Origin of the sequence: Ktedonobacter racemifer DSM 44963 (assembly GCF_000178855.1) — a bacterium.
Classification (GTDB): domain Bacteria; phylum Chloroflexota; class Ktedonobacteria; order Ktedonobacterales; family Ktedonobacteraceae; genus Ktedonobacter; species Ktedonobacter racemifer.
Genome location: NZ_ADVG01000003.1, coordinates 1,093,444 through 1,324,129, shown reverse-complemented (window position 1 = coordinate 1,324,129; position 230,686 = coordinate 1,093,444). Strand labels below are relative to the sequence as shown.

Genomic DNA, 230,686 nt, shown 5'->3' with positions numbered 1-230,686 from the left:
TAGGTATTTTGGGCGTAGATGGTGTCTTTATTCTAATAGATCGCATTGCACTCAATCTCCTTTTCCTGCCTATGCGGAAACCTGCAAGCGGGAGCACTAGCCGGCCGCGATAGTGACATTGGTTTCCACGTAAGAGGTTACTAAAACCACAAGCAAGTTCTTATTTGTTGAGCAACGAAGTCTATTGTCCTTATAATTAACAGTAAGATAGTGCAGCCGCCAAAACTCAGGTGAATTGTAGGGATTCTTATTCCGCCTCCTGATTATTCTGATTTGTAAAGTATGACTGTAATCCGTCGCTGGCTGCTACGCGTTCATACTCACTCATGTCGGCATTGGCAATAGTATGCAAAACCGCGCAATAGCCAACGCCAAATTGAGTAGAACTAGCTTCCTCGCTTGCTAACCAGCCTTGAACGAGCCTGATAGCAGTCTGCATAACAGCCTCGTATCGCTCTTCTGTTGTTGTATACGCATCATTTAGAAGCTCTCCCAGAAGCCACTGCATATCTTTGGGGGTCAATAGGGTATTTACATCACTGCGATACAGGCATTTGGCCTGGCAATGAACACATCCGTTAAAAGGTCCATGCCTGCGCTGCGAGAGCTGACTATATCTACTGATAAATCGCTCCAGATACTCCCCTGCCTGCTCAAACATCGCCTGGAGCTGCTGTAAACTTTCTTCAGTGTGAGAGGTGCCCTCCGCGTTTGCCATCTGATAGGTATAGGACATATGCGCGAGTCCATAGGTGAGCGCCGTACGTAATTCTTCTGTTAGAGGATACGGCCAGCCAAATCTGGCGCCTCGCGTTTGGATTAACTGCGCGCATCCCTGGACAAGTACCATGCGCAAGAGTTCATCTTGCTGCTCAGTGGAGAGATAGGCCATTTCAGTCTCAATACTCTCGGTAAAGCGTAATAGCGCAGTCATTACGCCCTCGGGCTGCACAACGAGACGTAGCAAAAGATTAGCCCAGAACCACTGGTTCTGCTCCATATCTAGCAGTTTCGTAGCGGCCTGGTAGAGGGTAGGATTTGGCCCTCCCATCAGAGTCGTTGGAATGTGGTAGGTATCATAATCCATGATGGCCTGAAACGCCTTGACCGAGGCGTACGTGCGGCCGGCACGCTTTAACTCAGCGTCAGATAAAGGTTGCAAATTGCGCTTGTAGTTCTCCATGCGCACCAGGTAGGAGTGATCCGCGCCCTCCGCGTAAACCACGGCCTGGCCGGGAGTGAGCACACCCAGGTGCATCTGCTGGGACGGATTCAAATTCATCGTCTGGGCCACGCTTTGCCGGTCATCCTGCGCAATCAAGCGGTGCGCGATCTTTAGATTGGTGTTTTTCAACACATCGGGCGCGAGCTTGCTGGGTATCTGCTCCGCGACCAGCACGCCCTGTCCGTACGCGCGGATCTCAGAGAGCATGTTGGTAAAGACCTCGACGGCCTGGGCGCGGGGGTTGGCCGAATCGGGATTGGAGGGCATGACAGGGCCAGTATTCTGGAGTAGGCGGTGAGCCTCCTCGAAGACAATCAGGTGGCGTAACTCATGTCCGGTCAACTTATTCTCATCAGTAGCCGTATCCGCCTGGAGGCGACGATATTCGTATAATTTGGAGAGCAAGAGGCCCATAATAAAGGTCTTCTCATCGTCGTTGCCGATCCGTTCAAGTTCAAGGATCGTTGGCCGCGCCAGGAGTTCAGCCATGGGAATACCACGCGCGCAATCGAGCATGAGCCCCTTCGCACCAATACGCAACGAGCCGATACGCGCTTTGAGCGAGGCTTTAATATGCGCGTCCGCCTCGGGATTGTACTGGAGGCGGTCCGCGACAACCTGGGCCTTGCGGTCGAGATCGGCCAGCGTGGGGAAGATTGGATACTTCTGGCGCTCCGTCCACCTGGTTAAGCGCCTGTTGGTGCCACTGGTAACATCCCAGCCTTTATCTTCATAAATTTCGTAGATCGCGGTCTCTAACACCTGGGGCAAGGGCGCATACATGGGGAAGGCCGCAGTAAAGACCGCCTTCAGAAAATCGATATGCGTCATCAGGGCACCACTTCCAGGTTCATCCGTTACCTCGAATTCGAAAGGATTGAGGCGAAACGGTGCCACCATCTCATTACCGAGCGTATAGATGCGGATATCGGCTCGATCCATCAAAGCATTGCGTAAGGAGCGATACTCGGTTTTCGCCGGCTCAATGACCAGAAATGGTTTGCGTGCCTCGATCACCTGGTCGAGGAGATTCATCACTGTGGTTGTTTTACCGCTACCTGTGACACCGATGACGACCGCGTGCTTGGTTAAAGCATCCAGGGAAATATCGAAAGTCTCCTGCGAATCATGACCATTATGGCGAATTTTGCCGAGGGGCAAATTGCCACCCTCTGGCGTGTCAAAATCGACATCGAATTTGACATAATCGTGGATCGCATATCCTGGCACCTCTTCACGTGGTAACTGGATCAGCGTCGCGACCTCCTGTGAACTGAGGAAGGTATAGTACTCCTCAAGAGAAGCCCCATATTTCTCACATATAGAGGCGCGCAGTGGCTCTGGACGCGAATCAGTACCAGCCAGTGTCCCCAACAAGAGCGAGGCAAGGCGCTGCGCGTCATCGGCTGTGCTGGCCCCAAAGTAGGTATGGACTATCCACTGGCCAGCAGCGGCCGCCTGGTCCAGGCGCTCAAGCTCGCGCTCTAGCAATTTTTTGAGGTATTGGGCCCGGTAGTTGATCATATCACCACTAAAGCTTTTCGTCTGCCCCCCCGAATCAATGGAGGTAAATTGCTGGTTCTCTTGCTTTGTGGATGACCACTGGACATGTGAGCGCGTCGTGATCTGGGTCAGCAGATCGACGGTGCGCATGCGCTCCTCGACAACCTTCTGCCGGGGCCGTGGGTGAGCCTGGACCATATACGCCCAGTTCGCGCCATGCATACCCCGAATGACGCGCTCCATTTGCGCCTGATCTTTGCTGCCATTCACATTGTGGCTAACCTGTTGCCCATCCTGTTCACTCTGGACGGAGGGGCGGTTAGGATCGAACGCCTTCCGGCTCGGTATACCTGTCAGCAATCCCTGGGCTTTAAAAGGGAAGCGCAGTAAAGCCACCAGGTCCTGCGTAGCCACTGGCTCTAACACAATTCCAGGAAAGACGCCTTCAAGGATACTTCTGGTTGTCTTCTCGGTTCCTAATGATATATACACGGCCAGTTTTGTCCCCGTCCCCAACAAAAGAAAGGTTAGATCGGCATGTCGCTGGTGATGGGCCCCTATGACGATATCCACCACATGGTGCGCGAAATCCATCTCCTTGTTCTGACTCCAAAAGTCAGTCAGACCCTTTATTTTGAAGAAAGCCTGCTCACCCTCTTCCAGTAAGTCTATTGCATCAAAAGTCTCTGGCGCGGCCCCCTCTAAATTATATCGTTCAAGCCCGGCAATGAGCTTCCCTAGCTTATTCAATGACTCAACATCAAATCCGGGAACCATAGAAGCAACCTTTCATGTAACTACTCAGTTTCTCTCTTGATGAGGTATTCTCAGCGCCTGCGGCGCTTCGCTGACCCAGCGAGCCACGTAGTGGCGAGAAGTCCTGAGTACACTCCCCTTTCAGAAAGAAGTTTATCTCGCCAAACAAAAGCATCTTGTACCTATACAATTGCCAGAATAGCATAAAAACCTTGTTTTTGATAGGTATAAATAGGGAAACTTTTTGTCCCCATTTACCCCTACCTGTTCGCAGCAATTTCTTCTATCATTTAGCTAATACACAGTCATATGTGTATGGTTATCGCGATTCTAACCTAATTTGGCCATTCTACATATCCAGTACTATTCGTGAATGTATACCAGAATAGCCAGATAGGGGCCAAAGATTGCTATTCTTCTTCCTAATGTGCTTACATACATGCAATGATGTAAAATCGGAATTAAGTTGAATTAGGGCGCGTTATGAGAATAAAGAAAAAGGGTACGCCAGAGTCAAAAGCAGAGCCACGAAAAAAGCGTCGCTGGCTTGCTTATCTTGATCTCATCATTGTATTCATTATCTTCAATATTGTACTGCTCCTCATTTTTCTGCTGCCTCGAACACATGTTGCGTCCTCCTCGGGGACCGCTCCGCAAAAGAAGCAAGGCAGTCAGACGAGCCTGGCTATTCCAGCCATACCTCATAATACCCAGAACGTAAATACGCCGCAGTCGTCCACCGACAATCCAGCGTGCACGAATGCGGAGCACCTGGATGGAAGCTGCCTGGAGGGTGTCTTTAATGATGATGGGGATACATACAAAAATACGAAGCGGGACCCGCAATACCAATCGCCTGTTCTGAATCCCATCTCCGATAGCAGCGCCTTATTTTTCTATACACCCTATAAATACACTGTTGATAACACCCAGGTGCGCGAGCTCTGGAAAGGCATCCTGATAATTGTCGATGCCTTTATTGTGCTAGTTCTCATGCTCAATGGTATCAGAGTCATCTTCTCGGGCATTGTTTTCCGCTTTGACAAGGCTGTTGAGGAGTTACCTGGCATCTTCCTCGCAATTATCGCGGCCCACCTCAGCATAACCTTTGTCATGGCCTTTCTGGGCCTGAATAATATTCTGGTTTATGATACCTACCAATGGTCGAGCACATACATCTTTCAAAGTGATGGGGTAGCCACGAGCGAAGGGAAAAACCCATACACAGTCAATATCGTCATTGGCAAAGGGCTTCACGGTACCCCTGAATACGATAACCTTCCTGATAGTCTGAAAAAAGACTGTCCATATACCGACTTCTGGGATGAGCAGGTAACGGAGTTTTTCAAGAGCCACCACTGGTTTGGAACCTATTACTGCAAAAATCTCCCGACCGATGCGATCGTAAGAAGCATCATGATACAAAAGGATCTTAATTTTACCGATCTCTTTGACAATCTACAGGACTTATCAAATGGGCTAAAGATAATCCTGAAGGTGATGGCTCTCATGCTTATGGCCCAGATGATCATTCGCCTGTTCTTTATTATTTTCTATATCGTTACCGCGCCACTTGGCCTGGCCTGCTGGGCCTTGCCGGGCAAGGTCGGCCAATCGGTAACAAATTTGTGGCTCAAAGGCTTTATTTCAACGGTTATGGTGCAGTTTGTGATGGTGGTTGCTCTGATTGTGATGCAAATGATGGCAGGCGCTATACTGCATTTCGTCGCTACACCGCTTACTACATCGGATCGTATGGATTATGGGCCTGGGCAACTCGACGTCTTTACACTCTTAAAGCTAATGTGCCTGTGCTTTTTCTGGTTTCTTATACGCATTCCCTCGCTATTGGGGACCGCGCCCATGCGCACTATGACAATGGCGGGACAGGCCATGGCCCAGGCCGTTAGCGCAACGATAGCTATTCAGATCGCGGAGGCTCAATTTGTCATGCAGTCGGTATCAAGCGGTGTCTCTATAGCTGCCGCCGCCCGCTAATGTAACTACACATGCAAAGAGAAGAACGACAACGAGAAATGCTTATGAACATAAAACGAATGCTCTTGCCTGGCATGAAACCGCGACGGCGGCGCTGGTGGCATTTCCTTGACCTTGTCATCGCACTAGTCGTGGTCAATATGATCCTGGGAACTCTGATCTTCTCTTCGCATTCGGTATCTTTAGTTTCTACCGGGAAGCAGGCTCATCTTACGGGACTGGCTGCCCTGACGGCTCCCCTTGAGCAATTACTATCCCATGGCAACACGCAAGCGCAGGCCGATCCCTGTGGGGGTGTGCAGGACGCCACCCAGTATGCTCAATGCGTACAGAATGTCGTCGAGCACTGTAATAATGATCCCACCGCAGTCCAGTGCAACGATCTCGCGCAGGCCTGCAGGACATCTATTCAACAGCTCCAGCAATGCCTGGATGGCATTAAAGGGAGAAATACCTATACACAGCAAAACCCTAAAATTCAGAACCCAATCTCAAAAAGTAGCCTGCTCTTCTTCGTTACGCCCTACGAAGTCAGCATTGCCAATCCACAGATAAACCTGCTCTGGGGCGCGTCCCTGAGTATTGTGGATATTTTGCTTGTGCTTGTGTTGATGCTGAATGGACTGTACGTCCTTATGGCGGGAACTAATTTTCGCTATGCCCAGGCAATTGAGAGTCTTCCAGGCGTGCTCCTGGCCATTATTGCCGCGCATATCAGTCTCGCCTTTATGCTCGCCATGCTCACAGCCGGCAATGCAATGACACAGGGCATCTATAACTTTGCGCAGAATAATCCTGCCATCCATCGCTCGCCCTCGGGCTTTAAAGATGGTGGGAAGACGCAGGATCTGTACCTGCATGTGCTATTCCCCTCATACAACGAGCATATGGGATCAAGCTTCAATGGGAATCCCAATCTTACTCCGCAAGAAGCTGCAAAGCAGTGGGGAACGCCTCAGACGGATCAAGACATAAAGCAGTTTCAAGACCTAGTTTGTACCTGGGAATGGACCAACTTTGATAGTAATTTAAGGCTGGAAATATTTGGTCCCAATGGGGACTATCACAATGGTGGTTTATACAACCTTTTTAAACAGCGCAATGATGATTTAAAGCAATATGATGGCAAGAAAGTTCCTGATAATGTGCAGATAGAGCTCGATAATATATTGGCTGGTATCGATAGAGACATGGAGAAGCTTAGCAGCGGGAGTGATCGCCTGGCCTGGTATAACGATGCCTTTGTGGGGACCTCGACCCAGGACTCCTGGGATAAGCAGATGGACGATGCCTGGAATCAATATGGCCAGGATATACCGCAGACCGAGAAGTTCCGCCTGGGAGATGATGGCCAGGGGCGTGGCGGTGAAGCCATACTTCGCGCGAACATTCATAAGCTCCTGCAAGGCGTCCCACCACACGAAGGCGACATGCTTGAGTATAGCTGCCAGCACGATGCCACAGGTAATACCTTTCAACTGGTGCCAGATGATCTGAACTTTAAGGATCTTTTTAAAAATATACAGGATCTCGTAAGCGGTGTATCGTTCTTTAGCAAGCTGCTGGCCTTGATGTTGTTGGGAATGATGATCGTGCGCCTCTTTTTCATTAATCTGTATATCGTTACAGCTCCACTCGGCATCGCTTGCTGGGCCTTGCCGGGTAAGATAGGGCAATCGATAACCCGGCTCTGGTTGCAGGGATTTCTCTCGACGGTCATGGTGCAATTTGTCATGGTGGTAGCTTTGATCGTGATCCAGGTCTTATTAGGGAATGTGCTGAACTTTGTCGGAAGCGATCCCAACCATCCCATAGGTAACCTGTCAAACAGTACGTTGAGTGAACTCATGCGCATCGCCTGTCTCTGGTTTGTCATGCGTATTCCCTCGCTCTTTGGTAACGCTCCCATGCAAATCATGGGAGCGGCGGGAGAGATGCTGGGACAGGTAGCCGTAACAACAATGCAAGCACAGGTAGCGCGTGCGCAAATGGTCATGCAAGCCGTTACCAGCGCAGTTGGAGTCGTCGCCTCATTTGCCCGCTAGGATGAAAAGAGAATTACATATGCTAAAGATAAAGAAAATGTGGCCTTTTAAACGCGGGCAGCCGCCGAAGCGCTGGTGGCAGTATCTGGCACTGGCAGGTATTGTGTTAACAGTGAATAGCATGATGCTTATGCTCAGGCTGCTCCCTACATTCCAGGTCACTGTTGCTACCGTTGCGCCACATATGCACCTGCCGGGCCCTATTATGGGCATAAACACCATTGCCAGCCCTCTTGAGCGAGCCTTCCACTTCCAGCTACAGGGCGACCCCTGTAGCGATCCTAACGCCACGCAGGAGCAGAAAAACCAATGCCTGGAGGGGACCAGTGGCTCGGGTACCTACACGGGCGATGGCAAGATCCAGAATCCTATCTCGAAAGGGAATGCTCTCTTCTTTTTCACACCTGCTGATATCACGATTGACAACGGTAGTGTCAGAAATCTCTGGGGCCTGATGCTCTTTTTTGTGGACATGCTGCTCGCGCTTATTATTGCCCTCAATGGGTTGAGAGTGATCTTCGCGGGCAGTGTCTTTCGCTATGCAAGCGCGATTGAGAACTTACCTGGCATCTTGCTTGCGATCATCGTGGCACACATCAGCCTGGTATTTATGACCATGATGATCGGGCTCAACAATAACATGGTCGAAGGCATCTATACATTCGCGCAAACCAATCCCAATATTCATCGCTCTGCCTCTGGCTTTGGCGCTGGAGATAAGAAGCTCTATACCTTGCACCTCTTTTTTCCCAGCGCGTTTCAGACTGATGAGCATACCTATGAATCTCAGACCAATGTGACCTGGCAGGATGCAGCAAAAAAGTGGCCAGGTCCGGATGCGCCCCAAGGCAGTGGTGCAAGTTCAACAAGCATTGATGTAAAGCAATTTAACCAGGATATGATCTGTCAAGTATATCAGATCAATTTCGATAGGACCCGTCGCGATAAACTCTTTGGCAATGGCGATGGTGCTCCACTCTATATGTATCTCGATTCCGTTGTCCGTTGGATGAAGTTGCAAACCGACGCGCATGGGGAGAGCATAAATCCTCAAGATCAGGCTGATCTCAATAAAATGTCGGGCACGATGAAATCCGACATTGCCACTATGGGAGTCCAGCCGTTGAAGTGGTACCAAGACTGGCAACAGATGAATGACGAAATAGATCGAATTCTGAAAGATGATTTTAAATATACGCGTACTCTTCCTGATCCTTTTTTTACATCTCGATTGCAATACAACGTAGCCATATCCTACCTTTTCTTTGGGGGAGCAAGGGGTCCTGACCCGCAGTCTGGCCCTGACTACATAGGAGACGCGATTATTTACTCGTGTGAGAATGACGCCACTGGCACAACCTTTCAGCTTGTACCTGATAAATTAGACTTCACCAGTCTCTTTGACAACCTGCAAAGCCTGGGCGATGCCACGCAAATAGTGGCTAAAATCCTGGCCTTGATGTTTCTGGCGCAGATGATCATCCGCCTCTTCTTCATTAACCTGTATATCATTACGGCGCCGCTTGGCATTGTCTGTTGGGCCTTACCCGGCAAGGTAGGGCAACCCGTGGCACGCCTCTGGCTCCAGGGCTTTATCTCGACGGTCATGGTGCAATTCCTGATGGTGGTAGCCCTGATTGTGATCCAGGTCTTATTGGGAAACATGCTGGCCTTTGTGGGTGGTGATCCTAATCATATCATCGGCAACCTGTCGGACGGGACGCTAAGGGATATTATGCGCATCGCCTGTCTCTGGTTCGTCGCGCGTATTCCCTCGCTCATAGGCAATGCCCCGATGCGTACCTTGACATCAGCCGGGCAGATGATGGGTCAGGCTGTAGGCGCAACTATCGCTATGCAGATCACACAATTCCAGATGATTACTCAGGTGGCGTCCAGCGCGGTATCCATCGCTGGGGCAGCTCGTTAGAAAGGGAACCAGAGGAAGGAACCTATGAGTAAAGTTAGAGGTAGCAGCGCCCTGGGACTGGGGGGTCTGGGTGGAGGCGGAGGCATACTGGGCTCATTTGGAGGCGTCGTAACCACGCTGGGCCTGCACATGTTCGCCTTTATCGTAGGTAGCCTCTTCCTCCTGGGAGGCATTGGAGGCTGGTGGACCGCCAATATGAAGGCTAGCTATGATAGCGAGATGAACCCACCTACGACCACGGCCTCTAGCGGCACACTCGATGGCGACCTGATGCAGATGATCAATTCTAAGAACGCGGTGCTGGTGGGCGTCGCCATCGAGCGCGTCTTGAAAGAGAACGCAAACGGCAGCCTCAATGTCGTTGACCGCAGCAACCCGGTGATGCAGGTCGTGATAAACAGGTTGAAGCAGGAGGGGGGCGGTTCAATACCGGATGAAGCGGACTTTGATCCCATGCAGTGTGCCTATTTCATCCACACGACCTTTCTGATGGCAGGCGTCGATCTTCCAGCACAGCCAACGGCACACGAATACTGGACGAATCGCGCCCCCTATGAAAGTCGTGGCTGGAATTATATTCCTAATGGCACGGGTATGCCCTCCCCTGGCGACCTGGTCGTGCTCGCGGGTCCCAATCCCGCCGGGCATATCGCCATGGTGGCAGGCGTCGATCCCCCCCAGGGCGGGAAAAGTGGCTACGTGTATATGGTGCAAGGCAATGCCCCCAATAACTATACCCAGAATGCCTCTGAACACCTGACCTTTATGCGCTGGTCGATCAATTCCTCTGGCTTGATGCAGTCTGGATGGAGTTCATTTACAATTGAAGGCTTTATTCATAACAAGGCCCTGAGTCAGCAATGGGGGGACCCCTTCCACGCCGCCTACACACCAACGGGAGGCGCAAGTTGCGACAAAAACGCGACACCACTAACAAACGATCAGGCAACTGCCCTGGCATCACAGGCGGGCTTTACCGGGCACTCGCTCCTGGTCATCGTAGCTATCGCGCATGCCGAGAGTGGCCTCAATCCCAAGAACTGTCTGACAAACACTGATCAATATCATTCCCTGGATAGAGGCATCATCCAGATCAATAACCACTGGCACAGCGAAGTAAGCGATGCCTGCGCCTTTGATCCCAAATGCGCCTTTGAGCAGGGTTATCGCATCAGCAACAATGGCACAAGCTTTACACCCTGGGCAACATATACGAATGGAAATCCTCCTCCCTATAGACAGTTTATGCCCAATGGAGAGGCGTGAGTTATGAGGTGTTCCCAGCGTCTGCGACGTATCAGCGGGTCAGGGTGTGTGGTGCTGGAGCTGGCTCCGCCAGCTCCAGCACCACACACCCTGACCCCAGCGAGCCACGCAGTGGCGAGAAGTCCTGAGTAGATACAAATTCTTGTAATTTGTTACGTATTTCATAGAATCTTAGCTTCTATATGGCTAATATGCGCTGGTAGATTGATTTTTGCCCATATAGAAGTTAAGATGCAACGGTAGGGTATTACTCATCAAAGAGAAAGGGACGACGAGCTTATGTTCTTGCTTCACATCACCCAGCTGATGATTGATCCGCACCTGGTTTTGAATCAGGTGCATGGGATTATTCCTGTATTCAACAATATTTCTTCGACCTTCCAGCACCTGGCCCCCCCTCCAACACCTGGAGATCCTAAATCAACTGGTGATCCTTATAAGGATATTGTCAATTTCGCAAATAGTATCAGAGGCCTTGTCTATGTACTTGGCTTTACGATCTTCCTGATCGGTATAATAGGCGCGGGCATTATGCGCATACTTTCCTTCGGTAGCGATCGGCGCGTGGCTATGTCCAATATGGCCTTGACGGCAGCGGTTATTGGCCTGATCATTATCTTGCTAGGGGCTGGCCTCTCCACTCTTCTCCAAAACGCATTCCAACAGTAATTGCATTGGAGTTTACAAAATGCAGAAAGAGGAGATACCAACATTTCTCAATGAGCAGCCAAAGGTGATATTTGGGCGAACGGGGCGGGAACTGCTTATCATCGTGTGTGGCATCGTGGGTGGATACTCCCTCTGGGGGAGTATCTCCCCCTTGCTGCCCGGTGCTTTGTGGGGCGTGGCAAGTGTCATTATCGCTTGTATTCCGGCCCTGCTGGCGCTTGTGATCGCGATGGTTCCTATCGCGGAACGTCCGCTGGAGGAGTGGGCCATGTGCTGGCTCCTCTATATCGGTATGCCCAGGGTTTTTATCTATAAACCTCTAGAGGATGATGATACCAGGGAGAACCCCGCGTTGGCGGAGGCACAGAAAAAGACGAAGCAGCAAATAAACGAAGAAGAAGATCTTCTCGAATAGCGCAAGGAGTTCCTATTATGCTAACGGTCCCGCAGACACCTAGCCAGATGATAAGTGGAACCGGCAATGTGATCAAGACATTCGTGCGACTGCGTGAAGCTGCGGGCGATGTGGCGTGTTTAAGCTTCGGCAGGAAGGTCCGTGAGTACCGTTCCATTCTCAAGATCCAAACCGTCAATTTTTCGCTGATGTCTGAAGAAGATCAGGATGCGCTGATTGAGGGCTTTAAAAGCTTTCTCAATGGGTTGTCATTTCCTATTCAGATCCTTATCAAAAATCTGCCACACCAACTCGACAATTATCTGCGAGGACTGGAAGACACCCAGGGCGACCTCGCGGACGTCATGCATGACCACGCCCACTTTGTGCGCCAGTTAGCATCCAAACGCGCCCTGGTGAAGCGCAACTTCTATATTATTATTCCCGCGGACGCCACCATAACCAGAAATCAGGCCGAGGCCCTGGTCAACGCCCAGACACAGCTCAAATTACGCTCAGATGAACTCTTACGCCAGTTAGAGCGCCTGGGACTCTCTGGGCGGCGCTTGAACGATAAAGAGATTATCGCGCTCTACCAACAGTGCCTTCTCTCGGAAGAGGCTCGCCAGTTCCCCATGAGCGATAACCTGGTGAACGGGGTAAATAACCTGATGGGCTCAGCGCGCGAACAGGTACCGCTCAATCCAGGGACCTATTCGCTTGAGGAGTTGAACGAAGAGGCCGCCAGGGAGGAAGAACCACAAAGCAAGAAGGGCAAAAAGGGAAAGAAGCGCGAGAAAAAGGCCAAACAGAAAGTGCCTGATTTTGTGAGCGTTCCTGAGCTTATCGCGCCCAGTAGCATCGAGGTCTTTCCCTGGTATGTGCGCATCGCGGGCGAGATGGGCCACGAGTTTGTGCGCACTCTGGCTTTTGTCAATTATCCGCGTAGTGTCTATCCCGGCTGGCTTGATGCAATCATCCAGGTCGATGAGCCACATGTCGATTTTAGCATTCATATCTCGCCCCTCTCGCCTCAGCAGGTCACGGCACGCCTGGGCAAGAAGGCGACGGAGTTCCGTGGCTCGATTCTGGCCTCGCAACGACAGGGCAGATCCGCCGATCCCACAGATGCCATCGCGCTGAATGATATTGAGGCCCTGCGCGAAAAACTGGCACGCGGGGATGAGCGCATCTTTACCATGTCGCTTTTCGTACAGGTACGCGCACGCACCCGTCGCGAATTGAGCGAGCGCAATAATCGCCTCATCTCGGCTATCCGCAGCCTTGATTTTAGAGCCCTGCCCGCCCACTGGCAGCATCACGCCGGACTCTTAAGCTGCCTTCCTGATGGCGATAATCAACTCGGGCGCGCGCGCCTCTTTGGCACAGGCTCTGCCGCGACCTTCTATCCCTTTACTGGTAGCGATATCAGCATGGATACGGGAGTCATGTTCGGCATTCACCCTAACGGGAGCCTGATCATTCTCAATCCCTTTAATAGTCAGGAGCTGGAAAACGCCAATATGGTGGTCTTCGCCAAATCTGGCGCCGGCAAAAGCTTCTTCCTCAAGACAGTCGCCTGCCGCCTGCTCCCTACGAGCAATGTCTATGTCATTGACCCTGAAGCCGAATATAACAATCTCTGCAACCAGGTCAAAGGGCAATATGTACGCCTCTCCTCCGAGTCGCTACAACTCAATCCCTTTGATCTGTATGGCGCTGTCGAGCGCCCAGGCCAGACCAAACAGGAGGAGCAAGACGATGAGGGCAATTTCTTCCGCGAGAAGTTACTCAACCTGGTCAGTCTCCTTGAGCTACTGCTCTCCGATAGCGGTATCCTGACCCAGAAAGAGAAAGCCTTCCTCTATAGGTGCTTGACCAAAACCTATGAGAACCGGGGCATCACCATGGATAGCGCGACCCATCATCGGACTCCACCCAATATGCAGGAGTTCTTTGTGATCATGTCCAGCGCCTCACGTGGAGATCAGCGCTTCGGAGTGGGCGAGGATACTTTTGGCCTGAGCGAGCGTCTTGAGCGTTATCTGCACCTCTTTCCGGCTCGTACACGCATCATTCTGGATAATCGCTTTGTCGACTTCAATATTCGCGAGTTAAATGATACGCTGAAACCCATTGGCCTCTTTCTCATTACTGAGTTCCTCTGGACTAAGATGCGCCAGGCTCGCGAAGGAACGATGGATCGCAATACCATTATCTTGATCGATGAAGCCTGGCTACTCATGCAGTTCCCGCAAGGCGCGAAGTTCCTCGCGGAGTTTGCTAGGAGAATTCGTAAGTATGGCGGCGGCCTCTGGTGTACAACCCAGAACTCCGACGACTTCCTGAGCACGGAAGAGGGCAGGACAATTCTGGCGATGGCGACCATGAAGTTCTTGATGAAGCAGGATTCTTCAACCATAGAATCGGTGGTACGCACCTTCCGTTTGAGTCGAGGACAGCGCAACTTCTTGCTGGCGGCCAGGCGTGGCGAGGGGCTTTTCGCCACCAAAAACTGGACGCCTATGGAGGTCGTGGCCTCTCCCAAAGAGGCCGAAATGGCGAATACAACCCTACAGGCAAGCACGGCTCACGCGACCAATATTGAAGATAGCATTGAACAGCTAGAATACCTCGCGAATGGGCATGCCTCGCAGAAAAATGGGCGCAAGCCACCAAACGGGCAGACAGTAGTGCAGGGATCGCTTACGCCTATCGACCAGAGTCGTAGGGACTGAGGAATCATATGCAGGCATCACAGAGCAGGCCAAAACCGACATCCACACCAATTCAAAAACAACTTGTGTATCGCTGCCTCCCCATTGGGGTGACGGCGATACTCATTCTCTGCCTGGAAGGCTGGCCCCCAACAACCTGGGTACAGTTCACACGCGTCTGTGTGCAGTGGAGTAGTTTATGGTCCCACCCGCAGGCAACACTGCTGTTGCCTGCCTTCTGGCTATTCCTCCAGTCAATTCTGCTCCTGGCGGCATGGGTACTCTGGTTCAGGCTGGCTTGTGCTGAAATTATGGCTCTTGTTGCACTCTCTCAATCGAGTAAGGCTCAGCCCGGCCTGCCAGGGCAAGAACAGCTATATTTCAGCCCAATGAGTGAGGCACAACAGCCAGTCGCGAATAGTCAGCAGTGGCCCGCCGCTCCGCTGTATTCGCCACCCCCGGTCACCTCAGCAGAGCAATATAAACAACAGGCAGCACCAGCACAGACTATGCAATCCGGCACCTGGACACAGCAGGAGAGACAGCCTCTCCCGCCAACACCAACACCTGTAAACCAGGACTACAGCCAGGAAATGGGGTCATTGCTCACGTCCAGTCCAACCCCGCGTCAGTCTCCTCAACACAATCTCAAGCTCGTCAATCCCTTTGAGGAAGAAGTGGAGACGCAGGCCCCCTCATTCACGCCAGAAGCGAGGCCCGAACAGGCTCCCACTACTGGAGAGGCTGAAGGTGCCCAGGCAGAAGAAGAAGCTCCGCTTCTGCCTCCTGGCACAAGTGTGATTGAGAATCCCTTTGAAGAAGAGGAAGATACAGCTAAACACCGACGGACCGCCAGGTCTGCTCGCAGAAAGCGGGAGCCCCAGCTAGCCAACGAGCAAGAACAGACAGAAGTCTTACAAGACCTCGGATTTTTCCAATCCGAAGCAGGCACGGAGAAATCAGGCAGCGAAGACACAGCAGAGCAAACAGCAGTAAAGCACGACCTGGCAGAAATCGAAGCCATCGCGCCAACGCGGGCACAACCAAGCGAGATCGCCAATCCCTTTGATGTGCAGAGCGATTTAATAGACCTCTTTCAAGAGAGTAGCACGATAGAAGAACAGGGTAAAAACCTGGCCACAGAGGAGACATCCGACCCCGAGCAACTCTATGTGTTTGGGAACCCCTTTGAAGGACCACTCCCCGACGTCTTTCATCATGATAAGGACTTACAACGCGTAGTGCGCGAACTCAGATCTCCCGAAGAACAAAAGGGAGGCCAGAAGAAGAAAGAGAGCTAATTACCCCATTACCATTGGGAAATGCCCAAAAATTGTGAAGTAGTTCAAAGCGCAAAGAGCAAGCAATCAGGTACTATAGTATCTGTGAACTTGCTCTTTTATTTTTTAGAGATTCTGCATCCCATACCCTAACGAAGCGTCGTAAGCACTGAGAACTCCTCGTGCAGTAACGAGTTGAGTAGTTGCATATATACAAATCCATATCGATTTAGGAAGGAAGCACTCTACATATGACAATCTCTAATCGCTACTTTAATTCAATGGAAACATATAAGCAAAAGGGGGGACGAGTGAAAGATATGGCATGGGATCTAGAAAGGCGGGCGGTAACAATTGGCGATACAACGATTGTGCTGACATCGACTGAGTACCGTTTACTCTTCTCACTACGACATGGCAACCCGGTCACCTACGCCAACCTGGCCTTAATGGCCTATAACTGTAAAATGGATACCAAGGTCCGTATGATGATGGACAAACACATAGATCGTATTCGAAGCAAGCTCAGGGGCACAGGCATTTATGTGTATTGCGTCAACACCTATGGCTATTTATTACTTCCAGAGGCCTTCTAAACTTCTTCTATCCCGATTCATAGAGTAAGGGTGTGTGGGTGGGAAACGAGCATTGCTCGTTTCCCACCCACACACCCTTACTCTGTGCGCCGCAGGCGCGAAGAGTTGAGTGTCAGTGCTGCCTGCTTACAAGGTAATGCAGGTAGCCATCCCCTTCATCGGTGCTCAGCAGGGAGAAGCCAGCCTCAGTAAACCAGTTGCAGACCTGCTCATCGCTGGGGTAATAGTGGTAATAGCCTTCATGCCCATGCTCACCGTAGGCAAGTGGTAGTTGCAACTTCTTCCCCTCTTCATAGGCATGACGCAGGTTCTCCTCGCTCTCCAGTTCTACTGTAAAATAGAGAAAGCCATAGGGATGGAGCGCCCGGGCGAAATTAGCCAGAATGCGAGGCCAATCCTCGGGGAAGACATTCTCCATCGCATCCAGGCAGATAATCCCATCAAACTCATCCACGAAATCCAGTTCCTGCATACCCATATGCCTTACCGTAACCTCTGGATGCTTCCCTTGCGCCTGCTGTAACATCCCTCGAGACTGGTCAACTCCCACAACGGTAAAGCCACGCTCCAGCAAAACTGGCCAGTATTTTCCCGTGCCACAGGCCGCGTCCAGCACGCTCCCACCCACCGGAGAGGCATCCAGCAGCCGGTTAAGCATATGCAGGTGTGTCTTGTTGATATAGCCGCCCCAGTTCTCATCATAGATAGGAGAAATAAGCGTGTCCATCCGCGTTTCGTTGCGCTGGCGGCACGCCTTAAGCCACTCTGCTCGCTCCATCAGTACAAACTCCTCTACATTCGCATAAACAAATCTAACAGCCGAATAAATGCCTCTCCTCAAGAGTTGCAATTTCTGATTCCTACGAATCTAGTATAAGCGTATTATTATCAGGAAACAAGCTTTTTATCATATTTTACTACTTTTAGTCCGCCAAAATGTATTTAATATTTGATGTTTAGACTACCTAAGTTTCGCCCAAAATAACAACAATCTGGAAGGGAGCAAGCAGCTCCTGCAAGGGATAGAGGAGTGAGTGAGCCAGGGGAGCGTCCTGATTGAGCTCGATCTCAACCACCTGATGCAACGCATTGAAACGGAGCAAACCGCTGACATGAAAGACATCACGCACCATACGCAAGATGCCATAACGATGGATTTTTGGGCTGTTCAGCCAGCGACGTGCCCAGACCACCACGTTGTGAGCCAGTGAGCCGAGCAGCGCCAGCATGTACTGCGCCTCAAAGCGCTTCTTATTGCGTTTCGTCAGTCCCAATCCCTGTTTATCACCCTTGAAGGAGGTTTCGATGCCTCCACCACGCTGATCATAAAAGGTCACATAGGCCAAGAGCACCGCCGTGGGATCAGCCGCTTGCGATGCCTCCCATCCCAGAAGGGGAAGAACCTGCTCAATCGAGAGCGAACACATCAGAATGCCATAAGCAAATGTGCCATCTCTTCTGCGACAGCGTACCGCAATACGTCGCATGGGACGGACGTAGCCAGCGGCTTCCTCGCTCACCCAGCCAAAGGAACGTTCCGACCAGGTGGGGTCCTGGACCCATTCCTTGACCGTTTGAGACAGTCGCGTGATACGTCGTCCCGAGTATTCTTTCGCCATGACCTCGTAGCCTCGGGAGAGCAGCCAATTGAGGTCGTCCTCGGTTCCCGCACCTGCATCGACACGGATAATGGTCCGTCTGCGTTTGGCATCGTCCAATTGCAAGGTCGTCTCAGCAGTCTCTACCAGCGGTTGCAGAGCCTTGATCAGTTGGACATTGCCTGCAAAAAGCTGATCGACCACGACTTCTTCATGCTGGGTCGCCAGCACACGACCCAATTGCCGCCCTCGGCGATGATAGAGTCCTGCAAAATAGCCGCGCGTGGCAAACGCCGCTTTTGGTCCACAAGGCATGCCCGTCAGGTCCACGTCCAAGAGTTGAAAAGCGGCCTGATAGTCATGATGAAAGCCTTGGCTCTGAGCGCGGTAGATCTCATCGAGCGCCTGATGCAACTGAAGGACATTTTCCTCAGCACAGGCAGAAAGCGTCTCTTGCACCACCGACTGCTCAGCACAAGAGGTTCGACCGAAGGCTCGTTGCAAGCCCGGATCGGCTCGCAGCCGACTGTTGATTTCTACCAGTCCATGGGCTCCAGCCAACAGACTGATAAACGCATCCATCAGCTTGTCGAGAGGCGTATGCTTGATGGTTTTCTGCCTGATCTGCACTCTCTTGCGGATCGGGCTCAAGACATCCAATTGCTGCAATTTGGCTCCTATGGCGGCCAGGATGGCGCATCCAGTGAAATGGTTCGTTGTTGTTGTGATAGACTCGTTCATGGTGATACTCCTTTTTCTAATGAAAGCTCCTTTGTTCCTTCATTAGCTATGGAGTATCGCTCTGCTTTTTGCAAGCTCTGCACTGGCTCGCTGGACTGTCGTCAATTTGGGCGAAACTTAGGTAGACTAATTTCTGATGAGGCAAGGTGGGAAATCGCTTTATATTTCATCACGATGAGAGATGGCTTCATCCCCTTCTATAAGCTGCCTCATACAAAATGAGCCTGAACGTCAAAACCCTAACATGTACCTGCTAAAGGAGAGAATCTCGTTTTACTTCGATAAGTTGCAGTTCATTCGCACGTGCCACCGCTTGCGTTCGGCTGTTGACGTGCAGTTTGGCAAAGATATGACTCATATGGGTTTTTACCGTATTGAGAGAGACCTGCAGGTGATCTGCAATGGTCTGGTTGGATTGTCCCCTCATGATACATTGGAGTACCTCTAACTCACGTTCACTTAAAGGATCAAGTAACGGTTGCGTGTGAGAAGTACGGGAGGCCGCTTCGGAAAACGCGCGCAGGAGCTGTATGACATAGGAAGATTGTATGCTATGGGTCACTGCCTGCTGGAGGAGTGCTTTTATTGGTTCCCCTTCATCGAGAAATACCCGCATATACCGCTCTGGCGCAGCGAGTGATAAGGCCCTCTGGATGGCCTTGAGGGCGGCGGATCGATCGCCGCAAGCAGAGAACGCATTCGCCTGGAGCACTGTGATGCTGATGATGCCCCCTGTACGCTGTTCGTCTTCTGCGTGTTGAAGCAGTTTTTCCAGCAAGCTTAAAGCAGCGTCATAGTGGGCAGATGCGATGAGCACGCGAGCCTGAGCAAGATACGTTATTTCCGTGAGCACGGAGATGGGCGGCGCTTTCATCTCTTGCTCAGCAAGTCTGCGCTCTATCGCTGTCTCATGGTGCTGCATGATCTCCCATTGGAACCGATACGCCTGAAGCTCTGCCTCAATCCAGAGCACACTCGCTGGTTGCTTCATCTGGTCTATTTGCCAGAGCAGGCTCCGAACCTCTTCCACCTGCCCCCTGGCCTGTTGCCAACGGGCTAACGCTGTATACCCTGCGCGCAAGACACCTGTTGAGGCCACCGTTTTTCCTATTTCGATGCCCCTGGTCAACATGGTATAAGCGGCATCCATCTCATTTTGCTGATAGTAGATATTGCTCAACTCGATTGCCAGCAAACCACCTTCAAACGAGAGGTGACGGTCGTGTTGTTCCGCCTGCGCCCTGGCTGCTTCCAGTATTCTGAGAGCATCCTGTAATCTGCCTACCGTGACAGAGAGGCGGGCAAGATAGCAATGAACAAGCAGTGACAATGCATGGTTGCCAGCGCTATGATTTAGTGAGAGCGCCTCCTGGTAGGCATGCTGGGCTTTGAGCATATTTCCTGTCACGTAATAGGCAACACCTTGGAAGAATACAAGTGTGCCACGTGTCCAGAGATCTTCGGCTGGGAGCCAGGCGAGAGCCTGTTGAGATCGGGCGATCGTCTGCTTCAGATCTCCCTTCAGGCTGGCCTGCGTGGCCTGAATGGCAGCAATTTCGCCTCGCAGTTGCTGCGTCACCTTGTCTTCGCTGTCTGGTATTTTATCAAGGATGTCCTGGACCTGTTGAAGGAAGGGCACAATGCGCTCTGATTGAAAAGTGAAGAGCAAAGCCCAGCAGTAGGCGACGCAGAGTTGTGGCTGAGCTTGAATGATGTCGATAGGGAGTATTTCTATCCAGCGGAGAAGGGTGGAGAGTTCGCGTTTTGCCAGGAGCGTTCTGGCATGGCGTGCCATCAATTGCGCTGCGCGTAGATACTGTTTTGCTGCAAGTGCATACTGGATAGCCTCATCCGGGTAGTGATGCTGCTCACACCAGATCGAGGCGCGTATAAGCAAATCAGGTATGAGTTCAGGAGTGCTCTGGCTGAGCCGTTTTTGGAGGAACGCAGCGAACAAGGGATGATAGTGATACCATGTGCGCTCTGCGTCGAGTGGAGTAAGAAACAGGTTGGTTTTTTCGAGCTGCTCTAGCTGGTGCTGGCCTGACTCCTGCCCTGTCACTGCCTCACAAAGGGAAGCCTGAAGATGGGTCAGCACGGATGTTTTCAGGAGAAATTCCTGAAGTGGTGTGGAAAGGTGCTGCATGACCTCTTCTGCAAGGTAGTCAAAGACAAAATGATGGATTCCAGTGAGGAGATTGATCGGCTGTTGAGTAGGTCCTTGTAATGAGAGGGCAGCGAGTTGGAGTCCGGTAATCCAGCCCTGATTGCGCTCGTCTAGCATGACGATTGTCTCTTCTGGCAGCTGCAGATCCATGCTCTCCGTCAGAAACGCGGCACTCTCCTCACGACGAAAACGGAGCTCACTGGTACGCAATTCTCGCAGTTGATGCCGAGCGCGCAGACGGGCCAGGGGCAACGGGGGATCGGTCCGAGTAGCAATGATAAGGCGCAGGCTCTCGGGCAGATGTTCAAGCAAAAAGAGAAGTGCTTCATGAATAAGCTGCTCTTCGATGACATGATAATCATCGAGTACCAAAACCATTCTGGGAGCAGAGAGGAATTCATTGACAAGGGGAATGAGCAACATTTCTGTGCTCTGGGCCTGCTGTGAGGTAAGCCGATCCAGTGTGATCTTGCCCACCTGTCCCTGGACGTGTTGCAAGGCATGGATGAGATAGGTGAGAAATCGCGTCCGATCATTGTCGGCGGTATCGAGCGAAAACCAGGCAACGGGCCAGGAACTCTCATTCGCCCATGCACTGAGAAGCGTCGTTTTCCCATACCCGGCAGGAGCCGAAAGCAGCAACAACTTACTCTCTAGAGCCTGCTCAATGGATGCAGTCAGTTGTGGACGCTGTACCAGTTTTGCACGCAGGGGAGGAATATGTAACCGTGTTTGAATAAGAGGCGAACTGAACGCTCTCTCCGTCACTCCTCCGGCGTGCTGACTATCCATCCCATTGAGTTTCGACATCTCCGTTCCTCTCTTTATTGCGCAGAGCCAGACTGCACCATTATAAAGGGTCTACGACATGTCCGCAACATCCGGGCATGGCCAGTCTCTCACTGCGACCGATGAGTGCGGGTGATGTTCACAGAGAAAGCATGGCAGGAGGGAATCACCCGTCGAATCATACTTTCTCGTGACGCTTCTCTCTGAGCTTTTTCCTATACTTTCAATGGACCTGCAAGAGAGATCCCTCTTCATACGTCAGGTTTGTCCTATTCTACATGATGATGCTTTGAACGAAAAGGAGAATGCACAATGGCTATTGTTCGTGCGACAGAATCCCCACGCTTTGATCTTCCAGGTGTTCATTTTTTCGGGTTGCTGGCTCCAGGCCGAGGATCTACAGAGTTGTGTACCTGGCGTCTGGAAGTGGACCCGGTCGCAGGCGCTAATGGTGAGCCTCATCAATTAGACCATGAGGAAGTTTTTGTGATCCTGGAGGGGTCGCTGACGATAACGATTGATGGGCAGGCGTTCGACCTGGGGGCCGGTGATGCGCTGGCTGTTCCTGCACGATCTCTGCTCTCGGTGGCAAATCGAACGAGTGCGAAAGCTTCAGCGCTGGTCTGTATCCAAGCCGGATTTCGAGCAACCATGGCTAGTGGGGAAGAGATCGGTACGCCTCCGTGGGCCGTATAAGATTGCTCACTTCATAAGGTCGCCAGACTTTTAAACCACGTGTAAAATAGACTCAAGGTTCTCGTGCTCTGGCCTTGGGTCTGTTGTATGCATGCTTCTACCCTTAACCTCCTCTCTTCTGCACCCTCATTGCGCGTCTCATGGATGATTGAAGACAGGGAGCACCTCCTACACCTACACAAGGAATGTACTCGAGTGGACATTGACATGTTGAGGCAGTTTCGCCATGATATCTACGACTGTTTTCAGCGATCGAGAGATGCCCCGTTCAACACCGTTGATGCGCTGATGACAGAGACGCAGGCGAAATCGTTTCCCGAACTCTCGCAATCGCCCTGGTTTGAACGAAAATGGGCCAGTTTGTATGAGGCATTTGAAGATGGGCGTATTGATGCTCAGTACCTGCGAGAAGTCTTCGCACGCTACTTGCCGAAATCCGATCCAGAAAAATGGCAGTGGATAGGAATCGATGCCAGTAAAATTGCACGCCCTGATGCAGTGACCTCGGCAGACAGAACAGCACAATACGTACATAATCTGCCAGAATGCAAGAATCCGATCACGTTTGGCTGGCAATTTTCGACGGTAGTGGCTTTGGCAGAGGATCCTAGTAGTTGGACCTATCAGCTGGACCAACAACGTATCACATCAGATACGACAGCGATCGAGGTCGCTTACTCGCAGCTCAAGCTGCTGGTTCCGCAGTTGCCAAAAAACACCATTGTCGTGTTGGATCGAGGGTATGACGCAAACTGGTTGTGGTGTCGCTGTAGCACATTGGGAATAGGCGTCTTGGGCCGTCTGAAAATGAACCGCTGTTTTTATCGTGTGGCTCCACCTCCAACCAAGAAAAAAGGTAGTCCCCGTAAAGATGGCGCGAAACTGCAACCAAAAGATCTTACAACACATGGCGATCCAGATGGTACATGGAACGGAACCGATGAGAAGGAGCGCCCGGTGGAAATCATTTGGTGGAAGCATATGCATGTCAAACAAGCACGCTACCTGGATCTGACGATCATTCGTGTTGTGCGCCCTCATGCCACGAACAAAGAGCGTGACCCTCGTGTGAGCTGGTTTGTCTGGATGGGAGATGAGTCGGTGGATATCACGCGGGTAGGCTTGGGCTACGCTCGTCGCTTTGGGCAAGAACATGGCTACCGCTTTGACAAGCAAGCATTGATGTGGGAGCAGCCCCGCTTGCGCACGCCAGAACAGTTTGAGCGCTGGACACAGATCGTCGCCATTGTTCACAATCATCTGGTGCTGGCTCGCGATCTGGTTGAGCCTGAACTACATCCTTGGGAAAACAAGCAGCGTACACCTTCTCTGCAACAGGTACGACGCGGGATGCACAAATTGTTGCCACGTTTGGGTACCCCTGCCCAACCACCACAACCTCGCGGAAAATCGAAAGGTCGCAGTAAAGGGACGGAAGTGAAGAAGGCCGAGCGGTTCCCAGTCATCCGCAAAACGCCAAAGTTGCCTCAACTTGTTCCATCCTGACGACCGCTCTGACATTTCGATTGTAATTCTTCTTCTCGAACGGAACTTCCAAAGAAGTTCTGGTAGGACCATTTAATCTAAACGTCAATAATATCGGCCCCTCATTTCTCAGCACCTACGGCGCTTCACATCCCCTTACCCGGCAGGCAGTGATTCATTTTTTGCAAAGCGGCGTCGCTCATAGGCCCCACGTTGACGGCGGGCTGATTTATCCCCTTGGGCGAGAAGTCACCTCCACCAGTAGCGGGATAGATCTGCTATACTGAGGAGGAAAAAGGGGAGGAACGCATAATGGAGACCATACAACGCTGTCATGAATGTGGGGCGGAAGTACAGGAGGGGCAGACATGTCAGGAGAATTTCTACCAGATGCTGGGTTGGGAAAGCGAACAACCGGCAAACTGGGAGGTACACCACCTTACGGTGCTCTGCTATCACCTGCAACACCCGAGTCTCTATTCGCCAGAAGGGCTGAGCGCAGGCTTCACCCTGCTCACCGACTTTTTGGAGCGTGGCACGACCCCCACGGAGGTGCGCAAACAGCGAGGCGCTCAGGTCGACTCAGGCGCACGCACCTGGAAGATCAAGGGGACGCCCGAGTCACATGGCGTCTACGATCCTCCAGTAGTATGGAGCATGACCACCAACCAGGTCATCGCCGCAGGCATAGACAACTACTGCGATAGCGTACGCGCCTGGGCCAGTTCTATCCTTATATCACTCAAAACATCTGGCCACATCCCGCCTCAGTAGTTGCTGACATTTCTCAAATAACATTTCGCCTTTCTCAGAAATACTTTCGGCATCAAAAACATGCTCTGAAAGCCCTGTTTCTTCCATGCTATTTCTTGACAACGCTTGTAACTAGAGAGTATAATCCTGCCGGAATATCCACCACTACATTTTTGAAAAGGGAGATACATACTAGGCTACATGTCTATCAAGTTTGCTGCTGCCTTCCCTAAAGCCCTCTTCTAGCTGCTTTTCGCTGCTTTTTTCAATCGGGCTTTGGGGGAACATTTCTTTGCTTGAGGGGTTCTTTGTGCCTTTTTTGCCACACGGGTCCTCTCCCTACAACCTTTCTTCCTCCAATCAGGTGAAAGAGACCATCGTGTGTACACACGGTGCCACTTGTTCTCTCTTGTAGCAAGGGCGCAGGGTGTGCTCTCTGTTGGTGTGTACCCATTAGGAGCAGATTCACCGACGAAGTGCGGGCCGACACGGGCTACAGATACCGTGTCCCCCTGTAGTCGGGGATATCATTGTGACTTCCTGGGTGTCACCTTTCACTCTGGCTCGAATGAAAAGAGTTATCAACGGTTCTCAAAAAGAGAGGAGAATGGACGCAAAGCATGGCAATATGCCCAGAAAGTACATTAGCATAGACACATGCGAAAAAATGTTCTATACTAGAAGAAATAAGGGGGGTTGACATACACCAGGAGCGGTGGGCAATGATTCGCGCGCATAAGATACGCCTCCATCCAACAGAAGAGCAGAAAACCTATTTTGCCAAAGCTGCAGGAACCTCGCGCTTCGTTTGGAACTGGGCACTCGCTGAGTGGAATCGGCAATACGAGGCTGGCGAAAAACCTACAGCCTTCAAGCTCAAGAAGCAGTTTAATGAGATCCGGAGAGCGCAGCATCCCTGGACGTGGGAGGTCACCAAGAATGCCTCTGATCAACCCTTCCTCGATCTGGCAAAAGCCTGGGCCGCTTATTTTGACGGCTTGAAACAGGAAAAAAAGACCGGTCGGCCCACATTCAAGAGCAAGAAGAAAAGCAAACTGAGCTTTTATCTCGCCAACGATCAATTCGAGCTTGGAGACCATCGGATCTGGATCCCCAAGCTCGGCTGGGTGAATATGGCAGAGAAGTTGCGTTTTGTGGGCAACGTGACAGGTGCGCGCATCACCAAAACAGCAGACTGGTGGTTTGTGTCGATTCAGGTCGAGCTCCCAGATGTGATCCCGGTGAAGAAACAGGCTGCTTGTGGCATCGATGTCGGACTGAACCGACTGGCAACCTTGAGTACGGGAGAGGGAGTCGAAAACCAAGCCTTCCTCAAAACAGCGCTCAAAAAGCTACGTCAGACGAACAAGCAGCTCCATCGCCGCACACTCGGCTCGAAAAACCGGGAGAAAGCACGCAGGCAGGTTGCACGCCTGCACTACCGAATCACCTGCATGAGAGATGATGTGCTCCACAAGCTGACCACCCGGCTCGCGAACTGCTACGGGATCATTGGCGTTGAAGACCTCCACCGGAAGCGGGTTGCTCAAGAATCGTAAGCTCGCTCGTTCGTTCTCGGATGCGTCATTAGGCAAACTCTTGAACATGCTGAAGGCGAAGGTGGAGCAACGAGGTGGGCAAGTCATCAAAGTAAACCGTTTCTTTGCTTCCAGTAAAACCTGTCACGGTTGCGGCTGGAAGTGGGAAGACATGCAACTCTCAGATCGGGTGTTTCTCTGTCAGAACCCGCACTGCGCGTATGCTCAATTCGAGCAGGATAGAGATTATAACGCCTCTCTCAATATCCTGGCGGAAGCCCTCCGCTTGATCGGGCTCATTGATCAAGCCGTCTCCGGTACTGGCTCGGACGAAGACGCAAACTTGGCTGTGGACGCGGGGTAAGACCAAAAATGTGCTGGTCACATTGAGGCACCTACGGATGAAGCAGCAACAACGAACGATGTGAGAGAGCTATGCTCGCATACGTTTTCCTACATTAATCGGAGCAGAGGATGCAATATACCATGCGTGAACAACTAGGAATTTCAGCGGAGCACCTGTGTGCCTGTTTACAGGAACACTATCACCTGATCCCAGCGGCACTTGACTTTCTTCCCCTGGGCCTGGATTACCGAGCCGGTGTCTACCGGATCGTGAGCGAGCAAGGAGCCTCCTACTTGCTCAAGGTAAGGTCAGGAACACTGTACGAGCCAGGGTGTCTTGTACCAGCCTATCTCAGCGATCAGGGAATCACATCAGTCGTTGCCCCTCTTCCCACCAGGAACCATGCGTTATGGGCAAGGAGAGAAGATTGGACGGTAATCGTGTACCCTTTTCTTGAAGGAGAGACGAGCTGGAGGGGCATGACTGATGAGCAGTGGAAGGAGACGGGATCTATCTTCAAACAGATTCACCAGGTCGCCCCACCGTCCTCTGGCTTTGAGTCATTGCGCAAGGAGACCTTTGACCCAACGGGCTATGCTCAATGGATACGGATTTTTGAGACCCAACATCTGCATGCGTCCAGTGGAGAAAGCACCTCTCGGCAGGCTCTTCGCTCCTCCTGGATCGAGAACCAGGCAACCATCCATGCCGTGGTGGCCTCTCTGGAGCAGCTCGCGGTGGTGCTCCACAGGCGTAATCTTCCCTATGTTATCTGCCATGCGGATCTCCATCCAGCCAATCTGCTCCGTGATCGTACGGGTCGTGTGTTTGTGATCGACTGGGATGAGGTAATGCTGGCACCCAAAGAGCGCGATTTCCTCTTTATCAAGGAATCTCCAACTGATAGTGAGACCTTGCCCGGAACCCCCGCCTTTTTTCAAGGATATGGGCAGGCAGATCTTGACTGGATCGCGCTCACCTACTACCGCTATGAGCGGGTGATTCAAGATGTGATCGCCTGCGCTGAGAATGTGTGTCTGAGGGATGATTTGGGAGAGGAATCCAGGGCGGATGAAGCTCAGTTATTCCAGGATGTTTTGGCGGAAGGCGGCGAGATCGATGCCGCAACTCAAGCCTCAGCTCATCTTTCCCCTGATCTCACGATCCCTATCAGGAGGAACGCTTAATGGGAAGCACGGACAGAACGCGCGCCAACCTGAGACGTGATCGAGGTGTGAAAGACGGCTTTATAGTGATTGTATAATTGCTCTCGGGCAAAGACTGAGGAGTGGGGCCGGAGTAATCTGGCCTTTTCTTCTACTTACGATATTTTTCCTCTAAGTACGGTGGCGTACACGGCTATTGGTCATCCAAGGGATTTGCGCCAGGTCTGGATCTCGTGTGTATGTTCTTCAAAGTGACCGTAGGTGCAGACCTGTGTCCAGCCGCGCACAAAAATGTCCCATTGCTCTGGCTGTAAGCGATTAAGCAGGCCGAAGAGGCGATAGTGAGCGGTCTCAAAGAGGGTTACCACCACTGAGAGTGGAAGAGTACGCAGTTCAGGCTCCCAGCGATCATTGAAGGCCAGAAATTCTTCATTGTAGTTTTCTGTTGGCTCAATTCCCTTCAGATGATCCTGAATCACCTGGTAACAGACCTCTTCCCAGCGCCCAAGATGGCCCATAATCTCTTTACACGACCAGGTACCAAAGGCGCTGGTATCCGTCAAGCGCTCCTCGCTCAAGCCATACAAGACGGAAGTGAGCGCGACGCGCGCCTCGATGATATGTTCAAGAATCTCATGTGGGGCACGTGTGTCTCTCGCCATGATCTCCTCCTGTCACAGTCGTCTCATTCAGAAACAATACACTATATTTAGTCCGCGTAAGGGTCTGTACACCAGAAGCGTCTATTGTGGTTTGGATACATAGACGCTTGCAAATACTACAATAGCAGAGTTAGATGGGGAACACAAGATGTTTGTGTCCCTCGCAAGGACATTATTCTGCCATCCTGTATGTAGAATGGAGGTAGAGGCATGATGAGAAGTTAGTATGTGGAGGGCTTTACCTATGTCAGACATGGCGAATCAGGAGTATCTACTTAAAGATCAGTATCGCGACGCTACAAACTTCACGCTGCGCGTGGAAACCTTGCAGCGGATGGGTGTTATGCAAGGTTCATGGTATCGCTGGATCTTTGACCATATTCAGATCCCGGAGCAGAGTCATGTGTTAGAACTGGGCTGTGGACCTGGCTTTCTCTGGCGCGAGAACCTGGATCGTGTACCCCAGACCTGGGAGGTGACGCTTTCGGACTTCTCGCCGGGCATGCTGGAGGCGGCCCGCTGCAATTTGGAAAAAGGTGGTGAGCACTTCGCATACCAGGTCATCGACGCCCAGGCCATTCCTTATGAAGCAGACCATTTCGATGCCGTAATCGCTAACGCTATGCTCTATCACGTTCCCAACCTGGCTAATGCGCTCTCCGAGGTGCGGCGCGTGCTGAAGCCTGGTGGAAAATTCTACGCCACAACTATCGGAGATAGGGCCATCGCGGAGTTGGGGACGATCATGCAACAGGTTGGCTATGGCACCTGGCTGGGCAGCCCTTTTGGCTTTAGCATCGAGAATGGGGGCCAACAACTTGAGCGCTGGTTCACGCACGTAACGCTGGATCGCCTGGAGAAACAGCTACTAATCAATGAACGCGAGTCGCTCCTGGGTCTGGTTCGCTCTGGCATGAGCAAGCAGGAGCAACAGGACGCCGCAAAGCTGCACGCCGCTCAGGAAGCTGTAGAGCGCCTGCTGCGACAAAACCAGGCGCTCACCATTACCATGGACTTCGGCATCTTTGTGGCTTCAAACTAGGCCCGCTACTGGCGTACGCGACTACCCTCCATTCTCTATAGCTGTGTTATGCGAGATGCGCAGGAGCAGGCCGATAATGATAAAGTTGGCCAGGATCGAGCTACCACCATAGCTCAGGAAGGGCAGAGGGATACCCGTCAGTGGCATGAGCTTGAGATTGCCAGCCATGATGACCAGCGTCTGCACAGCCAGTATAGTTGTGAGGCCCGCGGCCAGCAACTGGTTAAAAACACCCGAGGCTTGCATGGCGATACGATAGCCCCGATAGATGATCAGGAGGTAAATGCCGATAAGGGCAAAGAGGCCCATCAGGCCCATCTCCTCGCCCAGGCCGCTCAAGACCATGTCCGACTGGATAACGGGGACAAAGGTGGGATGTCCCAGGCCGATACCCGCGCCAAAGAGTCCTCCACTGCTGAGGGCGATAATGCCCTGCACCAGCTGGAAGCCGCCATTGGAGGCATATGTCTGCTGCTGATCAGTCCATTGCTGCCAGTTGACCACGTCAAAACTCACGGCGGCGAAACGGTTGCGTACATAGCCCAGCAAAAAGTAGCCGATGGCGCCCAACACAATGAAGGCCCCCAGGGCCGAAAGCACGTAGCCCAGGCGACCACTGGCGAGGTACGTCAATGAGAGGAAGGTAGAATAAATGAGCAAGGCCAGGCCAAGCTCTTTCACTACCAGGAAGATTACCAGTGCGAGACCTAGCATCATCAATAGTGGAGCTAACTGGCGCATCGGTGGCAGGCGTAGATTCCCCAGGCGCGTATAGCCCTGAGCCAGCACCTCCCGATTCTCGCTCAGGTAACCTGCGAAGAAGATGACGATACTGATCTTCAAGAACTCAGATGGCTGCAACTGCAAGGGACCCAGTCCCAGCGTGTCGCGCGAGGGAGCATCGGTACGCAGACTGCTAATACCCTTAATCAAAGAGGGGAGAACCGCCAGGAAACTGATGGCCGCCCAGCTATACTTATAGCGTGCCAGCCAGTCGGTGTTCCTCACCACGGCCATGGTGACGCAGCAGATGATGATGCCCAGCGTCACCCATAGCAACTGCTGTGTACCCAGGCTAATCCCGAGGTCGCGTCCCACGCGCGTTGCAAACAGGACACCGATACCAGCTAGCAAGCCTACAAGCGGAAAGAGCATCTGGTCCGCCTTCGAGAAGAAGATGCTAAAGACCAGATGTGCCAGAAAGAGCACGGCGATCAAGCCCAGGGCGGGGATCAAGCCTTGCAGTGGCGGCAGCACCTTGGTGGTGAAAGCGGCTTGCTGATCGGTTGTATTGAGCACATTATTTGCAAGAAACAACTGCGTAGTAATCAAGAGAAAGATTAAGCCTGGAATGATGAGCAATCCCAGTTCTTTCCAGCGATAACTACGAGAAGTCTGAAAGACACTACTCTGACCCATATTCAATCATCTTTCTCTATCTGAGAAATATTTTTTCACTATAACACTACCTCTCTTTCATAAATATCTTTAGCATATGAGGGTGAAAAGCAAATTAAAACTTGCTTTTCACCCTCGTTTTTCCTATTTTTTCTTTGAATTTTTGATGGGACCTTGATATTATGCCATAATCGCGAGCTTCTCAGAGTGAATCTCGTAGAGCAGCGGTTCGCCCGCCAGGAAGCGTAATATCTCATCAATCATCATCTCGCCCTGCTTCAGGAGCGTCTCGCAGGTCATAGCTGCTATATGCGGCGAGATCAATACGTTGGGCAGAGTGCGGAAAGGATGCTCATCGGGGAGCGGCTCCTGTACAAAGACATCTAGAGCGGCGTTGATGCGGCCAGAGACCAGTTCGCGTACCAGTGCGTCCTCGTCAATCAGCCCAGCCCGCGCCGTATTGACCAGGACACCTCCATCACGCAATAACGCGAGATGCCTGGATGTAATCATGCCTCGTGTGGAAGGCAAGAGGGGCGCGTGCAAGGAGACAATGTCGGAGGAGGCAAAGAGGTCGTCCAGCTCGCACAGCTCCACGCCCATTTCCCTTGCTTCTTCTGGCGTGAGATAGGGATCAAACATCAGCAGGCGGCAGCCAAAGGGGTGCAGGAGCCCAATAACATCACGCCCAATACGGCTGGCACCCACCAGGCCCACGGTCTGGGTACTCAATAGATGACCCGGCGTATGTGAGAGCACATGCCACGGCTCGCCAGCGCGCAGTCGCCGCTCAAACTGGTCCAGGCGACGCAGACTTTGCAGGATCTGTAAGACAGTGAACTCCGCAACCCCCTCGGCCAGGGCGGCAGCGGCATGCGTCACGCGCACGCCGCGCTCAAAGATGGTCTCAGGGACCAGGTGATGAACGCTTCCCGCCGTGTGTGCCACGAGGCGCAGAGAGGGTGCTTGCTCCAAGATCACATCTGTCAGCGTGGGCGTCCCCCAGCCCGTCAGGCAGGCTACAGCTCCGTTGAGCAGTTCGGGCAGGCGCTCCTCAGAGAGGGCGACCTCTGTGTCTGGAATCAGGCGTGCGGCCGTGGAGAGTCTCTCCAGGCTCGCGGGTAAAAAGATGCGCTGCCGCCATTGTGGGTCCACCAGCATAGCGACAGCCGGACGTGTATCAGCAGAAATCACAACCAGGTTCTCCATCTAGGAATATGCAGCTACCCAACGATACTGCCAAGAGAGAGGCCACTCCGCCAGTAACGCTGGAGGAACACAAAGCTCAGCACGATTGGCAGAGCTGCGAGCAGTGAACCCGTAATCATCAGGTTCGTGAGAGAGTAGGTGGCGTCTGTGCCGACTTGATTCCAGAGGTACAAGCCCACAGACAGGGGATACAGATGTTCATTGCTCAGCATCATCAGCGGCAGGAAGAAGCTATTCCAGACACCTACAAAGTGGAACAGAAAGATGGTCGCCAGCGCCGGAGACATCAGGCGCAAGCCCACGGTGAAAAAGATGCGTAGCTCGCCCGCGCCATCCATACGCGCAGCCTCCAATAGCTCCTTGGGGATTGAGGCGTCCGCGTAAATATACGAGAACCAGATGCCAAAGGCGCTAAACAACGATGGCAGCAAGACTGACCAGTAAGTATTCACCAGGTGTACACTGCTCATCAGCAGGTAAAGCGGCAGCACCAGCACCGTGCTGGGTACCAGAACCGCGCAGACGATCACATTAAAAATTAGCGCCTTGCCGGGAAAGGCGAACTTGGCCAGGGCGTATCCGGCCAGGGCCGAGATCAGAATACTGAGGCTAGCACTACCAAAGGCATACAGAAAGGTATTGCCCATCCACTGGAGATAGATACCGTTATCGTAGGCCCATAACTGCTGGAGATTGGTTACAAGATTGAAGCGCGCAAACCAGAAGGCGGACGATGTGTACAGATCTGAGTTATTCTTGGTCGAGGCCATCAGGAGCCAGATCAGCGGGAAGAGAAAGTAGAGGGTCGCCGCGCCCGCGATGACATATAGCGCAACGCGTGTGATCGGTGAACCTGAATGCCGCTGCTGTATGGTGACCTGATTAGAGAGAGCATTTGAAGCCATAGTTCTTATACTCCTGCCTTCCGACGGACGAGCCGCAAAACACTGAACGAGAAGATACCAGTTACCAGGGCCAGAGCCACCGAGAGGGCCGCAGCATAATAATAGTTTCCGCCACCCGTCGCGGTCTGGTACATATACATATTCGGCGTAAAGTTCGACGTAATGCCGTTCAAAACGGTTTGCAGGAGCAGAGGCTCCATCAGCAGTTGCAGCGCGCCAATAATGGCAAGCACACCGGTCAGCACCAGCGCCGGGAAGATCAGCGGCACCTTAATAAACCAGGCGATCTGCCATTCAGAGCAGCCATCCAGGCGCGATGCCTCGTACAGGCTGGTAGGAACGGCTTGCAGGCTGGAGAAGAGAATCAGCACCTGGTAGCCTGTGCCCGCCCAGACAGCAATATTTCCAATTAATAACAACACCAGGTTCGGGTTCTGGAAATTGACCACACCCAGGTGCAGAGCCGCCAGGGCCTGCGGCACCGGGCTAAACTGTGGATTATAGAGGAAGGCCCAGAGTAGCGCGCCCACCACGCCCGGAATGATATGTGGCAGGAAGAACGCGATACGGAAGAAGGCACGCAGGCGGATAACCGCGCTATCCAGTAACAGGGCCAGCAGCAGAGCCAGGCCCAGCATAACCGGCACCTGTAGCACGCCATACAGCAGCACGCGTCCGAGTCCCTGGTAGACCACCGGATCACTCAAGGCATGCTGATAATTGCTCAGGCCAGTAAAGACCTGCTTGGGAGCACCCAGGCCTAGGCCATCACGCTGGAGCCGAAAGAGGCTCTGCCAGACGGCATAGCCCAGGGGAAGCACAAAAGACAAGAGAAAAAGCACGATGGCCGGTGAGAGAAAGAGATAGGGGATAAGAGAGCGCAGTCGCGATGCGCGCTGCACGCGCTGCGGGCGGCGCAACGTCGCCGTCGCGGGCGCGACAACGGCGTCAGTGACCTGGGCTTCCATAGCACAACTCCCTTCGTTCTAGAGGTAAATATGATGGAAAGAAAGGGAAACAGATCAGGTAGTGCTTCTGAAGAGCGCACCTACCCTCACTATCCTTTGAAATACCCTGCCCGGCAGGAGGGCCAGGTAGGTGCGCTCTTCAGAAGCACTACCTGGCCCTCCTGCATGGGCAGGGAGCATCCAAGCAAATTAGTGACTACTTCTGGACGCTAAACCCTTGCTGCTGCAAAGAGCTTACCGTTTTTGTCTGCAAGCTATTCAGCAGGGAGGCAAGCGTCTCTTTGCCCGAGACGACATCCTTGGTCATATCCGCGTAGTCCGCGTTCGTTTGGAGCATGGATGGCCCCCAGGTAAAGGAGGTATCAATATGCTCCGACGCAGTCTTGAAAACGTCCACGACATTCTGATTGTAGTAGGTATTCAGCGAGTTCAACGGCTTGAGAGCAAGGCCCGCATTGGTTGAGGGGAAGATTTTCTGCGTGTTTACCTGCTCGGTCAGGGCCTGACTATTGGTGCTGATCCATTTGACGAACTCAGCCGCCTGCTCAGGATACTTGGAGCTGGTCGTTACGGCATTGGTCGAGCCGCCCATATTGGCGGAAACCTGCTGACCCGCGACCCACTGGGGCAGAGGCGCCAGTCCCCACTTGCCGCTATTCTGGGGCGCACCGCTCGCGATGTACTTGGTATTCCAGGCGGGCGTCAAAATGGTCGCCACCTTGCCATTGATCTGGTTTTGGGAGAAAACCGGGCTAGCATCCGAGTCGGTCGCCACTATATGGCTATCGATCAACTTCTGCCAATAATTCGCAACCTTCAATGTACCAGCGTCATTAATGGAAACCTTCCAGGCATCGCTGGCGGGGCTAAACCAGCGCCCGCCAGCCTGCCAGGCCAGGGCCTCCAGCCAGCCAGCGTCATTGCTTGGGAAATCTGTGATATAGAGGTTAGGATCGGCGGCATGCAGGGTCGCGGCATCCTGCGCGAACTCGTCCCAGGTTTTGGGGGCTGAGAGATGATACTTCTGGAAAATATCTGTGCGATAGGCCAGCGCCATGGGGCCGGTGTCCATAGGGAGGGCATAGATGGCGTTGCCGCGCGACACCTGGTTCCAGGTCCAGGGAACAAATTGATCCTTCAGGCTACTCACACCAAACTGGGAGATATCAACCAGGCCACCAGTCGCCTCAATCGTGGGCAACATCTGGTACTCAACACGTGTAATATCTGGCGCGTTGCCAGCTTTGATGGCGGCCTCAAGCTTTGGATAGAGCTGAACCGCGGGAATGACATTCATTGTCACATGAATCAAGGGGTGGCTTTTATTGAAGGCGTCGACCGTTGATTGCTGGAGCTTATTAAAGTTCCAGAAGGTCAGGTTGACAGGTTTGTCCGGGGTAGCCGACGAAGCTGAGGAGTCAGGGCCACCACAACCAGCCAGCATGAGACCAATTAAGAGCAACAGTGCAAGGCCCACATGGGACGAGCGCAAACGGCGTAAGGACATCGAAATAACCCTCCTTTGGGTGGGATGTTCACGCAAATATTTTTGCAAGAGCCAATCTATGCTGTTAAGTATACGCAAACTATTGCGCATTTTTCAACGATATTTTTGCAATATTTTTGCGAAATTTTCACAGCACTTTCCAAAATTGCCTTTCAGGCCATAAAATAACCGCCTTTAACAAAAACAATCGGCCTATAAAGCTAAATGATTTCGAAAAACGCTTGCAATTCAAGCAAACCCAATGTAGAATAAATTGCAAATAATCATCGCAATCGATACACAAAAATAATGAATGGTGTGGTGGAGGGCCGACTGCCTTCGGCAGTCGGCCCTCCACCACACCATTCATCCTGGCGAGCGCCGCAGGCGCGAGAAGTAAAGACAAGGAGCGAAGATGAAAATACGAGCTTTCTCTCAAAGCCTGCCCCTACAGCGCGTCAACCAGCGCGATATCGCTGAGCGAGCTGGCGTCTCGATCAGCACGGTCTCCCGTGTACTCAACAATGTGTCAGGCATCAGCCCTGAGTTGCGGCAACACGTCATGGGTATCGCCACGGAACTGGGATACTACGATTCCGCGTCCACGGCGCGCTTAGAGCATATTGGCCTCTTCACGACCACCTTTAACCCGGGCTCAAACCTGGATACATTCAACACCAATATCCTCCATGGCGTCGAGGGGGAGTGCCGCCAGCACGATATCCAGCTTAGCTACTCTATTTTTGAGGAGAACAAGGCTGGTACAGCCTTCATGCTCAAGAAGATTCGCGAGCGCCAGGTCGAGGGCGCCCTGCTGATCAGCGTCAATGAGCGCGAAATTGTTGAGCAGTTGCTCAATCTCAACATCCCCACTGCCCTAATCAACGTGGATCAGAGCGACCTCCCGGTCGATACCTTTCTACCAGACAACTTTGGCGGAGGTCTCCAGGCCACCCGGCACCTCATCGCTCAAGGACATCGCCACATTCTCCATATCACAAAACCCGCCACAGTCAACCGGCGCACGCTTTACCGACGCAATGAAGGCTATCGTTCGGCCTTGCAAGAGGCAGACATCCCTTTTGATCCCCGCCTTGTCCTCGAATGTCCCCTCGGCGTTGAGGAAGTGCAGAGCGCCTTGCGCGATCTCCTGATGAGCGGCGAACCCCTATTTACCGCTATTTTCTGCGTCAACGATGCCAGCGCGATTGGCGCCATGCGTGCCCTGCAAGAGGCGGGGTTGCGCGTTCCCGAAGATGTCTCGGTCATTGGCTTCGATGATATTCCCACCGCCTCCCTCCTGACTCCCGCCCTGACAACCATGCGGGTAGACTGTAAAGAGATGGGCTTGCTCGCCACTCGTCGCCTGGTTGACCGCTACCATCGACCCGAAGCCACACCTACACGCGTCGAGATCGCCACCCAGTTGATCAGTCGTCAATCCGTTGGACCCGCCCCCACAGCCAAGAGGCGCTAACATCGACCAATCCAGGTCGATTTGCGACTTTTTTAAAAGGTTTCCATGCTACACAACTTTATATAGCCATTTGCTTTTATATTTATAACTAATTGTTATAAATATTGATAGGATTTTGTGGGATGTAAACGTATAAAGAAGCAAGGAGGCATAAAATGAATAAGCGCTGGCACACCACAAGCTTACCAGTTCAGGGAGGCCCAGTATTTTTTTTACTCTGTCTCTATCTGTTGCTGGCAAACCCACAGCCTACACATGCCACGATGAGTGATGATCTAACAGGCTGGATTCAGCAGCACGCTGTCCCCTTTTCACGAGCGGAGCCGGGAGGGTCGGACGCCGATTTACAGCCCTTGCAGCAGTTGATTGGGTCAGCGCAGGTTGTGGGTCTGGGGGAAGAGACACATGGTACGCACGAGTTTTTCGCGATGAAGGCCCGCATTATTGAATATATGGTGATGCATATGGGCTTTATGGCCTTCGCCATGGAGAACGATTGGGGAACAAGCAAGGAGGTCGATGCCTACATTAATGGTGGATCACGCGATATCTGGAGCATTCTCCATAATGATCTCTTTATTACCTGGCGCACGCAGGAGGTCAAGGATCTGCTCGAATGGTTGCGTAGTTACAACGCCGATCCAGCGCATGCCCGTAAAGTTCACTTCTATGGTATTGATGTTCAGGGCATCGAACGCCCAACGGTTGACGAGGTACTCAACTATTTGCACCAGGTTGACCCGGCCCAGGTAGAAAGGGTTCACGCGATCTACCAGGAGTTTATCGCTGATAATCAGTTCACTGGCGGTCGGCGACAATACGCGAATCTGGATGAGGCAGACAAGCAGCGCTATAAAGACGATGCGCAAGAAGTCTATAACTTGCTTCTTAGCCACCAGGCAGAGTATACACAGCATTTCTCAGCACAGGCCTTTGCTCAGGCTTTGCAAGATGCCCGTATCGTTGTTCAGTACGCGGTGATCGAGCCTAATCGCGCCTCGCCACCTATAACCGCGCCAGATTTCTGGTATGCGCAACGCGATCCCTATATGGCCGAGAACGCCCACTGGCTTCAGCAACACGGCGTAGGGCGCATGGTGCTCTGGGCGCATGATTATCACACGGCGAATGATATCAGGCAATATACGCTGAATGATGCCGACATCGAAGGGACAATGGGAGCATACCTGCGGCACTGGCTTGGCCCTGCCTATCTCTCTGTTGGCATGACCTTCTCCAGCGGGTCCTTTAACGATGGTTTCTTCACCCACCTGAGCGCCAATACGATTACAGCTTTTGATCCGACCAGCCTCAATGGCGTTCTGGGTAGTGTAAATACGCCACGCTACATGCTCGATCTGCGCCAGGCTCCTACGAGCGGCCCAGTTTATGCCTGGCTCACCACAGGGCAAACTCTGCGCCTCGTTGGCACAGGTGAAGGGGTAGGAGAGGACCGAGCGTATCGCCCTGGTGAGGCGTTTGACGTCCTTATCAATTTCCATAATGTTCATGCCTCACAGATGGTAAACACTTACCCTCCCGTCGTCACTCATCAACCCTCCGCCATCACCGAGGAGCGTGACTACTGGACATATATAATTCTAGGTGTTTTTCTGTTTATCGTCTTGCTTGGAGGCCTCATTCTTCTCCTGAAAAGGCACCGAAGGCCCGATAAAGCAAAATCCGCATAAGCCTACTCCTACCGTTGACAGGCAAGTATGCACATGATATTGTTTCCTCTGAAAAAACACTTGCGCATGCTTGCCTTCACAAACTAACGCTACTTCCCGGTTATATTAGAAAGCGATCATAAGATGCTACTTGAACTCGCCATCGGCGATGCCTATGGGGCTGGCTTTGAATATGCGGATATAGGGATGATCCGCCAGCACAACACTCTCGCCCGCTATGTACAGCATCCCCGCCACAATATCCGCCCCGGCGCCTATACCGACGACACCCAGATGACCCTCGCTATCGCCGAAGCAATGGTTTCAAACATCCCCTGGGAGCCACTCGCGCTGGCGCAGAAATTCGTCGAGGTCTTCAAGCGCGATCCACGCCCAGGGTATGCTATGGGCTTCTACCACTTCTTACAGCAAGTACATGATGGCGAGCAGTTCCTTAAGGAGATCAAGCCAGTTAGCGACAAGAGCGGAGCCGCCATGCGTGCCGCACCCCTCGGCATCTACCCATCCATCTCACAGGTGATTGAGCGCTGCACTCTTCAGGCCTCCCTCACACATAACACGCCCAGCGGCATTAACGCGGCAGTGGCGGCCTCGCTTATGACGCACTATTTCCTCTATGATCTCGGCCCCAAACAGAATCTCGGGGCCTTCCTGGAAAAACATGTACCCGGCCGCTGGTCCTCACCCTGGCGAGGTTCTGTAAAGTCTCAGGGATGGATGAGCGTCCAGGCCGCCATTACGGCTCTTACCCGTAGCGCATCTATGAGCAGCCTGCTTAAAACCTGCATCGAGTTCTCTGGCGATGTGGATACAGTGGCGACTATTGCCCTGGCGGCTGGCTCCTGTAGCCGTGAGATCACCCAGGATCTTCCGCCGCACCTGCTGGACACTCTGGAAAATGGCCACTATGGTAGAGACTATCTACGCCAATTGGACGCCAGGTTGCTGGTGCTGAAGGAAAGCAAGCCCTCATAAACTGTCGTTCCCAGCGTCGCCCCACAAGCATTCTCAATGTTACCGCTTATTGCTGATTACTCATAATACTCAGGTGACTTCTTGAGTGTGCGCCATTGTTCGCCGTCGTGGCCGAAGATGGTGAGCGTGACGTGCTCACGCTCGACGATATCTAATAGTTTGCATGTGCTGGCACGTAGCTGGTCCTGATCTTCATCGGTGGGCCAGGCTGTGCGCTCAGGTGTGAAGAGGCGTTGCATGACCACGGCGTCTATGGCCAGCAGCACGGGACCAGTCTGGGGCAGGCGCAGCAGAACCGATTGATGCCCGGTCGTGTGTCCGCTGGTCTCGATGAGCGTGATCCCCGGCAGTAGCGCTGTATCCCCGTCCAGCAGGCGATAGCGCAGGGCAGGATGATCCCAGTGGGGACGGGCCTGGACAAAGCGTGGATGCCCGCTACGTGCCAGTTCGTAATGCGCGCGCTGGACGATAAACTCGGCCTGGGGAAAGGCATCGTGATAGCCCGCGTGATCTACGTCGAAATGTGTGGCAATGACAACTGAGAGATCCTCCGGACGCAGGCCAAGCGCGTCCAGGTGCTCCAACACGTTCTTTGCATCCTTGGCTGGCGGCATCCCTGGCGGCAAAGGCGCATCGGCTGGCAGGCCGCTATCAATCAGAATATGGCGCCCGTCGCTTAGCTCCACGAGGTAACAACCGGAGACCATGGAGAGTGTTCGCCCCGCCCCGACAGGTACTGTCGAGGTCGATAGCTGAAAGAGATATAATCGGCGTGGTGTCACACTACCTGTTGTCATACTGTCAGTACTCCTCATTACCTGGTGCATGCAATAATCTTTACACACTGGCAGGCGCTCGCCTACCCTCTGGTTGAGTATACCCGAGCGCCATCAGCATAAACTGTAAGCGGCATTACTGACAAAAGACGCGAAGTGTGCTACTGTATGGTCAAAGCACACGCTCCCCCATTAACCCTATCCCTGCAAATGCTGATTTAAAAAGCTGATAGTGCGCTCCCAGGCCAACTGGGCCGCCTGTGCATCATACTCGGGGCGATCCTCCTCAAAGAACCAGTGACGTGTTCCCGGATAGAGATGGAACTTCACCTCCTTACCCCTGGTACGCAGGCTCTCTTCGAAGAACTGCATGTATTCGGCGGATTCATACTCATCGTGTTCGGCAAAGTGACCGAGAAAGGCCGCGTTAGCCGTAACCTTCTCCGCATCTGAAAGCCCATAAAAGGTCACGATCGCCGTGGCCGGGTCTTCCAGCAAGAGTCCCCAGGCACTACCCAGGGAGAAGCCGATGGCACCAATGCTCTCCCCACGCGTCTTCTCTTGCGCCTGGAGATAGCTAATGGCTCCCATAATATTCTGATATGTCTTGCCCTCATCCAGTGAGTCGCGCAGTTGCTCAGCTTCAGCAATAGTCTTTGCCACACGGCCATCTTGGTAGAGATCGGGCGCGAAGGCCACAAAGCCTGCCTGTGCCAACCGCTCACAGACCCCCTTAAAGATATCATTGAGTCCCCACCAGGCATGCAACACAAGCACACCCGGGCCAGTCCCTTGCTCGGGCAACGCCAGGTAACCCGGCACCTGGCGGTCATCCACCTTGAAAGTAACCATACCTGTCATAAATGCAATCTCCTTATTTACCAACTGCTTATAAAGTGCCAGCCAGAGTATAACCACTACTACTTTACCAGATAAAGCGGAGAAGGTTGTTCCTCATTGAAGATCCCTTTACCAGAGTCAAGGAGTGATGCGGGCAAATGTATGGAGAAGATCGTATCATGCTCATGAATTTCCCATCTCGCGGGCGTGATGTTCTGCTTTGTCACATAAAATTACGTACTTGTGTACGTTCCCTTTCTCTTGTACATTTCCTGTATGAACTTTTGGAGATGAAGTTCAAATACATCTTGAAGAGAGAACATCGTGACACAAGCAAATACCACCCGTTCAGTCAAGGACTGGAACCGGAAAACATGGCATGACAAAACAGAAGTACCAGGCACTAACCTCTTCCGCGTGGAGATCCTTCATCGCTATGAGGGCGTCATTGAAGGGGAAGGCAGTATCCAATATCTCATTGCCGAGAACAAGAATCTTACAGGCAGCACGATTGCGCTGGAAAAGGTGACAGGCAGCGTTGATGGAAGATCGGGCAGCTTTGTCTTCCAACAAATAGGCACGTTTGATCATGGGAAGCTTAAGATGACATTGACGGTGCTACCTGGATCAGGCACAGATCAACTAAGTGGTCTATGCGGACAGGCAACGCTTGAAAGCGAACTCCATCAGGAGATCTATTCTATACCATTCGATTATACGTTTGAAAAGACAAAATAACCTGATGAATGCGCAAGAAAACCGTGACCCTGGGCTGAGAAGAGGCCCAGGGTCACGGTTTTCTTGCTAGCTCGCACGCGCCACTGGTTCATCCAGCACTGGCCAAACGTAGTCCAGGTCAAGCTGCTCACAAATCCACCTGCCCCAGGCATAGAACTGACGCAGGATCGGCTCTGAGTTTCGTCCCAATTCCGTAAGCGCGTATCCTCCCTTTGTCGATTCCCCAGAAGAGGCTTGCCGGTGGAGCACTCTCATCCGTTCCAATTCCCGCAGTTCCAGGGTGAGTACCTGCCGACTAATCTCGGGTAGCAACTTCTGCAACTCGCTAAAACGTTTGGGACCACTGAGCAAGTGATACCAGAGCCAAAACTTCCATTTGCCTCCCAGGCAGACCATCCAATCAAACTCCAGATGAACCTGCTCGCCGTACCACCTCCCCCAGGCTTCGAGCTGGCGTACCACCGGCTCTGCTTGCCATCCCAATTCCGTAAGCGAATACTCCACCTTTGGAGAAACCTGTACATACACTTTTCGGCGTAGCACTCCTACCTGCTCTAATTCCCGTAACTCCTGGGTCAGCATCTGTCGGCTGGCTTCCGGGATGAGCCGCTGTAATTCGCCAAAGCGTTTGGTTCCGCTGAGCAGATGATACCAGATCCAGAACATCCATTTGCCTCCCACTCCCACTCCTCCAATCGGGCATGCAGCAGTCTTTTTTACACGTGTCATAAAGAAGTGACTCCATTTTAGTGGGTGAGCATGCGATGGGCTCATCTCCGTCACATAAAATTGCGTACTTGCTCCCCTCTTCCTCTTCCTGTACCTTCTCATTGTAGCAAATGAGAAGGCCAATGACAAAACATGGTCACATAAAAGCAGGGCTTTTCCATTTTGGAAGAAAGCGGGAGGCGAGAAGGGAAAGGCCCTGACATGAGAGAGCGGGGAACAGTTTTCCTCGGCTTTGACAGAAAGGCATCGTTCTATGAAAACAACGGTACATATCTTGCATTGGGTAGGAGGCATAGCAGGCCTGGTAGTGCTGGTGCTCGGGCTCTTCATTTGGATTACCGGAATGAGTCCGACCATGCTTCAAATCGTTCACGCGTTGTTTGGTTTGATCTTCGTTCTCGCGCTATTGACGCTTGGGATTATAGCGGTTCTCAATAGAGGAACAAGGCTCCTGGGCGCTGTGAGCCTCGTTTATGCTCCCCTCGTGCCGGTCTTTGGGATCATCCAGATGACGCTGCTTATTGGCGATCTCCACTGGCTGATCAGAACTGCCCATCTGCTGGTTGGCCTGGGCGCGCTCGTGTTGTTCGGTACCACTGGTATGCGTTACCTGCGTCTCAAGCAAACAGCCAGCAAGGGAAGCAGGCAGCCGCAGCTTGTATGATAGGCGTCCCAGTGTTCATAAAGGGGGATGCCATGACAGTATTCATGGCATCCCCAAACACAGCAGTACGGTCCTGAAATGTGTAATTTAAAATGGTACGTCCCCCTTTTCGCCAACGCTTGTCTATTACCGCTCGCCATGCATATAATTTAAAGAGCATATTCATGAAAAGAGATATTTTGCATGATGACAAGTACGCTACCTATCTTAGACGGACACAATGATACCTTGCTGCATCTCTACTCGCCGGAACGGGGAAGAGGGCGAAGTTTTTTCGAGCAGAGTGAACAGGGGCACATCGATCTGCCACGAGCGCGGCAGGGAAACTTCGCGGGCGGCTTCTTCGCCATCTTTTGTCCCGCACCAGGGAAGGCGCAGACGATGAAAGAGCGTATGGTCGTGACGGAAACGGGATATGAGGTGCGTCCCTTCCCGGCGATTGAGCATGCTTACGCTCAACGAATGACTGGCGAGGTCATAGAACTCCTCTACCACCTGGAGGCGGAGTCCGCGGGACAGATTAAAGTTGTGCGCACGGTTGATGAGCTACAGGACTGCATGCAGAAAGGCATCCTGGCCATTATTCTACACTTCGAGGGGGCTGAGGCCATCGCGCCTGATCTCGATAATTTAGAGAGCTTCTACCAGAAGGGGCTGAGCTCACTTGGCCTCGTCTGGAGTCGCCCTAATGACTTCGCGCATGGCGTCCCCTTTGGCTTTCCTCGTTCGCCCGATACGGGTCCAGGACTGACAGCGGCTGGACGCGAGCTTGTACACGCCTGCAATCGCCTGGGTATCCTGGTGGACCTCGCGCATCTCAACGAGCAGGGCTTCTGGGATGTGGCACAGATCTCTAACGCCCCGCTGGTCGTGACGCACACTGCCGTTCATGCCCTCTGTCCCTCCACGCGCAACCTCACTGATCGTCAGCTAGACGCCGTCAAAGCATCAGACGGCATCGTCGGCCTCAATTTTGGTGTTTCCGACCTGCGCACAGACACCAATCGCGATCCCAATCTACCGCTGACGGTCATGGTGCGCCATATCGATTATCTCGTCGAGCATCTTGGCATCGACCGCGTCGGCTTCGGGTCAGACTTTGATGGCACCACGGTTTCGCGAGAAATTGGAGATGTAAGTGGGCTCCCTAAACTCGTCACCGCCTTACGCGAACATGGCTATGATGAAGCCGCGCTGCGCAAGCTAACCCATGAGAACTGGCTTCGCGTCCTACGCCTGACCTGGGCATAGGCACTGTGCCAGTAGCGTTCTATCATAAATGGTGGTAGTCATTGTAGCGCTCAAGAACCCACTTGGGTGCGCTCGCGGGTTGATACCAGTGAGTAATGGAGGCGTTCTTCGGACCCAGGCCAACCCGCGAGGGCAATGCGGCACTCAGACCAAAGAAATAACTAAATGCCGTGCCGATAACGCCCCCATGGGTGACCAGCACGAGCGTTTTCCCCTGATGTTCTAGCAGAATGCGATTAAAAGCTGCTTGAACACGTCCGGAAAACTCCAGAGCCGTTTCATAGCCAGGCATAAAGCGATAGAAAGGCTTTTGTGCTTCAGATACCTGCTGCCAGCGCCGAGAAAACTCCTCGGGAGTCAAGGTGCCATCATCACAGACCCACTCTTCAAAGTCTTTATCAAAGATTACCGACTGCTCCCACACAGACGCCAGTATGGCTGCCGCTTCCCTTGCGCGTCGCATAGGACTGCTGAGTAGCACATCGGCCTTGATCTCGCCCGTCCTGGCCAGGCGCTCACGCAGAGCCTCCACCTGCCTGACACCCTCAGGCGAGAGACCTAGATCCTGATATTTGCCATCCTCCAGGTCTTCAATGTAATCGCCATGGCGTATTAAATAGAGATGAGTCACTTTATAGCTCCTTCCGCCTCTGATTTGCAGTATATTTATATCAACATCGGATATATCCACTTCCGATATATTATATAAAATAAGGGGAATTGTCAAGAAGCGCTACTTACGTACGCGTCCCCTACGCGTAGAGGATACATCGACGCATAGGGGACGCGTACGTAAGTAGCGCTCTTTACCAATCACCAACTATAATGTCTGTCCACTATCGATGGTGATGAGCTGGCCTGTCAGCGCTTCCTGCTCCAGGGTTGAGCAGATGAGTCGGGCGACATCTTCGGGGGTCATCATGCCGCAGATCGCGATGCGGTCTCATCACAAAGGAGGTCCCACTGGCGCAGGGCAAGACCGCGCTGGCCTTTAGTGCCCTGCCGAGAGAGGCTATTGGGAGATAGCCGTCAGAAATCATCCCTTTACGCTGCCAGCGGTCAGGCCGCCGATCAAGTATTTCTGAAACACCAGGTACAAGATAACTACGGGTAGCCCGCTCATGAGAGCGGCGCTCATTAGCTGACCATAGAGTGGCAACGCCCCGCCTTCCTGAGCGGCACTAAAGGCCTGCAACTGTACGCCGACTGTCTGCGTCTCTGGCGAGGTCAGCACGCTAGCAAAGAGCACGTCGTTCCAGCCCGTCAAGAACGAAAAGACCAAGGCAACTACCAGGCCGGGCAGCGCCAGGGGTACAATGATGCGCCAGAGGGTTTGCAGCCGCGTCGCGCCATCGATCATAGCCGCCTCCTCGACATCAAGGGGAATATTGGCGAGATACGTCACCAGCAGCCAGGTCGCAAAAGGCAGCGAGAAGGTCAGGTAGGTAATAATTACCCCGGTATAGGTCCCAACCAGTTTCACTTGCAAGAAGCTTTGCAGGGAGATGAAAAGCACGAAGAGGGGCAGCAGGAGCATGATGCTTGGAATCGCCTGCAAACCAATAAGGGAATATAGGTAGGCGATGCGACCACGAAAGTGAAAGCGCGTAATCACATACGCAGCCCCAACGGCCAGAACCACCGCAATCGTGCTCGCGACCAGCGAGATAAGCACGCTATTGAAGAGGCCCTGAGCAAGATTGATTGTGGACCACATCTGCACATAGTTTTCAAAGGCCCAGTGGGATGGCAAGAGATGCTCACCATTCACCTCGATATCCGGCGTCACGGAGAGCAGGAGCATATATCCAACGGGGACCAGGACAAAAATCGCCAGCACCACGATCAGTAGCCAGCGCACCCATGGCGGTAAAACTTCCTGCGCATTGTAATTGTAGCGATGCCTCATGATGCCTTCACCTCACTCAAGCGCAACGAGCGGATATAGAGGAATCCGGGGATTAATACAAGGATCAGCGTAACCACCGACATCGCGGCACCACCGCCGAAGTTAAAGAGCTGAAATGAAGAGACATAGATGTTGAGAGGGAGCACATCGGCCTGGATAGGAGGAGGTGTCCCAAACATGACGAAGGGCAGGGTAAAATTATTGAAGTGGTTGAGCGTCGAGAGCAACACGGCCAGCGCCAGCGTATGGCGCAAGTGAGGTAGAACAATATACAGCATCTTCTGCCGGAAATTTGCTCCATCCACCGCGGCTGAGTCGTAGACCTCGGAGGGGAGGGATTGTAATCCAGCCAGGGTCAGCATATAAATAAACGGCCACGAGGCCCAGGTATCAGCGATCACCATCGCCCAGAAGCTATTCGCGCCGAGCAGCCAGTAGGTATTGACGTTAGCAACATGAATAGCCGCCAGAAAACGATCAACTAGGCCCGTCCCATTTAAGAACATCATACGCCAGATCAGCGCCGTGACAAAGGTAGGGATGACATAAGGGATTAGATAAAGGATGCGCACAAAAGCTCGCCCGCGATACGGCGTGTTCACCGTCAGCGCCGCCAGGATGCCAATAGGCACAATGAACAGTGTAGTAAGCAGCGAGAAACCCAGGCTGACGCCTAGCGAGACAAGCAGGGATGCCCCAACTACGTTCCCATTAGTAAAGGCGGCAAGGTAGTTGCTCAAGCCGACCCAGGGAGCCTCTAGCCAGCTACGCAGGCTATATTGATCGAGGTTGAGAAAGCTGATATAGAAAGCGATCAGAAAAGGAATGCCAACGATAACCAGCAGTAGCACGAGCCCCGGCCAGAGCAGCCACAAAGGGCGATGGCTGCCAATGCCCTTGCGAAGCAAACGCTTATTTAACGCGCCGGTCGTGCGAATTGGGGGTGGCATCTTTTCTGGTGTAGAACTAATAGACATAGCTACCACCTTTTCGGTCGCGGGATTCGCCTGCGCAATGCAGGCGAATCCTGGCTGGAAGAAGAAATTTCTCTAGTGCAGTGAGCCTTGAATCTGCTGATTCGCCTGGTCAAGCAAGGGTTTGATCGAAGATGGCGAATATTGATTCGTAGCGACCAGGTTGGCTACTTTGGAACAGACGCCCGCCATGGAAACCTGGATAGAGGCCCAGGAGCCAGAGAAAGGTGTCGGCGTAGCCCCAGCCTCGGCCTGGATAAACGCGGCCGTTAGAGAGTCCTGACTGGCTAACTGATTGGCGGCGGCAGCATTAGTTGGGAGATCGCCAAAGGTCTTATGCCAGTCGAGCTGGTGCTGGTTATCGGTAAGCAGGTTGATAAGTTTCAAGGCCAGGTCTTTTTGATTCGAGTACTTAGCAATAGCCAGCATCTGGCCTGAAACAATCGAGGTCGCGGCAATACCGCTGGCGGGCCGCTGCTGCATACCATATGGAACGGTAGGCATGGGAGCAAAGGCATAGTGACCAGACAGGCCAGCCTTATTGAGGGTCGGAATGATAGAGGTAGAGACCATGATCTGCATACCCACCTTGCCGCTGCCAAAGGCACGCGTGGCATCTCCCGATTTCCAGGACATGGCGTTTGGATCGGTGATCTTGTATTTTGTCGCCCAATCAAACCAGAACTGGAGGGCCGACTGGGCCTCGGGAGTATTCAACTGGGCGGTCTTGAGATCGGGAGAAAGAAAATCCTTACCCAACTGTTTACTGAAGGTCCAGATAATCTTCCACGTATCGAATGAATCCGAAGGATCGATCTCAGCACCATACACGCCTTGTGAGGGCTGGGTAATCTTCTGAGCATCCTGGACGAACTCAGTCCAGGTCGTAGGAGGAGTGGTGATGCCTGCCTTCTGGAAGAGATCCTTGTTGTATACCATCGCGAAGGGGGCCATGGTCCAGGGAATGCCAATCGTCTGGTCAGGGGTTTTGCCTGCCATGGTTAGCTGCTGGGGAAAGAATTTGCTCTTCCCGCCGACCTGCTGCCAATCAGCATCGCTCAGCGTCACAAAACCGTTGGTGGCTTGCGCGGTAGGGACAAAGGTTGTCCCCAGGCTAAAGATATCGGGACCATTGCCACTCACAACCGCTGTTTGCAGCTTGGTCTGCTCCTCGCTTGAGCTACTGTACGTATCCCAGGCAATCGTAGACCCGGTGAGCTTGTGAAATTCCGTCCCAATTTGCTGCATCCATTGCTTCTGTTGGGTAGGAAATGTAGTATTGGCGCCCACCAGCACATGGAGCGTCTGACCAGAAGTATTTCCGGAAGAGGTGCCGCCGCACGCGGTCAGCATGAGTAATAAGACGATGATCAAAGATGAATAGAGGGGAGTGCGTCGCAAATAGGTTTTCACAACTTTGTCTCCTTTGCTTTTTCCTTGCACACTACTCACTTAGAAGAGCTTCATTACTCTTCCTATCTAAGGTCTCTGTCTTGCAAACTCCTTTCTTTTGTTTGTTAGCTAACGCGATGTGCAAGTTCATTCTGCCGCCTGCGGCGGCAAGGAGAAAAAGAATTTGGGGACACCCCAAACCCCGCAAGGGGCGCTGCCCCTTGACCCCGCTCTCAACAACTTGCACATCTCGTTAGCTATAGTCTCTCGGTACCTACGGTGCCTCGTTGTTGTTTGTGTGATGTGATGGTTGGCTGGCTCTGCCAGCCAACCATCACATCACACAAACATTAGAAAAATATTTCGGAAGGTTCCGGGTTAGAGCCACAGGACTCACGTACCCGCATATCAAAGCTGAGCATAATTTTTTGTGTTGGCAATAGTTCTTTGGTGGCAAATTGCTTCAGGAGAATTTGGGCCGCAATTTGCCCCGCCTCAGCGACTGGATGAGCGAGCGTTGTCAACGACGGGGTCATATGGGCTGTAAAAGGCGTATCGCCAACACTGACCAGAGCGATATCCTGTGGAACGCGAACTCCTGCATAGTGGAGCGCTCTTAAGACGCCGATGGACATCTCCTCATTGGCAACAAAGAGCGCAGTCGGCAACTTACTCTTCGATCCTGCCTGCTGAAGAAGCTGCCTAGTGGCTTCGTATCCCCCCTGACAGGTATAGTTACCATCAAATATCCAGTCGGGTGAAACCATGATTCCCTGCTCCGCTAGAGCCTGCTGCCAACCTTCATGACGATCAAAGGCACTCTGCCAGTGAGGTAGGCCCTGCCGCGGCCCACAGATCGTGGCTACAGAGGTGTGGCCCAGGTTAAGCAAGTGCCTGGTCGCGAGATAGCCTGCCTCCCAATCGTTCCACTGAATCTGGTTGAAGTCATAGGCCTGTACACGCGGACGATTGATGACAACAAAGGGTACCTCTTCTGCTTTGAGGCGCTGGAGATGGGCAGAATCCGCCACGGAGGTCATCGAGACAAAAATAAACCCATCGACCTGGCGATCTTGCAAAGCCGCAATCGCCTGGATCTCACTCTCGATATCGGGAGTATCGGCCAGGAAAATAGTGTAGCCCTCCGGTTTCAGAACGGCCTGCGCGCTTTTAATGGTATGTATAAACAGGTGATCAACTACCGAGGTGAAGATCATTCCCACGGTCCCCGTCCGCTGCTTCACCATACTCCTGGCAATCGCGTTCGGGCGATACTGTAGCTCTTCAGCCGCCTGTAAGACACGCTCGCGCTTATCTGCGCTGACATAGCTATGATTCCCATTTAAGATCTGTGAAACAGTACTGACCGAAACCTGGGCACGCTGGGCTACATCGCGTATGGTTACCGTTTTGCGGCGCATCAGGCCGACCTCCATTTTACCAGGAAAAGAACACAAAAACGTTTTTGAAAAACGTTTTTGTAAGTATACCCGGCAATGAAGAGAAAAGTCAAGGCCGATATTTAGCCCTTTAGCCCCCGCTGAGAGCAGACCAATGCAGAATGTGAACTAGCTCACATTCCTCACCATATGGGTCATATGACCCATATGGAGTAGCTTGCTTGTATGGTATCTTCTATTCAAGTCGGTGAACACAGTGGAGAGAATAAAGCTTCTCTCGTGGCTGCTTCAGCCCATCCATAAGTTTTGGAATGCCTATGTGCCCAATGAAAAATTATGTCAAAAAACCATTTATGAACACAGGAGAAAAAACACTATGCGTTTGAAAAACCTCGTTTTTAGCCTGGGCCTCGCCCTGCTGCTGGTCGGAATTCTGGCGGCCTGCGGTTCCACCGCTTCGACGACTGGCGCCAATACGCTCGCTACGTCGCTCAACGGAACTACCACGCAATCGATACTCACAAACAACGCAAAGCACAAATCTTCTTCGCTCGTGGTGTCCGTAGGAGAGGTTCCGTCCCATCAAGCGGTAGGGAGCACACTCACTGTTTTGACAACCCTCAAAGGCATAACATTGTATGTCCATGAGTGGCAAGGGGCAAGCGGCTTTAGCTGTGATGGGGAATGCGCCAAGACCTGGAGTCCCCTGCTTTATAAGGGTACCGGCACCCCTACCTCTACCACACCGCTGCCCGGAACACTGAGCGTGGGTACCGATTATATGGGGCGCCAGGTGGTCTTCTACCAGGGCTATCCCCTCTACACCTACGTTGGTGACAAGAAGCCTGGTGACTTCAATGCGCCCCTGGCTGATAACTCGCCCTGGCAGCCCGCCACCCCCAGCATCCCCACTGGCCTGTAAACAGCCGTTTACAGCAATAATAGGCAAAGCCCCTGGCGAGATATCTCGCCAGGGGCTTTTGTGTGTTGGTCCACAAAGGACTTCTCTCTGGCTCTGTAACGCCCGCCTGTTATATATAAGGAAAGGTGAGCAGAGAGGGAGATACAAAAGCAGTCATGGAAATATCCTTTTCAGAGAAGGAGAGGCAGCGATACACACTCATGGAAGCGATCTTCCGTGAGCACTATGTCGAGGTTCACGCCTTTATCCTTCATAAGGTGCGGCGACCCGAGATAGCGGATGATTTGACCAGCGTGGTCTTTCTCAAGGCGCTGCGCTGGCTTCTTGATGACAGAGGCATGCGGCAAGTTCGGAGCTGGCTTTATGCCGCCGCCCGTACCACGCTTGCCGATTACTGGCAGGAGCAAGCAAAGGGCGCAGCTCTTCCTCTTGAGACCCTGGAGGAACACGCCATCATTCCTCATGAGTTAGAGCAGGGAGAGGCACAGGTACGCGTCCAGCGCCTGCTCTCGCTGCTCCCCGAACGTGAGCGCCAGGTATTACTCCTGCGCTATATGCAGGGTTATACGGCGGCAGAGGTTGGGCAAGAATTAGGCTTGACCCCTGGACATGTGCGCGTACTACAACTGCGTGCCTTGCGCCAGGCGGCTCTTTTTGAAACGGAAGAAAGGAAGCTTTCACCAATGCATGAAATTGCGCTTCCCTACACTAAGCAGGGACAACAGGTGCTTGAGCTGGCCAGAGAAGAGGCATTGGCTTTACAGCACTATTATATCGGACCCGAGCACCTCCTGCTGGGTATCCTCGCCGAGGGGAGTGCCGCGGCGCCCTTAGCCGAACAGGGCATAACGCTTGAGCATGTTCGCTCTGGCTTGCTTTTCCTTGTGGGCAGAGACCAGGGCGGAGCCAAAGCTGAGACCGCCTTCACTCCGCAGGCGCGCCACATTCTGGCTGGAGCAGAACAGCAAGCCCAGGCGGACGGAGAGAAAGCCATCAGCCCACACTACATCTTGAGCGCCCTCCAAAGCGCAGAGAGCGAGTACGGGATCACGTATGGGCTGCTTCAATCCCTGGGGGTCGAGCGCAGAGCAGCAGTAAGGCCATCCGTTGATGAACAGACCAACGAGAGCGCCCTGGCCCTGGCGGATTACCTACGCGACCTCACGCCCACGCTCAGCCCGGAGCAAGAGCGGCAACTGGCACACAAGGTCACACAGGCCGAGAGGGAGAAGAAGCGCGCCGAATACCGTAGCGTACAGCCAGATAGCCAGGTCATTGAGGAGGGCAAGCTCGCCTATTATCAACTCTTCATGGCGTGTCAGGAGCAGGTATTCACCATCATCAAGGAGTACCTGGCTCCCGGCAGAGACGTAGGTAAGCTGCTAGACGCAGCGAATAGGGGTCTCACCTATGCCATCTATAAATTCGGCCTGAAGCAGCAAGTGTCATTTCGCGCCTACGCCTCCCACTGGATCCACCTGGAGATCATGGAACTGGTGCTGGAGTAATAGTACACATTCATTTTTCGGCTTCACCGCTCGCGCCTGCGGCGCTCGCTTCTGAATGAGGGTGTGATGCTGGTTGGCAGCCGCAGGCTGCCAACCAGCATCACACCCTCATTCAGAAGTTTAACTACATCTGCATGTGCCATAATATGTATCCTTGCAACACAATACCTTGTTAGGCCAGTATCATGCTCATTCCTCCATATTGCTGAGTGCGCAAGTTGCGGCAGACCTATCATGCAGAAGAGACAGTCAGGAAGGGAGCCCGGCTGCATAGAGGATTCCACCCCAGAGGTGGGCACGGAACAGAGGCTCAGCGAAACTCGCGGACGTGTGACCCATGGCAGTGTACCATGCGCGTCCACCATCAAAGGTGTGATACCAGGAAATGGGATGATCACCGTTCATCTCACCACCTTGATAAGAAGTCTCGTCAATGGTAAGCAATACATGCACATGACTGCGAGGATTCGATCTGAAGTTATACCATTCATCGACACGTGTCCAGGATCGGGGGAGCTTCGCAGTTGAGGGATGATGTCTCTCCTCAACCGTGAGATGTGCCAGTTGAAGGCGCGAGGGATGACTTTTGAAATACGCACCAACCAGTTGTCCATACCAGGGCCAATTATACTCAGTATCACTGGCTGAATGGATACCAACATACCCACCACCCGCTCGTATGTAGCCCTCAAAGGCCGCTTTCTGCGCAGCATCGAGGACGTTTCCGCTCGTGCTTAAAAAGATGATAGCTCGATAGCGCATCAGATTGGCAGGTGTAAACGTCGAGGCATCCTCTGTCGCATCGACAGCGACCTGCTGCGCCGCTGCTATTTGCTTGATACTGGCAATGCCATCGGGAATGGAGGCATGGCGGAAGCCCGTCGTGCGCGAGAAGATAAGTAGGCGGACCTGCGAGCTGGCTGGAGTGCTCTCGCTGGGGCGATTAAGTTGCAAGGATGTCCCGCAACTCGTCAAGACAATAATACTCAGCAAAATACAACAGAGACTTCTCATACACGCAAACCTCTCGCCTGGCAACCAGGACATTACCTCTCAATCAGAATGGCACCTTTGTTATAACGCACATTGACGCTTGTCGCAAGAGAGAGCATTTTAGTCGCAAGAGAGAGTATCTTATAGATACAGAAGCATATCCATCAATAGAAAAGGCAGATGTGAAGGAGCCAATGGACGCCAAGAACACTTGAGCTTGATATGCAGGCGTAGAAAAGATTTCACCGGGAATACATAAGTATATCTTGCTTGTTCCTCGTATATATTCCACCATTTTTACTGACCTCGGCATAAATAACGAAACTCGTATTCCCTAAAACGAGCAGGGAATGGCGAACAGATCTTCGATTTTTACGCTGAGAGTCGTAGTTGACTTCTTGATGTCAGTGTTAGAGAAATCTTCCTCGCCAGGGATGGGGCCATGGGAAAGGGATGGTTGCTATATGCCAAATTCTTGGCAAAACGATCGAGACCTGCTTCCGTCTCGTGAAACACTCATCACTATGCTTAGAGTGCTTCCAGGTGCCTTTTTTTTCATCGATGACACTGAGACCATTATGTATGCAAATGCGAGCGCGCAGGCTATCACTGGAGCCACGCTAGAGGAATTGCGTGGAACTCCCTTCTGGCGTGGAGCTCCACAACTCGTGAGCAGCGAACTCTATCATGCAATGCTTCAGGCCAGACAGATCCAAGCATCGACTGAAGTGGAGTATTGTTCTCCCGTGACCCGGACCTGGCTGCATGTGTATCTCTCTCCGACCGTTGGGGGACTCACGTTGCAGTTTCACGAGGTGAGAGCACCAGCCCAACGCAAGCGCGAAGACGAGATTCGCACGCTGGTTGATGCCATCCCCCAGTTGGTCTGGATTGCAGGTCCCGATGGATATATTACCTACAACAATCAGCGTTTAATCGATTATCTGGCAATGACCCTCGAACAAGTAGAAGGTGATGGTTGGATGGTGAGGGTGCATCCTGATGACCACCAACGTGTAAGGCAGGCCTGGCAGACAGCCATCCAGACCGGCACACCTTATGAAGTAGAACATCGCTTGCAAGACGGCACAAGCGAAGCGTATCACTGGTTTCTGGTACGAGGTGTACCGCAGAGAAATGCGCAGGGCATGATCCTGCACTGGGTTGGCACCTGCACTAACATCGATGAGCAGAAACGAACCGAGCAGCAGTTCAAAGAAAGCCAAGAGAGCTTTCGCCTGCTGGCCGAAACGGTGCCGCAACTGGTGTGGACCATGTGGTCCGATGGCCGTCTTGACTACACCAATCAGCGTTATCGCGACGTGACGCAGGCCAATCTTAATCTCGAAGGAGACGATCTCTGGCGTCAATTCGTGCATCCAGAGGATATTGAGCGGACACTGATGCTCCGACACCAGGTGCTCAAAAACGGTAACATCTACGAGAACGAATATCGTCTCAGGGATGGGCGGACAGGAGAGTATCGCTGGTATTTAGCCCGTGCGCTCCCAGTCCGCGATGAAGCCGGTCAGATCGTCAAGTGGTTTGGCACTGGCACTGATATTGATGACCAGAAGCGCATCGAGGAAGCCTTACGCCAGAGTCAGGAGCAAGCAAACATCCTGATGAACTCCAGCATTATCGGAATCAATATCATCGAAGGTGAACAAATTGTGGAGGCGAACGACACCTTTTTGCGCATGACCGGCTATACTCGTGAAGACCTACGTGCCGGGAACATAAATTGGATGCGCATAACACCTCCAGAGTATCGGGCGCTTACGCAGCAGGTCCATCAGCAACTTACCGTCCAGCAGTATATAACGCCCTACGAGAAAGAATATGTGTGTAAAGATGGCAGCCGCCTTCCGGTGCTCGTGGGTGCAGTCGTCTTACAGCATTTCCCCTATCAAAGCATCGCCTTTGTGTTGGATAACTCGGCCCGCAAGGAACTTGAACAACGCAAGGATGCCTTTATCAGCATGGCGAGCCATGAGCTCAAGACACCGCTCACCGCGTTAAAGATGCAGGCTCAACTGGCGAGAAAACGCCTGGAACGGCAGTCTCCTCACGAGGCTGCCACAGCACTTTCCAGAGTCGAGGGATCAATCCAGCAACTAGAACGCCTCATCGGCGAGTTACTGGATGTGTCTAAGATCCAGGCAGGCAGATTGGAGTATCTACAGGAGATAGTCGATCTTGATACGCTGCTTCACGAGGTGACAGATACCATGCAGCAGATTTCCACCACCCATACCATTGTCGTGCGTGGCGCGACTCTTTGCTCTCTGGAAGGGGATAAAGACCGACTCGGGCAAGTTTTCATCAACCTGATCAGCAATGCCATCAAGTATTCTCCCGGTGCAGAGACGGTTGAGATTGACCTGAGCGCCTCCCCTGAGGCGGCGACAATTCGGGTACGCGATCATGGCCAGGGCATCCCCCAGGAGCAGCGCGACAAAATCTTTGAGCGCTTCTATCGCGTCTCTGGTCCCAACCAGAAAGCCATTCCCGGCCTGGGGATGGGCCTATACATTGTCGCGGAAATCGTCAGGCATCACGGGGGAACCATCACGGTGGAGAGCGAAGTCGGAAAAGGCTCCACCTTTTCTGTGACGCTTCCTCTGAAAAGATCGCTCAAACCAGAGAGCACTTCAGTACCAGAAACTTTAGGCTAACATGAACGCATTTATGACCGGGAAGACCGTCGAACAGGGAGCTATATAATGCGGAATTTGGGCCAATTGCTGTCAAACAAGCTGTCATATGGGATATTAGGGAGTGCTCAAAGCGCTCTACAGGCGGTATGTGTTAGACTAGTGGGTCAGTTGCCCCGCTCGCTGCCATTTCGAAAGCATCGTGGGATGAATGCGCACGGGACGGTGTATGCAGGCCCCACTCCCACCAAGGGCATGTCGCCGTTCTCGTGCCCGCTTGCGTCGCAGCGAACGTTTGCCACCCCACTCAAACGGTGTGGGGTGGTCGTTCCAATGACGGGCCACCGCCTCAAGCCAGTCGATGATCTGCCAGGGGTTGGTCGGATGTTGTCCATCCAGTGCCCGGCGCACAATGATGCGCTGGATGGACTCGGCCATGTTCAACCAACTGCCCCCCAATGGTGTTTGGAGAGGGAGGATACCTTGACGAAACATCCAGCACAATAAGGCTGGAGTCTTATGTCCGGTAAGGTTGTCCCAAATCAGCAGCATCCGTAAGGGGGGCAACTGTGCCGGCAGCGTCACCCGGATCTTGAGTCCCTCCCGCCAGCTTTCCCAGAGCAGACGATTCTCTTCGGCAGTGAGGAGAAGGGAAGGTTCAGGCAAGGTCTTGAGAACCGCAGAGAGTTCTTCTTTGAGCCAGGGATGCAAGACGGCATTGGTGCAGCTGCGTACGCCTTTGACCCGGACCTCTCCCGTTGTTGGATGGAACAACGTCAACAGTTTCGCGGTACCGTTGCGGATGTACTCATGCGGCTGCCTGGCTGGCTGGCCCGCTGGTTGCCAACTGCTCCCGGCATACGGGATGGTTTGATAGGGTCCGGCTTCATCCTCATTCCAGACTGCCAGCCCCAGGCGTTCTCCTAGCTGGTGTGCACGTTCAATCAGTTTTTTTTTGCCACGGTATCCTGATCCCTCACCGTCACGACACCACGCTTGCGCTTGCGCAGGACTTTGCCGGTTTCACACCAGGTTCGACTCTTCTGCCAGTTGTACCCCGCCTCGTGTAAGACACCCCAAATCGTGTAGGTGCTGACATGCGGTAAGCCATCTGGAGCCTGACGTAAGCTAGCTTTGAGCAGAGAAAGCGACCAGGTAGCCGTTCCATCCTCATTGTGAGCAGGCAAGCGACGGACTTCGGCCAGGATACGCTCCGTCTCTTCGACACCGTAACTGGCTGGTGTTCCTCCCCCATGTCGCGGTTGCAAGGCGGCCATCCCTTCCTGATTGAAACGGTTTACCAGCTTGCTGACGGTATCTCCCACTCGATAGCCCGCCCTCTCTGCCGCTTGGGTAGAGCTCTTTCCTTTCGCCACTGCAAGCAAGGCTTTCGCTCGGCTGATATGGACTCCCGGTTGGCTCATCGAACGGCTCAGGTGTTCTAGGGCGTGGCGTTCTTCTTCATTGAGGACCCGCAGTGGATCTTTTTGGTGGCGGGACATAGCAATGCTCCAGTTTAATGCAACACACTGTTCACCTGGCTATTCTACCCCTTTTCTGCGAATGGCAGCGAGCGGGACAACTGACCCACTAGTTGTGCAAGATGCATTCTTGCTACACAATTTGTCCACATGCACATGTATTGCTCCTGGGAGATATGTATGATTACGATTATCCCATATGATGCGCGTTGGCCGGAAGAGTTTCTCGCGCTGGCGCGTCCGTTGAGTGCCGCCCTGGGCGAGCTGGCGCTGCGCATTGATCACATTGGCTCGACCTCCGTGCCGGGTTTGGCGGCAAAAGACATCATCGATATCCAGATTACTGTCAGAGATTTCGCCTGCACGCCTGAGCTGGTAGAGAAGCTAGGTATGCTCGGCTATACCCTGGCGCCCGAAATGACGCAGGACCATCTGCCACCGCTCTACCAGGGGCTAGAAACCGATTGGGAGAAACGCTATTTTAGACCTCCAGTCAGTCTGCGCCCCATGCATCTGCATGTCCGTGCCCTGGGACTGCCCAACCAGCGCTACCCTATTCTCTTTCGCGATTACCTGCGCGCTCATCCTATGGCCAGCGCAGCCTATGCTCAAATCAAGATGGCCCTCTCCCGACGCCATCCCGACGATGTGGAGTTCTATTACGACATTAAAGACCCGCTCTGCGATATCGTCATTGAGGCCGCCGAAGAGTGGGCGCAAGCGACCGATTGGCAGATATAACCCCATCACGAATTTCTTTCTTGCCAAAAGCGTGGTCTCTAAGGTAGGATAACTCTGGCGACCCTTATTGGGAGAGCACACAGCAGAACAGATATTGCCACAAGGTTAAGTTCTAGAAGGAAATAGTAATGCAGAAGATTCGTAAAGCGGTGATTCCTGCGGCGGGGTTTGGAACGCGCTTTTTGCCACAAACGAAGGCCATGCCCAAAGAGATGCTTCCTATCGTCGATAAGCCTGTCATCCAGTATGTGGTTGAAGAAGCTGTCGCTGCTGGCATTGAAGACATTGTGATCGTGACCGGCGCGCTCAAGCGTGCCATCGAGGATCACTTCGATGTTCCTAACGCGGAACTTCTTAAAAACCTTGAAGCAGGCGGGAAAACCGATCTCCTTGAGAAAATCCACGCTATATCCGAGTTAGCAAACTTCGTCTATATTCGCCAAAAAGGCTTATATGGGAACGGTACACCCGTGCTCTCAGCTGAACCCGTGATCGAGAACGAAATGTTTGCTGTCATGTGGGGGGATGAGTTCATTTATAGTAATCCACCCAGGCTCTCTCAGATGATACGCGTCTATGAGAAATTTGGCGGAGCCGTTATTTCAGCGGTCAGAATCCAGAACAAAGAGGATCTTAAACGATATGGTATCGCGGACGTAGAGCCAGTTGAGGGCAACGTCTACAAAATCAAAAACATCGTTGAAAAACCTCATCCCGATAAAGCTCCCTCCAACCTGGCAGCACACGGAGCCTATATCTTACCACCAGAAATCTTTAATATTCTCCGCCAGCAGCAACCCGGTACAGGCGGCGAGATCTACCTGCCGGAGGCCATCTCCGAGTTAATCAAAACTGGCTATCCCGTCTACGCCTGCGAGATCGAGAACGGAAGATACTACGATACTGGCGACAAACTTGAATATATGAAAACCGTTGTCGAACTGGCCCTGCAACACCCCGACATCAACGGCAACTTCCAGAAATTCCTCAAAGGACTCAATCTAGACTAATTTTTGCAAATGAGCAAGAGGGCTAAGCGGCCGTGCATGCACGGCCGCTTAGCCCTCTTGCTCATTTGCAATACTCTTCACTACTTGACAAGCTCTGTCCTCGCGCCTTATTATATCCATAACAGATATATCAATGATAGATGTATGCCCTCGATATGTTAAAAAATGAAAGGGTTATGGATGAAGCTTTCGTTTAGCCACTATATATCCCTCTTGCGTATGTATCTCCGCCCTCAATGGTTTAAGGTGTGCCTGTTAATGCTGCTCCTCTTCGGTAGTATCGGGCTTGATCTGTATAATCCCCAGTTGCTAGAGCACTTCATTGATTCGATTCATGAAGGCCTGGATAGCCTGCTATGGATCGCTCTCCTCTTCATTGGCCTGGTCTGTGTCCACCAGGTTTTGACAACGCTCGCTAGCTACTTAAGCGAGGCCATTGGCTGGCAAGCGACAAATGAGCTCCGCTTCGACCTGACGCTGCACTGCCTCAATCTGGATATGTCATTTCATAAAGAGCATACGCCAGGCGAGCTACTGGAGCGCGTGGACGGGGATGTGGCCCAGCTCTCCGATTTCTTCTCACAGTTCATCTTCTATATGCTTGGCCAGGGTCTGTTGCTAATAGGCATTCTGGCGGTGACGTTCTGGACGGATTGGCGCGTTGGACTCCTGCTACTCGCTTTTACGGCTTTGATGCTGACCGCCATCCGCTCGCTTCGGGGCATCGCGGTCCCCTACTTTCGCGCCTCGCGCCAGGCCAGCGCGAAACTGTCTAGCTTCTTTGAGGAGCGCCTGGTGAGTGTCGAGGATATCAGCGGCAATGGCGCACAACCCTATGTGCTCGCACGGCTAAATCAGCTCTCGCGCCAGCGGCTACACTTCACGCTCTTGAGCAGCGTCACGGGACGCTTCTTCTCCAGTGCCGTCGAGATCAGCGTAGCCCTGACGATGGCGGCGGCGCTGACGCTGGGAGCATACCTGCTGCGCAATGGGCAGATGAGTCTGGGAACAGTCTACGCAACCTATGCCTATACCTCCTTGCTCTCAGGAAGCCTGAGCATCATCACCTTCCAGATCAATAAGATACAGGTCGCTACGGCCAGCCTTCAGCGCATTACCGAACTGCATCACACGCCCAACGCCATCCTTGATGGTCCCGGCGCGGACCTGCCAGGGGGCGCACTGGCGGTCAGGTTCGCACAGGTCAGCTTTGGCTATAACCCTGAGCAGAGCGTATTACGAGATATCTCGCTAGAGCTGACACCAGGGCGCACGCTTGGGCTGCTGGGCCGGACGGGAAGTGGTAAGACAACACTTACGCGCCTGCTTTACCGGGCCTATGACGCCCGCGAGGGTTCGGTTCTGCTGGGCAATATCGATGTGCGCCAATACAAACTCGCCGAGCTACGCTCACGCATTGGCGTCGTCACGCAGGATGTACAGCTCTTTCAGGCCAGTATCCGCGATAACCTGACCTTTTTCGATGCGAGCATCTCCGATGAGCGCATTCTTGAAGTCATGACCAACCTCAGGCTCACTCCGTGGTATGACTCCCTGCCAGAAGGACTCGACACTATGCTCGCGGCGGGCGGCAAGACGCTCTCATCGGGAGAGGCACAGCTTCTGGCCTTCGCGCGCGTCTTCCTGCAAGATCCCGCGCTCGTTATCCTCGACGAAGCCTCTTCACGCCTCGATCCCGTGACAGAGAAGTTGATTGAGGGAGCCATTCAGCTCCTGCTAGAGGGTCGCACAGGAATTATCATCGCGCACCACCTTGAAACCGTGCGCCACGTCGACGACATTCTAATTCTTGACGAGGGCCAGGTACAGGAGTATGGCGCACGCCAGCAGCTCGCGGCCGATCCTACATCTCACTTCGCGCACCTGCTACAAACTGGCCTGGTGGAGGTACTCGCATGAAGACCTATCAAGCTCTCTGGCGGCTCATCCGCTTCACGCCGGGACTATATGCTATTGACCTCTTCTTTCAGCTCTTCCGCAGCCTGATCCTGCTCCTGCCCGGCGTGCTTGCCTACAACATGTTCAATATCATCACAGCCAATCGCCCCATTGGCTGGGATCTCTGGACCCTGGGCGCACTCCTGGTGGGGGCCGCTATCGCACGCGTCGTCTCGATGCTCAGCAGTACGGGCATGGACGCCATCTGTGGCGAGCACGGCAATGCCCTGGTCCGCCGCAACATCTTTGGTCAGTTGATCTCCCGCATTGGAGCGCAGGAGCTGCCGGCCTCGCCTGGCGAGCTGGTGAGCCGTTTCGACGCGGATACTGAGTCGCTGACCAATACTATCGCCTATACCTTTATGAATATTGGCTCCCTCCTCCAGGCCCTGGGCGCGCTCGTGATCATGCTGGTAATGCAGCCTTTGACCACGCTTGTGGTCTTTATCCCGCTTATCGGTTCAAGCCTGCTTATGACCAGGCTAAGCAGGCGCATTCAAGAGTATCATCGCGAGAGCCGTAAGGCCGCAGGCGCGGTCAGCTCGTTTATGGGCGAGATGTTTAGCACACCCCAAGCCATCCAGCTTGCCAATGCTCAGCCGCGTGTGCTGGCTCACCTGCGCGAACTCAATAACACACGGCGGCGAACCACGCTGCGCAGCCTCTTCTTTACCAGCGTGGTGCTGAGCAACGTCGCCAGTAATACTGCGAACCTGGGCACCGGCCTGCTGCTCCTCATGTCAGCCCAGGCCATCCAGCACGGCACCTTTACCGTTGGCGGGCTAGCACTCTTCATCTCCTACCAGTTCTGGGTAATCAGCATCGTCGCCTCACTCATCCAGAACCTGACATTTTACAAGCAGGCAGGCGTCTCTCTGCAACGCCTGCAAGAGGCCCTACCAGCCGGAATTCCGAGTGAGACCGTGATCGCACACCAGCCCGTTTACCTGCGTGGAGCCTACCCAGAAATACGCCTGCTCGAACGGGAGATGCCAAAGCTAGAGCACCTGGAGGTCAACGGGCTCACCTACCTCTATCCCAGGTCCAGCAATGGAGTTGCGGGTATCAATCTTCGGCTCCGGCGCGGCACCACGACCGTGATTACGGGTCGCATCGGCTCGGGAAAGAGTACACTACTACGTACGATCATGGGGCTGCTTCCCCGACAAGCAGGCGAGATCCGCTGGAATGGCGAGCCTGTATTGCGTCCTGAACATGTCTTTGTGCCACCACAGAGCGCCTATACGCCCCAGGTGCCGCGCCTCGCCAGCGAGACGCTCAGACAGAACATTCTCATGGGCTATCCTGAAGAGCCTGTACATCTGGAAGCAGCGATACACGCCGCCGTCATGGAGGCGGATATCGTCGCCCTTGAACAGGGCCTGGACACCATCGTCGGCCCCAAGGGCACCAAACTCTCGGGAGGGCAGATCCAGCGCGCAGCCGCAGCGCGTATGTTCGTTCGCGAACCCGATCTGCTAATCTTCGACGACCTCTCCAGCGCCCTCGACGTCGAGACGGAGCAGCAGCTCTGGCAACGCCTCTTTACACGAGGCGACTGCACCTACCTGCTCGTCTCGCACCGGCGCTACGCCCTCCAGCACGCCGACCAGGTCATCGTGCTCAAAGACGGGCACATCGAAGCCCAGGGCAAACTTGAAAACCTCCTGGAGAGCTGCGCCGAGATGTGCGCCCTCTGGAATGGGGAATAATAAGGTACATGGTGTGGCTGGGCGAGCAGAGCTCGCCCAGCCACACCATGTACCTTACCTCTTTATTGCACAGGCGCGGTAAAGATCAGGCCCAGCGTTCCGGCTATAGGAAGAATACAGCTAGGGCAGCCAAAGGTGGCAATCCCAAGAAAGACTGTGGCCGCCGTCGAGCAGGCCGTGGTCGAGAAGAGACCGCTACGCATACGATAGTGGTCGATGCTAAAGGCGATCAGGAGTGCGGTAAGAAAGGCGCTTACCAGGCTCAAACCCAACGCACTATAGATATAGAGCGGGCCAAAGTGAGCGCCCAGGTATTGCGGCGTGACGGTATGAGTGTTAAGCATATTGTTGCGTGTCCCACCCTGGCGCAGGTCGAGAAAGGTATAGAGCGAGGCGAAAGCCAGCGTCAATACAAGTGTGAGTAAGAGATAATTCCTCTTTTTAAGAGTCGCCAATAGAAGCTGCATGGGCCTCCTCCCCAGTAAGTAATAAACGATTTCCTCTATGTACACGACTGAGTCAGGCACCCTTTACGAGTCAAAAACCTTCCCAACTCAAAGGCAAGACTAGCCCCTGGTATATTACTGACTATACATGCTATTATTGTGCTATACGCGCGGCCAGAGCAGTCGTGGATATCATGCATTTATAATTTTCTATTTAACTCATTATTTTTCTTCACTCATAAATTCTATGCGTCTTAAGAGGAGATTCAACGTGAACGAGGACACACCTACTGAAAAATTACAAAAGCGCCCCTCATTGCCTCAAGAAATGGAAATGGGCTTCAATGGAAGCGAGCCTGTTACCCCTACATCACTAACACTACCAGGCCATTGGCCTCTTCCAGGCTCGATCATACGCGACACACTGAATATGCGACTAAATAATGTAGAGGAACCAGACGCTCAATTTGAGCATAAAACGCCGATTTCTCCTGACAATTCAGCAGCGACAACTGATATCTTTATTCCGATGCCGCCGCCACCACCCATGTACGCACCCGGAGATAAGCGAACGGGTAAAAAGGCCTTATATTCTCTCTTTATCCTGGGCCTGGTAGCTGGCCTCCTGCTTGGAAGCATAGGCACGGCCTTCTTTATTCAGAGAGTTCAGAACACACCTCCATATGCCAATCAACCAACTTCTAGGCCAACAAAGGGCGTTACGCCAGTGGTAACAAGTACTCCAACGCCTGTAATCCATTACAATTATTCCTTCGAGGATGGGCAAAACGACGGCTGGGAACCACAAGTTAGCCCTGGATTGATGATAAAAAATAGCACCAAAATCGCTAAAAATGGGACTCATTCCCTGGTTATCACCTTTAATAACAAGGCTAAATCGACCTATCCCCATCTCTCGGCAGCTATTAGAGCCAGCGCTCCACACGCGTACCAGACAGTTTATGCCTATGTATATGTAGCATCCGGAAAGAACGTCCAGGGAAAAATATATATGCTTGATCGTAACTTTAAAGGCTATTATCCTGGCGTCTACCTGTCGTACCTGACGACTGGCACATGGCATCGCTTGAGCTATATTCTCCCCTCTGGCTTTCCGGGAACGGCCACGCGCATTGGCCTCGAATTTACTGGCACGAATGCGACTATTTACATCGATGCAATCTATTGGAAATAGGGGACGAAACGTCATGCGCCGCAGGCACATGACGTTTCGTCCCCTATTTCCTTATTCTTCGGTGCCCAGGAAGACCTGGAGCCAGTAGGGGAAGGCGTCGGCGTGCTCTCCTCGTTGCTGAGGGGCGAGATGGCCAAGGATATGTTGCCAGGATAAGGCGCGACAGAGCTTAGCCAGCCGCTGGGCCAGCGCGAATGCCTCGCGCAAACGCTCTAGAGGCTCATACTCTGTCCAGCAAGAGAGGTAGGCGGTTGTGATGCGCTCAAGTGTCTCCTCGCCACACTCAAAGACCGCCTCAGCGTAGCGCAGGACAATCATTAGCGTGAAGAAAGGGTGCGCGACCGCGCTCTCAGACCAGTCGAAGAAGAGGTAGCGCTCGCCATCGACCAGGATATTGCCCGCGCCCAGGTCATCATGATGCAGTGTTTCAGGAATGTGGTAGCTTGCCAGCGCCTCGCACATCTCATGCACCTGGGGCGCGAATGCGTGAAGCTGTTCCAGCTCGCCCTCGCGCAGGCCCCCTTCGCCAATTAGCAGAAGCGGCGTATTCTCCAGTGCCTCGCTATAGAGCTGTGGTAGCACGTGTAGGCGTCGATCAAAAATGCCTGCTGCTAACAGTCGCTCTTTCTGAGAAATCATCTGGATTTGCAGACGCGCAAGGCGGCGAACCATCTCCTCCCAACGCGTCATATCTCCATCAGCCCTCGTAACGCTCCTCAACGTTTGGCCGCCATCTCTGAGCAGCAGCCAGTTGCACTGTGTATCCGCGACAATCACCTCGGGTACAAGCGTGGGCGCGATCTCGGCCAGAAGCGCCGTGAGCGGAACCTCATGGCTGAGAGAGGTTGTGACGGCCTTAAAGTAGTAATATCCTGTGCTGGTTGGAACTTTCGATACATAAGACCAGATTGTATTTTGAACCTCCTCGATTGGCCCCATTAGGACATTTCCTCTGTGTGTAAGCTCTTTAGTAATCCACTCGTTTACCTGATCCTTCCAACCAGCCTCAGACCATGGATTATTCTCAATAGAAAGTTCCGCCATAAGTTCATACTCCTTATTGATTGCGCCCACTAGATTATGCAGGCAAAATAGACAACAAAAAGGCCGTGGGTGCTGCTCTTCTAAGCACCCACGGCCTGCCGCTACAAGCGAAACACCTATGTGTTCATCCTAAAAAAAGGCATAGTACGGCCCTGGGCGAAGGTGCATATTTCACACAGTCGCCGAAACGCCTCATTTTCAGTCTGTCGGGTCACTATGCCAATCATAATGTAGAAATCTTTCTCAACTCTTCTGTAGAGGATTACAGAGTAACACATGCATATATATGGCGTCAAACAGCGATTCTCTCTTCGCGCAAGTTCTCCGGAATGGAAGGCAAAGTGCAGTAAAATGGTCCCTCTATTTTATATGTAATTGGATCTTTAATAGTGGCCATTATTACGCTATACTAGCTGACAACAAGAAGAAACTTCATTGATTAATAGATAGGATTAAGAAAGGCAACTAGTATGGGCACTATTATCACTAAAGAACAGATTCGCCTCAATGAAACCGCCTTCCGCTTTCAAGGGGGCGATTACGGCGATGTTCCCGCTTCATTCTTCTGGGTATTCACACAACCAGGACGTGGCCCTGGCCTGCATGTGCATCCGTATCAGGAAGTTTTTATCTTACAGGAGGGACAGGCAACATTCACCATTGGCGATGAGACACTTGAACTTCATGCAGGCGAGATTACCATCGCGCCCGCCAATACACCTCATAAGTTTGTAAACTCCGGTGTAGCACCACTTCAAATGGTCTCGATCCACCCCAGTAAACACGTCATTCAAGAGTTCCTTGAGCAGTAAAGCTTTGGAGGGTTTAGCTGTAGGCTGAGCCTTTCTCGCAAGCTCGCCGCAGGGGTATAACGGGTGGGCGTGGGCACGGGCCTTAGGCCCGTGCCCACGCCCACCCGTTATACCCCTGCGGCGAGCTTGCGAGCCGGAATAGAAAGAGCGGCAGACTCTTGACGCATATAGAGGAGTATGGTATTTTCCTATCATGAATAACGCAGCGGAAATCATCATCCTCATGGAAGACATGGCCGCATAAGCGCGATAACGCCAGGCTTATGCGGCGGAAACATAGGTGTGCTATAAAAAGGGGCCGACGCTGTTAAAACACGCGTCTACACATGGTGGCCCTTTATATGTAGACGAGTGCTTTAGCAGCGTCGGGCACAGCTTTCCATCTATTGTCTACCTCTTTGTTTTCCTCACGCTTCTCTGGCGGTGTCGCACTATGGACACCGCTCGTCTCATGAACCCTCTTCTCCTACCATAGGCAGAAATATCCCACGTGACAAACGGTGTCCTCTCTTTCAGTTTTTCACCTTCTTTACATAAGCTCTTATTCCAAAAACCAACGTCACTTACGTGACTAGCGCTTCGCGCTCAGGTTTTCGGATAAGTAGTAAATGGAGTGCCGTTTGTATGGAAACAACACAACATTTTGACGAGGCCAGAGCACGCCCCAGGCCACTCTGGCGCAATATGCATTATCTTCTGCTCGCGGGTGGGCAGGGCATCTCTTCGCTTGGCACCTATACCTCTGACTTCGCCATTCCGCTCCTGGCGCTGGCTCTTACGGGATCAGCGGCACAGGCAGGCTTGCTCATTGGAATTCGCAGCCTGGTTATGAACCTGCTAAGCCTGCTGGCTGGCGCACTCGCGGACCGCTGGAACCGCAAACGTCTGATGATCATCTGCGAATGGGGCAACGCCATTGTCACGGGAAGCATTCCCCTGGCCTGGTGGCTTGGACACCTGACACTCATTCATCTCTACATAGCGGCGACGCTTCAGGGCGCGCTCTTTGTCTTCTATCAGATGGCAGAGACCGCGGCCTTGCGCCGAGTCGTGCCGCGCGAGCAACTCGCCAGCGCCAGCGGGCAGAACGAGGTCATCAACTCACTGGGGATCATGGTAGGGCCACTCATCGGTGGCCTGCTCTACAGTATCAGCCCGATGCTGCCCTTCGTACTTGACACAGCCTCGTTCGTTATCTCGGCCCTCTCGCTGCTATGTATCCGCATCAACTTTCATGAAGAGGCTAGCGATGTGCCTGCGCAAAATATTGTGCAGGACATTAAAGAGGGGCTAACCTGGCTCTGGCATGAGCCGCTGGTCCGCTTTCTGGGCATTCTTACGGCGGGTCTAATGGTTCCCTGCGCTGGCTATTCGCTCCTGATGGTTGTGTTTGCCCAAAGCTTACATGCCAATACGGTAGAGACGGGGTATGTCTTCGCCGCTGGCGGCCTGGGAAGCGTCCTCGGCGCACTGCTGGCCGCTCCCTTACAGAAGTGGCTGGGCTTTAAGCGCCTGATCATCTGGTCGACATGGATCTGGGCCGGATTCTGGCTAATCTACATCATCGCGCCCAACCCGTTAATCCTGGCCGCGATGAACTGCGTAGGATACGCTATTGTGCCTATCTATATGGTGGCGCAATATAGTTATCGCGTGGCCAGAGTACCCGACCGGCTTCAGGGGCGTGTCAACAGCGTTTTTCGCCTGGTCGCCTTTGGTGGTCGCCCCCTTGGCATCGCCATGACCGGGGTCTTGCTGCAATACCTGGGGCCAATCACGACCATCTGGATTACCTTCGTGCCACAATTCGCCGTGGCGCTGGCCGCGACATTTAATCGCGCCCTACGCCAGGCGCGTCCTATAGAGGAGGAGTAACACAAAAAAGTTCCTCGCCAGGGTGTATTTCTCTGGCGAGGAACCAATGCGTTTTGGAGGCACACAACCGTAAGTGACGGGCTTGCGGCTGTCAGGAATTTTTCTTAGGCGGCCTGCGTCTGTGCGGCAGGCTGACGGCTGGTGGCGACACCAATGAGGTCGACGACTACCGCCAGGACAACCAGGATCCAGTAGTAGAGCGCGGGCAGCGAGAAACCAATCAGGGCATCGATGGAGTAGCTACCGCCACCGACTATACCAACAGCCAGAGCTACCAGGCCCAGCACCAGGGGATACTCATAGCCGCCCTTCTGCGCCCAGAGACCAGCCTTCCAGTGCATTTTAATCACCGCCATGAGCATGCTGGCGAAGATGGCAACCGCGCCCAGGGGCGTCAGGAGGCCCAACACGAAGAGCACACCACCACCGACCTCGCCCAGTGAGGCAAGCAGCGTCCAGAACGCGGCAGGCTTGAAGCCCTGTGACTTCAGAAAACCTACGGTTCCGGCGAAACCATGACCACCGAACCAGCCAAACGATTTCTGCGAACCATGCCCGATCAAGAGCAAGCCAACAACGATACGAATGATGAGAAGTGCAAGTGAGAGTTCCATGTATGTGACCTTCTTTGAAAATTTGTTTCCAACTAATGAGAGTTGAAATAAGGGTAATTAAAACAGCCCCTAACTTTTCTTTTCGTTAATACTAACTTATTGTTAGTATTATTATCCCGAGATGGATAATAACATACTGGCTTCCTATTGTCAAGCTACTATTTTTATGTTAGTTTATAATTGTTAGTAATTCGAGAAGCTGGAAATAGAGGAGCAAGAAAATATGTCTGTCTGTCACACCGTATGCTCACGGCAGTATCAGCAAGCCGCCAAACTGATTGGAAAGCGCTGGGTTCCCTTGATCCTGAAAGTGCTCCTGTCGGGATCAAAGCATTTTACGCAGATTGAAGAACAGATCGAGGGTCTCAGCTCACGTGTACTTTCAGAGCGCCTTAAAGAACTCGAGCAGGAGCGCATTATTGAGCGCCGGGTCTTCGCCGATATCCCTGTACGCATTGAATATTGTCTTACAGAGAAAGGCTATGCTTTAGAGGAAGTCATCACAGCCATCGAACATTGGAGCACAGACTGGCTCCCCAGTTAATGGGTGTGATGGCGGCCTGGCTCCGCCAGGCCGCCATCACACCCATTAACCTATACTATGCGCTTCTTCTTTTTTTCGCGCGATTTAATCGCTATAAACGACTTTTAGCAATTCGGATTCTGGAAAAGGCACTTACGTTGTAATGGGCAAAATCACCTTGACAGTCACTATTACCACAACCTATACTCGAAGAGGTCGACCTTAAAGTCACCAACAATATTGGCTTTGTGGGACAAAGAAAACCCTGGTATACGCTTACCTCTTAACGGGCACTTACCAGTAGGGGGAATACAGAGACATGCCAAGCTCTACCCTTATCTTTGAAGCCATCCTTACTTCCTCTTGCGATAATACCTACCATTATCTCGCTGAGTATATCGAGCGCTGCGTAAAAGTACCCACTTTGCTCGTCCAGGGAGAAGACATCGAGGACTTCGCTACCTCACCAGCGGATATAGGTATTATCAGCGCACCTTACTATTTAGGCTTACTTCGTCAGTCTCCTCGTCCAGTAGAGGCTATCGCGGCCCCGCTAGCACTAGATGCACAGGAGCTTAACTTTCCCTTTTTTGACATCGTTGTCCACCAGGACAGTCCCTATCAGCAGGTTGATGATCTCTATCGCTGCATATGGACCTGCCATAACCAGCTTGTCACACTCTCAGAAGATGAACTTGAGAAACTAGATCTGCCTGAGATCAGCACACGCCAGGTCAAAGAGGCCACATCTCAAGCGCAGGCTTTGCGCATGGTACTCAATCGCGAGGCGGATGCGACCTCCATTGATTCATTTCTGCTCAATCTCGTCATTCATAATAGTCCGGACATGGCTGCGAAGATCCGTAGCATTGGCTTCTATAGTCTGTCGACAACACCCATTGTGGTCATAGGGAGACATGTTCCCAGGCTCTTGAAGCAGCGCATTCAGGACGCGCTCCTGAGCGCTCACAGACATCCTTTTCTCGCGCCACACCTGCGGGATGCTCAAATCGCGCGCTTCCTTCCTCTCACCAATATTTACAACCGGAGCGAGCATTGCTGGGAGCGCGAGTTCATCCAGGCTCAACCGCCACAAGACTACAAACAATCTGAGACCAGGGCGCGCCTTGTTCGCTAAGGGGACGACGCTGCTAAAGCACGCGTCTACATATAATGGTACGAGATGCTCCGTACCATTATATGTAGACGCGTGCTTTAGCAGCGTCGTCCACCAGCATTATTGACGCTGACAGGTTTGCACATCAATTTCCATCCGCGCCCCTCCTTACGTTTCTCCTGTTCGATTGCCAGGTCAAAAAATAACCTGTTAAAATGATGTTCACCAGGAGAAACAAGATAGATGATTACAATTCCACCCGCGTTTCAGCGTTTTATGTTCGAGCTTCACGAGGAAGAGGGACAGGCATGGTTAGAGCGGCTTCCACGTATCCTTGCCACGTGCGCAGAGCTATGGGGTCTTGTCGTTGAGGAACCCTTTAGCAACCTCTCCTTTCACTATGTCACGCGCGCTCGCCGCAGGGCAGATAACACTCCAGTCGTACTCAAGGCTTGCTCGCCCACGGGCGAGTTTCGCATGGAGGCTGCCACTATCGCGCATTATGAGGGGCACGGCATGGTACGCCTGCTTGACACCTTTCCCGAAGGCGAGGTCATGTTGCTCGAATCTCTCACACCCGGCAAGACCTTGAACACCCTGACAGATGATGAGCAGGCCACACGCTATGCAGCTCGCGTCATGCGCGAGCTCTGGCGGCCCGCCCCTGAGCAGCACAGCTTTCCCAGCGTGGCAGACTGGGGACGCGGCTTCCAACGCCTGCGTCAGCAGTATGGCGGGGGGTATGGTCCCTTTCCACCACACCTGCTCGACGAGGCCAAGCGCCTCTATGCCGAGCTAACCGCCTCGATGGCGGCGCCCATGCTGCTGCACGGCGACCTGCACCACGATAACATCCTCCAGGCCGAGCGCGAACCCTGGCTGGCGATTGACCCCAAAGGTCTGATCGGTGAACCAGCCTACGAGACGGGCGCGCTCCTGCGCAACCCGCTTCCCAATCTCTTGCACAGGCCCGATCCTGGGCGCATCCAGGAGCGGCGCGTAGCCATCCTTAGCGAAGAACTGGGTATTGACCACGCCCGCATTCGCGGCTGGGGCCTTGCCCAATGCGTTCTCTCCGCCTGGTGGAGCATAGAGGATACCGGCCAGTATCCAGCGGATACCATCGCCTGCGCCCAGCTCCTGGCTGATAGTAAGGTCTGATTACCAAACGGGTATAAGGGTGTGATTGTGTGCTGGCTCCGCTAGCACACAATCACACCCTTATATCATCAGCGCGCTTCGGCGGGGCGGACGACCAGGAGGGGCATGGTCGAACCCTTGATGACGCGATCCGTGGTGCTGCCAACGGCCCAGCGCTGGATGCCTCCACGGCCATGGGTTGCCAGCGCGAGCACGCCATAGCCACCGCGCTCTTTATGCTCCAGACCTGTCCCTTGCTGGGCGGCACGGATGAGCGCGTCGGCGACATCACGTTCCTGGAGGATTGACCAGGTAATAACAATATCTGGCAGGGCTTTGTTGGCTTCCTGTTGCTGCCCAAGCTTATCTGTAAGCGCGCCGAGATACTTCTCTGCCGCGGCCACACGCTGGCGCTGGGCCTCTTGCTCCTCGGGGCTGCCATCCTCATCAATTGGGCGAACGACCTGTACCAGGTGCAAACGCGCGGGACCGCTCAGTGAGAGGGCCTGAGCCAGGGCAATGGCGGGTGCAAGGGACGCTTCGGCAAAGGTCGAGCCATCCAGGCCAACCAGGATCGGAGCCGTATTGGCAACACTTGAGGTCTGGAGCGAGACCAGGCGCGTATGCTCCTCACGCAGTACAAGCACGGGACAGGCGCTATGGCGTACAACCTTCATCGCCACGCTTCCCAACGTACCATGGCGAAACTCCCCTGAACCGCGACCACTCATGACCATAAGATCGGCCTGCTGGTCGCGCGCGGCATCGAGGATAGTGGGAGCCTCGGCCCCATTAAGCACGAGATTCTCGACCTGGAGATCCGCAAGATCCTGCATCTGGTGCAGGATATCCAGATAGTTGCGCGCCTTATCGGTTTCTTCTCGTAAGACCTCGTCAATAAAAATTGGCGACTGCGCAATATAGGACTCGAAGAGGTAGAATCCATATTCGCGTGGCACATTGGCGACGCGTAATAGTACCAGCGTCGCATCGCTGGCCCGCGCGATCAGGGCCGCGACCGGTATAGCCTGCTCGGATCGCGTAGACCCGTCCAGGGGAACGAGAATGCGCTGAAACATAGTCAGACTCCTCCCTATTGCTCGCGTGTGGCGGATTGGCGCACTACCCCTACGGGGCGAGGCTCAGATACAATAAAGATACGATCAAGGTAGGACCAGAGCCGCTCTAGCTCTATTGGACGACATAAAAAGCCAATATAGCCATCGGGTCGCACAAGCACCAGTCCATCCTCGGCGATACCATAAGCGGTATACATAGCCTCGCTGGCATCGTAGATGGTTCGCGTTCTACCGCTCTCGCTTGCCTCCTGAGAACACGGCAGCACCAGGTAGGAATCAACCAGGTCGCTAAACTCACGCCTGACCAGGCCATCTATCTCCTCCCAGAGCTTCATGCTGCGCTCCGGATCGTGGCGACGCGCGAACACAAAGAGCACATGCCGCGTCCCCAGGCAGAGCGTATGCAAGCGCATAGACGTAATGCCTAGATGGACATTCACATCCAGCGCGCGCTCACCGGCATGTAGCTCGCCTGGTAGCAAGCGCTGCTCGCTAAGAGCCTCATACAGGCGACCTGGCTGGTGCTCGCAGATCACAGGGCTACGACGATAGGACACGCCAAGCTGCGAGATTGTCGTGGCCAGGAGGTTGCGCACCTGCTTACTGTTGGTCACCAGGTGGGCCGCGCCATCGCGTAAGCGCGAGGGAAGCGAGTTGCGCAGGAGCGCCAGGCGCGAGACCAGGTCGGTCACACGCAAGAGCTGCCGCCCCACGCGCTCACGCTCCTCCTCATAACTATCGAGTAACGCTGGATGCGCCTGCTGCTTACTCACAAGCGCGAGCTTCCAGGCCAGGTTAAAGGCATCTTGAATGCCTGTATTCATCCCCTGCCCCCCAATAGGTGAGTGAATATGGCAGGCATCTCCCGCCAGGAAGACCGCGCCCTGGCGATAGTGCTGCACCTTGCGCTGGTTGATATGGAAGCGCGAAGACCAGGACATATCGTGGACACGCGCATCTTTCAACCCACACTTCTCAAGCGCCTGCTGCACCTCCTCCAGCGTAACATCCTCCTCGGGAGCTGACCTGGGTTTGTACGCGATTATGATGCGATGCAGGCTATCCGGTAAGGGGAAGCAGGCCACGATATCCCCCTCCTGCAAGAAGAAGGCCGCCTGCTGATGGGGCAGGTACCAATCCATAAAGACATCAGCAAGGGCGAAGGACTGCTCAAAGGTCCGGCCCTCGAAGCCCATTTTCAGCAGGTGGCGCACCGTGCTATGCGGGCCATCGCAGCCAGCCAGCCAGCGCGCACGCACCCGTTCTTGCTGGCCATCAGCGTGCTCAAGCAGGGCCTCAACGCCGCTATCGTCCTGACGCAATGCCACCAGCGCCACCTCATGTTCGATCTCAACCTGTTGCCGGGCCAGGTGATCGCTCAAGATGCGCTCCGTCTGCCACTGAGGAATAGAGAGGATAAAAGGATAGTGACTGGGAATGCTCCTGGTATCGAGATGGGCAATGCGCTGGTGATGGCTATAAACACTCATCCCCTTGATCTGCACCCCATACTCCAGCATCGCCTTAGCGATGCCCATCTTCTCAAACAATTCCAATGTGCGCGCCTGAACCCCCAGCGCCTTCGACTCCTGGGAGCCATGCGGCAAGCGGTCGATAATGCGACATCGTACCCCATGCCGCGTCAACTCGCTCGCCAGCACCATACCAGTCGGGCCTGCGCCCACGACCAGCACCTCCGTATCATAGCGGTCTGCTACATTCTGTACCATATTAACAGACTCTCTTTCTCGCCCTGGCTCATTGAGCCACACGCCAAAGTGTAGGGTCCAAGCTAGCCTGGGCTCTACAACTCTTTAGATACATAGAAATACTCTCTATACGCCACTATACACACTCGCACATACACACCTCCTCCCCCACATGATGACGCCTTTCCTTCAACAAACATGGGAAAAATACGCATTTATGACCATTTTTCTACTTGACTTTTATTGATAAATTCAACTATAATAACTTTCGCAAAAGGTAGCATAGGCTATCTTTAAGCTCCTCAAGCATTATTTGGAGGTCTATTTTTATGGACTATCAAGCACAGGAATCAGCCCAGGCTGCCCCAGCACAACAGTACGCTGGCGTAGGCAGTCGCTTTCTCGCCATCTTAATTGACAGCATCATCCTTGGCATTGTATTCGGCATTATTAACGCCATCCTGGGAACCGCCCTTAAAGGTAGCTTCGCAATCAGTGGTATTGAAGGCCTTCTCCTGTTAATTTATTACTCCTGTATGGAGGCCACTATGGGCGCGACTCTGGGCAAGAAAATTCTCGGCCTGCGCGTCGTGAAGGAAGATGGCTCCTCTATCGGCTGGGGCGATTCTATCATTCGCAACCTGCTGCGCATCATTGATATTATTCCCGGGTTCTACCTGGTAGCTGCAATTCTGGTCTGGACTTCCTCATCCAAACAGCGCCTTGGCGATAAGGTTGCCCACACGGTCGTCGTCAAGACCCGCTAATCATCCCGCTATTTTCTTTCGCATCATTAAAGAAGAGCGCCGCTGTAATATATTTACAGCGGCGCTCTTCTTTATAACGCCCGTTCCATCCACGCCCATCCAAGAGGGAATTACGCGAGAAGCCCGCCGCCCATGCAGGAGGGGCCTGTAGTGCTTCTAAAGGGCGCGCCTACCAGGCCCCTCCTGCTGGGCGGCTACGCTCCCTGAGGGAAGAGAGGGGTGGTGCGCCCCACGCCCATGCAGGTGCGTAAGGTAGGTGCGCCCTTTAGAAGCACTACCTTACGCACCTGCATGGGCGTGGGGATCGAGCAGACCTCCTTATCTTGATGCTTATTGGACACGCTAAAGCTGGTCCCTACCGGCCTGGTGAGCCCTTTTACATAATGGTTCGGCTTTTATATTTTGCCAATGACCATTGGGAGTGAACCTTTGTCGAGCATTCCATTAAATTCATCATAGTGAATGTGGCAACCGGCGGGTACTTCATCCTGGGCCAGCGTCAACAAATGCCGAGCCAGCATGATAAGGCCCTCTTTATCACCTGTAATCATCACTTCCTGGCTACTTGCCTCAATCTGCACATCGAGAATGTAATCTTCATCGGAACTCGCAGGAATAACGCCATAAGAACGTGAATAGGCCGGGATCTCGATCTCCACCTGATTAACGGGACGATCTTTGAACGGTTCCATCTCACGCCAGTATGCAGGCATCTTTATTACCATGTTTCCCATAAATAATCTCCTCATAAAATATTTCGCCTTCATTCTACCGCATTGCGCGCTCAGCCAAGCAAAGTGACTTCGGCATCTATTAGCTGGGGGTGAAGAAGGTGCCGACGGCGAGGATGAGGTAGAAGGCGCAGAGGAGCAGGCCCTCAAGCCAGGTGGATTCGCCATCGAGGCTGATCAGGGCGTAGAGAAACGCCACAAGGGCGAAGAGCGAGACCTCCAGCAGGGAAAAGTTCAGGTCGAGAGGCGACCCCATCAGCGCACCCGCGAGAACCAGGATAGGAGCCGCCAGGAGCGCGATCTGGATCGAGGAACCAGCCGTAATCGCCAGGGAGATCTCCATATGGTCGTGCATGGCCGAGGTGATGGCGGAAAAGTGCTCGGCGGCATTGCCTACGATAGGGATAATGATCAGGCCGACGAAGAAAGGATTCAACCCCACCTGGTGCGTCAGTGGCTCAATGGTGCCAACCAGGATCTCGCTTACAAAGGCCGTCACAGCTGTGACACCCGCCAGCACCAGCAGGGGCAGCCAGAGCGAGTGATGCCAGAGAGTATATATACTGCCGAAGAAGCAACGCCCCTGCGTCCTTTGTGGTGCCACTAGATCATCCTCGCCGATAGGCACCTGGGCATAGGCCAGTTCATGCGCCACTACAGCCATCCCGGCCTTCCCTTTAGCAGTTTCTGTTCCCGCGACTGGCTCCTCACGCACAGTACGCACACCGAAGACGGAGTAAGCAAGGTAGGCCACATAACACACCAGCAGGACAAGCGCGACCCCGATGCTCAAGAGATGGAGCTGGCTGCCACGCACGACCGCGCTTCCAGGTTGAGTGCTCTCGCCAACCGTGGCTAGCAGAGAGGGAATGCCCATGCCGATAACTGCCAGGGCCAGCATCGAGGCGTATTCGCCTGCCACGCGCGCACTAAAGAGTTGGCGGCGATGGCGCCATCCACCCAGGAGCATAGCGGTCCCCAACACAAGTAGGGCGTTACCAATAATGGAACCTGCCAGCGAGGCGCGCACGACCTCGGGCAGGCCTGCTCCCAGTGCGGCCAGGCCAATAATGATCTCCGCGGCATTGCCAAAGGTCGCGTTGAGCAGGCCACCAATGCCATGCCCCAGGTGTTCAGCCAGGACCTCCGTGGCCAGGCCAATTAAGCCCGCCAGCGGGACTAATCCCAGCGCGGCCAGCACAAAAAGCAGCAAAGCCGAGGCATGCTGCGTCTCGGCGATAAAGACAGCGGGAACCGCCAGTAAGAGCAAATAGAGCCAGCGCGTCATGGTCGTTTACCTCCCAATCCAAACCATTTCTCTTTCCAGTCTGACCATGCACAAAAAACTGAGCTCTACACACTAGTGGATCCACGCATCGAGCTGGAATAGTTCAGAAAATCCTGAATTCTGGGCATGACCTGGCGCGCACGCGTATAGAAGGCCAGGTGCTTGCCACCCGGTAAAGCGAGCAGACGCGCGCCGGGAACCTGGCTTACGACCGCGTGTGCGTGCTCAAATGGCACTTCGTCGTCACTTGTGCCATGTACGACCAGGGTTGGCGCCTGGATCTCGGCGAGAGGATAGGTGGTGATACGCGCGAATTGTTCCATATCATTGGTGTATCCAATTGCACGAATATCAAAGAAGAGGCAGGAACTTAGCAGGTTGTGCAGCGTGCCGCCATTGGGGATGAGGCGCAGCAGCCTTAGCAGGCTATAGTACATGGGATCATAGATGACCAGGCGCTCATATAGGCCGCGATACCAGCGCCCAAAGGGACTCATCTCTTGCTTTAACTCGTCTTCGTCATAGTGTTGCGTGACCCCGCTCAGCATAATCAGGCCCTGGCAGCGCTGAGGATGGCGCAAGGCAAATTGGATGGCGCTGGGTCCACCGCCAGAGATACCGATAATGGCAGCCTTCTCCTCACCCAGCTCGTCGAGAAGCGCGGCGAAGAGGTCGGCCTGCTCCTCCGGCGTGCGCCCACTCTCGATAGGAGTGCGCAAATAGCCAGGCCTGGAGGGCGCTATATATGTATAACTTGATGTATAGTTTGCATTGGAGTCATGGTCCATATTCGCCATGACGCGTGCGCAAGCCAGGGCCTGGTCATACCCGCCAGGTGTACCATGCGCGATGAGTACGACATTGCCCTTGCCAAAGCGCTGGTACTCAATGGAACCCAGTTTCGTCTGCACTACGTGGCTCTCTGTCAAGAGACGCGCGCGCTCCTTCTCCCACCACCCCTTATAGGTGGCCCGCCCCCGCACCGCCATGACTCCCCCAGCCAGCAGCGCCAGGGGCCAGAACAGATGCCGTACCCTCATGTCATGCTCCTTAGAAAGTGAGACAGAGAACAATATTTAAAATGAATACGTTTTATCCCTTGATAAGTTCAAGAATAGAGCCACAGGCGCGAGGCGTCACGCCAAGTAGAACGAATCATCCATATGAAGGGATACGCCAATGCGTCGGGCAGCAACCTGTATACTAAGAATGTGCAATAATAAGCATGTACTATACGTGCTGCTCTACTGAGCACACAAAGCGATCTGGAGGAGATTTTAAAAACATGGCTACTACTGGTACAAGCCGTACGCCCCTCACCCAGCTTTCAAGCTGGAAGGCGCTTGAGGAGCACTACCAGAAGATTAAAGATCTACATCTACGCGACCTCTTTGCTAAAGATCCTAAGCGCGGTGAGCGCTTGAGCACCGAGGCTGCTGGCATTTACCTCGACTACTCAAAAAACCGCATCACATCCGAGACGCTGGACCTCTTGCTGAAATTGGCGGACGAGGTTGGCCTGCGCGAACGCATCAACGCGATGTTCAGCGGCGAGAAGATCAATGTCACCGAGCAGCGTGCCGTGCTGCACGTGGCTCTGCGCGCCCCCAAAGACCAGGTCATTAACGTGGATGGTCATAACGTGATCCCTGAGGTTCACGAAGTCCTCGATAAGATGACCGATTTCTCCAATAAGGTTCGCAGCGGCGAATGGAAGGGCTACACGGGCAAACGCATCCGCAATATCGTCAACATCGGTATCGGTGGCTCGGACCTCGGTCCCGATATGGCCTACCAGGCCCTGCGCCATTATAGCGACCGCGACCTGACCGTGCGCTTCGTCTCCAATGTCGATGGCACACACTTCGCCGAGGCTACCCGCGCCCTCGATCCCGAAGAGACGCTCTTCATCGTCTCCTCGAAGACCTTCACGACTATTGAGACCATGACCAATGCGCGCACCGCTCGCGATTGGGCGCTGCGCACTCTTAAGGACGATGCCGCTGTCGCCAAGCACTTTGTGGCCGTCTCCACCAATGCTGACGAGGTCAAGAAGTTCGGTATCGACACGGCAAATATGTTTGGCTTCTGGGACTGGGTCGGCGGTCGCTACTCCTATGACTCGGCCATTGGCCTCTCGCTCATGATCGCCATTGGACCTGAGAACTTCCGCAAGATGCTCGCGGGCTTCCACGAGATGGACGAACACTTCCGTACCGCGCCCTTTGAGCAGAACCTGCCAGCCCTGCTGGGCCTGATCGGTATCTGGTACAACAACTTCTTTGGCGCGCAGACCGTCGCGGTCCTCCCCTACGACCAGTACCTGGAGAAGTTGAGCGCATATCTACAGCAGCTCGATATGGAGAGCAATGGCAAGCATGTCACCCAGGAGGGCCAGCCAGTAAACTACCAGACGGGTCCCATCATCTGGGGTCAGCCGGGTACGAACGGGCAGCATGCCTTCTACCAGCTCATCCATCAGGGGACAAAGCTCATTCCCTGTGACTTCCTCGGCTTCTACCAGACACTCAACCCACTGCCGCCGCACCACGACCTGCTGATCGCCAATATGATCGCGCAGGCCGAGGCCCTGGCCTTTGGCAAGACCGCCGAAGAGCTCAAGGCCGAGGGCAGCCCCGACTACCAGACACCTCACCGCGTCTGCGAGGGCAACCGTCCCTCGAACACTCTGTTCCTGGAGCGCCTGACGCCCGAGGCGCTGGGCAAGATTATCGCTCTCTACGAGCACAAGGTCTTTGTCCAGGGCACGGTCTGGAACATCGATTCCTTCGATCAGTGGGGCGTCGAGCTGGGCAAGGTCCTGGCCAAGCGCATCATTCCCGAACTTGAAGCGGTGAAAGAGCCTGAACTCAAGCACGACAGCTCAACCAACCGCCTCATCGAGCGCTATCGCCAGTTCAAGCGCAAGGCTTAAATAATCTCACACGAGCAAGGGGCGGCATCAGACTCGATGCCGCCCCTTGCTCGTGTGTATCTCCCTATATCTTGTCTAAAGCGAAGGCGACGTTGCTGGTTGGCTGGATGATAAGCTCGCGGTAGATAATGCCCATGCGTTCAGGAGGGTAGGGACGGCCCTGCTGGAGCCACCATTGAATCAGGGAGATGGACGAGGTGACGATATGGTAGGCAGCAATTTCAAGAGGAACGGGGCTTTCGGGGCGAGCCGTTCTCTGTCGCAATATATTCTGCACGCTCTGCTCAATCGCCTCTTGCACCAGCGAGGAAGAACTCTGGCGTAAAAGCACGCGCATAACCTCCTCATGCTCCTCCACATAATGAAAGAGAAGTGTGCCCACAATGGCGGCATCGCTGTGCGCGGAGAGATCGGGAAGCCTGGTCATCAATTCGTTCAACACGACATCCAGCACATCACGCAAGAGCGCATCTTTATCTGGATAATGGCGAAAGAAAGTCGCATAACCAACCTCCGCGCGTTCGGTAATATCGCGAATAGTAATCTTATCGTATTCGCGCTCCAACGTTAGCGCGATCAAAGCCTTCACTAATAATTGTTGCGTGCGCTTCACACGCCTATCCTGGGTAGTCATGCATACCCCTTACACCTGAGCGCCGCAGGCGTGAAGAATGACGCTTCTCTCATTTCCTTGACCTTTTACCACTTTATGAGTTATCGTATATATTATGAGTTACAGTATATCATAAGTATAGCTGAGACAAGACAGTTTTTTTTCACGTGTATAGAAGGAAAGAAGAGAAGGAGATAGGCACAGAGATGCAGACACAACAAGATGCTGACGCGACAGCAGTATGTCCATTTCCGCATCATTTGCTGAACCAGCAGAAGACCGCCAAAGAACCTGACTATGGTGCGCCCGCTATAGAGCGCGATGCCGAGGGCACATGGCATATTCGTAATTTCGAGAGTATGCGTTCTATTCTGCGCAGCGGTGATACACGCCAGGCAGGCTTCAATGCCGACCTGATTACACGCATTCCCAACATGACGAATACGCCTATTCTCTATCTGGAGGGGCAGGCGCACCATCAGCAACGCAGGCAGACGGCGCGCTTCTTCGCGCCCAAGGTCGTCAGCGATAAATATTACCAGGTCATGGAGAAGCTGGTAGACGAGATCATTGCCGAACTGCAACAGAAGCGGAGCGCAGACCTCAGCCAGCTCAGCATGAAACTGGCGGTGCGCGTGGCAGCCGAGGTGGTTGGCCTGACCAATAGTCGCCTGCCAGGGATGGCTAAACGCCTGGAGGCCTTCTTTGGCAGCGAACCGCTCACCTTTAACTGGACGCCGCGCGTCCTGCTTAACTTCTTGCGCAATCAGACGCGTATGGCGGCCTTCTACTACCTGGATGTCCAGCCAGCCATTAAAGCACGCAAACGCCAGGCGCAGGAGGATGTCATCTCACACCTGGTCGCACAGAACTATAGTCAGGTTGAGATCCTGACCGAGTGCGTCACCTATGCCGCTGCTGGTATGGTTACCACCCGCGAGTTCATCTCGGTCGCGACCTGGCATCTTCTGGAACAGCCCGCGCTGCGCCAGCGTTATATGGAAGCCTCAGAAAAAGAGCGCCATGCCATCCTGGAGGAGATTCTACGCATAGAGCCAGTTGTTGGCCATCTCTTTCGCCGCGCCACTGCCGAGATCACTCTCGAGCATGAAGGCACCAGCTATACCATTCCCCAGGACGCCCTGATCGACCTGCACATCTATAACGCCAACACCGATGAAGCCATGGTCGGCGATCATCCCCTGGCAATCTGCCCTGTGCGCGAGCTGCATGGAGAGCGTCTCTCGCCCGCCATGATGAGCTTCGGCGATGGCGGACACCGCTGTCCCGGCTCCTATATCGCCATCCAGGAGACAGATGTGCTGCTCCAGCGCCTGTTCTCCCTCGATACCCTCCACATCGTGCATGCCCCCAATGTCACCTGGCACGCTATGATCAAAGGCTACGAGCTACGCCAATTCACCATCGCCCTCTAATACTAAGCAAGAAAAAGGATGTGATAAGGGCCGACTGGCTCTGCCAGTCGGCCCTTATCACATCCTTTTTCTTGCTTCTATTTTACAAATAATGGAAAAGCAAAAGCAGTATCTCAAGCGAAAGACCTTTTTTCTCATTTTAATTGTAGCATAGTTGTCAAGTCGGCGGCAACGGGCTTTTGGCCGATGTTTTTGGGTTCTGCTCCCTGTATACTCAGCGTCTGCGACTCAATACAGGGTAAGGATGTGTGGTGACGGCGTGGCTCCGCCACGCCGTCACCACACATCCTTACCCTGCGAGCCACATAGTGGCGAGAAGTCTCAAATAGTATCTATTTGAAAGACAATATAAGGGAGATAAAGCTAATGACAATTGAAAGTATGGTGCAGCCAAAGGGCTTGTGGCGCGCCTTCACCTCGCTAAGGCATCGCAATTATCGCCTGTACTGGTCGGGACAGGTGATCTCGCTGCTGGGTAGCTCGATGCAGACCATCGGCCTGGCCTGGCTGGTACTGGAGATTACTCATAGCGCCTGGCAACTTGGCCTGGTGGGAGCCTTACAGGCCGTACCCATTCTGCTCTTCTCGCTCTTCGGAGGCTTAGTAGCTGATCGCTGGCCCAAGCGGCACGTTCTCTTTGTGACCCAGGCAATTGCCATGCTCCAGGCACTGCTCCTCTGGGTACTCACAATCAGCGGAGTCATCCAGGTCTGGCATCTGTATCTGCTGGCGCTCCTGCTGGGATGCATGAACTGTTTGTACAGACCTGCCAGTAGCGCCTTTGTCGTCGAGCTGGTTGGGCGCGAGGACCTGCCCAACGCTGTGGCCTTAAACTCATCCCTCTCCACGCTGGCTCGCATCGTGGGTCCCGGGTTAGCCGGGATTATTCTTGCTGGAAGCGCTGTCAGCGTGCTCTTTCTCATCAACGCCCTTAGCTTCCTCGCGGTGCTTATAGGTCTGGCTCTCATCGATAACGATAAGCTGCACGCCCAGGCGCGCCAGGTTGCTGAAACAGGCAAGCGACAGTCAATGTGGCAGAGCCTGCGCGAGGGTTTCGCCTATATCGGGGAGACGCCTGTAGTATTGCTGTTACTCCTGGTGGTGGGGCTGGTATTGCTCTTCGGCTCAAACTTCAATGTTGTGCTCCCCCTCTTCGCCACAGATCTCCTGCATATGGGGACAACAGGCTTTGGCTTTCTCTCCGCCGCCTCCAGCATTGGAGCGCTGCTCGCGACGCTCTGGCTCGCCTGGAGCAGCCAGAAACCAACCATGCGCCGCATGCTGCTCGGTACGCTGATCTTCGCGATCCTGGAGCTAGCTTTTGCGCTCTCACGCCTCTATCCTCTGTCCATAGCACTCATCGCCAGTGTAGGCTTCGCGGAGAGCACATTTGCCGCCCAGGCCATCACCACCCTACAAACAGTGGTCCCGGACCACCTGCGTGGCCGCGTCATGAGTGTACAGGTGCTCATCTTCGATGGCAGCCTCCCGCTGGGTTATCTGTTGATGGGCTGGCTCTCGGCTCTCTATGGCCCGACCGATGCCCTGCTCACCGGCGCGCTACTCAGCCTGCTATCAGTAGGCGGGGTCTGGCTATGGTACAAAGTCATGTTATCGCATGCATAAATCGCCTTCGGACGCGATCCCCCCCATTCGGGGGCATAGCGGGTCCCTACCGGCCTGGAAAGCCTTCTAGCGTGAATGAGGCACGCCTTCTCAGGCAGACCTGAAGGCGGGCAGGACGCGTTGCGCCACGCGTTCCAGGTGCGCCATGATCGCGTCGTGAGGTACCCCTGGTGGATGCGACCAGAAACAGAGTTCGGTGAGGGGCGTATTTGTCTGCATCTCGCGAATGTGTTTGACTACATTCTCAGGGGTGTCAACCAGGAGACCCTGGCGCTTTATGCTCTTAGGATCTGTGGCGGGTGGACGGGGCTGCTCGGCATCTGTGCCGTAGCGAGCATAAACATCCGCCTGGTAGGCCAGAGCAGGGGCGAGCAGCGTCTCCCAATCGCGCTCGGGATCATCACTCACCCACATATGCGTGCTGGCTACGACAGGAAAATTGTGTATATCGCGACCATGCTGCTCCAGATGCTTTTGCAAAAGCTCACACTGGCTCTTCAACTCCTCAAGGGGATTATAGTTGACCGCGGCAAGGAAGCCATCCGCTAAGCGAGCAACACGCTCCAGAGCGGGCTCAGAGCTTCCACCCATGTATATAGGAAAATGTTCGCCCTGGGCTGGCCGAGGCGTCACGGGCAGCGGCTGGCCCTGATAGCCATCAGGCACTGGCTCCCCCTTGAAGGCGGCTCGCAGGTAATGCACGCCCTCCTCCATACGATTACGGCGCTTCCGCCGATCAACGCCAAAGGTCGCGAACTCATGCTGAACATAGCCCAGGCCGAGGCCCAACGTAAAACGCCCCTCAGATAAGACATCCAGCACTGCCGCCTCCTCGGCTAGCAGGCGGATGGGCCAGAGAGGTAGCAGCACGATATTAGTGCCCAGGCTCATCTTCTGCACGCGGGCCGCGAGGTATGCCAGGAAGGTGAAGGGCGCGGGCAGGTAGCCATCATTAAAACCATGATGCTCGGTATCCCACACACCAGCGAAACCCAGGCGCTCAGCCAAGGTAATTTCTTCTATCAGCTCCCGATAGGTTGTCGTCGTCACTGGTTGCCCCCGCGTCGTTCGTCCATCTACCCAGAGCGAAAAGCGCAACGAACTCTGCCTGTTCTGCATCTCCATTACTCCCTTTTAAATGTCAGCAGCAACATATATGTATCTCTTTTCACACGCCTCGTCACAGCTGACAGTAACATAAAGGGCCTATATGCACCTTCCTTCACACCTGAAAGGGTAAAAGGGATGTGATGGCAGGATGGCTTTGCCATCCTGCCATCACATCCCTTTTACCCTGGCGAGCCACGTAGTGGCGAGAAGTTACTGTTTTTTTTGCTCGTGTGGGAGGCGCGCGAGCATCTGGCGGATAGTTACAAAATGGTAGCCACGATCACGGAGAGTCTGAATAATTGTCGGTAGAGCCTCAAGCGTTTGAGAGCGGTCGCCGCCTCCATCATGCATAAGAATAATAGACCCATTCTGCACATGGTCGAGCACATTATGCAGAATCGTCTTCACGCCCGGTCGCGACCAATCAAGCGAGTCGACATTCCAGGTCACGGTAACCAGTTTCAGGTTGGTAGCTACCTGAATAGAGTATTGGTTGTATTCCCCATAGGGGGGACGCATCACAAAGGGGCGCTGATGTGTCACCCGTTGAATGGCATCACTGGTATTCTGCAACTGCCAGTACTGGCTCTCCATGCTCAAACCAGTCAGGACGGGGTGATTCCAGGTATGATTCTCGATCTCATAACCCGCTTTATAGGCGCGCAGGGTGAGATCAGGAAAGGCTGCGACCTGCCGTCCAACACTGAAGAAGGTGGCTTTGATATGATACTTTTCGAGGACATCCAGCACCTTCGCCGTGAAGTTGGGGAAGGGACCATCATCAAAGGTCAGAGCCACTTCGCGCAGATTCTCGTTTCCATGCGCAATCAGAGGGATATGCGTATCAGGAATTTCGACGACCTGTCCCGAACCCGCCAGCAGAGGACTCGCCGTGGCGAAAGCCACAGACGAAAAAGGTTGCACCGCTGGAACCGGAGAAATACTCGCATGTACCAATGTTCGCAATGAGTTTTTTTGCCCTACAGAGGGTTGAGTAAAATAAAAGACGAAGAGTCCAGTCAATAAGAGGAAAAGGCTCGCCAGCACCCCCAATTTGAGCAACAGGCCCGGGTGTTTGGCACGATATAGTAGTGAAAGGGATCGAATCTCCATATGATCCGCTCTTTTCTTGCATTTCCATGCAACGATCTTGGATGTCACAGTAATCGCTGCAAGCCATCGGATGAGCTTGCATACTCTACTCTAAATAACGCAACCTTCATTGCACAAGTTGCTAGGAGTTTTTTCTCCCAAAACCATTCTTTTCGCCGTTTTTACTCATCCCAGAAGATAAGCCCCATACCAGAATCTGCTCTCCGACTCCCCATCGACTTTGGTGAGGCTGGTTGGCTTGATACAGGGTGATATGCTAAAATATCTGACCGCAGACGAGGGCGATCTTTCTATTTGGAGTCTTTGATAATCAAAGCTGATCAATTGGCCTGCACAAGCGAAAGGAGCATCTTACCTCACATGCGTATCTTGATCACTGGCAGTTCTGGCCAATTAGGGACTGAAATAGCCCGACAACTTTCTTCTCAACATGACATCGTCGGCATTGATCGGGTGGAAGGAGCGTGGACTCATCACCGCGTCAACATTGTTGATCGAGAGGCGGTGCGAAACCTCATGAAGGGCATTGATGCTGTGATTCACATCGCCTCGCTGCATGCCCCTCATCTTGCGACCATTTCTAAGCAAGCCTTTATCGACGTGAATATTACTGGGACTCTCAACCTGCTTGAAGCTGCAACAGATGAGAGGATTCGGCGCTTCGTCTACACCAGTACCACTTCCCTCTACGGCTTTGCGTTGATTCCCCATGAGCAAGCGGTTTGGGTGACAGAGGAACTGACACCTCAACCCCGAGATATATATGACATTACCAAGAAGGCTGCGGAGGAACTTTGCCAGCATTTCGCTCGCGCGTATGGATTACCCACAATCTGCTTGAGAACCTCACGCTTCTTTCCAGAAGCCATTCCCCTGATGGCGTTCTACCGGTTATATCGAGGCGTCGATGTGCGAGATGTGGCCAGAGCACATGTCCTGGCGGTTACCAATCAAGAGATCCTCTTCGACGTATTCAACATCTCCGCTCAGTCTCCGTTTAAGCCAGATGATCTGCCTGCATTATTGTATGATGCCCCTTCTGTAATCAGGAGCAAGTTTCCCGAAGCGCTCTCCATCTTTACGCAGCAAAGATGGACGCTACCAAGGAGTATTGATCGAGTGTATGTCATTGAAAGAGCATGTCGCCAGTTAGGATATCAGCCCAGACACAACTTTCAAGAGTATTTTCAATGAAAGCATACCTTGCAAGGTACAGGCACCTGAAACTATTTCAGTCGCCATCTCATTGCACAACCCGTGAGCAAATACACTTTTCACCTCCTTTCCCGCTTTCCAATGCCCTTGACATGCATCGAAAGTCCTAAACTGGCTGACCGGCGGCATTTATATTGGCCTAGGCGTGTGTGGTTTGCCAACCGAGTTGTCCTAACTGGAAGCTTTATGGGTAAATGACAGGCCGGACACGTTATGGATCAAAATTGCAAAGTAGTTTATTGGCCTGAAAAGCCGTTTTAGACAGTAGAGCTAAACACGTTGCTTCGAGAGGGAATCATTCTGTTCCTCGCTCTTACTGGACCAAATACAACTTTTTCGCAGTTTTGATACGTATCATGTCCGATTTTGACGAATTGCTGTACTCGTAGTCCATACAGAGACAAACAGGACAGTCAGGATTTCAGGCCACTTGCTGCCTGTGCTCATGTAGAATGAGACGCCCTCCTAAACTGGCGCTCAGGCAGAGAGGAAGAATCCCACTCTACATGAGCAAAAAACACTTTGGCCAGAGATCCTGATTGTGCCGTACCCAGGTTTGAGAGCATCCTGTGTATTCATCCTGGAATGCGATGGAGCCCTGTTTCCTTTTTTCAAGCGCCTAGCTGCTTGACGACCCGTACTGGATTGCCCGCGACAATTACATTGGGGGGCACGTTGCTGGTAACGACGCCGCGAAAGCCCACAACGGAGTTCTCCCCAATTGTAACCCCTTTCAGGACCACCGTCTGGCCAGCCAGCCAGACGTTGTTACTAATGGTGATGGATGCAGAACGCACTTTGGCATCAGGGTTCGCGTGGCGGTCTGGGTCAATACTATGAAAATCGGTATCTACAATCACCGCCGAACCCAAAATGCAATTGCATCCGACAGTGATGCCACAAGCCGCCATCAATCCAGCACCGTTAAGACGCGTGTCGTCACCAATCTTAATGACGACATCAGAGCTATACGTAATCAGCACATTTGGCTCCTTATGAGCCCAAGCATTCACATTGGTTCCAAAAATCACCCGCCCTGGCCCCTTAATCTGCAACCGGCCATTCGAGACAAAGCCTGACCCAAACTGGACTCGATTGCCTTTCAACAGGCGAAACTTCGTGACCGTATACCTTGTAAAAATAGCAACAATCACGGATTTCGTGATGGCTTTGAGGAAATTCATCCTGCTATTACTCATATTTCTCCCTTGTTGACCAGCCTTTCTCTTTTTGATGGGCATCTCATCACTCAGAAGCTCCCTAAAGGTGAGCGCAAACGCGCTTGGAAGAGCGATTGACATGCATCTATCTGGGAGCATAGCGTCTCTCGCGAACTGTTGCTACGTCTTTTCCGACACGGTTCTTCTCGCCGATGGCACCAGTGTCGGAAGCGACAGTGGTGGAAGCGACGGTGGTGAGGAGAGCAAGGCGTGCTATAATCGAGACAGCATGCTCCGCTTGCGAGCGAGGCAAATGATATTGGTAGCACAACTCCTTATGGAGGCGAAGGAAGAGCGTATGAAGCAGCTTCGTCACGTCCGTTCACTCACCTGGTTTTTTCTTTTCTGGCTGGGGACCATCATAGTCTATTGGAATAGCTGGGCATGGAAATATGCCGCCTCACCAGGGAAATATACCGCCTCAGCAACACTCCACCTGGTGGTGACGTTGCTCCTGCTCATCCATCTCGGCGTCTACTGGATCGGGTTCTCCTTGGAGGGCAAGAGAAGCATAGAGTGGCTCTTCTTGTGTCTACAGGCAGGCCTTATTCTCCTGCTCACCCAGATGACTCACCTGCTCATTCTGGCGCTCGCGCTCTCGCCCTTACTGTTTCTGATTGCCACCCTGACGCTCAAACAGATCCATTCCGTGCTCCTCTTCATCGGAGGTGATTGTCTGCTCCTGTTCCTCTATGGAGAAACGATTGGTCCAACGCGGGATTGGAGTGATATCTGGGGTGGAGGATGGGCGCCAGGAGTTGGCTTTCTCGGCCTGTTCTTCTTGGTCACCCTGCTGCTCTATGTCCAACAGACCAAACAGGCCCACGAGCGCACCCTGGTTCTCTTGCGCGAACTGGATGAGGCGCATGCACAATTGTCCACCTTTGCCCTGCGCATTGAAGAACTGACGCTGATGGCCGAGCGCCAGCGCATTGCCCGCGACTTGCATGATACGCTGGTCCAGGGAGTCACTGGACTGCTGATGCAATTGGGGGTAGTACGTGCGCAGTTGCGTCACCAGAAAGTGGAGCGAGCGCAGGTTTTGTTAGAACAGGTGATGGAGCAAGCCAGTGATGCTTTGGCAGATGCCCGCTGTGCCATTGGAGATCTGCGTAGCGGACGCACCCGCTCGGATGATCTTGCAGAAGTAGTCCAGGAGGAAACCAGCCGTTTCACGGCCACCACAGGTCTCTCCTGTCACGCAGATATTGCTGCCCTTTCGATCCTCCCGACTCCCTGCTGCGATCACGTGGTACGGGTCATCTCCGAAGGGCTCGCCAATGTGGCTCGCCATGCCCAAGCCAGCGCGGTCTGGATCCAGGCAACCGCTCATAAGAGCCTCCTGACTATCCAAGTACGAGATAACGGGGTTGGCTTTGACCCGGATACGATCAGTGCTGAAATGGGAAAGTATGGACTGCTTGGCATGCGGGAACGCGCCAGACTCATCGGGGGGCAACTGGAGATAGTAAGCACGAAAGGTGGGGGAACTATCCTTTGCTTCCACATACCAATACGCCCACAAGAAAGCTAAAAAGGAGGGAAAGAGATATGCCACGACCCATCCACGTTGTCATAGCCGACGACCATCTAATGGTGCGCAAGGGGCTGCGTTTGATGCTCGAAGAAGAAGGGGGAGAGGAGATCAAACTCGTCGGCGATGCGGCCGATGGAGCAGCAGTAATAGCGGTGGTAGAACGGGTGCAACCAGATGTCGTAGTGATGGATATTCGCATGCCTGGTATGGATGGCCTTGCCGCGCTGGAGCGCATCCGAACCATGTGGCCACACATCACTGTTCTCCTGCTCACCACCTATGACGAGGATGAACTGTTGATCCGAGGACTACAAGCCGGAGCCAGCGGCTACTTCCTCAAAGAAACGCCAGTAGAAACCTTACTGGATGCCATCCGTTCGGCAGCACGAGGCGAGATGCTGATCCAGCCAGAGACGATGGCTCGTCTCCTCTCTCATGCAACTTCAGTCAGCCCTGCTCTATCGGTGAGCAGATCGCAGCATCCTCAAGGCGCCGGCATCTCAGGTTCCATCGCTTTAACCAAGCGTGAAAGGCAGGTGCTAGCGGGAGTGGCCCAGGGTGAACGCAGTAAAGAAATTGCCGTGCGTCTGGGTATCACGGAAAGAACCGTGCGGGCTTACCTGACCAGCATTTATACGAAGCTAAATGTAGATTCTCGTGCCTCAGCCGTTGCTGTTGCGCTCGCATATGGTCTCTTACCACGCTAGTGCAGACGAAAGTGTGGATTGTACGAAGGTTTTGCGCTTTCGGTACACAGGTTTTGCGTAGCTCAACGAACTTGCTTGAACCAGTATGAGAAGCTGCCTTATAGCGTTCTGCACTGGCAAGAGCAATACAATTTATTAGGTTCACGCCTTTGCGCTTGAATGGCTCTACAGGCTCTTCTATACTATTAGTAACATCTGCGTAAAACATACGTACCTGTTGCGCAAAATCTTCGTATAATCTACAGAAAGTCCCAAGTGTAAATTGGATCGCTTTTCGATTGTCAAATCACAGCGTGCGCCTGGCCTTTTTGCAACGTCAGTAAGAACAAACAGCGATAAATGCTCCCCTGGTAAATGCCCTGAAACCCGTGCAACTTTTGCGCTTCCAAGGTAAGCACTTGCCTTGTATCATGAGCACTGGTACGAATGTCCCTCCCTGGGAAAAGCACTCTCCATCTGGTATATCCCGTGTAGAGAGTAAATTGCGTCCTTCTCCCCAGACTGACCAGCTGGTCAGTTGAGCGAGACAACGCTTACCAGAGGCGCAGAAGGAGTAGAAAGGAAAGACATAGATGGATTATCAACTGTTTCTCATGAAGACGCTCGCAGACGCTTCCCAAATAGCGCGTGACCATTTTGGAAGCGTCACATCAGCAACAAAGGATGGCGACACAAGCCAGGTGGTCACTGAGGCTGATATAGAGATAGGAAGGATGATAAGCGAAGAAATCAAACGGACCTATCCAACCCACAATATTCTCGATGAAGAGACGGGTATCGTTGACAAGCACTCGCCCTACACCTGGGTCATTGATCCCATTGATGGAACGAGTAATTTTGCGCAGGCAAGCCCGCTCTATGGTTGTATGTTAGGACTCCTCAAAGACCACGAACCCGTCGCTGGTGGTTTCGCGCTTCCTGCTTTCCACGAAATTTATACTGCTGAAAGAGGAAAAGGGGCGCACTGTAATCAGCAACGCGTGCGGGTGCAAGATCAGAAGGAGTTGCTTTCAGCCCTGGTTGCCTATGGAGTAGAGGGGCATCAAGAAGATCCGAACAGAACGAGAAAAGAATGCGAACTATTAGCAGAAATCATCTTGGCATGCAGAGGTGTGCAAACAAGCAGTAGTGTTTTTGATGCTGCAATGGTGGTGAAAGGAGTGTATGGAGGATTTCTTTATCAGAATTGTAAAATTTGGGACAACGTGGCTCAGCAGATTCTGCTTGAGGAAGCTGGAGCTCTCTATACTGATTTTTTTGGCCAGCAGATCGATTACAGGCATCCTTTGACGAAAGCGACAGAAATGTTTAGTTTTTGTGCGGCTCCCCCAGCTTTACATGATCAACTCCAGCAAATTATTTCCACCTGGAAGATGAAGTGCGCTTTTTCATGAGAGGCATGAAGATTTCATGCCTGGCACTCAAACCTAGCCACGTGATACGTTGCATATATGTACAGTATCCATTGCAAAAAAACTTTGCTTGACACAGTCCTCCGCATGGAAGAGGCTGAGGTAGACGATGGCGACGATGATGATCAGAGAGGACATAGACACTCTCGCCTTCATTGGAAACCAGTCCTGCTGACCTTCGGTGGTCTGGCGGCTATGAGGGTAATCCCAACCTGGTTTCACGACAAACCCTCGCAGTCCCTACCAGTGCCTTTCATCTAGTACGGACCCAACTGGGAGGACCAGCTTGACAGATAGCTACCATAGGCTGAGGCGGTCTCGCTGGCATTATCCTGAACCATGCCAGTATAGCAGGAGGTCTGGCCCGGCGCGACATACTTGTTACCACCTGTATCGCAGGTAAAGGCCTTGCCATCATTTATGCGCACAATTTTGGCATTCCCATATTTACCTGAGGGGAGAGCCTTATCGAAGACAATCTTGGCCCAGGCAGCATGACATGTGACGCTAAAGCGGAAATAGATTGTAGCGCCCACGCCTCCTAACGTGACATGTCGTGAATGTGAGTTTGAGAGTGTCTGATCACACGTTTGCCCATTAACGGTGTACGTGGTCGGATTCTTGCCATCAACTGCCGCGATTATAGGTTTGGGCGTAGATGTAGGTTTGGGCGCCGGTGGGGAAGTAATTTTTGTTGTAGAGGTTGGCGTGGGCAAAGGCTGCGTCGTAGAGGTCGAGGTAGATGTAGCCTGCGTCGTAGAAGTCGAGGTAGGTGTAGCCTGCGAATGATTGTCGGTGTTAGAGTTATTCTTCGAAGCTGGCGTAAGGGAATTGGCGGGCGTGGCTGTGCTATCAGGAGCACCCTGGCGGTCGCTGACAAGAGATGCTCCTCCTGTTGCAAGTTGATTCTGTAATAAACCTATGGGCAGAGCGAGAGCCTGTATGCCAACAACAGAACCCGCCACTATAACGCTGCCCAACAATATCAGCATCACCAGCCCGATACTGGCAAGCGCGAGGTAGTGCCTCTTACTACCCTTACCAGTTTGCCCTGCAATGGACGTTTCTGGGTATGTTGCTAGCTTCAGGGTATTGGAAGCAAGCTCGGTAAGTATAAGTGTTCTGCCCTCCTGAGAGACATCTTCTGTTTGTGTCGGCTCCTGGGGAGAGACGCTCTCATCGGCAGAAGCATCGTTCTCCTGGTTAGCGGTTACTGACATAGATTCATGCAGGTCGATGTATTTAGTTGTTATGATCGTCTCCCCAATAGAGACAACAGGCTCAAGCGTGTGTTCATCCTGGCTGACTAATTGTAGTGCGGCGGCAAACTCCTGCACGCTCGCGAAACGCTTTTGCGGATCACTGGCAAGTGCTCGCTGCACGACCTGCTCTACCTCCACGGAGAGGCGAGGAGCCAGCGCACGCAGAGACGGAGGCACGCCCTCATCTAACGCGCCCTGGAATGGCGACTTGCCACAAAGCCATTCATAGACCACGACACCGAGCGCGAATTGATCGCTGGCGGGACCAGTCACACCAGTACGCTGTTCGGGGGCTGTATACACAGAGTAGGAGATAGCATCCTGTCTATCATGCAGTACATCAAGAGATGCGGTATTATCGATCAAAGTAGCAAGTTTAAAATCACTGAGCAAGACCTTGTCATCGGCATCAAGCAGTATGTTTCCTGGTTTGATATTGCCATGTACCACACACTGGTCATGTGCGTACTGTAAAGCCGAGGCAAGAGGCGTGATATAACACAAAACCTCTTCGAGCGGTAGCTGCAAACCTCTGGTGTGCCGGTTACGCAAAATACCATGTGGCGCATACTCCATTACCAGGAACGGCAGCGATACAGGATCGCTACCAATACCACAATCTAACAGCGGCATGAGATGAGGATGTTCCAGTTTTAGCGCCTGTACCTCGTCGAGAAAAGCCTTCTGATCTTCCTCTTTCGCAAGATTAACATTAAATACTTTCAGCGCGACCTCGGACTGGTTCTCAATATGCTGCCCAAGATAGACATCGCTGGTCTGCCCTCCGCCAAGCCAGCGAGACAGGCGGTAATCACCAAGTTGCTGACCAGATAGATCGATATACTTTGTCATTGCAAGCCTTCTCCAACACTTTGACACAAGATGAGACAGATCAAAATAAGCTATCTAAGAGCAATAGATGCGTATATTGTATAGACAATTAATGCAATGCGTCAAGCGAGTACGACTTCTTTCTAGGAGTTTTTCCTTCAACATCTTTTAGCACAACGTGGAAAATCAATTGCACTTTAGCACGAAAGCTCAAAGGGAAAAGTAGCAACCGTGACTATACGAATTGAGGTTCATAGTAAGAAGCAGAGGAAAAGTGTTGAAGTGGCTTAAATCGCTTCAGCGCTTTTCCTCTGCTTCTTAGGAGTGCCAGGCCATTAGACTGAACCACGCATGCAATTAGTAAGTAATCTTTACTGTGGTGCCGATTGGTGCCCAGTTGTAGAGCCATGCCGCCGCAGGGACAGGCATATTGACGCAACCATGTGAGCCAAAGTTAGCGCTGGGATTACCACTGGAGTCGTGGTGGGGATACTGAGTACCGGGGCCATAGTTATAGCGCCACCAGGAATCGTGCATGAAGTAGCCGCCATACTGGAACTCCAGGGCGTAGTTGATGTAGGTTGGCGCATAGTAATATGGCGACCCTACAGGGTAAGGCGAATAGAACGTGGTTGGATGCAACTTTACAAAGATGTGGAAGGTACCGGTAGGCGTTGGCAGTTCGGGGCGGCCCGTCGTCACCAGCGTCGTGTAGACCTGTCTGCCATTCTCATAAGCATACAGGCGCTCCTGAGAGAGATTGACCACGATAGATTTTCCCTGCCCAGAGGGAGCGCTACTACCAATCGAGATTAATCCGCCATAGATGTAGCGTGGAGCGCTATTCGTGCTTGAGATGCGATACCAGGTACGAATACCACCCCAGACAATCTGGCCATTGACCGATTGATAAATGGTGACCCTGGTATTGGGAGCATACGTGGTAACCACACTTGTGCCAGTTGATGTACCAGTACGTACGTTCGCCCAGCCAGTTGTCAAGCCAACCTGTGTGCTTTGCGCTACTGTGCTGTGATGAGTCTGAGCATTCGCGGTCAGCGGAGTAGCAGCTAGAAGCCACGTCCCTACCAGGACAAGCGCACTAAGAACAAAAAAATTTTTCATGAGGGTTTGCATAGAATTTCTCCCTTTTAATGCAATACTGAATTCTCCCCCTAAAGATGAGTATATACATATTTCTCTCTAAATGGAAGTGTTTGATGCTCTTTTAAAAATAACAAGAGAATAAGTGAGCATCCTCTGAGATCTCTATAAGCACGACCATGCGTGCCTATTTTCGTGCTTATTTTCTATAATGACATGACGCTAGCAAAAATCGCGCAGAAATGGGGGAGAGAAAAAATAGGCAAAGATTAAACATACTGAGTAGAGAGGCGCGACGAGACTACAGCAGTTGTAGTCCCGCGCCAAGTACCGCCGCCAGCAGGACAACAATCCAGGGCGGGAGTTTCCAGAATACCAGCAAGCCAAAAGCTAGTAGCCCCAGCGCAAAATCTGTAGGGGCGTGAATAGCGCTCGTCCAGATAGGCTGATAGAGGGCTGCCAGAAGGATACCTACTACTGCGGCATTTACGCCACGCAGAGCGGCCTGAAAGGGTTCAAAGGCCCGCAGACGATTCCAGAAAGGGAGAATACCGATCACAAACAGGAAGGATGGCAAAAAGATAGCCACAAGAGCAATGAGCGCCCCTAACCAGCCATTTGGCGATGGCTTACTGACCACCCCCAGGTAAGCGGAAAAAGTAAACAGAGGACCAGGAACAGCCTGGGCCGCCGCGTAGCCCGTAATAAACTGGTCATTACTTACCCAACCGCTGGGGACAACCTCGCGCTGTAACAGTGGCAGAACAACGTGGCCACCACCAAAGACCAGCGAACCAACGCGAAAGAAGGTATCAAAAAGCGCGATGGACTGGTTATGCGTAAGCTGTCGCAAGATGGGTAGACCTAATAGGAGCACGGCAAAAAGAATCCAGCAGCAGATAGCCAGGCGACGCGGTAGCATCAGAGGCAACTGTGCAGGCTTCTCCTCGCGTACCTGGCGCAAGAAACGCCAGCCAAAGATGCCAGCCAGGGCGATAAGTGAAATCTGCACTATCGCATTAGGCCAGAATAGGATAGCGATAGCCGCGATGAGAGCCAGCGTCGCCCGTGGGCGATCAGGGCAGAGTGAGGTCGCCATCCCCCACACGGCCTGTGCCACAACCGCAACGGCCACAACCAGCAGGCCATGCAACCAGCCCAGTTGCGCGGCTCCTGGGAGCACAGTCGTCGCATAGGCGAAGAGGGTCAACGCTACCGCCGATGGCAGAGTAAAGCCGAGCCAGGCAGCAAGACCACCCCATAAGCCGGACCTGGTGATCCCCAGGGCAATACCAACCTGGCTACTGGATGGTCCAGGCAGAAACTGGCAGAGCGCAATTAAGTCGGCATATGCATGCTCATCCAGCCATTTACGCCGTACCACAATCTCCTGACGAAAATATCCCAGATGCGCCGTCGGTCCCCCAAAAGAGGTCAGGCCCAGGCGAGAGAAGACACCCAGCACCTCTAGAAACGTGCCTCTTGGAGCCAGGTCTGGCTTCTCTGCCTCTTTTGCAGGAAGAAAGTCCGCTCCCGACATTGTCGTGTCAACGGTTCCGTCCTCCTTTGATTGCCTCGAGGTACTCATTGATAGCACTCCTTCTTTATTACTCAAGGCAAAGCTACCATGCATCCCCACAAAAAACAAGCCATAGTGCCTACGTATAGAGATATGCCTTCAATACTTTCCAGGGTAATTTATCAAGAAGGGTATCAACTCTCCTCACACCTGTGATGCTTTGCATAGATAAGGGGATGTGGTAGTGAACTGACGCTGCCAGTTCACTACCACATCCCCTTACCCGCGAGCCATACAGTGACGAGAGGTAGCTATACAGTCTGGCTGATGGTCGAGGGAGACGAGGCAGTGTGCGTGGCCTTCTTCTGGCTTATGCGGCGCAAGAATTGGGTAATCATGGGCATGACAATGCGAGCCTGCGTATAAAACGAGGCATGATCTCCACCTTCGATAGCAAAAAGCGTTGCTTGCTTGATTTTACATGCAAGAAGTTCGGCATCCTCAACGGGCACATCAGGGTCATCGGATCCATGAATAATGAGTGCTGGAGCCGTGATACTCTCTAGAGAGCCATCTTCGATTGCTGCAAAGGCAACATAGTCAGCATCATAGCCAGTTTTACGTTGTGCAAAGACCGTGCCAGAACAAAGCATTCCCTCAACGGCATCGCCAAATGGTAGCAAGCGCGCGATAGGCGCAACGAGAAATAAGAATGGCTCAGATACCAGGAGGTATTCAATGAGGCGCGCCTGGGCCTTTGTCCAGAGTGAGGCTTGCGCTAACTTCTCCTGTGGGGCATAGCGACGCGCAATGGCGCCAATCATAATCAGTCCCTGACAACGCTCAGGATGGCGCAGTGCAAATTGAAGTGCCGAAGGGCCGCCACCTGAGAAACCTATCACACTGGCCTGTTCAATACCTAATGCATCTAAGAGGGCAACATAGAGATCAGCCTGGGCCTCGGGAGTAGCCCCGGAAGCCAGGGGGGTACGTAGATAGCCCGGGCGTGAAGGGGAGATAAGTGTGCAGGAGTTCTCACCCAGAAAACGCGCGAAATATAAACCTTGATCATAGCCACCCGGCGTACCGTGAGCGTAGATGACAACGGGACCTGAACCTGTAATCTGGTACTCCACAGGACCCAATGTTGTATTGACCACGAGGCCACCTTCTGACACACGCCTGGCCTCTTTGCATTGCCAGGAACGATATGCCTTATGAATGCCCCATGCAGAAACAGCGGCCATTGCGCCTAAGCTTAACCACAGGCTACTCCTACTCTTCTTCTGAAGAAACTCATCTTCACGTACCTGCTGAGAGCTTTTCTTTCTCTTAGAAAGATATTTCTGTTTGGAGAATCCAAGCATAATTTTACATTCCTTCCACGCACTACAGGCTGGTTTACTCTATCCTAACGTCTCTGCGCAAGAGGCAGCCTTTATCTGACCGCTTGCGCACATTACAAAGGCTACTCTACCAGACTTATCCCTATCAGACAATTCACCGGGACTTCATGGCAAAGTAAAAAGTACAGTCAAAAGCCTTTACACGGGAAGAGACATTCTGGTATGCTTGAGGAACATTTTTTACGCAAAACGCTAGAAAAAATCTGAGCGGATTTTATTTGTGTTGCGTCACTTTTCAGAATAAAAGGAAACCATGCAGTCTTTTAATCCTCCACGGCCATGTCGCGTCATAAAGGCCTATCAATCCACCAACGCTGAACCAATTTCATTTGAGGCTGGCGAAAACGTCTACATTAGCGAGAAGGTTGATAGGTGGAATAATAACCCAGAGTGGACCTGGGTCTGGTGTACAGACAAGCGTGAGAAGAGTGGCTGGGTTCCCCAGAAATTCCTTCACAAGCATATTGATACATCCATGGGAGTAGCTCTGGAGAGATACATAGCCGTAGAATTGACCGCCAATGAAGGTGAAGAATTGCTCGAAAAACAAGAGTTAAATGGCTGGCTCTGGTGTGTCAAATGCCTGAACGAGGCTGGTTGGATACCACTAGAAAATATCGTCTGGTTGTAATAGCAGGCAAGGATTATACTGAAAAGATGACACCTCTCCTCTCTTTGCTTGAGAATATCTGCCTGGCTGGAGGATCACTGCTACTCTATGTGCTCCTCGTGGCCTGGGCATGGCGCTCTTCGCGTCCAGAGGCATGGGCAATGCTCATTGTCTCCACATGCATTGGCATACTTATCACGCTCGATGCAACACTTGTCGCCAGCCCGTCATGGGTATTCTCATTACCCGTGCTCATCCTGACTTTGCTCTTTGGCGGCTCGGTCTTCTCTTTCCCCCTCGTCCGCCACTATGACTGGTTTACTACGCATTATGGCTGGCTGGGAAGGCTTGTCTATGCCGTTGTCATTAGCCTGCTTATTCCTGGCATTCTCGACAGCAACAACAATGGTTCATCAACCTATACCATCTTTGGACAGGCAGGAGAGAGCATGTGGAGCGCAATCATCCTTATCGAAGGCGTCTTCTGGCTCCCTATGCTCCTCTATGAAGGGCTACGCTGGTACTCCAACCGGAGAGCGAGTACGCGCGCAGACCTCATCAAAAACAAACTGCTCTGATCACTGCGCTATACGCTTACGCATCAGGGCAGCCACTCCCTTGCTAACATCATCCTGAGTCTCAAGCTGGTCAATAACCTGCCCCTGATCTGTGAGTGAGCGATTCTGATTGAGCTTATACTTCCCCTGCAAACGCGTAATTGACATAGTGAATCCAACTACGCCACGGGCTATTTTACGCATAGCCTCGTTCTCCGGTTGGAGGGACCAGGCAGGCTTATCTGTACCCTCAAACACATGTACCTGGTCCCCTAATAGGGCCATAAGATCATCGGGATCTTCAACTAGCCTGGGAACACCATAGGCATGCACGACAGCGTAGTTCCAGGTAGGGACGCTTATTGCCGGATCACTATACCACGAAGGCGAGATATAGGCATGAGGCCCCTGAAAAATAATCAAAACCTCCTGCGAACCATCAAACGTTTTCCACTGTGAGTTGCCCAGGGCGAAATGTCCAAGGAGTTGACCATATGGGCCTGGCTCTTCCTGGAGAATTACAGGTATATGGCTAGCGACCGGAACACCTTCCTGGTTTGAAATGGCCAGAGCGAAAGGATTACCGCTCATAAAGGCGTGTAGTTCCGCCAAGTCTTCTTCGCGAAAATGTTTGGGAACGTACATGCTACCTCCTTTTCTCTTTTACAGACAATTAAGAATCCCTTGGTGCCGCACTTCATATTACAATCCGTCGAATAAAAAGCCTTTTGCTATAGAGCTTGATTTGATCCCTCTGGAACAAATAGCGGCTGTGCTGCAACCTGTAGGCTCTCAATATTTTCTGTTAGAAGATAGGTTTGAGAGGTATGCACGCAAAACTCCAGGGCGGGACCCATTGTCATTTGCCGCTGCCAGAAGATATCCTGTTGCTCGATATTAGCAGCCTGGAGCAGGCTATACAATTGAGCATAACTCATACCAGCAGGCTTACCAAACCAGGTAACGGAGCGAATACTAGCAAAAGTCGCGGGAGTAGTCGCCCCGTCTTTCAGGCGATACAGGCCACCTGTTCCATAACCAGCCAGTCGCGCAACCTGATTATGAGGCTCCCGACAGATTCCCGAGACAGCCGCTCCATCCACCAGATCAAGCGCGGCCGAGTTCTCAACGAGATACCAATCTTCATAGACCTCGCTCCCCTCACGCATCCATGGCAGTTGAGGCATTTCTAGAACGATTGACCCCTTGAAGCCCTGTATCCGCCGCTCTTGCAATATCTGATGAAAAGCGATGAGACGCTCCTGATACTCCACCTTCTCTACATTGCTTGCTCGTTGATGCCAGAACACATAAGCTAACATAAAATACTCTCCCAATTACTATAAGAAATATCTATTTTAGTAAATACAAACCCAGCATTATCTTACACCTCACTTGGACATAAGAAAATGACCAATTTGTGTCAAACAAGGCATACCACCTCTCGCTTACTGAACAGAAGGACTAAATATATATCTCCTCAACTCATAGAGAAGAAGCAGGCAAGCTCTTTTTGTAGAGAGAGCTTGCCTGCTTCTTCTTTGCTTATGCTGATTTGCCGTGTGGCTTAGAACCAGCGGCGGCGGCGGCGAGGGGCACGTGCATAGGTACCACGACGGTAGTAATAAGGCCGCACGCGATGGTAAGCAAAACCGCTCCAAATGAACACCAGGATCGCGGCCACAAGAATCGAGCTAACCAGGGGTACACCCGCCAGAAGTGGTTCACCAGCGATGCTGAAGTTTAGGAGACCAACCACGATAAAGATCGCCAGGAAGCCCAACAAAACGGCTCCAATGATGCCATCAGGAGCACGACGGCGCGCAATAAGTTCGCCAACAACGCCCACAAGCAATGCTACCAGGAACCAGACAAGCAATTTAGTAAAGGTAATAACGAAAGCAGCTAATACCATAATCTTTTATTCCTCCTGCAACTTGGTAAGTTGTAGATGCAATTGTGCTTATATTACGTTAAGCAGGAGCATTTGGGTTCAAACTTGCGTCGCGATGCGCTTGCGTAGGGTGTTGCGGTTACACTATAAGCTGGCAAAAGTTTTGATAGCTCTTATTTTTGAAAAAGGTATAAACCAAAACCTAATGTATCGCGTCCCCAACGCACATACGTATCACGCCAGGCACGAATGCGTTTTAGTAGTTCAGGCACATCTGGATCTTCTGAATGCTCTCTGGCATAGAGCTCTATATTGCGCAAATGTAGCCATTCATAACGATCCCACTCATCATCATTACAGACACAGGCATAGAGGGGAACCAAACCTTCTGCGGGACCAGTGGTAACATTTTGAGCATGAGTCATACATTCATCGCGACTACCCCCAAAAGCAGCAAGATATTCGGGCTGCGGTTCCTGTTTCCAATATCCATCGCCTAAGAGGATATACCCGCCAGGCTTCACCCAGCTTTTAACCTGCTGGAGTGTGAGCTGAAAACCGCCTAAGATGTGACATCCACCCAAACAGCTCACCAGGTCCAGGGATTCCGGCTCAACTTGAAGCGTTGTAACGTCCTGCTCTAGAAAAGTAACCTTCCTATGAGGAATCCTTGTGTTCGCCTGAGCTTGAGCTTCAGCATTGAAAGGAGAAGCAAGATCGACACCCAGCGCCTCAGCGCCATAACGCTCGACCAGGCGAAGCAATAATTCGCCCTTCCCCGAAGCAAGATCTAACACCCGCGCCGTATTTACGAAATCCAACAAATCCAGCACAGTCTCAATTTTCTCTGAGCTCAAAGGATTACAATAGCGCATTCCCTCATGAGAGATAACAGTATACTTGAAGCGATCCAAAGGTGATTTTCCCTTCTCTTGTTCTCCAGGATTAAACTATAAGAAAAAAGCAGCATGTATCGGTAAGAAAGTCTGGTATAAAGATGCAACAAGGCGCTCGCGATATACACTGGGGTCTATTGTGCTGGCTCTTTGTGCTAAGCTTGCTGCCTGGTACAATACAGGCTCAAGCCATTGCCTTCCAAGCACACATTGCTCATAGCAATATAAACTACCGTTCTCCGACACTTGGACAAATATGGACAAGCCACATTCACCCGGATCGGTTCCTGCTTCACCGAGGGCAGTTTCACTGAACCATCTCACGACGGATCAGCCAGCGCTACCCTCTCCGACAGGCGTTTCACCCTTCCCGAGGAACTCCCGGTAGGGACCTGGCTGGCCGCTCAGATACAAGATCGCCAGCGCTGCCAGGTTCAGCGCGGCATTGAGGTCACGATCGATCACCAGCCCACAGGCCGGATGCTCGCAGACATAGATGCGCTCTGAAAGGTCTATCTCTTCTTTGATATGGTTGCAGCCAGAGCACAGTTTGGTGGAAGCAAACCAGCGATCTGCCCACAGCAGGTTTTCTCCTTGCCAGAACGTTTTGTAGCCCATTTGCCGCTTGAACTCGCCTAATCCGACATCGCTGATTGCCAGAGCCAGCTTGTGGTTCTGTGCGCATCCCTGCCACATGGAGATCTTCAAGCACGACCACGGCAGGACGCCTCTGGGCATCCAAGATGCAAGCCTGGCGCAGCAGTTTTTTCATCTGCTTGGCTTTGACCTTGTTCGCAATGGTTTTCGGCAGGGGCTCTGGGGGCGACTCCTTTTTTGATCGCTTGCCACGCTTTGGCTTCACCTTGGCTTTCGGCTCTGGCAACGTAGCAGCAATCTCAGCTTTGCGGATTTCACGTTCTTCTGGAGGATGTTGGGCGCGGGTGAGCTGGCTTGTGCCTTTGTGGAGGGCATCCTCGCGCACATAAGCGACGCGGGCATACTTGCGCGCTACTTTTTGACGGGCTTTGGCGCGGTTCTTGCTCCCTTTCTGTTTCCGCGAGAGCCAGCGATGCAGCCGCTTGATCCGCTTGAGTTCGGATTTGAGGGCTTTGGGGTTGGCAATGGCACGCCCATCGGAGCATTGGGCCAGGGTTTTGATCCCGGTATCTACGCCGATCGGCGGACCAGCTGCCTGTGGGGGATCAGGCACCTGCACCGAGACAAACCAGCGCCCTGCCTTTTCACTGACCGTGGCCGAGAGCACAGCGACGCCGCCGGTAGGCAAATAGCCACACTCGTGCAGGCGCAGCCGTCCGAAGCGCGGCAGTTCAATGGCTTGCTCGTAAATATGAATGCTGCCTGTCAGCCGGAAACTGCCCACTCCTTTCCGTTTGGTCTTCGGCTTGGGGAACCCCGGCTTGCCCCTCCACTTGCCTTCTTTCTTGAGGTCACAGCGGCGGAAAAAGTTCCTGTAGGCTTGATCCAGATCGCGTAACGCCTCCTGCGGCGCGGCTTTTGACACCTCGTACATCCAGGGAATCTCGGTTTGCTTGAGCGTGTTCAGTTCCCGGTGCAGTTCCATCGCACTGATCCAGCGTTTCTCCTGTTGATAGACCTCTTGCTTGCGTCTGAGCCCCCAATTCCAGGACCAGCGCGCTGCGCCTGCATGCTGTTTGCAGAGGGTGATTTGTTGGTGATTGAGATCTAATTGCGTGCGATAGCCGCGTGTAATTAGCATCGATCCGGTCCTGCCTGCATCTTAAGAACGCCTCATCAAACGCACTCCTCGGTCCGCTCCTCTTTCATGAGAGATTCCACGCACTGCTTGATTCGTTCGGCTCTGTGCCGAGAGCCGCGCCTGCCGTACATCCGGGCCGCCATACTGGTAATGAGGCTAACAAAGTCATCGACGAGATCGTCTTGCGCCTCATGGGGAAAGATGGCTTCGATGCGGCGTCCCTGGGCTTCGAGCAGCGTTGTGAGATACCTCCACCCAAAACGGGTGCCACGATCGCGGTGTTCGACAAGAATGGTGCCAATACTTGGGTCGGCCAGCAGCTTGAGGAATTTCGGGCGGTTGTCGTTGAGGCCCGATGCAATTTCGACGACTTCTTTGGCCACTGGGTAGCCACGGGCCGCCGCGTAGTCGCGCAGGCGTTGCACCTGGCGCGCGAGATCGCTTTTTTGATCAGCAGAGGACACTCGCGCATACAAGGCGATGCGCCCCGTCTCTGGCTTCTCCGCCACCGGATCGCGCACGATCACCGTCCCTGTGGGCGTTTGGTAGGCATCGAGCGTCCCGGCTTTATACCACCGCCAGGCGGTTTTATAGGTGACTCCAGCTTTTTTGGCATACTGACTTAACTTCATGTCCATAGATTACCATGAAATATCCATATTAGTCAATGTACTCTAAAATATTTTTAACCCTCACTTTTTACTTTCTTCACTATTAGCTCGCTCAAACTATAGCACACAGGGGTGTTTCTAGCTCAATTGCGTTAACATTTGATGATGGGCCAGATCCAACCTATACGCCCCTCGTGCTCAATATACTCGCGCATTATGGAGTACATGCCACCTTTTTCTGTGTTGGAGAGCAAGTCCAAGCTTACCCAGATTTAGCACTACAGGAGAGCCAGCAAAGCAACGCCGTAGAGAATCATTCCTGGAGCCATGTGAACCTCACAGTGCTTCCTCCTGATATTGTTCGCGAACAAATACAATCCACCTCTATAGAGATAAAGCAAGCCACAGGAATTACGCCAGAGCTTTTTCGGCCTCCCTACGGCTCGAAAAACGAAAATGTCAATAATATTGCGAGAGAGCTTGGCCTTACCCAAATACTCTGGTCTATTGATACACAGGACTGGCAACAACCAGGCGTAGATCAGATTGTAAAAACAGTTCTCACTAAGATAAAAGGGGGCGACATTATCTTGATGCACGATGGAGGAGGGAATCGTGCAGAAACAGTACAAGCACTCGCACTCATCATCAGCGAACTGCAACAACAAGGCTTCACCTTTATCGTACTATAATCAGCGCATCCTTTACGGGGCAGCCCAGCATTGTAATTTGGTATATATTAATGGCCCTTCGCGACAAAATTCACTTCAATAGCAAAGTCGTAGACGCCATCCCCTGGCAAATGCAGGCTGTGAAATCACGCTCGAAAATGGTGAAAAGGCACGTTATCGTGCGCTCCTAGTCGCGAACGAGCATCATTGGGATCCACGTTGGCCAGGGCCATCCTTCCCTATTTTGCCCAAATACATTCTCGGCAAACCGCTCGACCAGCTCACACCTCCAAGCTAGGTACTTTTCCCATGGCAGATGCAGCTGCTACGTCTCCCCATACGCTTGCAAGTAGGCAAGCTAACAGAATATGGATTGCCCCAACCAGATCATAAGGCTTTACACGCACATCCAACTATAAACTCGAATTTCACAGCCTCTGATGGTTTCTTGAAACCATCATGAAGTAAGCAATTTCACGAGAGAAATCTCTAAGAAGCCCTGTAAAAGGGCTTAATGTGTAATGTAAGTTCCAGACTAAGCACGAAATGAAATGAGCTTAGAGAGGGTCACTTTCCCGATTGAGATCGTGAAAAATTCCAACGTAACCGCGAAAAAAAGCAGAGTTGCTAGAGCCCGATAAAAGCGCCTTCTGCCAGAGCAACCGAGCGCCGCGAGACGAAGAATAGAGAGAAAAAGTGGCCTCTTCAAACCAATGACCGAGCCTACAAGAGGAAGGCCCAGGATACGTGTAAAAATCGCTCATAGTGATAAATTCTTACATGCATCCTGGGCTTACCTCCTTTAAGGCTTTACTCCACAAGTTTGCTAACCCTTGTGCATGTGGCATATCCTCTTGGAAATGGGACTCAAGCAATCCTTCGATATCAAACGGTACCCGAAGGAGTTCAATGCTCAGCCTATTGCCTTCCATACTCACATGGGAAGTAGCTCGTTTGGCGGGCGATGTTCCTCGTAGTGGTCCATAGTTTCGACGCACATCCAAAACTGAATACGTTCCTGGTCAAGGGCTGTCTCTGGCAGATCTTTCAAAAAGCTTTCCAAGGTCTCTAATGTTGTCGCGAATTTTGCTTCAACATCAGCCTGAGTCCAATGTTGGTAATGGGCGATGGCTTCAGCATTCCATTCGTCGATGCTTTTGCCAAAGAGGGGGTGATCTTGAGCTGGTGGAAGCGGTGGATTGCTCAAAAGCCAGGATGTTCGCTGCATGGAGCGTTCCCACCAAGTGAAGATATGTACGAGCAGATCCTGAACACGGGGGTAGCCTTGTTCTTGTGCAAAACGCATTTGTTCTTCTTCTGAAAGTTTGGTAACCTGTGGAAGGTAGTGCTTCCAGCCCTGCTCAAGAGCCGCTAAGAGTTCCTGGCGGCTAAAGTGCTGCTCTGATGGCATAGTGCGCTTCTAGTATGTATCTCCTTTACGAAATACTGATATATGTGAGGTAAGCCCAGGACACATGTAAGAGCTTATCACTATGAGCGATTTTTACACGTATCCTGATAGTGTTGGCGAATTAGTTTCCCAAGCTCAAATCAGGAATACTTTGTTTTTCATAGCAAGCTCAATATATGATTTCGCCAACACTATCTATTCTGGGCCTTCCTCTACAAAGGCAGTGCAGCTATTTCGCGCTTACAGTAGAGAGTCTGAGCAGGACCTCGTGCTTTTTTTCGCGGTTACGATAGAATTTTTGATTTTTTCGCGCTTACGTTGGAACGCACATTGTCGTTTGACACATAAATCCGCCGAAACGGGGAGATATGCGTCGGAAGAAGAAAATAGCGAGGATATGTGTCAAACGACAGTAAAAATATCTCGCACGGCTACTAGAGCCACGCAAGATACTGCAGCTTTTCTAAGAAGAGCACAGCCGAGAGACAGGACTTACAAACAAAGGAGCTTCTTTTTCGACTTGAATGAGGGGCCTGCAGTAATGCCTGACCTCTCAGGGTCCATACGGTATGCTTAGCGAGCACGAGCTGAGACGCTCGCATTTTTCGATCCACTCTGAGGATACTGCACCAGGATACCAGAAATGAGTTGTTGCAGCCAGAGAGCAAACTGTTCAGGCGTAGAGGGTTGTTCCTGCTCCAGCCACCAGGTGAGCGCACCACATACAGCCGAGCCAACAGTGGTAAACTTCAATTCCAGCGGCGGCGCACCAGGATCAGTCGCGGCTGCGGGGAACGTCTGCTGAAAATGAGCAAGAAAACGCTGTTGCGTCTGCTGGCAAAAGTGCTGACTCAAAAAGGTGTCTGCCTGCGCACCCAGCACCACGCGGTAAAAGTCGGAAAACTGCTGAATCTGCGTGAGCAGCTCAATGAGTCTTGCAGAACAGTCCTTCCCTGCGATCTCTCCATCCACTCCCAACGCTTCGTAGAGTTCTTGTATATGGTGTTCGAGCAGATCGTATTTATCAAGGTAATGGCGATAAAATGTCGAGCGGTTCACCATGGCATACTCGGTAATATCGCGCACAGTGAGGGCTGCAAACCCCTTCTTCAGCGAGCCTTCGATTAATGCTTGCTGTAGCAACTTGCGTGTGCGACGAACCCGTAGATCTTCAACGCCAGCGAGCTTTTGCATCACTTTCCTCTCCCATGTTGCATAGGCAACACGCTCTGTTCCTTTGCTGATTGACGCTCATTGTACCATCGGTTACGCTTGCTTTGCAACGACGCGTAGCCAACGCGCCGTTTTTATGGAACTGACTCAGGCAAAAAAAAGAAAGAGAGAGAAAAAGAAAGATGAATATACTTGTCTATGGGGCAGGAGTGATTGGCAGCGTCTACGCGGCCAGGCTTCAGGAGGCGGGACACCGTGTATCGCTGCTGGCGCGAGGCCAGCGGGCGGTATCACTGCGCACGCATGGTATTCAACTTGAGAATGCTGCAAACGGGCGAAAAACGACAACCCAGGTTTCCATCGTTGAGCGGCTCGCTCCAACTGATAGCTATGATGTTGTCCTGGTGACAGTACGATTTGACCAGCTTCACGCTGTCCTGCCAATCCTGGCTGCCAATCGCCAGGTTTCCACGCTGCTGTTCCTGCTCAGTAATCCAGTTGGTATGCAGCAATTCGCGCTGCTTGATCCACAGCGCATTGTGCTCGGTTTTCCGGCCATCGGTGGTGTGCGCAAAGAAGATGTCGTACACTATATCACCCTTCGTCAGATGCCGACGATGCTGGGGGAAGTGGATGGCCGGGTGACGCCGCGCCTGCGCCAGCTCGCGGCGATTTTCAAACAGGCAGGCTTCACGGCCAGGCTGAGTCCCGATATGCAAACATGGTTGCAGACTCACGCGATCACGGATATAGGTATCATCTCAGCCACAATAATGGCGGGGAAAAAGAGTGCGCTGCTTGCGCGGTCGCGCCACAATGTTGCGCAGCTTGTTCAGGCCATTCGCGAAGGATTGCTGGCACTGCGGGCACTGGGCACGCCTCTGACGCCTTTCAGTCTGACACTGCTCTTTCTCTGGCTCCCGCGCTGGTTCACAGTCACCTTGATGCAAGCACTGTTACGCTCACGTCTTTCTACGCTGGGAATCGACCCGCATCTCGGGGACGATATTGGGGAATACAATCAGATGGCGCAGGAGATTATGGAGCGGCTGCGCACCTCACCCCGCACTACGCCTACGCTGAATCGTCTGCTCGTGTCCTTAGAGCAACCGACCCACTGACTCCACCGTCCTGGAAATCTCGCTGGGCGTGCTGAACACCTCTGCTTGGAGCATATCCAACTTTGGGACCAAAAACAAGGTGGTGACGCATTTTCTCGCCGCATTGACGCAAATCCCCGCCAGATTCAGGTGTGAAACCTAGTGTGATTTGACAACCGATTTGTCCTTGCCAGTGACGCATAAGCTGTCCAGTAGTTGGCTTGTCAAGCCAGTCGAGAACCGTGTCGAAAATCGGTATAGTTCAGCTTTTGACGCATATCCGGCCTCTTGACCGGATTTGGGGCATAGTGCTTGCTTGTTGAGAACGAAAATTTGACACGTAATGATATAGTCCTTTCCAGAAGAACCTACTAGAAGGGTGTTCCATCGCCGAATGTGAGGTTGTCATGGAAGAGACCTCATTGCTTTCCCTGCCAGAAGGCATGCTGCTTGATCACATCCAGATCACCGAGATCAGCTTGATCATCTCGGTGACCTCAACGCATCCTACATCGTGCTGCCCGCTCTGTTGTGAAGTGTCCTCGTCCATAAAGTGCCATTATCGCCGAAGCTTGCGTGATGCTCCTTGTGGAGGCCGCTGCGTCCAACTTTGTCTCACAGTTCGGAAATTCTACTGCCGCAATCCGCTCTGTGAGCGAAAGGTCTTTACCGAGCGCCTCCCGGCCTTTGTGGAACCCTGGGCACGAATGACAATCCGACTCTGCCAGCAGATCACTTCTCTTGGGCTGGCAACCTGTGGCAAAGGCGGCACTCGATTGGCCGCTCGTTTAGGCATTCAGACTTCTCGCCAAACGATCTTGCGCCGCATCATGGATCTCCCAGATGTCTCTACCGGGTCAGTCCTCTTTCTGGGAATAGACGATTTTTCCTTTCAACGCGGCTACCGGTTTGGAACGATCTTGGTAAATCTGGAAAGTCATCGGGTGATTGATCTCCTCCCTGATCGGCAAGCGGAGACATCGGCGCGCTGGATGCGCCACCACCCGGACTTGATGGTCGTGAGTCGTGATCGTGGTAGTGAGTACGCATCAGCAGCTTCTCAAGGCGCTCCCCAGGCCATTCAAGTAGCAGATCGTTTCCATGTGGTAAAGAATTTGACGGAGACAACACAACTCCTCCTGGCACGATGTCAGGCAGAGATTGTAGCTGTCAGCAAAGCAGAAAAGCCAGAACAGAGCAAGGACGTGATCTCTATCGAGGAATGGCGTCCTCTTGAACCTGCTCATGTGGAAAAAGCGCGACTGGCCCGACGAGCAGGGCGATATGCACGCTATCAGCAGGTGGTGGAGTTGCGAGCGCAAGGGATGAAGCCCAAACAGATTGCGCAGCAACTTGATATGGGAGAACGAACGGTACGGGACTGGCTCAAACGAGGAACGTTCCCCGAGACGAAAAAACGGCGCAAGAGACAAAGTTCTTTCGATCCATTTGCCCCATACGTCCTCCAACGCTGGCAAGCTGGAGAACGCAATGGACTGACACTCTGGCGTGAGGTGAAGGAACAAGGCTACAGTGGATCGGAGCGAAGCATCTATCGCTACCTGGAAACACTCAAGCAAGCGGAGGTAAGAACATCTGCCAATATGCATCGCCTCCACAAATTTTCTGCTAATACAGCCGTGTGGCTCTTTGTCCGTGACCCAAACCTGCTTGATGAGATTGAACAAGGCGATCTCGCAGCCTTTTGCCAAGCCAGCACGACGCTCAAGAGAGCATACCATCTCATTCAGGAGTTTTTATCGATGGTCCATAAGCGAGAAGGACACCGGCTAGATGCCTGGTTAGAGCAGGTCGCTGCCAGTGAACTCCCAGAACTGCAACAATTTGCTTGTGGCGTAAAGCGAGACAAAGCTGCAGTGAGGGCTGGTTTAACGTGGTCCATCAACAATGGAATGGTGGAAGGGCATGTCACAAAACTCAAGCTGATCAAGCGAACCATGTATGGTAGAGCCGGATTTGCTTTGCTTCGTCAACGTGTGCTTCATGCGCTGTAGCGAGAAAGAGGGAGCCTTTCTCTTCTTGCAGTATCAGTATAGCAGAAAATTCTTTAGGCGTCTGTAACCTGCTAGACTGTTCTCTACAGACAACTGAGGTATAGTGCTCTTGAAACGTTTTATGTTCTTCAACACACGTCTCTCTTGGAAAAGGAGCCTCTGCCTATGGATCTCATTCTCATTCGCCATGGAGAATGTGGCACCAATTCAACTGATGACAGCCTCACACCTGTGGGGGAATGGCAGGCACTGCAAATTGGGCGACGACTAGCGGATGTGCCAATCACAGCGCTTTTGAGTAGTCCACTGCTGCGGGCATTAGGGACCGCAAGCATTATCGCACACCAGATCGGAAATTGTCCGGTCGAGGTATGGACAGAGCTTCGTGAAGGGCTTGATAGTTCATACAGAGGCTATGGGAGCCAGGAACTGCTCCGACGCTTTCCACTTGCAGTTCTGCCTTCCACTATTGAACCGGACGGTTGGAATCATGGAGGTGATACGCAAGAAAGCATGTTTGAGCGTTGTCGACAGATCCTCAACACATTGCTTGAACGTTTCAGGTCCGATGATACCATCGTTGCCGTGACTCATGGAGGAATGCTCACGTATCTCTTTCATGTTCTGCTCCAGATCTCGCCACGCACCCCAAGCTGGTTTGAAATCGACTATGGTGCGATTAACCGAGTTCGCTTCGTCCCCAAGGAACAACAGAAAGCATATCTCCCACTCTACCCTCGTATGGAGATAGAAGTCCTGAGCATCAATGACATTTCACATCTCTGTTAAGTGACCCCAGAAAAGGAGTAGCGCTCAATCAATGCCTACTCCTTTTTTCTTAAAAGGTCGGAGGAAAACAGATCTTTAGCACATCCATACTCTCTTTTTGATGATCCTGCTCTCAGCAAGCAAGCACTATGCCCCAAATCTGGTCAAGAGGCATATCCGTGACTGTGGCACCATTTTTGACAGAGTTCGTGTCCATTGGTCCATTCATGCAGAGATGAGCTATTTTGTTCGTCTCTGCATGGACTACGAGGACAGTAATTGGTTCAAACCGGACGGGATATGGTTCAAAGTGGCAAAAAGACGGTTTGTAGTCGAGCAAGAGCACGCGACTGAATGCTTCCCTCTCGAATTAGCGGCTGTAGCTCTGCTGTCTCAAGTGGCTTCTCAGGCCAGTGAACTACTTTGCTATTTTGCCCCATAAGCTGTCCGGCCGGTCATTGACCCATAAACGTTCCGATCAGGACAAAGAGATTGTCAAACCACACCTAGATTCGTGGAAGAAATTTCGTGCTTTTTGAGGGATAAATTTTTTTGGCAGATTAATGGGTTAATTTCAATTTCGGGCGAAGATATGCGTCAGCAAAAGAGAGAACAAATATTCTAATTAAGCTCCACAAACAGGCGGTTTTATGTGTCAAAAGTGGCGACACACATGTAAGCCACAAGGAAAAACAGTAGCATTTTCTGCATGCTTTCGCGCTGAGAGGCTTACTACGGCGTTTTTTTCTTTAGTAGGTCACGTAGAGCGGCAAAGCGATTTTGTGACCTTTGTAGCGTCTCTGAGGACTCAAAGAGGCTGAGGCAGGTACGAATGTTTTGGCTGCGTTCATACCACTCTTGCTGGGAATAGAGAAATGTCTGGCGTACTTTGTTAGAGACAGTGACATCAAGCAAGAGAACATAGCGTGTTTTCTCAACATCCACTGGTAGAATAAACTTCTTACAGAGAACCATACGTGAATCATTACAAAGTTGCTTATAGAGTTTTGTGGCATCCTGCAAAGACATATGAGCCTGTTCGGATTGTAGTTGAATGTATAATGGTGGCGCTTTTAGTACCTGAAGCGCTGAAGACTTAATCTCCTTTGCCTGATAGTCACCCTGACTATGACCTTCTTTTGAAGATGAGGCTGGCTGTTTAAGTGTCTCAATCAGCTGGCCGTATGACAGGGACGCATATTGATCTACGAGCTGGTGTACATCAGCCGGAATAGCAACGTGATACTCTTTGCTACGTGCCAGGAAGAAAGCTGGCGGATTGTGTAGTGAACCATCCCGGAACTTACAACTTAAAGTCTTCATCAAGGCTGCTATGATGGCTTCCGGTTGTGAATACTGTTTGAGGTGAACAACATAAATTCCCCACTTGGAACGATCCTCGCCCAGAATAGTTCCCAGAAACGCTGCTAAGGTTTGTAGACTTTTAACGTTAACGTTATTTAAGTTATTAGTAATTATTTTATTAACGTTAACGTTATTTAAGTCGTTTAAGTCTACCTGATTTTCGGCAATGGAGGCGACTTTTTGCGAAAAGTCGCCCTTCTCATCAAGGGGGTTGACTTTTTGTGTGCTATGCAGAGAGGAAAAGTCGCCCTTCTCAGCTAAAAAAACGCCTTCTTGTTCCTGAATATGTGAAAAGTCTACACCTAAAGGGCGACTTTTTGGCATGACTTCCTCTTGCTCCTCCAAGGAGTCTACCTCTAGTAAAGAAAAGTCTACTTTCTCAGATACAGGTATGGAGAAAGAGTCTACCCTCTGGTGCTTAGAGTCTACTACATTTGGAGTGGATGAAGGAAAAGAGTCTACCCTCTGGTGCTTGGAGTCGATCATTAGACTCTCTGGTGTAGAGGGACGACTTTTTTCCTGTGGTAATGCAGGTCTCGCTGAGAGCGGAATCTTATAAGAAGGGTCTACCTTTTCTGACTTAGAGGGTCGATTTTTTAGTGTGCTTGCATTGCTCTTAAGCGACAATTGCTCGGAGGACTGGTCCTCTGGTTGCCTGGACGGCAGAATTGGATGTGCTGGGGGGGAAAGACTTTTTTGTGCTGTGTCTACCGTTTCGAATTGTTTACTCGGTAGCACACGTTGAACGACGCGTGCAATTTGTACAAGGAGATTCTGTTGCTTTTTAGAGTCTACCCCTTCATGTTGGAAAAGTTGACGAATTTCTTGCAGCATGGGCTGTAGCTCGTCGGGAACTCCCATCTTATCGAAGAAGGTTTGTGGCGAGCTAAAATACAATAGAAAACGCGTCTTCACCTGCTGGGCACTCTGACGCACCTTAGGGCGATACTCAGCAATAAGGTTGTCTAGCGCTGCAAGTGATTCTGGTGGAACATAGCTATCTAGTGGGAAGTAGAGCTCTACCTGGTGTTGTCTTCTTCCCTTTACGAAGAAGCCAAGCGCACAAAAGAGCGCCACATATTTATGTGTTGTATCGTAGCTCCAGCCAATGAGCTTACTCAACACACGAATATTTTTGACGGTAATGACGGCGAAGCTCTGTTCCTGCGCGAAGGAAGGTAAAGTGAGCTGCTTAATTGTTGCATAGCGCAGAACTAATCCAAGGAACTCTATACCGTTCATTGGAGATGGAAATAGTTTCTCGATTGCCTCTAATGTCGCGAGTTGAACACGTTCTCTCGCGACACCTACATCCTTACTTGCATCTTCTAGTGTTGGCATTTCCCGGCTATATCGTTTTCGTCCATTTGACGCTATATACATACATCCCCTCACCTGGCAATTTTTTGCAGCGAATTTTCCGAGGGATGAGCCTGATATGCGCTTTCATCGACCTTGCCCTGGTCTCCCTATGAGTCCCGTTCACTTGACAAAGGGCAGGCTGTGGCATATTCTAAGCATGTAACTGATACTTTCGTATTGGTTATATGTTTAGGGTGTTGGCCAGTTTTCCAGTGGTTGGCAAAAGGATCTGGATAACTGGCACTTTTTTTGCCTCGGAAAATCCCTCCAGTTGTACAACATTAAGATCCTCCACCCACTTCGCTTCATAACAAAGTATCCTCCCCTGCTCCGTTTTGTGTGACAACTGTACTCTTAGTATCAATGGTTCTAGAGCGGAATTCAATACACCTTTTTATTGCTGCACCTATATTTTTTTGGGTGAATTGGCTTCTAGAGCCAATTCACCTCTCCGTATTACGCACAATAACGTAGCGGTTTGCGCATGATAACGTAGCCCCCTCTCCCCAGACCTTTAGCCATTTTGGTTAAAAGCCCTTTCAAGACTCAAATAGCGGTTTGCGCCTAATAGCGTAGCCCCAAAACGCTAAAAATACCCCGCTGAATAACGTAGCGGGTGGAAAAACTAACAGTGCACGTGCTTATTTGATAGAAGAAAAGATGCGTACATACGATAGCGCGCCTAATAACGTAGCCTATTCACACAATCTTTTTGCAATAATAAGACCTTTACAAGATAAGTAAGAGTAAATTTTGTATAAACTGATGTTTCATCTCTATAGCGAAGGAATGTAAAATCTCTATTTGCTCTGGTAAACTGCTGATTTGGGCAATAAGTGAAGGTTTTAACGAGTAAGATCAAGCTCTATAGGTATGAGTGGTCTGTGTAATTTGCCAGTTATTGGCTGATTTTGTTGCTCTTCAGACAAGCGAGTCTGGTATTTTGCCTGTTGATTTTTGCCATCAGGATAGGAGTGGAATTAGCTACGCGCGTGATAACGTAGCGGTATGCGCAAATGTGGATGACGAAGTTTTTAAAATTAAAGATGTGGCGATGAGGATGATGGACTACTTTTGTGTCAGATTATTGTGTTAGTAAGGAAACTTCTTTACTCAAAAGTTTGGGAGTATAGTCGCACTCCCTAACAATAAACCGAATTGTGCAGAGAGTGCGACATCCAGGGATCAATTTGCCTCAGGCAAATAGTGGTTTTGGAGTGCCGAGGTCGCGGCTATCCTGATACGATATTGTAGCCATGTTGGTAACCACTTGCGTTTAGGCAGAGGAGGATTATCCGATGCATAAATCCATTCTGATACTAATAAATCAGCTTGTAAGCGATCCATGGCTTTTTCGAAGCGTTTACGTGTTCGATCTGGATCACGTTGATTTACTGGAAGACTTAATTCCTCTATAATTTTTCCCACCTCACGTTCAATGATGACTCCTCCCTTGGTCGAATTGATACGCATGTGGAAAGTGAAGTAGCGTGCCAGGCGTTTCTCCCACGTTTCGTGATAAGGATCGTAGCTGAGCACCTGTTGTAAAAGCCAGGCAACCTGTCGGTTCGCCCCTTGCAGAAATGGTTCCACCCAGCTACCTACTTGGTAGCGCCAGGCAATCGCTATACTATTTTGTGGTTGTTCCATGGGAGGTTTGCCGTTGATTTGCTGTAATTCATGTTGACGAATAATGTCAGTTACATTAATTAAGCGGCTTTCGCGAGTGTAAAGATATGTTTTTGGCTCTTTCTTTGAACGCGATTTACTACGCCCTGAATGCTCACGATCATCCTCAATCCACTGTTCGACACGTATCCAGGTATTGCTCATACGACTCATGCAGGCTGCAACATCTGCAAGATCCTCCTGACGATGACCTGCACGTCGTAGCTTCCCGTTTTCACGCTTCATGATGGGCGAAATTCCCCGATAATCGAGGATAAGTTTTCCCGTAATCCACACACCGTCTTTTTCATCATGAGGCGCCGCAATAGCCTGGGCTAGCATCGCGATTAGCACATCCCCATCGATGTCAGAGAGTTGGCGTACCTGAGACCAGAGTGACTGAATAGTCGCATTATCAAGTTGAGTACTGGGATCGCTAGGACGGAACTCAACATGTGTAGTTCCATTTTCTTTGTTGTAGACAAATGTAGGGACACTTTTAATAGTATCCCAATCTTCTGCTCCAGCCTGGGCGTTACTATAAGCTGCGAGAACAGCCTGTACTGGCTGAGGAGCAGGAATGATCGTGCCCTTGCCGACCACATAGGGGGTTTCCGGAAGTGTTCGAATAAGAGATGTAGTTGAAGTGCGAGGTGAGAGGCCTTGATAGCTTTTCCAGTAAAGCTCTGCAAGTTTTTGCGCCAACTGGTGCAATTTCAAATAGCGTTCCTGGCGGACGGCCACCTGATAAGATTTGAGCAGGCGTGTCTTAAAGCGCTTGTGGCTACGACTGGTGCGGGCATCTACCTCAAGCTGTGTGATTTCTCGAAGCATTTGCTGCTGAATAGCTAGTCCCTCCTCGCCAAGAAACTGGAGGCGATATGGATGCCAGCCACCAGCGCTTGGATCGGCGACCAGGGCAACCTCTCCAAATTGGACGGAAGCAAGGGTGTCGCCTACCAGTAGCGGCATTGAAGGGACGTCTGCGATATCTGCAACAGAAGGCGAAATAGAGGAGGAAGCAGTTGCGCCTCGTAGATGCTCAGGCAGATAAAAGGCCAGAACAACTGGGGTAGTACTGGCGTAGACCATATCTTCTTGCTGGACCCAGGCTTCAACAGTATCATCTGCATCTTTTTTGAGATAGCGGATTTCGGCTAACTGGCCAAGGAGTGTTAAAAAGAGGGTGTGTTGTTGCTCTGGATCAACGGGAACCCATTTATCGGCACGTAGCTGTTCAGCGTCCTCTTCGACCGGAACGATAGGAGGATGCCAGTACCAGATTTCCTGATGTGTATCGGGATCGGTGCCCCATATCGTCCACATACCTGTTATCACATTAAAGCTCCTTCGCTAGTAGGGAGAAATCTTCTATATATTTGGTTTTTTACCTATTCTTACGAGAGATCTGGTTGCCACTCCCCTCAGTGCTCAAAAAATAAATAGGATCAAGCTCCTTTTTATATAGGCGTGGCGAGAAAACCACGAGGTCTTCAGCCTCGTGGATGAATCGCCGGACCGCCTCTTGTTCTTTTGAGCAAGAGACGATCCATTGACTCAAAAAACTCTGCCCGAAGGCAGGTGGTGCGTATCCCTTCGCTATAACCACGAAGGGAATTCGACTTCATCTCGACAAGGTTCAAAAGGCTTTTTCTGCTGAGAGCACCGGCCCTTCCCTCAAGCCTACTTAACTCTCAGCGACAGAGCAGCGGTCTGATGCGTCAACCGCAGGTGTCATGACCTATTCGAACGGAGCGCCCATTTCTGGGGCTGAGTCTGGTGAACTCAGACTTCCGAAGAAGCTACAGAACCAAGTTTTCAGTGACTTCCGAAGAAGCCGCTGCGTCTTCAGCTCAGTGGTAGTTCACTCTACACATGGAAACAGTTATACTTACTCTTAAGGTTACCGGATTATTTTCTTTTTCTCGATAATCCTTTAGTTTTTAAATTGGAGTACTGTCTAGGCATCGTTAGGGAAAGCTATCAGCAACTGAGATTATACCGTTATGATATGTAATAGAAACAAACGTAACTTATTTTGATAGTGTTAAGCTGACTCAAGCTACTGATCACATAAGTTGCGCAAAACAGAAAAATGATGTTATTGTTTTGTCTCTCTATATCATATAATACCATTTTTTCTGAGGAAAATCTTCTCTTTAAGATTGTTTACTATATACGCGAAAAGTATTGACTGACTAACTGAACCACTATTTCTTGTTCCAATTTGCTTCTTAATTATTAAGAACTTGTAATTTCGCTATGCAGTGAGGAAAATCCTCCTAAAAAGTTGTTACACAATGGTTTCGCGAAACCATTGTGTAACAACTTTTTAGGATTGGCTTTAAAAAAGTGGTTTAAGCATTGCAAGTCAAAATGGCTAATGGTATGATGGGACTGACAAAATTGGAGGTGGTGGAGATGACGAGGAAGAAGAGAAAAAAGGTCGGTAAGGCTTTTGGTTTTGAGATTGGCTTACGCAGTGGGAAGGATGTACGTATGAATGATCAGAGGCAGACGGAAGCAATTGTTTTAGCTGCTGTAAACGAAAAGGGAGGAGTTACTAAGACTACCTCAACGGCGAATCTAGCTGTGATGCTTTCCCGACTTGGTTTTCGTGTTCTGGCAATAGATAGTGATCCTCAGGGACATTTAACATTTACTTTTGGCTATGAGCGTAACACACTAGAACATACTTTATATGATGTACTTCTAGGTAAGGTTGCGTTAAAAGATATTATTCTCCCTACGTGTATTGATTCGGAGTCACTTGCATTTTTTGATCCTGGGACAAATCAAGCGCGTGGCGAGGTTGTGCATGGCCCAGATTTGATTCCTATCAATATGCGTGCAAGTGCTGCTGATGGAGAACTACGAGGCAAGCTAACCTGGCCAGTACTCCTGCGACGAGCTTTAGCTCCTGTAGCCAGTCAATATGACTACATCTTGATTGACACTAATCCTTCGCTTGGAGTTTTGACGGTTAATGCATTGTGTGCGTCACAGGTCCTTTTCATACCCCTGATTCCAGAGGTGTTATCTGTCCAGGGATTGGGAGACTTGCTCCAGGTGGTTCACCAGGTGAAGGACGATTCGCTTAATCCTAGTCTGGTTATTGCAGGTGTCGTTTTCACAAAGGTACAAAAATACAAAGGTCACCAGGAAATCATAGATACCCTACGAGGGGACCTTTCAAAGGAATTGGGTATTTCTTGTTTTGATTCATACTTGCGCCAGAGCGCTGTGTTTACTAACGCGGCGAACAGGCGCTCCGTTGTTGTAATCAGTGATCCATATAGTGAACATGCTAAGGATTATTGGCGTCTGCTGGAAGAACTCCTCCGGTCTGTAGGTGGACCAGCTCGCGAACCCGTTGAGCGAGTCGTACAGGCCATTCATGCAGACACATTGTAATTACACTGTTCAATCGAGCTTTCTCTGCTATTGAAACCGTTAAACGCTAGGAGGAACGTGTGCCAGGGAGATCTAAAAAATCAGCCTTAGATGTAGGTTACCTCAGGACAGCAACCGCCAATGGCCTTGCTTCAAGCATTTTTACTTCCAAGGTTCAGGAAGAAGAGCAGCGCTTGCTTCACGAAAAGCAGCCCCAACAAATCGATATCGATTTGTTGTTTGATAATCCTTTTCAGCCTCGTGTAGCCATGGAGGAAGAGAGCCTACAGCAACTTTCAGAGACTATTGCTAGCCACGGCTTCCAGGGCGTGTTGGTTGCGCGCCCTCACCCTCAACGTCCTGGCACTTATCAATTAACTGCTGGCCATCGACGGCGCGAAGCCGCTAAGCGAGCGGGCCTCAAGAAACTGCCGGTTATTGTTCATTCATGGTCTGATCAAGATATGGCTACTCTGGCCGCGACAGAGAATATTCAGCGCGAGGATCTCTCACCTTTGGAAGAGGGCAAGCTTTTCTTGATTATGATTGACCAGATGGGACTGACTCAGGTAGAGGTTGCAAGCGCGATTAAGAAAGATCGTGGCTATGTACGCAACCGTTTGCGCCTGGCAAAAGCACCGGCAGATATCCAGGCTTTTGTCGAGATGAAGACAGATAGTATGCGTGCTGTCATCTACCTGCTTGATATTGAAGATGTCACAGAGCGCGCTCAGATTATTGCGCAGCTGCTTAATAGAAAGCTTACGACTGAAGACCTTCCCGGATATATTGAAGAACTCAAGCGTCGAAAACGTGAAGGTATGCTGGCTGAGGATGAGAGTGCTGCAAGTGCCAATGTAAATGCTGTACTGGCGAGTGAAATAAGCGTCTCTGCTGAACAGAGTTCAGCATCGGCTTCTGCCAGAGAGCGCCTCACAGAAAGTGATCAGGGTGAGCCTTCTAAGGTTACCAACATGTCTCAAGAGCGTGTGCGTAAGACAAAGCTTAAGACGATTCTGCGCTACCTGAGCGACTACCAGAGGTTAGTGTCTGCTAGAAGTGATGATGATGAAATCTTTGAAGAAGAGCACGATCTCTTGCTACAAATTCAGGATATGGTGCAGCAAATAGTCAGCTCTGTGAAGTAACTTTTCTTGAAGCAACTTAAAAAGGAGCAGACATACTCATTTCGCGTATGTCTGCTCCTTTTTAAGTTGCTTCAAGAAAGCATTTCTGATGCTGAGTAGTGGGGAGGAGAGAAGACGTTGGCGACCCCCATATCATGGGTGAAACTAATGCCGCCAGAATGCTCAGTGAAGGCACCTGGAAAACGCACAGTATCCTCATAGCTATAACGCATCGCATAGAAATCAAGCACATTCTTTACTGTCCATGGGCTAAAGCGTAGTCCTTAAAAAAGCTGATCAACTGTCGGATCAAAGGTGTTTATCATGCAATATTCACCCTCATTGACTACCTCATAGTGGTTGTCTCTGGTAATCCAGCAGTTTCGTTCTGCCATAGTAGCTATGAATCGCATGGGCTAGGCTAGGTCGGCAAGCCTAATCTGAAGAAACTTTGTTCCAATGAAGCAAGATAGACCTGTGAATCGCGGCGGAAGCGGAGTTGCTTGCGACGGCCCTCGTCACGATAGTCGAGTGTCTGACGCAGTACACGCCAGGCGGTGATATCAGAAGGGCGTAGTTCTGCCGCCGAGATCGAAATGATTCGACTGGCTCCTGCCACGACCACGCGTACCGAGCCGCGCACGACAAGCGTCGGCGACGCCCGTTTCCGTCTGGTCATGCGCCGCTCTATGTGGCGAGCTGTGCCAAAGAACTGTTCCAGGTCGTTGTTTGTCCGAGGCAAATCTTTCACCTGGTAGCATGCAAAGAGACCATCCCAGTAGCTGGTAGTGACTTTCTGGAAGTGCGATATCGCAGGGGCCAATATTCCGGACAGATCTTGCTGTTGCGCTATGATGGACAGAAGGTGCTGGTAATCCTGTTTCAGGGTCTCTACACCGCGTTGCTCGGCATTGGCGAGGAGGTGGGCCGCCTGATGCACCCATGCATAGGCTTGTTGGATGGCAGGCCAGAGTCCCTCGGTTGCCATCAGCCCAGCTCGCACACGTTGTTGGAGACAGCTGAGTTCGTCGGGGAGCCCCTTTTTTGCGCAACGCGGGCAATCGAGTCGGAGATGTCCTGGAGACGCTCTTTGAGCTTCAAGCCATCGGCATCCAGAGGTAGTCGCCCATCATCAGTCAACGCACTCCTTACCGCCAGGCAATAGCCACGGATGGCTTCGGCCTCGTCATCCGCGCGCTCTTCCAAGGCGCGTTCAATCGGACGCACCCCACGAACCTGCTTCTTCAGTTCATTCTTCGCATGCAGATCAGCGGCAGCAATCGGTTTAGCGGCCTCACGTAGGTAATGAAAATGGCATAATTGGTGGGGAATACCCGGCAATGCGCTCGCCACCGCGTTGCGGATGGAGCATTGCCCATCAGTGATCACTCCGGCGATGGGAATGTCCAGTTTCCGGCAAAGGCTCGCAGCCGCCTCCAGTAACGGAACCAGGTCATTCTCTGTGGCACCTAAGAGACTACGCGCCACCAGCACCTCTCCCGAACAGCAATTGCGCAGTACCCATAACACCTCGTGTCCCACATCCGGTTGCAACCCATTAAGCGCCAGGATCACCTGCTTCTGGTCTTTCAATCGCTCACCTAGTGCTGCATTCATCAAATACGATATAACAAAAACACGGAGAAATTCACCTGAGTTGGCTCCATTGGCGTATCCTTTTTGTTACCGGATTTAACGAACGCAGCACTAGTCCTACAGTTGTAGATGACCACTGCTCTGCCAAACCAAGATTGATTCGAGATATTTCCTCCTTCTGAAAAAGAGGGAAGGCCGACGTGGAACCAAACGAGTCCCTGCCTCAGCGTCCCCTTGACATCACCTCTTTCGTCGTCTACACTACTTCTATTAGATATATCTAATAGAAGTAGTGTAGACAAAAGCTCAGTACCTGGCTTGTCTGAGAAGAAGAGGGCTCGCTCATGTATGAATTGTTCATTCTTGCCCAGCTCATGTGTGCTCCTGAGCATGGCTATCAAATAGCCAAAATTGCCAGTGACATGATTGGCCCCTGGGCCAAAATCAGTCTCGGCACCCTGTATCCTTTACTCACAAAACTTGAGCAATCGGGATTCATCAAAAAGCTTGATGAGGGACAAGAGGCCACGACGAGACAACGCGGTCGCCAGCAGACACGGACGACCTATGAGATTACCCCGGCAGGGCGGATGCGCTTTCACCAATTGATGATCGATACCATCTCTAACCCAGGAGACTACCAACGTCTGTTTCGTTTGAAAGTGCTGTATCTGGACTTTCTCCAGCCTGATGAACGTCTCCATCTCTTGAACCATTACATCACCTACTGTGAAACACTGGTGCTCTATCTCCACTCAGAAAGGCGTGATCTCCTCCAGGTGGTCTCAGATCCTGCTCAGAGGCACAAGTTCAGCCCGCATTTCCGTGCCATTTCAGAGCGATTAATGCGACATCAAGCAGACCAGTGGCAGGGAGAGATCGCCTGGGCAAAAGAGATTCGTGAACACATGACCCATCAAGATGAGGCAGAAAAACACGTCGATCCCGAGGATTTCGAGAAAGGAGGGATGCTTCCTGACTGAGAAAAAGTGACGCAAGGGGAAAGAAACTGCTGTGGACGGAGCAATGGTGCCTGAGCCTGGAAAACCTGGTCACCATGCTCCTGAGCGGAGACCGCCTGCTTCTGATTTTACCATGCTGATGCAAGCGATCCTCTCTCGTGCAACGACATCAAACACGAATAGATGGAGGATACTCTATGAAAAAATACATCTTTTTGAATGTCCCAGCCACTGGACATGTGAACCCGACACTGCCTATCGTGCAAGAACTTATCCAACGTGGCGAGCAGGTTATCTACTACCTGACTGAAGAATTCCGCGCAGCCATTGAGGCAACGGGAGCCATCTTCCGCCCCTATGAGTCTTTCCTGGAAGGGATAGGGCCGGGACCCATGCCCTTAAAGATGGCGGAGGAAAGTCGCCGTGTCCTCCCCCAGGTCCTGGAGTCTATTCGCGCGGAGCAGCCCGATGCTCTTCTCTACGAGGCCATGTGCCTCTGGGGACGTATTGTCGCTCAGGTGCTCCAGGTCGAGACGATTGTCTTGCGTGCCAGTTACGCTGCCAATGAGCATTTTGGCCTGTTCACAGCGCGGTCGGATGCTTCCATGCCATTTCCATCCGAACTGCTTGAGCGCTTCCAGGTCAGCTCTGCAGAGCTCAGCGCGACCTACCATCTACCCCCGTTTGATCTGCGCCAGTTTGTTGCCCACGCGGAAGGTCTCAACGTTGTGTTTCTCCCACGCGCCTTCCAACCGGCTGGCGAAACCTTCGATGAGCGTTTTGTCTTCGTGGGTCCGTCACTGCTCCCGCGCCAGGATGCGCCAGCATTTCCTTGGGAACGCCTGGGAGATCAGCCGGTCCTCTACATTTCCCTGGGCACCGCCTTCAACCATCGGCCCGACTTTTTCCGGCTCTGCTTTCAAGCCTTTGGTGAGCTCCCTTCCCAGGTCGTGCTTTCTCATGGAAAACGCCTCGATCCGGCAGTACTGGGACCTGCGCCGGCTAATTTCTTGCTCGCCCCCTCTGTCCCTCAGTTGGAGATGCTGCAGCGCACCAGCGTCTTTGTCACTCATGGTGGGATGAACAGCATCATGGAAAGTCTCTACTTTGGCGTTCCTCTGGTCGTCATTCCCCAGATGATGGAACAGGAGATAACCGCGCGCCGCGTCGAAGAACTGGAACTGGGCGCTGCCCTGACCCAGGAAAACGCGACCGCGGAACACTTACGCGAAGCGGTTGCGCGTGTCCAGCAAGATCCCTCCATCACCCAATACGTCCAGGCGATGCAACAGCAGGTGCGTGCTGCTGGTGGGTATCAGCGTGCCACCGATGCTATTCTTGATTTTGCCTACAAACGGGCATCTCTCACGCATTCTCGATCAATGGAAGCATGATACGTTGACGAAGAGGGGTCAGCGTATCCAGACCGAAGCCGACAGTTTTCAGATATGGATACGCCGACCTCAAGACAGGAGAACCACTCGTGATTCCTCTCTCCCTCGACTCTCTCCCCTCTCCTGAAGAGATTTGGAGCACGGCTTTTCATGCTTTCGGTCAACGACTTGGACCGTATTTTCTCCGATCAGAGCCTCGTCATCGAGCGCTGGCTTACATCCGGGGCTTGATGAGTTCTGTAGAACGCAAAAATGGGTGGCAAGTGGCAGAAGCGATGGGGGAGGCCACGCCCTACGCCATACAACATGTGCTCGATCGGGCCAAATGGGATTGCGACGGAGTGCGAGACGAATTGCGTGCCTATATCTCGGAGAACCTCGCCGCTTCCCGTGCAGTGGTGGTCATCGATGAAACCGGTTTTCTGAAGAAAGGCACGAAATCGGTCGGCGTGCAGCGACAGTACAGTGGCACCGCTGGACGAATTGAAAATTGTCAAATCGGCGTGTTTCTTGCCTACGCCAGCTCGCGTGGACACACTTTGCTTGATCGAGAATTGTATTTGCCGAAAAGCTGGACTGATGACCAGGAACGCTGCCGAGAAGCTCATGTGCCAGCTGAAATTACGTTCGCGACCAAACCAGAGCTGGCACAACGTATGCTGGAACGAACCTTGGATTCCGGTCTCCCGGTTGCCTGGGTGACAGGTGATACCGTCTATGGGAGTTCACAGAAACTGCGAGCCGCTCTGGAAGCTCGCAAGCAGGCATATGCCCTGGCCGTGACATGCAAGGAGCAGGGAGAGGTGCAGGGCGGGCGATCACGAGTGGATCAGCTTGCTCAGGCCCTCACAAGAGAGGAGTGGCAGGTATTGAGTGCGGGCGCAGGGAGCAAAGGACCACGCCTCTTTGCGTGGGCGCGCATCGAACTTGTTGCTCCAGAAATCAGTGGATGGCAGCGCTGGCTGCTGATCCGACGAAGCCTGGACGAGGGAGCTGATCCTGCGGAGATGACTTATGTCCTGGTTTTTGCTCCCACGGGTACTTCTTTAGAGGAAATGGTGGAGGCTTTTGGCGCACGCTGGACAATGGAACAGTGTTTTGAGGAAGGGAAAGGAGAAGTAGGCTTGGATGAGTACGAGGTCCGTTCCTGGCATGGATGGTACCGGCATATTACCTTATCAATGTTGAGTTTAGCTTTCTTAGCCGCCTTACGCGCGAATGAGGCAGAGCACACACTCAAAAAAACGCTGAGCCTGCGCTCTCCTCATCACAGTCAGAAACAGCCGACTCTGTTCAAGCCCAGATTCCTTCTGACCTCCCAGTGCTGGTTCCTCTCAGTGTTGCGGAAATTCGGCGGCTGTTTTTTCGTCTCGTCGGGGGTCAACTTTTCTCGTTTGCCTACTATCTGAGCTGGTCATGTTGGCGACGTACGCACCAAGCACTTGCGCGCCTTTGCCATTACAAGCGCCGCTGCGCTCTTGTAGGTCATTTACAACTGTAGGACTAGCCGCTGGTGGTCGGCCAGGTGCAAGGCAAGCAGTTCTTCATAACGATAAAGCTGATCGGTCACCGTACGCTGGGCCAGCACGAGGCCTCGTTTGAGCAATTCCTCATGAATCTGTGAGATGCAGCGCTGCATCCCCACGAGAGCAATCACGTCCAGTCTGAATTCCCCATGCGGCAAGGCCCATCCTCCCTCTTCCTCTGGTCGCGTTGGCTGATGGAAGCGTGAACATATCTGATTGCGACACTGATAGACCTTCAGAGTTAATCGCGTGACTCCTTGTAACGTCGTCACTGTCCGATGGCTGTGGTGCCCCATCCGCATTCGGCTCCACAAGCTCGACAGGTAATCTGGTAGGGTTCAAGTATCACCTGCCGTATCGCTGGAGGACGCGCTTGCTTTCTTGCCATCAGAAATCTCCTGTCAAACCATCAGGGGGCGCTTACCGTTGTGGATGATAGAAAGACTGCCTTTGAATCTGATGGGCTTGAAAAAAAACCTGGCCGTTGAGTACCTCACCTTGCCCAATCGTCAGATTTCGTGCCAGTCCTCCTCCTTTTAAAACACTCCCCGCAGGTCTGGATCAGGGTTTCGATAATCGGCACCAGCTGTCAAGATACAATCCTGGACGGTAATCGCTCCGAGAATCTGTGACCCTTTTCCTAAAACAGTAGAATGGCTGAGAATCTGTGCGCCAAGAAGATATCGCCCGCCATTTCCAATCGTGATAGAAGAGCCAGGCGTATTTGCTTTGATAGTCAAGCCACCGTCCCCAAATTGATTTGCATCGCCAATGAGAATCTGCCCTCCATCAGCCAGAATCATCGTGTTAGCATACAAACGATTGTTATTTCCGAGAGAAATATAAGCTTCACCAAGTTCCTCGATGATCACTCCTGGATAGAAAATATTGCCAGAACCAATGTGGGCGGAAGAACTAATAAGGGTTGAGAAGGGATCCAAGAGCGTATTTGTCGATCCTATGTGTTGGAGGGTTTCTTGAACAGTGAAAAAGCCACAAGCTGTGCGATACTCATTCATTTGTTGTACTATTACATCGAAAGTCACGTTGTGTCGTCTCCTCAAAACTTTTTTCTAGGAACGCGAGGCACACGGTGTTTGTTCGACTCTCCCGTGAATCCCTGAGCATCCATGTGCTCTTTCTTGCTCTCCAGTATACCCCTTTCAGATCAGGCTTGCCGACCTAGGGCTAGGGCGTGTTTGCAAACTCATAACCAAAGCAGAATAGAGGCAAGGGTGACTATGACAAGGAAATTGGTTGCCCGCTTTTCATAACAGGTTGCCACATAATTTTGCCGTAATGGTTTCACGAAACCATTACGGCAAAATTATGCCTCTTGTCCAATTTGGGTATTGGTGGCGAAATCAAAAATTGAGCTTGCTACGAGAGACAACATCTCTGCGGTTTGAGCTAGAGAAACCAATTCGCCACCAATATCAATTTGGGGGCTCACGGCTCGCTTGCCACTCTCGATGAGCACAAGTTTTCTCCTGTCTGAGTGCCACTCCTGCAGAGGAAGCAGGCAGTTTACCCCTAAAGTGATATTGGTGGCGAAATCAAAAATTGAGCTTGCGATGAGAGGCAACATCTCTGCAGTTCGAGCCAGAGAAATCACTTCGCCACCAATATCTAAAGTGGACAAGAGGCATAATTATGTGGCAACCAGGATGGCTTATCTCCGGATAAAATGTATGTTTAAAGTGTGTTTATTCTGCCTGGCGCTTCATGATGTAGTTGTATTTGAAGTGACTTATGGGAGATAATATAAATAGCATCTCCCGGTTATCAGGCTGGCCTATACGGCCAGGGTAACACAAGAGATGTTACTTTTTCCATCTACTTATACGTGAGGAAAAAGTCGAGATGCTATTTCTTCTAGCAGAAAAACATCTCTTGATTGTGTCTTAGTTAAGAAGGAGAATCTATAAATGTGCTATGACGATAATGCGCGTCCACCTATTCCTGATGGTGAACGTGGGATTGCTCATGGTGATGATGTCGTTTTAACTTCCACGGATGGCACCCGTTTTATGGCCTACTTTGCGCGTCCCGAGAAGCCAGGCAAGGGCCAGGTTATCATCTATCCTGATGTACGTGGTCTACATCAGTTTTATAAAGAGCTGGCGCTACGTTTCGCGGAGGTTGGCATTTCGGCTATCGCTATCGACTATTTCGGTCGTACCGCTGGCATATCTTCACGCGACGAGTCGTTCGAGTTTATGCCTCATGTGCAGCAGGTAAAATTGGATACCTTTTTCCAGGATGTGCAGGCTGGATTAAACTATCTGCGCGAGAATGCTGATGCGCAGGGCGCGACCTTCCCAGTTGGCTTTTGCATGGGTGGCGCGCTCTCATTGCAGTCTGCCACTCGTTCAGAGTTCGGTTTTAAGGGCGTTATCGCCTTTTACGCAGGCCTTAAGCGAGCCTTTGGCGGTGGTGCTACTGCTCTGGAGCAGGTCGATAAAATTGTGTATCCCGTGCTAGGTCTCTTTGGTGGGGCTGATCAGGGGATTCCCATCAGTGATGTGCGTGAGCTGGAGGCGAAACTACAGCAGAAGGGCATCGAGCAGAAGATTCTGGTATATGAGGGGGCTCCTCATAGCTTCTTCGATCGCCGTGCCAGCGATTACACCGAGGCTTCTTCAGATGCCTGGAGACAGATGTTAAGTTTTATTGCCAGCCATAGCTAAATTGCGTTATAACTAACCTGCAAAGCAAAAGGAGTGTCCAACTCACCTTATTTGAGTTGGATACTCCTTTTGCTTTAGCGTTATGAATAATTAGGCTGCAAGTGAAATGCGCACCACAACTGCGGTGATATTATCAGGTCCGCCCTGCTCATTTGCTCGCACGATCAGACGTTGTGTGCTCTCCTCCGGGCTATACTGTTGCACAATACTGCGCATTTCATCTTCGCCGATAAGAGCGTGAAGTCCGTCTGTGCAAAGAACCAGGACGTCATTATCCTGGGCTGGCTCAGATGTTGTATAAACCTCTACACTGGCTTGAGTACCTAGGCAACGGGTGATAACGTTGCGCTTGTCGTGATTTTTTGCCTCTTCGGGCGTTAATTTTCCCAGGAGTACCTGTTCCGCGACCCATGAATGATCTTGCGCAAGTTGGAGCAAGCTATCACCACGAACAATGTAAGCCAGGCTGTCGCCAACGTTAGCGATGTAGATGATGTTATCTTTGAGGACCGCCGCCACACAGGTCGTTCCCATTCCCTTCTTCCGAGCTTCTTTATCTTCATTACTTAACTGCTCATCATTGTGACGACATATCTCACGATTAGCGGCTTCGGTTGCATGACGCAACGCTACTTGGGGATCCTTATTTGTATCCTGATAGTATGTCTCATGTATATACTTAACTGCGAGATTGCTGGCGATCTCTCCCTGCATATGCCCGCCCATGCCGTCGGCGACAACGAAAAGTGCTCCTTTATGAGCCATGATATTCGGATCTTCTGGTACAATAGAGATCATCGTATCTTCATTTACTGCGCGTTTGCGCCCAATGTCAGTAAGTGAGCCAACATTTAGGTTGATGGATGCAGATGCTAGTGCGTGGCGTTGTTCCAGACCAAGCAGGCGCTTACAACGAGCTATCAGAGAAAGTATATGTTCTGACCCAGCACTGGCTACAGTATCGTAAAACATCGAACTCCAGAAACGAGCCAGGCTACCATTATGGCGTAGCTCATCTGTATAGCAGTCGAGAAAGACCTGGCGCATATGCCGACCATACTTTTGTCTGAACTGGCGTGGGTAGAGGTAGAGGAGTGCACTGTAGAGGCTCTCTCCGACGTGAGAAGGGGGTTTGGCTGGCGTTATGCTCATAAGATTCCTCCTGCTATACCTGGATTAGGAAGTAGCTGTTTGATATGTGCCACACGGACAAGCTGCTCAAGTCGATATGCCTCAGCCTGGGCAACGCGACGCCCCATATCCGTTAGCCGATAATAACGTCGACGCTCATCATCCATATCTGGATCGGGCCGCTCTCTCGACTCTGCAATCAGCCCGTCCGCGAGCATGCGCTTGATCGAGCCATAAAGAGTACCAGGGCCCATACGCATTTGCCCATCAGTCCGTGCTGCGACCTCTTGCATGATACTATAGCCGTGGCGCTCCTTGTCCGCCAGCGCCAGCAGAATGTGAAAGACGGCTGGCGTGAGAGGTAACATTTCCTCGGGACTTTTTTGTGAGTGTTTCATGAAACCATCCATCTAAAAATTGCGCCATGCGGGGACCCCTGGCTTTAGCCATGGGGAGGAGCATGGCGCACTCCTTTCTGTGTATACTCATAGCCATCGGATCGTTGCACACAACGCATATATTTGGGGTGAATATCGACCTTCTCCAGTCGGAATGAAGGCCGATGACGAATGGCTATCCGTCCTTCAAATGTTCCTTTGGGCGTGATGGCTTTGACCAGATCACCCGTTTGATACCCAAGAAATGTCTTTTTGCGCTCTTTGTGCTGCTTCGGGAATCCATACTTGTCAGGCACACACATTTGCCTCCTCCCATGCCCTGTCGCTTTGATGCGCAGTGGGATGACTCCCTTCTGCAAAAGCACATCAGGCGTGCTCTTGCCTACGCAAGCTGCATCGAGCCAGTGGGTTTTGGGGAGTCCTCGCGTGGCACGATTAAACTTCGTCAATCCACCGCTCCCACACTCGACAGGCAAGCCGATAGCTTTCAGCCGTTCGAGCAAAGCACATCGTGTGCTATTGACAGCGCTGGCATCCTTGAGTGGCTTTTTGACCTGAGCGAGAAGACGCTTGAGCACGTCAGGTTTCTTTTTCAAGAAGACTTCGATCTCCTGAGTGCCTTTGGCAGTATTGCATGCTTCGCACGCCAAGGTAAGATTGCTCATCCTGTTCGTACCACTACGGGCACGTGGATGGATATGCTCTACCTGAAGCGGGACATCTTGTTTGCCACAATAGGCACACGTGCGTTCCCATTTTTCCAGCAAGTATTCCCTGACCTCATAGCCTTGCAAGGTTCCTTGCTGGTATTCCACACCTGCAATATCGGGGTTCTCCATCAATTGCATATCAAACTTCACAAGCTCCTGACTGAGAGTGGCAATGGGAGCATATCGACACAGGCGAGCTACCCACGTCAGAATGTTGGCAAGGCGACTTTCTAACGATGGTGGCAACCATCCCTTCTTCCTCCGTCGATTGTCAAATCGCGGCTTGCGGTAGCGTGTTTTACGCTGCCTACGCCCCTGGCGACTTGCACGACGACTATCAAGACTGTCTTTAATTGCATGCCCTCGATGTGAGAGTTCAGCCGCGAACACAATTTTGCCGTTGGTGTCGTTCACCAGGGCAATTCCCGTCGTTTTACTGCCTGGATCGAGCTTGAGGTGCAAGGGTTGTATCTCTGGCTGTTCTACCACCCGTTTGAGCACAATGGTAAACGGATACCGTCTAAACACGGCTGCTTTCCCTTGCCTGAGCAAGCGCCTCGCGTGTCCTGGATGCACCGGATTTAAAGGTTTATAGTCACTATCAATCACAAAAACATTGCTCACGTTGAGCCTCCTGTTTCCAGGGTAATGTTTGCCTCGACAATGATAGAGAGCGGTACTTTTCCCTGAGCACTGCATAGACCCCGCTTTGCTGTTTAACCCAGAGATTCTAGAGCTACCGGCTGGCACGCACCTGTAGGTAGGAACTTGAACACTTCTCCTCTATCGTAGTCTGATAACCTCCTGCCTCGCGCAGAAGGCCCATGGCTAAGTCTGGACAGGTCCGAGCTTGCTTTCACAAGCCCCTGCCTTTAGGCATGGGGTACCTGACCTGCTTCTATCTGACTGCTTATAAACCCACTACTAATATGCTTACTTTTAGTATATCATCCTTTGATATATCTGTAATGGATATATAACATAGTTTTATCGGCATTGTCAAGAGGTTATTTACTTCTCTGCTGAAAATAATTTTTTTAGCAGCAGAGAAACATCACAGGGTTGTATACAATTTTACAGAGAACGCGGCGAGAAAGCCCCGGTCATTGATGCCGGGGATGAATCGCCGCCTCTGCTGGATGAGAGGAAAGAGAGCAGGGTCAGATACCTAGAACTTGCGTTCTTCCCGTTCCTCTGGTACAATAGACGTCAGTGGATCGAGATCACGTGTGTGTTCGAAGAAGGGGCCACAATGCCGAAGAAGTGTCAGGGACAACGCAAGAAGAAGGAACAGCAGGAGAAGCGACCGGCGACGCCCACCTTTCTGCTGGAACTGCCCCTGGCCGTCGATCCAGGGCAAGCCGCCCACCTGCGCTCCCATCTGGAAGCCGCTCGTCAGCTCTACAACGCCATCCTCTCCCAAGGACAACAGCGCCTGCGCCGCATGAGGTCTGACCCCGCCTGGCAAGAGGCCCGCGCCCTTCCTCGCACCCACAAAGCGGAACGAGCGGCAGCCTTCTCCGCCTTGCGCAAGGCGCATGGCTTCTCCGAAGCCGCCCTGCATGAAGCCGTCAAGGGGCTGCGCGTGGGCTGGATTGCCGAACACATCGAGGCCGTGCTGGCCCAAACTCTGGCCACTCGCGCCTATCGTGCCCTCAATCGCGTCTGCCTGGGCCAAGCCAGGCGGGTGCGTTTCAAGAGCCGAGGACGCGGCTTCTCCAGCATTGAGAATAAACGCAACGATACCAGCCTGCGCTTCGTCCTGCAACCACCCGAGGAGGAAAACGCGGGGTCTCTGCTCTGGAACAGAGACCCGCTGCCCGCCCTCATCGATTGGAAGGATGAAGTGGTGACCCATGGGCTCAGGCACCGCATCAAGTTTGCCCGCCTCATCCAGCGTCCTGCCAGCAGCCCCAGAGCGGCGGGCGCTGATGAAGAGGGGTATCGCTATGTCGTGCAACTGGCACTGGAGGGCAAGCCCCACCGAAAGAAAAAACACCCAGTTGGCACGAGTATTGTTGGCGGTGACCTTGGTCCCTCCACCCTGGCCCTCTTTCCCCAGCAAGGAGAGGCAAGCCTGGAGGTGTTCTGTGCACAACTGGCTCCTGATGCTAAAGCCATTCGTCGCTTGCAACGGCAGATGGATCGGCAACGTATGGCGGCCAATCCTGAGCACTACGACGAGAAAGGGCGCATCAAAAAACAAGGCAAGAAAAAGCGGCACTGGAAGCAGAGTAAGCGCTACCAGGCCACCCGGCAACGCAAGGCGAGCAAAGAGCGCAAACTCGTAGCGCATCGCAAGAGCCTGCATGGGCACAAAGTGCATCAGGTAGTGAAGCTGGGCACCACCATCATCATCGAAAAGATTTCCTATAAGGCATGGCAGAGGCAGTTTGGCAAGAGTGTGGGACTGCGAGCACCAGGGATGTTTGTGGAACTGTTGAGGCGCACCGTTGAGAGTACGGGCGGCATCCTGGTGGCGCGTCCCCACACGCACCACCGCGCTGAGCCAGTGGTGTCATGGCTGTGGCAAGAAGCTCAAGAAGCCGCTTTCGCAGCGTTGGCATCAGTGCGAGTGTGGCGTGGGTCCCGTGCAACGCGACCTGTATTCGGCGTTTCTGGCTGCCTACCTTGATCCAGCAGACCCCATTCCCTCGTGTGCCCGATACCAGGGGTATTGGGAAGGTGCGGAAGCGCGCCTGCGGGCAGCACACGAGCGTCTCACACAACGCGCGAAAGAGGGGCAGACCTTGCCCCGAAGCATGGGTTTGACTCGTGCGAGAGCGCGTCTGCCCGAAAGTTCAGGGGGACCACCACTAGAGCCAGCTTTCTTGCTGAAGCGAGAAGGACGGGAAGCGTGGGCCGAACCCCTGGAACCCCCAGCGCTTTAGCGCGGGGAGCTTCAGTGGCCTGGTTTACTAATTTACATAATAAAATAACGTGAGTGTTCAAACACTCACGTTATCAACTCGAAAAGGTCCTTTGACAAAACGTATTACATCAGGAGATCGATGGTTCAAACAAGTTTGATGCGATCAGTCTCAAATTCCTCTTCAATTTGAAAGCCGAGTTTCTGGTAGATATGCTGGGCTGCATCATTGCCAACGGTTACAAAGAGCACGAGTTCTTTCTCACCTTGAGCTAATAGCGCGTTGATACTCTTTTTGAGCAGAAAGGTTGCTATCCCTTTCCCTTTGGCATCGGAATGGGTCATGAGAAAAGATAGCAGCGGCTGTTTCTTTCCTGTCTGGTCATTTGTCCAATCAGTCAGCACTGACGCAGCCAGTATACGTTCCTTCTCCTCAATGAGGAAAGAGCATGTTGTCAGTACAAGACCATATTTCCCTGCAAATGTCCCCTCCATTTCTTTCAGGGCTTCGTCCGATGTCTCGCCTTCATCATCGATGGTGTTGCGATAGGCTTCATACAATAACTCCCCAAGAAGTGGGACATCATGCTGTGAAATAGGGCGAGCGTTCCAGGTTGAAGCCTCTTGTTGCTCTGTGAGTGCCAGGCGCATCATCCAACGTTTCAGCCTTTGCGACATACTTTCTTTGCTTCTCCGTTTCTCGATAGATAGTTGATCAAAGCATAACCATCTATTGCAATGATTATCCTTCTCACTTTAACCTACGCCTGTTTACCAAACAGCGGACTAGGCGGGAGGATGCACTACGAGCATCCTATGCACCTCTCTCTACTGAGAGATGTTCACTCGTGAGATGATTCCAGGAACATCTCTGGGGGATCCCAGAAGCTCAACTGGACGGGAGGCCCGGCATCCTGGATCCTCTGCTGATTCTGCTGTTTCCACGCTTCATGCCGCGTCATGAGGAGCGCCTTGACCTCCGAGGTCGAGCGACATGCCGCCAGTTTCCGATCCCCCCAGCGTCCCGCGAGCGTCTGTGCGGCTTTGCGGTCGGCCTGGTCTGCGTAACCACAGACCAGGCACTTGAAGGTTTTCTGGTTCGGCCGATTAGCGCGATCGACATAATGGCAGCGGGGGCATTCCTGAGAGGAATAGGCGGCTCGGACCGTGTGGGCTGCCATGCCCTGTTTGGCGGCGGCCCAGGCCAGCTGCTCTGGGATATGCCCCAGGTGAGAAGCATACAGATAACTGTTCATCACCCTTGCTTTGAAGCGCATCGAGGCCACATTGAGGTCCTCATAAATGAGTCTGGCATCTCGATGATCTTTGACCAACGCATTGACCGCCCGGTTGATCTCTTGCTTGACGTGACGGCTCAAGCGTTGCGACGTTTCAGAACTTGTCGAAGGAAGCTTGCCCTTTGGGACGCCTTTCTTTTCCAGACAGGCTCGCAGTTTCGCCTTGCGGCGACGCTTTTCCCGATCGTGCTTGTGCTGTCGGGCCATCTTGCCATGAAAACTGCCATACTCTTTATTGGTGGAGGTCGTGAGGAAATGGGCAATGCCCACATCGACGCCTACTGTAGGGGCGTCAGGCTTGGTTTGAAGAGGAACGTCCTCGTCAAAGGAGAGCGTCAGCCACCAGACTCCATTGCGCTTGTGAAGTGTTGTAGACGCATTGAGCGTGCGGCCTTCGAGTGCTCGTTTGTGATAGGAGGCGAGTTTGACTGGGACTCGAAGCGGATTCCCGACATCTAAGGTGGACACGCGCAGCCAGTAGTCGAACGTGGAGTCCTCCGACTTCTCGAGCACCACCACGTTGACATTGGCTTGGATGACTGGCACACGCAGCACAGGGAGATCCCATTCGGTCCAGGTCGGTTCGCGGCGTTTGAAGGCGGACATCCGGCCTTCCGCCTGAGCTTTGGCCTTGGCCTGAGCGTAATCAGCCACATCTTCCAGGTACGCCTGATAGGCGTTCGCTCGATTCGTGCGAACGCTTTTGGCAATGCCTGCGGCTTGCTGTATTGCCACTCGATGCAAGCGGTCTGAAAGATCGGTTTTGAAGACGGTTTCTTGGTACTTGTCCGGGCTTGTCTCGGCCTCGCAAAACAGGGTGGTGTACTGTTGGCACAGCGGCAAGTAAACCGCCACAAGCTGATCGAGCGCCTCAAGTTTGCCAGGATTGGCCTCAATGAGACGGATATGGGTCACCGCTCGAGTGATGGTCTGCTTTGTCTTCTTTTTGCGCTTGCGCTTTTTTTTCTCATCAAGCGAGGCTTTTTGGGGCTTCTTGCTCACGAGCGGGTCCATTCTGCTGCAAAGCCGCTAGCACTTGTTCCGTCTTGCGTTTGGCTCGTCTGCGACCATAAAGACGAGCGCAAAACGAGGGAATGATGCTGATAAAATCGCCCATGAGATCATCTTCGGCGGTATCAGCGGTGTTGACGATGACCAGTTTCCGTCCTTGCATAGCCAACAAGGTCTGAATATAGGCCACGCCAAAGCGAGAAGCGCGATCTTTGTGTTCAACCACGATCTGCCCGATTTTGGGATCTGCCAGCAGCGCCAGAAACTTGGGCCGCTGATCGTTGATGCCACTGCCGCACTCTTTGACGACTTTGCTGACCGACCAGCCTTGGGCATTGCACCAGGTCACCAGCCGCTCGGCTTGCCTTTCCAGGTTGTCTTTGTTTTCGCTGCTTGAAACACGAGCATACACAGCGACGGCGTGGACCGGAACCGAGCGAAGCTCTGGCGGATCAATGATCACGGTGCCGGTGGGCAATTGATAGCCGGGAATCTGGCCGCGTTTCCACATACGCCAGGCGCTGTTATAACTGATCCCAATCTTCTTGGCATAACTCGATAACTTCATACATCCAAGTATACTCTATCTGCTTGAGATATGCAAGAGATGATGATACTTTGTGATGGTTGCTTATACAAAATGGATACATGAAATTATCAATGGCTCTTAAGTATATCTTGGAGTAGGATGTCTTTCCAATGAGATGGAAAATAGGCAGGAGTTGCGATGCGCGTCAAATGGGCGAAAGGATGATAATCTAGGCGAGGTGTGGCGGACCCTGTTGGATGCGTATGCGTACCTCTTCAATGTTTGAAGCTGACCAGCGCGATTCTAGCCACCAGGTCGCGCCAGCCTCGGCCCAGGGACGCACAATAGCTGCCGCCTGCTCTGTGTCATCTCCAGGTGTCTCTCCTTCCCAGATAATATCAAAAGGGGTTGCCTGCTTTCGCTGACTGGCGATATGCTCACGCATAGCACGTATATCTTCTGGTGTTACTGGATCATCTTGCTCCATTTTCGTTGGGAGCAGGCCGTCATAACGCATGGCGCGATTTATTGATTTTGCGCGCGGCCATGCTCCCACAACCCAGATCGGAATACGTGGTTGCTGAACTGGGGTTGGACGAAAAGCCATCTCTTCGAGATGATAGTGTTTCCCCTGGTAGCTGAAAGGCTGAGCGCTCCACAAGCCAGTGATAATATCCAGGCTTTCATCGAGCAGTTCGGCGCGTCCCTTGCGGTCTGTCACTTCACCAACATTGCCAAAACCTTTATCGCCGAGTGCTCCTAATCCAACAGGTAAAACGAGACGCCCCTGTGAGAGATGATCAAGGGTGACGGTTTCGCGTGCTACTTTCCAGGGGCGACGACGTGAGAGGGGTGTAATGATGGCTCCCATGCGCACGTGCTTTGTGCGCATGGCCATTGCTGCCATAACAATCCAGGGATCATACATCTCGGCCATTGACTCGATACAGATACCATCCTAGTAAAACATGCCGTCCCAACCAGCCTCTTCTCCTAACCGGGCCAGTTCCGCGATGGTTTGCACATCTCCAATAGGAATGACGAAGCCGTAACGCATAATGCTACTCCTTTGCTGGTCCTCTTCTTAATCTGCAAAGAGTATACCGGGCTATTAATGTCATCCTCTGTCATATTCACAAAAGATACTGGTCTTCTTATCCATTTTTACCATTTTCCTATAGACGTGCTTTGGGCTATATGTTTGGGGAAACGGTGTCTCTAAGGGCCGTAGCTTTGAGCTATTATAGGCCCAATATAATGTCTGATATTAAGCGTGCTTTGCAGGAGAAGAAGCTAATCCCAGTCAGGCGAGAGAACAATCTTTCCGGAGAGGGATTGCGTTTCATATATCCTGTGCGCGGCGGCTGCCTGTGAGAGCGGTAGTTTGAGCGCGGTTCTGCCTTTGAGTACGCCCCTACCTAGCCAATAGTCAATCTGTGAGGCACAGGTGTGTAACTCATCAATTGTGGCGTCTGTCACGGTAAAGCCATAGAGCGTACAGTTTTTCATATAGAACGGACCCACCATGAGGGTGGTCTGGTGCAGGGGGCCAGACATAAAGATGATGCGCCCACGCTGCGCAATAGCGTTGAGCGCGCATTCTATATCCGGCTGGGGCGTGGCATCCCAGTATACATTGACGCCTTGAGGCGCGAAATGTTTGAGTGCCAGGTTCACATTTTGCGTCTTGTAGTTGATAACCAGGTCAGCTCCCAACTCTTCGCACCAGCGCGCCTTCTGTTCATTGCCTGATGTGACAATTATCTGCGCTCCCATGGCACGGGCCAGTTGAATAATCGCGGTTCCTACCGAGCCATCTCCGCCATTGACGAAGATGCACTCTTTATCACGTATCTGGGCTTTGTTAAAGAGGCCAATGATGGCGGTAAGTCCTGAGTGTAGCACTGTAACGGACTCATGGAGGTCAACATTAGGTGGTAGGTGATAGAGCAGGCATTCATGGATACTGACGTACTCGGCAAAGGTTCCCTGGCGACCATCATAGCCCTGGTTATTGGCCCAGACGCGCTCTCCGGGATGAAAGAGCGAGACCTCTTCTCCCACCTCCACCACGATGCCTGTCACATCACGCCCGATAATAAAGGGCTGTGGGAGTGGTGTCTGAAAAACTCCTCCTCGAATATAAATATCGACTGTGTTGACCGTTACGGCGACGACTTTGACAAGAATGTCGCGCGGCCCTGGTGTAGGGATAGGGAGATCACCATAAATGATCTTATCAGCACCTCCAGGTCGATCAATATATGCTGCCTTCATTGTCTTCTGGCTTGCCATGCGCTATTCCTTCCCATGCACTCTATTAGTTGCTGTACAGATATCCGCTCTCTTTTTTTATTGTACCTGGATCGATTTTACTTTATTTTTTGTTGCATCGAATCTGCCTCGTCCATATACTCTTCGGTTGATATGATTTGTGCCCCTTCTATCTCTGTCTGTGAAGAAGCTTCTATATTGATGATGTCCAATACCTGTGAACCCCCTGGCTGTATTTGTGTGTATGCGCCTCGCTTACGAAAGTCTTCCATTTGTTCACTGGTGACGCCTCGCACGTCGATGAACTGCGTTTTCACAAGGATTGCTCCGCTGAAGTTTGCATTCTCCAGATTAGTACCTTTGAGGTTTGCGCCTGTGAGGTCTGCGCCTAGAAGGGTGGCCCCTGACAGATTGGCTTCTATCAGGTTGGCCCAGCGTAATCTTGCATTGTCAAGGCGCGTCTTGTTGAGCTGTGCGCGCCATAGGTTCGCTCCCGTTAGATCGGTTTCAAGGAGGCTTGCGCGGTAGAGGTTGGCCTCGACGAGATTGACCCAGTGGAGGTTAGCTTCATCCAGACGGGCTCGGCTCAGGTCGGCACGCCATAGGTTAGTATCTTCCAGATTAGCCTTGCCCAGGTTTGCCGACCTCATCCAGGCTTTCTCCAGATTGGCTTCAGACAAATCGGCACGCTTAAGGTTTGCCTCGATGAGGTTTACCAGGATCAGCATGACCTGCTTTAAATGTGCCGAAGAGAGATCTGTACTATTGAGGTCGAGACCACGCATATCCCGATTCAAAATTCGGCACGCGAGATTTACATCTCCCAGAAAACGCAAGACGCTCGCTCTCCGCGCCGGATCAAGCATGCGCAACACTGTGACTGTACGTGCATGAGCAATGGCCATGGCCTGGGAATTCGTTTCTAATTGTTTATCTAGCAATAGCTCTGACATGCGATCAAAGTAGGTCTGTAGTGCCGCTTCACGCTGATTGTCCAATGCCAGTTCGTGTTCCTGAGCCTCTTTCTGGCGCGCCTCCTCGCGCTCACTCTGATTGTGTACGTGAGTGTATATTGTCCCGGCCAGCGCGACCGCGAAGGGCACGATTAAGATGCTAAGCCAGTCCCAGAGCTTCTTATCCGCTACGCCAATCCAATCCCAGCGATAGATATATCCCATGATTATGCAGAGGGTGGTTGTTAGCAATACCAGAATAAACACAGCTCCATACCACACACTCTGATGACTAAACATCGCTTTTATCCGGTTACTAAGTTCTTCAACCCATAAACGCATTATTGGAGTAAGCCCCCGTATTTGTTATTTTGTAATTCTTATCTTTGCTCTCTACTAAAAAAGACGCTATTTGCACAAAGCTCCTAAAAATGGATATGATTGCCTAGATAATAGTCATGTTAAACGCTCTTGTCGCGTACTAAAGGATGAATGGCAGCAGATACAGGTTGTAAAAGAAAATGAGCTATAAGGCTAAATCAATTTGTACTACTTACGACATTTCCCAATGCTCTGAGGAAAATGTCGTAATTCTTCCTGTTGCTAGAAGTGATAACTTGAGGGGATGAGATGGAACTTTCATCTTTGCTCTAAATCCACTTGTCAGCGTAGCTCATCAGGTACTAGTATCTGGCCAAGAACAGGACTGACAAACTCTGTGGACAGGCATTCCATGTAAACTATGTCCCAGAACTTGCCGTTCATGAACTTGGCTTGATGGCGACGTCCAATTTCTTGGAAACCGGCCTTTTTATAAGCTCCCTGCCCAGCGCGGTTATATTCCCATGTTTCGAGCATAATATTGTGTAGACCCAGGCCGGTGAAAGCGTAATCGAGCATCAAACGAATGGTCTCAGTACCATAGCCACGCCCGCGATACGCGGCCTCACCAATCTCAATGCCGAAATCGGCAGTGCGGTCGCGATAATTGATGTTACATAAGTCTGTTCTGCCGATAGGTTGCAATGTGTCACGGTCATAAATGGTGAAGTAGACGACTTTGCGCTGGCGTTCCGCCGCGACGTCAGCCTCATAGCTGGCCTGAATTTCTTCAAGTGTAGAGGGACGCGGAATGTGTAGCGTGCGCAGTACCTCGAAATCGTTGATCCAGCGCTGGTAAAGCGGGATGAGCTCACGGCGGATGGGGCCGAGTGCAACTTTTTCTCCGATAATGCTGAAAATTGGTTTCTCCTGCATGTGAGTCTGGTATTCTTTCATATTTTCCATGCTATTGTTCTTAAAGGCCTCACTTTCATAGCTGTATGCGGAGGTGATTAAATAGAGGTGCAACGCTACATTAATAGCACGTATAAGCAAACAAGTGCAAATATAAGCGTACTGAGCACGAGGGGAACGGGTCAAATAAAAGGGCAAGAATAAAAAGTATCAAGGTGTCTTTTATAATACCGTTAGACTTCTTATAGTACTGGTAAGCGGATTTTCTGCCTATAGCTGTGTGATGTTATAACTGAAAGGATGGATAAGAAGAATGTCTATGGAAGAAGCGCAATATCATATTGTTGAACAAGCTCCTACGCTGGAGGCGTTTCGCTATCTGCGCTTGAGCGTTGGGTGGGGAGAAGTAGATGGCGAGGCGGCTCAGATGAGTCTCCAGAATAGCTTATATTGGGTGTGTGTGTTGGATGGGGAAGAGATAGTTGGCTGTGGGCGCGTCATTGGTGATGGGGGCCTGTGTTTCTATATCCAGGATATCATTGTCTTGCCTGCTTACCAGGGGCAAAAGCTGGGCCGGGCTATGATGGCAAAGATTATGGCATATGTGGAAAAGTATGCGCGCAAGGGGAGCTTTGTAGGCCTGATGGCGGCGGACGGCGTGGAAGACTTCTATTTATCTTACGGCTTTATGAAGCGGCCTACAAAGGGTTATGGGCCGGGCATGATACGCTTTTTTTAACAAACCGCCTAGATGTATATGGCTTGATGGGAAGAGATACGTTATACTGCTCTAGCGGGATAGAAGTGTGGATAGAGAGTATAGAGTATCCACGCTGGCTGATTGTATATATGTTAGCTGTGGGGAAGTATGCCAGTTGCATAGAAGAGGGAGATTATTTATGGAGCTTACATTTTTAGGTGGTGCCTCGGAGGTTGGTGCGTCCTGCACGCTTCTTCAGGTGGTGGGTCGTAAACTGCTGGTTGATGGAGGGATGCGCCCCGCGGCTCGCGAAGGACAATCTCGCCTTCCTGATCTCTCCCTGTTAGATAAGCAGCCGCCTGAAGCGCTTATCATCACCCATGCTCACATTGATCACACTGGTGCTCTGCCCCTTATTGCCTCGCTCTTGCCGCATATCCCAATTTATGCCACTGAAAGTACACGTGTTCTGACAGAGGTGCTGCTTCGCGACTCTGTGCGTATTATGGAGCAGGAACATCTACGCCCAGATGGTGAGACTCCGCTCTACAATGCTGAGCAGGTTGATGCCTTTCTGGGGCGCATACAGGTAATGGGTTTTCGCCAACCTTTCGCACCTCTTGCAGGTTCTCCCGACATCACAGTACAGTTTATTCCAGCTGGCCATATTCTGGGCGCAGCCATGCTTTTCTTAGAGACTCCTGAGGGCACCCTCTTTCATACCGGCGATATCTCGTTGACCGATCAGCGCACCATCAAAGGCCTGGATATCAATGCGCTGCCCAGAGCCGATGTGATGATTACCGAGGGGACCTATGGCAATCGTTCCCACTCTAGCCGTAAGGAAGAGGAGCAGAAGCTAGCGGCAACTGTGCAGGCCGTGCTGGCACGGGGAGGCCGCATTCTCTGTCCTGCCTTCGCAGTGGGGCGCGCGCAAGAGATTATTTTGATTCTGAAGGCCTATCGTGCCAGTGGTAAGATATCGCCTGTTCCCATTTACCTGGATGGCATGGTGCGCTCGGTCTGTGACGTGTACCAACAGCAGTCCCACGACTTGCAACCAACCCTCCAGCGCCACCTGGTCAATGGGCGACGACCACTCTTCGCCGATCCTCAACTGCATGTCTTTTCCGTGCGTTCGTTTGAGCGCCAGGGCCTTGTACTGCATACTAAACCCAAGATGGTTATCAGTAGCTCGGGTATGCTTTCTGGCGGCGCCTCTCCTCTGTATGCGCTAGATATTGCCGCACGTGAGCAAGATTGCCTGCTCTTTACCGGTTACCAGGATGAGGAGAGTCCTGGCTATGCGCTGCTCAACGCTAAGCAGGGCGACCGCATCCGTATTGGTGAGCAGTTTGTGACGCTTAATTGCCAGGTCACGCGCTACAATCTCTCCGGTCACGCGGACTCCAACCAGATTCAGGCTGTCGTCAGTAAAGTACAGCCTGCGCGTCTCATACTAGTCCACGGCGACAGCGAGGCGCTAGAGGCACTTTCACAGCGTTTCAAGCATCTCTCCGTCGCTATTCCTAACGTTGGTACTACCCTCTCCATCACACCTACTGCAAAGGTGCTGGTATCTTCTGCCACCTCGCAAAGAGCCATGCATGCAGACGCCTTATTACCAGATGTCACGCCTCTTCTCGCGGAAGGTGATCCTGTCCAGGACATGCCTTCTCCAACGCTACAGGCGCTCTGGGAGAAGGCTCATACTCATGGGCCGTTCCGCCCCTGGACCTCCGTGGAGCTGGGTCAACACTATTACGGCCCAGACTATCGCCCAGCACTCCGCTCTCTCATCGAGCAGGTGTTACGCGATGCCACCACCCATTTCAAACTGGGTCGCCTGGGAGCGCAGACAACCTATCAGCCCCGCGCTTCTGAAGCCATACAGCGCCTCACGCCTCTCATAGACCTTGAGCCAGGCGAAATGGTGTTTGTACAGGGACAGAACGCCAGCCCACAAATCGCGCTGGTGCTGAGCGCACCCCAAGACGGCACGCTCTCGCTCGTTGCGGACCAGTGGAAGCAGGCCCAGAGACCCCTCAACGTCATCCAACTGCTACCAGGCGTAAGGCGCCCAGAATGGCTCACCCTGGCGCCGGGAGAGATAAAGCAGCAGCTTCAGGCCTGGCGTAAGCAGCTCGATAACTGCTGGATAGACTTGTTCATCTGCTGGGAGCGTGCCCAGGGCCAGCCCTTTACCTATGTTCAGCTCTGTACCCAGGTCGCAGATGAAGACGAGCGGCTAGCCTGGGGCCTGGAGCTACTGGCGCATGGTCGCGAACTATTCAACCGCGAAGGAGAGAGCTGGCTTCCTCTGGAGAGCGAGCAAATAGAGAAGAATCCCGGTTTTTCTCAGCATCTCGCGCTCATTCGTGCCGGCGTGGGCGCTGCAGTCACGGTCAACGACCAGCCAGCCATCTTGACTGGTAAAAGCTCATGGCGCCTCTTCGAAATTCAGTGGCAGGCTGGACCCACAGCGGGCCAACACCATAAAGTACGTTCAGCAAATATCCGACTCAAATAATAATTGCATAAATAGAGTAGATGTGTACGTAAAGTAGCGCTTTCTCTAAAGCACCTTTACCATCGTATAGTAATTTGTGCCCGGAGGATAATCCTCTACCAAGCCAACGACTTTGTAGCCATGACGCTCATAGAAGGTGCGGCCCTGGAACTCGAAGGTGGTTAATAAGACTTTACTCGCCCCATGTTCCCTGCCTATGTTTTCAACCTGCTCCAGGATTGAACTGCCGAGGCCCTGGCCGCGAAGCGTATCCGGCAGCCAGAAATCACTAAGCTCCAGCCAGTTCCAGTAGATTTCGGCTGTAATGCCGCCTTGCCATTGACCATCTTTATCTACAACCATGATATGCACTGGTTTTACCGCGCCTTCAACCCTGGCCTGTTTATGCGCGGGCGATTGCTGGTTATTAAATTCTCTGATCTGCTCATGTAGATAGGCTACAAATTCTGAATTTGGCTTAGACAAGGCCTTAATCTGATGGTCCATTGTGTATTTTCCTTCGAAATTGATGCGCATCTCTTTGAAAGAGAGGAGAGCTGAGTTGTATTATATTTGCAGCGTCAAGCATTAAGGTGAAGTGGAAATTGTGTATGGTGGAAGGGGTCGGAATGTGGGAAGACACGCCAGGATGCAGCCAAATGAGCTACTGCTGCGTGAGCGGCAGCGCAGAGGATGGACGCGTGAATATGTGGCGGGCCAGATCGGCATCGCTGACGCCAAGACAATTGGGCGCTGGGAGCGCGGAGTCGCCTTCCCCAGCGCCTTTTTCTTACAAAAGTTATGTGAACTATATGCCAGGCTTCCCCAGGAGCTAGGACTTTTTCATGACGACCCGCCTTTATATCCGTGTCCCATCTGTACGCATAGTTGCATGCATGCGTTCCCACAGGTAATCTATGATCCGGCGCTCCCTCTATCACAGAAGAATGTGCTTGAGCGCCAGACCCTATTACGCTCTCTAAAAACCTGTCTCTGTGACCAGGAGTTGCCCGCCTGCGCGGCACTGTATGGCCTTCCAGGCATAGGCAAGACCTCGCTGGCGATAACCATGGCCCGCGACCAGGAGATAACGGCCCACTTCTGTGATGGAACGCTGTGGGCATCTTTAGGACCTTCACCCGATCTCGTGGCCTTGTTACGCCATTGGGGGCGTGTCCTGGGGATTAATGCGATTTTTCTGGAACGTTCGGAAAACCCGGAGACCCTGGCCATGCTGCTACGCGCCACCATTGGCCCGCGACGCCTTCTCCTTCTCCTTGATGATGCCTGGACGTTAGAAGATGCACAAACATTACAGGTTGGTGGTCCCCATTGCGCCTACCTGCTCACGACGCGTATACCCGCGCTGGCGTATTACTTCGCCAATATTGTTTCCTTCCAGGTACCAGAGCTATCCCTGGAGGAGAGCCTAGACCTGCTAGCAAGCTTTATTCCTGGTATTCGCGAGGAGCGCTATCAATCGTTGCGCCCGCTTGTCTCTGCGACAGGTGGTTTACCCCTGGCGCTATGCTTGCTTGGTAGATACCTGCAAGCCCAGGCTAATGGTCGCCAGCCTCGCCGCCTCCAGCATGCTCTGGAATACCTGAGCCATGCCTCTGCGCGCCTGCAATTGCGTATGCCTTCGGCCTTTGGTGAACCAGGTGCGACCTGCTCTTTGCGCGAGTGCATTGAGCGGACAACGTCGCGCCTGGATGTGTGTGCATTGCGTACCCTGGCCATGCTTGCCACCCTACCCACGAAGCCATTGAGCTTCTCTGAGGAGGTGGCCCTGGCAGCCAGTGTCAGTGTCGGCGATGGAGCGACGCTCGATCTACTGGTAGATGCTGGCCTGCTTGAGGTAAATGACCAGGGGCGCTACCTGCTCCATCCGGTGATCGCGGATTATGCCAGGACCTGTCACAAATCTTACGGTGGGTGATGTGGTGTGCTGTGGCAGCCTGCGGCTGCCACAGCACACCACATCACCCACCCAAAAAACATCAGGCAGATTTGTCGTCCTTCCTGCGTTGCTCTGCCCGGTGTAGCGTGGTGGCGCTATTGATGAGTGCGATATGGGTAAGGGCCTGGGGATAGTTCCCGAGTGAGAGTTTATTCACAGGGGATACCTCTTCAGAGAAGAGTCCCAGGGGACCAGCGCACGCCAGGGCGCGTTCGAAGAGTTGGCGGGCTTCTTCGACGCGCCCCTGGAGAGCGAGATTCTCAATTAGCCAGAAGGTGCAGATGGTGAAGGTTCCCTCGTCCCCAGTCAGGCCGTCTTCGTTGCGATAACGATAGACAAAGCCCTGCTGGTCGGTAAGGCGTTCAAGTGTACGCTCGATGGTGCTGACCATGCGTGGATCATCGGGGGCGATAAAGCCAACCAGGGGCATGATCAGGTTTGAGGCATCAAGGGCGGTATCGCTGTAGCGCTGGGTGAAGCTCTGGAGAACCGGGTTATAGCCATGCATCATAATATCTTCATGGACGCTCTGGCGTACCTTCTTCCAGCGTTCAAGGTCGGCCGCCAGGTGGTATCGCTGAGCCATGCGTATGCCTCGGTCGAGCGCGACCCAGCACATCACCTTGGAGTGAACGAAGTGCGTGGGATCGCCGCGTACCTCCCAGATGCCATTATCCGTATCTTGCCAGTGCTGGCAGACATGCTCGACCAGGATGCTCAAGAGCTGCCAGAGAGGGCCATTGGGCTGCTCGCCATAACGCTCATAGTTACCCATGCTCCAGTAGAGGTGAATGCAGTCCAGGACCTCGCCAAAGACATCGAGCTGCTTCTGTTTGACCGCTGCGTTCCCGACGCGGACCGGCTGTGAGTTGCGATAACCACTGAGGTGCGTGAGGAGCTTTTCCGGTAGTTCGCGCTCGCCACGAATGCCGTACATGATCTGGAGGTCCTCACCGTCTGTATAAGAGAGATGGAGCAGCCAGCGTGTGAAGGCGCGTGTCTCTTCGGTAAAGCCAAGCATGTTGAGAGCATAGAGAGTGAATGAGGAGTCGCGCAGCCAGGTATAGCGGTAATCCCAGTTGCGTACACCGCCTATCTCTTCTGGCAGGGAGGTTGTGGGCGAGGCTACAAGCGCGCCTGTAGGTGCATAGCAGAGCATCTTTAGCGTGAGGGCGCTGCGCTTCACCCATTCGGCATAGGGGCCGTCATACTCGCACGTCGCGATCCATTTGCGCCAGCACGAGAGGGTGTGTGATAGCTCCCAATCGAAGTTGCGCTGGAGGAGGTCCCAGGACACGAGACGGTGTACCGCGCGCTGGCTACGCCCTACACCAAGTGCGAAGGTCAGGCGCTCGCCTTCATAGAGTGTGAAGTGCGCAATAATGCTTGCATGCCGTGCTTGTGGTCCATGCTCCATATGGATACTAAACGCATGAATGTCATGCATCCCGAGGATGGCCAGGCCGACATGTTGCTCGTGGCTGGTACAGATGACGCCGCTTTTCTCCTCAATGAGCTGGACGGTCGCTGCCGATATAGCATAGTTAGGCGTCGCTTTGAAACACATCGTGAGGTCCATATGTCCATCCTGGCAGCTAATAATGCGTACCAGGGAGTGACAGGAGCCGTTTTCGTGCAACCAGGTATTGTTATTGAGGGTCCGATATGACCAGGCGCTCAGGCCCTCCACAGGCATAAAATCCGTAAGTGTGGCGCGTCCCTGCTCGCCAGTAAAGGTCGTCTGCAAGACATTACTGTTAGGCAGGTAACGCTGTTTTCCTCCTAGCGTCTTGTCCGTAGGTGCAATCTGGAAGTATCCTCCCTGCTCAGCATCGAGCAGGCGACAGAAGACAGCGGGACTATCGAAATCTGGGAAGCAGCCCCAATCAATTGAGCCATCGGGGGCGACCAATGCCGCTGAGTGGCAGTCGCCGATGACGCCATAGGAATTGATCGGGTGATACCGGTGGTCTGGTTGTGTCATATAACCCACATCCCCTCTATGCAATGGCCCTCGTATGCACAGCCATGATGGCAATGACGCTGCAACTTCGCAGCGCATCTTCATGAGATAAAAAAAGTATGGAATATTGTCAGACAAGACGAAAGGGCTTTTGGGGGGCTACGTGTAGGCTAATGAGCGTTGTAAATAACCCTACATATGCGTCGTGTTGACGATGCGTTTGACCTGCTTGACGTGCGGCCGTTCGTGGCTCACCAGCCACTGCGCATAGAACAGCACAGTCCGTTCCCGGACCTTGCCCGCCCCCGTCACCATTGCCGAGCGTGACCAGCCTTCGTGCGGCAATGGGGAGAGGACAGTCAGGAGATCAACACGCTGTGTGGTAAAGGCTCTCTTTCGTAAAAATGTGCAACGTTTAGGTACTCACCCATCAAACAAACACCGACCAGCCTATGGACTTACTTCCCAGGTGTCTGTGGTGGCAAGTCCTCGATTGGGAACAGGATCGGGCTGAGAAGGTGTTGCCTGCGGTCCGGCGCGGGTTCGTTTTTCAACCGTGGTACGATTGCCTTGCGCATCTCACTGATCAGTTCGTCGCGCTCGTTTGGGCTGAGCCAAAGCGAATGTTGCCGGAATCCTACAGAGTCGGCTGTCGGGTCAGCGTGGCCCCGGTCGAGGTAGGCGTTGAACTCGCCAAGCAAGGCGGTCATCGCCGTGGCGAATGCGCGGCGATAGTCTTCCAGTGATACCGACGCGGCCGCGTCGGCACTGATCACCGTACTCGGCCCTCGTAGCCGGTACCGGCGTTCGACGGTGCCACCCACCTTCTGTTCACCTTCCACCTCGAGGATGCCTCCATCGACAAGTAGGCCGATCTGCCGGTACATGGTGGCCTTCGAGACATCGGGCATCCGAGCGCGCAGTTGGAAAGTCGTGAGGGTTCGCCCACCAGACATGGCGTGCACGATGCGAAGCCTCACTGGATGTAAGAGTAGTTCGATTGTATCCATGATACCATTGTCTCACATGTGAGACTATTCTCAAAATTGAGACTGTGTGGTATCATTCTCAATGTTGAGACTGCGACATGAAGCCGACATTGAAGAAATACCTGATTATGAGCTAACGTTCGCAAAAACGAGAGAGGAGATTACTAAGTTGGCTACAACCGATGCGACAGTGATCGCCATTACAGTTGTCGAGATGGCTCGGGACGGGCGCTTCGCAGATATTGAGGAGTTGTTCGCGCCGCCGCTGCGGGCGGCAGTATCTGCAGAGACGGTGCGTGTTGCCTGGTTAGCCGAGATAGGCAAAAGTGGCCCCGTTTCCACCATCGGGGAGCCGCTGCTCGATCAAATGGGAGAAGGGCTGGTCCGCGTGAGTATCCCAGTCACGTGTGAGCATGGTGAGCTCACAATGGTTATGTCGGTCGATAGCAAGGGTCTCCTGAATGGTTTCCGACTTGCGCCCCCAGCCACGTCGTGGACCCAGCCGACCTACGCGGACCCGGATAGCTTCGACGAGCGTGATGTCACGGTCGGATCCGGCCCGCTTGCTGTATCAGGCACGTTGAGCCTGCCCCATGGACGCGGCCCACGACCAGGCGTTGTGCTGCTCAGCGGAGGAGGGCCATTCGACCGCGACGAAACCAGCGGGTCGAACAAGCCTCTCAAAGATCTCGCGTGGGGGCTGGCCAGTCGTGGTGTGGCGGTATTACGCTTCGACAAGGTAACCTACACCCATAGTCGCCGAGTGGCGAACACGCGCGATTTCACGATGACTGACGAGTATGTGCCGCATGCGCTTGCCGCCGTCCATCTGCTTCAGCAACAGCCGACCGTGGACTCGGCACGGGTCTTCGTCCTCGGTCACAGCATGGGCGGTAAGGTCGCCCCGCGTGTTGCCACCACCGAGGCGTCCGTTGCCGGTTTAGTCATCCTGGCCGGTGACGCGCAACCAATGCAACACGCAGCCATCCGCGTGACTCGCTATCTCGCCCAACTTTATCCCGGCCCAGATATGGAAGCTATGGTCGAGACGATTACACGACAGGCCGCGATGGTTGACAGCCCTCACCTGTCCCCGTCGACGCCGACCAGGGATTTACCCTTCGATCTGTCGGCATCGTACTGGTTAGACCTGCGCAGCTACGATCCGGTCATGACTGCGGCAACGCTGGACAAACCAATGCTCATTCTCCAGGGTGGCCGTGACTATCAAGTGACTGTCGAGGATGATCTCTCACGGTGGAAGGCAGGTCTCGGTCATCGGCCTGATGTCACCATCCGGGTCTACGACGCTGACAACCATCTCTTCTTCTCCGGCACAGGTCCATCCACGCCTACGGAATACGAACCGGCGCAACACGTCGACCCGGCCGTCGTTGCCGACATCGCCGAGTGGCTGATGCCGAAGTGAGGGACGATCGCTCACTTCGTTTCCATCCTCAAGCGCGATAAGGGTTGACTACGTGGCATGAGCCCTCAAGAGGTAGGCCCAGAATATGTGTAAAATTCTATCAGCAGCGAAATTCTAGTGATAGAGTTTTACACGTATAAGGAATCCCCGTCTTCGCGGGCAAGCCTGAAGTCTCGCTGCGGCTTATCGATGTGCACACCTGGGAAGACTCCAACCACATTCTCGCTCGCTACCAGGTCCTCTACAAAAGCGCCTAAACGTATGAGTCGATAGAGACCAACTGAAAGGATACTTGGTAACGTACCTAGTACTCTGTCATCCTTGATTTGATGAGCTGAAAAAGATGGAGTATCCTTGAAGGACAAACGAAACAGATCCATTCAAGGAGGCTCCATGAAGAAGTAGAGCGTCCAGTTAGATGCCCAGCAACGCCAGATGCTCGAAAGCCTGCTGACAGGAGGGAAGGCAACAGCGCGCAGTCAGACACACGCGAGAATTTTACTGAAAGCCGATCAGGCAGAGGGAGGGCCAGGGTGGACAGATGAGCAGATCGCCGAAGCGCTCTCAGTCGGAAGGGCCACAGTAGAACGGGTGCGCAAACGCTTTGTTGAGGGAGGGCTGTTGGATGCTCTGGTGCGGCGTCCACAGCCGGAACGGCCCCAGAAGCGGAAAATGGATGGAGAACTGGAAGCACGCCTGGTCACGCTGGCCTGTAGCCAGACGGAAGGGGGACAAAAGCGTTGGACGATGCGGATGCTCGCCGAGAAGCTGGTGCAACTGGGGTACATTGATCAGATCAGCCACAATACCGTCTGGGTCACACTAAAAAAAATGAACTGAAACCGTGGCGAAAAAAGCCTTTCTGCATTCCGCCAGAAGCGAATGCGGAATGTGTGTATCACATGGAGGATGTGCTGGAAGTGTACCAGCGTCCCTATGATCCGCGGGTGCCGAAGATGTGTATGGATGAGGGAAGCAAACAAGTGCTGGCTCACACGCGCAAGCCGATCCCGATGGAAGCCGGCGAGCCAGAGCGCGTCGATGACGAATATGAACGCAAAGGAGTGTGTAGCGTGTTTCTCGCCATGGAGCCGGAAACGGGAGCGTGCCAGGTGCGCGTGAGCAAGCGGCGAACCAAAAAGGACTGGGCGCTGTTTCTGCGTGATGTGATTGACCTTCACTACCCCCATGCCGAAAAAATTGTGCTCGTGATGGACAATCTCAACACGCATACGCCTTCCTCGTTTTACGAGGTCTTTGAGCCCGCAGAAGCTCGACGGCTGACCGAAAAACTGGAGATCCATTACACGCCCAAGCATGGGAGTTGGCTGAATATGGCCGAGATCGAACTGTCCGTTCTCGCACGGCAATGCTTGTCCGATCGCTTTCCCAACATGCAGGCGCTTACTGCTCAGGTGGATGCTTGGCAGCAGGAGCGCAACCAGGCAAAAGTGACCATCAACTGGCGCTTTACCACGGCTGATGCGCGCATCAAGCTCAAGCGTCTTTACCCATCCATTGAAGCATGACAGAATACTAGTGCAAGATTACGAAACCTTTTCGGAAAGAGATAAATGTGGCTCATATGCACACCCATAATAGGCACAGATCCGCTCAGCGAGGTGATGAGCCGAAAGCAACCCATTGGTTTCGGCCACATTGCGTTTGCCATGGACCCACTTGGGCTCAATTGGATTGAGCCAGGGACTTTTGGTGGGCAGTTGGAAAGGCAAAATCCGTACCCCTTCGCCCGTTTGTTTGACCGCGAGGTTGTGTTTTCTGATCCAGGTGCGCACTCTCGCGGCTTTCATGCCAGGAGGCGTTGTCCCAGATGAGGAGCCACTGACGTTTGCCTTGTGCGGCCAATTGCTGACAACACCAGTCCAGAAACTGGATGGTGATCTCACTCACCGGGCGTCCTGTGACAAAACGAAGCCACATCTGCTCTCGCACGGGTTCCTCCGTGGTTCCCTTTTGCCAGAGAACCCCATAGCACGCCAATGCTTTTGGGTCTGGATCATTCTTTTGCCAGGATTGCTCAACCAAACGGACGGGGTGCTCGGAGTCTTGCCAGGCATAAAGGCGTGGAAGAGCAAATCGGCTCCACCAGCCCTCGTCGAGGAAGCCAATGGCCCAATCAGAGCGGGGTTGAGCGTACGCGATCAAGCGGTCACGAGCCTTTTTTTTCGTGCATACTGCGGATCGGGGCTGGTGATCCAGTGCGCGGGCGCGTTTCCAACTGACCCCCAAGCGCTTGAGCGCACGGCGGACACTGGCAGCAGTGGTCGGGGCAGCCACGAGTCCTTGTGACAAGCAGATCTGCGCCACCAGTGGGAGAGACCAGAGATTGCGCGCGATCCCAAAATCGCGCGGGCTGCGATGCAGCAGATCGCGCAGGGCTGGCAGATTCTCGTCGGCAATGCTGGTGCGTAGCCGATGAGGGCGACAGGACTCCTTCTTGAGCACGTCGAGCCCCTGCTCGTTGAAGTCTTTGATCACATTGCGCACCGTCTGGTCGTCGCAGCCCAGTTGCCGCGCAATGGCGATGGCTCGCTCTCCACGGGCTGAAGCCAGAAGGATCTGGCAACGGCGTAGCACAAAGGCTGAGCCGGAGCGTAAGCGAGCCTCGATATGGGCTCGCTCGGGTTCGGTGAGTGGTCGAATGAAAATGGGTTGCATACCTTCTCATATCGGCTACTTTCCTACTTTCTTTTGAACGATTGCACTAGCATCCTTTCGTCTCCTTAAGGAGGAATGAACATATTATTGAACAAAGAACGATGTCATGCTTCTACGCTTTGCTCTACCGCTCCATAAATGTGTTTTGTGCAGCCAGGTGTTGCAATACTTCGATGAAGAAGCCTGGCTCCCGCTCTTTGACGCGTTGACTCAGGCTCTCTACGGTGTCTCCTGGCAGGATTGGCACTCTGCATTGAGCAATGGTCTCGCCGTGGTCATAGTGCTCGTCTATAATGTGGACCGTAATACCAGACTCGCGCTCGCCTGCCGCCAACACGGCTTGATGAACATGATCTCCATACATGCCCCGACCTCCATAGTTGGGCAGGAGGGCGGGATGAATATTGAAGATCCGCTGATGGTAAGTCGCGAGCGTCTGTGGTCCCAGCTTTTTCATATATCCGCTGAGGACCACAAACTGGACCCCGTGCGCCTGGAGGGTACGCTTGATCTCCTCATCCAGCAGTTCGGGAGTGGATTCCGTCTGGAGGCTGAGGTGATAAGCTGGCACGCCAGCCGTCCGGGCGAAGGCCAGTGCCGCAGACTTGCTATTATTGCTTATAACAACGCAAGCCTCGGCGTCCAGTTGGCCAGCCCGTATGGCCTGGTAAATGGTTTGAAAGCTACTCCCGCCATGTGATGCGAGAAAGCCTAATTTTAGCCTCATGCCTTGATCCCGACCACTTTGTGTACCTCAATCCAGGCATCGTAGGTGGCCTGGCCGCCAGGAATGCCCGCGACCGCGTCGTTGGCCGCCAGGGGAACGACTGGCGCGCCGCTAGTGAGGCGGTTCACGCCCGCCCAGCCATCTCGCATCCAGACTACGCCCGGCAGGACATCCTCGGTTATGTGCGCTCTGGCCTCGAAGCTGCCACGCTCGTTATTCATAACAATCAAGCTACCAGTCTCGATCTCACGCGCCTGCGCGTCCTGGGGATGTATCCATAGCTCTGGTCCTGGATTGACCCTGGCCAGGGTTGGCAGGGCTTGTCCCTCATCGAAGAAGGCGTGGAAGGCAGTCAGCGTGCGGCCCTGGCAGAAGCGCAGGGGATAGGCCTCTCTCTGGGGCGCTGTATAAGTTGGCAGTGGCGGAAGGCCCACTTCCTGTGCGCGCTCGCTCCAGAACTCGACTTTCTTCGATGGCGTATGGTACTGGTGATCCAGGTAGGCGATGTGCTCAAGTCCACTTTTCTGCCAGTAACCTCCGCTCGCTCGCAGATCGTCTACTGTAAGCTTCTTACCAGATGGTGTTTGCTGCTTCGCCAGGAGGGCATTGATATACCCCTCTTCGTTGGCCCAGGGAAAGAAGTTTTCTAGCTCTAGCCTGTCTGCGAGCTGACGCAAGACAGTGATCAGGGAGCGGCACTCGCCCTCTGGCTCCAGGGCGCGTTCCATCAGGTACATATGTGTCGCCGTCTGCTTGAGACCTATATCCTCCAGCCATGCTGTGCCGGGAATAATCAGGTCGGCATAGCGCCGGGCAGTCTCGTTCATAAAGAGGTCAAACGAGACGATACACTTGATCTGCTCTAACCCACGTGCTAACGCATTATTGTCTGCGAAGGTGGAGAGCATATTGCTGCCAAGTACGAGCAGTACATCGATCTTGTCATCCTGGAATGCCGCGCTAATCGTTGGCATGTGACTGGGAATGGGTGCGGGGTTCGGTCTGGCAACGATATCCTGCATGACATTCGCATTGCCATCGCTACGAGGAGAGGCGCCGTGGCGAGGTCCCAGACCGCCGCCCGCGAGACCCAGTTGACCTGTGAGGGCGGGGAGACAGGCAATGGCCCGGCTGGCCTCCCAGCCATGCTGGTGCTTATACATGGAACTACCACCCAGCACGATCATCGCTGGCGTCGCCGTGGCATAGCGTCGGGCTAACTGGCGGATGCGCTCTGGTTCAATTCCGGTCATCTCCGCCGCCCATTCTGGTGTGTATTGCTGGACATGCGCGGCAAATTCCGTGAAGCCAAGGGTATGCTGATCAATAAAGGCCTGGTCGCTCAATCCTTCTTGCAGGATGACATGGGCCATGGCGAGTGCCAGCGCGGCATCGCTGCCTGGTTGGAGCAGAATAACTTCATCGGCGTGGCGCGAGATCTCTGTGCGTCGTGTATCGATGTGGACGACGTACGCGCCGCGCTTGCGTGCCTCGATCAGGTGCGGCGCCGTGCCTGGCTGGCTGGAGAGGGTCGAACCCCAGAAGAGAATAGTGCGTGAGTTCGCCGCCATATCCTCTTTCGTATGGGTCTCCAGCGTGCCGGTCAGGCCCAGGCCATAGCCGCCCATGTTCCAGCAGACAATTCCCGTGTTCCAGTTCTGGTAACCAGCGAGGATTCCCAGGCGACTGATCATCGACGAGGCAATCCCGGTTGTACCCACGCCATGTCCACGCCAGAGGCCAACCCGCTCAGGCTGCGTCTGTTGTATGTTCTCAACAATCAGGTTGTACGCCTCGTCCCACGAGCACTCTTCCCACCTGTTCTCGCCTCGTGCTCCCACGCGCCGCAGAGGGTGTAGCAAGCGTTTGGGATTGTCAAAAATCTCGCCCGCCGCTCTGCCACGAATGCAGAGGAAGCCCCGGCTATCCGGGTTATGGACGTCGCCCTTGAGCGACACGAGCTTATTCTCTTCAACCTCGACGGTCATACCGCACTGCGTAGGTAGACAGTTCATTGGGCACATAGTTGTGATCTGGCGCCTGGCTGGCATTGGTTTCCCTCCATCTCGCTATAGCTGATAGTACTCTTCCATACTATCAGATGCGTTGATGAATTGCCAAACTCTCCTGCAATGTGGGAGGCCGTGCTGCTAAAGCACGCGCTGAAACCTCGCCAAGACCTTCTTGACACATACCTGACCTACCCATTGGACTAAAAATCCTTGGCGGATCGGCTTTTGGTTGCGGCAGAGTAGAAAGCTCCGTTGATGTTCTTCGGAGAAGATGCATGTATTTCCGCAACAGATCGGTAGGGAGTAAATATTTGTATAATGGGGTCTTTAGATCCCGAGATCAGAAGATCCCTCCAGGTACTCTTCCAGCCCGGCGATGATGTGGTCCAAACGCTCTCGCCCCCATGTATGCACGCTGGCATTCTTTGAAGAGAGAATGAAGTTGACATTGACCATATCTCGCATCACTTTGGTGGTTCTCAAGTGAACATCGAGATCGACTGGCAAGGCTCGGATGCTATCATATCCTCTCAAGAAAGCATCCCGTAACGGCAGGTAGTCTTTGGGGTGCTCGACGACACGACGGAAAAAGGAGTCAAGCACAGAGGCGAGATCAAGGACGTAGTAGCCCCAACCGCAATCATCAAAATCGATCACCCCGACTGCTCCATGATGAAGCAAAATGTTATCCCGGTGAAGATCAGCATGAATGAGTCCCCACTGAGGGGCATTTTGCCCAAGAAGGCTCAATGTATGTTGCAACTGGGTAGCGACCTTTGCTAGGACTTCGTTTTGATGTGAAGCAAGAGAGGAGAGGACTTCCTCGTTCCCCAGCATGGATGATGTCCCAAACAAGCGTTGCCAATCCCACGATGGTCGAACAAAGGCTGGTGGAGGAACAAATTGCTCGGCATGCTGGTGGAGTTGAGCGATGAAGGCTCCGATGCGTTCGATGATTGCGGGCTCTATTCCTGGTGTGGGTGGTTCCCCAGGAATCCAGCGCAGGAGTACACACGGTTGAGGCTCTGGTACGTCTCTGACCGCCCCCATCGTGACGAGTTCCCCAACATCATTAGGGATGGGTTCAGGGACGAGCAAATCGGTCTCACGCCGCAGTGCCATCAACCACTGCATCTCTGAGCGTTGCGCTGCCGGACTATGCGCATCGGCGGCGCTGACACGGAGTACAAAGTGCTCTCCTGGACGGGGAGTGATCCGATAGACAGCATTATCCTCATATTGCAACAGAACGGATTGGGCCGACGCTAGACCGTAATGGGGGAGGACGCCTTCGACGAGATGCTGCAAACGATGCAATTGTTCCTGGTGCGAAAGTGTTTTAAATGGCTGCAAGCCTTCTTTTACTCGCTTTCTTGTTCTTCCTGTCTCCCCTCATTGTACGCGAGCATCACCTGTATCGCAAGCAATCACCTGCCCCAACGGTGTACGAGTATACCTCATGCCTGCATACAGAACGTATCGGCCGCTTAGCCACCCTGCACCGTGGTGCCATCAACAAGCCCATCTCTACGAGTATCTGGGCTATGTAGGCGAACACACTGGGCGCTTCTACGGCAGGTAATAGATTTTCGTTCCTCGAATTGCCCTGGGCCATACCAGTATTTCCCATTTCCATCCAGAAAACGACCCTGTGGGACAAAATCGGTCTGAAAAGCGACAAGTAGATAGAGCGCCTATCTTCACAGGCGCCAAAGATTGAATTGGGAAGGAGTGAGAGGTCTCACGATGAGCACAACAAGGGGCCGAACTAGAATGGACGCTTCTCCAGGCGTTCCGGGCTCTTTACAACAGTTCTTAGAAGAGCACACTCCATTCTTCCTCGATGTTATCAGTTCCTATGTTGCGCGTATGGGCCTGGCGCATGGAGATGCCGTACGGAGCATGGCAATGACCGTTTTGCAAGAGACCGTGATTGAGACATTAACTCATCTCGAACGTTTTGCCAACGTCAGCCAGCCACGTGCCTGGTTTCTCGCTGTCGCAGCGAACGTGCTGAAACGCAAACGGCGCGAAATAGTGAGGCAATCCCAATGCGAATCGCCCGTGAGTGCGCTGATGGCAAAGACAGAAGATATCGGAGAAAGTGCTTTCCTTGAGCAGGTTGTCAATCTGGTTGTACCAGGGCCAGAACAGGAGGTGGAAGACATGATTTATGAGATGCACCATCTCTATCAACAGGAGGATCAATTGAAAAATCAATCGCAAGAACAAAATTTTCCTGCGCCACAGGAAAATCCCAACCAGGAAGGAAATATACCAGGGCAGCGGCTCCCAATCTCTCATGCGCGGCGCCCAAGCTGGCAGCGAGTACGATTGACACTGCAAACCCTGGCTGCAGTTCTCGTTGCCGCTGTGCTGATCAGTGGGAGTATTCTGCTTTTTACCTCCCGCTCTTCTCGCCCAGGAACTGGCAGCCACTCTCAATCTGCCGTTGCAACTCAGGGGATGGTTATCGTTCTGCTCGAAGATGGGAGCATTCATGCTTATCGTGGTGGGACAGGGGAGAACATCTGGAGTTACCCGACTCACCAGGCTAAATCAGCCTATAGTGGGCTTGTCGTTCAGAAGCAGGTTGTCTACACGGCGGTCGGAGCAAATATCTATGCCCTACATGAGAATGACGGAACCCTCATTTGGCATAAAACATTGCCATTTCAGCCTAATGCCGGTAGTCCCAACGATAGTCAATTTCTTGTCGATTCAGGCATTGTTTATGCCAGCGCCAACAGTCTGCCTCAGAGTGCACTGTATGCCATGCGCTCCAGCGATGGCCAGGTCCTCTGGCATATTACCAGTGATCAACCTCCATTGCTGACTGCCAACAATGGAGTAGCTTACGTGGCAATTACCGCTGCGTCTTCTATGCAGACTCAGACCACATTGAAAGCTCTGCGCGGCGCGGATGAACATGAGCTCTGGCATAGCATAACACGTGGCACTCTGCTCTCGGCAACAGTAACGAACAATGTTGCTTACATTTATGCATTTCCTGGCGCTGCCTCACTGGGAGGCAATAAATATAATAAACAGCTGCTTGCTTTCAACACCAGTAATGGCTCCCAGATCTGGTCTCACAATGTCAACTCTGGCAACTATTCCAGGTTAGAGTACATTCAGGGAGAACTTCTGCTCAGTACAGGTGATAAGATTTGTGCACATAGTACTCACGACGGCGCTCAACTTTGGTGTACTCCGAACCTTGCTGATGCCCAAGGGGACGCCAACATTGCCTATCTTGTTGGGCCTGACAAAGTCTATGTGGCGTATGTTACAAGTACCTCTACTCCGCTAATGAGTACATTAAAATTCATGGGTATGTTATTTACAAGATGTACGAGAAAATACCTACCCTCAACCTGTGAGCCTGACGCTCATGCCAGCAAGCGACTTTATGTGACCTCGCTCCGGCGGCCCTTACGAGCAATACCAGTCATATGAGGATGCGTGTATCATTTTCTTTATCGGCTTCCCATTTTCGTCCAATAAGTTATGAATCACATATGTTAACATGGAGGACTTGGCGAGGTTTCCACGCGCTTACATATCATGGGACGCGACCTGCTTGGTACCAGTATATGTAGACGCGTGCTTTAGCAGCGTCTTCTGAAACGACTCCACAAAGCTCTTGTATTCGCGTTTTATACGGTGTGGTGCGCCGCGTTAGCGGCGCATGACGTTTCGTGCCCTTAGTAGATGATAAATTTGGTGCCAGCCCTGGCCTGTTGATAGACCCAGGTCATTTCTTTTGTTGGTAGATTGACGCAGCCATGGCTGCCTACACTGGCATCTTTGTTCTTGCCTGAATCCTGATGGGGAAACTGTGTTCCCGGACCATAATCCTTACGCCACCAGGAATCATGGAAGAAATAGCCATCCGCGCGAAACTGGACCGCGTAATTTACCATGATGGGATCATAGTAGTCGGGCGATCCTGGAGCATCGTAGGAGATAAAAGGCACATGCGTCAGGTGGTTTCCCGCGCTCCAGAGTCCAGGAGGCGAGGGCCTATCATAGCGCCCGGTGGTTACCAGGAAGGAGCGTATCAATTGCCCATTCTGGTAGACACGCATGGCTTGCTCGGTCATAGAGACCACAAATACCAGGTTGTTCTGCAGATGATAGTATGTCAGCAGGTACTTATCTGTAGCGTGAACCTGATTATAGGGGGTAGGATCAGCGAAGTCTGCCTCCAGCATCGCGAGGTGTAAGAGGGTATCTTTGACTTCTGGATAAGCTGCAGAGCCGACGCTGGCCAATCTTCTATAGAGATATGGTACGGCTCCATAGCCGCGTTCCAGGCTCAGATAGCCACTATCAAGCTGGTAGTCTTTCTGATCATATGCATCACGCCATTTATGCGCGTCACCCCAGTCCTGGGCCTCCTGCTGAAGAGTTGCCACGAGTGTATAGCTATTTCCTTGGGCGGCCTCACTCTCGACCTCAGTAATATTTGTATCAATCTGGATCAGGACCTGGATATAATCCTGGCTCGAACTGACTCGGTATAGGGCATCCTGTTCTGCCCGGTAATGCTGGAGGTAGATGTCTTTCTGCTTGCCTGGGGCTTTGAGTTGATCAATCTTGCTCTTCAGAATGGTAAGCTTTGTCTGCGCTGTCTGTAGCATTGCGGGCGTGATTGGCGAGAGCACTTGCGGTTCCACAGCGTCATGTCTGCTGGCATACTGTTTATGCAGGTTGTTTTGCGACCTGGAAGCCGTGCCCTGGCTGCTTGCCGCGCATGCCTGTAATAAGAGTGCAATTATTAACAGCGCCAGAGCAGAGCATGACAACCTCTTTTTATGAAGAACGTTGCTGCTCACCTCTGGTCGCGTGAGTTTGCGTCTATGCATATCAATTGGCCTATCTAGTAGCGACTGGTGTATCCAATTTCCGTGTGCAAGTAGCCTCCCTGCTGCTTGCTGGGTCTTCCATATAATTCGTCGGAGCAATAGGGCATATTGTTACATGTGTATGCTTTTGCGCTTCCATTACGAGGAGTGAGGCCATATGGTTATGGGGAGATACCTGCTGTGCCGTACTACTGTGGTAAATCGCCTTGGGCGCGATAAATGACTCCGCTGGAAAATTTTGTCCGGACAAGTGCCCGAGCTTGGTGAGTTGCCCATTGCGTGAGGTGGCTCTCCAGGCCGGTAGGGACTAGCTTTAGCGCGTCCCTACCGAGATGGGAAGCCATCTCGCGTTATGGGTGGGCTCTCCAAGCCGACAAACTTGTCCGGACGAATTCGCCAGTAAAGTCATAAGTCTGGCACCTATGGGGTGGATCTATGCATTGTCACGAAAACTCTATGTGGTGCAGTCTTAAACAGTAGCGGAAGGTGGTATAGTCATTGGTAACTGTGGAAGTTATTTGCAAGGAGGGTCTTTATGAAGAAGGTAACTATTGCGTTGATTGGCGCGGGTTCGCGAGGAATGGAGAGCTATGGTAGCTATGCCTTACAGAACCCCTATGAGCTTGAATTTGTGGCCGTGGCCGAGATCAATTCTGGCCGTAGAACGAAGTTTCAGCAACTGCATAATCTCCCCGTTGAGCGTGTCTTCGCCGATTGGCGTGAGCTGTTAAGCCAGCCAAAGCTTGCCGATGCCGTCTTGATCTGCACGCAGGACCGTATGCACTTTGAGCCAGCCATGGCGGCTCTCCAGGCGGGTTACCATGTCTTGTTGGAGAAACCTATGTCGCCGGACCCGGCGGAGTGCGTGAAGATGGGAGCATACGCGGCTGAGGTCGGGCGCGTCTTTTCCATCTGCCATGTGTTGCGCTTTACCAGCTTCTTCAGCACCCTCAAGCGCCTGCTGGATGAGGGGGCGATTGGTCGCTTGATCTCGATTGAGCATAGCGAGAACGTTGCCTACTGGCACTATGCCCATAGCTATGTGCGCGGCAACTGGCGCAATACCTCACTCTCCAGCCCCATGATCCTCGCCAAGTCCTGCCATGACATGGATATCTTGCTCTGGCTCGCGGACGCCGATTGTACGCGGCTCTCCTCCTTCGGCGCCCTGACCCACTTTAAGTCAGAGAACGCACCTCCAGGAGCGCCCATGCGCTGTACCGATGGCTGCCCGGCGGCACACACCTGTGCCTATTATGCGCCAAAGTTCTATCTGACAGGCAAGGATGGCTGGCCCGCCTCGGTCGTCAGTGTCGATACCAGTCGCGAAGCCATGATGAAAGCCCTGGAGGAGGGACCATATGGCCGCTGTGTCTATCACTGTGACAACGATGTCGTAGATCACCAGGTCGTGAACCTCCAGTTTGACAACGATGTCACCGCTGCTTTCACCATGTGTGCCTTCACCGATGACGTGACACGCAAGATCAAGCTCATGGGTACGAAGGGCGAGATGTGGGGAACCATGGCGCGCGACACTAACCAGATCGAAGTGAACGAGTTTGGTACAGGTACGCACAAGGTTTACACCCTCTCCAATGAGGGAGGCTCGCAGGGGCATGGCGGCGGTGACTTTGGCATCATACGCGACTTCCTGCGCCTGGTCCGTAGCGAGGGGCGCGAAACCGGCCTCACGGCCGCCGCGACCTCTGTCCAGAGCCACCTGCTGGCCTTCGCTGCCGAGGAGGCCCGTCTCAAGCACAGCGTCATCGAGATGGACGCGTATGGACGCCGTTGGGGCTTCGAGCGCCTGGTAGCAAATGAAATTTAATGTTTAGTGGCTAGTGGTTCACAGAATGAATGGGGCGTCCTGGAATACCTGTGGTTTGCGTCTCCTTCCAGGGCGCTGGCGCGTGGTAGGCAGATATAACATGGCTGCTGAAGACGGTGCATAGCAAGCGGGTATTGATACATGCAGGCGTATAATGAAACAAGGTTCTCAGTTGCTTTGTCTTGTTGGCATAAGAAAGGGGAACAGGTTTTATGCGTCTTCCTGCCTTTATCGATGACCTGAGTATCGAGCCTAGAGTCTATCATGAGCAGTTGCGTGAATGGTGCCGCTCGATGCGGGCATCTCACCCGGTTGTGTTTGATGACGAGAGCAAGAGCTGGCTCGTCTTCCGCTACGAGGACGTGGTGCGTGTGCAGAGCGACTATGTTACCTTCTCCTCTGAACGTAGCCTCAATCGCGATCGCAGGCCGGGACCCAGAAGAGACCAGCCCAGCATTATCGAACTGGACCCGCCGCGCCATCGCCAGATGCGCTCCCTACTGACTGCAAGCTTCTCAGCCCGTACCATTGCCGAGATGGCGCCCCAGATCGAGCATATAGTCGACGAACTGCTCGACGAGGTGCTTGCCCGTAAGCGCGTGGACTGGATGGATAGCTTCGCCAATCCGTTGCCTGTGATGGTCATCTCCGATATGCTGGGCATGCCGCGCGAGAAGTGGCGCCAGTTTAAGGCCTGGAATGACGCACTTACCAGCGACGATGGAGAGGCCGAGCAGGCCAACAAGCTCTTCACTGAATACTTTGAGCGCTCGATTGAGGAGCGGAGGCGCGAGCCACGCCAGGATATTCTCAGTCTCTTGATCAACTCGGAGGTCGATGGCGAGCGTCTCAGTTATGACGAGTTGATCGGCTTCTGTTTTACCCTCTTCATCGCGGGCAATATTACCACGACGAATATCCTGGGCAATGCCTTTCTCTGTTTCGATGCGCATCCTGAGACCTTCCAGCGCCTACGTGGGCAACCCGAGCTGATTTCCAGCGCCGTAGAAGAGATCCTGCGCTATATGCCGCCATTTCGCGCTGGCCCCAATGATCTTGTGCTTGGGCGTGTGGCAAAGCGAGATGTTGAGATCGGCGGTGAGCAAATCCAGGCAGGCGAGTATGTGCAGATCAACCGTCTCTCAGCCAACTTCGATGAGCAGGTCTTTCTTGATCCCGAGCACTTCGACATCGAGCGCAACCCCAATCGCCATCAATCCTTCGGCCATGGCATTCACTTCTGTATCGGAGCGCCCCTGGCCCGCCTGGAAACTAAAATAGCTCTTACAAAGCTTGCCCAGCGCATCAAAGCCATCCACATCGCCGAAGACGAACCCCCTGAGCAGGTGCGTAACAGCCTTCTCTTCGGTATGAAGCGTCTTCCCGTGAAGTTTGAGGTTTAGCACAAATCGCGAGCGCCGGGCAAATCACGGAGGTGTACATGATGCTAAATGTTGAGCATGCACTGGTAGACTTTTTTGTCACCTATGCCTACCACATCTACCTCTTACTGATCCTGCTTGGTGCGCTGATCTGGGCGATGCGTAGCTGGCGACATCATGCCTGAAGGCTTAGAGGCAAAGTCATGTAGTGTGTAGGGTCCATGCTGGCATGGATTCTCTGGCCACCTGACCGATCACCTGGCGAGGAACGGTCGCTACGCTCGCAGTCCATGCCAGCATGGATCCTACACACTACCTTCTTTGTGAATTCACCAGTTACTATCGTTTCCTCTCATAATTTGATTTCTAAAAATGGAGTGACCCTGTATACATGAGGTAGAGAAGCAGGCCAACAAGCAACGCAACCAGGAGAAAAATGAAGCTGCCATCATTCGCTGACCTTACTGATCTTTGAGGCCGCTTCGCAAAATAAAAACTTTCAATCCCGGTTGGCTCTTTACGTGCGTCATCATATCTCATATGTGATAGGGATCGATAATAGTCATCATCGACATATTTTTCCTCTTCCATATGTAGCCCTTCTTGCTTGTGTCGCTCCTCTTCCATATATAGCTCTTCCTGCTTGTGTCGCTCTTCCATGAGTAGCTCTTCCTGTTTGCGCAGCTCTTCCTGTTGGCGTAACTCTTCCAGCCGGTTGTATTCTGCCCAACGTCTTGTTTCATTCCAATGCAAATTTGCCCAACGCCTTGTTTCATCCCAATGCAAATCTTCGTCGCCGTCATCAAATTGACTCATTAGTACTTACCTTTCCTGCCAAAGGCACTGAATAATATTATGTTCGCGTTCTTGTGCAAATGCCCGTCATAAGCTGATGCATGTTGATTTTAAGCTAAAGATGTGGAAGCAAGAGATATTATAAGATAATATCAAATCCAGGTAAATAGTGCTTAGCTTTAAAAAGACGCTTCAAACACAGGTTTCTTTCGTCAGCATAGATCGCAGGGGTAGCCCTTCTCTTCGTTCGGCTCAAAGAGGTCGGTACATTGTCAGTGGGCTTTCCACCTCAAGGAGTGCCACTCCTCAACGCAGACCACTTCCCCCTCGCGTCGGTATCCAGATGAGCCTTTTCAGGCTACACATTCACCCGTTAAAGGGTGCACCACAAAATACTTGACAGACTCCTCAACTCTGCTTCCTCATAGAAAACGCTTACGCTTCTGCCCATAGTGTACTATAAGGGATGCACCGTTTTGCGGTGCATTTTTTGTCTATGGGAGGATCTTTGGGCTCAGACTCCTTACTCGTGAGACTTGCCTGAAAAGATTATCTACACCTTTCTAATTCGTTATAAACGTATGCTTGAAGAGATCTAAAGACAAAGATTTTTGCCTACGGTGACGACCAGAACATTGACCCGTATGCGACGCCGACACCAATACCCAAGCAGATACCGTCCTGACCTCCTTAGAGCCACGGGTCCTGGTCCCATGAGGGGCCAGGACCCGTGGTCATTATTATGCAGGAGTAGGGATGCCATACAGGTCATAAAATAGCTCAATAAGTGCCTCGGTAAGCATGAGCTGGTAGGGGAAGCAGGCGTAGAGGTCTTCTATTGAGGTGAGCCGTTGGACGTTTTCTAGAAATTGCGCGACCAGCGGCTCACTGACCTCGCCTGTGTGGCGCAGGAACTGGCCCCAGAGGCCACGCCCAATCAGTCTAACTTTGTAGGGCGTGGCTGATTGGGCATATTCCTGGGGGAAGAGGCGTGTGTAGGCCTCGCGGTTATAGAGCCAGGAGGAGCCGTGGACCAACCGAGCCTCGGGATGGAAGCGCTTGATATGCGAGAACATGGACCAGAGATCGGCCAGACGGGCCTCTCTGCGCTGATGACTCAGGGGACCATAGCCTGAGAAGTCCAGGTTGCCGAAGTGGATGTGGATAACCCCGGTTTTGGGTGTGATAAACGTTTCCAAGGAATCATACCGGATATTGACAAATGGAGACATCTCTGGTAGAGTTTCGTTAGAAAGAATGTTCTTGCATGAAACGCCAAGAGAGGCTCACCGACACGAAGGACGTGTTGTTGGAAAAGGAGGAGGCACCAGGTGCAGTTGGTCGAACGACATCTCATTCGTTATCAGGATGCACGCTTTGCCATCATTGATCGGGCAGCTTTTGCCTCCAAAAACCTCTATAATCAGGCCAATTACCAGATCCGACAAGCCTTCATTCACGAGAGAACCTACCTGCCCTACGCTGCCATCTTCCATCGATTGAAACACCACGAGGCCTATTGTGCCCTCCCTCGCAAAGTCAGTAATGCCATCCTCATTCAGCTCCACCACAACTGGGTCAGCTTTTTTGCGCGTGATGGAGGCCTATCGCGAAGACCCCTCTGCCTTCACGGGACGCCCCAAGATCCCTGGCTATCAAGACAAGACCAAGGGCCGCTTCATGCTCATCTACGAGAAAAAAGCCCTGGGCAAGAGGGTATTCAAGCGCACAGGCAAGCTGGTCCCATCAGGACTTCCCATCGAGATCGCAACTCAGATCACCTGGGAAGCCATCCGGCAGGTTCGCATCGTTCCACGCGCTGATGGCTACATGGTGGAGGTGGTCTATGAGCAGGAGATCCAACCGGCTGCGGTCAACCCACAGCTTCGGGCAGCCGTGGATGTGGGCGTCAATGTGCTCGCAGCCATCACCAGCGACAAGCCCGGCTTTGTGCCTCGCCTGGTGAGTGGCAAACCCCTCAAAAGCCTGAATCAGTCCTACAACAAAGAGCGCGCTAAGCAGCAGCAGCGCCTCGCGCATGAGAACCGATACACTTCACGCCAGTTGGATCGTGTGACGACGAAGCGCAATCGCCGTGTGGATGCGTATCTGCACACGGCCAGCCGTCGGATCATTGATCTGCTGGTGGGCGAAGGCATTGGAACGCTGGTGATTGGCAAGAACCCCTTGTGGAAACAAGAGGTGAGCATGGGGCGCAGGAACAACCAGCAGTTTGTGCAGCTTCCCCATGCTCGTTTCATTGAGCAGTTGACCTACAAAGCGCACCTGGTTGGGATCAGGGTCATCCTTCAGGAAGAAAGCTACACCAGCAAGGCAAGCTTTCTGGACGGCGACCCTCTTCCAACCTATGAGGCCAACGCTGCTGAGAAGCCGGTGTTCTCAGGCAAGCGTCTTGCTCGCAGTTGGTATCGCGCCAGGGATGGACGCCTCATTCATGCAGATATCAACGGATCCTACAACATCTTACGCAAAAGTAGCTCCGACCCTTTGCAAGTGGGGCGAGGAGTAGCGGGAGCCGCAGTTCTCCCTAGACGGCTGGCCGTCTGAACGGATGACTTCTAGGCATAGTGGTCATCATTTTAAGATACTGTATAGTCGTAGGAGAAGCAGCCCCAGCGCGGCAGGGTATATTCAGGGATGTCCTCAACGTTCTCCAGGTAAAAGCGATATGTCCAGGGTGTGGCATCTTCCTGGGTAGGCAATCCCTGAATACACGTCTGCCAGCGTGGGTGAGCGGGATCGAGGTCCCAATCCAGGCCCAGGATACGGTACATGGCTGTATTGCGCCGTATACTTTCGGCGAAGGGATATCCTCCAAGCTCCGCCATCTTCTGCGCGAAAACCAGTTGAAGGCCAAAGAATTCTTGTGTGTATTTCATATAGTTTTGCTTTCTATAGATATTCATAAGATAAGCGTTGAGGTGAAGCTATAGTTTGAGGAAGAAAACAGGGGCACAGGCCGCAAGCGCGGCGACAATTTGGAGAGCTAGAACCAGCAACGCTTGCCTGGGCTGTTGCGGGAAATATTTGATGGCGAAGAATGCTATGATTGGTACCTGTAGAACCATGAGTAGTTGCCAGATATGGGCGGCTGCTCCCTCATCGGCCTCATGGGTAACGCAGAATATCGCAACGTAACCTAGCACCAGGGCCAGGGCCACTAATGACATTGCTATCGGTAAGTAAGCACTGGGCCGCCTTAGAGTTGCATTCATGCTGGTCATGATGTCTTCCTTGCTTTTCATAACGACGTTTGCGTTGGAATAACTGCACTCATCCTGGTGGTAAAAGCATACTATAAGCATCGCCTGGAGACGACCCTCCGTGTGTATTTTGAGGAGCACTCAAGTGCAGTGATAGGAGCGTCAGAGCACCAATTCCCACGCCAATACTATCTAAGCGCCTTCGCGGCTGCGCCGAATGTCTCATAGTCGTAGCCTTCTCTGATGGTCCACTGATCTGGCCAGTGGACCACTCATTTTCATCATCAGCTAAAGCTATTCAGTGATCGGCCTGAGCAGCTTATCTGACCGCTGATTATGTGCCCTCCTCGTACTTGAAGGAGAGTTCCATCTTGACCCGGTAGGTTAGAGATTTCCCGGGTTCGATATGGATGTCTTGCTCAACAATGCGCGCGACGCGTAAATCTCTTAAGGTTTGTGAGGCTTGTTCAATAGTGGCTGCGGCAGCTTTCTCCCATGATTCGTTGCTGGTACCTACCAGTTGAATCACCTTATATACACTTTCTGCCATTACTGTCTCCTTTCATTGAGAGGCCAATCACTCTTACCCAATCACGTTACAAAAAACAGGAAGGAAACAGCGATTTTTTGAGCGAGCAAAACAGGCTTGTGGTGCAATACTGAAGAATGTTCAAAGTCGATTGGCAATATCGCCAATCTGCTTTGAGCATTCTTCAGTATTACTGTAGACCTTAAAGAGAGGGGTGGTCACTTCCCCCAGCTATCTCTTTATGACCAATTTGTCAGGCGGTCGGTGGTGGGAGTCGTCCAGCTCTCAGGATACATGACATACACGGTGCCATAGGAGTACTTGAGCCAGACAGCCTGGAGGGCGGAGCGGCTGTAGGTGATCTGCACTCCGGCATCGGTGGAGGCGGCGGGATCATTGGTGATGACGTCGCCGGTCGAGGAAAAGCCACGGACTACCAGCAGGTGACCACTGGAGCTGGGGATGGGCGTGCCGGGCAGCTCGCCTTTTTTGTAGGCGATACTGATCGCGATAGGCACACCAGCCTTGATCCATTGCTCGATCTGGCTCATGGAGTACATACGTGTGACATAGGCATGCAGGCCATGCGATCCGGCATAGGCGGTATTAAAGGGCCAGTTGCCCGTGCCCTGGTAGGTGTAGTCATAGGTATCGCGAGCGGTGTCCGGCACGGTCTGATTGAGGTCCGGCTGATTGAGGACCGTGGACCAGTAGGCCAGGATCATGCTGGTTGAGGTCGGGCTACACCAGACCTCACCACCGCCACCATATCCCAGGCCCTGGTATTCGGGCAGCATCTGCGAGCGCTGAGGTACATTCAGGTTGGTTCCCCACACGCTCTGGTCGGGGTTGACAGTGGGCGCAGTCGTGGAGTTATAGGAGACGATAGCGGCGACACGGCGCAAGCTCAAGGTCGTCGAAGGTGAGGTCGTAAAGAGTGTGAGGGAGAGTTGGTACGCGCTGGCGGGCAGTGAACCGGTTTGGAAGGTGTCCGTTGCCACGTTGCCGGTAGTGTCAGACTGCCCGTTGATGCTGTGGCGCTTAATGGTGCTGAAGTCGCTGGCCCAGATGGGGAGCTTGTACCAGTGCGTCCAGGTGCCGTTCTTGAGGACGCGCACATGGGTCTCAATCCAGGTTCCTGTGGGCGTTGTGGCGTCCCAGGAGGCGACGAGATCAGTAAAGGTCTGCGCGGTCGTGTGTATGGGTGAGGTGATGGTGCCGTAGTAGAAAGAGCCGCCATTGTAGTAGTTATTGCCGTTGTAGGCTCCAGCTGCGTAAGGGTCCTGGCCCTGGCAGAGCTGAGATGTGGCATCAAAGCTGGTGCTGCCCCCATCTGTCGCGTCTGTGGTGCAGCTCAGGCCTGCGTGCGGCGAGAGGGTGACTGTCCCACTGGAAGAGACAGCGACGCCATTGAGGGCCCAGGTCGAGAAGTCACTGGAACTGCTCTGCTGCCAGAACTCATCGTACTGGCTCTGCCCTTTACCTGATTTGGCTGTGGCTGCATGGGTGCTTTGCCCCAGGGCGAGCGTTAGACAAAAGAGCGCGAGCAACGTCGCGATACCCAGTTGTCGCAAATAAGAGGACGTTCGAGATTGGAACATAAAGATTCCTTTCCACAAACTAAAAACAACCAGCGCTACAAGAAGTTAACCCAAAAGTCATACCCCGTATCCTTAGATTTGCACATATAAATACAGTGTAAAAATAAAGAGGTCGTAAGTCAAGGAAAGTTCAACGCTACTGAAACGCGTGTCTATATATAGGGGATATGGGGATGAGTACTTTTATAGTATCGAGCCATACACAAAAACATAAAACTGCGTAAGACCATGGAATACGCAGAATAGAAACATTGAAAAAGATAATAAACTGTGGTATTTAAATACACAAGGTGAACCATTTCAGTGTTTGCAGGGGGATGACACTGAATTTCGCCAGCAACGTACAAGTATGACAACATGTTATCCTTTCGTACAGACGTAGTAATCCCTATTTCTCTACACGGGGCAGCCTCTGCTTTCTTTCAGCGGCGCGTATATCGTGACGTGAAAAGATGAAAAGAGTGGAGATAGATGAAAGGAGTCTGCCGTGAACAACCGTATTTTATGGGCGGCGCTAAAGACGCTCATGGGCCTCAGTTTGCTTCTCACCCTTAGCAGTCTTAGTTTCTCTCATTCATATGCAGCCAGTAGTCCGTCTGTGAACCAGGCTTTTCAGCAGGCTTCTCATGAAACGGGCGTGCCTGTGCCGCTCTTACAGGCCCTCTGTTACATGGAGGGGCGTTTAAGCATGCATGATGGTACGCCCAGTATCGACCAGGGGTACGGCTGCATGCATCTGGTCAAAAACAAGAGGCAGAACACATTGGATCAGGCTGCACAAGATCTGCATGTCAGTACTTCTCAATTACAGAATGACCTTGTTACAAACATTCGTGGAGGCGCTGCTATCCTCCGGCAGAATGCCTTAAAGCTATCACCGACCCATACGCTTCCTAAAACGCTAGCTGACTGGGCCGATGCCACGGCTCTTTATAGTAACGCGACGACCGGGTCGACTGCGCAGATGTATGTTGATGAGGTCTATCGTCTCTTACGCCAGGGCTTTCAGGCCCGGGCCGAGAATCAAGAACTGGTAACGCTTGCGCCCCAGAACGTGATGGCGCCTCACCTGGAGGCAAAGTCCCTGGCGACCGCCACGCTGCCCACTGGCTGTAGTAGAGACGGTAACGTGGAATATCCCGGCGCCGTCGATTGTATTGTTAATCCCACGACGTTTGATTGCAACGTGGTCTCCAGCGGTAGCCCCTGTACCTATGAATCCGCCAAACGCCCTGGAGCTTATAGCATCTCTGATATCGTGATCCACGACATTGAGGGGAGCGCCCAGGATGGATTGAATGTCTTCCAGGACCCCAATAGCGGCGTCAGCATTCACTATGTGGTCGGAGGCGATGGTACCGTCTATCAATTGCTGCACGAGAAGGATATCGCCTATCATGCCGGAAATTACTGGTATAACCAGCATACAATCGGTATAGAGCATGCGGGCTTTGATGCCACGGGCTATCAGTGGTATAACGCGACCGAGTACCTGGCCTCAGCCAAACTGGTGGCGTACTTATTGAATAAGTATCATATATCCCTGGAGCACGATCATATCCTTTCGCATGGGACCATACCTTCGCCGACCCTGGGCTCGGTTCCCAATCACGAAGACCCGGGTCCCTACTGGCTCTGGCCCTATTACTTTAGCTTGATTCAGCAACAGGGGGTTGCCGCAGCGCCCACCAGTAGCAAGGCGAACGTCGTCACTGTCAATCCCGCGACCGGCAAGGCGCCGTATGGTCAGAACGGAACGGAGACAAGAGCAAATCACACCTTCTTCACGCTGTACACGCATGCCAGTACCGCGTCGAGCGTTATCCCCAACCCCGATAATGGCTCTTCCACAGGCGTTGGCAGCAATGTCGAGGCCAGGATCAGCTATGCCTATACCAGCAAGGTAAAGGATCCTGCAGGCACGGGCGATACGCTCTACCAGATCTGGTATGGTGAGCAAGATCCCAACTTCACGCCAACCCATATGGCCCACGCAAAGCAGGCATGGTTAGCCATTCCAGCCGGGTCTGCGGTCGAGAACACCCTTTCTGGCGCCAACGCGCATGTCATCAAGCTGACGGGCAAAGGTAGCAAAGCGGCCCAGGTCTCTGGCCGACCGACCACCAGCAACTCCTACTATATCGGGGATGCGCCAACTGGTGCGACCTTTGTCTCCGCGTATAGCATCGTTGAGGATGGTACCAGCAAGCTCTGGTATGAAATTAACTATAACCATCGCCAGGCCTTTGTGCCTGCAAGTGCTGTCACTATCGTCAGTTAACGCGAGGTGCCTCTCTGCTGAAGCACGCGTTTACATATAGGACATATGTAAGCGCGTGCTTCACTATGTTTGTCACGTGTCGCAGGCACGGGCATAAATGCTCACCTTGCCCGTGTTCTTATCCATATGCCAGTGCGTGTGTATAATGGAAACAGATTTTTGAGGCTCATCTATACGCAGCAAAACGGTTGACAGAGGCAAAATAAATATTGTCTACTGCCAGTAGGCACTTGCTTGCTAGAAGGAGAAATATATCGATGAGTACTTCTCGTTTGAAGTTTGGCTATAAAGCATCCGCGGAGCAGTTTGGTCCACGCGAACTGCTCGATTTCACGGTTGAGGCGGAGGACCTGGGATTTGATAGCGTCTGGATCAGTGATCACTTCCAACCCTGGCGCCATACCAATGGGCACGCGCCCTTCGCGCTCTCCTGGCTTGGCTCTGCGGCTGAGCGTACTAAAAAGATCGTCCTGGGCACCAGTGTCCTGACGCCTACCTTCCGCTATCAGCCCGCGGTTGTCGCCCAGGCCTTTGGCACACTGGGTTTGATGTATCCTGGACGCTTCATTCTGGGTGTTGGTTCCGGTGAGTCGCTAAACGAGGTCGCGGTTACAGGTATGCAGTGGCCCGAGGCCAAGGAGCGCCTGGCACGCCTGCGTGAGTCGGTACGCCTGATCAAGCAGCTCTGGCAGGAAGATATGGTAACCTTTAACGGAGAATATTACCATACGCTGAACGCGACTATCTATGATAAGCCCAAGCAGCCCGTTCCCATCTATATCGGCGCGGGGGGCCCGGTGGCTGCCAAGTTCGCGGGCCGCGAGGGCGACGGCTTTATCTGCACCTCCGGCAAGGGCGATGAGCTCTATCGCGACAAGTTGTTGCCAGCGATGGAGGAGGGCGCGCGGGCCGCGGGCAAAGATCCGCAGAGCGTCGAGCGCACCATCGAGGTCAAGGTCTCCTTCGATACCGACAAGGATCGCGCCCTGAAGGATACGCGTATCTGGGCTGCCCTGGCGCTTCCCGCCGAGGATAAGGTCAGCATCCACGATGCCCGTGAGATGGAGGAGAAGGCTAAAAGTGTTGAGGACCAGGCCCATCGCCGCTGGCTCGTCTCCAGCGATCCCGATGAGCACATAGAGCAGATTCGTCCCTACATCGAACTGGGCTTTACGCACCTGATATTCCACGCCCCCGGCGACGATCAGTCGCGCTTCCTACAGCTCTACGCCAAAGAGATTCTTCCCCGCCTGCGCCAGCGCTGGGGATAAAAGATGAAAAAGCAGCGGTTGGCTTGCCAACCGCTGCTTTTTTTATGACTAAATATGAAGGTAGGCCTGGGCGGGTCCGCCGGAGCCATAGTCGGCATAGTCGTCGTACTCGCTGGAGAGGTCGAGCAGAATCGTGTCCGCGTCCTGGCGGCACAGACGTTTGAGGATCTCCATCTCCAGATATGTGTGGTTAATGTATTCTACATCATATGCATATGCAGGCGTGCGGCCATACTCATAGCAGCCATAGTTGTTTGTGTAGTGAGTCATGGCGTTGTTCCTCCCTATAATGTTTGTTTATTTTTGTTCCTCATCCATTTCGGTTACATATGCAATATAGCGAGTTTTTATGAGAATATGATGAAGCCTCTCTATTACTTTGGCTAACGTCCTGGTAGGGGCAAACACACAGACCTCAAGCAGCGGACCTATTTGTGGGTCGCACGACGAGAAGCGCGAGTGCTTCTATTTGCGATCAGGACATCAGCCACAATCGCAAAGGCCAGTGCGACATTGGGGCAGAAAAGGATTGTGCCAAAGAAGGCAGCCCCAGGATTCGAGGCAATCGGTGGTGGGTCAAACAACAGTGTCCCAATTGAGGCATAAATAATACAAAATCCGATCAACGCGCCAAGGAACGCTCCCAGAACCGTCAGAGCACGTAGTTTGATCTGGCTCAGCCAGAACGCGAGGGAAAGTCCGATAGGCAGGGAGAGGAGAAAGCCAATGAACGCACCAATAAAAATACCATTCAATGGGTTGATATGCAACACCACTCTCGTACGCTTCCTCAATGAAAATTGTATGCGTCAACTCTCATCCTTCTTAGTATAGTGAGAGGACGAAGAAGGGAAAAATACGCTGGAGATCGAAGAGGAAGAGGCTGAAGTGAAACAACATCACTTCAGCCTCTATTCATCCCGAGCCTCAACCTCTCATAAGAGAGTTTAAGCTAGTTTAATACATGCTTTTGAGGCACCCACGTGTTCTTCAAGGTATTTAGCAGTGTCGCCTTCTCCCTCGCTTGCCCCAGGCAGCCTGGCGAGGGGGAGGCTGATGCTGAAGAGCGAGCCTTGCTCAGGCTGGCTCTGGACGTCGATGGTGCCTCCGTGCGTGTGGATGATCCATTCGACGATGGAGAGGCCCAGGCCGGTCCCACCGGCGGCACGGGAGCGGGCTTTGTCGGTGCGGTAGAAGCGTTCGAAGACATGGGGGAGGTGTTCGTGCGCGATGCCGATCCCCGTGTCGCGCACGCGGAGTATGGCTCGCTCCTGCTCTATGCCTGTCTCGACTGTGACGTTTCCGCCCGGGTTGGTGTAGACAAGGGCATTCTCGACCAGGTTGAGAACGACCTGGATCAGGCGTGCCTCGTCGCCCATGACCTGTACCTGCTCTCTTGCCTGGACACTGAGATGCACGGCCCGCTCCTGTGCCAGGTGCTCCATAGTCGCGACCGCGCCCTGAGCCAGGAGGTCCAGGCGTACAGGCTCGTGCTCAAAGCTTGCCTGGCCTTCGTCGGCCCGCGCCAGGACCAGCAGGTCGCGAATCAGTTCGCCCAGGCGTTCGGATTCGCTGGTGATGTTTTGCAGGACATGCATGTACATTTCGGGTTCACTGCGCTCAGAGAGGGCGACCTCCGCCAGGCTGCGGATGGCGGCGACGGGGGTGCGCAACTCATGCGCGGCATCTGCCGTGAAGCGGCGCTGGCGCGCGAACATGGCATCAAGCGAGGCCAGCATCTCATTGAAGGTCAGAGCCAGGCGCTGTACCTCGTCCTGGGCGCGTGGGACGGGCACGCGTTGCGTGAGGTCGCCCACGGCTATGGTACGCGCGGCACTGGTCAGGCGTCCAATGGGCTGAAAGGCCTTGCAGGCCAGCAGGTAGCTGCCGAATCCCCCCAGGAGCAGTACTAGAGGACCAAGCAGTACGAGTTCGTATATGACATTATTGAGGGTGGCGTCCAGCGCGGCCAGCGAGGTACCCACCTGTACCAGGCCATAGACGCTGCCATGGTCAATTAGCGGCAGGCTATAGAGGCGTACCTCCTGTCCATCGCGTGCGCTTACCGTGCCAATCCAGGCCTTGCCTTTACTGGTGTTTTGCTCAATGGCATCCGGCAATTTTAGCACCTGGAAGGTCGGCGAGCTGTAGACCTCGGTGTTGTCCGGACCAATGATGCGCACGGGTCCCTCCATATCCACGGCGAGGTTGGGCTGAAGGCGCATCATCTCGATAGCCTTGTTCTTGTGTTCCTGCCATTGCTCATAGATCGGGCTCTGCCCATTGGCCTGCTGTTCCATCTTTTTCTTATAGTTTAGCCCACTGGTAATGTGTTGTGCGCGCACGAGCAGGGAGGTGTCTATGTTGTGATTCAGGGTTGCACGTAATTGCATGTAGAAGAGTGTGCCAAAGAGCAGCAGGAGAAGCACAAAGACCATGCTCGTCCAGAGGGCTACCTGGGCGCGTATGCCTAGTGGCCATGCATGCCTGCGCTTGCTATGGCTCTTTAAGCTGGTAACCGAAGCCTCTGATGGTGTGAATAACATCGGATTCTCCTTGTTCACATAGTTTGCGCCGCACGTAGCGTACATAAACATCGATAACGTTGGAGAGGTTTTCCGCGTCGCTCTCCCAGATATGTTCCGCGATCATGGTCCGGCTAATGACCTGCCTGGGATTGTGCATCAAGAACTCTAGCAGGAGGTACTCCTTGCGTGTCAGGTTGATCTTGCGTTCTCCCCGCCAAACTTGATGGTTGATAGTATCGAGGGTGATGTCCAGAAATTTGAGCTGTGACGTCTTGCTGGGTCCCTCACGCCGTAGCAGCGCCCGCACGCGCGCCTCCAACTCGCGAAAGGCAAAGGGCTTGGTCAGATAGTCATCCCCGCCTATGTCCAGGCCATTCACTCGATAGTCGACGCCGTCGAGCGCGGTGAGAAAGAGGATGGGCATGGTCTGCCCCTGCTCGCGCAAGGTCCGGCAGATGTCAAAACCGTCCATGTCGGGGAGTAAGACATCCAGAATGACCAGGTCATAGGGTTCTAAGCCTCCCAGAGCCAGGGCCTGTTTGCCGTTATCCACCAGGTCGATAACGTAGCGTTGGCGCTCCAGCCCCGTCTTCATGCTTTCTCCGACGAAGAGATCATCCTCGGCGATCAGTATTCGCATCTTGCATATCCTCCCTCTTTCTCTATACACCGCTCCTCGCAAAAAGCGGAAAGGGGGGATTATGTTTGGGATTGTGGTGTGACAGGGCTGAAGGCCCTGTCACACCACAATCCCAAACATAAAGTTCCTTTTTCCCCTACTTCAGGTATAAATGAGTGATCAATTCGCATATGCGCTGAAATAACAGCCATATACTCCTATTTGTGGATGCAAAACTTGACCTGAGAATGTCTTCTTCTGTAGAGTTATCTCTAAAGAGAAAAATCTAGCATTAACGGCTATACACATATTTGCTTTTCAAGAGCCTTTGAAGGATGTATTTGCATGTCTGCGATGGATCGAGAATCGACGGATCGAGAATCTATTTATGGTCCGGGCCCTTACGGGGGAACTAGTGTGTTTACTGGTGATCAGCAAGCGCCCTACAATGCCCAGGGCGGCGCTCCTACCCCTATGACGCCTGCTCCAGGGTATGCGCAAACGGGGCCGCTCGTATCGCCAAACACGACCAGGGCTCTACTCGCGCCCAACTCCACCTCATCACTCCTTGATGACACACAAGCCAGGACGCTGGGCAGGAGCAAGACGACCGCTCTACGCGAGCCTCTGCTTATCAAGGGCGAAGGGAAACGCGAAACAAGTATTCGCCCCCCACAGGGCAGACGCGTCGTTATTCAGATTTCGGTTGCGGTTCTGATGCTCTTTATTATGGTTGGAAGCCTGCTCGCGGTAAATACACTGGGAGGTCCCACTGGTGGTAATGCCGCCACGAATCCCACCAACCTGGGCCTCAACAATTCCAATAACCTCTCTGATTCGCAAGATCCCAATCAGAGTTCGATTCTCTCCCAGGCGGCGACGGCAACAGCGGTCTCGATTTACGGTAATAATGATGTTAGCTACTCAGATAACGGTTCGGGTGGCTCGGTGGCCGGTGGTTCCTCTAATCATGGAGCTTATGGGCAATGTACCTACTGGGCTGCAATGCGTTTTCATGCTGTGACTGGTGTCTGGGTGCCCTGGTATGGCAATGCCTGGGAATGGGCCTCTGGAGCGCTCCAGTATGGGTATCATGTCTCCTCTAAACCAAGCGTGGGCGCAATCATCGTCCTCCAGCCGGGAGTGCAGGGAGCGGGCGGTGTTGGACACGTGGCGTATGTCGAGAGCATCAATGCCGACGGCTCCGTCTATACCAGCAACTACAACTGGTATAACAATGGCGGTGGCTTCGCCAGGCTCTCCTACTGGACCTTCTATCCCGGCTCAGGCGTCTCCTTCATCACCCTTCCGTAAGGGTTTGAAATATTATCCCATGCATAAAAGGGCGAGGGGCGACAATGTCGCCCCTCGCCCTTTTATGCATGGAGGATATTTTACTTGCTTGCCACCAGGGCGAACATATGGCGAATGTCGTCATATGCGCTGTCGGCGACCGGGATAAAGCGCTCTATGCGACCGGCTTGCAGGTGTTGGGCCGCCTCGGGGTCCAGGTGCATTGAGAGCAATGCCGCGCGTATCTCTTGCCTGAGTTGTGGCTTCAGGCGGGTTGAGATAATTAGTGGGGGTACGCCCGAGGGACCGAACGCGTCAATGATGCGGAACTGCGCCACATACTCTGGCCGTTGCAGGCGCAGAACGTCGAGCACATGCGAATCGATGGCCGTAACGTCGGCGCGTCCATCGTGCACCGCCTGGAGCGATTGCAAGTGCGAGCCAGTCGCGAGGGCGCTGCGAAAGAAACTGGGGTCCAGTCCGCGCTGGTAGATGTTATAGCGCACCAGGTTGTAGCCCGAGTGGGACGAAAACTCGTTATAGGCCCAGTCCGATCCATAGAGATCGGTGAACGTGGTGTAGGGACTCTCCTGGCGAACCACGATATCGGAGAAATAAATGGCCCTACCCTGGTAACGATCGCCGTGGAGCGTAGGCGCGGCCAGTAACTCGACCTCCGAGGTCGGCTCGTCCCTAAGATGTACATAGAGGAGACCACAGAGAAAGGCGATATCGTGCTCGCCTGCTATCACCTCTTCCGGGGTCTCGCCGGTACGCAGCGTGGCGACCTGGCCCAGGTGCTCGCCGAGATAGCGTGTAATATAGGCGTAGGTCTCATAGAGCAGCGGCGAAAGATAGGTGGCGACGCGTAGTTCCTGATGGTCAGTCATATCCCTCACTGCTCCTTCCCGCTCAGTGTAGCCAGTTCCACCACCGGTTTTTGCATGCCTTCGAAGAGATAATAGCGGCTGGTGTGTAGTTGTAAGGCATCTTGTGAAGCAGGCGTGAGCGCGCCCTGATGCAGGCGAATCCAGTCATAGTAAGCAGGCGCCAGCTCATATGCCGCATAGGTATGCCGGGCCATTCCCTTAAGATGGGTGCCCAGGCCCGAACCTTGAAAGAGCACCAGGTTATACCAGAGGCGAGGACGCAGCGCGAACGAGGAGTAGCTCACCAGGCTCGGTACATTAGCCACGTTTAGCAATAGCTCCTGATCTATGCGGCTGATCTCGTCAACCAGGCCGGGCGAAAGTTGTGAACGCCGCTGGCTCACGAAGCCAACGAAGGAGAGCTGAGGGGCGCTTTTCAAGGCGTCTGGTCGATAGATGGCGATCCGATGCGCGCGGTTATTTGGCTCTACAAGTGTGTGCAGCCAGGGTTGTCTCTCATCTTCCTCGGGTATGGGTTGCTCTAGCAGGCAGCGTAAACGCGTGTGCATAAAATTGAGAACAAAGAGGTCGGACCGGTCCTTCTTGATGATGTTTCCTGATCTGGAGAATGCTGGCTGTGCATAGTTGAGGGTAGTGTTCATTGCTTTACCTCCTCTTAAAAAAGACATATGCCTCTGGTCATCATGCCATCAGCATGATAGTACAAATGTACGTCAGGTGTTTTCTCGTCTATACGTTTCTTTAAGGCAAGACCAAAGGGAGATACATACTAGTATTAGCGAGGACAACAACAGAGGCGGCGCATAGAAGAGCAGCAGAAGAGTGGCAGAGGGGTTGAGGAACGCGGGCTAGTAATTGCGTTTTGTCTTATCCACATACAAATTCCATCCTCGCAAAAATAATAGGGCGGCTCTCTCAGATAAAGTGAAGCTACTCGTATTGTAAAAGGCTGACCTTCCTTTTGTCAAGATATTATTGAGTTAATTTATCAACATACTCATAAATAGGTGCAGTTTAGCTTGGTAGATAGCGAGATAATAATGTAAAAGGGTACTTTTGCTAAATTGAGTGCCTGGATAGAGGCTATCGCAGGCTAGTAAACCTATAAAGAGCATATTATGAAGGAGCAGGAATCACGCGAGCCAGAGGCCGATGAATTCGCAACAGCGCAAGTTAATTCAGTGCATAAGTGCAATAAAAACGAAAACGCGGATTCTGATATAAAACGGGGAAATGAGTTAAAGCTAGAAGATCTGGCACATTTAGCGATTAATAACTCACTCCTTGAGTTTGTCATGCGGCTTCCTGCCCTGCCCATTTTGCAATCGCTCGCTCTGCCACAGGAAGCGTGGTACTCGCTTACACAAATGATGGACATTGGTCAGCACCTGGTAGAACTTGTCAAGCAACAGATGAGATGTGACCAGGTATTGTTATATACCCATACTTTTCCCGAAGGCTATACCTTTTTACTTAGTGCGTGTGGCCTCTCAGAGGAACAACTTCACAAGCGCTGCGCAGCCTCTGGCGCATACAGGCTGAGTGATTACTTTGACCAGGATGTTATTGAGCGCCTCCAGAACCAGGAAGTTATCATCCTACTGCGCTCCCAGATTCACCTACCTCCCGCGTTTGCTGACGACTTTGGCGAGCAAGTCATACTCATCGCTCCTCTCTGTGCCAGGCAGCACGTGGTTGGTCGTCTGGTCGTTGGCCGGGCAGATAAGGAAAAGCCTTTTTCTGAGCGAGATATTGAACTGGTGAAGGCTATCGCGACCCTAATTGTGCTGGTCCTCGAACGCCTATTGGCGATGCGAAAATGGATGGAAACTGCTGCCAGTGAGCAGGTGCTGGCAGAAACCAACCAGCGTATGAATGACTTCATCAATCTGACAAGCCATGAACTTAATACGCCGCTTACCGCCGAGATTGGAAGCATTCAACTGGCGCTGCATCGCTTGCAGCGCTTACGAAAAATTCAGCCAGATCACCCTGAAGTCCAGAGGCAGTTAGACCGCGTTGAAAGTGCTCTCCATAGTGCCTTGGAGAGTGCGCATCAACAGAAGCACATAATCAATTATATGGTCGATGACTCGCTGTTACAGAGCAATAGCCTCACTCTTAATAAACATCTCAATAACCTGGCTAATATTGTGCATGATGTGGTAGAAACGATGCAACCCGCCTATCCTCAACGTCTTATCCGCGTCTTTTTTGCTGATCAGGAGGCCGATTACCCGGTCTGCGTAGATAAGGACCGGATCAAAGAGGTGCTGCATTGTTTTCTTGAGAATGCCCTGGCTTATTCCTCGCGAGAGAGCGCGGTTGATGTAACCGTGAGCAAGAAAGGGAGTAAAGTCCAGGTCCAGATCCAGGATCGAGGGCCTGGCATCTCGCCTATAGACCTGGAGCATATATGGGAGCGTTTCTATCGCTCCCAAGGTCTTGGCGTGCAGCATCGACTCGATCTGAGTATGGGTCTGTCCCTCTATATTAGCAAGCGCCTGACCGAGCTTCATGGAGGCGAGGTAGGCCTGGAGAGCACCCCCGGCATCGGTTCAACCTTCTGGTTCTCTCTCCTGCTCTCCAAATAGGTGCTCTCACCAGCTGGGTCAAAAATAGTGAGAGGTGGTATGGCTGGCGATGCCAGCCATACCACCTCTCACTATTTTTTCTAGCCCATCTTTGTGATGTGCTCGGGTTCGATTACGATGATGACGCGCTCGTCACTGGGGTTATGCCAGGGGTAGACGTCCTCATTCATATATTTCTTGGCCATGGAGTTAATGAATGAGAGGTCCGTGTCGTCATCGAGGCGCACGACCTTGCCGCGAATCTCTAAATAGCGATAAGGATTGCTGGGATCGACAATGGAGATCGCCACGCGAGGCTCATTCACAACATTGCGATACTTCTGGCGTCCCCTGGTATTGCTAAAGCGTAAATATTGACCATCCCAACCAAACCAGACGGGATTGCTCTGAGGCTCCCCTTTGGGGCCAATAGTGGCGACATGCGCCAGGGCGGTGGTGTTCAAAATATCTGTATAGTTATCTGGAATAACAACGACCATGTATTTTTCTCCTTGTATTAACCGGTAAATTGTAGGGTCCAAGCTGGCTTGGACTCTCTTCGCGAAGGGATGTGCTCACCTTGCACGAATAAGGCCATGCAAGCATGGCCCCTACAGACTCATCCATAAGAGAGAACTACACCGCGAGCCAGTATATTCCCATGTAAATGACAAGGTTGTCAGAGCCGATGTTGCGCTAGCCCTGACAACCTTGTCATTTACCCATCTTCTTGCGTCGCTCAAAGTTGAAGATCAGGGCGTTTGATCTGGTATACTAAGAAGGCCAAAAGGTCCCTCTTTTTCCCCAAGCCTAGCATAACTTCGTGTTGAAAGAGGTATCATTGTTGTTGTGATGGTGGTATGTGCCTGGTCGTGGTATTCACCACGACCAGGCACATACCACCATCACAACGAGCAATTGCGGATAATGAGAAGCTCTGCCACTGATTATAATTGTTGATATACTAGCGGGAAGATATTTTATGCAAAATTTTACTGATTTCGCGCATCTGCATGTTCATACTGAGTACTCCCTGCTCGATGGTTTTAGCCGCATCAAGACGCTGGTGAAACAGGCCAAAGAGTTGGGCATGAAGCACCTGGCGATCACCGATCATGGCGCGATGTATGGCGCCCTGGAGTTCTACAAGGCGTGCAAGGCTAACGATATCCGTCCTGTGCTGGGCGTCGAGGCGTATCTGACCGAGGATATGAACGTCAAGGCCAAGAAGCGTGGTCAGCGTGACTATACTCATCTGCTCCTGCTGGCGAAGAATAACACTGGCTACCGCAACCTGATGAAGATGATGACCATCGCCAATACCGAGGGCATGTACGCCAACCACGCCAGGATCGATAAGAACATCTTCTCTCAATATGCCGAGGGCATCATTGCTACCTCCTCGTGCCTGGGCGGCGAGGTTCCCCAACTGTTGCTGGAGGGGAAGGAAAACGAGGCCAAGAACATTATTCGCTGGTACCAGGATGTGCTGGGACGAGGAAACTACTATCTAGAGATTCAGGAACATCATGGCCACGAGAAGAACGGCACGCCCTCTCCCCAAGACAAGCTGAATAAGATGCTCTATGGCTTGCACAAAGAGCTGGACGTACCCATGATCGTCACCAATGACCTGCACTATGTTCAGGATACGGACGCGCACGCGCACGAGGTCCTGCTCTGTGTGCAGACGGGTAGCACCCTCAGCGATCCCAACCGCTTCGCCTTCGATAGCAATGAATACTTCCTGCGTAGCCCGCAGCAGATGCTCGATCTCTTCCCAGAGCTACATGATGGCCTGCTCAACACGGTGCGCCTGGCGGAGCAGTGCGAGGTCGATCCCCTGGCCTACAAGGCGCAACTACCCAAAGTCGATATTCCACCCCAGTACGGCACGCCTGACGAGTTCCTCTATGCTCAGTGCCTTGAAGGCATTCGCTATCGCTTTGGCGAGCTGACCGAGCCGTTGAAGCGCCAACTTGACTATGAGTTGAGCATCATCGTGCAAAAAGGCTTTGTCCCCTACTTCCTGGTCGTGGCGGACTATGTGCGCTGGGCGCGTGAGCAGGGCATTCGCTGCCTGGCCAGAGGTTCGGCGGCTGGTAGCCTGGTCGCCTTTACGCTGGGTATTACCAACGTTGATCCTCTGCGTTATCAGTTGCTCTTCGAGCGCTTCCTCAATCCTGAGCGCGACGACATGCCCGATATCGATATGGACTTCCCCGATGACCGGCGTGAAGAGGTCATCCGCTACCTGGGTGAGAAGTATGGGCATGAGTGCGTGGCGCAGATGGTGACATTCAACAGTATGGCAGCCAAACAGTCGGTAAAGGACGTAGCGCGCTCGATGGGACGCCAGGACCTCGGCGATAAGATCTCACGCCTGATTCCTACAGGCCCCAAGATTACGCTGCAAGGCTCCCTCAACGATGTGCGCGACCTGAACGACCTCTACCAGCATGATGGCGAGGCCAAGGATCTGCTGGATATGGCGCTCAAACTGGAGGGCTCGGTGCGTTCGACGGGCGTGCATGCCGCGGGCGTGCTGGTCGCCAATGAGCCACTGGTCAATTTTGTGCCGCTCCAGAAGCGTGAGGGTCGTATCTCGACGCAGTACGAGCACTCCCACCTGGAAGAGATCGGCCTGATCAAATATGATATCCTGGGCCTCTCCAACCTGACCATCCTCGATAATGCCGTGAAGTTTATTAAAGAGTCACGAGGCGAGGACATCAATCTGGAGAAGTTGCCGCTGGACCCCACTGGCGATCCCGAGCTTGACCGCAAGCGCCAGAAGGCTTATGAACTCCTGGCGGCAGGCGAGACCACCGGCGTCTTCCAGTTGGAAAGCGCGAAGATGCGCGAGTATATCAAGATGCTCAAACCAACCTGCATCGAGGATATCACCGCCATGGTCGCGCTCTACCGTCCGGGTCCGATGGATAGTATTCCCGACTTCGTTGACGCCAAACACGGGCGCAAGAAGGTGACCTATCTCGATCCGCGCCTCTCGCAGTGGCTGGAGGAGTCGTACGGCGTCATCGTATACCAGGACCAGGTGCTCCTCATCGCTGTGAACCTGGCGGGCTTCTCCTGGGGCAAGGTTAACAAGTTCCGTAAGGCGCTCAGTAAGAAGATTATGCACGAGGTTGAGGGCTATAAGGGCGACTTCTTGAAGGGCTGCGTCAAGAACGGCGTGAAGCAAGAGGTCGCGGAGACGCTCTTTGAGCAGATCCTCCCCTTCGGCGGTTACGGCTTTAATAAGGCCCACGCCGCGAGCTACGCCGTCGTGTCCTTCTATACCGCCTACCTCAAGGCCAACTATACCGCCGAGTTCATGGCCGCGACCATGACCGCTGAGGCCGCGGATGCCAAGAAGATCGCCAACGCCATCGCCGAGTGTAAGCGTATGGGCGTCGAAGTGCTTGGTCCCGACGTGAATAAGAGCCAGAAGGGTTTCGCCATCGAGAACGGCGGCATTCGCTTTGGCCTGCTCGCCATCAAGGGCATCGGCGATGGCCCAATCGACGGTATCATCCGGGCGCGCGCCGAGGGCGGTCCCTTCAAATCGCTGGGCGACTTCTGTACCCGCGTCGATGCTCACGCGGTTGGTAAGGGCGCTATCGAGACGCTGATCAAGGTGGGCGCGATGGACTCGCTCATGCCCAGTGAGAACCAGCGCCATATCCTGCTGGCCTCGGTTGAGCGCGCGGTCCAGTATGGCAAGAGCGAGCGTTCAGCCAAGGAGCGTGGCCTGGTAAGCCTTTTTGGCGACCTGGAGGAGGTCGGCGGCTCGCTGGAGTTTAGTCTCTCGACCAATGCCCAGGAGATTCCGCGCAAGCAACTGCTGGAGTGGGAGCGCGAGCTGATCGGCGTCTATATTGCCAAGCATCCCCTGGCCTACCTGAGCGATATCTTTGTGGAGCGTGGAGCGACGCACACCATCGGCCAGGTGACCGAGGAACTGGACACCAAGAAGGTCACCGTGGGTGGCATGATCAAGGAGGCGCGGCGCATCACGACCAAGAAGGGTGATGATATGTGCGTCGTGCAGCTTGAGGACATGTATGGCACCCTGGGCATCACCATCTTTCCCCGCACCTATGAGCAGACCAAAGAGCTGTGGCAGGAGGGAAGCGTCGTACTCGTCAAGGGGACCGTCCAGGTGCGCCGCGACGAGCCTGGCATCCTCTGCGATAGCGTGGAGCCGCTCAAGAAGGCCGAGGAGGAGATGAACCGTAAGCGCTACCAGGTTTGGTTCACCGTCAATATCAGTGGCGATGACGACATCTCCGTCTCCAATGACATCATGAAGGTGCAGGACCTCCATCGCTGTCTGAGCGAGAAGCCGGGTCGCGACTACTACGAGATCTGCGTCTGTAACGGCGAATGGATGGTGCGCCTGACGCCGCACAACAACACCATGAACTACAACGACGTCCTGCACAGCCAGGTCGCCCGTATGCTCGGCAGCGACTCCATCCAGGTCACCGTCATGGATTAAATATAAGAGAAAACAACAGTGCACCCGGTCGCGTTCCGCGACCGGGTGCACTGTTGTTTTCTCTTATGCCTATCTACAAGCACTTGCTGAGGGTTGCTACGAGGACGGCCTTGGTGGTGTGCAGGCGGTTCTCGGCCTGGTCGAAGACAATGGATGCTTCAGACTCGAAGACCTCGTCGACGACCTCGGCCCCATCCAGGCCATACTCTTTGTAGAGTTTCTGCCCCAGCACGGTCTGTTTGTTGGCGATGGCGGGGAGGCAGTGCATAAATTTGGCGTTGGGATTGCCGGTCAAGGCCATAGCGCGGCTATTGACCTGGTAGGGGAGAAGTTGCTGGATGCGCTCGCCCCACTGGCTGGTGTCCTCGCCCATGGAGAGCCAGACATCAGTGTGGATAAAGTCGCAGCCCTTGACCGCGCTCTCCAGGTCTTCGGTTACCGTGATGCGCGCACCTGTCTCCAGGGCCAGAGTCCGTATATAATCCAGATTTCTCTCATCCGGCCAGTAGGCCTTGGGGCCGCCCAGGCGGATATCCATGCCCAGTTTGGCCGCGCCCAGCAGGAGCGAGCGTCCCATGTTGAAACCAACGTGTCCCAGGAAGGCAAAGGCGACCTCGCTGAGTGGCTTTGATGTATGCTCGCGCATCGTAAGCAGATCGGCCAGGACCTGGAGGGGATGCTCCTCATCGGTCATGCCATTCCAGACCGGAACGCCAGCGTAGCGGGCCAGGGCCTCAATATTTTGCTGGCTAGCGCCACGATACTCGATGCCGCTATACATGCGTCCCAGCACACGCGCGGCATCCTGGATTGTCTCTTTATAGCCGATGTGTGAGCCGCTGGGGCCGATATAGGTGACCTGCGCGCCCTGCTCAAAGGCAGCGACCTCGAATGAGCTGCGCGTACGTGTGGAATCCCTCTCGAATATCAGCACAATATTCTTGCCGCGCAAACGTTGTGTCTCGCGTCCCTCCGCCCTGGCGGCCTTCAGCTCGGCTGACAGGTCGAGCAAATAGTGAATTTCTTCTGCCGAGAAATCCTTCAGCGTGAGTAGGCTCTTGTTATACAAGTTAAAAGGCATACGGTCTCTTCCTCCTGCTGTGATGTGGCCAGTGGATATCAGGCCAGCGTTACCGGGTCGATCCAATGGTCGCCAGTGCTTGTGTCTACGCCATTGTAAGAGGTACAGGTGATATGGAACATTCGCACAGTCAGGAGAGAAAAGATGAAGGCTCTCATTTCCTGCTTAGCCCTTTTTGCCTGATGCACCACATGGCCGCCCTGCGCGTGGAGGACGGCTCTTAACCAGAGCACTGATTAAACACAATTATATCTCATGATTTTCTCAAGATGCCAGGGGAATTTACGTTCTAACCCCATAAGCACCCTTTGCTCTTTTGACAAGCATATTTACATATTGATATGTTATACTTACAAGTAATTGAGCAGTTTATAAAGATTCTTCGGGGGAATAGTATCTTATAAATGCTCATGCACCCTCAGCCCGATAGAGAGAGATAGATCGGCTTCTTTCTTTCCTTCCTTCTAATGTTCTATTGAAAACATGATTGGGGGTATGTTGTACTATGCGACGCCAAAAATCTCTCGTGTCCTTCGCCCTCCCTATGCTTATGGCACTTTTAAGTGCCCTGGTCCTGACTGGTTTTAGTGGAGGAGCAGCTAGAGCCAATGTCTCTACTACCACTAGTCTGAACACGGCTTTTACGCAAGCTTCTCAGGAGAGTGGAGTTCCCATCTCGATTCTTAAGGCGCTCTGTTATATGGAGGGGCGTCTAAGTAATCATGCAGGCCATCCTAGCCTTGATGGAGGCTATGGATGTATGCACTTGATTCAAAATGAGCGCGGTGATACGCTTACCCAGGCAGCTAAAGCGCTACATGTAGATCCACAGCAGTTGAAAAGCGATAGCGCGACCAATATTCGTGGTGGCGCAGCTGTGCTGCGTGATGAGGCCATTCAGCTCTCGCCCAGCCACACGCTACCAGGGAACCTGGGTGACTGGTATGGCACGCTTGTGGCATACAGCCATGCCACAACGCATTCCACTGCATTGATGTATGCAGATGCACTATTTAAAATTGTGCAGAACGGCTTTAGTGCTCCTAATGAAACTGGAGAGGTCGTTACGCTTGCTCCTGAGAGCGTGAAGGTCAACAAGGCAACCGCGAAGAATATCAAGGCTGCGACTACGATACCTTCGGGTTGCCAGGTCGATGCCAATGTTGACTATCCAGGCGCTGTCGACTGTATTTTGGACCCTAACGCCTATGATTGTACTCCCCCACCGGCAGTTTATCCCTATTGTACGTATGAGAGTGCGAATCGTCCTACCGATCTGAGCGTGAACTATGTCGTTATTCACGATACCGAAACAAGTCTGCAGGGGGCGCTAAACGTCTTCCAGTCTCATACGTCGGGCGTCAGTATCCACTATATTGTAGATACTGATGGAACGGTATATGAACTTTTGCATGACAAGGATTTCGCGTATCATGTAGGCAACTACTGGTACAACCAGCATTCCGTTGGTATCGAGAATATTGGTTATGATGCGACAGGCTTCCTCTGGTATAACGCCGCGCAGTATCTCGCTTCGGCCAAGCTGACTGCCTACCTGGTTAACAAGTACAATATTCCTTTGGACCATGATCACATCGTTTCGCATGGAACGGTCCCATCACCAGGCCTCTCCACCAACCATGTCGATCCGGGTCCCTACTGGCTCTGGACCTACTACCTCAACCTGGTACAACAGCAGTCAGGTGCTCCGTTTACGGCCAAGAGTAAGGATACACATATCATTACGCTCAAGCCTTCAACGGATAAGAAGCCCCTTGGTAAGAATGGGACAGAGACGCCCGCTAACTTTAACTTTTTCTATCTCTACACCGGGCCGAGTACTCAATCGGCGCGCATCCCCCAACTGGGTGACCCAACTGATGTAACGGATGAGACCAACAACGTCGAGACGAACATCAGTTACTACTACCTGGCGAAAGTTAAAGACCCGGCAGGAACAGGGGATACACTCTATGAGATCTGGTATGGAGAATCCGACCAGGCGCATAGCACGCCCTCCAGCCTCGTGCAGTCGGCGCACCTGGCCTGGCTCGCCGTACCTCCTGGTGCTGCGGTAGAGGGACAGGGAACAGCGGTGACGCTGAATGATCCCAGTGGCACAGTTCCCATCTATGGCAAGCCCCAGACGGGAGCCACGGTCATTGCAACGGCGCCTAGCAACGCTGTCTTTGTCTCAGGCTATACCTTTGTTGAAGATGGCACCACTAACCTCTGGTACGAGATTAACTACAATCATCGCCAGGCCTGGGTGCCAGCCAGCGCTATTACCCCAGTCCAATCAATCAAGACTGGGAACTAGAGCTCGCTACTTGGCGTACGTGGTTAGGGACACTCCGGCTCGACTATGGTGCTGATCAAAACTCTCTTCTATACAGGTGTTCGAGTCAGCGAGCTGGTCGCGATTCGCCTTGATGAAGTCGATGCTGAACGTTGCCAGATTCGCATCACGCAGGGGAAAGGGAGCAAGGATTGCCAGGTTCCCTTTCCCCACACCTTTCGCGAACTACTGGCGCTCCATATGGAGCGCCAGTAGTTCGCGAAAGGGGCAATATACCTGTTCGAGTCTGTACGCAAGCACAAATACACCGATCGGGGTGTGCGCAAGATGCTGACCCGCTATGCAGTTCAGGCAGGGATTACGCGTTCGATGTCTCCCCACAAATGGAGGCACTTCCTCTTCACCTGGCTCAAAAAAGAGGGCATTGATGATGCCTCTCATCCAGCCCTACTCTGGACACGCGACACGCCAATCACTAGAGATCTACTCCCGGCTTTCACTGGCAGACGCTCAACCCTCATACAATCAAGCTATGGAGCGCTTCCCTATTCAGTAGCTCAATGTCCCACTAGGCCGAAAAAAGACACATCTCCGCAATGTGGCCCTCAGCTGCTCCTGCGAAGGCAGTCACCGGAAGCATGCGGGCCACCCGCAGAGCATTGTCGTGTGCTCTCTCGATCCGCAAGAGCTACCCAATTCCCTCCACAATAGCTCGGCCTTGTGGATTGGCCGCGCTCCATTCCGTCGCAATCAAGCGGCGACCGGTGAGCTCTTGCGAAGCGTCGGAGGCGAGAAACACAGCCGGAGCCTGCATGATCTCCGGTTGGAGCAAACGCGCCTGGATATTCGCTGGCGTCGAAGCTGGGACCATACCGGTATTGGTCGCGCCACCCGGCTGCAGAATATTGACCCGAATACGCGCCTCAATCAGCTCCTGTCCCCAGATGGCCGAGGCAGACTCAAGCGCAGCCTTCGACGGTCCATAGGGAGAAAAACCGCGCCGTTTCATCCCTTCATAGTCCATACTGATGTTAATGATGCTCCCCTCTCGCTGCTGCTCCAGCAGACGTGTCACAACTGCACGAGCCATATAGAATGGTCCATTGACATTCGTGTCTATAATCATATGCCAGGCCGCAGGCTCTGCTTCCCAAAAGCGAGTGGGCTCCATCAGAAAAGAAGCATTGACATACTTCATGCCTCGACCGGCGTTATTGACCAGGATATCGACGTGCCCAAACCGTTGGATGGTCTGTTCCACTACCTGTTCACATGCCTCTGGATTCGTCACATCGGCGAGCAGTGCCAACACACGTTCAGACCCATCCTGCTTCGCGAGTTGATCGAGTTCGGCCTGTTCACGCGCAGCAGTTACGGTCACTGATGCACCTTCTTGTAAGTATGCCTTCGCGATCGCGCGTCCTATCCCTCGTCCCGCTCCGGTCACGATCGCGACCTTTCCATCAAGCTTTCCCATTTCGGTTTCTCCTTGTTGTCTCTTCAATACAAACGATCAGCACGTTTCAGCCACAAGCTGGCCAAAAAACGACCGACGCAAGAACATCTTCTTACGTCAGATATGGTGCCATTTTTGCGTCATAGAAAGCCAAAGTTTACATCCTGCTCATTTGCAGATAGGTAAACAGCTCTTGTCACCAGCAACGTTCACCATGATTGGTAGAGCAACGGCTTCTAACCCTCGACGAACCTGACCGTCTCGTCGAGCGGTGCCCGGCCCAGACGGGCGTGACTCACCGTGACGTCCTCGAACCCGATCGACATGCCGCAGAAGAGGATGAGCTCGTCCGGGGGGGATAGGATCTCCGCGACGGTCTTGTGATACTTCGCCCACGCCATCTGCGTACAACTGTGCAGCCCTTCGGCGCGGAGCAGCAGCATGACCGTCTGCAGATACATGCCGACGTCGGCCCATTGGGGCGGGCCCATGTCGCGGTCGATGTAGCAGAACAGGGCGGCGGGCGCGCCGAAACAGTCCCAGTTCGCGGCAGCGGCCCTCTGGCGCGCCTCCCAGTCCTCGCTCGAGATACCGAGTGCGCCGTAGCGCTGCTTGCCGAAGGCGGATCGGCGCTCGTGGTACGGGGACTTCAGTGCGGGCGGGTACATCTCGTACTCCTGCTCGTCCCAGGGGTCGCCTGCGGCCACACGCTCGCCGGCGCGCTTCTTGAGCTCGGCCAGCGGCGCGCCGGTCAGCACGTAGGCGTGCCACGGCTGGAGGTTCGATCCGGACGGCGACCAAGCCGCGGCGGACAGCACGCGCTCCAGCACCTCCTTCGGGATAGGCCGGTCGGTGAATCCGCGCACTGCCCGTCGGCTCGTGACCGCCTCATAGACGTCCAAGATCTCCTACCTTCCTAAAAGGCGCGTTCGCCACGTCGACGACCACCTGAGCGCCGACAAGCGCTTGAGCTAACCCCTCACCAGTGATGGTGTTGACGCCTGTGCTAGGTGACGCCGCCACGACCTGATGGCCAAGTTCACGAAGCTTGTTCACAAGCTTTTTTCCGATGAGTCCACTGCTACCGATAACCACAATCTTCATACTGAACCTTCTACTTCGTAGCCCATAAGTCGGGCTTGTGATGTCTAAACATCTATTCTGATGCGCGTTGGAAAGCCTTGGATAAGCATGCTATGGAATTTCCATAGAAGATCATCAACACCTCTGTTACCAATCAAAGGCTCGCCAGTTCGATGTGCATATGCTTGCAGAATACACATGCATTGATGTGCACTCACATTCTCAGCAATCTCTACCAAGAAGAAGCCTTGCAGTCAGAACGTGTGCTGACCTTTGCAGGAAGCATAGTCTAGAAAGAGAGTCCCTTCAAGAGTCATTTTTGCAAATTTCATGGTATCATTTGCTGGAGGCTTCCTTTTCAATCATGGCAAAAAGACGACAAGTACTTCAAAACACAGCAGATCTTGCCCTCAATCACACACTCACGATGCCATTGTATCGCCAGTTGTATGATCGACTGCGTCATGCCATCCTCAGTGGTCAATTGCACCCAGGTCAAGTCCTCCCATCAACACGGGCTCTGGCAAGCGAATTAGGTATTTCTCTGAATACAGTGAGCAATGCCTATGAACAACTCTGTGCTGAAGGCTATATCGAGAGAAAGGTCGGCCAGGGGACCAGGGTGGCGTGCGACCTTCCTGAGACCTTTTTCCTTCCCAAAGGAGTTCCACAGAGAAACACAGCTCCCGACGAAAGCACACACGCCACCCCCTTCTTGTCTCACCTGGGAGAGGATTTAACGCGCCAGGCCCCTGTGTCCTCCATCCAGACCTATCGTCGACCGACTCCCCCACGTGCTTTTCGCACAGGCACCCCAGACCTCCGTGCATTTCCCTTTCAGCAGTGGAACCAGATCGCGGCTCACTGCGCACGATCTCTGCTGAGAAACATGGCCGCTTATCAGGAGATCGCAGGCTATTACCCGCTCCGTGAAGCGATCGCCAACCATGTGAACATCACACGAGGCGTGTATTGCCAGGCCGAGCAGGTCATTATTGTGCCAGGAGCGCAGGCAGCATTAGATATGGCAGCACGCCTCCTCTTGAACCCAGGTGATCTTGCCTGGATGGAAAATCCGGGCTATCTCGGAGCACAACGGGCTCTCCTCAACGCGGGCGCGCAACTGGCTCCTATCCCTGTGACATCGGAAGGGATCAATGTTGCAATTGGGCAAAAGCGGTATCCCCAAGCTCGCCTGGCCTACGTCACTCCATCTCATCAATTTCCGCTGGGTGTTACCATGCATCTGTCGCAACGCATTGCCCTCCTGCAATGGGCGAAGCAAGCCAATGCCTGGATTCTCGAAGATGATTATGACAGCGATTATCGCTTCAGTGGTCGACCACTTGATGCCTTACAGGGACTTGATCTCGCCCAGCGCGTCATCTACATTGGAACGTTCAGCAAAGTGCTTTTTCCAGCACTTCGTATCGGCTATCTGATCGTCCCTCCCCAACTCGTCCCCCCTTTTCTCTCCCTCTGTAGTTCTACCCATATTCACGTGCCTATTCTTGACCAATTGACCCTGGAAGCCTGGATGACCAAAGGGTATTTTCTGCGTCATATCCGCCGTATGCGCGATCTCTATGCGGCCAGAAGGACGCTCCTCATCGAGTCGTTGCAGAAGGAACTTGGGGGAAGCATAGACGTGCAGCCTCCTCAAGCCGGTTTACATCTGATGGGTTGGCTTCCGCCGAAGCTTGATGATCAGCAGATTGCACAACAAGCAGCAAGCTGCGGGCTCGAGATCATTCCCCTGTCCGCGTTGACGCTCGGTTCTTCTCAACGAGGAGGTCTTGTTCTTGGCTATGGAGCCGTCAATGAGCAGGAGATTCAGGCTGGCGTTCGTCAACTGGTGAGCGTTTTTCCCTCATAGTGCGAAACCTTTTCAGGGGAAGCTGATTCTGCAAGGACCGTTTGCGAGAAGCCTTGTCGGGCATCCCATAAGCCCGGCCCTGCTGACCAGAGCGGTGGTTGTCAGCGGGGCCTTGGACCGGCATGGACAGCATTGAGAAGCAGATCGAGGACTTCGCCTTCGTGTCGGACCTGGCGTTGCCCGTGGCACGGGAGATCACCCGGCCGATCGCTGAGGGAGCACGTGGAGCAGGAGGCCGACCCAGCGGCTGCGGGCGTCTCTGCGTGGGCAGTCTTGAGGTACTGCGTGCGCTTCGGCAGCGCCGGCGTCGCCGGGCTCCTAGGGTGTGGTGGTTGCGGTGCGATAGAACTCGGCTGCGGTGACGGTGGCGGGGACGCCGAGTTCGGCGGCGACCGCGGTGATCGCGGTGGCGCCGACGGCGAGGTCGGCTTGGCCGTCGGTGGTGAAATACGGTGCGATGAACGTCTCGTAGTGGGCTCGGGCTTCGTCTGCGGTGTGTCGGCCGAGGAACGTCTGGATGTGCCGCACCGTAGTGTCGGATTCGTTGTGGATCACCTGCAAGGCGCGCCGGTGGGCTCGTACGACGGCCTGGACCGCGGGGTCGTCTGGGTGGATATAGGTGGGGTCGACGGCCACGCCTACGGTGGGGATCTGGAAGTGGTCGCCGACCCAGGCCAGCACCTGCCAGCCGTGCTCGGCGGCTATCGCCTCCGGTGCCATGGTGCTGCCGACCAGGGCGGCGTCGATCCTGCCGCCGTGCAGCCAGCGTAGGTCCATGCCGTAGTCGCCGGGCGGGCGGACGATGGTGTGGATGTCGCGGTCCGGGTCGAGGCCGACCTGGCGCAGCACGATCCGGGCGAAGCACCCGGGTGCGGTGTGGGGGGCGTGTACCGCCAGCCGTCGGCCGGCCAGGTCGGCCAGGTCGGTCAGGCCGGGGCGGGCGAGGAACCAGAACAGCGGGCGGTGGGTGTTGACATTGAGCGCGACCCAGGGGATGCCATCGGCCAGTCGGGACAGCAGTGCCCGGCCGAGCCCGATGGTGGCGCTGTGGCGCAGTCGCTCCTCGTCCCAGGAGCAGCCGTCGCGCAGCGCGACGTGGACGCCCTCGTCGGCGTAGTAGCCCTGCTGGTCGGCGATGTAGGCGACCAGTTCCTCGTGCAGGCCCCGCCCGACGTAGGCGAGATCGATCGTGTACATGAACGTTTTTCCTTTTTCCTTGATCGTGTCACCGCCATGCGCCCGCGCGTGCCGCAGGCCCGGCTGCTGCGGCCCATGGTGCTGAGGTGACGATGTGCCGGATGCGGTCCGTCCGTCGGCCGGACCGCATCCGGTATGGCCCGGTGTGCGGAGGACAGCGGGGCGTCAGTACATGGACATCCCGCCGTTGACCGCGGCCGTGGTGCCGGTCATGAAGGCGTTGTCCTCGCTGGCATAGAAGGCGACCGCTTGGGCGACGTCGCCCGGGTGTGCCAGGCGGCCCAGGGGGGTTGCGGCCACCTGCCGCTGCTTGTGCTCCTCGTCGAGCACATCCGCCATGCGGGTGCCCTCCACCGGGCCGGGCTCGACGATGTTGACTGTGATGCCTCGCGGGCCCAGTTCCTGGGCGAGGTACCGGGCGAACTGCGCCAGTGCGGCCTTGGCCGTGCCCAGTGCGATCATGCCCTCCCGGGGCTGGCGGCTGAGGCCGGTACCGAGGTAGATGATGCGTCCCCAGCCCTGTTCGGTCATGGCGGGCAGGACGGCTTTGGTGACCACGAACGCCGCACGCATCTCGTCGTCGAGCTTGCCGCCCAGTTCTTCCCACGCCATGTCCTGGAACGGCTTGATCACATACGGGGTGAGCGCGTTGTGCACGAGCACGTCGATGCCGCCCCATGCCGCCTGGACCTGCTCGATCATGCTCTCGACCGCCGCTGCCTCGCGCACGTCGGCCTGCACGGCCATGGCCTGGCCGCCTGCGGCCTCGATGCCGGCCACGACCTCCTTGGCTGCCGTGCCGCTGCGGAGGTAGTTGACCACCACGCGCATCCACCGCGCGGCCAGAAGGCGCGCGGTGGCCGCACCGATTCCGCTGCTGGCCCCTGTCACCAATGCCACCCTGCCGGTTGCTCCAGTCACGGGTCCACCTCCTGCTCATCATCGCGGGCCGTCGGCAGCAGTCCAATACATCTCACTTTAGGCTCCTTTCTTTTGGTAAGGGGTGAGGCAAAGAGGATCAAGCAAATCGACGAAATCGAGAAAGCTTTCATCAGGCTCAAAGGGTTTGGGAGGAGGCTGAGCTCGCTTCTTCGCTTGGCACTTGTTGGGCGCTGGCTTGACCTTAACGAAATCGACATACCATATTTTTTTCTGTAAGTCAATAGCTTATGATATTCAAGTTCAAGGCTTGTGAATGAGAGGAAGGGTCACCGTAAAGGTCGAGCCTTTCCCAACTGTGCTGTCCACCGTGATGGTTCCTTCATGATGTTTGACGATCTCGGCCACGATGTACAACCCCATGCCCAGGCCAGGGATCGCTCGCTGCCTCAGATCTGTGACCCGATAAAAGCGCTCAAAAATCTTGTCGCGCTGTTCGCGCGGGATCCCCAGGCCATGATCGCGGACATGGACCGTGACCGCATCTTCGGATGGAGAGAGGTCAACCTCAACTGCCTCGGCGTCAGGAGAATACTTAATGGCATTGCTGATCAGGTTGGTGAAGACCTGTCCAAGTCGGTCTCGATCCCCGACTAAGCTGGCCCGCACGCTCCCGCAGACCAGGATGGTATGGCTTGGATGGAGGTGGTGGATGGTGGCTGTGACCTCCCGCAACAACTCGTCGAGGTCCACTCGCTCCCGCCGATACTCGAGGCTCCCTGCCTGCATCCTGGAGACATCCAGTAACTCTGTGATCAGGCGTTCCAGTTGCTTGATAGGCCCCTCCACCCGGGCAAGCGCGGTGGCCGCCTCGGGCTGGGAGTGCTTTTCGAGTCGTTTGCGCACCAGTTGGATCTGCAGTTTGACCGCAGTGAGTGGGGTCTTCAGTTCATGGTTGGCCATGCTAATAAAGTCATCCTTGCGCTGCTCCAGTTCCTTGCGCGCCGAATTATCCAGCACAAAACTGATTGCTTGGAGTGGGTGCTGTTTTAAGACCACCCCGCACACGAGCACCGGAAGGCGGCTGCCGTCTTTACACACGTACTCTTTCTCATATGTCACCGACTGCTGCGTGGTCAGTTCCTGATGCGCTTGCCGGGTACAAGCTAGATGCTCTGGAAGCGTCATGCGCATCACGTTCATGCGCCCGGCGCGCAGGTCTTCGCGGGTATAGCCAGTCATGCGCAGAAAGGTGTCGTTCGCGTCCACTATCTGCTCGCCTTCGATGACACTGATCCCGATCATGCTGGAGTTCATCAGGACGCTTGCCCGTTCCTGACTCTGGCGTAAGGCTTCCTCCGCTCGTTTCTGGTCTTCGATATCGGTGCTGGTGCCAAACCACTTGACGATTTGACCGCCTTCATCGCGCATCGGCATGGCGCGCGTTAAGAACCAGCGATACTCTCCATTCTGGCCATTTCTGAGACGCTCTTCGTGCTCATACATGGTTCCCGTGTCCAGGGCATGTTGCCAGAGAGCCTGGTTGCCTGCGCGATCATCAGGGTGGATGAACTGAAGATGAGCCCAGCGGTCGCTTTGGATGTGCTCATGTGTCAGCCCGGTGTAGTCACGCCAGCGCTGGTTCATGTAGTCGTGCTGGCCGTCGGATCGTGTCACCCATACCTGCTGCGGCACCGTTTCGGCCAGCACGCGCAAGCTCTCCCGGCTTTCTTTGAGCTGCTGCTCCGCTCGTTTCTGCTTCTCAATGTCGGTGCAGGTACCAAACCACTTGACGATCTGGCCGGTATCATCACGCACCGGCATGGCGCGAGTCAAGACCCAGCGATAGACTCCGGTCTGACCATTTCTGAGACGTCCTTCGCACTCAAACATTTCTCCCGTGTCCAGAGCATGCCGCCAGAGAGCCTGGTTCCTTGCACGATCATCGGGGTGGAGGAACTGGAGATGGTCCCATCTTTGTACTCGTTCAGGCGCGAACCCAGTGTAGTCACGCCAGCGCTGGTTCGTGTACTCATGCAAGCCGTCGGGTTGGGCTGTCCACACGAGTTGTGGCACTGTCTCGGCAAGGACGCGAAAGTTCTCCTCGCTGGCTTTGAGCTGCTGCTCAGCTCGTTTCTGCTCATCACCATGCATGATGGGCGCCTTCAATAGTGGAAGAGTGAGATGCTCGGTCTGTTTTTCATTCAACATCACGCAGTAATTCTCCCTTTCATGTGGTCCCATCCCTGGAAGGAAGGTGCTTCCCTGCTCTGATATCTCGAAACAGAATTGATAGATGTGAGCATAAGCAAACACTCTTCGTCGCAAACACAGGCAGTTCATTGGCGGTCTGCCGGAGGAGGCATTATGCTGGAAACCTCATCACCCCCTATGTACCGATGTGATTCGCTTTCTTTCGTCCAAAGAAAGCGAATCACATCGGTACATAAAGTGTTGGTGAGGTTTGTTGAGGCTGGGCGTCGATCCTGCCTTACTGACTTACCTTTGAGGTAGAGAGCGGCTGAGCCATTCCTCGAAACGCGTCGGAGCGATCCGCGCGTTGTCGCCTGGGATGAGGGAGTAATCATCCAGCTCTGAGCCGAAGAAGCGTGCGTGAACGTCTGTGATGACCTGGCGTGTGTCTTTGTTCGCACTCAAAAATCGGCGCACGAGTTCATCGAGACGTATCTTTTCGGGACCAGCCACTTCAACCATGCCGTTCACAGGCGCCTCGAGTGTGACGTCGGCCAGTGCAGCCGCAACGTCATCCGACAAGATGGGCTGTATAAATGCAGACGACAAGCGAATAGTTTGTCCATCGCTAGCCTCTTGGGCGATGCCGCCGACGAACTCGAAGAACTGCGTTGCGCGAAGGATGGTATAGGGAACCTTCGAAGCCTTGATCAGGTTTTCTTGGGCCACCTTCGCTCGGTAGTACCCATTCTGGGGAAGACGGTCGGTGCCGACGACCGACAGTGCAACGTGATGTCCCACACCAGCGGCCGCTTCTGCGGCCAGGAGATTGCGACCTGATGTCTCGAAGAACTCTAAAACGGCCTTGTCCTCCCACGAAGGCGCGTTCGCCACGTCGACGACCACCTGGGCGCCGACAAGCGCTTGAGCTAACCCCTCACCAGTGATGGTGTTGACGCCTGTGCTAGGTGACGCCGCCACGACCTGATGGCCACGCTCACGAAGCTTGTTCACAAGCTTTTTTCCGATGAGTCCACTGCCGCCAATAACCACAATCTTCATACTGAACCTCCTACTTCGTAGCCCGTAAGTTGGGCTTGTGTTGTTTAAACATCTATTCTGATGAGTGTTGGAAAGTCTTGGATAAGCATGCTATGGAATTTGCATAGAAGATCATCAACACCTCTGTTACCAATCAAAGGCTCGCCAGTTCGATGTGTATATGCTTGCAGAATACACATACATTGATGTGCACTCGCATTCTCAGCAATCTCTACCAAGAAGAAGCCTTGCAGTCAGAACGTGTGCTGACCTTTGCAGGAAGCATAGTCTAGAAAGAGAGTCCCTTCAAGAGTCATTTTTGCAAATTTGATGGTATCATTTGCTGGGGACTTCCTTTTCAATCATGCAAAAAGACGACAAGCCCTTCAAAACACAGCAGATCTTGCCCTCAATCGCACATTCACGATGCCATTGCATCGCCAGTTGTATGATCGACTGCGTCATGCCATCCTCAGTGGTCAATTGCACCCAGGTCAAGTCCTCCCATCAACACGGGCTCTGGCAAGCGAATTAGGTATTTCTCTGAAAATACAGTGAGCAATGCCTATGAACAACTCTGTGCTGAAGGCTAATCGAGAGTACAAAAGCCTCTTTGGTGTTCCCCCATGCGGGACGTGCAACGGCTGCGAGGAGAAACGCTTGCTTTCTCTGGACAATGAGAGAAACGGGCATGTTCGATACAGAGCATGATGTCCTTCACGCAACGGGCCGCTCCCCCGGCTATGCTGACAGTGTTGGCCTGGTTCTCTGCATGAGATCCCCTGAAAAATGAAGAGAATCATACTGGAAAGAAAAGAGAATGCCGACGATGCTCGTATTGCCCGCTACCCCTTTTAAGCTACGCAGACGCAAAATAGAGCATATAGAAAAAGCGTGTTCAGTCACGTTATTTATAAAGAGGTGCGTCACACACTAATTGTTTAATCGATCAGTTTGTGTTACACAAATTTCTATGATATATTCAATATGAAAGTAACTGTGCCTTTTTTACGTGGAGACAGGAGTTAGTATGGATGCTTACTCATCGTCTACCATGGAGGAGTATATATATGTTCCTGCGCCCAAAGCTGCAAAAACAAGCGGTGATAACGCAAACGCAAGAAGATTATCTGCATACCATTTTGCGCCATGTACAAGGTTATCTTGTTATTCTAGATGTTGAAGGCGTGATTATAGATGTAATCGAGACCTGGTTGCCTATTACAGCACTCCCCAAAGAGAAGCAGATCGGCGTACCCTTATGGCAGGTCGGCTGGTGGGATGAACTTCCCCATGAGCAGGAGCAAATAAAAGGCGAAATTGCCAGGGCTGCGAAAGGGCACCCCATACGCGGGAGCGCGCGCTACCACACAGTAGAAGGCGAGGAGCGTTGTAGTAGCTACATCTTTAATCCTATTATTGATGAACAGGGAATGGTGACGTGCATCGTTCACCAGGCCTTTGATATTACGGAGCAGAAGCGTAAAGAAGAAGAGCTACGCCACATCTTTGAGATGTCGCTGGACATCATCAGTGTGATTGATATGGAGGGGCGTTATATCCAGGTGAACCCTGCCTTTGAGAAGCTGCTTGGCTATAAACCAGAGGATGTTATTGGGCGAGATTCGCTAGATTATGTGCATCCCGATGATGTAAAGATCAAACTTACTGAGATGAAACGCTTGCAGCGTGGAGAAGCCATACAAGCGGCGGAGAATCGTTACCGCACGAAAGACGGAACCTATCGCTGGATTGCCTGGTCGGCGCGCCCCAATCTGGATGAAGGCGTGATTTATATCGTGGCGCACGGTATTGATGAGCAGAAGGCCCAGGAGCAGCTTCGCGATACCTTTCTGAGCATGGCCAGTCACGAACTGCGCACCCCGCTTACCGGCATCAGCACAAGCTTGCAGATGATGCGTAAGCGTCTAAAACTACTGACACCCGAACAACCAGAGAAGTTTATTGAGACTACAGACCGCTTGCAAAAAAATCTGGAGCGCGCCGAACAGCAGGTGACCGCTGAATGTCGTATTATCAACGATATCGTAGATGCCAACCGTATGGCCCAGGGGCGACTGGCCATTAATCCCTTGCCTATCGATCTCATCTGTATTATGCGTCAGGTCATAGGGGATGCACAGATTACCAATCCCGAACGCCGTTTCGAGCTGACGGTTCCCGCAGAGCCATATATTCCGGTTATTGTGGATGCCATGCGTATCAGCCAGGTTCTCGATAACATCCTGACAAACGCCATCAAATATTCGCCCGATGACAAACCTATCAAAATCAACGTCGAAGTGAATGCCAAACACGTCAAGGTCGCCGTACACGATGAAGGCCTCGGCCTTACTCCGGAGGAGCAGAAACGTGTCTGGGAGCGCTTCTACCAGGTGCCCGGCAGGCGTATCCAGGGCGGCCCCGGCGGTTCTATGGGCCTGGGCCTGGGGCTCTATATCTGCCAGACAATCATCTCGCTTCACGGTGGCAAGATCGGCGTTGAGAGCGAGCCCGATCAAGGCTCTACCTTCTACTTCATTCTCCCCCTAAATCAAATGTGATTTTCAGGGCTTCTCAAAAGTTATCTATACTATGTCATTCCGGCTCGCAAGCTCGCTGGTGGTAAGGAGAGATGGACTGTGTCGCATGGGCATTCGCCCATGCGACACAGTCCATCTCTCCTTACCCTTGAGTGCAGCAGGCGCAAAAGCAGATGCTCAAAAAGAGCATTTGAGAAGCCCTGAAGTGTTTTTATCTTCTCCTTGTATAAAGAGAGAAAACTACGTATAATTAATTTGAATATCAAAACGTTTGATACTCAAATGCGGAAGGATACAGTACACACGTATATGGAGACAGAGCACCTCGCGGAAGAGCTGTTGACCCTGACACGTATAATCAGACCACTGCGTACCGCCGAAATGACGCCGCAGCAGTACTGGTTGATGCGCTACCTGGACAAGCACGGATCCGCAAGTCTGGGCGAACTGGCACATGGACTGGGTATCAGTCCAGGTTCTGCGACTACAGCTTGTAAGCGCCTGGAGAAGGCTGAGCTTATCACGCGCCAGCGCCGCACAGACGATGAGCGGGTAGTGCATATCGCGCTTACGGAGCAGGGGGAGGCCCTTATTGAAGCGGGGCGCAAACGTAGGCGTACGGTGCTAATGAGCCTGTTAGGCGAGCTTAGCGCTGAAGAACAGGAGCAGCTCCAGCACCTGATAGGTCGGTTGCTGGAGGTCGCGGAAGCCCAGGGATTTGGAGAATAGGATACGCATGACAGCAATCATTCAGGTCCGACAACTGGTGAAGCGCTTTGGCGATCACGAGGCGGTCAAGGGCATTAGCTTTGAGGTTGAACAAGGCGAGGTCTTTGGTCTGCTTGGACCCAACGGCGCGGGTAAGAGCACGACCATTAAGATGCTGACCACCTTGCTCTCGCCCACAGCGGGAGGCGCGACAGTCAACGGCTTCGATATTATCCACCAGACTAACGCGGTACGCAGTAGTATCGGCTATGTTCCCCAGGCTCTCTCAGCCGATGGTAACCTGACAGGTTTTGAGAACCTGCTCATCTTCGCGAAGTTGTATAGCCTTCCTCGCGCTCGGCGCAAGGAGCGTATTGAAGAGGTGCTCTCCTTCGTGGGCCTTACCGATGCCAGTGGCCAGCTGGTGCGCAACTACTCTGGTGGTATGATTCGCCGACTGGAGGTGGCACAATCTCTGTTGCACCAGCCACGCGTGCTCTTCCTGGATGAGCCGACAGTGGGCCTCGATCCCGTGGCGCGCCAGGCCATCTGGGACCACCTGATGCAACTTCGGCAGGAAAATGATATGACCATCTTCCTGACCACGCATTCGATGGAAGAGGCCGATAGCCTCTGCTCGCGTATCGGCATTATGCACTGGGGCGAGATCGTCGCTATCGGCACGCCGGACGAGCTCAAGGCGACGGTGGATGGCGAGGACCCTGACCTTAACGATGTGTTTGTCTACTACGCGGGCGATGCCCTGGAATCAGGAGGGAGTTACCGTGAAACTTCGCGAGCAAGACGCACGGCCCGAAGACTTGGCTAACGAACAGCTATCGTTGGCGCAACAACCCGCGACCACTATCGCGCTTCAACACTCACCTGTAGCGGTCCTGTCCAACTTCTTCCGCAAGACCTTTACCATCGCCGAGTGGGAGGTGCGCAAGATCCGCCACGACTTCACTGACCTGATAATGCGCGCGGTCCAGCCAGCTCTCTGGCTGCTCGTCTTTGGTGAAGTCTTTACGCGCATTCGCGCTATCCCAACGGGCAAGATTAGTTACCTGGAGTTTATGTCTCCCGGTATTCTCTCACAGAGCGTGCTCTTCATCTCGATCTTTGCTGGCATCGCCATCATCTGGGAGCGCGACCTGGGTGTGATCCATAAGTTTCTCGCCAGCCCGACGCCACGTGGTGCGCTTGTACTGGGCAAGGCCCTCTCTACTGGCATTCGCTCGCTTCCCCAGGCCGTTGTCATCTACCTGCTGGCGCTGTTGCTAGGCGTGCATATGTATGCCAATCCGCTGGCGATCCTGGGCGTCCTGGTCCTGGTCATGATAGGCGCGGCCTGCTTCTCAACTCTCTCGCTGATCATCGCCTGTCTGCTGAAGACGCGTGATCGCGTCATGGGCATTGGCCAGGTAATTACCATGCCCATGTTCTTCGCCAGTAATGCCATTTATCCTATCGCTATTATGCCCTCGTGGCTTCAGGTTATCGCGCACATCAATCCGCTGACCTATCTCGTCGATGGTGTCCGCATGCTCATGATTGGTGACGGCATTAGTGCTCCTGCCCTGCTAGCCGATTTCGGCATCCTCCTTGTGGTCACAACCATCCTGATCATTATCGGCGCGCAGCTCTATCCACGCATCGTCCAGTAGCACACCTGCGGCGCTCAAGAAGTATATGTATGGGCGGGTGGCTCGGGCATCTGCCCGAGCCCTGGCTCTACTACCATTACTGCTTGCTTCCATGCTTTGTCTCTGCTATACTCGGCTTGTGTTGGGGGAGTTGGGGATGAAATACACTTTGGAAAGGAATTCATGCCGAAGTCACCCACTCATGCCCTTACCTGGTCCTCCGAGAACAACACCTATATCCTTCATACGCCTGAGAATCCACCACAGCTATTAGTGCCAGGCGAGGAAAAGCGCTGGCTTGGCTGGCTTTCAACGCACACTTCTTTCACCTTTCAAGGTCAGCATGGTCACATGAGCATGTTGAAAGAGGGCCGGTCACGAGGGTCAGGGTACTGGTATGCCTATCATACCGTTGCTAATCATACACGTAAGCGCTATATCGGACGAGGAGCCAACCTGACGTCCGCGCGCCTGGAAGAGGTAGCCAGAGCCCTCAATAGCGAGCAGGTGCCTGTCACCCCTACGCCAATCCCGCCACCGCCTGAGACGGGGCAAATGCTGCAACTGGTAGAGACCAGGCTCTCTCATCCACGTTTGCCAGCTCTACTGGTAACACGCGAACGCCTGCTGGACAAACTTGATACTGCTCTCTCCTATCCTCTGACGCTGATCTCCGCCTCGGCTGGCTGGGGCAAGACGACCCTCCTCTCCGCGTGGGTGGCACGCTCTACCTGCTCGATTGCCTGGTTATCGCTGGATGAGCTGGACAATGATCCAGCGCGCTTCTGGATCTCTATACTCGCGGCGTTGCGTACCAGTCTGCCCAGATCGGGCAAGACGGTCCTGGCGATGCTGCGTGCAGCGCAACCTCCTCCACTTACCACTATCCTGATGACACTGCTCAACGAGTTGAGCGCCCTGGCTGAACCAATCGTGCTTGTGCTGGATGACTATCATGTGATTGGTGAGCAATCCGTGCATGATACGTTCCTATACCTGCTTGAGCACCTGCCAGCAGATGTGCACCTTGTGATTGCCAGCCGAGTCGATCCACCGTTCCCGCTCGCGCGCCTGCGTGTTCGCAACCAGCTCTTAGAATTGAGAGACGTGGATCTGCGCTTTCAGACCGAAGAGGCGGCGCACTTCTTGACGCACACAATGGCGCTCTCGCTGGAGGAGACAGCTATAGCAACGTTGGCGAGTCGCACTGAGGGCTGGATCGCGGGCTTACAGTTGGCGGCACTCTCTATGCGTCACCATGTGGACCCTTCTACCTTTGTACAGACATTTTCCGGTGGCCATCGTCATCTGTTGCATTATATACAGGAGGAAATCCTGGTTGGCCAGCCACAGGCTTTGCAGGCGTTTTTGCTCCATACCTCCATCCTCAATCAGATGACGGCCTCTCTCTGCCAAGCTGTTACCGCTCAGGCCAATAGCCGGGAGCTTCTAGAGGCAGGTGTGCGCGCTAACCTCTTCCTGGTGCCTCTAGATGAGGAACTGCGCTGGTATCGTGTGCATGCTCTCTTTCGTGAGGCGTTGCTCGCCCGTTTACGGGCCACACAACCAGAGATGGTGCCGCTGCTCCAGCAACGCGCGGCTCGCTGGCATGAGCAGCATGGGGATATGCGAGAGGCCATTGTCTATGCCTTACAGGCCGCCGACTACACGTATGCCGCATCTCTCATGGAGCGCGTCGCTGACCAGATGTGGCTGCGAGGAGAAGCACAAACCTTACATACCTGGATCATGGGGCTACCCGAGGCGGTGCTACAGGTGCATGCCGCGCTCGCGCTCTCCTCCGCTCTGCATCTCCTGCGCAATACGCTCTATATGGCAGATAACCACCGCGCGAAAATGCGCCTCCAGGTAGAGCAGACAATTTCCGCTGTAGAGCAGATGCTCCAGCGCAGCCAGCAAGACCTGCTCACAGAGAGAGAACGAATTCGGCTCTCCAATCGCATCCGCCTGTTGCGCGGGTGGCAAGCCATGAGAGATGTGTATCAAGAAGGCGATGGCGAGCGATTGCACGCGCTCAGCCAGGAGATGCAAGAACTGGTAAAAGATGACGAACTGGCCTGGAAACTACCACCAACGGTCAGCATGGTCCTGAGTCACCATTTGCTTGGCGACTTCGCGCCGCTTGTGCCCTCTCTGCACAAAACGAAGGCATTGGCACAGCAGGCTCAGGATAGCTATATGCTTATTAAGATGATGCAGTGGCTGGCGAATGCCTACATGGTGACAGGTCATATGCATCTGTCTCACCAGGAGTGTTTGAACGCCCTTGAGTTACTGGATCAGATGGAGGGGCAGATGACGACACGCGGCTATCTGCACCTTACTCTGATTGAATTGCACCTGGTGTGGAATAACCTGGCGGAGGCACAAACACATCTACACCACCTGTTGCAGAACGCCCGCTCCTGGCAGAATCTAGATCTCTTCATGTTGGGATATTACTCTCAGGTTATGGTTTCTATCGCGATGGGAGACCTGGCGGAGGCGGAACAGGCGCTTCAGGAGTCCGAGGCATTGCTGGGACGCAATAAGCTTGAAATTCATCGCGTCAAAGTAACGGCTGCGCGCGTGGATCTCTGGTTGACGCAGGGGAATCTTACAGCCACCAGGGCCTGGACCTCCGCGTATGTCTTTGAACCAGGAGCGCTAGAAAACAACGATGAATGGGAGCACATGGCGCTGGTTCGAGCCTATATTGCCCAGAAGCAATACTCAGAGGCACAACACGTCCTGGAGCACCTCCTGGCAAACGCGGAACAGGACCAGCGAGCATGGGATATTATCCCTCTGCTGGCACTCCAGGTCGCGGCGCTCCATGGCTCTGGCGACCTCTCTCAGGCCAGGCAGATCGCGGCCCGCTTGCTAATGCTAACAGAGTCAGAGGGGCATATTCGCCCATATCTCGATGCCGGAGAAGCCATGGAGCAGGTGCTTCAGAGCTTCCTCGACGACACGACTGGTATGGAAGATACAGCAAACGCATTTCCTACTCTCTCTATCTCACATGTCTCGCTATTGCTCCAGTCCTTCAAAGAAGAGAAGACCCGGAGAGCGCGCAAGAAGATGGAGCAAGCGTCCCAGGTAGAGCCAACACATATGCTCACACCAGGTGACAAGCCTCTCTCCCAGGTCCTTCTTGAACCGCTCACAACCCAGGAGCAACGAGTGTTACGTCTGCTGATAGCCGGGCAGACCTACGCGGAAATGGCCGAGACGCTGATTGTCTCGCGCAACACAATTAAAACACACGTTACAAGTATCTATCGTAAGCTGGGTGTCAATCGACGCCTGGATGCCATAGTCCTGGCCCAGCGCCTTCATTTACATTAGTTGTGGGTGGGACGACGCGTGCTTTAGCAGCGTCTCTTCGGGCATTTTTCTGGATTGTGAAATGAATCACCAACAAGGGTGATGTTTTCTGTTATATTCTCAACTATACTACTTTTTATCTATGTGCTCTTATCTGCTTAGTAGGGTCCATGCTGGCATGGACTCTGCTCACCCGGGGGAGTCCATGCCAGCATGGACCCTACTTAAGGGCTACATATGACTGCGGGTAGAGAATGTAATGGTGTGTAAAGCGTGGAAGTCCCCCCACACTTTGCACTCCAATGCACTCTTATCCTCGGGTCCAGGGGACTTCTGTCCTCTTGCCGCGGATTCATAAGCATCTGTGACACTTTATATACAATACAAAAATAAGGAGCAAATAAACCTATGCAAGGATGTCATAGTGGCGCGAGGAAACGTTTCTCCACCACGGTTTCGGTCTTGAGTCTGCTGGCCGTCTTGCTCATGGCATGTAGTTCCAGCGACAAGACGACAGCGACCCCTACCCCTACTCCAACCAATGTGCAATATGTAGACTATGATTTGCATATTCCGCCCGACGCGCTCAACTCCCCAACCATTGGCCCGTTGCCACCCGATACGAAGCTGCACGTTATAATCACTTTCAAGGCCAATCAAGATGAATTGAAGAAGTTGAAAGCACTCAAGAACAAGGCTGACTCGGGTGTTGATCTTAAGCAGGAAGCGAATAAAATTGGCATTACTGATGAGCAGTATGCGAAGATTAAGCAGTATCTTGGCGTCGATGGCGTGAGCCTGAGCCTGGATACACTGCATACGAATCTCACCGTCGATGCCAAGGCCAGCCTCCTCGAGCGTCTCTTGCAGACCCGCTTTGTGCAGCATAAGCTTAAGAATGGCCGCGTCTTCTACGCGCCGGAGACGGCCCCCAAGATTCCTGACTTTATGAAGGACCGCATCGTTGGGATCAATGGTCTGGATAATTACAGTCAGGCACCAACCGGGCACGCGGGCCTCCAGAAGGCCAGCCCTTTGACCAGTGCTAGCAAGCAGACGGCGCACGCCAACAATTGTTTCCTTGATAACCAGACCCTGGATAACCAGCAGGTCGCGCACGCCTATGGCTATGATAGCTTCTGGAAAGAGGGCTTCTCGGGCAAGGGCATGACTGTCAACCTGGTGGAGCTAGAGAGCTTTGATCAGAGTGACGCGCAGGGCTATTTCGATTGCGTCGGATATAAAGGCAACTTTAATGTTGTCAATGTCGGTCAGGAGCCACCAGCCGGTAAGGGCATAGGTGAATCGACCCTCGATATCGACATGGTTGCAGGCCTGGCCCCCTACGCGGACATGAACATCTACCAGGGCGTTGACGAGCAGGGAGTTGGCTCCTGGAACGTCTTCAATGACATCCTGGCCAAGATCGCGAATGACAACACAAATTCAAAGAAGCCGAGCGTGGTGAGTATCAGTTGGGGTGGGGCGGAGTCAGACATGACTCCAGAAGTCTATAACGCCATGAGCACCAACTTGCAATTGTTGACCGATGCCGAACATATGACGGTCTTTATTGCCAGCATGGACTGTGGCGCCTTCTCTAATCGTGAGTGGAACCAGTTGGGCGTGAGTTATCCCGCCTCCGATCCCTACGCGACAGCGGTAGGTGGAACGCAATTGAGCGTGGATGGGCAGGGCAATCGCAGCAGTGAGGTCGTCTGGCAGGATGGCTCAGATAAAAGCAAGTGTGAAAACCAGTGGGGCAGCGGTGGCGGACTGAGCAGTGAATTCGATCAGCCACAGTATGCCGATACCCTTGGTCTGAAAAACAGCTACTCCAATGGTCATCGCCAGGTGCCCGATATCGCCGCCGCCGCCAAGAACCTGGCCGTATTCTACAAAGGCGAGTGGTACAATTTCGCGGGAACCAGCGCGGCCACGCCGATCTGGGCAGCGGGCATGGCACTGCTGAACCAGAAGCTGATCGTGAAACACAAGATGTATGTCTATAGTACGGACCTCTTCTATGAAGTAGCGCACGCGAAGCAGAGCAAGGGGCACCCCTTCTACGACATCACAAAGGGGGATAACCTGTATTATCCCGCGACCAAAGGCTGGGACTACGCCACCGGCCTGGGCGCACCCAACCTGACAGACTTCTACACAGCCGTAGAGGGACTGCTGTAAGGCATCCTCCGGCAGGGCAGGAGCGCCAACCCTCCTACCCAAATTAACTTGTAGGGTCCAAGCTAGCATGGACTCCGAGGCCCGCAGGCCGACACCCCGAATTCGGGATGGGCACTGCGCTCGGAGTCCATGCCAGCATGGACCCTACGATATTACATCGTGAACAAACCGCTCAATTATCTCTCAATAGCTTACATAAGGTATGATGTATGTGGCGGGCAGGCGCAGCTTGCCCGCCACATACATCATACCTTATATTGAGCCACATAGTGGCGAGAAGTAAACGACAAGAGAGACAGAAAAGATGGAGAAATTCACGCTGTCACCGGAGACCCACACTGGCCTGGTGACCATCGCGGTCTCGTCACTGGACCGTTCCCTGGAGTACTACCAGCAGAGTCTGGGCTTCCAGGTTCTTGAGCAGAGCGCACAGTCGGCGCTATTGGGCGCGGGCGATACTGCTCTGCTGGCACTTGTAGAGCAAGAGCAGGCCCAGCCACAACCACCCCATACCACCGGCCTCTATCACTTCGCGATCCTGGTGCCCTCACGCGAAGATCTGGCCTATGTCGTGCTGCACCTGGCACAGTCTCGTACCCCCGTCGATGGAATGGCCGATCACCTTGTCAGCGAGGCCTTCTATCTCTCTGATCCCGATGGCAACGGCATTGAGATCTACCGCGACCGCCCGCGCTCAGAATGGCCGATGAAGGAGAACGAGGTCCAGATGGCCAACGCTCCCATTGACGTTGATGCGCTCCTGGCCGAGGCTCAGAGCCAGAACCGCCCCTGGAATGGCCTGCCCGCTGGCACGCGCCTGGGCCATATGCACCTGCGCGTCGCCGATATCCAGAAGGCCGAGGAGTTTTACCACGACCTGCTGGGCTTTGATATCATGCAGAGTTGGCGTGGGGCGCTCTTCGTCTCCGCTGGCGGCTATCACCATCATATCGGCCTCAACACCTGGGAGAGCCAGGGCGCGCCACCCCCGCCCTCTAACGCCGTTGGCCTGCGCTTCTACACGTTGCAACTCCCCAATGACGCAGAGCTTGAGCGTATCTACGAGCGCCTCCGGACCACCAGCTACCTCGTAGAGCGCAGCGACGACCACACGCTCGCCCTGCGTGACCCCTTCGGCAATGGCCTGCTCGTCACCAGCGTGCCCATCACCACCCTGGCAACCATCCAGGCTGGCCTGCAATAATACTTTTGATGGGTTAAATACGCTTACCCCATAGACATTATCAATATGGTGCCTATGGGGTAAGTGTTGGTTTTATCAGACAGGTATTTTCTTATAAAATATACTATAAATAGTATAATAGATGAAAAACGGTTTATTAAGAAAATGCGGCAAAGTGATGGGAAGATGGCAGTAAGGTGGCGAGTCTTTGTCATGGTGCAATGCTGCGTGGTTGTGTATATTTTGAGCAATGACCTTGTATAAAAGTTAAACAAGAAAGGAACGCTACATTGAAAAAACTCCTTCTATTACCCTTAGTCGCAATTTTGCTGGCAATGTTTGCATTGCTCTCTCCAGTAGCAACAGGGACTGCTTCAGCGCAAGTGACGCGAGTGCAAACGCAGTCTTCTATGGCTCTTACCAATTCTCAGGTACGGCCGCTTGACACGTCTGTCTATATTTGGGGAACCAATGTCAATGCTCGATATTCTTCCCCACTGGGTATCGCTCAGCCTTCGTGTCACTACTATCCGTCAACAAATTGCTCTATTCAAGGACACTTTACCCGACAGTGGGTAACGGCCATATGCCAGCAACAAGGTGCAAGTGTCACTGCCGAAGGCATTACCAACAATTGGTGGTCTCTGATCTACGGATTTGGTACACAAGTATGGGTTTCTAACATTTACATTCAAGGCGGGCAGAAGATAGCTGGGGTTCCTGACTGCAACTTTACCCCATAAGCGCTGACGTTAAGCTGTAATCGCCTCCTTTTGCGGCTTACCTCAACGGTAAGCCGCAGTTTAACTTGTAATAATATAGGGATGTAGTGATGGGCTGGCGCTCAGTCAGCCCATCACTACATCCCTATCAGTGTGCCACGCAGTGGCGAGAAGTTGCTTTCTTAGCAGGTCTGGGGCTTTCTCGCCAGGGCTAAGGAGCCTGTTGGCTGGCAATCAGGCTGGCGATGGAAACGCGCAAACAATTTTCTAAACACTTGGCGCCGTTCTGGCTTTGATGCTGTATGCCCCGCGTCAGGATGATAGCGTTCCAGAGCTTCTTGAACCTGCTGATCATGAAGGAATTTGAGGCTGGTGTAGGACGTAAATTGCATAGTTAACACTCTCTTCTTTTTGGTTGAATGATATGAAATAGCTTGTCAAGCTTTATTTTATCTGTGAAGCACTACATGACTCATTGCTGATGTTTGAAGTATAGGCGATGAGCGGTGGTAGTGAGATCTACCAAAAGTGGTAATTGACAGCGAGAGTGGTGGTATTTCTGGGGTTCTTTCAGAACAGATTGAGTCTGGTTGCCTGGGCGAGAGCCTGGGTGCGACTGCTCACGCTCAGCTTGCCGTAGATGTTGCGCGTATGGACTTTGACCGTGCCTACCGAGAGGACGAGCCGCCGGGCGATCTCGCTATTGGAGAGGCCCTCTGCAATCAGGCCTAATACCTCTAGCTCACGTCCGCTCAGGGGCTCAAGGAGTGATTGATTGGCTATCTCGTGGGGAGTATCATCCTCTTTACCCAGGATTGATTGGATGGTGGTCTCCAGATCGAGTAGGGCACCTCGTTCCCAGGCTGCTTGATACGCCTGGTCACCCAATTGGAGTTGTAGATTAATGCTTAGGCGTGTGAGTAAGGGCCAGCGATGCAGCCAGCCGTTGACCCAGGCGGGCTGATGAAAGGCCAGGCTCAACAGTTCAACGGCTTTCTCTGGCTCTCCTTCATAGGCGAGCGCGACCGCTTCGAGGGCCAGACAGATGGTCGCGGGACCGGGATCGTCGTGGCGCTCCCAGAATAGGGAGGCGTAAAGTTGCCTAGCGGGTGCATACTGGCCCTGTCCACAATGCACTATCGCCTGTCCCCAGCGTCTTCCCAGGTCGCTAGGGTTGCCGAAGAACGGCTTCTGGAACCTGGCCTGGCTTGCTTGAATGAGATCCGCAGCTTCTGTATAAGCCTCGTTCTTTATACTGAGCAGAAAGGCCAGGATATCCGTTGACCATACTAAACCATTGAGGTTGTTGGTCTTATCAGCCAGGTCGCGAACCTGCTCAGCGAGCGTCTGGGCTTCTTCCAACTCGCCCTTCAAGAGAGCCGCCTGGGTCACCTGGAACATAGCTTGCAGGATGCCTTTGACACTATCGATTTCACGCATCAGGGCAAGCGCCTCCCGGGCATAGCGCTCATATGCAAGATAATCTAGTTCTCCAAGCGCATCATTGGATAGATTGAGGGTGATCCAGGCTATGCCATTATGATCCCCAATCTCGCGCCGCAAGTCGAGATTTTGCTTAAGAAGCTCACGAATAGAGAAGCGTCCTGTATTGAAAGAGGCCAGGGTTCCACAGGCCAGCCAGGCGAGCGGCTCTGCCCGATAATAAGGATCACCAAGCGCCTCGAAGACGGCTGCGCATTCCTGAAAGGTTGCCACGGCCCTGGAAAAATCGGGTGGCTCTTTCTGCTCTGCCTCCTGAATAGCGTAAATGCCCGAGATCAGGAGGCAGAAGCCTACCTCCGCTTGATCCTGGCGCGTACGTGCCAGGGCCAGGCAGTTGTCGATTTGGGCTCCCAGGTTCTCATCTATTTGCAGGTTGCCCAACAAGACCAGGCGCGCCAGGCGTACCTGGATGCGGTAGCACATGGCGAGCTCTTCTTGAGATGGGGCTGGCAAGAACTGTTCAAGCGCGGCTTGTAGTAGAGGCACAACTTCATGATACCGACTACGCATATCGGCGAACCAGTGTAGACTTTCGACGGCCTGGGAAAGGGCCGCGAGCTGTCTCAGTTGTATGGCCAGGTGCCAGGCGTGGCGTACATCCTCAAAGTCTGCTGCGATGATGTCTAGCGCGGCGATTTGCTGATGGCTTTTAATATCTTGCTCGAGTCGGTATAGTTGGCCAAGATAATAAGCGACATATGCCTGCTGTACGGCCTCTGTCTGGCCCGCGGCCTCCAATTGTTCCGCGCCATACTGCCGCAGCAATTCATGGATCTCGTAGCGACCCGCTGCATTCAAACGGATCATCGATTGATCAATCAATCCTGCGAGTGTATCGAGGGAGGCACCGGCCACAACCTGGGCCGCCTCGCGTGTGAAGCCCCCGCGAAAGATGGATATCCTCTGGAAGACATTGCGTTCGTGTTCTGTCATGAGTTGCCAGGAATGATCAAAGACAAAGCGAATGCTGCGATGTCGCTCCGGCAGGTTGCGCGAGCGGGTCGCGAGCAGGTTTAGATTGTGTTGGATTTCCTGGGCTATATCAGCAGGTTGGAGTGTCTTCAGCCAGCCGGCCGCTAGCTCGATAGCCAGAGGCATCCCTTCGACGAGGCGGCAGATGTCCACCACGCTCTTGCGGACTTCAGCCAGGTCGAAGTCGCCGCGTATGTGCCGCGCCCGATCTAGAAACAACTGTATCGCGCTATACTCCTCAAGCGGATCGCCCTCTGCTTGCCTGGGATAGGTAAGGCCTCCAATCTGCCGGACCCATTCTTCCTGCAAGTTAAGTGTCTCGCGAGAGGTAACGAGGATTTTCAGGTTGGTCGTAACTGCCAGGATGTCGGAAATGAGGTCCACGCCGTGCAGGAGCTGCTCAACATTATCCAGTACCAGGAGGAGACACTGCGCCTGCTTCTCACTCAAATAGGCAAAAAACTGCTCGCGCGGGCTGCGCTGGTCCTGCTGAAAACGAAACGGCATTGCTTCGGCGATAGCCGTGAACAGTTCATCGGCCTGGTCTAGCGCAGCGAGCGGCACAAAATAGACGCCATCGGAGAACGAAGCGCGTTTATGGGTGGCAACTTCCATTGCCAGGCGCGTCTTACCGATCCCACCCGGGCCAACGAGTGTCAATAAACGGCAGGATGGATTGTCTAATAGCGCGCTAATCTCGGCGATTTCCTGCTCTCGTCCGAGGAAAAGGGTGGGGGGAATTGCGAACGTGTACATGCTTGTTCTCCTGGTTTGGTCACAGATTGTCTCCCCCTATTCTACTCTGCTTTCTTACTAAGCTTCAAGCGATGAAAACTTGACAGAAGATGCTTCTCTTCCCTATACTAATTAGTAGGGAACCGGTTCCACATCTGGAGATGAAAGGAAAGTATGGCAACGATTCGGGATATCGCGAAGGAGACTGGCCTGGGAGTCGGGACCATCTCGCGTGTTTTGAACAGTACAGGATATGTGAGTCAGGAGACGCGCGAAAAAGTTATGGACGCGATCAAGAAGTTGCAATACACCCCGAATGGGGTGGCGCGTGCCTTAGCCAAAAAGCGTACCATGATCATTGGCGTCGTCGTGCATGACCTGACGAATCCATTTGTGCCTGGTATCGCGAGTGGTATCTCAGATGAAGCGCGCCGACAGGGGTATACCATGATGTTGTTGGATACCCTGTGGCAGATGGAGCATGAACTCAACACGGTTGAGATGCTGCGCCAGCAACTGGTTGATGGCGTGATCCTGCTCTCCCCAGCGAATGCCAATGTATTGAAGAGTAAACTCTCTGAGGTGGGTCTGCCCCTGGTCGTGATTGACCATGGCGAGGCAATAGGTACTTCTGATATCACAGTCGATCACTATAAGGGAGCGATGGAGGCGCTGCAATGGGCCCTTGAGTGTGGGCATAGGCGTATTGGCTTTTTGGCGGGACCACCAGGGCTACGCTTCTCCGATTTACGTTTGCGTGCCTATCTTGATGCGATGAACTGGCAGCATCTTGCGATCGATACCATCGATAGGCACTCACAATTGCCGATTGCCCAGGCCGACTTCCGCTTTGATAAGGGTATCAGTGCGACGGAAGCGCTCCTACAGCGCCATCCCGAGTTAACCTGCATCTTCGCGGCGAACGACCTCTCGGCTTTAGGTGCTCTGCACTACCTGGCCGAGCATAAAATCGCTGTCCCAGAGGAGGTCGCGGTTATCGGCTTTGATGATATTCCTACAGCCTCGCTCGTCCATCCACCCCTCACCACGATTCATCAGCCTATCTATGAGATGGGCGCGGCCAGTGCCCGCCTCCTGCTCGAACGTATCCAGGGAGTGAAGCCGCTTGAGCAGCCAGAACCACAGATCTTCGAACTGACACTTATAAAACGCAAATCCTGTTAATAACGAAAGGTTGTGACATGACACAGAGCGTTGTACCGGCAAGGGTGCGGGTCCCAAATTTTGTTGGGCAGGGCAAGATTGATTTCGTCGAAAAAGGCGTGCCGACACCAGGGGAGGGAGAGCTCCTGATCCAGGTTAAGGCCAATGCTATCTGCGGTACGGACCGTGGGCAGTTTTACGCCGGGTCCACTGTGACGCCGGGCCATGAAGCAAGCGGTGTTGTCGTCGCGGCGGGACCAGGCACGCATACTCCTCTTGGGACCCCAGGCGTTATTTTCCTGATGGATTACTGTGGCTCCTGCCGCTCCTGCCACAAGAGCTTTACTAACCAGTGTTTACATAAACGCGGCGATATGGGTTTTAACAGAGATGGCGGCTACGGCTCCTATGAACTTATTCACGAAAACATCTTCTTCCCCATCGACCCTGACCTTTCCTTTGCCGATGCTACCTTACTACTCGACATCATGGGGACCGGTGGTCATGCCATTAAGCGTGCGCGACTTGTCTATCCTGATATCGAGTCGCTAGTGGTCACTGGAGCTGGTCCTATCGGCCTGGCGGTGCTGGCGATGGCGAAAGTCTTGCTGGGAGAGGATTTCCCCGTCTTGATCTCGGACGTGAGCGAATATCGCCTGGCCCTGGCGGAGCAGTTAGGTGGGAAGCCGATTCAGCTTAAAGAGACAACGCTTGCGGAAGGGGTCCGCAAGCATGGTATCTTAAGCGTTGACCTGGCCGTCGATAGCAGCGGCAAACAGGTTGCGCGCCAGGATGCCCTGGGAGTATTGGCACAGCGAGGTGTCCTGGTCTGTGTCGGTCATGGTGAGGACCTGCAACTTCATGTCTCCTCCGATCTTATTGCCACCGAGCGAGCTGTCATGGGTAGCGAATATTTTGCCTACCAGGAGCTTACCTACAACCTTGCGTTACTCCAACAACATCGCTCCTATCTACGCCAGATTATTACGCATATCTTTCCTGTCAGTGAGATCCAGCAGGCCTTCGGACTCTTTTTTGGTGGAAAAACTGGAAAGGTTGTTATCGCGCAATGAGCACAGAGAAACGGATAAAAGTCGCCCTGGTAGGCGCGGGTTCCTGGGGGCTCCAGCATGCGCGGGTCTTCTCCGAGAGGCCCGACGTCGATTTCTGCGCCATCTTTGGACGCTCCGAGGAGAAAACCCGTGCCCGCGCCGAAGCCTATGGCGTGCGTGCCTACAACGACCTGGATAAGCTGCTGGAGCAAGAGCAGCCTGACCTGGTAAGCGTCTGCCTCCCCAATCAGGAGCATTTCGCCACGACCCTGCGCATCATTCAGGCTGGCTTTCCGCTGCTAGTAGAAAAACCGCTCGTCTTCGACCTGGGCGAAGCGGACATCTTGCTGAACGAAGCCGCTAAACGCTCGCTCTTCTTCGCGATCAACTTTAACCATCGCTATGCGCGCCCGGTGCAGATGGCCCACCAGGCCATTGCTGATGGACGTCTGGGCGATATTTCCTTCGCTACCTGGCGCTTTGGGGGCGAGGGGAGCAGTGACCACCCACATGCCAACCTTATAGAGACCCAGTGTCACGGTTTTGACATGCTGGAATTTATGTGCGGCCCGATAGCCTCGGTAGCGGCCCAGATGACCGACAAAACGGGTGGTGGGTATCGCACGCTTGTGCTGGCTCTGCGCTTCGCCAATGGCGCCGTCGGCAGCCTCGTAGGATCATATGACACATCGTATGCCTATCCTGGCACGCACCTCGTCGAAGTTAATGGCGACAAAGGGCGTATCTTGATCGAAGATACAGTGCGCCGCTATACCTTCCAGGCCACCGGTAACGAGACAGGGGAAGTCTGGCAGGCGGGCTATTTTAACGATAGGGACCGCGAGTTTCACCGTACCTTCGACAAACACCTGGATGCCGTGCTGCAAGCCTTTAAACAGGGCCAGAGACCCCCTGTCCCGGCCGAAGCAGGCCGCCGCGCATTGGAACTAGCCCTCGCGGCCATTCGCTCCTTCGAAACCGGCCAGCGCGTCTCAACTACATAACCTTTTTGTGCTTTCCTCCCTCGGAAAACGCTCTCTCCGTTACCAGATGCACAGGGGCCGCTCGTCCGTTTAGGTCGGACGTGTTGCTTCGCCCAATCTCTTCACGGCGTTGGGGTCACGGTGGTCGAAGAAGCTGCTGGTTTTGGTGTCCAGCGTCCTCATCGCCGCCATATCTTCCGGGTGAAGCGAGAAATCGAAGATGTTGAAGTTTTCAACGATTCGTTCCTTACGGACTGATTTGGGAATCACCACGACCCCTCTCTGGGTCAGCCAGCGCAGAATGACTTGCGCCACGGTTTTCTGATACTTGCCTGCGATGGAACGCAGCAACTCGTTCTCGAAAATGTTGTGTTTGCCTTCCGCAAACGGTCCCCAGGATTCCACCTGAACATGGTTTTCCTGCAAGAATTTCTGGGTTTCGATTTGCTGATTGAACGGATGGGTTTCAACCTGATTCACGGCAGGAACGACGTGGTGATGCACCATCAGGTCCATCAACCGGTCGGGTTGGAAGTTGCTGACCCCGATGGCGCGTATCCGGCCTTCCTGGTACAACTTCTCCATCGCGCGCCACGCGCCATATACATCCCCAAAGGGCTGGTGAATCAGGTAGAGATCCAGATACTCCAGTTGTAACCGCTGCAACGATCGCTCGAACGCTGGCCTGGTGCGCTCGTCTCCGGCATCCTGAATCCAGAGCTTGGTGGTGACGAACAGCTCTTCCCTTGGCACACCGCTCCGCTTGATGGCTTTGCCGACGGCCTCTTCATTGCCATAGGAAGCCGCAGTATCAATCAGGCGATAGCCGGTGCGGATGGCGTCGTAGACGCTGCGTTCGCATTCTTCGGCGTCATGCATCTGGAAGACGCCAAACCCCAAGAGGGGCATCTTCACCCCGTTATTGAGGCTGACCGATGGAATAGCTGACATTGGTAGTTCTCCTTTTTGCTTCTCCTCAAAGCTCCTGGCTTGTGGGCCGGAACAAGATTTCATTGATGTCCACGTCGTCGGGTTGGCTCATGGCAAAGGCGACGGCCCGCGCAAAGGAGTCAGCCGGAATGGCCATTTCTTCATAGAGTTTCTGAACGTTTTCAGCAATATCCGGCTCAGTGATGCTGTTGGGCAGTTCCGTGGCCACCGCGCCCGGCGAGATCACCGTCGTGCGGATGTTATAGGGTTTGACTTCCTGGCGCAGCCCTTCGGAGATCACCAGCACGGCTGTCTTGGTCGCCGCATAGACCGCGCTTCCAGGACGAACCTTATGACCAGCCACCGAGGACACATTGATAATGTGGCCAGCTTTTTGCTGTTTCATATACGGTAGCGCTGCCGCAATGCCGTAGAGCACTCCCTTGATGTTCACGTCGATGGTTCGGTTCCAGTCGTCGACCTTGAGGCGCTCAAGGGGCGAATGTGGCATGAGCCCGGCGTTGTTGATCATGACATCAACGCGCCCATAGGTCTGTACGGCTGCATCGACCAGGCGTTTCATCTGATTGGCGTCGGTGACATCGGTCTGGAGGCAAGTGCCTTGCCCCCATCGCCGTTCAGTTCGTTGGCCAGTGCCTGGATGCGCTCGGTGCGCCGCGCTCCCAGCACGACGGTAGCACCCCCGGCGGAGAGATGCCGGGCCGTCGCCTCTCCTAGCCCGCTACTGGCTCCCGTGATGACAACGACTTTTCCTTCGATATTTGTACTCATAGAGCTGTCCCTCCTTGATCAAGCGTGGTAGTGTTCGTCGCTGACCTTCTCCATCCAATCGGTGGTCTTCCCATCAAGCCGTTCGGCAATGGCGATATGGGTCAGAGCCGTGGTTGGTGTGGCACCGTGCCAATGTTTTTCCCCTGGCTCAAACCAAATCACGTCCCCAGGGCGAATCTCCTGGATCGGCTCCCCCCAGCGTTGGACCCGACCGAGGCCAGCCGTAACGATCAGCGTCTGGCCGAGCGGATGACTATGCCATGCGGTCCGAGCGCCAGGCTCGAACGTGCACTGGCACCACCCACACGGGCTGGATCGGGTGCCTCAAACGGGGAATCGATGCGGACCGTGCCGGTAAAATAGTCGGCTGGTCCCTTGCCAGAAGGGTGTGAGCCATTTCGTTTGATATCTATTGTTTCATTCCTCCACCATGCCTGCATATGCATACGGAGCGAGGCATGTTCGTTGTCCGGGAATAGTGTAGACCCCGGAAAGGCAAGGCAATAGAAGAATCGTTGCAAATGATTGGCGAATTCTGCACCTCTTCTGCCCTCAACGTCGCCTGAGCTCCTGGACAGGCGTTTGTTCTTGAGATTCAGACATCTTTTTTCTCCTCATTCATTCATGCTGGTCCTACCTTCGCGGGACCATGACCTTCATGGCCGTGCGCTGATCCATGGCTGCGGTGTCTGAGGGAACACCATGAGAGACCGTACACCATGCAGGTTCGCCACCGGCTCTGTTCTTGAACAAAATTCCAGCATACCTGCAAAAGCAGAGCGGCATATGCTCTGTCTGGGAATAGTATAGACGCACCAAAGCCCTGGGTGATAGAATGATTGTCGCAAATGATTGTCTGATTCTGCAAATCTTGCGGATGCGAGCGCGCGCAACAAGAGAAGAGGTCCCGATGAATACTATGATCCACAAGCCTGTAGAGCGCTAAGCCCAACGAATCCAGGCCAACCACGAGGAGCTGCTTGAGCGCGTTTCGCGGGTCATCCACGAAGATGGGGTGATCCAGCCATTCTCAGGGTTGCATCTGGCCTGTGCCTCCAAGCCTTCGGGGTTGTTGTATGGGGTGTCCACGCCATCCGTGTGCGTGATTGCTCAGGGTAGCAAAGAGGTTCTGCTCGGCGAGACCCGCTATCGCTACGATCCCTGGCATTACCTGCTGACCACCATCGAGCTTCCCAGCATCAGCCAGGTTCTGGAAGCCTCGAAAGCCCAGCCCTACCTGAGCTTGTGCCTGGAACTCCCTCCCACCATCGTGAGTTCGGTTCTGCTGGAGGCGGGGTACACCTCTCCGAGAAAGCAGGCGGATGCGAGAGCCATTGATGTCAGTTTGTTGGATGGAAATGTGTTGGACGCTGCCGTGCGGCTTGTCCGACTCCTGGATGCCCCTGCCGAAGCACCGGTCTTGCTGCCATTGATTACACGGGAAATCGTCTATCGCCTTCTCATGGGTGAGCAGGGTGGTCGGCTCCGCCACCTGACGATGATGGGAGGATACACCTCTAACATTGCCAGAGCAGTCACACGTATTCGCCAGGACTTCGACCAGCCACTGCACATCGAGGACCTCGCGCGGGGACTGGGTATGAGCGTCTCAGGGTTGCACCACCACTTCAAGGCCGTGACCGCAATGAGTCCCTTGCAATTCCAGAAACAGTTACGGCTCCAGGAAGCTCGTCGCCTGATGCTGGGTGAAGACCTCGACGCTCAAGGAGCGGCCTATCGTGTCGGCTACTAGGACGCCTCCCACTTCAATCGCGAGTACAGAAGCCTCTTTGGAGTTTCTCCCATGCGCGACGTGCGACGGTTGCGAGGAGAAACGCTTGCTTTCTCTAGACAATGAGAGGCGGGCACGGTCGATACTGAGTATGATTTCCTTCGCGCAACGGCCGCTCCCCCTGTTGCGCTGACAGTGTTAGCCTGGTTCTCTTCATGATATTCCCTTACAGAGTATAGAGTACGCGCTTTTAGCGAGCATCATCGGAGAACAGACCAGTTGGGTGGTCCGTTGACAAAGCAAAAAGAGATGGCCAGTATACGGGTTTGCACGTATACAGACCATCCCTCAAGCGGAGGAGGAAGAGACCCATCGACATCATTGGCGATTGAAACGCTCTCCGCTTCTCACAGAAAAGATAAGTGTTTGCCAGGTGAGTCGAGAAATATGTCTCTGATGCCTCTATAAAAGCTAGCCAGAAAAGCAAGCAACCCATCTTGTCTCTACAGTATAAGAGCTCTTCCAACAAGAAGACACAGGCGAAAGATAAGAAATTTACGACACATATTTGTACACAATGCCCAATAGACATACACACTGATTAATCAAGAAGAATGAAAGAAACAGGACCCAACATCCGTTGGGTCCTGTTTCTTTCATTCTTCTTGATTATTTATAATGCTCTTCGCCCTGTCACGGCGTGCAAGATCGCGACAAGGATACAGGAACCAATCAGAGCAACGAGCAGGCTTCCCCAGAAACCAAAGGTTGCATCGGGTGCCAGCAGGCCAACAATGAAGCCACCGAGCAAAGCGCCTACTAGACCCAGGACAAGGTCACCGATAAGGCCATAGCCTTTGCCTGGCATGACAACGCCAGCCAGCCAGCCGGCCACCAGACCAATAACGATCCATGCAATAATACCGCCGGGGTTAAGTGCTGCTGCAAGAACCAAATGCATATTTTTCACCTCTCGATATGGAAAATCTTAACAATATCTGATAGATGTATGTAAATGTTCATCTATCAATTAGAACACGATCCAGAAATAAAAACAGATGAGGGCAAAAGGGAGAGATGAAGACCTTGATTGACATACTTAAAAGAGTGTGCTTAATTATGACCCATCCAGAGTAAAAGCCTTGACTGAGAATGCTGAGATTGGAAACGCATCTCTTTTTGGTTCTTAAACTCAACACTTCCTCTATACAGCCTATGATAGACTAGATAGAGGAAGATAAGACTCCGAAGGAATTGAACGACGGCATGTCCATTGCAACGGCGTATGATTTTTCTCTAGAAAAAGAAGGGAAGTCCTTTTCATGGCAAACAAAGAGCAGAAGAAAGTGCAGAAAGCTGCACCCAAATCAAATAAGCAAAAAAAAGAAGCCCAGCGCGAGAAGAAAGCTGCTAGCCGTACTCAAGCCTAAATGCTTCAAGAAAGAAGGTTCGCAAGCGAGGGCAACCCCGCTTGCGAACCTTCTTTATTAGGAATACCATTGGGTGAGCGCTGACGCCTTTCCTCAGCACTCACATCTTGCGACCCACCATCTGCTCCGGAAGATGGAGCGAATGTTTTGCCAGACCCTCAAGCAATTGCGCAAGACCGTTCACAATGCGCTCTTCACTCCAATCGAGCGTGTGGCGTTGATAGAGATAGAGATCTACCTGGATGACCGCCAGCAAAGACTCAGCAAGATAGTCACTATCCAAGTCGGCACTAGATGCGCCCACCCCAACAGCGTTCTGCAAGTAGTATTTAACCCGTTCTTTATTCCATTGGTGTCCAGCACACTGATAAAAACTCCGACCTCCTTGAGCCTGATACGCTCTATACAGGGCTTGAAGATATGCGGTGTGCTCTTCAATAAAGTGCGCAAAATGAATGAGGAAGAGATAAATAAGCTGCAATGGTTGCGTAGCCGCCTGCTCATATCCAAAATTAGCAATCGCCTCTTCCTGAAAGCGCTCGAAATGGGGAGAAAGCAACGCTTCTAAAAGCTCCCCTTTGTGGGCAAAATGGCGATAAAGCGTTCCCTGGCCAACGCCAGCCGCTTTGGCGATTTCCGTCATCGTAACTGCCTCAATATCTCGTTTGGAAAAGAGCGCCTCCGCTGTTTGTAGGAGCTGCTGCCGATTCTCCAGGGCATCACGGCGTTCTTCACGCTTCTGCTTCTGCTCCGTTACCTTCTCTCGTCGATGATTCACTCAAATCCTCCTTTGACCTCTTGCCAAAACGGATTGTCGTCCGTATAATGCCCTCATAACGGATTGTCGTCCGTTTGTAGTATACCATAGGAGGGCATTGCGAGCTAGTTGTTCGTATCTTCTGGTTCGTTGATGACCTGATTCTTCTTGTCTCTTTTTCTGCTCTCTTTGAAGAAAATTGAGAAGAGTGCTCATTTCACAAAACATTCTCAGAGGGAATAGAAAACAGCATCACATTCATGCATGCATGTAACTATTCGCTCTTCTTTATCGAAAGGATAACGTTATGCGTTCACTTCAGGGAAAAGTTGCGTTAGTGACAGGTGGTAACAGCGGAATTGGCCTGGCAACTGCGAGAGAGTTTTACGCGCAAGGAGCAAAAGTTGTGCTTTCAGGGCGCAACCGCGAAACATTGGAAGCAGCCGCGAGAGAGCTGGGAGAGAACGTACTGGCGGTTCCCTCAGATGTTTCGAAGCTCAGTGATATCAATCAGTTGATCGCTCAGGCACATGAGACATTTGGCAGATTGGATATTCTCTTTGTCAACGCGGGCATTGTCAGAACGGGAGCGCTTGAGGAAGTGACAGAAGAAGACTTTGACACGGTGATCAACACCAATTTCAAAGGAGCCTATTTCACTATTCAGAAAGCTCTACCGATTCTCAACGAGAATGCATCGATCATCATCAATGGCTCCATCAACGCCCACATGGCGATACCTGGCAGTTCAGTCTATTCGGCAAGCAAAGCCGCAATCCACTCCCTCGCGCGAACTCTCTCCGCTGAGTTGATTGAGCGTGGCATTCGTGTCAACACCATTACCATTGGCCCTACCGAGACGCCAATCCTAGATGGACTGCCGCCAGAGGCATATGCGGCTTTTACGCAACAGATTGCGCAACGATCTCCAGTCAAGCGGTTGGGACGTCCTGAAGAAATCGCGAAGGTCGCCCTGTTTCTTGCGTCCTCCGACTCCTCCTTCGTGGTAGGATCAGAGATCTATGCTGAGGGCGGTATGCTCTTCAATACGCTCTAGTCCGCCTTCTACAGCTGATTAGAGAAAGAATGAGTTACAAAATGGTGAATTCACATAGGGTCCATGCTTGCATGGACCCTATGTGAATTCACCACTTTTGCCCTCTACCTACGCAAGTTGCAAGCGCAACACGGTCAACGAATGCGCCGGAAAGGTATAGCTCAGCGTTCGCACGGACCCAGGAGCCTCCAGTATACGCTCCTGCGCGGCAACCACGGTCTGTTCCGTGAACGAGTTCAGGCTACCGACCTCAGGCCCGTTCACTTCATATGCTGTGAACTCAGTGATGGTGGTCTCTTCGGCCAGTTTGATTGTTGTCTCGTGTGCTCGCTCGCTATCGCGATTGACCACAGCCAGGGTGAGTACTTTGCCAGCTTCATCACGCGTCGCGGTCACATCCAGTAGTTTAAAGGGTCCCAGATCGGCAAATTGCTGCCCCCAGGGCGATCGCTGCTGCTCAGCGGTCAAAGTCATCTGCTCGCTATCGACATACACATCCAGTGCAATCTCCTGCGTCTGTTCAGCATACAGGCGTAGAGGATGATAAATTGTTTGCAAGAAGAGGCCTTCAGGGCTGGTAAAAATAGGTGCAATTACGTTCACAAGCTGGGCCAGGTTCGCCATCTTGACCACATCGCTATGTCGAATGAAGGTATTGAGATAGACGCCAATAGCCAGGGCATCGGAGAGTGTGTATTGCTCCTCCAGCCGACTATCGGCTGTCTGCTGGCGATACCAGATATTCCATTCATCGTATGCGATATAAATAGGCTGCTCAATCTTCTGCGTGAAGCGTGCAGCTTCGATGAGAGCCTGGCTGCTCTTAATCGCCAACTCGGCGAGCGCAGGCGAAAATACATTGCTATAGTGGTTAGCGCTGCCAGTATACAGATGAATGCTATAGTAATCTATCCAGGGAGCCAATCCCTCGATCACAACGCGATCCCACGCGTTCCATCCCTGTTCGCCACAACCCACCAGTTGAATACTCGGGTCGGTCCATTTCATGACCTTGGCAAACTCAATGGCCTTTTTGACATAATCCTCTGGGCTGAGATGACCTATCTGCCAGGCGCCATACATCTCGTTCCCCAGGCCCCAGTATTTAACGTTGTACGGCTCCTCATGTCCATTCTGCCGCCGCAGGTTCGCCCAATAGGTATCACCAGTACCGTTACAGTACTCAACCCAGGCCCGCGCCTCGTCCATCGTCCCCGAGCCCATATTGACGCACAGATAGGGTTCAACCCCCAGTACCCGACAGTACTCCATAAATTCATCGGTACCGAAGCGATTAGACTCCACCGAATGCCAGGCCAACTCCAATTGGCGCGGCCGCTTCTCAACGGGACCAATCCCATCTGCCCAATGGTATCCGCTCACAAAGTTACCGCCGGGCCAGCGTAAGATGGGGGTCTGGAGACCACGTACTGCCTCCATGACATCTTTACGGAACCCCTGCTCATCACTCAATGGAGAGCCTTCCTCATAGATGCCCCCATATATACAGCGTCCTAAATGCTCAACGAAACCTCCAAAGATCTTACGATCGACAGTACCAAGGCTGCGAGCCATATCAACATGTATCTTTGCCAAGAACTAGCTCCTTCTAGCACTACACGGTCACTGCTGCTTTGCAATCATCTTTGCAACGTTGCAAATAACGTACTCTATCTATTTATCTTTTGTCAATAGCTGTGCGATAGTAAAATGTGTTTCTGTTGACAATTGTACAGTTAAGGTGCTACTATTTGCGGCATGGTTCTTCAATCTTATTCCGAAACCCAACGTCACTCTCGTGACTAGCGCTCCCCCCATTCGGGGACAAGCGCGCTCAGGGTTTTCGGAGAAGAAGTTCGCTGAAATTAAAGAATGGGGTGCTCCTTGGTCGCCACATTAAAGGATGTTGCCCGCAAAGCTGGGGTTTCAATCCGCACTGTCTCAAATGTCGTCAATGATTACCCCTACGTCACTGCTGAAGTGCGTGAACGCGTCAAGGCGGCCATCGAAGAACTGCAATATCAGCCAAACCTCTCCGCCCGCTACTTACGTAAAGGCCATTCACAACTTCTGGCCTTTGCTATTCCTGACATCAGCAATGTCTATTTCTCCGAGATCGCCAATGCGATTATCAGCGCAGCCGCGACACGCTATTATACCGTGCTTATCGATCATACGCAGGGGAAACGCGACAACGAGCGAGCCGTGCTCAAGGGCTTAACTCCTCATTTGATTGATGGGGTTATCCTGAGTCCCCTGGCCCTGGAGCCAGAAGATCTCCAGCCGCGCGTAGGCTCGGTCCCCGTGGTGCTGCTGGGTGATCGTATCTATGATGTACCTTACGATCACGTCACCTATGATAATGTCTCTGCTGCTCGTACGGCAACCCAGCATCTCATTGCCACAGGTAGGCGACGCATTGCGGCCCTTGGGATGCAGGAGACAAACGCACATGAGACCGAAACCTCTCGCCTCCGCCTGCGTGGCTATACTGAAGCGCTCACACAGGCAGGCTTGCCCATCGATCCTCACCTGATTATTCGTGGTCTGCCTGTGTATAGCCGCGGCACCGGCGCGCGTGCCATGCGTTATTTGCTGTCGCTGGATGAGCCCCCTGACGCGATTTTCTGCTTTAATGATCACCTGGCGCTAGGCGTTTTGCGCGCGGTCTATGAGGCAGGCTATTGCGTGCCTGAAGATATCGCAGTTGTCGGCTTTGATGATATCGAAGATAGTCGCTATGCCGTCCCTGCGCTTACGACTATCGCGCCTGACAAAGAAAGGATTGGTGACCTGGCGGTTGCCTTCCTACTTGGTCGTATCCATGGTACACGCAATGGGCCACCTGAGCGCGTTGAAGTGCCTTGCCACCTGGTCATCCGCGAGAGTACCATGAAACGCTAAACCTTTAGGTACTTCCTCCAACTTTTAGCTTGCCATCCATCTTTTTCCCTCATCTCTGTAAATGTACGCGCAAACTATTGACAAGCATAAATTTTATATGTTATGTTTGCAACGTTGCAAATAAATTAACAAAGGTGTTGACCCTGATGCATCTCTTCCTAGTTTTCATTTATTGGCTTGATATATAACCAGATATCGTAGACGATAAAACTAGAAAGGACACACTGCTGTGAAATCATCCTTTCCTCGCCATCCTTTCTATGGATATGTACCTGCCTTTCCCCATCGCCAGTCTGGCGCGCGCACACATTCTAGCTCTCTTGCATGGGTTACATATATTGCTCGGCTAACATTAACACCTATCCTCCTGGTGCTCTAGCGCCGTGTAAGCATTTTGCACGGCGTATGGAAGCCAGGGCTTTTTTTGTATTCCATCAGTATCGTTTTGTCATCGTTTGATGTAGGATCACATGCACGTCGTTGTGCAAGACCTCAGGAGGGAAATAGTTATGTTCTCAGAGCAGGATGGGCGGTTGCCGAGTGCGACAATGCCTACACCCGCACAAGGCATGACTCGTCGCCACTTTTTGGAGCGCGCGGTCGCGCTAGGTATCGGAGGGAGTGCCGCGCTTGCGGCGCTTAATGCCTGTGCGACTCCAGGCAGCGCAGGCGCCAGTCTCACCTTTTGGAACCTGTTCGGCGGTGGTGATGGTGTGCGTATGGAGCAGATGGAAGATAACTTCCGCAAATCCCGTCCAGATGTCCAGTTGGAGGCGGTCACGCTCTCATGGGGTGCGCCATACTATACCAAACTGGCGATGGCCGCGGCGGGGGGACGTCCTCCCGATGTGGGCGTCTCGCATATGACGCGAGTACCGCTCTATGCCGCAAACAATCTGCTCGATTCTTTTGATCTGGACGAGTTAGCGAAGGTAGGCATTACCGAAGATCGTTTCCTCCCCGATATCTGGAAGCGGGCGCAGTATAACGGCAAGCTGTACGCGATTCCACTGGATACTCATCCCTTTGTGATGTATTACAACGTGGATATTTGCGCAAAAGCTGGCTTGCTGAACGCTGATGGTACGCTCAAACCGCTGGAAGGGGCGGAGGCCGTCATGGATGCCTTTAAGCGTACCAGGCAAATCACCAATTATTTAGGCCTGGCGGTTGATACGCAGGATGTTACTCCCTGGCGTATCTTCTATTCGCTCTATTCACAGCTCGGAGGCGAGGTACTATCAGCGGATGGACGTCAATTAACGATAGACAATGCCAAGGCCATCCAGGCGCTCCAATTCATGTCCGATCTCACGCAAAAAGAGAAGGTGGCATCCTCCACGCTAGATTATGCTGGCGCAGTTGCGGCCTTTGGTAGCGGGAAGGCTGCCTTTCACTGGAATGGCGAGTGGGAGGTCTCCACATTCTTACCCCAGAAAAATCTGAAGTTTAACATGGTACCTCTCCCTAAAGTCTTTGATCTGAATCGCGCCCAGGCTGATTCACACGCGTTCATCTTTCCACACCAGATACAGGTTGATCCGGCGCAGCGCAAGGCTGCGCTAGAGTTTATTGCCTTTATGCTGAAAGACAGCCTGACCTGGGCTCAGGGAGGCCATATCCCCGCCTATCTGCCCATCACCGATAGCACAGAGTATAAACAACTCCAACCACAGTCGAACTATGCCGATGCAGCCGCTCACGCGGTCGTTGATCCCATTGCCTGGTTTAGCGGCTCCGCCTCTGAATTGGAGACTCAGGCTGGATCGGCCTTCCAATCCCTTCTGGCTGGACAATTCACACCACAACAAGCTCTGGACCAGTTTACGGGCGCAATCAATAAGCTACTGAAAATTACGCCGCCATTTTAACCGTGTGCGCACAGCTATCTCACGCGGAAGGAATCCCGCTGACACTGTAGTCAATGAGAGGAGAAACGATGTCGGACGTATCAATACAAAGAGACGTGAGCGTAGGAACGCCGAGCCAGCAGCAGATTGAGAGCAAAAAGGCTCAGCGCCGCCGTATCGACCTGGTGGGCTTTGGCTTTGTGCTTCCATTCCTACTTATTTATGTCGTTTTCTTAGTCTGGCCGGTCATTCTCGGCTTTCGGATGAGCTTCTTTAACTGGACCATCGGCGGCAAAGGGGTCTCCAATTTTCTAGGCCTGGCAAACTACCAGGAACTCATAGGTGATCCGGCCTTCTGGTCCTCGCTGTGGACAACCATTGTTTTTACCGTCATCAGCACACCGGTCCTGGTGATCATCGCCTTGCTCCTGGCGTTATTGGTGAATCGCGCTATTCCGGCCCAATCGTTGTTCCGTACCATCTTCTTCGCGCCCTTCATTCTGCCCGTCTCGGTGGTCACATTGATCTGGAGCTGGCTCTACCAACCCGGCTTCGGCCTGATCAATGGAACTCTGACCTCCCTTGGACTAAAAGAGGTCCCATGGCTGACAGATACCCACGTGGCGATGATCGCTGTCGTCATTCTCACCACCTGGTGGACCGTCGGCTTTAACTTTGTGCTCTATCTCGCGGGCATGCAACAGATTCCCCACGAGCTCCTGGAAGCCGCTAATATCGACGGAGCAGGCTCCTGGTCACGTATTCGCTGGATCACCATTCCGCTCCTCAGGA

General features: G+C 53.0%; 180 protein-coding genes and 14 pseudogenes (1 of these 194 cut by a window edge). 91 read left to right on the top strand and 103 right to left on the bottom strand.

What is annotated here, in order from left to right; all coding sequences use genetic code 11:
• Positions 1-247: 247 nt before the first annotated feature.
• A complete protein-coding gene (locus KRAC_RS34755) occupies positions 248-3,505 on the bottom strand; it encodes an ATP-binding protein (RefSeq protein ID WP_007915497.1) in 3,258 nt (1,085 codons plus the stop codon).
• Positions 3,506-3,967: 462 nt separating this feature from the next.
• Here KRAC_RS34755 and KRAC_RS34750 point away from each other — a divergent pair, with 462 nt between their 5' ends.
• The 9 genes from KRAC_RS34750 to KRAC_RS34710 all read left to right on the top strand — a co-directional run bounded on the left by KRAC_RS34750 (position 3,968) and on the right by KRAC_RS34710 (position 16,379).
• Complete coding sequence (locus KRAC_RS34750; protein WP_007915493.1) at positions 3,968-5,482, top strand: hypothetical protein; 1,515 nt, start codon at positions 3,968-3,970, stop codon at positions 5,480-5,482.
• Positions 5,483-5,526: 44 nt separating this feature from the next.
• Positions 5,527-7,527 carry a hypothetical protein gene (locus tag KRAC_RS34745; RefSeq protein WP_007915485.1) on the top strand — a complete coding sequence of 667 codons (2,001 nt, stop codon included), beginning with the start codon at positions 5,527-5,529 and terminating at the stop codon, positions 7,525-7,527.
• A gap of 19 nt (positions 7,528-7,546) precedes the next feature.
• Positions 7,547-9,457, top strand: coding sequence for a hypothetical protein (locus KRAC_RS34740; protein WP_007915484.1), 1,911 nt, complete (start codon positions 7,547-7,549; stop codon positions 9,455-9,457).
• Positions 9,458-9,481: 24 nt separating this feature from the next.
• Positions 9,482-10,723, top strand: a complete 1,242-nt coding sequence (locus KRAC_RS34735) for a CHAP domain-containing protein (protein ID WP_007915483.1) — start codon at positions 9,482-9,484, stop codon at positions 10,721-10,723.
• Between the two features lie 279 nt (positions 10,724-11,002).
• Positions 11,003-11,392 carry a pilin gene (locus KRAC_RS34730; protein WP_007915481.1) on the top strand — a complete coding sequence of 130 codons (390 nt, stop codon included), beginning with the start codon at positions 11,003-11,005 and terminating at the stop codon, positions 11,390-11,392.
• A gap of 19 nt (positions 11,393-11,411) precedes the next feature.
• Positions 11,412-11,807 carry a PrgI family protein gene (locus KRAC_RS34725; RefSeq protein ID WP_007915476.1) on the top strand — a complete coding sequence of 132 codons (396 nt, stop codon included), beginning with the start codon at positions 11,412-11,414 and terminating at the stop codon, positions 11,805-11,807.
• Positions 11,808-11,824: 17 nt separating this feature from the next.
• Positions 11,825-14,524: a VirB4 family type IV secretion system protein gene (locus KRAC_RS34720; RefSeq protein ID WP_007915474.1), complete on the top strand. Its 2,700-nt coding sequence runs from the start codon at positions 11,825-11,827 to the stop codon at positions 14,522-14,524.
• Between the two features lie 8 nt (positions 14,525-14,532).
• Entirely contained in the window at positions 14,533-15,804 is a 1,272-nt protein-coding gene (locus KRAC_RS34715; protein WP_007915473.1) for a hypothetical protein, read from the top strand.
• Positions 15,805-16,034: 230 nt separating this feature from the next.
• The gene (locus KRAC_RS34710) at positions 16,035-16,379 is read left to right on the top strand and encodes a response regulator transcription factor (protein ID WP_007915472.1); all 345 of its coding nucleotides are present in this window, start codon (positions 16,035-16,037) and stop codon (positions 16,377-16,379) included.
• Positions 16,380-16,491: 112 nt separating this feature from the next.
• On the opposite strand, the gene KRAC_RS63105 is transcribed toward KRAC_RS34710, so the two are convergent.
• From KRAC_RS63105 to KRAC_RS34695, 3 genes are all read right to left on the bottom strand, one after another.
• Positions 16,492-17,157, bottom strand: a complete 666-nt coding sequence (locus KRAC_RS63105) for a class I SAM-dependent DNA methyltransferase (protein ID WP_007915471.1) — start codon at positions 17,155-17,157, stop codon at positions 16,492-16,494.
• Between the two features lie 187 nt (positions 17,158-17,344).
• Positions 17,345-18,718 (bottom strand): transposase, encoded by a 1,374-nt coding sequence (locus tag KRAC_RS34700; RefSeq protein ID WP_007915469.1) that lies wholly within the window; start codon positions 18,716-18,718, stop codon positions 17,345-17,347.
• A gap of 253 nt (positions 18,719-18,971) precedes the next feature.
• The gene (locus KRAC_RS34695) at positions 18,972-21,695 is read right to left on the bottom strand and encodes a winged helix-turn-helix domain-containing protein (RefSeq protein WP_007915468.1); all 2,724 of its coding nucleotides are present in this window, start codon (positions 21,693-21,695) and stop codon (positions 18,972-18,974) included.
• 291 nt (positions 21,696-21,986) lie between these two features.
• On the opposite strand from KRAC_RS34695, the gene KRAC_RS34690 reads away from it, so the two are divergent.
• From KRAC_RS34690 to KRAC_RS34670, 5 genes and pseudogenes are all read left to right on the top strand, one after another.
• Complete coding sequence (locus KRAC_RS34690; protein WP_007915467.1) at positions 21,987-22,370, top strand: cupin domain-containing protein; 384 nt, start codon at positions 21,987-21,989, stop codon at positions 22,368-22,370.
• A 207-nt stretch (positions 22,371-22,577) separates the two neighbouring features.
• Positions 22,578-23,876 carry an NF041680 family putative transposase gene (locus tag KRAC_RS34685; protein ID WP_007915466.1) on the top strand — a complete coding sequence of 433 codons (1,299 nt, stop codon included), beginning with the start codon at positions 22,578-22,580 and terminating at the stop codon, positions 23,874-23,876.
• A gap of 291 nt (positions 23,877-24,167) precedes the next feature.
• A complete protein-coding gene (locus KRAC_RS63100) occupies positions 24,168-24,629 on the top strand; it encodes a DUF5946 family protein (RefSeq protein ID WP_007915465.1) in 462 nt (153 codons plus the stop codon).
• A 701-nt stretch (positions 24,630-25,330) separates the two neighbouring features.
• Positions 25,331-26,510: pseudogene (locus KRAC_RS34675) on the top strand (RNA-guided endonuclease InsQ/TnpB family protein).
• 122 nt (positions 26,511-26,632) lie between these two features.
• Positions 26,633-27,679 carry an aminoglycoside phosphotransferase family protein gene (locus KRAC_RS34670; RefSeq protein WP_040445546.1) on the top strand — a complete coding sequence of 349 codons (1,047 nt, stop codon included), beginning with the start codon at positions 26,633-26,635 and terminating at the stop codon, positions 27,677-27,679.
• Positions 27,680-27,858: 179 nt separating this feature from the next.
• Here the strand turns inward: KRAC_RS34670 and KRAC_RS34665 are convergent, their stop codons facing one another.
• Positions 27,859-28,320, bottom strand: a complete 462-nt coding sequence (locus KRAC_RS34665) for a DinB family protein (RefSeq protein WP_007915463.1) — start codon at positions 28,318-28,320, stop codon at positions 27,859-27,861.
• Positions 28,321-28,564: 244 nt separating this feature from the next.
• Between KRAC_RS34665 and KRAC_RS34660 the strand changes: the two genes are divergently transcribed.
• Positions 28,565-29,362: a class I SAM-dependent methyltransferase gene (locus tag KRAC_RS34660; RefSeq protein WP_007915462.1), complete on the top strand. Its 798-nt coding sequence runs from the start codon at positions 28,565-28,567 to the stop codon at positions 29,360-29,362.
• Between the two features lie 21 nt (positions 29,363-29,383).
• Here KRAC_RS34660 and KRAC_RS34655 read toward each other — a convergent pair whose 3' ends face one another.
• The 5 genes from KRAC_RS34655 to KRAC_RS34635 all read right to left on the bottom strand — a co-directional run bounded on the left by KRAC_RS34655 (position 29,384) and on the right by KRAC_RS34635 (position 35,349).
• Positions 29,384-30,781, bottom strand: coding sequence for an FtsW/RodA/SpoVE family cell cycle protein (locus KRAC_RS34655; protein WP_007915461.1), 1,398 nt, complete (start codon positions 30,779-30,781; stop codon positions 29,384-29,386).
• 159 nt (positions 30,782-30,940) lie between these two features.
• Positions 30,941-31,954: a hydroxyacid dehydrogenase gene (locus tag KRAC_RS34650; RefSeq protein WP_007915460.1), complete on the bottom strand. Its 1,014-nt coding sequence runs from the start codon at positions 31,952-31,954 to the stop codon at positions 30,941-30,943.
• Positions 31,955-31,983: 29 nt separating this feature from the next.
• Entirely contained in the window at positions 31,984-32,874 is an 891-nt protein-coding gene (locus tag KRAC_RS34645; protein ID WP_007915456.1) for a carbohydrate ABC transporter permease, read from the bottom strand.
• 5 nt (positions 32,875-32,879) lie between these two features.
• Positions 32,880-33,842: a carbohydrate ABC transporter permease gene (locus KRAC_RS34640; RefSeq protein ID WP_007915454.1), complete on the bottom strand. Its 963-nt coding sequence runs from the start codon at positions 33,840-33,842 to the stop codon at positions 32,880-32,882.
• Positions 33,843-34,038: 196 nt separating this feature from the next.
• A complete protein-coding gene (locus KRAC_RS34635; protein ID WP_007915452.1) occupies positions 34,039-35,349 on the bottom strand; it encodes an ABC transporter substrate-binding protein in 1,311 nt (436 codons plus the stop codon).
• Between the two features lie 394 nt (positions 35,350-35,743).
• Here KRAC_RS34635 and KRAC_RS34630 point away from each other — a divergent pair, with 394 nt between their 5' ends.
• The 3 genes from KRAC_RS34630 (at position 35,744) to KRAC_RS34620 (ending at position 39,471) form a co-directional block, all read left to right on the top strand.
• Positions 35,744-36,805, top strand: a complete 1,062-nt coding sequence (locus tag KRAC_RS34630) for a LacI family DNA-binding transcriptional regulator (protein WP_007915450.1) — start codon at positions 35,744-35,746, stop codon at positions 36,803-36,805.
• Between the two features lie 155 nt (positions 36,806-36,960).
• A complete protein-coding gene (locus tag KRAC_RS34625) occupies positions 36,961-38,496 on the top strand; it encodes an erythromycin esterase family protein (RefSeq protein WP_007915448.1) in 1,536 nt (511 codons plus the stop codon).
• A 123-nt stretch (positions 38,497-38,619) separates the two neighbouring features.
• The gene (locus tag KRAC_RS34620) at positions 38,620-39,471 is read left to right on the top strand and encodes an ADP-ribosylglycohydrolase family protein (RefSeq protein WP_007915446.1); all 852 of its coding nucleotides are present in this window, start codon (positions 38,620-38,622) and stop codon (positions 39,469-39,471) included.
• A 56-nt stretch (positions 39,472-39,527) separates the two neighbouring features.
• Here the strand turns inward: KRAC_RS34620 and KRAC_RS34615 are convergent, their stop codons facing one another.
• Together KRAC_RS34615 and KRAC_RS34610 are read right to left on the bottom strand one after the other, a co-directional pair.
• Positions 39,528-40,268, bottom strand: a complete 741-nt coding sequence (locus tag KRAC_RS34615; protein ID WP_007915444.1) for an N-acyl homoserine lactonase family protein — start codon at positions 40,266-40,268, stop codon at positions 39,528-39,530.
• A gap of 177 nt (positions 40,269-40,445) precedes the next feature.
• The gene (locus KRAC_RS34610; RefSeq protein ID WP_007915442.1) at positions 40,446-41,108 is read right to left on the bottom strand and encodes a dienelactone hydrolase family protein; all 663 of its coding nucleotides are present in this window, start codon (positions 41,106-41,108) and stop codon (positions 40,446-40,448) included.
• Positions 41,109-41,411: 303 nt separating this feature from the next.
• On the opposite strand from KRAC_RS34610, the pseudogene KRAC_RS63090 reads away from it, so the two are divergent.
• Positions 41,412-41,744 (top strand): annotated as a pseudogene (locus KRAC_RS63090) (DUF3224 domain-containing protein); the annotation flags it as partial.
• A gap of 147 nt (positions 41,745-41,891) precedes the next feature.
• On the opposite strand, the gene KRAC_RS66835 reads toward KRAC_RS63090, so the two are convergent.
• Positions 41,892-42,554 carry a winged helix-turn-helix transcriptional regulator gene (locus KRAC_RS66835; RefSeq protein WP_007915436.1) on the bottom strand — a complete coding sequence of 221 codons (663 nt, stop codon included), beginning with the start codon at positions 42,552-42,554 and terminating at the stop codon, positions 41,892-41,894.
• 253 nt (positions 42,555-42,807) lie between these two features.
• Here KRAC_RS66835 and KRAC_RS34590 point away from each other — a divergent pair, with 253 nt between their 5' ends.
• A complete protein-coding gene (locus tag KRAC_RS34590) occupies positions 42,808-43,218 on the top strand; it encodes a hypothetical protein (protein ID WP_007915435.1) in 411 nt (136 codons plus the stop codon).
• A gap of 183 nt (positions 43,219-43,401) precedes the next feature.
• The gene (locus KRAC_RS34585) at positions 43,402-44,469 is read left to right on the top strand and encodes a dipeptidase (protein WP_007915434.1); all 1,068 of its coding nucleotides are present in this window, start codon (positions 43,402-43,404) and stop codon (positions 44,467-44,469) included.
• 22 nt (positions 44,470-44,491) lie between these two features.
• On the opposite strand, the gene KRAC_RS34580 is transcribed toward KRAC_RS34585, so the two are convergent.
• The 6 genes and pseudogenes from KRAC_RS34580 to KRAC_RS34560 all read right to left on the bottom strand — a co-directional run bounded on the left by KRAC_RS34580 (position 44,492) and on the right by KRAC_RS34560 (position 50,165).
• Positions 44,492-45,100 (bottom strand): histidine phosphatase family protein, encoded by a 609-nt coding sequence (locus KRAC_RS34580; RefSeq protein ID WP_007915433.1) that lies wholly within the window; start codon positions 45,098-45,100, stop codon positions 44,492-44,494.
• A 189-nt stretch (positions 45,101-45,289) separates the two neighbouring features.
• Positions 45,290-45,382, bottom strand: a pseudogene (locus KRAC_RS79875) (3-ketoacyl-ACP reductase); the annotation flags it as partial.
• Positions 45,383-45,505: 123 nt separating this feature from the next.
• Entirely contained in the window at positions 45,506-46,378 is an 873-nt protein-coding gene (locus KRAC_RS34575; RefSeq protein WP_007915431.1) for a carbohydrate ABC transporter permease, read from the bottom strand.
• Positions 46,375-47,355 (bottom strand): carbohydrate ABC transporter permease, encoded by a 981-nt coding sequence (locus KRAC_RS34570; RefSeq protein WP_007915429.1) that lies wholly within the window; start codon positions 47,353-47,355, stop codon positions 46,375-46,377. Before KRAC_RS34570 ends, KRAC_RS34575 begins: the two co-directional genes overlap by 4 nt.
• Positions 47,356-47,427: 72 nt before the next feature.
• Positions 47,428-48,765 (bottom strand): ABC transporter substrate-binding protein, encoded by a 1,338-nt coding sequence (locus tag KRAC_RS34565; RefSeq protein WP_007915427.1) that lies wholly within the window; start codon positions 48,763-48,765, stop codon positions 47,428-47,430.
• 329 nt (positions 48,766-49,094) lie between these two features.
• A complete protein-coding gene (locus tag KRAC_RS34560) occupies positions 49,095-50,165 on the bottom strand; it encodes a LacI family DNA-binding transcriptional regulator (RefSeq protein WP_007915425.1) in 1,071 nt (356 codons plus the stop codon).
• A 355-nt stretch (positions 50,166-50,520) separates the two neighbouring features.
• Between KRAC_RS34560 and KRAC_RS63085 the strand changes: the two genes are divergently transcribed.
• Positions 50,521-51,066, top strand: coding sequence for a COG4315 family predicted lipoprotein (locus KRAC_RS63085; RefSeq protein ID WP_007915423.1), 546 nt, complete (start codon positions 50,521-50,523; stop codon positions 51,064-51,066).
• 155 nt (positions 51,067-51,221) lie between these two features.
• Positions 51,222-52,574, top strand: coding sequence for a sigma-70 family RNA polymerase sigma factor (locus KRAC_RS34550; protein WP_007915421.1), 1,353 nt, complete (start codon positions 51,222-51,224; stop codon positions 52,572-52,574).
• A 249-nt stretch (positions 52,575-52,823) separates the two neighbouring features.
• On the opposite strand, the gene KRAC_RS34545 is transcribed toward KRAC_RS34550, so the two are convergent.
• Positions 52,824-53,588 (bottom strand): ThuA domain-containing protein, encoded by a 765-nt coding sequence (locus tag KRAC_RS34545; RefSeq protein ID WP_007915419.1) that lies wholly within the window; start codon positions 53,586-53,588, stop codon positions 52,824-52,826.
• A 443-nt stretch (positions 53,589-54,031) separates the two neighbouring features.
• Here KRAC_RS34545 and KRAC_RS34540 point away from each other — a divergent pair, with 443 nt between their 5' ends.
• Entirely contained in the window at positions 54,032-56,245 is a 2,214-nt protein-coding gene (locus tag KRAC_RS34540; RefSeq protein WP_040445544.1) for a PAS domain-containing sensor histidine kinase, read from the top strand.
• A 138-nt stretch (positions 56,246-56,383) separates the two neighbouring features.
• Here the strand turns inward: KRAC_RS34540 and KRAC_RS34535 are convergent, their stop codons facing one another.
• The gene (locus tag KRAC_RS34535; RefSeq protein ID WP_338010129.1) at positions 56,384-56,998 is read right to left on the bottom strand and encodes a transposase; all 615 of its coding nucleotides are present in this window, start codon (positions 56,996-56,998) and stop codon (positions 56,384-56,386) included.
• Between KRAC_RS34535 and KRAC_RS79055 the strand changes: the two genes are divergently transcribed.
• On the top strand, positions 56,990-57,151 hold the full coding sequence (locus tag KRAC_RS79055) for a hypothetical protein (protein ID WP_338010128.1): 162 nt from the start codon (positions 56,990-56,992) through the stop codon (positions 57,149-57,151). The two genes, KRAC_RS34535 and KRAC_RS79055, sit on opposite strands and share 9 nt — an antisense overlap.
• A 17-nt stretch (positions 57,152-57,168) precedes the next feature.
• On the opposite strand, the gene KRAC_RS34530 is transcribed toward KRAC_RS79055, so the two are convergent.
• Positions 57,169-57,726 carry a helix-turn-helix domain-containing protein gene (locus tag KRAC_RS34530; RefSeq protein WP_007913689.1) on the bottom strand — a complete coding sequence of 186 codons (558 nt, stop codon included), beginning with the start codon at positions 57,724-57,726 and terminating at the stop codon, positions 57,169-57,171.
• Between the two features lie 159 nt (positions 57,727-57,885).
• On the opposite strand from KRAC_RS34530, the gene KRAC_RS34525 reads away from it, so the two are divergent.
• The 4 genes from KRAC_RS34525 (at position 57,886) to KRAC_RS34510 (ending at position 63,127) form a co-directional block, all read left to right on the top strand.
• Positions 57,886-58,446, top strand: coding sequence for a GrpB family protein (locus KRAC_RS34525; protein WP_040445543.1), 561 nt, complete (start codon positions 57,886-57,888; stop codon positions 58,444-58,446).
• 128 nt (positions 58,447-58,574) lie between these two features.
• On the top strand, positions 58,575-59,456 hold the full coding sequence (locus KRAC_RS34520) for a UTP--glucose-1-phosphate uridylyltransferase (RefSeq protein WP_007915416.1): 882 nt from the start codon (positions 58,575-58,577) through the stop codon (positions 59,454-59,456).
• 180 nt (positions 59,457-59,636) lie between these two features.
• On the top strand, positions 59,637-61,376 hold the full coding sequence (locus KRAC_RS34515) for an ABC transporter ATP-binding protein (protein ID WP_007915415.1): 1,740 nt from the start codon (positions 59,637-59,639) through the stop codon (positions 61,374-61,376).
• On the top strand, positions 61,373-63,127 hold the full coding sequence (locus tag KRAC_RS34510; protein ID WP_007915414.1) for an ABC transporter ATP-binding protein: 1,755 nt from the start codon (positions 61,373-61,375) through the stop codon (positions 63,125-63,127). Before KRAC_RS34515 ends, KRAC_RS34510 begins: the two co-directional genes overlap by 4 nt.
• Positions 63,128-63,189: 62 nt before the next feature.
• Here KRAC_RS34510 and KRAC_RS34505 read toward each other — a convergent pair whose 3' ends face one another.
• The gene (locus KRAC_RS34505) at positions 63,190-63,594 is read right to left on the bottom strand and encodes a hypothetical protein (protein WP_007915413.1); all 405 of its coding nucleotides are present in this window, start codon (positions 63,592-63,594) and stop codon (positions 63,190-63,192) included.
• 250 nt (positions 63,595-63,844) lie between these two features.
• On the opposite strand from KRAC_RS34505, the gene KRAC_RS34500 reads away from it, so the two are divergent.
• Entirely contained in the window at positions 63,845-64,768 is a 924-nt protein-coding gene (locus KRAC_RS34500; protein ID WP_007915412.1) for a hypothetical protein, read from the top strand.
• Between the two features lie 51 nt (positions 64,769-64,819).
• On the opposite strand, the gene KRAC_RS34495 is transcribed toward KRAC_RS34500, so the two are convergent.
• Positions 64,820-65,812 carry a phosphotransferase gene (locus KRAC_RS34495; RefSeq protein ID WP_007915407.1) on the bottom strand — a complete coding sequence of 331 codons (993 nt, stop codon included), beginning with the start codon at positions 65,810-65,812 and terminating at the stop codon, positions 64,820-64,822.
• Between the two features lie 470 nt (positions 65,813-66,282).
• On the opposite strand from KRAC_RS34495, the gene KRAC_RS34490 reads away from it, so the two are divergent.
• A complete protein-coding gene (locus KRAC_RS34490) occupies positions 66,283-66,624 on the top strand; it encodes a cupin domain-containing protein (RefSeq protein WP_007915401.1) in 342 nt (113 codons plus the stop codon).
• A 624-nt stretch (positions 66,625-67,248) separates the two neighbouring features.
• On the top strand, positions 67,249-68,499 hold the full coding sequence (locus KRAC_RS34485; RefSeq protein WP_007915399.1) for an MFS transporter: 1,251 nt from the start codon (positions 67,249-67,251) through the stop codon (positions 68,497-68,499).
• Positions 68,500-68,603: 104 nt separating this feature from the next.
• Here the strand turns inward: KRAC_RS34485 and KRAC_RS34480 are convergent, their stop codons facing one another.
• A complete protein-coding gene (locus KRAC_RS34480) occupies positions 68,604-69,113 on the bottom strand; it encodes a DoxX family protein (protein ID WP_007915398.1) in 510 nt (169 codons plus the stop codon).
• 223 nt (positions 69,114-69,336) lie between these two features.
• On the opposite strand from KRAC_RS34480, the gene KRAC_RS34475 reads away from it, so the two are divergent.
• The 3 genes from KRAC_RS34475 to KRAC_RS34465 all read left to right on the top strand — a co-directional run bounded on the left by KRAC_RS34475 (position 69,337) and on the right by KRAC_RS34465 (position 71,914).
• A complete protein-coding gene (locus tag KRAC_RS34475) occupies positions 69,337-69,657 on the top strand; it encodes a winged helix-turn-helix transcriptional regulator (RefSeq protein ID WP_007915397.1) in 321 nt (106 codons plus the stop codon).
• Positions 69,658-69,955: 298 nt separating this feature from the next.
• The gene (locus tag KRAC_RS34470; protein ID WP_007915395.1) at positions 69,956-70,774 is read left to right on the top strand and encodes a PhnD/SsuA/transferrin family substrate-binding protein; all 819 of its coding nucleotides are present in this window, start codon (positions 69,956-69,958) and stop codon (positions 70,772-70,774) included.
• A gap of 222 nt (positions 70,775-70,996) precedes the next feature.
• Entirely contained in the window at positions 70,997-71,914 is a 918-nt protein-coding gene (locus KRAC_RS34465) for an aminoglycoside phosphotransferase family protein (RefSeq protein ID WP_007915389.1), read from the top strand.
• A 68-nt stretch (positions 71,915-71,982) separates the two neighbouring features.
• On the opposite strand, the gene KRAC_RS34460 is transcribed toward KRAC_RS34465, so the two are convergent.
• Positions 71,983-72,972, bottom strand: coding sequence for a universal stress protein (locus tag KRAC_RS34460; protein WP_007915387.1), 990 nt, complete (start codon positions 72,970-72,972; stop codon positions 71,983-71,985).
• Between the two features lie 14 nt (positions 72,973-72,986).
• Entirely contained in the window at positions 72,987-74,702 is a 1,716-nt protein-coding gene (locus KRAC_RS34455; protein WP_007915385.1) for an FAD-dependent monooxygenase, read from the bottom strand.
• Between the two features lie 308 nt (positions 74,703-75,010).
• Here KRAC_RS34455 and KRAC_RS34450 point away from each other — a divergent pair, with 308 nt between their 5' ends.
• Positions 75,011-75,448, top strand: coding sequence for an RDD family protein (locus tag KRAC_RS34450; RefSeq protein WP_007915383.1), 438 nt, complete (start codon positions 75,011-75,013; stop codon positions 75,446-75,448).
• A gap of 395 nt (positions 75,449-75,843) precedes the next feature.
• Here KRAC_RS34450 and KRAC_RS34445 read toward each other — a convergent pair whose 3' ends face one another.
• From KRAC_RS34445 to KRAC_RS34435, 3 genes are all read right to left on the bottom strand, one after another.
• Positions 75,844-76,182, bottom strand: coding sequence for an Imm32 family immunity protein (locus KRAC_RS34445; RefSeq protein ID WP_007915381.1), 339 nt, complete (start codon positions 76,180-76,182; stop codon positions 75,844-75,846).
• 79 nt (positions 76,183-76,261) lie between these two features.
• Positions 76,262-77,467 (bottom strand): calcium/proton exchanger, encoded by a 1,206-nt coding sequence (gene cax / locus KRAC_RS34440; RefSeq protein ID WP_007915380.1) that lies wholly within the window; start codon positions 77,465-77,467, stop codon positions 76,262-76,264.
• Positions 77,468-77,532: 65 nt separating this feature from the next.
• A complete protein-coding gene (locus KRAC_RS34435; protein ID WP_007915378.1) occupies positions 77,533-78,507 on the bottom strand; it encodes an alpha/beta fold hydrolase in 975 nt (324 codons plus the stop codon).
• A 245-nt stretch (positions 78,508-78,752) separates the two neighbouring features.
• On the opposite strand from KRAC_RS34435, the gene pgi reads away from it, so the two are divergent.
• Positions 78,753-80,402 carry a glucose-6-phosphate isomerase gene (pgi, locus tag KRAC_RS34430; RefSeq protein ID WP_007915376.1) on the top strand — a complete coding sequence of 550 codons (1,650 nt, stop codon included), beginning with the start codon at positions 78,753-78,755 and terminating at the stop codon, positions 80,400-80,402.
• A gap of 64 nt (positions 80,403-80,466) precedes the next feature.
• Here pgi and KRAC_RS63080 read toward each other — a convergent pair whose 3' ends face one another.
• Positions 80,467-81,036 carry a TetR/AcrR family transcriptional regulator gene (locus KRAC_RS63080; protein WP_007915375.1) on the bottom strand — a complete coding sequence of 190 codons (570 nt, stop codon included), beginning with the start codon at positions 81,034-81,036 and terminating at the stop codon, positions 80,467-80,469.
• Between the two features lie 185 nt (positions 81,037-81,221).
• On the opposite strand from KRAC_RS63080, the gene KRAC_RS34420 reads away from it, so the two are divergent.
• On the top strand, positions 81,222-82,451 hold the full coding sequence (locus tag KRAC_RS34420; protein ID WP_007915373.1) for a cytochrome P450: 1,230 nt from the start codon (positions 81,222-81,224) through the stop codon (positions 82,449-82,451).
• 366 nt (positions 82,452-82,817) lie between these two features.
• Complete coding sequence (locus tag KRAC_RS34415; RefSeq protein WP_007915368.1) at positions 82,818-84,077, top strand: MFS transporter; 1,260 nt, start codon at positions 82,818-82,820, stop codon at positions 84,075-84,077.
• 90 nt (positions 84,078-84,167) lie between these two features.
• On the opposite strand, the gene KRAC_RS63075 is transcribed toward KRAC_RS34415, so the two are convergent.
• Together KRAC_RS63075 and KRAC_RS34405 are read right to left on the bottom strand one after the other, a co-directional pair.
• Positions 84,168-85,196: an LLM class flavin-dependent oxidoreductase gene (locus KRAC_RS63075; protein ID WP_007915367.1), complete on the bottom strand. Its 1,029-nt coding sequence runs from the start codon at positions 85,194-85,196 to the stop codon at positions 84,168-84,170.
• A 201-nt stretch (positions 85,197-85,397) separates the two neighbouring features.
• Complete coding sequence (locus tag KRAC_RS34405) at positions 85,398-86,300, bottom strand: polysaccharide deacetylase family protein (RefSeq protein ID WP_007915366.1); 903 nt, start codon at positions 86,298-86,300, stop codon at positions 85,398-85,400.
• Between the two features lie 360 nt (positions 86,301-86,660).
• Between KRAC_RS34405 and KRAC_RS34400 the strand changes: the two genes are divergently transcribed.
• Complete coding sequence (locus KRAC_RS34400) at positions 86,661-87,494, top strand: NAD-dependent epimerase/dehydratase family protein (RefSeq protein WP_007915364.1); 834 nt, start codon at positions 86,661-86,663, stop codon at positions 87,492-87,494.
• A 632-nt stretch (positions 87,495-88,126) separates the two neighbouring features.
• Here KRAC_RS34400 and KRAC_RS34395 read toward each other — a convergent pair.
• Positions 88,127-88,714 (bottom strand): acyltransferase, encoded by a 588-nt coding sequence (locus KRAC_RS34395; RefSeq protein ID WP_040446339.1) that lies wholly within the window; start codon positions 88,712-88,714, stop codon positions 88,127-88,129.
• Between the two features lie 100 nt (positions 88,715-88,814).
• Here KRAC_RS34395 and KRAC_RS63070 point away from each other — a divergent pair, with 100 nt between their 5' ends.
• From KRAC_RS63070 to KRAC_RS34380, 3 genes are all read left to right on the top strand, one after another.
• Complete coding sequence (locus tag KRAC_RS63070; RefSeq protein WP_007915362.1) at positions 88,815-90,269, top strand: sensor histidine kinase; 1,455 nt, start codon at positions 88,815-88,817, stop codon at positions 90,267-90,269.
• 17 nt (positions 90,270-90,286) lie between these two features.
• Complete coding sequence (locus tag KRAC_RS34385) at positions 90,287-90,979, top strand: response regulator transcription factor (RefSeq protein ID WP_007915361.1); 693 nt, start codon at positions 90,287-90,289, stop codon at positions 90,977-90,979.
• Positions 90,980-91,551: 572 nt separating this feature from the next.
• Positions 91,552-92,373 carry an inositol monophosphatase family protein gene (locus KRAC_RS34380; protein WP_007915359.1) on the top strand — a complete coding sequence of 274 codons (822 nt, stop codon included), beginning with the start codon at positions 91,552-91,554 and terminating at the stop codon, positions 92,371-92,373.
• A gap of 275 nt (positions 92,374-92,648) precedes the next feature.
• Here the strand turns inward: KRAC_RS34380 and KRAC_RS34375 are convergent, their stop codons facing one another.
• From KRAC_RS34375 to KRAC_RS63065, 4 genes are all read right to left on the bottom strand, one after another.
• Entirely contained in the window at positions 92,649-94,505 is a 1,857-nt protein-coding gene (locus tag KRAC_RS34375) for a protein kinase domain-containing protein (protein WP_007915355.1), read from the bottom strand.
• 336 nt (positions 94,506-94,841) lie between these two features.
• On the bottom strand, positions 94,842-95,621 hold the full coding sequence (locus KRAC_RS34370; protein WP_007915353.1) for a L,D-transpeptidase: 780 nt from the start codon (positions 95,619-95,621) through the stop codon (positions 94,842-94,844).
• A gap of 268 nt (positions 95,622-95,889) precedes the next feature.
• Positions 95,890-97,128 carry a chromate efflux transporter gene (gene chrA / locus KRAC_RS34365; RefSeq protein ID WP_052568803.1) on the bottom strand — a complete coding sequence of 413 codons (1,239 nt, stop codon included), beginning with the start codon at positions 97,126-97,128 and terminating at the stop codon, positions 95,890-95,892.
• A 290-nt stretch (positions 97,129-97,418) separates the two neighbouring features.
• Positions 97,419-98,285, bottom strand: coding sequence for an alpha/beta fold hydrolase (locus KRAC_RS63065; RefSeq protein ID WP_157507443.1), 867 nt, complete (start codon positions 98,283-98,285; stop codon positions 97,419-97,421).
• 481 nt (positions 98,286-98,766) lie between these two features.
• On the opposite strand from KRAC_RS63065, the gene KRAC_RS34355 reads away from it, so the two are divergent.
• Positions 98,767-99,144 (top strand): SH3 domain-containing protein, encoded by a 378-nt coding sequence (locus tag KRAC_RS34355; protein WP_007915348.1) that lies wholly within the window; start codon positions 98,767-98,769, stop codon positions 99,142-99,144.
• A 26-nt stretch (positions 99,145-99,170) separates the two neighbouring features.
• Complete coding sequence (locus KRAC_RS34350; protein WP_040445542.1) at positions 99,171-99,701, top strand: hypothetical protein; 531 nt, start codon at positions 99,171-99,173, stop codon at positions 99,699-99,701.
• On the opposite strand, the gene KRAC_RS34345 is transcribed toward KRAC_RS34350, so the two are convergent.
• From KRAC_RS34345 to KRAC_RS34320, 8 genes and pseudogenes are all read right to left on the bottom strand, one after another.
• The gene (locus tag KRAC_RS34345) at positions 99,702-100,325 is read right to left on the bottom strand and encodes an FMN-binding negative transcriptional regulator (protein ID WP_007915338.1); all 624 of its coding nucleotides are present in this window, start codon (positions 100,323-100,325) and stop codon (positions 99,702-99,704) included.
• A gap of 86 nt (positions 100,326-100,411) precedes the next feature.
• Positions 100,412-101,002: a hypothetical protein gene (locus KRAC_RS34340; RefSeq protein WP_007915337.1), complete on the bottom strand. Its 591-nt coding sequence runs from the start codon at positions 101,000-101,002 to the stop codon at positions 100,412-100,414.
• A gap of 245 nt (positions 101,003-101,247) precedes the next feature.
• A complete protein-coding gene (locus KRAC_RS34335) occupies positions 101,248-101,595 on the bottom strand; it encodes a hypothetical protein (protein WP_007915336.1) in 348 nt (115 codons plus the stop codon).
• A 152-nt stretch (positions 101,596-101,747) separates the two neighbouring features.
• A complete protein-coding gene (locus tag KRAC_RS34330) occupies positions 101,748-102,488 on the bottom strand; it encodes an SAM-dependent methyltransferase (RefSeq protein ID WP_007915335.1) in 741 nt (246 codons plus the stop codon).
• Positions 102,489-102,800: 312 nt separating this feature from the next.
• Positions 102,801-102,935 (bottom strand): hypothetical protein, encoded by a 135-nt coding sequence (locus KRAC_RS78555; RefSeq protein ID WP_274532175.1) that lies wholly within the window; start codon positions 102,933-102,935, stop codon positions 102,801-102,803.
• A 24-nt stretch (positions 102,936-102,959) separates the two neighbouring features.
• Positions 102,960-103,088: pseudogene (locus KRAC_RS76575) on the bottom strand (RNA-guided endonuclease TnpB family protein); the annotation flags it as partial.
• 214 nt (positions 103,089-103,302) lie between these two features.
• A pseudogene (locus tag KRAC_RS63060) lies at positions 103,303-104,208 on the bottom strand (RNA-guided endonuclease InsQ/TnpB family protein); the annotation flags it as partial.
• A gap of 35 nt (positions 104,209-104,243) precedes the next feature.
• The gene (locus tag KRAC_RS34320; RefSeq protein WP_007915333.1) at positions 104,244-104,846 is read right to left on the bottom strand and encodes an IS607 family transposase; all 603 of its coding nucleotides are present in this window, start codon (positions 104,844-104,846) and stop codon (positions 104,244-104,246) included.
• 92 nt (positions 104,847-104,938) lie between these two features.
• Here KRAC_RS34320 and KRAC_RS34315 point away from each other — a divergent pair, with 92 nt between their 5' ends.
• Entirely contained in the window at positions 104,939-105,511 is a 573-nt protein-coding gene (locus KRAC_RS34315; RefSeq protein WP_083814958.1) for a polysaccharide deacetylase family protein, read from the top strand.
• A 913-nt stretch (positions 105,512-106,424) separates the two neighbouring features.
• Here the strand turns inward: KRAC_RS34315 and KRAC_RS34310 are convergent.
• Together KRAC_RS34310 and KRAC_RS34300 are read right to left on the bottom strand one after the other, a co-directional pair.
• Positions 106,425-106,901 carry a ClbS/DfsB family four-helix bundle protein gene (locus KRAC_RS34310; protein WP_007915330.1) on the bottom strand — a complete coding sequence of 159 codons (477 nt, stop codon included), beginning with the start codon at positions 106,899-106,901 and terminating at the stop codon, positions 106,425-106,427.
• A gap of 573 nt (positions 106,902-107,474) precedes the next feature.
• On the bottom strand, positions 107,475-108,095 hold the full coding sequence (locus KRAC_RS34300) for a TetR/AcrR family transcriptional regulator (protein WP_007915327.1): 621 nt from the start codon (positions 108,093-108,095) through the stop codon (positions 107,475-107,477).
• Between the two features lie 161 nt (positions 108,096-108,256).
• On the opposite strand from KRAC_RS34300, the gene KRAC_RS63055 reads away from it, so the two are divergent.
• From KRAC_RS63055 to KRAC_RS34285, 3 genes are all read left to right on the top strand, one after another.
• Positions 108,257-109,195 carry a ketopantoate reductase family protein gene (locus KRAC_RS63055; protein ID WP_007915326.1) on the top strand — a complete coding sequence of 313 codons (939 nt, stop codon included), beginning with the start codon at positions 108,257-108,259 and terminating at the stop codon, positions 109,193-109,195.
• Positions 109,196-109,581: 386 nt separating this feature from the next.
• On the top strand, positions 109,582-111,189 hold the full coding sequence (locus KRAC_RS34290) for an ISL3 family transposase (protein WP_007915325.1): 1,608 nt from the start codon (positions 109,582-109,584) through the stop codon (positions 111,187-111,189).
• Positions 111,190-111,354: 165 nt separating this feature from the next.
• Positions 111,355-111,978: a histidine phosphatase family protein gene (locus tag KRAC_RS34285; RefSeq protein WP_007915324.1), complete on the top strand. Its 624-nt coding sequence runs from the start codon at positions 111,355-111,357 to the stop codon at positions 111,976-111,978.
• A gap of 711 nt (positions 111,979-112,689) precedes the next feature.
• Here KRAC_RS34285 and KRAC_RS34275 read toward each other — a convergent pair.
• Positions 112,690-114,663 (bottom strand): hypothetical protein, encoded by a 1,974-nt coding sequence (locus tag KRAC_RS34275; RefSeq protein WP_157507442.1) that lies wholly within the window; start codon positions 114,661-114,663, stop codon positions 112,690-112,692.
• A gap of 1,206 nt (positions 114,664-115,869) precedes the next feature.
• Positions 115,870-117,690: a hypothetical protein gene (locus KRAC_RS34265; protein ID WP_007915321.1), complete on the bottom strand. Its 1,821-nt coding sequence runs from the start codon at positions 117,688-117,690 to the stop codon at positions 115,870-115,872.
• Positions 117,691-118,740: 1,050 nt separating this feature from the next.
• Here KRAC_RS34265 and KRAC_RS63050 point away from each other — a divergent pair.
• On the top strand, positions 118,741-119,766 hold the full coding sequence (locus tag KRAC_RS63050) for a ParA family protein (protein ID WP_169460977.1): 1,026 nt from the start codon (positions 118,741-118,743) through the stop codon (positions 119,764-119,766).
• 59 nt (positions 119,767-119,825) lie between these two features.
• Positions 119,826-120,893, top strand: a complete 1,068-nt coding sequence (locus KRAC_RS34255; RefSeq protein WP_007915319.1) for a ParB/RepB/Spo0J family partition protein — start codon at positions 119,826-119,828, stop codon at positions 120,891-120,893.
• A gap of 80 nt (positions 120,894-120,973) precedes the next feature.
• On the opposite strand, the pseudogene KRAC_RS79870 reads toward KRAC_RS34255, so the two are convergent.
• From KRAC_RS79870 to KRAC_RS34245, 3 genes and pseudogenes are all read right to left on the bottom strand, one after another.
• A pseudogene (locus tag KRAC_RS79870) lies at positions 120,974-121,292 on the bottom strand (glycoside hydrolase family 52 protein); the annotation flags it as partial.
• 1 nt (position 121,293) lies between these two features.
• Positions 121,294-121,860 carry a hypothetical protein gene (locus KRAC_RS34250; protein WP_075164499.1) on the bottom strand — a complete coding sequence of 189 codons (567 nt, stop codon included), beginning with the start codon at positions 121,858-121,860 and terminating at the stop codon, positions 121,294-121,296.
• The gene (locus KRAC_RS34245; protein ID WP_157507438.1) at positions 121,860-122,465 is read right to left on the bottom strand and encodes a hypothetical protein; all 606 of its coding nucleotides are present in this window, start codon (positions 122,463-122,465) and stop codon (positions 121,860-121,862) included. Before KRAC_RS34245 ends, KRAC_RS34250 begins: the two co-directional genes overlap by 1 nt.
• A 347-nt stretch (positions 122,466-122,812) precedes the next feature.
• On the opposite strand from KRAC_RS34245, the gene KRAC_RS34240 reads away from it, so the two are divergent.
• The 3 genes from KRAC_RS34240 (at position 122,813) to KRAC_RS34230 (ending at position 126,233) form a co-directional block, all read left to right on the top strand.
• Positions 122,813-123,451 carry a PadR family transcriptional regulator gene (locus tag KRAC_RS34240; protein WP_007915318.1) on the top strand — a complete coding sequence of 213 codons (639 nt, stop codon included), beginning with the start codon at positions 122,813-122,815 and terminating at the stop codon, positions 123,449-123,451.
• A gap of 176 nt (positions 123,452-123,627) precedes the next feature.
• A complete protein-coding gene (locus KRAC_RS34235; protein ID WP_007915317.1) occupies positions 123,628-124,824 on the top strand; it encodes a macrolide family glycosyltransferase in 1,197 nt (398 codons plus the stop codon).
• A gap of 89 nt (positions 124,825-124,913) precedes the next feature.
• Positions 124,914-126,233, top strand: coding sequence for an IS701 family transposase (locus KRAC_RS34230; protein WP_007915310.1), 1,320 nt, complete (start codon positions 124,914-124,916; stop codon positions 126,231-126,233).
• Positions 126,234-126,313: 80 nt separating this feature from the next.
• Here the strand turns inward: KRAC_RS34230 and KRAC_RS34225 are convergent, their stop codons facing one another.
• The 3 genes from KRAC_RS34225 to KRAC_RS71980 form a co-directional block, all read right to left on the bottom strand.
• Positions 126,314-126,646, bottom strand: coding sequence for a hypothetical protein (locus tag KRAC_RS34225; protein WP_052568793.1), 333 nt, complete (start codon positions 126,644-126,646; stop codon positions 126,314-126,316).
• A gap of 240 nt (positions 126,647-126,886) precedes the next feature.
• Complete coding sequence (locus tag KRAC_RS34220; RefSeq protein ID WP_007915306.1) at positions 126,887-127,396, bottom strand: hypothetical protein; 510 nt, start codon at positions 127,394-127,396, stop codon at positions 126,887-126,889.
• A 281-nt stretch (positions 127,397-127,677) separates the two neighbouring features.
• Positions 127,678-127,992 (bottom strand): hypothetical protein, encoded by a 315-nt coding sequence (locus KRAC_RS71980; protein ID WP_157507436.1) that lies wholly within the window; start codon positions 127,990-127,992, stop codon positions 127,678-127,680.
• A gap of 286 nt (positions 127,993-128,278) precedes the next feature.
• Here KRAC_RS71980 and KRAC_RS34215 point away from each other — a divergent pair, with 286 nt between their 5' ends.
• On the top strand, positions 128,279-129,040 hold the full coding sequence (locus KRAC_RS34215) for a dienelactone hydrolase family protein (RefSeq protein ID WP_007915298.1): 762 nt from the start codon (positions 128,279-128,281) through the stop codon (positions 129,038-129,040).
• Positions 129,041-129,130: 90 nt separating this feature from the next.
• Here the strand turns inward: KRAC_RS34215 and KRAC_RS34210 are convergent, their stop codons facing one another.
• From KRAC_RS34210 to iscB, 3 genes are read right to left on the bottom strand one after another with little or no spacing between them, the layout of a single operon-like run.
• Positions 129,131-130,192 (bottom strand): Stp1/IreP family PP2C-type Ser/Thr phosphatase, encoded by a 1,062-nt coding sequence (locus KRAC_RS34210; protein ID WP_007915297.1) that lies wholly within the window; start codon positions 130,190-130,192, stop codon positions 129,131-129,133.
• A complete protein-coding gene (locus tag KRAC_RS34205; protein WP_007915296.1) occupies positions 130,189-130,569 on the bottom strand; it encodes a PadR family transcriptional regulator in 381 nt (126 codons plus the stop codon). The genes KRAC_RS34210 and KRAC_RS34205 overlap by 4 nt, the downstream gene beginning before the upstream one ends.
• Before the next feature lie 44 nt (positions 130,570-130,613).
• Entirely contained in the window at positions 130,614-131,903 is a 1,290-nt protein-coding gene (gene iscB / locus KRAC_RS34200; RefSeq protein WP_007915295.1) for an RNA-guided endonuclease IscB, read from the bottom strand.
• Between the two features lie 628 nt (positions 131,904-132,531).
• Between iscB and KRAC_RS34195 the strand changes: the two are divergent.
• Positions 132,532-134,170: pseudogene (locus KRAC_RS34195) on the top strand (nuclease/transposase family protein).
• Between the two features lie 125 nt (positions 134,171-134,295).
• Here KRAC_RS34195 and KRAC_RS34190 read toward each other — a convergent pair.
• The 7 genes from KRAC_RS34190 to KRAC_RS34160 form a co-directional block, all read right to left on the bottom strand.
• Entirely contained in the window at positions 134,296-134,826 is a 531-nt protein-coding gene (locus tag KRAC_RS34190; protein ID WP_007915292.1) for a GNAT family N-acetyltransferase, read from the bottom strand.
• 164 nt (positions 134,827-134,990) lie between these two features.
• Positions 134,991-136,448, bottom strand: coding sequence for an RNA-guided endonuclease InsQ/TnpB family protein (locus KRAC_RS34185; protein ID WP_040445539.1), 1,458 nt, complete (start codon positions 136,446-136,448; stop codon positions 134,991-134,993).
• A complete protein-coding gene (locus KRAC_RS34180) occupies positions 136,417-137,025 on the bottom strand; it encodes an IS607 family transposase (protein ID WP_007904019.1) in 609 nt (202 codons plus the stop codon). Before KRAC_RS34180 ends, KRAC_RS34185 begins: the two co-directional genes overlap by 32 nt.
• A 190-nt stretch (positions 137,026-137,215) precedes the next feature.
• On the bottom strand, positions 137,216-137,914 hold the full coding sequence (locus KRAC_RS34175; protein WP_274532163.1) for an LLM class flavin-dependent oxidoreductase: 699 nt from the start codon (positions 137,912-137,914) through the stop codon (positions 137,216-137,218).
• 365 nt (positions 137,915-138,279) lie between these two features.
• Complete coding sequence (locus KRAC_RS34170) at positions 138,280-139,281, bottom strand: NADPH:quinone reductase (RefSeq protein ID WP_007915288.1); 1,002 nt, start codon at positions 139,279-139,281, stop codon at positions 138,280-138,282.
• 77 nt (positions 139,282-139,358) lie between these two features.
• Positions 139,359-140,513, bottom strand: coding sequence for a pentapeptide repeat-containing protein (locus tag KRAC_RS63045; RefSeq protein ID WP_007915286.1), 1,155 nt, complete (start codon positions 140,511-140,513; stop codon positions 139,359-139,361).
• Positions 140,514-140,876: 363 nt separating this feature from the next.
• Positions 140,877-141,500: a GNAT family N-acetyltransferase gene (locus tag KRAC_RS34160; RefSeq protein ID WP_007915284.1), complete on the bottom strand. Its 624-nt coding sequence runs from the start codon at positions 141,498-141,500 to the stop codon at positions 140,877-140,879.
• Between the two features lie 268 nt (positions 141,501-141,768).
• Between KRAC_RS34160 and KRAC_RS34155 the strand changes: the two genes are divergently transcribed.
• Positions 141,769-142,188: a GNAT family N-acetyltransferase gene (locus KRAC_RS34155; RefSeq protein WP_157507432.1), complete on the top strand. Its 420-nt coding sequence runs from the start codon at positions 141,769-141,771 to the stop codon at positions 142,186-142,188.
• Between the two features lie 160 nt (positions 142,189-142,348).
• Positions 142,349-144,679, top strand: coding sequence for an MBL fold/beta-CASP domain-containing RNA metallo-hydrolase (locus KRAC_RS63040; protein ID WP_007915280.1), 2,331 nt, complete (start codon positions 142,349-142,351; stop codon positions 144,677-144,679).
• A 45-nt stretch (positions 144,680-144,724) separates the two neighbouring features.
• On the opposite strand, the gene KRAC_RS34145 is transcribed toward KRAC_RS63040, so the two are convergent.
• A complete protein-coding gene (locus KRAC_RS34145; RefSeq protein ID WP_007915276.1) occupies positions 144,725-145,165 on the bottom strand; it encodes a GNAT family N-acetyltransferase in 441 nt (146 codons plus the stop codon).
• Between the two features lie 142 nt (positions 145,166-145,307).
• On the opposite strand from KRAC_RS34145, the gene KRAC_RS34140 reads away from it, so the two are divergent.
• Positions 145,308-146,597, top strand: a complete 1,290-nt coding sequence (locus tag KRAC_RS34140; RefSeq protein WP_007915274.1) for a helix-turn-helix domain-containing protein — start codon at positions 145,308-145,310, stop codon at positions 146,595-146,597.
• A 61-nt stretch (positions 146,598-146,658) separates the two neighbouring features.
• On the opposite strand, the gene KRAC_RS34135 is transcribed toward KRAC_RS34140, so the two are convergent.
• Positions 146,659-148,602: a glycoside hydrolase family 15 protein gene (locus KRAC_RS34135; RefSeq protein ID WP_007915272.1), complete on the bottom strand. Its 1,944-nt coding sequence runs from the start codon at positions 148,600-148,602 to the stop codon at positions 146,659-146,661.
• A gap of 437 nt (positions 148,603-149,039) precedes the next feature.
• Positions 149,040-149,591 (bottom strand): helix-turn-helix domain-containing protein, encoded by a 552-nt coding sequence (locus tag KRAC_RS34130; protein WP_007915270.1) that lies wholly within the window; start codon positions 149,589-149,591, stop codon positions 149,040-149,042.
• Between the two features lie 193 nt (positions 149,592-149,784).
• Here KRAC_RS34130 and KRAC_RS34125 point away from each other — a divergent pair, with 193 nt between their 5' ends.
• A complete protein-coding gene (locus KRAC_RS34125) occupies positions 149,785-150,999 on the top strand; it encodes an alpha/beta hydrolase (RefSeq protein WP_420795843.1) in 1,215 nt (404 codons plus the stop codon).
• Between the two features lie 435 nt (positions 151,000-151,434).
• A protein-coding gene (locus KRAC_RS71975; RefSeq protein WP_420795835.1) for an IS630 family transposase occupies positions 151,435-152,528 on the top strand; the annotation gives its coding sequence in 2 pieces (ribosomal slippage) (positions 151,435-151,813 and positions 151,813-152,528; 1,095 coding nt in all).
• 157 nt (positions 152,529-152,685) lie between these two features.
• Here KRAC_RS71975 and KRAC_RS76565 read toward each other — a convergent pair.
• The 4 genes from KRAC_RS76565 to KRAC_RS34085 form a co-directional block, all read right to left on the bottom strand.
• A complete protein-coding gene (locus tag KRAC_RS76565; protein ID WP_052568787.1) occupies positions 152,686-153,678 on the bottom strand; it encodes a helix-turn-helix domain-containing protein in 993 nt (330 codons plus the stop codon).
• A 124-nt stretch (positions 153,679-153,802) separates the two neighbouring features.
• Complete coding sequence (gene purN / locus KRAC_RS34095; RefSeq protein WP_007915260.1) at positions 153,803-154,405, bottom strand: phosphoribosylglycinamide formyltransferase; 603 nt, start codon at positions 154,403-154,405, stop codon at positions 153,803-153,805.
• Positions 154,402-156,456: a molybdopterin-containing oxidoreductase family protein gene (locus KRAC_RS34090; RefSeq protein ID WP_007915258.1), complete on the bottom strand. Its 2,055-nt coding sequence runs from the start codon at positions 156,454-156,456 to the stop codon at positions 154,402-154,404. Before KRAC_RS34090 ends, purN begins: the two co-directional genes overlap by 4 nt.
• Before the next feature lie 288 nt (positions 156,457-156,744).
• A complete protein-coding gene (locus KRAC_RS34085; RefSeq protein ID WP_007915257.1) occupies positions 156,745-157,770 on the bottom strand; it encodes a phosphotransferase enzyme family protein in 1,026 nt (341 codons plus the stop codon).
• Between the two features lie 393 nt (positions 157,771-158,163).
• Here KRAC_RS34085 and KRAC_RS34075 point away from each other — a divergent pair, with 393 nt between their 5' ends.
• Positions 158,164-159,876, top strand: coding sequence for an outer membrane protein assembly factor BamB family protein (locus tag KRAC_RS34075; protein ID WP_007915256.1), 1,713 nt, complete (start codon positions 158,164-158,166; stop codon positions 159,874-159,876).
• A gap of 248 nt (positions 159,877-160,124) precedes the next feature.
• Here KRAC_RS34075 and KRAC_RS34070 read toward each other — a convergent pair whose 3' ends face one another.
• Positions 160,125-161,099: a L,D-transpeptidase gene (locus tag KRAC_RS34070; RefSeq protein WP_040445535.1), complete on the bottom strand. Its 975-nt coding sequence runs from the start codon at positions 161,097-161,099 to the stop codon at positions 160,125-160,127.
• Between the two features lie 724 nt (positions 161,100-161,823).
• Between KRAC_RS34070 and KRAC_RS34065 the strand changes: the two genes are divergently transcribed.
• From KRAC_RS34065 to KRAC_RS78550, 3 genes are all read left to right on the top strand, one after another.
• Positions 161,824-163,119, top strand: coding sequence for a Gfo/Idh/MocA family protein (locus KRAC_RS34065; protein WP_007915254.1), 1,296 nt, complete (start codon positions 161,824-161,826; stop codon positions 163,117-163,119).
• A 212-nt stretch (positions 163,120-163,331) separates the two neighbouring features.
• Positions 163,332-164,522: a cytochrome P450 gene (locus KRAC_RS34060; RefSeq protein WP_007915251.1), complete on the top strand. Its 1,191-nt coding sequence runs from the start codon at positions 163,332-163,334 to the stop codon at positions 164,520-164,522.
• Positions 164,523-164,560: 38 nt separating this feature from the next.
• Entirely contained in the window at positions 164,561-164,686 is a 126-nt protein-coding gene (locus tag KRAC_RS78550; RefSeq protein ID WP_007915245.1) for a hypothetical protein, read from the top strand.
• 181 nt (positions 164,687-164,867) lie between these two features.
• On the opposite strand, the gene KRAC_RS34055 is transcribed toward KRAC_RS78550, so the two are convergent.
• Together KRAC_RS34055 and KRAC_RS34050 are read right to left on the bottom strand one after the other, a co-directional pair.
• Positions 164,868-165,317, bottom strand: a complete 450-nt coding sequence (locus KRAC_RS34055; protein ID WP_007915244.1) for a hypothetical protein — start codon at positions 165,315-165,317, stop codon at positions 164,868-164,870.
• Positions 165,318-166,036: 719 nt separating this feature from the next.
• Positions 166,037-166,528 (bottom strand): hypothetical protein, encoded by a 492-nt coding sequence (locus KRAC_RS34050; RefSeq protein WP_052568786.1) that lies wholly within the window; start codon positions 166,526-166,528, stop codon positions 166,037-166,039.
• A 99-nt stretch (positions 166,529-166,627) separates the two neighbouring features.
• On the opposite strand from KRAC_RS34050, the pseudogene KRAC_RS34045 reads away from it, so the two are divergent.
• Positions 166,628-167,864 (top strand): annotated as a pseudogene (locus KRAC_RS34045) (RNA-guided endonuclease InsQ/TnpB family protein).
• 32 nt (positions 167,865-167,896) lie between these two features.
• Here KRAC_RS34045 and KRAC_RS34040 read toward each other — a convergent pair.
• From KRAC_RS34040 to KRAC_RS34025, 4 genes are all read right to left on the bottom strand, one after another.
• Positions 167,897-168,196: a hypothetical protein gene (locus KRAC_RS34040; protein WP_052568784.1), complete on the bottom strand. Its 300-nt coding sequence runs from the start codon at positions 168,194-168,196 to the stop codon at positions 167,897-167,899.
• 48 nt (positions 168,197-168,244) lie between these two features.
• Complete coding sequence (locus KRAC_RS34035) at positions 168,245-168,541, bottom strand: hypothetical protein (RefSeq protein WP_040445532.1); 297 nt, start codon at positions 168,539-168,541, stop codon at positions 168,245-168,247.
• A 313-nt stretch (positions 168,542-168,854) separates the two neighbouring features.
• Positions 168,855-169,070, bottom strand: coding sequence for a dodecin family protein (locus tag KRAC_RS34030; RefSeq protein WP_007915240.1), 216 nt, complete (start codon positions 169,068-169,070; stop codon positions 168,855-168,857).
• Positions 169,071-169,288: 218 nt separating this feature from the next.
• Positions 169,289-170,650, bottom strand: a complete 1,362-nt coding sequence (locus tag KRAC_RS34025; RefSeq protein WP_007915238.1) for a C39 family peptidase — start codon at positions 170,648-170,650, stop codon at positions 169,289-169,291.
• A gap of 487 nt (positions 170,651-171,137) precedes the next feature.
• On the opposite strand from KRAC_RS34025, the gene KRAC_RS34020 reads away from it, so the two are divergent.
• Together KRAC_RS34020 and fgd are read left to right on the top strand one after the other, a co-directional pair.
• Positions 171,138-172,931 (top strand): N-acetylmuramoyl-L-alanine amidase, encoded by a 1,794-nt coding sequence (locus KRAC_RS34020; RefSeq protein ID WP_007915234.1) that lies wholly within the window; start codon positions 171,138-171,140, stop codon positions 172,929-172,931.
• Positions 172,932-173,188: 257 nt separating this feature from the next.
• Positions 173,189-174,202: a glucose-6-phosphate dehydrogenase (coenzyme-F420) gene (fgd, locus tag KRAC_RS34015; protein ID WP_007915232.1), complete on the top strand. Its 1,014-nt coding sequence runs from the start codon at positions 173,189-173,191 to the stop codon at positions 174,200-174,202.
• Between the two features lie 48 nt (positions 174,203-174,250).
• Here fgd and KRAC_RS34010 read toward each other — a convergent pair whose 3' ends face one another.
• The 4 genes from KRAC_RS34010 to KRAC_RS33995 all read right to left on the bottom strand — a co-directional run bounded on the left by KRAC_RS34010 (position 174,251) and on the right by KRAC_RS33995 (position 177,370).
• On the bottom strand, positions 174,251-174,472 hold the full coding sequence (locus KRAC_RS34010; RefSeq protein WP_007915230.1) for a hypothetical protein: 222 nt from the start codon (positions 174,470-174,472) through the stop codon (positions 174,251-174,253).
• A gap of 158 nt (positions 174,473-174,630) precedes the next feature.
• Positions 174,631-174,978, bottom strand: a complete 348-nt coding sequence (locus KRAC_RS34005; protein WP_007915229.1) for a hypothetical protein — start codon at positions 174,976-174,978, stop codon at positions 174,631-174,633.
• 171 nt (positions 174,979-175,149) lie between these two features.
• On the bottom strand, positions 175,150-176,748 hold the full coding sequence (locus KRAC_RS63030; protein ID WP_007915227.1) for a HAMP domain-containing sensor histidine kinase: 1,599 nt from the start codon (positions 176,746-176,748) through the stop codon (positions 175,150-175,152).
• The gene (locus KRAC_RS33995; protein WP_007915226.1) at positions 176,699-177,370 is read right to left on the bottom strand and encodes a response regulator transcription factor; all 672 of its coding nucleotides are present in this window, start codon (positions 177,368-177,370) and stop codon (positions 176,699-176,701) included. Before KRAC_RS33995 ends, KRAC_RS63030 begins: the two co-directional genes overlap by 50 nt.
• A 324-nt stretch (positions 177,371-177,694) precedes the next feature.
• Between KRAC_RS33995 and KRAC_RS63025 the strand changes: the two genes are divergently transcribed.
• The gene (locus KRAC_RS63025) at positions 177,695-178,663 is read left to right on the top strand and encodes a CHAP domain-containing protein (RefSeq protein ID WP_007915225.1); all 969 of its coding nucleotides are present in this window, start codon (positions 177,695-177,697) and stop codon (positions 178,661-178,663) included.
• Positions 178,664-178,743: 80 nt separating this feature from the next.
• Here the strand turns inward: KRAC_RS63025 and KRAC_RS33985 are convergent, their stop codons facing one another.
• Positions 178,744-179,532 carry a PhnD/SsuA/transferrin family substrate-binding protein gene (locus KRAC_RS33985; protein ID WP_007915224.1) on the bottom strand — a complete coding sequence of 263 codons (789 nt, stop codon included), beginning with the start codon at positions 179,530-179,532 and terminating at the stop codon, positions 178,744-178,746.
• Between the two features lie 5 nt (positions 179,533-179,537).
• Complete coding sequence (locus tag KRAC_RS33980; protein WP_007915220.1) at positions 179,538-180,173, bottom strand: hypothetical protein; 636 nt, start codon at positions 180,171-180,173, stop codon at positions 179,538-179,540.
• Positions 180,174-180,650: 477 nt separating this feature from the next.
• On the opposite strand from KRAC_RS33980, the gene KRAC_RS33975 reads away from it, so the two are divergent.
• The gene (locus KRAC_RS33975) at positions 180,651-182,126 is read left to right on the top strand and encodes a GAF domain-containing sensor histidine kinase (protein ID WP_007915218.1); all 1,476 of its coding nucleotides are present in this window, start codon (positions 180,651-180,653) and stop codon (positions 182,124-182,126) included.
• A gap of 80 nt (positions 182,127-182,206) precedes the next feature.
• Here the strand turns inward: KRAC_RS33975 and KRAC_RS33970 are convergent, their stop codons facing one another.
• A complete protein-coding gene (locus KRAC_RS33970; protein ID WP_007915212.1) occupies positions 182,207-182,605 on the bottom strand; it encodes a PPOX class F420-dependent oxidoreductase in 399 nt (132 codons plus the stop codon).
• Positions 182,606-183,087: 482 nt separating this feature from the next.
• Between KRAC_RS33970 and dnaE the strand changes: the two genes are divergently transcribed.
• Complete coding sequence (gene dnaE / locus KRAC_RS33965) at positions 183,088-186,609, top strand: DNA polymerase III subunit alpha (protein WP_007915210.1); 3,522 nt, start codon at positions 183,088-183,090, stop codon at positions 186,607-186,609.
• Between the two features lie 73 nt (positions 186,610-186,682).
• Here dnaE and argF read toward each other — a convergent pair whose 3' ends face one another.
• The gene (gene argF, locus KRAC_RS33960) at positions 186,683-187,690 is read right to left on the bottom strand and encodes an ornithine carbamoyltransferase (RefSeq protein ID WP_007915209.1); all 1,008 of its coding nucleotides are present in this window, start codon (positions 187,688-187,690) and stop codon (positions 186,683-186,685) included.
• A gap of 505 nt (positions 187,691-188,195) precedes the next feature.
• Between argF and KRAC_RS33955 the strand changes: the two genes are divergently transcribed.
• The 3 genes and pseudogenes from KRAC_RS33955 to KRAC_RS78545 all read left to right on the top strand — a co-directional run bounded on the left by KRAC_RS33955 (position 188,196) and on the right by KRAC_RS78545 (position 190,545).
• The gene (locus tag KRAC_RS33955; RefSeq protein ID WP_007915205.1) at positions 188,196-190,010 is read left to right on the top strand and encodes an N-acetylmuramoyl-L-alanine amidase; all 1,815 of its coding nucleotides are present in this window, start codon (positions 188,196-188,198) and stop codon (positions 190,008-190,010) included.
• 45 nt (positions 190,011-190,055) lie between these two features.
• A pseudogene (locus KRAC_RS76555) lies at positions 190,056-190,361 on the top strand (tyrosine-type recombinase/integrase); the annotation flags it as partial.
• Between the two features lie 55 nt (positions 190,362-190,416).
• A complete protein-coding gene (locus KRAC_RS78545; protein ID WP_274532174.1) occupies positions 190,417-190,545 on the top strand; it encodes a hypothetical protein in 129 nt (42 codons plus the stop codon).
• Positions 190,546-190,677: 132 nt separating this feature from the next.
• Here the strand turns inward: KRAC_RS78545 and KRAC_RS33945 are convergent, their stop codons facing one another.
• The 3 genes and pseudogenes from KRAC_RS33945 to KRAC_RS33935 all read right to left on the bottom strand — a co-directional run.
• On the bottom strand, positions 190,678-191,466 hold the full coding sequence (locus KRAC_RS33945) for an SDR family NAD(P)-dependent oxidoreductase (RefSeq protein WP_007915203.1): 789 nt from the start codon (positions 191,464-191,466) through the stop codon (positions 190,678-190,680).
• A 215-nt stretch (positions 191,467-191,681) separates the two neighbouring features.
• On the bottom strand, positions 191,682-192,347 hold the full coding sequence (locus KRAC_RS33940; RefSeq protein WP_007915201.1) for a nitroreductase: 666 nt from the start codon (positions 192,345-192,347) through the stop codon (positions 191,682-191,684).
• Between the two features lie 19 nt (positions 192,348-192,366).
• Positions 192,367-192,549: pseudogene (locus KRAC_RS33935) on the bottom strand (NAD-dependent epimerase/dehydratase family protein); the annotation flags it as partial.
• Positions 192,550-192,892: 343 nt separating this feature from the next.
• Here KRAC_RS33935 and pdxR point away from each other — a divergent pair.
• Positions 192,893-194,404 carry a MocR-like pyridoxine biosynthesis transcription factor PdxR gene (gene pdxR / locus KRAC_RS33930; protein WP_007915198.1) on the top strand — a complete coding sequence of 504 codons (1,512 nt, stop codon included), beginning with the start codon at positions 192,893-192,895 and terminating at the stop codon, positions 194,402-194,404.
• Between the two features lie 318 nt (positions 194,405-194,722).
• On the opposite strand, the gene KRAC_RS33925 is transcribed toward pdxR, so the two are convergent.
• The 4 genes and pseudogenes from KRAC_RS33925 to KRAC_RS33910 form a co-directional block, all read right to left on the bottom strand.
• Positions 194,723-195,601 carry an ABC transporter substrate-binding protein gene (locus KRAC_RS33925; RefSeq protein ID WP_007915195.1) on the bottom strand — a complete coding sequence of 293 codons (879 nt, stop codon included), beginning with the start codon at positions 195,599-195,601 and terminating at the stop codon, positions 194,723-194,725.
• Positions 195,602-195,766: 165 nt separating this feature from the next.
• On the bottom strand, positions 195,767-196,522 hold the full coding sequence (locus KRAC_RS33920) for an SDR family NAD(P)-dependent oxidoreductase (RefSeq protein WP_007915193.1): 756 nt from the start codon (positions 196,520-196,522) through the stop codon (positions 195,767-195,769).
• Between the two features lie 261 nt (positions 196,523-196,783).
• A pseudogene (locus tag KRAC_RS33915) lies at positions 196,784-198,625 on the bottom strand (PAS domain S-box protein); the annotation flags it as partial.
• Between the two features lie 354 nt (positions 198,626-198,979).
• Entirely contained in the window at positions 198,980-199,735 is a 756-nt protein-coding gene (locus tag KRAC_RS33910) for an SDR family oxidoreductase (RefSeq protein WP_007915188.1), read from the bottom strand.
• A 309-nt stretch (positions 199,736-200,044) separates the two neighbouring features.
• Here KRAC_RS33910 and KRAC_RS79865 point away from each other — a divergent pair, with 309 nt between their 5' ends.
• From KRAC_RS79865 to KRAC_RS33870, 8 genes are all read left to right on the top strand, one after another.
• A complete protein-coding gene (locus KRAC_RS79865) occupies positions 200,045-200,272 on the top strand; it encodes a GntR family transcriptional regulator (protein WP_040445527.1) in 228 nt (75 codons plus the stop codon).
• Between the two features lie 512 nt (positions 200,273-200,784).
• The gene (locus KRAC_RS33900; RefSeq protein WP_040445525.1) at positions 200,785-202,278 is read left to right on the top strand and encodes a PAS domain-containing sensor histidine kinase; all 1,494 of its coding nucleotides are present in this window, start codon (positions 200,785-200,787) and stop codon (positions 202,276-202,278) included.
• 288 nt (positions 202,279-202,566) lie between these two features.
• Positions 202,567-202,986: a MarR family winged helix-turn-helix transcriptional regulator gene (locus KRAC_RS33895; protein ID WP_052568780.1), complete on the top strand. Its 420-nt coding sequence runs from the start codon at positions 202,567-202,569 to the stop codon at positions 202,984-202,986.
• A 7-nt stretch (positions 202,987-202,993) separates the two neighbouring features.
• Complete coding sequence (locus KRAC_RS33890) at positions 202,994-203,794, top strand: daunorubicin resistance protein DrrA family ABC transporter ATP-binding protein (protein WP_007915176.1); 801 nt, start codon at positions 202,994-202,996, stop codon at positions 203,792-203,794.
• Entirely contained in the window at positions 203,751-204,632 is an 882-nt protein-coding gene (locus KRAC_RS33885) for an ABC transporter permease (protein WP_211221370.1), read from the top strand. Before KRAC_RS33890 ends, KRAC_RS33885 begins: the two co-directional genes overlap by 44 nt.
• 162 nt (positions 204,633-204,794) lie before the next feature.
• Positions 204,795-207,962 carry a winged helix-turn-helix domain-containing protein gene (locus KRAC_RS33880; RefSeq protein WP_007915172.1) on the top strand — a complete coding sequence of 1,056 codons (3,168 nt, stop codon included), beginning with the start codon at positions 204,795-204,797 and terminating at the stop codon, positions 207,960-207,962.
• 387 nt (positions 207,963-208,349) lie between these two features.
• The gene (locus KRAC_RS33875; RefSeq protein ID WP_007915170.1) at positions 208,350-210,128 is read left to right on the top strand and encodes a S53 family peptidase; all 1,779 of its coding nucleotides are present in this window, start codon (positions 208,350-208,352) and stop codon (positions 210,126-210,128) included.
• Between the two features lie 304 nt (positions 210,129-210,432).
• On the top strand, positions 210,433-211,332 hold the full coding sequence (locus KRAC_RS33870) for a VOC family protein (RefSeq protein WP_007915168.1): 900 nt from the start codon (positions 210,433-210,435) through the stop codon (positions 211,330-211,332).
• Between the two features lie 883 nt (positions 211,333-212,215).
• Here the strand turns inward: KRAC_RS33870 and KRAC_RS33865 are convergent.
• Positions 212,216-212,425, bottom strand: coding sequence for a hypothetical protein (locus KRAC_RS33865; RefSeq protein ID WP_007915164.1), 210 nt, complete (start codon positions 212,423-212,425; stop codon positions 212,216-212,218).
• Between the two features lie 178 nt (positions 212,426-212,603).
• Positions 212,604-215,264 carry a LuxR C-terminal-related transcriptional regulator gene (locus KRAC_RS78540; RefSeq protein WP_007915163.1) on the bottom strand — a complete coding sequence of 887 codons (2,661 nt, stop codon included), beginning with the start codon at positions 215,262-215,264 and terminating at the stop codon, positions 212,604-212,606.
• Positions 215,265-215,417: 153 nt separating this feature from the next.
• On the opposite strand from KRAC_RS78540, the gene KRAC_RS33855 reads away from it, so the two are divergent.
• From KRAC_RS33855 to KRAC_RS33845, 3 genes are read left to right on the top strand one after another with little or no spacing between them, the layout of a single operon-like run.
• A complete protein-coding gene (locus tag KRAC_RS33855) occupies positions 215,418-216,428 on the top strand; it encodes a LacI family DNA-binding transcriptional regulator (RefSeq protein WP_007915162.1) in 1,011 nt (336 codons plus the stop codon).
• Between the two features lie 17 nt (positions 216,429-216,445).
• The gene (locus KRAC_RS33850; protein WP_007915161.1) at positions 216,446-217,480 is read left to right on the top strand and encodes an alcohol dehydrogenase catalytic domain-containing protein; all 1,035 of its coding nucleotides are present in this window, start codon (positions 216,446-216,448) and stop codon (positions 217,478-217,480) included.
• Positions 217,477-218,463 (top strand): Gfo/Idh/MocA family protein, encoded by a 987-nt coding sequence (locus KRAC_RS33845; RefSeq protein ID WP_007915159.1) that lies wholly within the window; start codon positions 217,477-217,479, stop codon positions 218,461-218,463. The genes KRAC_RS33850 and KRAC_RS33845 overlap by 4 nt, the downstream gene beginning before the upstream one ends.
• Before the next feature lie 69 nt (positions 218,464-218,532).
• Here the strand turns inward: KRAC_RS33845 and KRAC_RS33840 are convergent, their stop codons facing one another.
• The 3 genes and pseudogenes from KRAC_RS33840 to KRAC_RS79860 form a co-directional block, all read right to left on the bottom strand.
• Positions 218,533-219,393: an aldo/keto reductase gene (locus tag KRAC_RS33840; protein ID WP_007915157.1), complete on the bottom strand. Its 861-nt coding sequence runs from the start codon at positions 219,391-219,393 to the stop codon at positions 218,533-218,535.
• Between the two features lie 25 nt (positions 219,394-219,418).
• Positions 219,419-220,164, bottom strand: a pseudogene (locus KRAC_RS33835) (SDR family oxidoreductase).
• Positions 220,165-220,182: 18 nt separating this feature from the next.
• A pseudogene (locus KRAC_RS79860) lies at positions 220,183-220,577 on the bottom strand ((R)-mandelonitrile lyase).
• A 542-nt stretch (positions 220,578-221,119) separates the two neighbouring features.
• Here KRAC_RS79860 and KRAC_RS33825 point away from each other — a divergent pair.
• Positions 221,120-222,022 (top strand): annotated as a pseudogene (locus tag KRAC_RS33825) (AraC family transcriptional regulator).
• 547 nt (positions 222,023-222,569) lie between these two features.
• On the opposite strand, the gene KRAC_RS33820 reads toward KRAC_RS33825, so the two are convergent.
• Both KRAC_RS33820 and KRAC_RS33815 read right to left on the bottom strand, forming a co-directional pair.
• Entirely contained in the window at positions 222,570-222,857 is a 288-nt protein-coding gene (locus KRAC_RS33820) for a GlsB/YeaQ/YmgE family stress response membrane protein (RefSeq protein ID WP_007915154.1), read from the bottom strand.
• 569 nt (positions 222,858-223,426) lie between these two features.
• Positions 223,427-224,104 (bottom strand): TetR/AcrR family transcriptional regulator, encoded by a 678-nt coding sequence (locus KRAC_RS33815; protein ID WP_007915150.1) that lies wholly within the window; start codon positions 224,102-224,104, stop codon positions 223,427-223,429.
• A gap of 286 nt (positions 224,105-224,390) precedes the next feature.
• On the opposite strand from KRAC_RS33815, the gene KRAC_RS33810 reads away from it, so the two are divergent.
• On the top strand, positions 224,391-225,140 hold the full coding sequence (locus KRAC_RS33810; protein WP_007915149.1) for an SDR family oxidoreductase: 750 nt from the start codon (positions 224,391-224,393) through the stop codon (positions 225,138-225,140).
• A gap of 108 nt (positions 225,141-225,248) precedes the next feature.
• Here the strand turns inward: KRAC_RS33810 and KRAC_RS33805 are convergent, their stop codons facing one another.
• Positions 225,249-226,736, bottom strand: a complete 1,488-nt coding sequence (locus KRAC_RS33805) for an alpha-N-arabinofuranosidase (RefSeq protein WP_007915147.1) — start codon at positions 226,734-226,736, stop codon at positions 225,249-225,251.
• Positions 226,737-227,012: 276 nt separating this feature from the next.
• Here KRAC_RS33805 and KRAC_RS33800 point away from each other — a divergent pair, with 276 nt between their 5' ends.
• The 3 genes from KRAC_RS33800 to KRAC_RS33790 all read left to right on the top strand — a co-directional run.
• Positions 227,013-228,044 (top strand): LacI family DNA-binding transcriptional regulator, encoded by a 1,032-nt coding sequence (locus tag KRAC_RS33800; protein WP_007915145.1) that lies wholly within the window; start codon positions 227,013-227,015, stop codon positions 228,042-228,044.
• A 509-nt stretch (positions 228,045-228,553) separates the two neighbouring features.
• The gene (locus tag KRAC_RS33795; RefSeq protein WP_007915143.1) at positions 228,554-229,915 is read left to right on the top strand and encodes an extracellular solute-binding protein; all 1,362 of its coding nucleotides are present in this window, start codon (positions 228,554-228,556) and stop codon (positions 229,913-229,915) included.
• Positions 229,916-229,983: 68 nt separating this feature from the next.
• Positions 229,984-230,686: the 5' portion of a carbohydrate ABC transporter permease gene (locus KRAC_RS33790; protein WP_007915141.1), read on the top strand. 248 nt of this gene lie beyond the right edge of the window; only the first 703 of its 951 coding nucleotides appear in the window; it begins with the start codon at positions 229,984-229,986; the stop codon falls past the right edge of the window.

Excerpts from the sequence above, each read along its gene's own strand:
- KRAC_RS34755 (WP_007915497.1), bottom strand. The coding sequence starts at position 3,505 with ATGGTTCCCGGATTTGATGTTGAGTCATTGAATAAGCTAGGGAAGCTC.
- KRAC_RS34750 (WP_007915493.1), top strand. The coding sequence starts at position 3,968 with ATGAGAATAAAGAAAAAGGGTACGCCAGAGTCAAAAGCAGAGCCACGA.
- KRAC_RS34745 (WP_007915485.1), top strand. The coding sequence starts at position 5,527 with ATGAACATAAAACGAATGCTCTTGCCTGGCATGAAACCGCGACGGCGG.
- KRAC_RS34740 (WP_007915484.1), top strand. The coding sequence starts at position 7,547 with ATGCTAAAGATAAAGAAAATGTGGCCTTTTAAACGCGGGCAGCCGCCG.
- KRAC_RS34735 (WP_007915483.1), top strand. The coding sequence starts at position 9,482 with ATGAGTAAAGTTAGAGGTAGCAGCGCCCTGGGACTGGGGGGTCTGGGT.
- KRAC_RS34730 (WP_007915481.1), top strand. The coding sequence starts at position 11,003 with ATGTTCTTGCTTCACATCACCCAGCTGATGATTGATCCGCACCTGGTT.
- KRAC_RS34725 (WP_007915476.1), top strand. The coding sequence starts at position 11,412 with ATGCAGAAAGAGGAGATACCAACATTTCTCAATGAGCAGCCAAAGGTG.
- KRAC_RS34720 (WP_007915474.1), top strand. The coding sequence starts at position 11,825 with ATGCTAACGGTCCCGCAGACACCTAGCCAGATGATAAGTGGAACCGGC.
- KRAC_RS34715 (WP_007915473.1), top strand. The coding sequence starts at position 14,533 with ATGCAGGCATCACAGAGCAGGCCAAAACCGACATCCACACCAATTCAA.
- KRAC_RS34710 (WP_007915472.1), top strand. The coding sequence starts at position 16,035 with ATGACAATCTCTAATCGCTACTTTAATTCAATGGAAACATATAAGCAA.
- KRAC_RS63105 (WP_007915471.1), bottom strand. The coding sequence starts at position 17,157 with ATGGAGCGAGCAGAGTGGCTTAAGGCGTGCCGCCAGCGCAACGAAACG.
- KRAC_RS34700 (WP_007915469.1), bottom strand. The coding sequence starts at position 18,718 with ATGAACGAGTCTATCACAACAACAACGAACCATTTCACTGGATGCGCC.
- KRAC_RS34695 (WP_007915468.1), bottom strand. The coding sequence starts at position 21,695 with ATGTCGAAACTCAATGGGATGGATAGTCAGCACGCCGGAGGAGTGACG.
- KRAC_RS34690 (WP_007915467.1), top strand. The coding sequence starts at position 21,987 with ATGGCTATTGTTCGTGCGACAGAATCCCCACGCTTTGATCTTCCAGGT.
- KRAC_RS34685 (WP_007915466.1), top strand. The coding sequence starts at position 22,578 with ATGTTGAGGCAGTTTCGCCATGATATCTACGACTGTTTTCAGCGATCG.
- KRAC_RS63100 (WP_007915465.1), top strand. The coding sequence starts at position 24,168 with ATGGAGACCATACAACGCTGTCATGAATGTGGGGCGGAAGTACAGGAG.
- KRAC_RS34670 (WP_040445546.1), top strand. The coding sequence starts at position 26,633 with ATGCGTGAACAACTAGGAATTTCAGCGGAGCACCTGTGTGCCTGTTTA.
- KRAC_RS34665 (WP_007915463.1), bottom strand. The coding sequence starts at position 28,320 with ATGGCGAGAGACACACGTGCCCCACATGAGATTCTTGAACATATCATC.
- KRAC_RS34660 (WP_007915462.1), top strand. The coding sequence starts at position 28,565 with ATGTCAGACATGGCGAATCAGGAGTATCTACTTAAAGATCAGTATCGC.
- KRAC_RS34655 (WP_007915461.1), bottom strand. The coding sequence starts at position 30,781 with ATGGGTCAGAGTAGTGTCTTTCAGACTTCTCGTAGTTATCGCTGGAAA.
- KRAC_RS34645 (WP_007915456.1), bottom strand. The coding sequence starts at position 32,874 with ATGGCTTCAAATGCTCTCTCTAATCAGGTCACCATACAGCAGCGGCAT.
- KRAC_RS34640 (WP_007915454.1), bottom strand. The coding sequence starts at position 33,842 with ATGGAAGCCCAGGTCACTGACGCCGTTGTCGCGCCCGCGACGGCGACG.
- KRAC_RS34635 (WP_007915452.1), bottom strand. The coding sequence starts at position 35,349 with ATGTCCTTACGCCGTTTGCGCTCGTCCCATGTGGGCCTTGCACTGTTG.
- KRAC_RS34630 (WP_007915450.1), top strand. The coding sequence starts at position 35,744 with ATGAAAATACGAGCTTTCTCTCAAAGCCTGCCCCTACAGCGCGTCAAC.
- KRAC_RS34625 (WP_007915448.1), top strand. The coding sequence starts at position 36,961 with ATGAATAAGCGCTGGCACACCACAAGCTTACCAGTTCAGGGAGGCCCA.
- KRAC_RS34620 (WP_007915446.1), top strand. The coding sequence starts at position 38,620 with ATGCTACTTGAACTCGCCATCGGCGATGCCTATGGGGCTGGCTTTGAA.
- KRAC_RS34615 (WP_007915444.1), bottom strand. The coding sequence starts at position 40,268 with ATGACAACAGGTAGTGTGACACCACGCCGATTATATCTCTTTCAGCTA.
- KRAC_RS34610 (WP_007915442.1), bottom strand. The coding sequence starts at position 41,108 with ATGACAGGTATGGTTACTTTCAAGGTGGATGACCGCCAGGTGCCGGGT.
- KRAC_RS66835 (WP_007915436.1), bottom strand. The coding sequence starts at position 42,554 with ATGACACGTGTAAAAAAGACTGCTGCATGCCCGATTGGAGGAGTGGGA.
- KRAC_RS34590 (WP_007915435.1), top strand. The coding sequence starts at position 42,808 with ATGAAAACAACGGTACATATCTTGCATTGGGTAGGAGGCATAGCAGGC.
- KRAC_RS34585 (WP_007915434.1), top strand. The coding sequence starts at position 43,402 with ATGATGACAAGTACGCTACCTATCTTAGACGGACACAATGATACCTTG.
- KRAC_RS34575 (WP_007915431.1), bottom strand. The coding sequence starts at position 46,378 with ATGAGGCATCGCTACAATTACAATGCGCAGGAAGTTTTACCGCCATGG.
- KRAC_RS34570 (WP_007915429.1), bottom strand. The coding sequence starts at position 47,355 with ATGTCTATTAGTTCTACACCAGAAAAGATGCCACCCCCAATTCGCACG.
- KRAC_RS34560 (WP_007915425.1), bottom strand. The coding sequence starts at position 50,165 with ATGCGCCGCAAAACGGTAACCATACGCGATGTAGCCCAGCGTGCCCAG.
- KRAC_RS63085 (WP_007915423.1), top strand. The coding sequence starts at position 50,521 with ATGCGTTTGAAAAACCTCGTTTTTAGCCTGGGCCTCGCCCTGCTGCTG.
- KRAC_RS34550 (WP_007915421.1), top strand. The coding sequence starts at position 51,222 with ATGGAAATATCCTTTTCAGAGAAGGAGAGGCAGCGATACACACTCATG.
- KRAC_RS34545 (WP_007915419.1), bottom strand. The coding sequence starts at position 53,588 with ATGAGAAGTCTCTGTTGTATTTTGCTGAGTATTATTGTCTTGACGAGT.
- KRAC_RS34540 (WP_040445544.1), top strand. The coding sequence starts at position 54,032 with ATGCCAAATTCTTGGCAAAACGATCGAGACCTGCTTCCGTCTCGTGAA.
- KRAC_RS79055 (WP_338010128.1), top strand. The coding sequence starts at position 56,990 with ATGGAACAACGTCAACAGTTTCGCGGTACCGTTGCGGATGTACTCATG.
- KRAC_RS34530 (WP_007913689.1), bottom strand. The coding sequence starts at position 57,726 with ATGTCCCGCCACCAAAAAGATCCACTGCGGGTCCTCAATGAAGAAGAA.
- KRAC_RS34525 (WP_040445543.1), top strand. The coding sequence starts at position 57,886 with ATGATTACGATTATCCCATATGATGCGCGTTGGCCGGAAGAGTTTCTC.
- KRAC_RS34520 (WP_007915416.1), top strand. The coding sequence starts at position 58,575 with ATGCAGAAGATTCGTAAAGCGGTGATTCCTGCGGCGGGGTTTGGAACG.
- KRAC_RS34515 (WP_007915415.1), top strand. The coding sequence starts at position 59,637 with ATGAAGCTTTCGTTTAGCCACTATATATCCCTCTTGCGTATGTATCTC.
- KRAC_RS34510 (WP_007915414.1), top strand. The coding sequence starts at position 61,373 with ATGAAGACCTATCAAGCTCTCTGGCGGCTCATCCGCTTCACGCCGGGA.
- KRAC_RS34505 (WP_007915413.1), bottom strand. The coding sequence starts at position 63,594 with ATGCAGCTTCTATTGGCGACTCTTAAAAAGAGGAATTATCTCTTACTC.
- KRAC_RS34495 (WP_007915407.1), bottom strand. The coding sequence starts at position 65,812 with ATGGCGGAACTTTCTATTGAGAATAATCCATGGTCTGAGGCTGGTTGG.
- KRAC_RS34490 (WP_007915401.1), top strand. The coding sequence starts at position 66,283 with ATGGGCACTATTATCACTAAAGAACAGATTCGCCTCAATGAAACCGCC.
- KRAC_RS34485 (WP_007915399.1), top strand. The coding sequence starts at position 67,249 with ATGGAAACAACACAACATTTTGACGAGGCCAGAGCACGCCCCAGGCCA.
- KRAC_RS34480 (WP_007915398.1), bottom strand. The coding sequence starts at position 69,113 with ATGGAACTCTCACTTGCACTTCTCATCATTCGTATCGTTGTTGGCTTG.
- KRAC_RS34475 (WP_007915397.1), top strand. The coding sequence starts at position 69,337 with ATGTCTGTCTGTCACACCGTATGCTCACGGCAGTATCAGCAAGCCGCC.
- KRAC_RS34470 (WP_007915395.1), top strand. The coding sequence starts at position 69,956 with ATGCCAAGCTCTACCCTTATCTTTGAAGCCATCCTTACTTCCTCTTGC.
- KRAC_RS34465 (WP_007915389.1), top strand. The coding sequence starts at position 70,997 with ATGATTACAATTCCACCCGCGTTTCAGCGTTTTATGTTCGAGCTTCAC.
- KRAC_RS34460 (WP_007915387.1), bottom strand. The coding sequence starts at position 72,972 with ATGTTTCAGCGCATTCTCGTTCCCCTGGACGGGTCTACGCGATCCGAG.
- KRAC_RS34455 (WP_007915385.1), bottom strand. The coding sequence starts at position 74,702 with ATGGTACAGAATGTAGCAGACCGCTATGATACGGAGGTGCTGGTCGTG.
- KRAC_RS34450 (WP_007915383.1), top strand. The coding sequence starts at position 75,011 with ATGGACTATCAAGCACAGGAATCAGCCCAGGCTGCCCCAGCACAACAG.
- KRAC_RS34445 (WP_007915381.1), bottom strand. The coding sequence starts at position 76,182 with ATGGGAAACATGGTAATAAAGATGCCTGCATACTGGCGTGAGATGGAA.
- cax (WP_007915380.1), bottom strand. The coding sequence starts at position 77,467 with ATGACGCGCTGGCTCTATTTGCTCTTACTGGCGGTTCCCGCTGTCTTT.
- KRAC_RS34435 (WP_007915378.1), bottom strand. The coding sequence starts at position 78,507 with ATGAGGGTACGGCATCTGTTCTGGCCCCTGGCGCTGCTGGCTGGGGGA.
- pgi (WP_007915376.1), top strand. The coding sequence starts at position 78,753 with ATGGCTACTACTGGTACAAGCCGTACGCCCCTCACCCAGCTTTCAAGC.
- KRAC_RS63080 (WP_007915375.1), bottom strand. The coding sequence starts at position 81,036 with ATGACTACCCAGGATAGGCGTGTGAAGCGCACGCAACAATTATTAGTG.
- KRAC_RS34420 (WP_007915373.1), top strand. The coding sequence starts at position 81,222 with ATGCAGACACAACAAGATGCTGACGCGACAGCAGTATGTCCATTTCCG.
- KRAC_RS34415 (WP_007915368.1), top strand. The coding sequence starts at position 82,818 with ATGACAATTGAAAGTATGGTGCAGCCAAAGGGCTTGTGGCGCGCCTTC.
- KRAC_RS63075 (WP_007915367.1), bottom strand. The coding sequence starts at position 85,196 with ATGCAGAACAGGCAGAGTTCGTTGCGCTTTTCGCTCTGGGTAGATGGA.
- KRAC_RS34405 (WP_007915366.1), bottom strand. The coding sequence starts at position 86,300 with ATGGAGATTCGATCCCTTTCACTACTATATCGTGCCAAACACCCGGGC.
- KRAC_RS34400 (WP_007915364.1), top strand. The coding sequence starts at position 86,661 with ATGCGTATCTTGATCACTGGCAGTTCTGGCCAATTAGGGACTGAAATA.
- KRAC_RS34395 (WP_040446339.1), bottom strand. The coding sequence starts at position 88,714 with ATGAGTAATAGCAGGATGAATTTCCTCAAAGCCATCACGAAATCCGTG.
- KRAC_RS63070 (WP_007915362.1), top strand. The coding sequence starts at position 88,815 with ATGCATCTATCTGGGAGCATAGCGTCTCTCGCGAACTGTTGCTACGTC.
- KRAC_RS34385 (WP_007915361.1), top strand. The coding sequence starts at position 90,287 with ATGCCACGACCCATCCACGTTGTCATAGCCGACGACCATCTAATGGTG.
- KRAC_RS34380 (WP_007915359.1), top strand. The coding sequence starts at position 91,552 with ATGGATTATCAACTGTTTCTCATGAAGACGCTCGCAGACGCTTCCCAA.
- KRAC_RS34375 (WP_007915355.1), bottom strand. The coding sequence starts at position 94,505 with ATGACAAAGTATATCGATCTATCTGGTCAGCAACTTGGTGATTACCGC.
- KRAC_RS34370 (WP_007915353.1), bottom strand. The coding sequence starts at position 95,621 with ATGCAAACCCTCATGAAAAATTTTTTTGTTCTTAGTGCGCTTGTCCTG.
- chrA (WP_052568803.1), bottom strand. The coding sequence starts at position 97,128 with ATGTCGGGAGCGGACTTTCTTCCTGCAAAAGAGGCAGAGAAGCCAGAC.
- KRAC_RS34355 (WP_007915348.1), top strand. The coding sequence starts at position 98,767 with ATGCAGTCTTTTAATCCTCCACGGCCATGTCGCGTCATAAAGGCCTAT.
- KRAC_RS34350 (WP_040445542.1), top strand. The coding sequence starts at position 99,171 with ATGACACCTCTCCTCTCTTTGCTTGAGAATATCTGCCTGGCTGGAGGA.
- KRAC_RS34345 (WP_007915338.1), bottom strand. The coding sequence starts at position 100,325 with ATGTACGTTCCCAAACATTTTCGCGAAGAAGACTTGGCGGAACTACAC.
- KRAC_RS34340 (WP_007915337.1), bottom strand. The coding sequence starts at position 101,002 with ATGTTAGCTTATGTGTTCTGGCATCAACGAGCAAGCAATGTAGAGAAG.
- KRAC_RS34335 (WP_007915336.1), bottom strand. The coding sequence starts at position 101,595 with ATGGTATTAGCTGCTTTCGTTATTACCTTTACTAAATTGCTTGTCTGG.
- KRAC_RS34320 (WP_007915333.1), bottom strand. The coding sequence starts at position 104,846 with ATGGACATGAAGTTAAGTCAGTATGCCAAAAAAGCTGGAGTCACCTAT.
- KRAC_RS34310 (WP_007915330.1), bottom strand. The coding sequence starts at position 106,901 with ATGCCATCAGAGCAGCACTTTAGCCGCCAGGAACTCTTAGCGGCTCTT.
- KRAC_RS34300 (WP_007915327.1), bottom strand. The coding sequence starts at position 108,095 with ATGCAAAAGCTCGCTGGCGTTGAAGATCTACGGGTTCGTCGCACACGC.
- KRAC_RS63055 (WP_007915326.1), top strand. The coding sequence starts at position 108,257 with ATGAATATACTTGTCTATGGGGCAGGAGTGATTGGCAGCGTCTACGCG.
- KRAC_RS34290 (WP_007915325.1), top strand. The coding sequence starts at position 109,582 with ATGGAAGAGACCTCATTGCTTTCCCTGCCAGAAGGCATGCTGCTTGAT.
- KRAC_RS34285 (WP_007915324.1), top strand. The coding sequence starts at position 111,355 with ATGGATCTCATTCTCATTCGCCATGGAGAATGTGGCACCAATTCAACT.
- KRAC_RS34275 (WP_157507442.1), bottom strand. The coding sequence starts at position 114,663 with ATGCCAACACTAGAAGATGCAAGTAAGGATGTAGGTGTCGCGAGAGAA.
- KRAC_RS63050 (WP_169460977.1), top strand. The coding sequence starts at position 118,741 with ATGATGGGACTGACAAAATTGGAGGTGGTGGAGATGACGAGGAAGAAG.
- KRAC_RS34250 (WP_075164499.1), bottom strand. The coding sequence starts at position 121,860 with ATGGCAACCGAGGGACTCTGGCCTGCCATCCAACAAGCCTATGCATGG.
- KRAC_RS34240 (WP_007915318.1), top strand. The coding sequence starts at position 122,813 with ATGTATGAATTGTTCATTCTTGCCCAGCTCATGTGTGCTCCTGAGCAT.
- KRAC_RS34235 (WP_007915317.1), top strand. The coding sequence starts at position 123,628 with ATGAAAAAATACATCTTTTTGAATGTCCCAGCCACTGGACATGTGAAC.
- KRAC_RS34225 (WP_052568793.1), bottom strand. The coding sequence starts at position 126,646 with ATGGGGCACCACAGCCATCGGACAGTGACGACGTTACAAGGAGTCACG.
- KRAC_RS34215 (WP_007915298.1), top strand. The coding sequence starts at position 128,279 with ATGTGCTATGACGATAATGCGCGTCCACCTATTCCTGATGGTGAACGT.
- KRAC_RS34210 (WP_007915297.1), bottom strand. The coding sequence starts at position 130,192 with ATGAGCATAACGCCAGCCAAACCCCCTTCTCACGTCGGAGAGAGCCTC.
- KRAC_RS34205 (WP_007915296.1), bottom strand. The coding sequence starts at position 130,569 with ATGAAACACTCACAAAAAAGTCCCGAGGAAATGTTACCTCTCACGCCA.
- KRAC_RS34190 (WP_007915292.1), bottom strand. The coding sequence starts at position 134,826 with ATGTCGCAAAGGCTGAAACGTTGGATGATGCGCCTGGCACTCACAGAG.
- KRAC_RS34180 (WP_007904019.1), bottom strand. The coding sequence starts at position 137,025 with ATGAAGTTATCGAGTTATGCCAAGAAGATTGGGATCAGTTATAACAGC.
- KRAC_RS34175 (WP_274532163.1), bottom strand. The coding sequence starts at position 137,914 with ATGTATGATCCCTGGATTGTTATGGCAGCAATGGCCATGCGCACAAAG.
- KRAC_RS34170 (WP_007915288.1), bottom strand. The coding sequence starts at position 139,281 with ATGGCAAGCCAGAAGACAATGAAGGCAGCATATATTGATCGACCTGGA.
- KRAC_RS63045 (WP_007915286.1), bottom strand. The coding sequence starts at position 140,513 with ATGTTTAGTCATCAGAGTGTGTGGTATGGAGCTGTGTTTATTCTGGTA.
- KRAC_RS34160 (WP_007915284.1), bottom strand. The coding sequence starts at position 141,500 with ATGGAAAATATGAAAGAATACCAGACTCACATGCAGGAGAAACCAATT.
- KRAC_RS34155 (WP_157507432.1), top strand. The coding sequence starts at position 141,769 with ATGGAAGAAGCGCAATATCATATTGTTGAACAAGCTCCTACGCTGGAG.
- KRAC_RS63040 (WP_007915280.1), top strand. The coding sequence starts at position 142,349 with ATGGAGCTTACATTTTTAGGTGGTGCCTCGGAGGTTGGTGCGTCCTGC.
- KRAC_RS34145 (WP_007915276.1), bottom strand. The coding sequence starts at position 145,165 with ATGGACCATCAGATTAAGGCCTTGTCTAAGCCAAATTCAGAATTTGTA.
- KRAC_RS34140 (WP_007915274.1), top strand. The coding sequence starts at position 145,308 with ATGCAGCCAAATGAGCTACTGCTGCGTGAGCGGCAGCGCAGAGGATGG.
- KRAC_RS34135 (WP_007915272.1), bottom strand. The coding sequence starts at position 148,602 with ATGACACAACCAGACCACCGGTATCACCCGATCAATTCCTATGGCGTC.
- KRAC_RS34130 (WP_007915270.1), bottom strand. The coding sequence starts at position 149,591 with ATGGATACAATCGAACTACTCTTACATCCAGTGAGGCTTCGCATCGTG.
- KRAC_RS34125 (WP_420795843.1), top strand. The coding sequence starts at position 149,785 with ATGGCTCGGGACGGGCGCTTCGCAGATATTGAGGAGTTGTTCGCGCCG.
- KRAC_RS76565 (WP_052568787.1), bottom strand. The coding sequence starts at position 153,678 with ATGCAACCCATTTTCATTCGACCACTCACCGAACCCGAGCGAGCCCAT.
- purN (WP_007915260.1), bottom strand. The coding sequence starts at position 154,405 with ATGAGGCTAAAATTAGGCTTTCTCGCATCACATGGCGGGAGTAGCTTT.
- KRAC_RS34090 (WP_007915258.1), bottom strand. The coding sequence starts at position 156,456 with ATGCCAGCCAGGCGCCAGATCACAACTATGTGCCCAATGAACTGTCTA.
- KRAC_RS34075 (WP_007915256.1), top strand. The coding sequence starts at position 158,164 with ATGAGCACAACAAGGGGCCGAACTAGAATGGACGCTTCTCCAGGCGTT.
- KRAC_RS34065 (WP_007915254.1), top strand. The coding sequence starts at position 161,824 with ATGAAGAAGGTAACTATTGCGTTGATTGGCGCGGGTTCGCGAGGAATG.
- KRAC_RS34060 (WP_007915251.1), top strand. The coding sequence starts at position 163,332 with ATGCGTCTTCCTGCCTTTATCGATGACCTGAGTATCGAGCCTAGAGTC.
- KRAC_RS78550 (WP_007915245.1), top strand. The coding sequence starts at position 164,561 with ATGATGCTAAATGTTGAGCATGCACTGGTAGACTTTTTTGTCACCTAT.
- KRAC_RS34055 (WP_007915244.1), bottom strand. The coding sequence starts at position 165,317 with ATGAGTCAATTTGATGACGGCGACGAAGATTTGCATTGGGATGAAACA.
- KRAC_RS34050 (WP_052568786.1), bottom strand. The coding sequence starts at position 166,528 with ATGTCTCCATTTGTCAATATCCGGTATGATTCCTTGGAAACGTTTATC.
- KRAC_RS34040 (WP_052568784.1), bottom strand. The coding sequence starts at position 168,196 with ATGAAATACACACAAGAATTCTTTGGCCTTCAACTGGTTTTCGCGCAG.
- KRAC_RS34035 (WP_040445532.1), bottom strand. The coding sequence starts at position 168,541 with ATGACCAGCATGAATGCAACTCTAAGGCGGCCCAGTGCTTACTTACCG.
- KRAC_RS34030 (WP_007915240.1), bottom strand. The coding sequence starts at position 169,070 with ATGGCAGAAAGTGTATATAAGGTGATTCAACTGGTAGGTACCAGCAAC.
- KRAC_RS34025 (WP_007915238.1), bottom strand. The coding sequence starts at position 170,650 with ATGTTCCAATCTCGAACGTCCTCTTATTTGCGACAACTGGGTATCGCG.
- fgd (WP_007915232.1), top strand. The coding sequence starts at position 173,189 with ATGAGTACTTCTCGTTTGAAGTTTGGCTATAAAGCATCCGCGGAGCAG.
- KRAC_RS34010 (WP_007915230.1), bottom strand. The coding sequence starts at position 174,472 with ATGACTCACTACACAAACAACTATGGCTGCTATGAGTATGGCCGCACG.
- KRAC_RS63030 (WP_007915227.1), bottom strand. The coding sequence starts at position 176,748 with ATGTTATTCACACCATCAGAGGCTTCGGTTACCAGCTTAAAGAGCCAT.
- KRAC_RS33995 (WP_007915226.1), bottom strand. The coding sequence starts at position 177,370 with ATGCGAATACTGATCGCCGAGGATGATCTCTTCGTCGGAGAAAGCATG.
- KRAC_RS63025 (WP_007915225.1), top strand. The coding sequence starts at position 177,695 with ATGTCTGCGATGGATCGAGAATCGACGGATCGAGAATCTATTTATGGT.
- KRAC_RS33985 (WP_007915224.1), bottom strand. The coding sequence starts at position 179,532 with ATGACTGACCATCAGGAACTACGCGTCGCCACCTATCTTTCGCCGCTG.
- KRAC_RS33980 (WP_007915220.1), bottom strand. The coding sequence starts at position 180,173 with ATGAACACTACCCTCAACTATGCACAGCCAGCATTCTCCAGATCAGGA.
- KRAC_RS33975 (WP_007915218.1), top strand. The coding sequence starts at position 180,651 with ATGAAGGAGCAGGAATCACGCGAGCCAGAGGCCGATGAATTCGCAACA.
- KRAC_RS33970 (WP_007915212.1), bottom strand. The coding sequence starts at position 182,605 with ATGGTCGTTGTTATTCCAGATAACTATACAGATATTTTGAACACCACC.
- dnaE (WP_007915210.1), top strand. The coding sequence starts at position 183,088 with ATGCAAAATTTTACTGATTTCGCGCATCTGCATGTTCATACTGAGTAC.
- argF (WP_007915209.1), bottom strand. The coding sequence starts at position 187,690 with ATGCCTTTTAACTTGTATAACAAGAGCCTACTCACGCTGAAGGATTTC.
- KRAC_RS33955 (WP_007915205.1), top strand. The coding sequence starts at position 188,196 with ATGCGACGCCAAAAATCTCTCGTGTCCTTCGCCCTCCCTATGCTTATG.
- KRAC_RS78545 (WP_274532174.1), top strand. The coding sequence starts at position 190,417 with ATGATGCCTCTCATCCAGCCCTACTCTGGACACGCGACACGCCAATCA.
- KRAC_RS33945 (WP_007915203.1), bottom strand. The coding sequence starts at position 191,466 with ATGGGAAAGCTTGATGGAAAGGTCGCGATCGTGACCGGAGCGGGACGA.
- pdxR (WP_007915198.1), top strand. The coding sequence starts at position 192,893 with ATGGCAAAAAGACGACAAGTACTTCAAAACACAGCAGATCTTGCCCTC.
- KRAC_RS33925 (WP_007915195.1), bottom strand. The coding sequence starts at position 195,601 with ATGTACACGATCGATCTCGCCTACGTCGGGCGGGGCCTGCACGAGGAA.
- KRAC_RS33910 (WP_007915188.1), bottom strand. The coding sequence starts at position 199,735 with ATGAAGATTGTGGTTATTGGCGGCAGTGGACTCATCGGAAAAAAGCTT.
- KRAC_RS79865 (WP_040445527.1), top strand. The coding sequence starts at position 200,045 with ATGGTATCATTTGCTGGGGACTTCCTTTTCAATCATGCAAAAAGACGA.
- KRAC_RS33900 (WP_040445525.1), top strand. The coding sequence starts at position 200,785 with ATGTTCCTGCGCCCAAAGCTGCAAAAACAAGCGGTGATAACGCAAACG.
- KRAC_RS33895 (WP_052568780.1), top strand. The coding sequence starts at position 202,567 with ATGGAGACAGAGCACCTCGCGGAAGAGCTGTTGACCCTGACACGTATA.
- KRAC_RS33890 (WP_007915176.1), top strand. The coding sequence starts at position 202,994 with ATGACAGCAATCATTCAGGTCCGACAACTGGTGAAGCGCTTTGGCGAT.
- KRAC_RS33880 (WP_007915172.1), top strand. The coding sequence starts at position 204,795 with ATGCCGAAGTCACCCACTCATGCCCTTACCTGGTCCTCCGAGAACAAC.
- KRAC_RS33875 (WP_007915170.1), top strand. The coding sequence starts at position 208,350 with ATGCAAGGATGTCATAGTGGCGCGAGGAAACGTTTCTCCACCACGGTT.
- KRAC_RS33870 (WP_007915168.1), top strand. The coding sequence starts at position 210,433 with ATGGAGAAATTCACGCTGTCACCGGAGACCCACACTGGCCTGGTGACC.
- KRAC_RS33865 (WP_007915164.1), bottom strand. The coding sequence starts at position 212,425 with ATGCAATTTACGTCCTACACCAGCCTCAAATTCCTTCATGATCAGCAG.
- KRAC_RS78540 (WP_007915163.1), bottom strand. The coding sequence starts at position 215,264 with ATGTACACGTTCGCAATTCCCCCCACCCTTTTCCTCGGACGAGAGCAG.
- KRAC_RS33855 (WP_007915162.1), top strand. The coding sequence starts at position 215,418 with ATGGCAACGATTCGGGATATCGCGAAGGAGACTGGCCTGGGAGTCGGG.
- KRAC_RS33850 (WP_007915161.1), top strand. The coding sequence starts at position 216,446 with ATGACACAGAGCGTTGTACCGGCAAGGGTGCGGGTCCCAAATTTTGTT.
- KRAC_RS33845 (WP_007915159.1), top strand. The coding sequence starts at position 217,477 with ATGAGCACAGAGAAACGGATAAAAGTCGCCCTGGTAGGCGCGGGTTCC.
- KRAC_RS33840 (WP_007915157.1), bottom strand. The coding sequence starts at position 219,393 with ATGTCAGCTATTCCATCGGTCAGCCTCAATAACGGGGTGAAGATGCCC.
- KRAC_RS33820 (WP_007915154.1), bottom strand. The coding sequence starts at position 222,857 with ATGCATTTGGTTCTTGCAGCAGCACTTAACCCCGGCGGTATTATTGCA.
- KRAC_RS33810 (WP_007915149.1), top strand. The coding sequence starts at position 224,391 with ATGCGTTCACTTCAGGGAAAAGTTGCGTTAGTGACAGGTGGTAACAGC.
- KRAC_RS33800 (WP_007915145.1), top strand. The coding sequence starts at position 227,013 with ATGGGGTGCTCCTTGGTCGCCACATTAAAGGATGTTGCCCGCAAAGCT.
- KRAC_RS33795 (WP_007915143.1), top strand. The coding sequence starts at position 228,554 with ATGTTCTCAGAGCAGGATGGGCGGTTGCCGAGTGCGACAATGCCTACA.